Raw genomic sequence first — 230,686 nt, forward strand, 5'->3', positions numbered from 1 at the left:
GGTCTTGTAGCTGCGCTTGGTAACTTAACTGATATTGAAAAGTTAGGTCATGCTATTTCGGGTGCGTTTATTGCAACGATTTTTGGTATTTTTTCCGGTTATGTATTATGGCATCCATTTGCAAATAAGTTAAAGCAAAAATCTTCAGCTGAAATTGAGAAAAAACGTTTAATCATTGATTGTTTATTAATGTTACAAGAAGGTACATATCCGTTTATTATGAAGAACCGTATTTTAGGTGCACTTTCTGCAACCGAGCGTAAAAAGCTAGAAAAAGGAGCAGAAAAAAATGCGGAGTAAGAAAAATAGAAGAGGTAAAAAGAAAAAACATGATGAGCATATCGATGAAACATGGTTAATTCCATATTCTGATATGTTAACGTTGTTATTTGCATTGTTTATCGTTTTATTCGCAATGAGTAGTATAGATGCTGCGAAGTTTAAACAGATGGCAGTTGCTTTTCGAAGTGAATTAGCTGGGGGAACAGGCAACAAAGAATTTTTAAGTGATCAAAAGCCAAATGATGAAAAAGAATTATCAGCAAGTAGCCTTGAGGCAGAACAAGCAAAAAAACAAGAAGAAGCTAGAGCTAAAGAAAAAAAAGAGATGGATGAATTGAAAGCATTACAAAAAAAGATTGATCAATATATTAATGAAAAACAATTATCCTCTTCTTTTCAAACTAAATTAACTGAAAAGGGATTAATGGTGACAATATTAGAAAATATACTGTTTGATTCGGGGAAAGCAGATGTGAAATTAGAATCTTTAGGGATTGCAAAAGAGATGTCTAGCTTACTTGTTTCAGCGTCACCTCGTGAAATTACAGTATCGGGTCATACGGATAATGTCCCTATTGCCAATGCGCAGTTTGCGTCGAATTGGGAATTAAGTACGCAGCGGGCAGTTAATTTTATGCAAGTATTACTGCAAAATAAAGAATTACAACCAGAAAAATTTAGTGCGATTGGATACGGAGAATACCGTTCAATTGCTCCAAACGATACGCAAGAAGGAAAGGCAAAGAATAGACGTGTGGAAGTATTTATCTTGCCTTTAACAGAGAAAGTAAAATAAAAGAGGATGGCATTCGCCATCCTCTTTTATTTTACATCAAATGATTTTAAGTTGTCGCGACGGATTTTATCTTTTTCTGCATCTGATTTTTTGAAATCATAATCATATAAAGCGCCTTCCCAATCACCATACATTGGATTCGGGAAAATAATGAATTTCTCACCAAATTGTGCTTTTGAATCTTCTACTGTTTGGTTACGATCTTTTACAGATTTTCCATCAAAACCTGTGAAATCAGACAAGTTATCACCGAAGAATAAGACAATATCATGGGTTTGAGAAACGAGTTCACGGCGTTTTTCTTTCCCTTTTTCTTTCGGATCTTGTAGTAATATATGTTCTTTCGTTGCTTGAGGAGCACCTACACGCTCAAGATTTTTAATTGTTGCATCTAGTTGATTCGTTTTACGATTTGAGACGTAGTAAATATCTACACCTTTAGACTCTGTATATTTTAAGAAATCAATTGCGCCTGGAAGGGCTTCAGCCTCAGCTTTGTTAATCCAATCATCCCATTTGTAAGGATAGCCTTTGCCTGTTTTTACGCTCATTGCTTGATGAGGACTGTTATCTAAAACAGTTTCGTCTAAATCAAGCACGATAGCAGGTTTTTTCTCTGTCCCTTTTGCAAGAATTGCATCAAGCTTTAATTGACCAATGTTGTACCCTTGGTAGTAAAGTGCTTTCGTTTCACCGGCTGTTTGATACCATAAATCAGCCATTAATTGTTGTTCTGTTAATTTTACTTTCTCTTCTTTCGCCACTGTTTTCTCTGGTGTTCCTGAACATGCTACAAGTGATGTAGATAGAACCGCTACAGATAATAAAGTGGTAATGCCCCTCTTCATCTTCATATGTATCCTCCTTGATGTTAGAAAATCATTTTATATTATATATTAAAATATAATATTTTTATATGAACATTTGCATATTGTCTTTTATATATATAGTAGTATGTCCTATATTAGAAAGATGAGCAAAATAATAATAGTTGTTTTGACAAGTTTTATTGTCGTAATGACAATTATAATTGACAAAAAGAACTTTGTTATTTACAATTTTAACTAAATAGAACAAATGATGGATTCATGATGATGTTTACATATAGGAGGATGAAGCGTGGTGCTATATTTTGTCTTGAATAAACATAGTCTTTGAAAGAGAGTACGAATGATACTAAAGGGGAGGCTTTATACTTGAGTTTACAAATTCAAAACTTAACGAAACAATTTGGGGAATCAAAAGCAGTTAACGGTTTGCAAATTTCGTTACCAAAAGGTGAAGTACTAGGGTTACTTGGACGAAATGGTGCAGGGAAAACAACAACAATCAAAATGCTTCTCGGATTATTAACGCCTAATGAAGGTTCGATTACATGGGATGGAAAAGCATTTGGAAATAGTGGTGTAACAATTGGATATTTACCAGAAGAAAGAGGTTTATATACAAAAAGTAGAGTAATAGATCAGCTGCGATATTTTGGTAGATTAGAAGGAATGTCGAAGAAAGAAGTGGATCACGCTATTGATCACTGGTTAGAGCGTTTAGCGATACCAGAATATAAATTTAAAACGGCTGGAGAGCTTTCAAAAGGGAATCAGCAAAAAATCCAATTAATTGCTGCTCTTCTTCATAATCCTGAACTTCTCATTTTAGATGAACCATTTAGTGGACTGGATCCAGTTAATGCTGGAATGTTAGCTAGCATTATTGAAGAACAAGTACAGAGCGGAAAGACGATTATTTTATCTAGTCATCGTATGGAACAAGTAGAGGCTTTTTGCCAACATGTATGTATTTTGAAAAAAGGCGAAGCAGTCGTAAAAGGCCAGTTAAGTGATATTAAAAAAGAGTACGGTTTCCGTAATTTAACGATTGAAGATACAGAAGAGAATGCGAAGGGATTAGAAGCTATTCATGTATCCTATGAAAAACAACAAGGTCTTCTTTATGTGCAAGTACAAGATGATGCAGAAGCTCTAAAGATTTTACAACAGTTGCAAGAACAAGGTGTTACCTTACGACAATTTAAAATGTTAGAGCCGACGTTAAACGAAATCTTTGTAGAGAGGGCGAAATAACGATGCGTAAATTTTCTCACGTATTTTCATTTTATTTCAGGGAAGCGTTTTTATCTAAAAAATCATTAATCATGAGCGCGATTTTATTTTTAATTGTTTTTGGGATTTTTGCGTTCAATCATTTTACTTCAAGTAATGATAAAAATAAGGATAAAGATAAAATTGCAGTTGTGACAGAGAGTTCTACATATAAAATACAAAAAGAAGAGTTAACTAAGTTATTACCATCAGCTAAATTAACAATTGGTTCAAAAGAAGATTTCAATAAACTGCATAAACAAGTAGAAGAAGGCGAGTTAGACGGTTTGTTTCGTGTAACTGAAAAGAATGGAGTTCCAGAAGTCACGTATATGTTTAATGGGTTCGCTAGTGAAACAAATTCTACAATTATAGCTAGTTATTTAAAGGGAAAATATATGGCGGTAACAGTTGCTAAACATAATGTTTCATCAGAAATTGCACAACAATTGCAAACCGAAATTTCTGTGAAACAAGAAGCAATAAAAGATCGTTCTGCCTCTGCCGGAATTGCATATTTCTTCATATTCGCTTTATATATGTTTATTGTTGCGTTCGGAAGCACAATTGCGATGAATATTGCTTCTGAAAAAGCTTCTCGCGTTATGGAAGTTATGATTCCGAAAGTAAAACCTCTTACGATGATGTATGCAAAAATTTTAGCGGTTGTTTCAACAGCGTTATTACAACTTGTCATATTGGCATGTGGTTATTTAGTTCCTTATTTACTAGGGTGGGTAGATTTAGAAAATGGTTCATTATTTGGCGTAATTGATGTTACAAAGTTAGATGCAAAAATAATCGGTATGTTCCTAATTTATTTTGTTACAGGATATTTCCTGTATGCGATGATGTATGCAGCTGCTGGTGCGGTTGTTTCTAAGACGGAGGATTTGCAAGGTGTAATGCTACCGATTTCAATTTTAATAATTGCAGCATTCTTTATAAGTCTTAAATCGTTAGGTGACCCAAATAGTACTATCGTTGTTATAAGCTCTTATGTTCCGTTCTTTACCCCGATGGTTACATTCTCACGCTTTGTAGCTGGTGAAACTGGTATGTTAGAAATTATGATAACATTGGCGGGGCTTTTAGCGACAATCGGTATTTTAAGTGCTGTTACAAGTCGCATTTACGTAAATGGCGTAATGAATTACTCAGATAAAGTGAAATTTAAAGATTTAGCGAAATTTATAAAGCGTCAATAATGAGAGAAAAGCGTGATTTCTTATTGAAATCATGCTTTTTCTTTATGTATAAATTAAAAATAGTATATAATGATAAGAGTCGTCTTTTAATAGAATGAATAAAAAGGAGGGTGTGCAGATGGGGATTAGTAGTCGTTTTACAGTAGGTGTTCATATGCTGACATTACTTGCGATAGATCGAAACTCTCGCTGTACCTCTGAATGGATTGCCGGTAGTGTGAATACAAATCCAGTTGTGATTCGTCGCATTACAGGAATGTTGAAGAGAGCAGGACTTGTTGATGTACAAGCTGGTAAAGGTGGTACGACACTTGCTCGAGATTTAGAAGAAATTACATTACTTGATGTATATAAAGCAGTGGAAGTTGTAGAAGAAGGACAGCTATTTTCCTTCCATGAAAATCCCAACATTGAATGTCCAGTAGGAGCTAATATTCAATCGGTATTAGAAATTATTTTAATGCAAGCGCAAGAAGCGATGGAAAACGTACTTGCAAATGTAACGGTAGATCAATTAGTTACAAATTTAAAGTCTAAAATGAAAGAATAAAAAAAGCGAGCTTCCTCATAATGAGGGCTCGCCTTTTTTTATTCAGAAATATTGAAAATTCTATTTTTCAGTATTTAAAATGAATTTACCTACGATAGCTGCGAAGATACCACCAAGAATTGGTGCTACGATGAATACCCATAGTTGAGAAAGTGCTTCTCCACCAACAAATAAAGCTGGTGCGATACTACGAGCTGGGTTAACAGATGTTCCAGTTAACGGAATTCCTAATAAGTGAATTAAAACTAATGTGAAACCAATTACTAGTCCAGCTAAAGAAGAACTTCCTTTTTTACCTGTTACAGCAACGATAACTAAAATAAATACGAAAGTTAAAATGAACTCAACTAAAAATGCTCCAGATAAACCAAGAGTTCCGAAACCATTTTGTCCTAAATTATCTAAAGGTGTTTTAGCAGATTTTAAAATTGTTACTAACGTTGCAGTTCCTAATAAACCACCTAAAATTTGAGCTAATACATAATAACAAAGTTCCATAGCGTTCATTCGTTTGTTGATGAACATAGCTACTGATACTGCTGGGTTAATGTGACATCCAGAAATTGTTCCGATGCTATATGCCATAGCTACAATAGATAGACCGAAAGCCATAGCGATTCCTAATGTTCCAATTCCTTCAATTCCGCCGCCAGTGACAGCTACTCCAGTTCCGAATAATACAAGTACAAATGTACCAATAAATTCAGCGATTGCTTTTTTTAACATAATTTACCTCCTATTAATGCGCATGAAACGTATTATAACATAAGTTTTAGTATAAGCAGCCAATGAAATACTATTCTGATAAGGCGAAATAGGGGGACAATAAAAAAGAGTATGGTTCATCTCTATAGAACCATACCCTTTTTTTATGCCGATTTTTTCTGTTTAACGACTGGAACAGAACGGTTTAAAATACTATTTGCAACCATTCCTAACATGATAATAATCATTCCGATGAGAGAAAGTCCTCCAGGGAGTGAACCATTTAAGAAAATGATTTCTCCAAGTACGGTAAAGACCATCGTTCCAGCTTGTGTTGCTTCAACAGCTCCAAGTAGAGCGAGGTTATCTTTTGCTAAGTCAGTAGCAAAGAAAAATGTCATCGTCGCAATAACGCCGGAACATAATGCTAACAAAAATCCTTGAAGTATTTGGTTGGATGTTGGAATGCCAGTAGTAGAAAATCCGTATATACCAAGCAAGATTGTTATAGGAAGACTTCCAATTGCCATTCCTAATACACGTTGGAACGTATCAAGGCGTCCACCAACAAGCTCCATCATTTTTCGGTTACCGAACGGATATAAGAAAGCGGCTAATACGACAGGTAAAAAACCTGAAATGAACTGAGTCATTGTAATATGGCCTGCGGCAGTTGCTTGCATACAAATTACACCAAGTAAAATAAATAATGCAACATATAAGCTACGAAGTGGAATTTTTCCACGTACAAGTTTCGTACCTGATTTTGTTTCTATTTTCACGAAAAATAGTGGTGATAGTAGTAAACCAGCTAAAATCGTAACTTGCCAAGTTCCAGCAACGAGCCAAGCTGGAGAAAAGACAGCTGCGAAACTTAATAAAGAATAAAAACCAATACCGGCAACAGAACCCCATCCGATCCATGCCAATGGATGTTTTTTTAAATCTTCCCATAATCCCCTAAAGTTTTTGCGAAATAAAACGATAAGGAATAAAATAGGAAGAGCAAATAAAAAACGGAAGGAAGCTGTCCAAGCCCAGCTCGTTCCAGATACATTCATCGCTCTATTAATAATAAAGGTTGCAGAAAAAAAGGCCGATGATAAAAGACCTAATAAAATTGCGCGCATGAAGTATAACACTCCTTTCGAAAATAAATAATTATGTATAGTATGATATACTTTTAATTATTAAAAGTAAACTATTTTATACTTTAAGGTGGTTTTATATATGAAAGAAAATGAAGATATGCAAACGAAAGAAGTCATTCAACAAGTTGGACAGTTATTGAGACAAATTCGAAATGAACAGAAATTAAGTCTAGAAGAATTAGCTCATAAAACAGGAGTTAGTAAATTAACATTAGGAAAGATCGAAAGAGGGGAAACAAATCCGACACTAGCTGTCATTTGGAAAATAACGAAAGGGTTATCAATTCCTTTATCCAGATTAATGGTTGTTGGAGAACCTGTAGCTGTTGCGCGCTGTGGAGAAGGATTTGCAGTAGATGAAGGACAAGCGTGGCATTTAGAAACGATGTTCCGTTATACGAAAGAAACAGGGATGGAAATGCACCGCGCTTGTTTACGATCAAATAGTATATATGAGCCAGAAGCTCATCATGAAGGTGCGATTGAGCTTGTAACGGTAATGAAAGGGAAAGTGTCTATTCAAGTGGAGAATGATGTATACGAATTAAATGAGTTTGATTCCATTCAATTTGAAGCGAATAAGAAGCATATTTATAAAAATGAAGAAGAAGAAGTAGCGGTATTACATTTAACGATGAAATATTCTTCATGAAAAAATCACCTATAGGATTCTATAGGTGATTTCTCTTCTTAAGTATGTGAAATAATGCCGTTAGTACGAACGTGGCATAAGTAATAAACAAATGAAATAAACTAAAAATCCTGTCCCAAAACATAAAACAGCAATAACCCAAATGATACGAATAAGAGTAGAGCTAATATCAAAATATTCTCCTAAACCACCACATATACCAAATAGCATTTTATCAGTTTCGGATTTACATAACTTTTTTGACATATTCCAATCAACTCCTTTTTATATCAAACTGCATACTTTTATTCTATATGGAAATTTATGAGAAGACTATGGGGTTGTATTACATTTTTTTGTGAGAAGTGATCGTATTAATTGTCTTAATTTTCAGTGGATATTAAACTTGTAGTTATGAGGTGATTTTTAATAAAGGGTGGGGAAATAGAGATGACAGTATATTGGTTGACTAACGTAATGCTTGAATCAGGATATACATATGAAGAAGAGAGAATTTCACAAACAGAAACAGAATTATGCAGTTTACTTATTGAAGATGGTCGAATTAAAAAAATTATAAAAGGGATTGTTCAAGAGGAAGATATAGTAACTTTTGATGCTAAGAACTTATTAATGTTGCCAGCTTTCAAAGAGATGCACATTCACATTGATAAAACATATTATAGTGGCCCATGGAAAGCTTGTATGCCAGCAGAAAGTATTTTTACACGTTTTAATGAAGAAGAAAAAATTTTACCAAAGCAATTAGCGACTGCCCAAAATAGAGCGGAAAATATGCTAGAGTTACTACTGCAAAATGGTGCAACGAATATTAGAACGCATTGTAATGTCGATCCGATTATTGGGCTTGGTAATCTGGAGGCGACGTTAGCGGCATTAGAAACATATAAAAATCGAGTGTCTAGTAGAATTGTTGCGTTTCCGCAACATGGATTATTGCGCAGTGATTCTGTGCAACTCGTGAAAGATGCGATGCGTATGGGTGCTCATCTAGTCGGAGGAGTAGATCCAGCTACAGTAGATAATGACATTGAAAAGTCATTACATACAATTATGGATATCGCAGTAGAATTTAATGCGGATGTTGATATTCATTTGCACGATGCGAATAATCTTGGAACGTTTACGATGAAGAGATTGGCAAGTTTAACAGAAGAAGCAGGATGGCAAGGCCGTGTAACGATTAGTCATGCACTTGGACTTGGTGGTGTTACTGATAAAGAGGCTGAAGAAGTGGCAGAAAGACTCGCAAATGTAAATATTGATATTACTTCAACAGTGCCAATTGGTAAACAAGTAATCCCAATTCCGTTATTAGATAAAAAAGGTGTTAAGGTTGCATTAGGCAATGATAGCATTACAGATCATTGGTCACCGTTTGGAACAGGTGATATGCTTCAAAAGGCGAATCGATTAGCAGAGCGTTTTGGGTGGAGTGACGAAAGGTCTTTAGGAAAAGCACTCCGCTTTATTACAGGAGGAAAAGAAACGTTAAATAATGAAGGGAAGCGAGTATGGCCGAATGTAGGGGATGAAGCGAGCTTTGTTTTGACGAATGCGACATGCGCTGCTGAAGCAGTAGCGCGTCAAACAGAAAAACGTTTAGTCGTGTATAAAGGAAATATTGTTGTTGGAAGTTTAAATGAGGTGGAATTAAATAATCTTGTGTAGAAGAATCGTTTAAATATTTTGAGGAGGGTTCTAATGGTGAGTATAGAACTCTTCTTTTTTATTCTTACAATATATTTTTATAGGAAAGCTAGAAGGGATGAAAAAATTGGACAATCAACATAACCAAAATCATATTATGGGAACTTTGCAATGGTTTATATTTTTATTAGCAAATTCAATCGCACTACCAATTGTCGTTGGCGGATTATTTCATCTTACGACGGAAGAAATATTTTATTTAATGCAGCGTACGTTTTTTGTAGTTGGTATATCTTCTTTTTTACAAGGGTGGCTTGGGCATAGACTGCCAATTGCGGATGGGCCGGCTGGATCTTGGGTTGGTGTATTTACCGTACTTGCTTATGCAACGGCCGGACAGGATCAATTACATAGTACACTGCAAATTTTAGAATTAGGAATGATAATCTCCGGTGTTATTTTAATAGGATTAGGAGTAACTGGTTTTATAGGACGTATTTTATTTTTATTTACGCCGCTTGTGACAGGGACGTTTTTACTTTTATTATGTTTACAATTAAGTGGTGTATTTTTAAAAGGAATGTTAGGAATTACAGCTACTATTTCTCAAATCGACGGATTTACAGCAATGATCGCGTTTAGTATATTTCTGTTCGTTATTATACTATCTAATTTTGGAAAAGGCTTTGTCAAAAGTTATGCAGTTTTAATAGGATTAATTAGTGGGTGGATTATTTTTCTCATTGCAGGAAAAGTGACAATCCCATCTCAAGTAACTCATTTTGTGCAACTTCCACATATATTTGCTTGGGGACTTCCAAAATGGAATACTGGTATGGCTGTATCCAGTTTCGTTATGGTATGTATTTTAGTTTCGAATACGGTGGCAGCTATTATAGCAATTAATCAAGCAACTATTCATAAAGCGATTATTGAACAAAAACAGTTGAAAGATGGAACATGGGTTGGGGGGATTTCACATCTCATCTCTTCTGTATTTTCAACTGTAGGTGTCGTTCCGTTACCAGCAACGGCAGGATTTATACGTTTAACAAAACAAAAGTATATACGATCGTTCTTAATGGCATGTGCGTTACTAGTCATAATGTCTCTTTTTCCAAGTATTATTCGTTACTTAGCATCTTTACCATCAGCTGTTGCATCGGCTGTTTTAATGGCTTCGTTCGTACCGTTAATTGGAATTGGATTTAATAATATAAAACAAGTGCCGATGAGTGAAAGGAATGTAACGATCTTAGGCGTTGCAGTATTATTTGGCAGCGGCGTAATGTTTTTACCGTCTGGAGCACTCCAATCCTTGCCGTCTATTATGCAATATATATTCGGTAATGGTTTATTTGTAGGTACGGTTGTAAGTATATTGCTAGAACAAATATGGCGCGTTGGAAAGTAAGTGGATAAAAAGAGTGTACGCACTGTATAAAAGTCTAAAATAACATAGGAAATAAAGCCCATTTTTATTCACCACCTGCACATTTCGTTCATACAATATCTTGACTAAATAAACACCCAACTTACACATACACAGCTCTGGCTTAAGCAAGGAGGGTTATACCAGTTGAAGGAAAAAGCGTATCAATCTAAACCTTTACTCACAAAGAGAGAGAGAGAAGTATTTGAATTGCTGGTTCAAGATAAAACAACGAAGGAAATTGCAGGTGAACTTTTTATAAGTGAAAAGACAGTTCGCAACCATATCTCAAACGCAATGCAAAAGCTAGGGGTTAAAGGACGTTCACAAGCAGTTGTGGAGCTTCTTCGTATGGGAGAGCTCGAATTATAAGAAAGCAGCCGACTTTTATATAAAAGTCGGCTATTTTTTGTTTGCTTCACTTGCTATATGAATGATAAGAACACTCCATACATAAATAGGTAATAAGGAGGGGATATGTTGAAAAGGATACTGTTAGTTTCAACAAGTGCTCATGATATGAATGGACACCCGACTGGTTTGTGGCTGGAAGAGCTCGCAGCTCCTTATCATGTATTTAAAAAGGCTAAGTTTGATGTTGATATTGTGTCAATAAAAGGTGGGAGAGTACCTATAGATAGAGTGTCTATTCCGAATGGTATACCTCGCGAATTCAAGCATGTAGCTTCTTTATTGCAAAATACGAGGCCGATTTCAAATGTTCATTTTTCGGATTATGATGCGGTTTTATTTTGTGGTGGGCACGGGGCGATTGTAGATTTTCCAGGTAATCCATATGTAGCAAATTTGATTGAGAATATGTATAACAATAACCGGATTGTAGCGGCTGTTTGTCACGGAGTAAGCTCTTTAGTCGGTGTGAAAAATAAGGATGGCTCGTTTTTTGTTGCGGGTAAGCGTATAACAGGTTATACAAACGATGAAGAAAGAGCTGTACATTTAGAAAAGCGCGTTCCGTTTTTGTTAGAAAGTAAGTTGAAAGAAGAAGGAGCTTTGTTTTATGTAGCCCCCAATTTTACGCCGCATGTAGTAGTAGATGGTCATTTAATTACAGGACAAAATCCACAGTCTAGCGTGGAAATAGGTAAGGCTATAAAAAGGGCTGTAAATAAATTATCGTCATTTTAATTTCTGCTCATTTCTTCTTATTAATGGGAATGTCTTCTTTTCAAAAAAAGATGGAGCAATGAATATGCACTTTATATAGAAGAAACCGACTTTCTTATAGAAGGTCGGTTATTTTTCTATCTTGCAAATTACGAAAAAAAGGAGCAAAATAAAAAAGGTCCTAGTCTATACATGGGCAAATGAAAATTTTCATACAGAAGCATTTGAAGTGAGCGAACTTAAAGTGTGTAAAATATAATGATAAACATAAAAGATGATGAATGAGAAAACGGGTGATGAAGTTGAATAGAGCAATCGGTGTTATCGATTCAGGAGTTGGCGGTTTAACAGTAGCGAAGGAATTAATTCGTCAATTGCCGAAAGAGCGTATCATATATTTAGGAGATACAGCACGTTGTCCTTATGGTCCACGTTCTCGAGAAGAAGTACGTCAATTTACGTGGGAAATGACGGAGCATTTACTAGATTTAAATATTAAAATGTTAGTTATTGCGTGTAATACAGCAACTGCAGTTGTATTAGAAGAGATGCAAAAACAATTACCAATTCCAGTAGTAGGAGTTATTCACCCAGGATCACGTACAGCTTTAAAAGTGACAAACACGTATCACGTTGGGATTATTGGAACGATTGGAACGGTGAAAAGTGGTGCATACGAAGAGGCGTTAAAGTCTATTAATAACCGTGTTATGGTAGAAAGTTTAGCTTGTCCACCTTTCGTTGAACTTGTAGAGAGTGGGAATTTCGAAAGTGAAATGGCGTATGAAGTTGTAAGAGAAACGCTGCAACCACTGAAAAGTACCGATATTGATACACTTATATTAGGTTGTACACATTATCCGATTTTAGGACCTGTTATTAAAAAAGTAATGGGAGATAAAGTGCAACTAATTAGTTCTGGTGATGAAACAGCACGTGAAGTAAGTACAATCTTATATCATAGTAAAATGTTGAATGAAGGAGAAGAACAAAGCGATCATCTCTTCTTAACAACAGGAAAAATAGGCTTGTTTAAAGAAATTGCATCAAAATGGTTTGGTCAACCGATTGAAAATGTGAAGCATATTCATTTAGAAAAAGAATAATAGTAGAATTTATATAAGTGAGCTCCTGAGAAATCAGGAGCTTTTGTTTTATCTTGCTATTTGCTGGGTAGTAAGACCCCTGCTGATTAAAGTTTCAATTTATAAGAGGCACAGCTTGTTCTAAAACGTGAAACAGCTCGTATACATAATAGTACAAACTTAGATTTTAGGGGGGAATGGCATGCCTAAATCCACTTTTAAATGGGTTGTTGGTGCTACTGTGAGCGCTGTTTTACTAACAGGGTGTGGCTTTATAAATCAAGAGAAAGCAACTGAACAAATTGATCCGCCAAAACAAGTTACGTATACAGAGGGTGGGAAGAAAGAAGTAGCTAAAAAAGATAAGCAAGGGCAAATGGTAAATAGAGAACTATACCTTGTTGATAAAAATGGTTATGTTGTACCACAAACGTTAGCTATACCTACTCCGAAAGCAAATGAGACTGTGAAGCAAACGTTAGAATACCTTGTGAAAGATGGACCGGTAACGAATTTATTACCAAATGGGTTTCGTGCAGTCATTCCGGCGAATACAACGATGACCTTAGATTTGAAAAAGGACGGAACGGCAGTTATTGATTTCTCTAAAGAAATGAAAAACTATGCGAAAGAAGAAGAGCGTCAAATCGTTGAATCTATAGCTTGGACGTTGACGCAATTTACAGAGATAAAACAAGTGCAGTTCCAAATAAATGGTGAGAAATTGGCAAAGATGCCGGTTGGTGGTACACCGCTTGGTGAAGGAGTGAGCCGTGCAAATGGTATTAACTTCGATGATGAACAAGTAGCAGATGTAACAAATACAAAACCAGTCACACTGTATTTTATGGCGCAAAATAATAATAAACAGCAATACTACGTACCAGTCACACGCCGCGTTGCGGAAGGTAAAGAAAATGACTATGCAGCAATTATAGATGAGCTTGTAAAAGGTCCGATCCATCAATCGCTCCTGAATGATTTTAATCCAGGAGTTAAACTTATTACGAATCCGAAATTACAAGATGGAAATCTTACATTAAACTTTAACGAAAATATATTTATAAACCCAGATAAAAATATGGTTTCAAATTACGTATTGAAGTCGTTAGTTTTATCTTTAACTGAAAAGAAAGGCGTGAAAAGCGTTTCTATTGAAGTAAATGGTAAAGCAAATCTTATAGATGAAAAGGGCGGAAAGTTAATAAAACCGGTAGATCGTCCAGAAAACGTGAATACAGGTAGTTTTTAATCGCCAATAATTTGATATACTTAAGTAAGAAAGGGGAATTGCTTTTTGAGTTCCCCTTCTTTTATTGTATACATATCATACATTTAAATTTGGCTATACTAACAAGTAGTTATGAGGAGGTTATTTTTATGCGAGTAGATGGTAGAGAGAAAACAGAATTACGCCATATACATATTCATACGAATTATTTAAAACATCCAGAAGGATCAGTATTAATTGAGGTTGGGGATACAAAGGTAATTTGCTCAGCGACAATTGAAGAGCGTGTCCCGCCGTTTATGCGTGGAGAAGGAAAGGGCTGGGTAACAGCTGAATATGCGATGATTCCACGTGCGACAGAACAACGTACAATTAGGGAGTCAAGTAAAGGGAAAGTAACAGGACGTACAATGGAAATCCAGCGTTTAATTGGACGAGCATTACGTGCGGTAGTTGACTTAGAAGCACTTGGTGAGAGAACGGTTTGGATTGATTGTGATGTTATTCAAGCGGATGGTGGAACGAGAACTGCTTCTATTACAGGTGCATATGTAGCAATGGTATTAGCGTTTGAGAAGTTATTACAAGCAGAAAAAGTATCTAAAATTCCAGTGAAAGATTATTTAGCAGCAACGTCGGTAGGGATTGTTGAAGAACAAGGTGTTGTTTTAGATTTAAACTACGTAGAAGATTCTAAAGCAGATGTTGATATGAACGTAATTATGACTGGAAAAGGGCAGTTTGTTGAAGTGCAAGGAACTGGAGAAGAAGCGACGTTTAGCAGAGCACAGTTAAATGAATTACTTGATGCTGCGGAACAAGGCATTTTCCAACTGATTGACATGCAAAAAGAAGCTTTAGGCGACATCGTATCTCATATAGAGTAGAGGTGGAAAGTATGAAACAAGTTGTTGTAGCGACAAAAAATATGGGGAAAGTACGTGAATTTGCTGAGTTATTTGAGCGATTTGATTTAGAAGTAAAATCATTACACGATTTTCCTCATATTGAAGAAGTCGAAGAAACTGGTGAAACATTTGAGGAAAATGCGATTTTAAAAGCGGATAGTCTGAGCAAACAGTTGAATGCAATTGTAATCGCAGATGATTCAGGTCTTATTGTAGATGCTTTAAATGGAAAGCCAGGCGTGTATTCAGCTCGTTTTGCTGGAGAGCCGAAAGATGATCAAGCGAATATTGATAAAGTGTTACAAGAATTAAATGAAATACCGTTTGATAAGCGTAAAGCTCGCTTCTACTGTGCATTAGCAGTAGCTTTCCCTGAAGGTGATAAAAAGCCTGTTATTGTAAACGGGACGTGTGAAGGATATATTTTAGAACAGCGCCGCGGAGAAAACGGCTTTGGATATGATCCGATTTTTTATGTGGAAGAATATAAAAAAGCGATGGCGGAACTAAGCTCAGATGAGAAAAATGCCATTAGCCACCGCGGACGTGCTCTTCGTAAATTAGAAGAAAAAATCCCGGAATGGTTTTTAGGAGAATAAGGGAGAGAGATTGATGAAAGCTTTAATCGTAAGCGATAGTCATAGCTCTGTGAAGGAATTACAGCAGTTAAAAGAGAAATATGAAGGGAAAGTAGATATCATGATTCATTGCGGTGATTCGGAGCTAACGCCTGCTCATGAAGAGTTGCAAGGTTTCCATGTTGTAAAAGGGAATTGTGATTATGCTAACTTTCAAGACGAAATCGTAACTGATGTAGATGGCATTCGTTTCTTAGTTGTGCACGGACATCGTCATAACGTGAAAATGACATTGCAAACATTAGCGTACCATGCAGAAGAGGTAGGGGCGCAAGTTGCGTGCTTCGGACACTCTCACGTATTAGGTGCAGAATTAATCAACGGCGTTTTATTTATTAACCCAGGCAGTGTTTTATTACCACGTCAGCGTGTAGAAAAGACATTTGCTTTATTAAAAATGGATGAAAATCAAATGGAAGTTCGTTTTGAAACGTTAGACGGACAGCTAGTTGAACAAGCAGTTTTTAAAAGAGGATAAGAAAAATTATCCTCTTTTAAAAAAGGTGTTGACTTTATGTATGGTTATACATATAATAAATATTGTCGATAGGGCAACGGCGCTAACGAAGAAAAATAAAATAACATATGCGGGTGTAGTTTAGTGGTAAAACAAGAGCCTTCCAAGCTCTGGTCGAGAGTTCGATTCTCTTCACCCGCTCCATGTCCCAGTAGCTCAGCCGGATAGAGCATACGCCTTCTAAGCGTACGGTCGGGAGTTCGAATCTCTCCTGGGACGCTAAAAAAACCTTGTTATCTTTTGATAACAAGGTTTTTTGTTTGTCTACAAATTGATGTATGTGCAAGAGGTTAAAAAATATTATAACGGGATATATGATAATGAGTATATGCAACAGATTAAAGTGCATTAAAAAGAGCGCTTAAAAAAGCTCTTTGCTAGTCAGTTATATTATTTGTTTGTTCAGGCTCATCAAATGGTTTATGCACGTATTGAAAACCATATCCAGCTTCAACGAGAACCTCATCAACCTTTTCTAAAAATTCTTTGCCCCATTCAGTAAAAAGATATTTCCCCAATATCTTAATAACAAAACGATACCCTTTTACTTCAGGATACCTTTCGTAAACCTCGTCACTTTCTATAAAGCCCAAATACAAATTGATTTTTTCTTGCAGTAATTCAATATGTTTTTCCTCATCAGACCAGTCTAATTCATCAGCGATGACTAAATAGGCTATTTTTTCTTCTTTATTGTAGCCCATAAAATCAACTTTTTCTAATTCGTATAAAGACATAAGTACACCTCTTATCTATTGTTTTCTTCTAATTTCAACTTTAGTTGGAGGTATTTCCGTATCACCTACAAAAGGTGGTTTCCCTTTGCCTACAACTGTTGCGCCCTATTCCTCTTATTTAATTTAAAGAATCAATAGGTTTATGGTGGAACTCAAATCCATATCCAGATTCTCCTAACTGTTCACTTACAATATTATAAAACTTTTTACCGCTCTAGTACGATTGAGCAACCGTTATCGAAACTTATTCCTGTTAGTGTGTTACAATTAATAGAAGCGGAAAACGAGAATCTCCAATTGACTGGACCTGTGATTGGTTAGATGGTTTAAGAAGGTCGTATAAAAAAGGGAGATGGCGCAAAGATGGCGAGATCAAATGAGAATGATTTAACGGAGAAATTGGCAGAAGGTCACCGGAAATATGGTGATGGCAATTTTACAGTACAGAACATCGGTGATGAAACTAACCCGAATTGGACTGTCGTAAAAAATGTGAGGAAAGGATCGGCAGGCATTCGCGAAGGAGAAGATATATTAAGACTGCGATCAAAATATATAAAGTAGTAAGGAAATGGGCGGAGCGGGAGTTCGAATCTCTCCTGGGACGCTAAGAAAACCTTGTTATCTTCTGATAACAAGGTTTTTTGTTTGTTTTAAATTAGTTGTTAATAAACTTGTCAAAGACAAAACCATAATCTTTCACATTATATTGTTTCTTCGTATCAACAAGCCAGTTAAAGGCGATCTCGTTCATCTCTTTAAATTGCTCTGCTAAGTTTACTTGTGCGTTTGAAATACGGCTGAAAGCATTAGATGCCATATCTAAACTTTTGTGTGCATATTGTAATGTAATATCGTTGTCGTATGAAATTTCTTCGATTTTAAGTAAAGCCTTATATAAATCTTTTAATTCTTCAATATGTTTTTTATGAACATCAATTGAGTAATGCTCATCGCCCATTTGAAACTTAATTTCTACATCTAAATCAATCGTTCCGGCAGTTTCAAGTGCTACGTTTTTAATTTGATATTTGCTATAACTAAAGCGGCGTAGTGTACGTTTTTTACTTGTCGCACTTGTACCATCTAGATGGAGTAATCCTTTGTTTGTGAAGCAATATTCATCTGATTTCGATTTAATTAGAAAGTAAATTTTCTCTCCATCTTCATGCATTACGTAATCATCAGCATCGACTTTATCGTAATCTTTCGGTGTAATGACAGAACCTACATCGCTTAATCCTAAAACATCGGCAGCTACTTTTTTGAACATATATAATCCCCCTTGCAAAAAAATTCTTAATTGCACAAAAATATATTAACATGATTTTAACAAAGGGTGTTCTTTTAATGAGAAAATATTGGGAGGTAAGTTAAGAAAAGGAACGAATATTATTATAAAATATGTAAAAAGGTGCTGAGAAGAAGTGTACCATCATACAAAAACAAAAGGAGATTTAGCTGTTTTAAAGGCACAAGTTGATTTGTATGAAAAAGGATACATGATTTTAATGCCACAAACAGAGCATTCGCCGTTTGATCTTGTAGTGTATAAAGACGGGAGATTTAAAAGGGTACAAGTGAAATATAGAGAATTGAATGCAAGAGGGATACTAGAAGTTAGATTCCGATCTAGTTATTCTACGACAAGCGGAGTCACTACAAAAGAAGTGAATAAAGAAGAGATAGATGTGTATTGTGTATACTGTCCTCAAACAGATTTTTGTTATTATTTCAATCCAAAAATTTTTAGTAAATCTATTAGTTTAAGAGTGGATTCTCCGAAAAATAACAAAGAGAAAAAGTTAATTTTGCAAGTGATTATAAATAAATTCCGTGAAAGCACCTCAAGCGATATGAGGTGTTTTTCAATCTCTTTTTGAAATCTTACAATTCTGTAAGGTAACTGTAAGGTAGTTCGATGGTAAGAAATTGCTAATCTTTTATAATGAAGATAACAACGATAAAACGAGGAGGCAGAAATGATGAAAGGATTAGTTGTAACGGGCTTGACGGTTGCTTTTGGATTTGTAGCGTATGAGAAATTAACGTATGTAGTTGATGTTGTGAAACATTTGATTGCTTAGAGAAAACAGCCATGAGAGGGAAAGGGAATGAGTGAATGAATGGAATGGTTATTTGGAATTATAGGTACTTGTAGTGTAGTGTTATTGTTCTTTGTCCCAAGTGGTATACTTAGTTCGACAACAAGTTTGTTCTTCTTAAGTTTGTTTGCTTGTACGATGCTTATTATTATGTTTTTAATGAAGCGAAGTAAACCAATCTTCTATTTTAGCATGATTGTTATGGCAATTATTGTTCTCCAAATTATTACCCTTGTAATATACCCCACAATTATAAAAGCTTTCCATTAATGATGAATCCTCTGCGTTTGTTGCTGGGGATTTTTACTTGTACAATTTTAATTTTTAGTAGAGATTTATTTGTATTGGAATGTAAAAATTAAATATTTTCATATTTCAAACAAATAGTTTTGGGATGTTGTGTTCTCATTACGCATTTGATATATTTACTTTGAACATAATTAAAATCAAGAAAAAGAGGCGGACGTATGGATAAAAAAGAAAATACGGTCGTATTGTTTCCGCAGCTATCAGAGCGCTATATTGATGAAGGTTTTTTAGCGCTGAAAGAGCGGAAGTTCGAAGATGCATTGCGTTGCTTTGAAATATTACGTCAGTATAATGCGGAAACGGAACAAACGGAATTAGCTTCAGTTATTTGTTTACTCGAATTAAAACGTATGGAAGAAGCGAAAGACAAATGTGAACAGTTGCTTAAAACAGGAGTTGTCTTATTTGGTGATATTCTTGAAACGTACGTGACTATTTTAGTTCAAACAAATGATTATGAAGGTGTTATTGAAACTGTTGAAAAGGTTTTACAAACGAAAGATATAATGCCTGATCAAAAGGAAAAATTAGCGCAGCTTGCTTTATTTGCAGAAGGTATGCTAAATGAGGGAGACGCATCGCTAGTGGATTCAAATTTTGAGTTGGATGAGTTTACTAATGAAATTTTTGGAGAAAACTTTGGACAGAAGCTAAGAGCGATTCAGCGACTTTCGTTAAAAGACTTAGATCTTGCATTACCTGTTTTAAAGAAATTTTTAATAGACGAAGAGCAACACCCCTATTTGAAAACTTCTATTTTGTATAAAATGATAGAAAGTCAGGTAGAAGAGGAAATAGAGGTAGAAAAGTTTGGGAATACGATTAAGGTAATTCCAGCATTTACAGGTCATAATGAGGAGCAATCCAATAACATTATACATAAATTATCAAGTCGATTAGAGCAAAATTATCCCGATATATTTGAAGCGATGGTTACATATTGGAAAGAATTGCAAATTAGCATTTTCCCATTCGCTCTATTAATGGATAAAGAAGAGATTTGGTCAGCTGTTTTAGAGAGAATTGGAAGAAAGCGTTTCGGATTGGCTATTGATGAAGAAGAGCTTATGGCAGCATACAATATCGAATTGGAAGAGTTTCATATTGCCTATCAATGGTTATTACGTGTTGAAAGAGAAGGATATTTGCCCGTATAATTATGAAAAAGAATCGTTCAGTTCTTGAAACGAGCATATTCTATGTTATAATATAAGGGTTGCAAAAGGCAGAAAACTGCCTGTTTGTAAGAGAAGAGAAGTGTAATTCTCTTACTTAATATGTTTCATATTATTCTCGAACAAAATATACCGTAGTTGTCTTCTGGGCAATTAGTAGATTGGAACATTATATCTGAAAGCTTTTGCTAGAGGATTATTTGTGTATTTGTTATTTCAAAAAAGAGATAATGAAGATCTTAATCTATAGAGGTATGTGCATACATTATTATAGTTGGAGGGAAAGAATAAATGTCTACAAAATGGGAAAAATTAGAAGGTAACGTTGGCGTTTTAACAATCGAAGTTGATGCTAAAGAAGTAAACAACTCTATCGACGCTGCGTTCAAAAAAGTAGTAAAAACAATTAACGTACCAGGTTTCCGTAAAGGAAAAATGCCTCGTCCATTATTCGAACAACGCTTTGGTATTGAATCTTTATACCAAGATGCTTTAGATATCATTTTACCAAAAGCATACGGTGAAGCGATTGAAGAAGCTGGTATCTTCCCAGTTGATCATCCTGAAATCGACATCGAGAAGTTCGAAAAAAATGCTAACCTTATCTTCACTGCAAAAGTTACAGTGAAACCTGAAGTTAAATTAGGTGAGTACAAAGGTTTAGCAGTAGAAAAAGTTGAAACAACTGTAACTGATGAAGATGTAGAGAACGAATTAAAATCTTTACAAGAGCGTCAAGCTGAACTAGTTGTTAAAGAAGAAGGAACTGTTGAAAACGGTGATACAGCTGTAATCGACTTCGAAGGTTTCGTTGATGGCGAAGCATTTGAAGGCGGAAAAGGCGAAAACTACTCTCTAGCAATCGGTTCTGGTACATTCATCCCAGGTTTCGAAGAGCAAGTAATCGGTCTTAAATCTGGTGAGTCTAAAGACGTTGAAGTATCATTCCCAGAAGAGTACCATGCTGCTGAATTAGCTGGCAAACCAGCAACATTCAAAGTAACAATTCATGAAATCAAAACAAAAGAACTTCCTGAGTTAAACGACGAGTTCGCTAAAGAAGCAGACGAAGCGGTTGCAACTCTTGATGAATTAAAAGCAAAACTTCGCACAAACTTAGAAGAAGGCAAAAAGCACGAAGCTGAGCACAAAGTACGTGACGAAGTAGTAGAATTAGCTGCTGCTAACGCTGAAATCGAAATTCCAGAAGCTATGATCAACACTGAGTTAGATCGTATGGTTCGTGAATTCGAGCAACGTTTAAGCCAACAAGGTATGAACCTTGAGCTTTACTACCAATTCACAGGTACTGACGCTGACAAATTAAAAGAGCAAATGAAAGAAGATGCACAAAAACGTGTAAGAATCAATCTTGTTCTTGAAGCTATCATTGAAGCTGAAAACATCGAAGTTACTGAAGAAGAAGTAACTGCAGAAGTTGAAAAAATGGCTGAAATGTACGGTATGCCAGTAGACGCTATCAAGCAAGCTCTTGGAAGCGTAGACGCTTTAGCTGAAGATCTTAAAGTGCGTAAAGCTGTAGACTTCTTAGTAGAAAACGCTGCATAATAAAATAACAAGGCACGATTAAAATCGTGCCTTGTTTTATAAATATAGAAATATATTTATAAAACTTTTCGATGGAGAAGGAAAAGTTCCTTTACAAGTCGAATATACATATTTCAAAAGTTTTAAAAATTTTTTATTTGTACATAACTAGTCATATTATTTGTATTTCTCGCCACGTAGTGACATAATATGTATTTACATACGATACATTTATCGTGTACATACGAAGGCAAGAGGTTAGCACTTTGTAAGGGGTGTGAAAATATGTTTAAATTTAATGATGAAAAAGGGCAATTAAAATGTTCTTTCTGTGGTAAAACACAAACGCAAGTTCGAAAGTTAGTGGCAGGTCCAGGTGTTTACATTTGTGACGAGTGTATCGAACTTTGTACTGAAATTGTACAAGAGGAGCTTGCGAAGGACGAAGAAGTAGAATTCAAAGATGTACCGAAACCGGTAGAAATTCGTGAAATCTTAGATGAGTATGTCATCGGGCAAGATAGCGCGAAAAAAGCACTAGCGGTAGCGGTATATAACCATTACAAACGCATTAATTCTAACAGCAAAATTGATGATGTAGAATTAGCGAAGAGTAATATCGCACTTATCGGGCCAACAGGTAGTGGTAAAACATTACTTGCACAAACGTTAGCGCGTATTCTAAATGTTCCATTTGCAATCGCGGACGCAACATCTTTAACAGAAGCTGGATATGTTGGTGAAGATGTAGAAAATATCTTACTAAAATTAATTCAAGCAGCTGATTATGATGTAGAGAAAGCGGAAAAAGGAATCATTTATATTGATGAGATTGATAAAGTGGCACGTAAGTCCGAAAATCCATCAATTACACGTGATGTATCTGGTGAAGGTGTGCAACAGGCACTTCTGAAAATTTTAGAAGGTACTGTAGCAAGCGTTCCACCTCAAGGTGGTCGTAAGCATCCGCACCAAGAGTTTATTCAAATTGATACAACGAACATCTTATTCATTTGTGGTGGAGCGTTTGATGGCATTGAGCCGATTATTAAACGTCGCCTTGGTGAAAAAGTAATTGGATTTGGTTCTGAGAAGAAAAATGCTGATGTAAATGAGAAGCATGTTTTATCTCACGTATTACCAGAGGATCTTTTAAGATTTGGTTTAATTCCAGAGTTTATCGGTCGTCTTCCAGTTATTGCGAACCTAGAGCCACTTGATGAAGATGCTCTTGTTGATATTTTAACGAAACCGAAAAATGCACTTGTTAAGCAATTCCAAAAACTATTGGAGCTTGACGATGTTGAGTTAGAGTTTGAAGAAGGTGCACTAATCGAAATTGCGAAAAAAGCAATTGAACGTAAAACGGGTGCTCGTGGACTTCGTTCTATTATTGAAGGCTTAATGCTTGATGTAATGTTCGAACTTCCATCTCGTAAAGATATCGAGAAGTGTATTCTTACAAAAGAAACAGTAGCTGATAATGAGCCGCCAAAATTGGTGTTACAAGACGGTACTGTACTTGATACAAAAACATCTGCATAATGCGAATGCGAAAGGGAAACAGCAATTTTTATAATTGCTGTTTTTCTTTATGTTTAGCTACGTTCCTCCGCGGAAATACTAAGAGATAAAATATTGCGGGAGGAAATAAATAATGAGCTGGACAAATATATTTTTAGTTGTTCAACTTGTTTTTGGTGTAATTGTCGGATTGTATTTCTGGCATTTACTTCGAAATCAACGAACACAAAAAGTTTCAATTGATCGAGAATCGAAAAAAGAATTAGAACAACTTCGTAAAATGCGTGAGATTTCTTTAACAGAGCCGCTAGCAGAAAAGGTGCGTCCTACAACCTTTTTAGATATTGTAGGGCAAGAGGACGGGATTAAGTCGTTAAAAGCGGCTCTTTGTGGTCCGAATCCGCAACATGTAATCATATATGGCCCACCAGGTGTTGGGAAAACAGCGGCAGCACGTCTTGTATTAGAAGAAGCGAAACGAAATCCTAAATCTCCATTTCGTACGAATGCAACATTTATTGAACTTGATGCGACAACAGCTCGGTTTGATGAACGTGGTATCGCAGACCCTTTAATTGGTTCGGTGCATGATCCGATTTATCAAGGTGCTGGGGCGATGGGGCAAGCAGGTATTCCGCAACCGAAAAAAGGTGCTGTAACAGATGCACATGGTGGTATTTTGTTTATTGATGAGATTGGCGAGCTCCATCCGATTCAAATGAACAAAATGTTAAAGGTGTTAGAAGATCGAAAAGTATTTTTAGAAAGTGCGTACTATAGTGAAGAAAATACAATGATCCCAACATATATACATGATATTTTCCAAAAAGGCTTACCGGCAGATTTTCGCTTAGTTGGAGCAACGACACGTTCGCCAGAGGAAATTCCTCCTGCTATTCGGTCACGTTGCTTAGAAGTATTTTTCCGTGAATTAGATACGGAAGAAATTCAAAAAGTAGCGAAAAATGCCGCGGAAAAAGTGGAAATGCAAATAGGTGAAAATGGTATTGAAATGATTGGGATGTATGCAAGGAATGGACGAGAAGCGATTAATCTCGTGCAAATCTCTGCGGGTATGGCGATAAATGAAGAACGTTCTTTCATTAAGGATGAAGATATAGAGTGGGTTGTTCACTCAAGTCAGCTTACACCGAAATATGAAAAGCGCATTTATCCGATTCCAAGGATTGGTCTTGTAAATGGTCTTGCTGTATACGGACCAAATACAGGTGCGTTATTAGAAATTGAAGTAACAGCAATTCCGGCGAAAGATAAAGGATCGGTAAATGTTACCGGAATTGTGGAAGAAGAAAGTATTGGTAGTCAAACGAAATCTATTCGTCGTAAAAGTATGGCGAAAGGCTCTGTTGATAATGTATTAACAGTACTTCGTTCTTTAGATGTGTTGCCAGAAGGATATGATATACATATTAATTTTCCAGGTGGTATCCCAATTGATGGACCTTCTGCGGGAATCGCTATGGCAACAGGTGTATATTCTGCGGTGCACCGCACGTATGTAAATAATGAAGTAGCGATGACAGGGGAAATAAGTATACACGGAGAAGTAAAACCTATTGGTGGCGTGTACGCAAAAATAAAAGCTGCGAAAAAAGCGGGAGCTAAGAAAGTCATTATTCCTGCTGAAAATATGCAACCATTTTTGTATACGATCAAGGGAATTGAAATTATTCCTGTTCGTAAGTTAAAAGAAGTATTTGAGTTAACGTTTATGCAAGAAAATATGCATAGAGAGCTAGATGTACATACTCACGTAGACGAAACAGATGCACAATCTATGTAAAAATAAACAATAATAAAATTTGCCAGACTTCGTTTAAGTTTGTATGCTTAATCGGAGTCTTTTTCTTTTCGTGAGGTAGAAAAACAAGCTATTTACAATTGCGCGGAATCTCAGCAATTGCATCTAGGTGTATTGTAATATAAAATAGTTGAACAGGAGTTTAATTTATTATGGAGGTGCTATGTCTAGTATGAATACGAACGAAAGAATCGTGCCCCTCCTACCATTAAGAGGCGTTCTCGTATATCCAACGATGGTTTTGCATCTTGATGTAGGACGTGATAAATCGATACAAGCACTAGAGCAGGCGGCAATGGATGAAAATATCATCTTTTTAGCAATGCAAAAAGAAATGAATATCGATGATCCGAAAGAAGATGACATATATAGTGTAGGTACAGTGGCGAAAGTGAAGCAAATGTTAAAATTGCCGAACGGTACGCTTCGTGTCCTTGTGGAAGGTTTACATAGAGCAGAAGTAATAGAGTTTATCGAAGAAGAAAATGTAGTACAAGTGTCTATTAAAACGGTAACTGAAGAAGTAGAAGATGATTTAGAAGAGAAAGCTTTTATGCGTACGTTACTGGAGTATTTCGAACAATATATTAAAGTTTCGAAAAAAGTTTCAAATGAAACTTTTGCAACGGTAGCTGATGTGGAAGAACCAGGGAGATTAGCTGATTTAATTGCTTCTCACTTGCCGATTAAAACGAAGCAGAAACAAGAGATTTTAGAGATTGTATCTGTAAAAGAACGATTACAAACACTTATTTCAATTATTCAAGATGAACAAGAGTTACTTAGTCTAGAAAAGAAAATTGGGCAAAAAGTGAAACGTTCCATGGAGCGCACGCAAAAAGAATATTTCTTACGTGAGCAAATGAAGGCGATTCAAACTGAACTTGGCGACAAAGAAGGCAAGGGCGGAGAAGTAGAAGAACTTCGTGAGAAAATTGAACAGTCAGGAATGCCGGAAGAAACAATGAAGGCTGCCCTGAAAGAATTAGATCGTTATGAAAAGTTACCAGCAAGTTCTGCGGAGAGTGGTGTTATTCGCAATTATATTGATTGGTTATTAGCGCTTCCGTGGACAGAGGCAACAGAAGATATAATTGACCTTGCTCATTCGGAAGAGATTTTAAATAACGATCATTACGGTCTTGAAAAAGTGAAAGAGCGTGTACTTGAATATTTAGCTGTACAGAAGTTAACGAATTCATTAAAAGGACCTATCCTTTGTTTAGTAGGCCCTCCTGGGGTCGGCAAAACTTCGTTAGCGCGTTCAATTGCAACATCATTGAATCGTAACTTCGTCCGTGTATCTCTTGGTGGTGTGCGTGATGAATCTGAAATTCGTGGTCACCGTCGTACATATGTTGGAGCAATGCCAGGACGCATTATTCAAGGTATGAAAAAGGCGAAAACAGTTAATCCAGTCTTCTTATTAGATGAGATTGATAAAATGTCTAACGATTTTCGTGGAGATCCATCAGCGGCATTACTTGAAGTATTAGATCCAGAACAAAACCATAACTTCAGTGATCATTACATTGAAGAACCATATGATCTATCAAAAGTTATGTTTGTAGCAACTGCTAATACACTTTCAAGTATTCCAGGTCCATTACTTGACCGTATGGAAATCATTTCGATTGCTGGCTATACAGAACTTGAAAAAGTACACATTGCTCGTGAGCATTTGTTGCCGAAACAATTAAAAGAACATGGCTTACGAAAAGGTAATTTACAAGTGCGTGATGAAGCGCTGCTTGAGATTATTCGTTATTATACACGTGAGGCTGGTGTTCGTACGCTAGAGCGCCAAATTGCAAAAGTTTGCCGTAAAGTAGCGAAGATTATCGTTACAGCAGAACGTAAACGTATCGTTGTGACAGAGAAAAAGATTGTTGATTTACTTGGTAAACACATATTCCGTTATGGGCAAGCTGAAAAAACAGACCAAGTTGGTATGGCAACAGGTCTAGCTTACACAGCAGCAGGCGGCGATACACTTGCCATTGAAGTTTCTGTAGCGCCAGGAAAAGGGAAACTAATTTTAACAGGGAAACTTGGGGATGTTATGAAAGAATCAGCACAAGCTGCGTTTAGTTATATACGTTCTCGTGCAGAAGAGCTTCAAATCGATCCGAATTTCCATGAGAAAAATGATATTCATATTCACGTTCCAGAAGGAGCAGTTCCAAAAGACGGACCGTCAGCAGGTATTACGATGGCAACGGCACTTATTTCTGCGCTAACAGGTATTCCTGTAAGTAAAGAAGTGGGTATGACAGGTGAAATTACACTTCGTGGTCGTGTATTACCAATTGGTGGTTTAAAAGAAAAAACATTAAGTGCTCACCGCGCAGGCTTAACAAAAATTATTTTGCCAGCAGAAAACGAGAAAGATTTAGATGATATTCCAGAGAGCGTAAAAGAAAACCTTACGTTTGTGCTTGCATCTCATTTAGATGAAGTATTGGAGCACGCATTAGTAGGAGTGAAACAATGAAAGTAACAAAAGCAGATATTGTAATTAGTGCTGTTAAACCAGAACAATATCCAGACAGTGATTTACCAGAAATTGCATTAGCAGGTCGTTCAAATGTGGGGAAGTCTTCCTTTATAAATAAAATTTTAAATCGTAAAAAGTTAGTGCGTATTTCTTCTAAACCAGGAAAAACGCAAACGCTGAACTTTTTCTTAATCAATGAGATGATGCACTTTGTTGACGTTCCAGGTTATGGATATGCGAAAGTATCTAAATCCGAGCGCGCTGCATGGGGGAAAATGATTGAAACGTACTTTACAACGCGTGAGCAATTAGACGCAGCTGTATTAGTAGTTGATTTACGTCACCAACCAACAAGTGATGACGTGATGATGTATGATTTCTTAAAGCATTATGAAATCCCAACAATTATTATTGCGACGAAAGCCGATAAAATTCCAAAAGGGAAATGGCAAAAGCATTTAAAAGTTGTAAAAGAAACGCTTGCTGTTGAAATTGGCGATGAAATTGTTCTATTCTCTTCTGAAACAGGACTTGGAAAAGAAGAAGCGTGGAAAGCAATTCATAAATTTACAAAAACAAAAAACGCGTGACGAATGTCGCGCGTTTTTGTTTTGCTAAATTTTTTAGCGTACGTTTAATGTAACTTCAATATTTCCTCGTGTTGCTTTCGAGTAAGGACATACACCGTGAGCCGCTTCTACAAGTTCTTGTGCTTCGTTATGTGAAACGCCAGCCACATGTACATCAAGTACAGCAGATAGGCCGAAACCACCATCTGTATCTTTTCCGATAGAAACGTGAGCAGTTACTTCTGTACTTTCTACTTTCACACGTTTTGTACGAATGACAAGTTGTAATGCACTATCGAAACAAGCTGCATAACCAGCTGCAAATAGTTGTTCTGGATTTGTTGCTTCTCCGCCTGCACCACCTAGTGCTTTCGGCATTTTTACATCAAGATTTAATATGCCATCATCTGAAACTACTTTCCCATTTCTTCCACCTGTTGCTGTTACTGAAGCAGTATATAATTTATCCATATTTATTCCCCTTTTCCATCATTAATTGTTTTCATTGTGTCAATTAGTTTATTTAGCTGAATTAATAAAGAGCGATATTCTTGCTCTGTAATTCCTAAGTTTGTAGCCATCGTTGTCGGTAATGAACAAGCCTTTTCCTTTAAATCTTTGCCTTGTTCTGTTAATTCAATACAAACTTTTCGCTCGTCTTCTTTGGAACGAACACGTTTTACAAGTTTTAATGATTCCATGCGTTTTAACATAGGTGTTAACGTACCAGAATCTAAAAATAGACGTTCTCCAATTTCTTTTACTGTTAGTCCATCTTGCTCCCATAGTACGAGTAAAGTAATGTACTGGGGATACGTAATACCAATTTCTTCTAAATAAGGTCGATAAAAACGAGTAACCTCTCTAGAGCAGGCGTAAATAGAAAAACAAAGTTGGTTATCTAGATGCAAAGAGTCCTCTGTCATAAATAACTCCCTTCTAATTAAGTTGTGCACAATTTAATTTCGTAAAACCAATATAACGAAAAAGAAATACAATGTCAAATACATTGTATTGAGAAAGTCTTTGTTGCATTTTGGAACAATCATACATATTTTCCTTCATGATGAAAGAAGATAGGGAAGATGATGTTATAATTTATATGGAATAGTTTCCATCACTTGATTATGAGGGCTTTTTTTGGTAACGTACAAATAGAGTTATTAATTTATAATCATTATAAAGTAGAAGTTTTTTTTATTAGTGTTACTGAATCTCCTTTATTACATACGGAGAATAATTAAAAAATAATCAGTTGTTCACACGATTGTCAGATTCATAAGAGGAAAGTTGTATTATGATAGTAGATAAAGTGATAAAACGGGTGAAGGGGGACATGCTGCGTGCATATTCTTGTTGTTAGTGTAAATTATCGAACAGCCCCTGTAGAATTTCGTGAGAAACTCACATTTCAGGCAGCAGAACTAGAGCGAGCGATGACTACATTACAAAATCAAAAGAGCGTGTTAGAGAATGTCATTGTATCAACTTGTAATCGCACTGAGATTTATGCTGTTGTCGATCAATTACACACGGGACGGTATTATATTAAGAAGTTTTTAGCTGATTGGTTTCAGCTTGAAATAGAAGAAGTCGCGCCATATTTAACTATTTTTGAACAAGATGGTGCAATAGATCATTTATTCCGCGTAACGTGCGGTTTAGATTCTATGGTAGTCGGAGAAACGCAGATTTTAGGTCAAATAAAAGATAGCTTTTTAGAAGCGCAACAAGTTAAAGCAACAGGCACAATTTTTAATGAATTGTTTAAGCAAGTCATTACATTAGCAAAACGTGCCCACTCAGAAACAACAATCGGGGAAAGTGCGATGTCTGTTAGTTATGCTGCTGTTGAGCTTGGAAAGAAAATATTTGGCGAGTTAACAGATTGTCATGTGCTTATTCTTGGTGCTGGTAAAATGGGCGAACTTGCACTGCAAAACTTATATGGAAGTGGTGCTCGTAAAGTAACAGTTATGAATAGGACGCTTTCGAAAGCAGAAGTAATGGCTGAGAAATATATGGGACATGCAAAATCGTTAAGCGAATTACAATGTGCATTATTAGAAGCAGATATTTTAATTAGTTCAACTGGTGCATCTGAGTATGTCATTACGAAAGAGATGATGACAAAGGTGGAGAAAATGCGCTGTGGTCGCCCTTTGTTTATGGTTGACATTGCAGTGCCACGTGATATTGATCCAGCGATTGATGAGCTAGAAGGTTCTTTCTTGTATGATATTGATGATTTACAAGGAGTAGTGGAGGCAAACCGTGCTGAGCGTTTGAAAGAAGCAGAGAAAATTCAATTTATGATTGAAGAGGAAATTGTTCTATTTAAAACGTGGTTAAGTACACTTGGTGTTGTTCCATTAATATCAGCTCTTCGTGATAAGGCACTTGCAATCCAAAGTGAAACGATGGTAAGCCTAGAGCGAAAAATACCAAACCTTAGTGATCGCGAGAAAAAAGTTATTAGTAAGCATACGAAAAGTATTATTAATCAATTATTAAAAGACCCAATTTTAGTAGCGAAAGAAATAGCTGCTGAAGAGGGAGCGAGCGAAAAATTAGCGTTATTTGCGAAGATTTTCGATTTAGAAACGGAAGACGTAGAGAATTGTGCGGAAGAAGTAGAACATAAAAAAGTGTGGACACCATCCGTTCCATCTTTATAATTTGGAAGGATGATCGGATGAGTTTTTTAAATAACAGTATTATTTATCATATTGCAATTATTTTATATGCTTGTAGCATTAGTTTATATTTTATAGATTATTTCCAAAGTAACCGAAAGGCGAACCGATTTGCTTTTTGGTTACTTTCGATTGTATGGGTCCTGCAGTCTATTTTTATGTTACTTAGGGCTACAGATTCAGAAACGAATCCTATTTTAACTTTATTATCAGGGATATATTTTTATGTTTGGTTATTGATTACGATGTCGTTAGTCATTAATCGATTTATGAGAATTGACTTTTTAGTCTTTTTTACAAATGTTGTTGCATTTGGCGTAAGCGCTTTTTCTATTTTTACACCGCTCGGAAAGATGTCGCCAGTACTTGCGGAACAATTAGTTTCAGAACTTGTATATGTGCATGTCGGTATGGCAATTATTTCTTACGCAACGTTTACTGTATCGTTCATTTTTTCTATTATGTACTTATTACAATATCGCCTATTAAAAAAGAAAAAATGGAATGCGAGATTAAGAAGATTAGGGAATTTACCGAAGCTAGAATCTATGTCTTACGGATTAAATTTATTTTCTGTTCCATTTTTCTTACTAGCAATTTTATTGGGTTGTATATGGGGATATACAAAATTGGACAATTTCCATTGGTATGATACGAAAGTAATCGGATCTTTTGTCGTTCTATTTGTGTATTGCACAGGTTTATATTTACGAGCGGCAGATGTGTTGCAAGGTAAGAAAATTGTACAGTGGAATATCGGATCGTTTCTCGTAATGCTAGTAAACATTTTTCTATTAAGCAGTTTATCCAATTTCCACTTTTGGTATTTATAATGAGGAGAGAGAATTATGCGCAAAATTATTGTAGGATCACGAAAGAGTAAACTAGCATTAACGCAAACAAACTGGTTTATTGATCAGTTAAAAGCCCTAGGTCTACCATATGAATTTGAAGTGAAAGAAATTGTCACAAAAGGTGATGTTATTTTAGATGTTACTCTTTCAAAAGTAGGCGGCAAAGGCTTGTTTGTAAAAGAGATTGAACACGCGCTACTTACGAAAGAAATCGATATGGCTGTACATAGTATGAAAGATATGCCAGCCGTACTTCCAGAAGGTTTAATGATTGGCTGTACACCAAAGCGTGTTGACCCTCGTGATGCTTTTATCTCAAAAAATGGAGCATCGTTTAAAGAGTTAGCGGAAGGTGCTATTTTAGGTACGAGTAGTTTAAGACGTAGTGCACAGCTACTCGCTGCGAGACCAGATTTACAAGTGAAGTGGATTCGCGGGAATATCGATACACGTTTACGTAAATTAAAAGAAGAAGATTACGATGCGATTATTTTAGCGACAGCTGGATTACAAAGAATGGGCTGGGATGATGAAGTTATTACAGAACATTTAGATGAAACGTTATGTGTACCTGCTGTAGGACAAGGTGCATTAGCGATTGAGTGTCGTGAGGATGATAAGGATTTATTGCAGTTGTTAGCGCATATTAATGATGCGATAACAGAAAGAACAGTGGCGGCGGAGCGAGTATTTCTTCATAAACTTGAAGGTGGATGCCAAGTTCCAATCGCTGGATATGCAACCCTTACAGAAAACGATGCAATCGAATTAACAGCTCTTGTCGGCTCTATGGATGGCTCTGTTTTATTAAAAGAGACAGTAGTGGGTACTGATCCTGAGGAAGTAGGATTAGAGGCCGCGGACCGTTTAATTAAGCAAGGCGCCAAAGAACTCATTCTTGCTGCAAATAAGGAGCAACAATAAATATGAACGTTCTCGCTGGAAAAACGGTATTGATTACACGTGCCCAGCATCAAGCGAAACAAATGAGTGTAGCAGTGAAAGAAAAGAGCGGAATTCCATTGGAAATTCCGCTTTTGCGTATGGAAGGTATGTCTCATAGGCAAATTCAACATATTGAAGAGCAGCTACATTCATACGACTGGGTTATTTTTACGAGCAGAAATGGTGTAGCTTTTTTTCTAGATAGTTTAAAAAAGAAACTACCACTAACCATTAAAATCGCTGCGGTAGGTGTGAAAACAAAATTAGAGTTAGAAAAAAGGGGCTATCAAGTTCATTTTGTTCCGACTTCATTTGTTGCAGAAGCATTTGCAGAAGAGTTTCTAAAAGAATTAAGTGGAAATGAACGTATTTTATTTCCGAAAGGGAATTTAGCAAGAGAGGTAATTCCGGTTGCACTTCGGGAAATTGGTGTTTCTCTAGATGAGCTAACCGTATACGGTACGAAAGTGAATATAGAAAAAAAGCAAGAGCTTATAGCGGCATTGAAGTTAGGGAAAGTAGACATTATTACATTTACGAGCCCTTCAACTGTTACTAGTTTTGTTCGTTTACTTGAGGGTACAAACTGGAGAGAATGGACAAAAAAATGTACAATTGCTTGTATAGGACCTATTACGGAAAAAGAGGCAAGTCTTTATTTTCCGTCTGTTATTGTGCCGAAAGAGTACACTGTAGAAGCATTACTACAATATGTTTGTGAATCTATAAAATGAAAGAATGGGGATAGAAATCTATGAACTCTTTACAATTTAATCGTCATCGTCGTTTAAGACAAAGCGGGGGCATGCGTGCGCTTGTGCGTGAAACGTTTTTACATACGGAAGATTTTATTTACCCTATTTTTGTATTAGAAGGTGAAAATGTTCGTAATGAAGTTCCTTCTATGCCAGGCGTATATCAAATGTCTTTAGATTTATTGCAAGCTGAAATGCAAGAAGTTGTTGATTTAGGTATTCGTTCTGTTATTGTATTTGGTTTACCTGCTGAAAAGGATGAAGTTGGATCATCAGCATATTGTGATCATGGAATTGTACAACGTGCTATTCAGCAAATTAAAGGTGATTTCCCTGAGCTAGTAGTAGTTGCAGACACATGTTTATGTCAATTTACAAGCCATGGTCATTGCGGTGTAATTGAAGATGGTATTATTTTAAATGACGAGTCTCTTGCAGTTCTTGCGAAAACAGCTGTAAGTCAAGCGAAAGCAGGAGCGGACATTATTGCGCCATCAAACATGATGGACGGCTTTGTAACAGCAATTCGCCATGCATTAGACGAAAATGGTTTTGGACACGTGCCAGTTATGTCGTACGCTGTGAAATATTCATCAGCATTTTATGGACCATTCCGTGATGCTGCGCACGGTGCACCGCAATTTGGTGACCGTAAAACATATCAAATGGATCCGGCAAACCGTATGGAAGCATTCCGTGAAGCAGAATCAGATGTAATGGAAGGTGCAGATTTCTTAATCGTAAAACCAGCTCTTTCTTACTTAGATATCGTTCGTGATGTGAAAAACAACTTTAATTTACCAGTTGTCGCTTATAATGTAAGTGGTGAATATTCGATGATTAAAGCGGCAGCGCAAAATGGTTGGATTAATGAAAAAGAAGTTGTTCTTGAAAAATTAATTAGTATGAAACGTGCAGGAGCAGATTTAATTATTACGTATCATGCAAAAGATGCAGCAAGATGGTTACAAGAAGGAGGCGCTAAATAATGAAAAAGTTTGATAAGTCAATTGCAGCGTTTGAAGAGGCGCAAGACTTAATGCCTGGTGGCGTAAATAGCCCGGTTCGTGCCTTTAAGTCTGTTGGGATGAATCCGTTGTTTATGGAGCGTGGAAAAGGCTCTAAAGTATATGATATCGATGGGAATGAATACATCGACTACGTATTATCATGGGGTCCTTTAATTCATGGTCATGCAAATGATCGTGTTGTAGAAGCGTTAAAATCTGTTGCTGAAAGAGGTACAAGCTTCGGTGCACCAACAGAAATTGAAAATAAATTAGCAAAACTTGTTATTGAGCGCGTGCCATCAATTGAGATTGTGCGTATGGTTAACTCTGGAACGGAAGCAACAATGAGTGCACTACGTTTAGCTCGTGGTTATACAGGTCGTAATAAAATCTTGAAATTTATCGGTTGTTACCACGGTCATGGTGATTCGTTATTAATTAAAGCTGGTTCTGGTGTGGCGACTTTAGGTTTACCAGATAGTCCTGGTGTACCAGAAGGTGTAGCGAAAAATACGATTACAGTAGCTTATAACGATTTAGAAAGCGTAAAATACGCGTTTGAACAATTCGGTGATGATATTGCTTGTGTAATTGTAGAACCAGTAGCAGGAAATATGGGGGTTGTTCCTCCGCAGCCTGGATTTTTAGAAGGTCTTCGTGAAGTAACAGAACAAAACGGTGCATTGCTTATTTTTGATGAAGTAATGACAGGGTTCCGAGTAGCTTATAATTGTGGCCAAGGTTATTATGGCGTAACGCCTGATTTAACATGCTTAGGTAAAGTAATCGGTGGTGGTTTACCAGTAGGAGCATACGGTGGTAAAGCGGAAATTATGCGCCAAGTTGCGCCAAGCGGACCAATTTACCAAGCTGGTACTTTATCAGGTAACCCACTTGCAATGGCGGCAGGTTATGAAACGTTAGTACAGTTAACGCCAGAATCATATGTAGAATTTGAGCGTAAAGCTGAAATGTTAGAAGCTGGATTACGTAAAGCAGCTGAAAAACATGGCATTCCGCACCATATTAACCGTGCAGGCTCTATGATTGGTATTTTCTTTACAGATGAACCCGTTATTAATTACGATGCAGCAAAATCTTCAAACTTAGAATTCTTTGCGGCTTACTATCGTGAAATGGTAGAACAAGGTGTATTCTTACCACCATCTCAATTCGAAGGTTTATTCTTATCGACAGCACATAGTGATGCAGATATTGAAGCGACGATTGCAGCAGCTGAAATTGCAATGTCAAAATTAAAAGCGTAATGTATTAGAGAAAATCGCTCTCCATAAGGGGAGCGATTTTTTTTATTCATAAAGTAAGCTTTCCGCACATAAATCTGTAATGACATATAGTTTGGGAGGGGGAAAAGAAGTGGCTGCAGATCATTCATTACGATTTTCATTAAAAGAATCTGTGTGGTTCCAAAAAGGACAGGAAGTCGAAGAACTTTTGTCAATTTCGTTAGATCCAGACGTTGAGATAGAAGAGCTTGATCATGAAGTAATCGTGAGAGGACAATTAGATTTAACGGGAGAGTATGTTGCACGAAAAGATGATTCGGCGTATTCATTAAGAGAACTATCGCCAGCAAAGTCAATTGATTATGTAGAAACAAGAGAAGATGGGGTTAATGAACTTGTTCATTCCTTTCCACTTGAAATATCAATTCCGAGAAATCGAGTGAAAGTAATTGAAGAGCTATATGTATCAATCGAGGAATTTGATTATGAATTAAAGGAAAATGGTTGCTTACAATTATTAGCGGATATATCTATTACCGGTTTGTGTGATGAAGAGAGAGGCGAGGATGAAGTTGAAGAGGAAGAAACGGTGTATGCTGAGTTAGAAGAAGATTCAGCGCAAGAGGATGAAAATAGACCGGCGCCGCATGTAGAAGAACCGGCATATAAGGAATCAGATGAGTGGGAAGATTACGCATTTGAACCGTTCCAATTAGAGGAAAGAAAAGAGCAGGAATTAGAAGAAGAGAAAATAGAAGAACATGAATTTGTGGAACGTGAAGAGGAGCAAGAAACAACGCCGCAATTTGAACTGTTCGGACGAAAAGATTTCAAGAAAGAAAAAGCGAAAAAGCAGGAAGAACAAGAAGAAGAGTACTCACAGCGAGATGAAAATGCGCTTTATTTAACAAAACTATTTACGAAAGAACCGGAAGAAGAATTTACAAAGTTAAGAATGTATTTCGTGCAAGAAGGAGATACAATTGAATCTATTGCAGACCGTTATGAAACGTCTGTACAAAATTTATACCGTGTTAATCAAACAGAAGATATATTTTTAAATACGGGGCAAATTATTTATATTCCCGTTTCAAGGGTAAAGACGAAATAAGGAAGTGAGTGTTTTCACTCACTTCCTTTCTTAGAGGCTATGTTTTGAATAGAAAGGGTTATTCGTATGGATATTGAGTTGCGAAATCACTATGAACCTATCGTGAGGCAATATAGATTGGATACGCAGCATATGGAAGAGCACGGAAATGTAATGAAAATTTATACGAATCAAGGTCCATATGCACTCAAGAAAATAGAAGGCAGAAAGTTAGAGCGGAATAACTTTCTGCATCATATTCAATATTTGAAGGAGAAAGGTTTTTCAAATTATGTACCTATATATCATGCGACGGATGGAAGTTATATTTTAAGTGACGGGACGTATAATTATTATTTAATGCCTTGGTTAGAACGTGCAGAAGGAAACGGTGAGGACAATGATCAATACCATAAAATGTTTCAGACACTTGGAACGTTGCATCAAAAAACTGTGAAGGAAGAAACGTATACGGAAGAAGATTTAGAAAAACATTATACAAGTATATCCGATCGTTGGGAAAATGATGGTGAGATGTTAGAAGAGTTTCTCGTAGAATCTGAATCAAAATGGTATATGTCCCCGTTTGAATTGCAATATTGTACGTACTATCATCATGTAATGAGAGCGCGTGAATTTGCAACGAAGCAATTAAATGAGTGGAACGATGCGATGAAAGAAAAAGAGAAAACGCGTATTACTTTTGTGCATGGTAATGTGTCACTTAATCATTTTTTATTTGACTATGAGCGGAATGGCTATTTTATTAGTTTAGAAAAATCGAAGTTTGCAACGCCTGTGCAAGATATAGTAGGTTTTTATTCACGGTCTTTAAACACATATCCAATCGCAAGAAGTGATCGGTTTGAATGGTTTCAAATGTATCAAAAAAATTTCCCTTTTACGAAAGAAGAGCAACTACTTATGTTTGCGTATATGACGTATCCATCGCAATTTATTCGGCAAATCCAGTCCTATAAGAAAAGAAGAGATAATCGCAACGAGGAAAATGAACTGCGCGGAGTAAAGAGTTTGCAACAATCGCATTGGCTCGTTAGCAATATAGAATATTTCCTGTCACAATTACAAGCTGCCCAGCAAGGGAACGGATAAAGTAAAGGCATTCCCCGCTGATGATTAGCCTTCACCAATTGGGCGTTTACGGGCACCAGGGCTCCCATCTAACTTCTTTGCTTCAGCTGAGTTTTAAGGTGGAGGTCTTACTGCCCGCAAATAGCGGGGGAAAGAAGATAAGTAGAGGATTCTACTTATCTTCTTTTTTTGGCACGAAAAGCTGTAGTTTTAAATTTGTCTTGACGAATAAGGTTTCGTTTTTTACACTATTGTATATAATAATTAACAATCATATAAATGCCTTGAAGGGGAAGAGTATAACATGAAACGTCTTCAGAGAGGAGAATCATTAGCTGGGAGATTCTCTAGATAGTTATGTTAGAAGGTAGCCCTGGAGCATCTTTTCTGAACGGAATAGTTCTTATTAGGAAAAGACGGATTTGTCCGTTATCAAATTAAGAGTATAAGCAAATTATGAATTTGTTTGTAAATAAAGGTGGTACCGCGATGTCCCTCGTCCTTTTTGGATGAGGGACATTTTTTATTTTAAGGAGGGAAAATAATGTCAAACACGGAAAAGAATTTACCAACTAAATATGATCATATGTCCGTTGAAGAAGGCCTTTATCAATGGTGGCTTGAAGGCAAATATTTTGAAGCAACAGGAGACGAGAAGAAACAACCATATACAATTGTAATTCCACCTCCGAACGTAACTGGTAAGTTACACTTAGGTCATGCTTGGGATACAACTCTTCAAGATATTTTAACTCGTACGAAGCGTATGCAAGGATACGATGTGCTATGGCTTCCAGGAATGGACCATGCTGGTATTGCAACACAAGCAAAAGTAGAAGGAAAACTTCGTGAAGAAGGTATTTCACGTTACGATCTTGGCCGTGAAAAATTCCTTGAAAAAGCTTGGGAGTGGAAAGAAGAATACGCTTCTCACATTCGTCAACAATGGGGAAAAGTTGGTTTAGGACTAGACTATTCTCGTGAACGCTTCACATTAGACAAAGGTTTATCAGATGCGGTTAATAAAGTATTCGTTCAATTATACGAAAAAGGCTTAATTTACCGTGGTGAATATATCATCAACTGGGATCCAGCAACACGCACAGCTCTTTCTGATATTGAAGTAATTCATAAAGAAGTTCAAGGTGCATTCTACCATATGAACTATCCGTTAACAGATGGTTCTGGTCACATTCGTCTTGCGACAACTCGTCCAGAAACGATGCTGGGTGATACAGCAGTAGCAGTTCATCCCGAAGACGATCGTTACAAACATTTAATCGGAAAAACAGTTACACTTCCAATCGTAGGCCGTGAGATTCCGATTATTGCTGATGAGTACGTAGAAAAAGATTTCGGAACGGGCGTTGTAAAAATTACACCAGCTCATGACCCGAATGACTTTGAAGTAGGTAACCGTCATGACTTACCACGCATTTTAGTAATGAACGAAGATGGAACAATGAACGAAAAAGCTGGTAAGTATAACGGTATGGATCGTTTCGAATGCCGTAAAGAATTAGTGAAAGACTTACAAGAAGCTGGCGTATTAGTAGAAATCGAGCCACATATGCATTCAGTAGGTCATAGTGAGCGTAGCGGTGCAGTTGTTGAGCCTTATTTATCAACACAATGGTTCGTAAAAATGGCTCCACTTGCTGAAAAAGCAGTAGCGCTTCAACAAAAAGAAGAAGAAAAAGTAACGTTCGTACCAGAGCGTTTTGAAAACACATATTTACGCTGGATGGAAAATATTCATGACTGGTGTATTTCTCGTCAATTATGGTGGGGACACCGTATTCCAGCTTGGTACCATAAAGAAACTGGTGAAGTATACGTAGGTACAGAAGCACCAGCAGATATTGAAAACTGGAATCAAGATAATGACGTACTTGATACATGGTTCAGTTCAGCGTTATGGCCATTTTCAACACTTGGTTGGCCAAATGAAGATTCAGCAGACTTCAAACGTTACTATTCAACAGATGCACTAGTAACGGGTTATGATATCATCTTCTTCTGGGTATCTCGTATGATTTTCCAAGGTTTAGAGTTTACAGGAGAGCGTCCATTTAAAGATGTATTAATTCACGGTTTAGTTCGTGATGAGCAAGGTCGTAAAATGAGTAAATCTCTTGGTAACGGTATTGATCCAATGGATGTTATCGAGAAGTACGGTGCAGATGCAATGCGTTTCTTCTTATCAACAGGAAGTGCACCAGGTCAAGATTTACGTTTCAGCATGGAAAAAGTAGAATCTACTTGGAACTTCATTAATAAAATTTGGAACGCATCACGTTTCGTATTAATGAACATGGATGATATGAAGTATGAAGAAATCGATTTAACTGGTGAAAAATCAGTAGCAGATAAGTGGATCTTAACTCGCTTAAACGAAACAATCGAAAGCGTAACACGTAACATGGATAAATATGAGTTCGGTGAAGCTGGTCGTTCATTATACAACTTCATTTGGGACGATTTCTGTGATTGGTATATTGAAATGGCGAAACTTCCACTATACGGTGAAGATGAAGCAGCTAAGAAAACAACTCGTTCTATTTTAGCTTACGTATTAGATCAAACAATGCGTCTATTACACCCATTCATGCCATTCGTAACAGAGAAAATTTGGCAACATTTACCGCATGAAGGCGAGTCTATTACAGTAGCTGCGTGGCCAACAGTTCGCGAAGATTTACAAGATACGGAAGCTGCGGCAGAAATGCACCTTCTAGTTGATATCATTCGCTCTGTTCGTAACATCCGTGCAGAAGTAAATACGCCAATGAGCAAAAAAGTTCAAATGCAAATTAAAGCAAAAGATGAGGCTGTACTTGCTCAACTTACGAAAAACAGCTCTTACATTGAGCGTTTCTGTAACCCAAGCGAATTAACAATTCAAACGGACTTACAAGCGCCAGAAAAAGCAATGACTGCAATCGTATCAGGTGCAGAGTTATTCTTACCGTTAGCTGATCTTATCAATCTTGATGAAGAGAGAGCTCGTCTTGAGAAAGAACTTGAGAAGTTCGATAAAGAAGTAGAACGTGTACAGAAGAAACTTTCTAACCAAGGTTTCGTAGCGAAAGCTCCTGCAGCGGTTATTGAAGGAGAGCGTGCGAAAGAGCAAGATTACCTAGAAAAACGCGAAGCAGTTCGTCAACGTCTAGCAGATCTTGAAAAGTAAAAATGTTTTTAGAGACTCACTATATTGGTGAGTCTCTTTTCTTTGCGTATAATAGAACTATGAAAGTTGTCTTTTGAAAGGGGAAAAACATACGTGATACATACATACGAAGAAGCGATAGGGTGGATCCATAGCCGATTGAAATTTGGAATTAAGCCAGGATTAGAAAGAATGAGATGGATGTTAGAAGAACTTGGAAATCCAGAGCGTCATATAAAATGTGTTCATCTTGCTGGTACAAATGGAAAAGGTTCAACGTTAACATATATGCGTTACATGTTAGAAGGCGCGAAATATAAGGTAGGAACGTTTACCTCTCCTTACATCGAATCATTTAATGAACGCATTAGTGTGAATGGAACACCAATTGCAGACGAAGAGATTACTGAACTTGTAAAGATGGTAAAACCAGTCGTGGAAAAACTAGATGAAACGGATTTAGGGGAAGCGACAGAGTTTGAAATTATTACTGTTATGGCGATTTGCTATTTCGGAAAATTCAATTTCTGTGATGTTGTTTTATTTGAAACAGGGCTTGGTGGACGTTTTGATTCTACCAATGTTATACACCCTGTTCTCACGATTATTACAAATATAGGTCACGATCATATGCATATTTTAGGAAATACACTAGGGGAAATTGCATATGAAAAGGCGGGGATTATTAAGTCTGGCGTGCCCGTAATTACTGGTGTACAAGATGAAGAAGCTTTGCAAGTCATTCAAAATGTTGCAAAGGAAAACCATGCAAACTTATACGAACTTGGCAAGCATTTTACAGCGTTACATAAACAGTCTAACGAAGATGGGGAACAGTTTGATTTTACTTGTCCTTTTTCCGCATTTGAAGATTTGCAAATCTCAATGAAAGGCATTCATCAAGTAGGAAATGCAGCGCTAGCACTTATGGCAGTAATGTATGTGAAAACATATTTATCATTTTTAATTGAGGAAGATGAGATAAGAACGGGATTACGGGAAGCATATTGGATTGGGCGCTTTGAAAAGCTGCAAAGTAACCCGGATATTATTATAGATGGTGCTCATAATCCAGAAGGTATCGAAAGCCTTGTGAAAACAGTAGAAGCACATTACAAAGATAAAAATGTAATAGTGTTATTTACTGCCCTTGGTGATAAACAATTACATAACATGGTAGGCCAATTAGAAACCATTGCAGATGAAATTATTTTTACAACATTCGCCTTTGATCGTGCTATTTCTGCTGACAAGCTTGCATCATATTCACAGAAAGAATCAAAATTAGTTTTTGAAAATTGGAAAGAGGCAATTGATACAAAAGTTGAAAGGATAGCAGAAAATGATGTTTTTATCATAACAGGTTCTCTTTATTTCATTTCTGAAGTACGAAAATATATTCGTGAGAAAAACTAGATAGTCTTTGCTATCTAGTTTTTTTGTTCTACAAATGAAGTCAAATGCATACATATAAGATAAATATATAGGGTTATTTGGCGAATTCCTCTGACAAATATCTCGTTTTTTTATGAAATGAATATGATATGATGCGGACAACGATAAGAGGTGAGGTGTGAGTGTATGGACAAGCAATCACGAACGATCTCAGTGAAAGTGAATGGAACAGAAGCGAAGTATGAGGAAAAAAAGAAAGATGAATTTGAATGGATGGTAGTAGAAAGTGAACGACCGAAAAATGTTGTTCCGTTTCAAAAAGCGAAATCAATGTCTGTGGAAAAATACCGAAAGAAGTGGAGTAATACATTAATTGTAATCGTTGCAACTGCAATCATTATCGGTACGGCGTTTGGAATGGGGATGCTTCATTTACTTACTGGACAAGGAACGACAGGAGGAAGTGAAGTGACAGCTTCAAGGCCGACTGGAAATGGAGAATCAAAGGTGGGTGGAACGGCAGAACAAACACTAGCACCGAAAGAAGAAAAACAAAAAGCACAGGCAGGAACGTCATTGGATCCGATGAAATTATTTTTTGTTCAAGGGGGGCTTTATTCTTCTGAAGAAAAGGGACAGGCAGCTCTTGAAGAATGGAAAGGCAATGGGGGCATTGGTGCTTTGAGACCGAGCGGTGATAAGTATGCAATAGTTGTTGGTATTGCTAGCGATGAACAGTCTATAAATCAATTAATGACTAAGTATAAAAATGATGGTGTCTCCGTTTTAAAAAAGAACTGGGATATAACAGATAAAGCATTGCTGAAAGATGATAAAGAAGTAGGAACATTTTTAACAAAAGTGCAGCCATTATACACTCATTTAGCAAAATATGCTTCTAGCGTACAAGTTGGTGGAAAAAGCAGCCCAAAAGATATAGAAGCAATTGAAAAAGAATGGAAAAAGGTTGAAAAAGAAGGGGAAAGTATGAAACGAGAAGAAGCAAAGAAACTGTATATGTATACGTCGGTAGCTGTACAAACAGTAAAAGATGGGAAGGTGGATAAGGAATCTTTGGCGAAATTAAATCAAGTTATTATTGATGGTTTACTCTCGTATGAAAAAATTGTTTCGTAGAAAGTGAAATGATAGGATAATAAAATGAGTAAGAAAGAAGTACATGTACTTCTTTCTTTTCTTTTGAATTTAGAGCAAAGTGCTTTCTCTATGACGGGAATATAATCGTATGCAATAAAGAAGTTTTATTTTAGTTAGAGAAATTAATATTTCTTTCATTTGTGGGCAAACTATTCCTTTGATACGATTAATATAAATTGTTCTGCTTCATGTGAGAAAGGAAGGAGAAAATATGAGAAAAATAATTTTAGCTTCAGGATCACCTCGGAGGAAGGAATTACTTGAGTTAGCTAGTGTGCCATTTGAAATCGTTGTAAGTGAAGTAGAGGAAACAATTGGTGCATATTCATCGCCTTCTGATATTGTAATGTCGCTTGCCTTGCAAAAAGCATCAGCGGTGGCAGAAAATAATAGTGATTACATTGTGTTAGGTGCAGATACAATTGTTACATATGAGTCGCGTATTCTTGGTAAGCCTTCTAATGAGGATGAGGCGAAAGAGATGTTACAATTACTATCAGGGAAAACACATGAAGTGTATACAGGTGTTGCGATTATAGCAAAAGAAAAAACGGTTACTTTTTATGAGCGTACAGAAGTTACATTTTGGGAGTTAACAGAAGAGGAAATTGATACATACGTCGCGTCGAAAGAACCTCTTGATAAAGCCGGTAGTTATGGGATTCAAGGTAAAGGATCTATTTTCGTTCAAAATATTCAAGGGGACTACTATAGTGTAGTTGGCTTACCAATTGCACGTCTCGTTCGGGAATTAAAACAATTTGATATTGATGTAACCCATGCGTAAAATTGCATGGGGTTTTCTTTGAGAGAACAAATAAAGGGGTGGAGAGATGAACGGTATTCGTGATGTTGTAAGAGAAGAACAGCCACGGGAGCGTTTATTGTTAGAAGGTGCTGGAAGTTTATCAAATCGAGAGCTTCTCGCAGTGTTACTCAGAACAGGTTCTAAAGAAGAAACAGTTTTAAAGTTGTCAGATAAAATTTTACACCAATTTGATGGCTTACGTATGTTGAAAGATGCAACATTAGAAGAGCTAATTAGTATACATGGTATTGGGATTTCAAAGGCATCGCAACTTATGGCAGCCTTTGAACTAGGCAGAAGAATGGTACGTTTAGAATATCAAAATAGATATAGTATTCGAAGTCCAGAAGATTGTGCGAAATACATGATGGAAGAAATGCGTTTTTTACAACAAGAGCATTTTGTTTGTTTATATTTAAATACAAAAAATCAAGTTATACATAGGCAAACGATCTTTATTGGAAGTTTAAACACGTCAATTGTACACCCGAGGGAAGTTTTTAAAGAAGCCTTCCGTCGTGCAGCAGCCTCTATCATATGTCTTCATAACCATCCCTCAGGAGATCCCACGCCGAGCCGTGAAGATATTGAAGTAACCAAACGCTTAGTAGAATGCGGCCAGATTATCGGAATTGAAGTGCTTGATCATATTATAATAGGTGACCATAAATTCGTGAGTTTAAAGGAAAAAGGTCATATTTAAGACTATGCTTTTTACTTATTTTGTTTTATAATGTGATTTATGAGTTTTTTGTAGAAATTTATCTACAAAAAGGATAAAGATATAAAAAACGTACTGTTTTTATAATATAAATTAAGAAAAAATGAGTCCGTGAAAACAAGAAAGGAAGATAAATAATATGTTTGGATTTGGTGGATTTACTCGCGATCTTGGAATAGACTTAGGAACTGCGAACACGCTTGTATATGTAAAAGGAAAAGGTGTAGTTTTACGTGAACCTTCAGTAGTGGCGTTACAAACTGATACGAAACAAATCGTTGCTGTAGGTAGCGACGCAAAACAAATGATTGGTCGTACACCAGGGAACGTTGTGGCACTTCGCCCGATGAAAGACGGTGTAATTGCTGATTACGAAACAACTGCAACAATGATGAAATATTACATTCAACAAGCTCAAAAATCAAACGGTTTCTTCTCACGTAAGCCGTATGTAATGGTATGTGTACCATCTGGTATTACAGCTGTAGAAAGACGTGCAGTAATCGATGCGACTCGTCAAGCGGGTGCTCGTGATGCTTATCCTATCGAAGAGCCATTTGCAGCAGCAATTGGTGCAAACTTACCTGTTTGGGAACCAACTGGTAGTATGGTTGTTGATATCGGTGGTGGTACAACAGAAGTTGCAATTATTTCTCTAGGTGGTATTGTAACAAGCCAGTCAGTCCGTGTTGCTGGTGATGATATGGACGATTCAATCATTCAGTACATTAAGAAAAGCTATAACTTAATGATCGGTGAAAGAACAGCTGAAGCATTAAAATTAGAAATTGGTTCTGCAGGCGAGCCAGAAGGTATCGAGCCTATGGAAATTCGCGGTCGTGATTTAGTAAGTGGTTTACCAAAAACAGTACTAATTCAGCCAGAAGAAATTGCAGATGCATTAAAAGATACAGTAGATGCGATTGTAGAATCAGTTAAAAATACGTTAGAAAAAACTCCACCTGAATTAGCGGCTGATATTATGGACCGCGGTATCGTATTAACAGGTGGCGGGGCATTACTACGTAATTTAGATAAAGTAATTAGTGAAGAAACGAAAATGCCAGTTCTTGTTGCAGAAGATCCATTAGATTGCGTAGCAATTGGAACAGGTAAAGCATTAGACAATATCGATCTTTTCAAAACTGCTGCTCGATAATATTGCAAAATAAAAATCAGTGAAATTAAGAGGGTGTGAACGTGCCACAGTTTTTCTTAAACAAAAGATTAATTGTTTTGTTGGTTAGTATTATTCTTCTCGTGGCATTGATTGGAATCTCATTGAAAGAACGGAACAGTTTAACATGGCCAGAGCAGTTTGTTAAAGATACTGTCGGTGTTGTAGAACGTGTATTCCAAAAGCCAGCGAAATACGTAGCTGGATTCTTCGAAAATGTAGAGGATGTAAAGCGCACGTATGAAGAGAATAAAGAATTAAAAGCAAAATTAGATAATTATGCAGGTCTATCAGGGAAAGTAAAACAATTAGAAGATGATAACAAGAAGCTACAAGAGCTAACGGGTAAAAAAGAGTTAAATAGCGGGTATACTGAAATTCCAGCTACTGTTGTTTCTCGTAATCCAGATAAATGGTACGATTTAATTGGAATTGATAAAGGGGCACAGCAAGGAATTAAAAAAGATATGGCTGTAGTAACTTCACAAGGGTTAGTTGGAAGAGTGAAAAGTGTATCTCAGTTTACATCATCAGTAGAATTACTAAGTTCTATGAGCCGAACAAATCGCGTTTCTGCTATTGTACAAGGGCAAGAGAAAATCTTTGGATTGATTGAAGGTTATGACAAAGAAAAGCAATTACTTCTTTTCACAAAGATTGGCTCTGATGCACCGGTAGATAAAGATCAACTAGTTGTAACATCTGGACTGGGTGATATTTTCCCGAAAGGTCTTGTAATTGGAAAAATCGTTGAAGTTCAGCCGGATGCATATGGCTTAACAAAAACAGCTTATGTAAAACCTGCCGCTGATTTAAATGACGTAGAGCATATTACGGTTGCTAAACGTGCAACACCTTCAGCGCCATTAGAATAGGAGGAGAAGAAGAGATGATGAAGATATTAAAAAGAGCAGCTCTTCCTCTTTTGCTCCTTTTTGTGTTTCTATTTGAAAATATGTTTGCTACTGTTGTTCCAACGGATGTGTTTTGGAAAGACAGCATAGCAGCACCGCATTTCTTTATAATCGTCTTATGTTTTATTACAGTGTATTATAGTCCGGTCCAAGGGATTTATTACGGACTATTATTTGGCTTCTTATTTGATACCGTATACACAGAACTTGTCGGGATATATATTTTTGCTTATCCGATTTTAGCTTATTTAGTATATAGTGTGATGAAAGTACTACAATTGAATTTATTTATTGTTGTTTCTATCATATTAGCTAGTGTTGTAGCACTAGAGTATTATGTGTATGGATTCTTAACTTTATTAGGACGTACTCATATGCCAGCGTATGTCTTTTTCACAGATCGTCTCCTTTCTACTTTATTGTTAAATGCTATTTTCTTATTGATAGTTTGTTTCCCACTGAGACGATATATAGTGCGTCTTTCAAAAGCGATGGAAGAAAAAGAAAAAAGGATTTTCTAATTTTATGTCGAATTGAATCGGTGGGGTGAACTTTAGTGGAAGAAAAAAAGCAACAAAATGTAACGATAAAAGGGACAAAAGATGGGATAACGCTTCATTTAGATGATTGTTGTTCATTCTCAGAATTATTGGTGGAATTAGACGAAAAACTTTCTACACATTACTACGATGGTGATGGACGCTCTTTAATTGAAGTGCATGTGAAAGTAGGAAATCGTTATTTAACAGAAGTCCAACAAGAAGAGATTCGTACGTTAATTCGTAATAAAAAGAATCTTGTTGTGGATTCAATTGAAAGTGATGTTATCACTAAAGCAGAAGCAATAGCTTGGAAAGAAGAAACAGAAATTGTCCCTATTTCCAAAATTGTTCGCTCTGGACAAGTTTTACATGTAAAAGGAAATTTGTTGTTAATTGGAGATGTTAATCCAGGCGGAACGGTTATCGCTGGGGGGAATATTTTTGTCGTAGGATCATTAAGAGGAATTGCACATGCTGGGTATTATGGGGATTCGGATGCTGTAATCGCTGCATCTGTTATGAACCCGATGCAACTTCGAATTAGTGATGTGGCAATGCGGGCTCCGGAAGAGAAAGAAGACGGAGCGGAGGCGGCAGAATGTGCGTATATTAATGAGAACAATCACATTGTTGTCGATCGCCTGCAACTTCTCACTCATCTTAGACCTAATTTAACAAAGTTAGAAAGGGGAATTGTATAGCTGTGGGAGAGGCAATAGTAATTACATCTGGAAAAGGCGGAGTAGGTAAAACTACTACATCTGCGAACATTGGTACGGCCCTAGCGTTATCTGGAAAGAAAGTGTGCTTAATTGACACAGATATCGGTCTTCGAAATTTAGACGTAGTAATGGGGCTGGAAAATCGTATTGTATTTGATCTTGTTGATGTCGTTGAAGGGCGTTGCCGTTTACCTCAGGCTCTTATTAAAGACAAACGTTTTGATGATCTTTATTTATTACCTGCAGCACAAACGAGTGATAAATCAGCGGTAACACCTGAACAAATGGATGAATTAATACAAGTATTACGTCAAGACTATGATTACATATTAATCGATTGTCCTGCGGGGATTGAGCAGGGATTTAAAAATGCGGTAGCTGGTGCGGATAAAGCAATCGTTGTTACGACTCCAGAAGTATCCTCAATGCGCGATGCGGATCGTATTATTGGGCTTTTAGAAAAAGAGGATATTGAACCACCGAAACTTGTTATTAACCGTGTGCGTAGTCATATGCTTCATGAACAGGATATGTTAGATGTTGATGAAATTGTACGTACATTGTCAATCGAGCTTCTTGGTGTTGTCGAGGATGACGATGAAGTTATTCGAGCTACAAATACAGGTGAACCTGTGGCGTTGCAACCAAGCGGAAAAGCAGCGTTGGCTTATCGTAATATTGCAAGACGCTTGTTAGGTGAGAATGTACCATTACAAGCATTTGAACAAGAAAAGGTATCGGTATTTGCAAAGGTGAAAAACTTCTTTGGAATCCGTTAAGAGCACTTCGCACATATGCGAAGTGCTTTCTTTTTTCTTCACACGAATATCTTTCTTTCTTAGCTCATACATATGTACAAACTGTATACAACTGTTTCTAATGAAATTAGCTTAACGAAAGAAAGGAGACAGTATGAAGAATAGACGCGTAGAAGAAATTAAAAAGCGGATTGCAAAAAGGAAGGCCGAGCAAGAAAGGATGGAGGAAGAGCAGTATTTTAACGGAGGGAATTTTGATAGTGAAGCGGTATTTATTGAAGATGGAGAAAAGGAAATGCATCCTTTATTTCGAAAGGAAGTCTTTTTCTTCAAAGTTTTATTATCAGCAATATTAGTTCTTTCGGTTGCTATTTTATATAAGAATGCTCCTTCTTCATTCAATGGAGCTAAAGCTGTTACAGAAAAAGTGATGAAAGAGGAATTTCAGTTTGCTACTGTAGCGAAATGGTACGAAAAGCAATTTGGAAAACCGCTCGTATTCTATTCGCCGAACGAGAAAAAAGAAGGAAGTATTCAGCAAAAAGATTATGCAATTCCTGCTTCTGGAAAGGTAATGCAAGGGTTTCAAAAAAATGGCCAAGGTGTATTTGTCCAAACAGCTACAAATGCAAAAGTGGAGTCAGTAAATGAAGGGTTAGTTGTTTTTGCAGGCAAGAAAGAGGAACTTGGAAATACAGTCCAAATTCAACATGCAGATGGTACGGAGTCATGGTATGCAAACTTAAACGATATGTCAGTGAAATTATATGATTACGTTTCAAAGAAACAAAAAATTGGAACGGTGAGTAATGATACAAATGATAAAAATGGAAAGTTTTATTTCGCGATAAAAAAGAATGAAAAATTTATTGATCCGATCCAGGTGATATCATTTGATTAAATATAGGGACGTTTTAACGAAAATTTCCGTGCATCCATTATTTTGGGTTATTATTGTCATTGGTATTTTTACTGCGCGTTTTAAAGAGTTACTACTGTTATTTTGTATTGTTCTTATTCATGAACTTGGGCATGCTTTTGCAGCAGCACACTATAATTGGCGTATAAAAAGAATTCAGCTTTTGCCGTTTGGTGGCGTTGCCGAGCTTGAGGAACATGGTAATAAGTCATTGAAAGAGGAACTTGTTGTCGTAATTGCAGGACCGATTCAACATGTTTGGATGATGCTGGTAGGTTACATGTTGTTCGAAGCCGGTTGGCTGAATACAGATTTATATTATTTCTTTATGTGGAATAATATAATTATTTTAGCATTTAATTTACTCCCTATTTGGCCGTTAGATGGCGGGAAAGTATTGTTTAATGTATTATCATATCGTTTCCCTTATTTACAAGCACATGAAAAGATGATGCAATTGTCATGTGTTTTTTTTGGTGTAATATTAGGATGGCAGTTACTCTGGAATAGTAACAATATTATGATGTGGGTACTACTCATATTTTTAGCAGTGTCATTATATCAAGAGTGGAAACAAAGACGGTATGCATTTATGCGTTTTTTATTAGAACGTTATTATGGAAACAAAAGAGGAATCGAAAAGATTGCACCTATTGAAGTGCAAACGGAAGATCGTTTATATACGATCTTCACAAAATTTCGTAGAGGATATAAGCATTCTATTATCGTCCGTGGAAAATATAAAGAGCATTACACATTGGATGAAAATGAATTGCTCTATGCATATTTTACTGAAAAACGAACAACTTCATCAGTTGAAGAATTAATCGGTTAGTGTTGACGATAGCACTAACCTTTTATTATTGTAAAAGCAAAGAAGATTATAAAGTGAGGAAATAATTTTGAAAACGTTATATGTGAATTACGCTGGTTCGGAAAAGCGCGTTGCAATTGAAGAGAAGAAAAAAATTGTTGAGTTTTTATGGAAACGTAATGAAGAGCAAGAGATTGTTGGGCATATTTATGTTGGACGTGTCGTAAGAACAATTGCTGGAATGAATGCAGCTTTTGTAAACATCGGTTTAGAAAAACATGCTTACCTTTCATACGATGATGTACCATCTTCTTATCGTATACATGAAGGGCAAGCGATACTCGTACAAGTTGCGAAAGAGGCAATTGATACGAAAGGGCCTAAATTGACAGCGAATATAGAATTTACCGGGAAATATGTCGTTTATATGCCGTTTGGTGAGATGCGCGCTGTTTCTCGAAAAATAAAAAATAATAAAAGAAGACAACAATTACTCCAAATTGAAATAGAGGGAACGGGGGGATACATTTTCCGTTCTGCTTCTGAAAAAGGAGCAATTGAAGAAATACAAGCTGAAATGCAAGAGTTACAACAGTTGTATGAAGAGTTAAAAAGAAAAGAGGGCCAAGGAAAGGCGCCGTTATTACTTCATCGACCGGCGACCTTTTTAGATCGTGTATTTCAAGAGAACCCAATTGAAACCATTGAAAAAGTAGTTGTAGATACAAGAAGTATAGTAAAAGAATTAGAAGACAAAATTGGAAAAGAAAAAGTATCTTTTTATAATGAAAAGTCTTCGATGTTTAACCATTTTGGAATAGAGCGTGAAATTGAGAAAGCACTTCAAAAAATTGTTTGGCTTTCAAATGGTGCTTATTTAATTGTAGAACAAATGGAGACGATGACTGTAATTGATGTGAATACGGGCAAGTTTACGGGAAAACAAAATTTACAAGATACAGTACTTCGCACAAATGAGATGGCAGCTGAAGAAATTGCACGCCAATTAAGACTTCGTGATATTGGTGGTATGATATTAATTGATTTTATTAATATGAAAAAAAGAGAAGATAAAGAAAAGGTAAGAGAATGTCTCATAGCTGCTATGCAAGATGACCGCACATATACAAGGGTGCTCGGCTTTACGGAGCTAGGGATTTTGGAAATGACACGTAAACGTAAAAAGCATTCTTTACGAGACGTATTATTAAAAGAGTGTGTACCTTGCAAAGCGACGGGTTATGTGATGTCGCATGAAACAATTGCGTATGAGTTAGAGAGAGAACTAATCACATATGGCAATATAGAAGATGAAGCGGTATTAATCGCTGCGCCTAAAGAACTGCAAAAACAGTTTTTGCAAAAAGAATTACAAAAAAATATTCCATTTGAAATTTATTTCAAAGATGATAATATCGAAAAGTATGCTATCGTTCGTTTTGGAAGTAAAAAAGAAATTGTAGAGCGGAAAAAATAGTTAGCAGAACATTTATTGACAACCGTCTATGATTCATGATAACATCTTTATGTTATAGTTTATAGCACCTAAACGGCTATATGCTACAACCGCACAAGACAGGTTCCCTAAAGGCATTTATGTCTACCTCGTTTTTGGCGAGTCTTAGTAATTAAGAGGAGGTGCAAGTATGTACGCAATTATCGAAACAGGTGGAAAACAAATTAAAGTTGAAGCTGGTCAAGCAATCTACATTGAAAAATTAGATGTTGAAGCTGGTGAAACTGTTACTTTTGACAAAGTTCTTTTCGTTGGTGGCGAAAACGTTAAAGTTGGTAGCCCAGTTGTAGAAGGTGCAACAGTTACTGCGAAAGTTGAAAAACAAGGTCGCGCTAAGAAAATTATCGTTTTCAAATACAAAGCGAAAAAGAACAATCGTAAGAAACAAGGTCATCGTCAACCTTACACTAAGCTAGTTGTTGAAGCTATCAACGCTTAATTCTGGTTAACATGATTAAAATTACGATAAGTCGCACGAAATTAGGAAGTATCCAATCATTTAAAATGACTGGACATGCCGATTATGCGCCACATGGACAAGACCTTGTCTGTGCTGGAACTACAGCGGTTGTGTTTGGTTCTATAAATGCAGTGGAAGAACTTTGTAATGTGCAAGCAACTATTGAACTCGGAAGTGATGGCGGATTCTTAACGTATGAATTGCCTAATGATTTAGACGTTCATACAGCAGAAAAAGCACAAACACTTTTAGAAGGATTAGTTGTTTCGCTTAAGACGATCGAACTTGATTACGGAAAGTATATCCGTTTAATAGAAAAAGTGCAGGAGGTGTAACGTATGTTAAGATTAGATCTTCAGTTTTTCGCATCTAAGAAAGGTGTAGGTAGTACAAAGAACGGTCGTGACTCTCAGTCAAAACGTCTTGGTGCTAAACGCGCAGATGGTCAAACGGTTACAGGTGGTTCAATTCTTTACCGTCAACGCGGTACAAAAATTTATCCAGGTGTTAACGTTGGTCGTGGTGGCGATGACACTTTATACGCGAAAGTTGACGGCGTAGTACGCTTTGAGCGTCTTGGTCGTGACCGCAAACAAGTGAGCGTATATCCTGTTGCTCAAGAAGCATAAGAACTCACGGAAAACTCTAACCTGAGTGCAGGTTAGAGTTTTTCTATATTAAGGGGTATCTAAATGAATGAAAAATGGACAATTATAGATGCATTGCGCCATTCAAGACATGATTGGCTCAATCGTATGCAGATGGTGAAAGGAAACCTTTCCCTTGGAAAAGTGGAAGAAATTCATAGTCTCATCGATCGTTTTGTCCAAGAAGCGAGACAAGAATCCAATCTGATGGGGCTATCAATGCCTTTATTTTCAGAGTGGATTTTAACATATAATTGGAAACAGCAGCCGTGCTTATTGGAGTACGAAGTATTAGGGAAATTACATAACTTATCTCACTTAGATGAGACTGTATGTACATGGACGAATCAATTTTTCTCGATGCTTCAGCATAGTTTAGACGTATATGTTGAAAATTATGTTTGTATCACAATTGAATGTGACGCGGATAATGCTCGTTTCTTTTTTGATTTTCGTGGTAAGCTAACGAGTGTAGAAGAACTACAGAATTGGCTTGCGACCCAAAACAATAAATGGTATTCCATTTCTTATACAGTGCGAGACGAAGAAGTCTCAGTTATATTACAACCAATTGAAAAAAGTGTGGTGAAATAATGTTTGTAGATCAGGTCAAGATATATGTAAAAGGCGGCGACGGTGGTAATGGTATGGTTGCGTATCGTCGTGAGAAGTATGTACCAAAAGGTGGCCCAGCAGGTGGCGACGGTGGTAAAGGTGCAGATGTTGTTTTCGTAGTTGAGGAAGGCTTACGTACATTAATGGACTTCCGCTACCAACGTCATTTCAAAGCTGATCGCGGTCAGCACGGAATGAGTAAAGGTCAGCACGGACGTAAGTCTGAAGATTTACTTGTAAAGGTTCCACCAGGAACAGTAGTAAAAGATGAAAAAACTGGTCAAATTCTTGCCGATTTAGTAACGCATGGACAAACTGCTGTAATTGCAAAAGGTGGCCGCGGTGGCCGTGGTAACTCACGTTTCGCAACAGCTACGAACCCAGCGCCAGAAATCGCTGAGAACGGGGAACCAGGTCAAGAGCGTGATGTTATTCTAGAACTTAAAGTACTAGCAGACGTTGGACTTGTTGGATTCCCAAGTGTAGGTAAATCTACATTATTATCTGTTGTATCATCAGCGCGTCCGAAAATTGCAGAGTATCATTTCACAACAATCGTTCCAAATCTTGGTGTTGTTGAAACGGGTGATAACCGCAGCTTCGTTATGGCTGACCTTCCAGGACTAATTGAAGGCGCACATGCTGGCGTCGGACTTGGACACCAATTCTTACGTCATATTGAGCGTACACGTGTAATCGTGCATGTTATTGATATGTCTGGTTTAGAAGGCCGTGATCCATATGAAGATTACGTAACGATTAATAATGAATTAAAAGAATACAATCTTCGCTTAACTGAGCGTCCACAAGTTGTTGTTGCAAACAAAATGGATATGCCAGATGCAGAAGAAAACTTACAAGCATTTAAAGAGAAAGTGGGAGACGAAGTAAAAATCTTCCCAATCTCAGCTGTAACAAGACAAGGTGTTCGTGACTTACTGTTTGAAGTAGCGAACTTAATAGAAACAACACCAGAATTCCCAATACATGAAGTTGCGGATGAGTCTGATACAAGTGTAATGTACAAATTTGATACTGAAGGTGTTAAATTTGAAATTACACGTGAAAGTGATGGCACGTTTGTTATCTCTGGTTACGATATCGAGAAAACATTCAAGATGACAGACTTCTCACGTGATGAATCTATACGTCGTTTCGCTCGTCAAATGCGCGGAATGGGTATTGATGAAGCGCTTCGTGCACGTGGTGCGAAAGACGGAGATATTGTAAAAATTCTTGAATATGAATTTGAATTTATCGATTAAGACTGCCGAAATACGGCAGTCTTTTTTTTATATCGTAAAAATCGGATTTATATAGGAAAAAATCCCCACTAATTAAATTTTCAATTTATAATAAAAAGGGAGTGGTTTTAGAAGAATTTTTTATGGGGAGAAAACGAGCATGTATAAAATATTAATTGTAGAAGATGATGAGAAAATCGCGGGAATATTGGAAGAGCATTTAGAAAGGTATGGCTATCAATCATTTAGAGCAAGTGATTTACGTCAAATAAAAGATGAGTTTGTAAAAGTGAATCCTCATCTCGTGTTACTTGATATTAATTTACCGTACTTTGACGGTTTTTATTGGTGTCGTCAAATTCGTACTGTATCGAATGCGCCAATTATTTTTGTTTCTGCAAGAACAGGAGAAATGGATCAAGTAATGGCGATTGAAAATGGCGGTGATGATTATATTACGAAGCCATTCCATTTAGATGTCGTAATGGCAAAGGTGAAGAGTGCACTTCGCCGTGGTTACGGAGAGTATGCTTCTGCTGCTGAGAGTGATTGTTTAGGTGTAAATGGACTGTTGTTATTCCCGTCTCAGCATATTGTTGAGTGGCAAGGACAACAAACTGAACTGACAAAAAATGAATTTTACTTATTAGAGTGTTTAATGAAACAGGTGAATCAATATGTATCGCGCGAAGAACTGTTAGAAGCTCTATGGGATGAAGTAGCATTTGTGGATGATAATACATTAACCGTAAATGTAAAACGTGTAAGGAAGAAACTAGAGGAGTTAGGCATTAAAAATGCAATTGTAACGAAACGTGGATATGGTTATGCGCTTCTTACGGAGTGGGGCGAAGGGCATGAAGGTTAAAAATTACCTTATGGACCGCTTTTCTTTAATTCTTTCTTATATTGTTAGCCTTTGTTTATTTGGGCTCGTTTTACAGTTGCAAAGTCTTTTGGAAAAGAAATCCATTGATTGGAGTACGTGGTTATATGGACTTTTATTAGGAACAGTTGTGTTTACTGTATACCTCATTTACGATTACCGAAAACGGAGTGTGTTTTTAAAGAGGATCGAAAAGTATGTTACTGGTGGAAATACATTACATGACTCTTTACTTATTGATGAATCTTATACATCAGAGCAAGAAATGGTCGTTGAATCTTTTACGTTATTAAGACAGCAATATATGAATGAAGTTCATAAACAGCATACGAAAGAGCAACAACAAATGATATTTATGAACCAATGGATTCACCAAATGAAAACACCAGTATCTGTTATTGAATTATTGTTGCAGAAGTTTGGCAAAGAGCATCGTGAGGCAAGAGCAACAGTTGAAAGTATTCGTGAAGAAAATAACCGTATACTAAATGGTTTAGATTTAGCGTTACATATGGCAAGACTAGAGCAGTTTGCGAAAGATTATAAGGTAGAAGTAGTAAATGTTATAGATGTCGTGCGAGGTATTATTAATGAAAATCGAAAATCCTTCATTCAATCGTCTGTATTTCCGAAAGTGATGTTTGAAGAAGATACTTGTATGGTTGCATCTGATAGAAAATGGCTGAGTATTGCTATAGGTCAAATTGTTGTAAACGCAATCAAGTATACAAAAATTTCAGCGGCAGAGAAAAAAGAAATTCAATTTCAAATTGAAGAGAAAAATCAAAAGGTGTTATTACATATTAAGGACAATGGAATTGGTATTCCAGAGCAAGACGTAAAGCGCATATTTGATCCATTTTTTACGGGAATAAATGGACGTAAAACGAGAGAAGCGACTGGGATGGGCTTATATATTACGAAGGAAATTTGTGATAATTTACATCATGGAATGTATGTCCAATCGGCTGAAGGAGAAGGGACAACATTCACGTTCCAATTTGCAAAAGATGAAGAATATCATACATTGATGAGAAAAATGACAAAACTGTAAGATAACAAAACGTTTTGTAAGGGAAATCACTCGTTTCTTTTTCTTATTTTTCTTATAGTAAATGTAAGAAGAAAACACATAGGGGGATTAGAAATGAGTGTTCTTGAAGTAAAAGGCTTAACGAAGGTGTACCAATCAAAAGGTTCAGTAGCGACGACTGCTTTAAACGATATAAATTTTAAAATAGAAGAAGGCGAATTTGTAGGGATTATGGGCCCTTCAGGAAGCGGAAAAACGACGCTTTTAAATTTATTAGCAACAATTGATAAGCAAACTTCAGGTCATGTGCTTGTAAATGGTGAAGAAATTAATCAAATGCGTGCTGCAAAATTAGCGGAGTTTCGCCGTACACATTTAGGATTCATCTTCCAAGATTTTAACTTACTTGATACGTTATCCATTAAAGAAAACATTATTTTACCACTTGTAATGGCGAAGAAATCTGTAAATGAAATCGATGCGAAAGTACTGGAAATTGCAAAGTTTTTAAACATCGAAGAAATTTTAAATAAAAAAGTATACGAAGTATCTGGGGGACAACAACAACGTGCAGCAGCAGCGAGAGCAATCATTCATGAACCGACGTTAATTTTAGCAGATGAGCCAACTGGAAACTTAGACTCAAAGTCAGCGAAATCGCTAATGGGAGCCCTGCAAGATTTACACGAGCAAAAGAAAGTAACGATTGCAATGGTTACGCACGATCCAGTAGCGGCTAGTTATTGTGAACGTATCCTTTTCATACGCGATGGAGAAATTTTCTCGGAAATACATAAAGGAAGAACGAAACAAGCCTTTTTCCAAGAAATTCTGGACGTACTTGCGATGCTAGGAGGAGACTATCATGAACTTTCGCCAGCTCGCGCTTAATAACGTAAAAGGAAATTGGCGTAACTATAAAGCGTTTCTTATAAGTAGTTGTTTATCGATTGTCGTATTTTTTATGTATGCTTCTTTTATTTATCATCCAGATGTCGTAAGCGGTAATATTAGTATGAGAAAGATGATCACAAAAGGATTAGAATCGATGAATTATATTGTGGTCATCTTCTCGGCACTCTTTATTTTATATGCAAATTCAACGTTTTTACGAGCAAGAAAAAAAGAGTTTGGTCTACTAACATTAATAGGCGGAACGAAATCGCAGCTCGGCCGAATGATTATATTAGAGCAACTGATGTTAGGTAGTATTGCAATTGTAGTTGGTATTGGGGTTGGAATGCTTTGTTCAAAATTATTTTTCCAAGCGTTAAGCGTATTATTAAAAATAGATAAGACACTTCCACTTGTTTGGAATAGTAAAGCAGTTCTTATTACAGCTGGTGTATACTTTATTCTATTTTTAATCCTATCATTGTTTAGTGTTTGGACAGTAGGACGCTTGCAAATTATTGATTTATTAAGAGAGGCAAGAAAGCAAAAAGTAGAGCCATTTGCATTTACATGGTTATGTGTAGTTGGTATAGGATGTATTATTGTTGCATATGTACTTAGCTTCCAAGTAACGTTTCTGAATTTCCTCATCCTCTTTTTACCGGTGGTAGGACTGACAATTGGCGGAACGTATTTACTATTTACACAAGGTAGTACAGTTGTATTAAAAGCATTACAAAAAAGAAAGCAATCTTTCTATACGTATCCAAATATGTTTGTTCTTAGCAACCTTATTTATAAAATGAAAGATAATGCTCGTTTTCTATTTGTAATTTCTATTATTACGGCGATTGTATCCTCGGCAGTTGGCACGCTTTACGTATATTTTGAAAATTTGAGTGCGAAAACGGTAGAACTTACACCACATGCTATTTCATATGAGGAAAAGGGGTTAAATACATATAGCCTTATTAATGAAGAAAAGGTACAGGAGCTTGTGAAGAGACACGGGTTTGAAGATGCACGAAAAGTAACATACGTTAAACTACCAGCAACACAGAAAATAACGTTGTTTAATAGTGAACATGAAGTACCGATGACGATTATTTCAGAAAAAGAATATAATGCGGAAGTGCGTAAACAAAAGAGAGAGCAACCTTCAGAAATTCATAATGCAATGGGTAGTGCAACGATGGTTATGGTTGATATGTCAAATGAACTGATGAAGATAGACCGTACGAAACCGTATGAATTTACAATTAACGGACAAAAGCAGTCTGTTCAATTAAATGCCCCAACGCAGTATTCTGTTTTTAATGATAGTGAATATCTCGTTGTAAATGAACAAGATTTTGAGAAATATGCAAAACTCGTACCAGATGAAGAAAAGACGAAATATTATGGTTATTATATTGAGGATTGGAAAAGTACAGAAGATCTTGTATTAGATTTGAAAAATGAAATTGCACCAGAAAAGCAAGGAGAATTGAGAAATTCAGTGTTTGCGTATAAGGATATAAGAGAAGGTGGAGCAATTACAATGTTCATCGGTTTCTTCGTAGCGGTACTGTTCTTCTTCTTCGCTTGTAGTATGACATACTTTAAATGGTTTAACGATAAAGAACAAGATCGTATTCAATTTAAATCGTTAAAGAGAATCGGTATGACAGATAAAGAAATTCGCAAAATTGCGATTCGACAAATGGGAGTTATCTTCTTTATCCCAATTTTAATCGGTTCCATTCATAGTGGAGTTGCTCTTCATACGTTAGGAAAAATGCTTTATATTGATTTGTGGAAATCAGGCGCGCTTGTAATTGGAGCATACATTTTAGCTTCTGCCATTTACTTTATGATCGCACAAAGAGGATATTTAAAACACGTAAAAAGCTAGGGGAACCTCTAGCTTTTTGCCTATGTAGTAAGTTACAGGAGGACGATAGATGAAAATTCGGCAACTAGCGCTGCAAAATATAAAAGGAAATTGGCGTAATTATAAAGTGTTTTTCTTAAGTAGTTGTTTTGCAATATTTGCTTCTTACGCATATATGTCTGTCATTGTGCATCCATATATGCAAGAGACGATGTGGTATCAAAACGTACGCTGGGGACTTATCATATGTAATGTTATAATCATTTCTTTTTTCGTCATATTTATTTTGTACTCTACTTCTATTTTCATAGAAGCACGTAAGAAAGAATTAGGGTTATATATGTTAATGGGAGCAACGAAGTCTAACGTAATAGGAGTGATTATGACCGAGCAAATTTTAATCGGGGTCTTCGCGAATATTTTCGGTATTGGGCTTGGTATGATATTTTTAAAACTCTTTTTTATGGTATTTAGTATGTTACTGGGGCTTCCGAAAGAACTCCCTGTCATATTTGACGTAAGGGCGATTGGTGTAACATTTATTACATATATGGTCGTTTTTATTTTGTTATCTTTTATAAGTGCTTTACGTATATGGAATATAAAAATCATTCGGTTGTTGAAAGAATTTCGAACAGATAAAAAAGAGAAGAAAACATCAAAGTGGCTCTGTTTATTCGGCTTTGCTTGTTTAGTGGGCGGATATGCGTTGGCGCTACAAGTGACGATGGCTACGATAGTGATATACTTTTTCCCTGTGTCTATACTTGTCTTTTTTGGAACGTACTTTTCTTTTACACATGGAGCTACCCAAGTGTTAGAAATGATAAAGCGAAATAAAAAGATTATGTATACATATCCGTATTTATTTATAGTGAATCAATTGTCACATCGAATGAAGGAAAATGGTCGCTTTTTCTTTCTGATGTCTATGGCAACGACGTTTGTAGTTACAGCAACAGGTACGGTGTTCTTATATTTTTCTAGCATGCAAGATATGTGGCGAACTGGAGGGGTACACTCGTTTTCGTACATAGAAAAAGGTATTTCTACTCATGAAGTCTTTGAGGAAGGTGCGGTTGAAAAATTACTGCATCAATATGAGTATGACGATTTTCAATATATGAGTTTTGTTGGAGTGTATGCATCCTTTCAGTCTAGTAAAGGAGAAACAACAATAGTACCGCTTATAAAAGAAAGTGAATATAACCAAGAAGCAAGGAAACAAAAACAGAAAACGTATCGTCCTAAAAAAGGTACAGTGACACTCGTTTATTATAATAAATACAATAATTCGAATGTATATAATCAAAAAGAGATTCAATTGCAAGTAATGAATCAACCATATCAATTCGTATTTAACGGTCAGAAAGAAGGGTTTCAATTTAACCATCATCCTTCGTACATTAATGGTCTGTTCTTCGTTATGAATGATGAAGATTTTGATAGTATAGCAAATCAGGTTCCTGATTCTGAAAAAATGATATATAGAGGCTACACATTACCAAATATCGAAAAGACGAAGAAATTAAATGAAGATTTACGGAAACATATGAAACAAGATAATAATGCATTTCGAAGCAATATGGAGTTGTATGTAAATATGAAAGAAGGCGGCGATATTACTCTATTTGTAGGCTCATTTATTAGTATATTATTCTTTCTTACTTCATGTAGTATCGTTTATTTTAAATGGTTCCATAATATTGCATCGGACCGAAAGCAGTATGGTGTACTCTCTAAACTTGGAATGACGAAGGATGAAGTATGGAAAATTTCTCGTTGGCAATTATGTATGCTATTTTTTGCGCCAATTATAGTAGGGAGTATGCACAGTGCAGTTGCGTTATATACGTTTCATAATACGCTTTTTATGGATGGATCATTAAGAAAAGTAGGTTTGTTCATTCTGTTTTATATCGCAGCATGTATCATTTATTTCTTCTTCGCTCAAAGAGAATATAAGAAACATTTAGACTAGCGAATGCTAGTCTTTTTTAAATATTCGAAATTTACATAGAAGAATATAAAAAAGTATGGTATAACAGTAAGAAAACGAAAAAGAGGGGAAAAAACGATGATTCGAGTAGGATATTTAGGACCAGAAGCAACATTTACAAATATGGCGGTGAGTCGTTTTTTTCCGGAAGCAGAGCATGTGCCGTATCGAACGATTCCAGATTGTATAGATGCAGCTGCAAATGAAAATGTAGACTTCGCAGTTGTACCGTTAGAAAATGCAATAGAAGGTTCAGTGAATATAACGGTTGATTACCTTGTACATGAGCAGCCGCTTTCCATTGTAGGAGAAATTACAGTACCAATTCAGCAGCATTTACTTGTACATCCGCAGTATGCAGAAGTGTGGGGTGAAGTATATGCAGTGCATTCTCATCCGCATGCCATTGCACAGTGCCATAAATTTTTAAATGAAGAATTAAAAGGAGTAACTGTTCGAGATATGACATCCACAAGTGCTGCTGCGCAATATGTGAAAGAACATCCTGAAGAGAAAGTTGCTGCTATTGCAAATGAAGCAGCTGCAGAAAAATACGGATTAACAATTGTGAGGCGTAGTATTCATACGCATAAAAATAATCACACACGTTTCCTAGTACTCCATAAGAAAAAGAAAGCAGTACTCCCGAATGACGGAGAGAATCGCGGAGAGAAAACGACGCTTATGATAACGTTACCTGCAGATTATGCAGGTGCCCTATATCAAGTGTTATCAGCTTTCGCATGGAGAAAATTAAACTTATCAAAAATCGAATCGCGTCCGATGAAAACAGGTCTTGGAAATTACTTTTTCTTAATCGATGTCGATAAAGGATATGATGACGTATTATTGCCAGGCGTAACGATGGAACTTGAAGCACTCGGTTTTTCTGTTACTGTGTTGGGAAGTTATTCTTCTTATTGGTTGTAGAGGGGAGCTGTTGTTAAACTTGATTGAAATGAAAAGCTGTTTTTCGGTTTGAGGCAGAGTAAGCTATCGATTCTATTGAAGTAAGTGATTAATTAAGCTAGCAAAATAAAGAAGCCGTCCTAAAAGATATTTAGGACGGCTTTCTGTTAGGAATAGGTAACTCTTTTGTCGTGTTTTTAGTACGCATCATTACAACTATTATAATAGTAGGATTCATCATTGTTCGAATTACTGCAGCAAATACAATTCGTTTGTTGTATTAATAGATTGAGTGTAGATGGAGCTACAGTATCTGAGAAAGTAATACTCTCAACATCTTCTACTAAAAATGTTTTAATATCTCCTGGTGTTAAGGTAAATGTAAGTGGAGAGCGATGGTTTAATCTTGCAATTGTTAATCTAATCGTTGTTGCAAATGCAGGACTGAAACTAAATTTAATAAGTGTCTTATTATGATTTTTAGTGAAGTTTTCAAATACAGTTCGAGGAATTCCAGTTGTTATATCAAGATCTTGAGGGGTATTTCCCGTGCCGAAAATAGTATAGTTCTGTATAAAACAGTTATTTGAATCTGAATTTGAAGAATTACATGGACGATCATTTTTCTTATAATATTTTTTTCCATTTTTTAAGAAGTAATCCGCCATAATTAATCACTCCCTTCACATATAAGAATTAAAGGTTGTCCATATATAATATGAAATATATTTTTATATGTTTGGACGTGAAGGAAGAGAAAATAAAAAGAGTCCATCTGGTATGATGGACTCAATACTGTTTTACCTGGTGTGATTCTTTATTTTAACTTCGCAAGACGATCTTCTAACTGACCACGCCAAATATCAGCTAGTTCTGGAACGGCAAGAATTTTTTCAATGCCATCTTTATCTTTTCTATTATGAAAATAAATTTCGTTAGAGAACAAAACAGAAACATTGCTCGGTTGACGTTCTAGTAATGTAATTTTAGAATCTTTACGTACAGTACCTTCTTGAAGAACGCGGCATAGGTAGCCTGTAAATCCAGTTGCTACAATGCGTGGCAGTATGCCAGGGATGCCAAGACGTTTTGAAATTGTGCTACAAGGTACTCTTGATTGTGTCACTTGAATGATTGTTTCACCTAGTTGATATGTATCTCCGATGCAAACATCACGCTCTAACATATTTGTTACGGTAATGTTTTCGCCAAATGTGGAAGCTGGAAGCGTAGTTTGAAATTCCTCTTCCCATAGTGCGTAATGCTCGTGTGGGTACACACAAACAGCACGATCAGGACCGCCGTGATGTTTTAAATCCGCTACATCATCACCACGAAATCCGTCTTTTGAGAGAAAGGCCTCTTCTGTAGGGTCTTTACATATACCTGTTATCATTTCTTTATCTTCGCCATATTTCATTTGTTTCGGTTTGCCAATGCTAAAGTGAACGAGTTCAATTCCCATATTTGATCTCCTTTACGATTGATTACAATATTATAGCATTAAAAAAGCACAGAGAATGATAAAAACTCTGTGCCTTACATTAATAAACCAGAAATCCTGCTTTATCTAACGCCTCACAAGCAGCATCTAACTTTTCTTTAGAATCTGCTTCAATTGTATGTAAGTGAATACCATCTGTTAGTTGTGAAAGATAGGAAGCATTTGTGTTTTCGATTTTTTGTAAATATTGCTCTACATCAAAGCGATTGCTTACCATGATGGATGCTGTTAAGTCACCGTATACAGGATGCTCAACTTTTACATCTTTAATCGTAACGCCGTGGTCAACAAGCATTGTAAGTTCTTGACGTACTTCTGCTGGTTTGTGCTGGCATACGATTACGCGTTCGAAAGCTTGTTGTTTCTCTTGTGGTTTTAAATATAAATAGCCTTGGGCAGTCGCAATAATTGGTTCGTTTCGTGCTTTAAGCAAGGAAATATCTTGCACGATAACTTGCCTACTTACGTTTGTCTTCTTCGATAGTTCATTCCCAGATAACGGCTCATTTGCAGCGAGAAGCCACTGAAGGATAAGCTGTCGTCTTTCTTCACCTAAAATCTTTTTTTGGTCATTTTGTTTCATTATGATTTAACACCTCTATAAAATTGATTTCCAATTGTGTGTAGTGCATGAATAGTAGTATCAATTTGATCTTTCGTTGTTTGTTGTCCGAAAGAGAAGCGGACATATTGTTTGGCCTCTTCATACGTTTTTCCAATTGCAAGCATAGTTTTCGAAGGTTCTTGTTTACCGACTTGGCAAGCACTTCCGGTGGAAATGGCGATACCATGGCGATTACATTCTAGCATAGTATATTGACCTTCTATTCCTTTTATTGTAACCCCAACAATATGTGGTAAACAAGAAGTAGAATGACCTTCTACTTCAATTTCTAGCGGAAGTGTTTGTATTTGCCCTAAAAAGTAGGAGCGTAACTCTTTAAAACGTAAACTTTCTTCCCATTGAGTTTTTAATATATTTTCAGCAGCTGTTAAAAAAGATGCGATGCCGGGAACGTTCACTGTACCTGGACGAAATCCTTTTTCGTGAGAAGTTCCCGGAAATACTTGCTCCCAGCGAGATTGCGGATTTATGTAGCAAGCGCCGACACCTTTTGGTCCGTATATTTTATGTGCTGAAACAGAAAGACTATCAATGCCCATCTCAAAAACATGGATAGGCAGTTTACCAAACGTTTGCACACAATCTGTATGAAATAAAACATTATATTTTTTTAAAAGTGCCCCGATTTCTGTAATGTTTTGAACGGTTCCGATTTCAGAGTTTCCATGCTGTATACTTGCTAGCGCAGTATCTTCTGTAATAGCTGCCTCTAAATCTACTAAACAAAGGAGTCCGCTTTTATCAACAGGAATTTCAGTGATCGTATAGCCTTTTGATTTTAGAGATTGAAAATAACTTCGAATGGATGCATGTTCCATAGGTGTCGTAATAATATGCTTCTTAGTTCGGGCATTTAGAAGTGATTGAATCGCAAGATAGTTTGATTCCGATCCGCCACTTGTGAAAAATACTCCTTGTTCTTTTCCTCCAATCATTTCCGCAAATGTTTTTCGGCAAACTTGTAATAAAGAAGCAGCTGTTCCTCCAATATCATGTAAACTTTGTTCATTTCCGAAGTATTGCGACGCTGCTTTCATATATGTTTGTAACGCTTCCTCGCTCATAGGTGTAGTAGCTGCATAGTCAAGATATATCATCATGTAAGTTCCTCTCTCTAGTAAGAGTTACAGTTCTTTTACTTTTTAAATGGTAGTGAAAATAAGAATTATAAAAAAACTCTTGTCATTATTTTAAAACTATGTAAATATAGGTGTCAAGACAGTTGAAAAGTGTAAAGTAGGAGGCAACAATTATGCCAAGTGCAGATGTCTTAATTATTGGAAGTGGTGTTGCGGCACTTCGTGTTGCAAAAGAGATTTGTCACGAAAAGAATGTGATTATTATCACAAAGGAGACGAAACGTAATAATAATACACATTTAGCTCAAGGTGGAATTGCCGCAGCGGTAGCTACATATGACAATCCTAATGATCATTTTGAAGATACATTAGTAGCAGGGTGTCATTATAACAATGAAGAAGTGGTCCGTTATTTAGTCGAGGAGGGACCGAAAGAAATTAATAACCTTATTGAAAGAGGAATGAAATTTGATGGAGATGAAACAGGTCCTCATCTTGGAAAAGAAGGAGCGCATCGAAAACGTCGTATTTTACATGCAGGTGGCGATGCAACAGGAAAGAATTTATTAGAGCATCTTATTCAAGAAGTAGCTCCATACGTTACGGTAGTGGAACAGGAAATGGTGCTCGATTTTATTATAGAAAAAGATAAATGTGTTGGGGCTTTAACTCGCAACAATAAAGGAGAATTGAAACGTTACAATGCAGATTGTACGGTGTTAGCTTCAGGCGGTATTGGCGGTTTATACGCCTTTACTTCTAATGATGAGACGATTACAGGCGACGGACTTGCAATGGTGTACCGTGCAGGCGGAGAGCTTGTAGATTTAGAGTTTATACAATTTCATCCGACGATGTTATACGCGGGTGGGCGTTGTTCCGGCCTCGTGTCCGAAGCTGTTCGCGGAGAAGGAGCTGTCCTTATAAATGGAAAAGGGCAGCGTTTTATGATGGATATACATTCCGAACAGGATCTAGCACCTCGTGATGTAGTCGCACGGGCTATTCATGAACAGCTACTTGCGGGTGAAAAAGTGTACTTAAACATCGAAATGATTCAAAACTTTGAACAACGCTTTCCGACCGTGTCATCGATATGTAAAACAAATGGAGTCGATATAAATAAAAAACTTATTCCAGTCGTGCCTGGTACTCATTTTCACATGGGCGGCGTGAAAACGAACTGTGATGGAGAGACGTCTATTCCGAACTTATACGCAGTCGGTGAAGTAGCTTGTAACGGAGTTCATGGTGCAAATAGATTAGCGAGTAATTCATTATTAGAAGGTCTTGTGTTTGGAAAAAGAATCGGACGACACATTTTATCTAGAGAGACAAAAGAAAAGGTGAACATGCTAGCTGAAAAGGAAGAAAAGTTTATCGTTCTGAATCATTTACCGACGAAAGAAGAAATACAAAAATACATGATGAAATATGTTGGGATTGTGCGAACAGAGCAAAGTTTATCTTATGCGAAGAGATGGTTTAGTAAGTATGGTGTTCGAAATATGATATTACAACATGATGTTCTTACGAATGAAGAGATAACGCTTATTAATATGTTAACGGTTTGTGAGCTTATAGTTGTGTCAGCCTTGCAAAGAGAAGAAAGTATTGGCGGGCATTACCGGAGTGATTATCCAGATAGAAATATAGGAAAGAAAGAGATTGTTCGAGTAAAGAGAAAACTACAACTTGTGTGATGAGGGGAAGAGGGGCTTTATGAACACGATAAAAGTTAAAGAAGCATTAAACCGATTTTTTTTAGAAGATATAGGAGAAAGAGATGTAACATCTCAGCTTATTTTTCCAGATAACTTGCTTTCGAAAGGAACGTTTCTTGCGAAGGATACAGGGGTCTTTGCAGGATGTTTAGTAATTGAATCAGGATTTAAATTAATTGATGAGAGAATTGAAATAGAGCTTCATAAAAAAGATGGGGATCTTGTAGAAAAAGGAGAAATTATTGCAACAGTGCAAGGTCCAATCGCATCGTTATTAACAGCAGAGCGCGTTATATTAAACGTTATTCAGCGTATGAGTGGAATAGCGACGATGACGCGTAAAGCGGTTCTTGCTTTAGATAGTAGTCATACTCGCATTTGTGATACGCGAAAAACGATGCCAGGACTACGTATGTTTGATAAGTATGCAGTCGTGTGCGGCGGTGGATTTAATCATCGCTTCGGTTTATATGATGGTGTCATGATTAAAGACAATCATATTGCTTTTGCTGGTTCTATTACAAAAGCTGTTACATCAGTAAAAGAAAAGTTAGGACATATGGTGAAGGTAGAAGTGGAAACAGAAACTGAGGAACAGGTGAGAGAGGCTGTCGCTGCTGGTGCGGATATTATTATGTTCGATAATCGTACGCCAGATGAAATCCGGGAGTTTTCAAAGATTGTACCAAGTGCCATCGTTACGGAAGCTTCAGGGGGCATCACAATTGAAGATTTATCGAAATACGGAAAAACAGGGGTAGATTATATTTCACTTGGAGCGTTAACACATTCAGTGAAAGCACTTGATATTAGTTTCAATATTGAAGAGTAAGGAAAGTGGCTTAGAGGGGGAGAAACGTATATGAGTATTTTAGAAAAAGTACAGCCGATTGAAACGATGTTACCAGAGCGTTATTACACAATGTCAACGGAAGATATGGAAAAGCGTGTTCGTGAAATTAAAGAGAAAATGGGGAAAATGTTATTCATTCCAGGGCATCATTATCAAAAAGATGAAGTGGTACAATTTTCAGATGCAGCAGGGGATTCACTTCAACTTGCGCAAGTTGCAGCGAGCAATAAAGACGCAAAATACATTGTGTTTTGCGGGGTACACTTTATGGCGGAAACAGCAGATATGTTGACGACAGATGATCAAGTTGTCATCTTACCAGATATGCGTGCAGGTTGTTCGATGGCGGATATGGCAGATATTGAACAAACAGAAAGAGCATGGACAGAGCTCACTAAATTATTTGGAGATACGATGATTCCGTTAACATATGTGAACTCTACAGCTGCAATTAAAGCGTTTTGTGGTCGTAACGGAGGAGCAACAGTAACTTCTTCTAATGCAAAGCAAATGGTATCTTGGGCGTTTACTCAAAAAGAACGTCTCGTCTTTTTACCAGACCAACATTTAGGGAGAAATACAGCGTACGATCTAGGTATCCCGTTAGATAAAATGGCAGTATGGGACCCGCACACAGATTCATTAGAGTACGATGGGGATATAGAAGAAATTCAAGTGATTTTATGGAAAGGACATTGTTCTGTTCATCAAAATTTTACAGTGAAGAATATTGAGAGTGTACGAAAAAATCATTCTAATATGAATATTATTGTACATCCAGAATGTTGCTATGAAGTTGTAGCTGCTTCAGATTATGCAGGCTCAACGAAATATATTATTGATATGATTGAATCAGCGCCATCTGGTAGCAAATGGGCGATTGGTACAGAAATGAATTTAGTGAATCGAATTATTCAGCAACATCCAGATAAAGAAATTGTTTCGCTTAATCCATTTATGTGTCCGTGCTTAACGATGAATCGAATAGATCTGCCTCACTTATTATGGACACTTGAAACGATAGAAAGAGGAGAAGAAATTAACGTTATTAGCGTAGACAAACAAGTAACGGCAGAAGCAGTTCTTGCATTAAATCGTATGTTAGAGCGTGTGTAAAGCAACGGTATTCCCGTTGCTTTTTTTCATACATATAATCATAACGAGAACGAAATGGGCATACATTGTTTTGAAGAAATCATTGTGGTTCTTTATGCTTATTCCACTTCGAATGATATTGAAAATCGAAGAAGTGATAAAAGTAAAAAGAAGTTAATGTTATTTAGAAAGAGTTACTTCATGAGATTTGTTACTTATAGATAAGTTATACAGGAGGGGGAAAATTTGAAAATTCATATCGTGCAAAAAGGGGATACCCTTTGGAAAATTGCGAAAAAGTACGGAGTGGATTTTGACACGTTGAAAAAAACAAATACACAACTTAGTAATCCAGATTTAATCATGCCAGGTATGAAAATTAAAGTGCCATCAAAGAGTGTTCACATGAAACAACAGGCTGGAGCAGGTTCAGCGCCTCCAAAGCAATACGTAAAAGAAGTGCAGCAAAAAGAATTTGCAGCAACACCAACTCCGCTTGGAATAGAAGATGAGGAAGAAGTTACGTATCAATCAGCACCAATTACACAGCAGCCAGCTATGCAACAAACACAAAAAGAAGTGCAAATAAAACCGCAGAAAGAGATGCAAGTAAAGCCACAAAAAGAAGTACAGGTGAAACCACAGAAGGAGATGCAGGTAAAGCCGCAAAAAGAGGTGCAAAAAGAACAGCCAATTCAAAAAGAAAAACCAGTTGAAAAACCGTCTGTTATTCAAAAACCACCTGTGATAGAAAAACAAAAACCGGCGGAAAAAGAAAACACGAAGTTTTCGGTAAATGTATTACCGCAGCCGCCACAACCACCAATAAAACCGAAAAAAGAATATAAAATTTCAGATGTAATAAAAAAAGGAAGCGAGTTAATTGCTCCTCAAATTAGTAAAATGAAACCTAACAATATCATTTCTCCGCAAACGAAAAAAAATAATATAATATCGCCGCAAGTGAAGAAAGAGAATGTAGGGAATATAGTGTCACCACAAGTGAAAAAAGAGAATGTAGGGAATATAGTGTCACCACAAGTGAAAAAAGAAAATGTAGGAAATATAGTGTCGCCGCAAGTGAAAAAAGAAAATGTAGGAAATATAGTGTCGCCGCAAGTGAAGAAAGAGAATGTAGGGAATATAGTGTCACCACAAGTGAAAAAAGAAAATGTAGGAAATATAGTGTCACCACAAGTGAAGAAAGAAAACGTAGGGAATATAGTATCGCCAAATGTATCGAAAGAAAATGTAGTTATTCCACAAGTCATACCGCCAAATATTCAAATGCCGAATATAATGCCAATTATGGATAACAATCAACCACCGAATATAATGCCAATTATGGATAACAATCAACCACCGAATATAATGCCAATTATGGATAACAATCAACCACCGAATATAATGCCAATTATGGATAACAATCAAATGCCGAATATGATGCCAATTATGGATAACAATCAAATGCCGAATATGATGCCAATTATGGATAACAATCAAATGCCGAATATGATGCCAATTATGGATAACAATCAAATGCCGAATATAATGCCGATTATGGATAATAACCAAATGCCGAATATGATGCCAATCATGGATAACAATCAAATGCCGAATATAATGCCAATTATGGATAACAATCAAATGCCGAATATGATGCCGATTATGGATAACAATCAACCACCAAATATGATGCCCTATCAAATGCCGTATCAACAGCCCATGATGCCGCCGAATCCGTATTATCAACAACCAAATCCATATCAAATGCCATATCAGCAAGGAGCGCCGTTTGGACCGCAACATACGTCTATGCCAAACCAGAATATGATGCCAATGGATAATAACATGCCGCCGCTTGTGCAGGGTGAGGAAGATTGTGGATGCGGAGGAGAAAGTAGACTATATAGTCCACAACCAGGCGGTCCGCAATATGCGAATCCTTTATATTATCAACCAACTCAGTCTGCATATGCACCACAGCCAGGAACGATGTATTATCAACCAGATCCACCAAATGTATTTGGAGAGCCCGTTTCAGAAGAAGAGGACGAAGAAGAAGTTTAAAAAGGCGGGAGTATTCCCGCCTTTTTTGCATTCTTGTTGATTAAGAAAATGCAGTTTTTTTATGAAGTGCTAGAAAATTCCCAGTGAAATATTAACAGTGTAAAAACCTTCTCTGTTACTCATCATAAGAGGGAGCTTTTCAGTAGAGAAGCTCATTCTAACAGAGGGGGTTTTTGTATTGAATACGAAAGTAAAAGTGATTGCTGCTTCTTTGTTAGTTACTAGTGCATTAGCTGCATGTGGTACACCAAAAAACAATGCAATGGATGGACGTAACTACAATTACGAGCGTACATCTTATAATGATACACACCAGTATCGTGATAATGTGACGCGTAATGATCGTTATACAGATTATGTAACATATAGAAATGGTCGTAACGATACAGGATACAATTATTACCGTGATGTAAATTACAATGGACAAATTGCTAATCCGCATCCAACTCGTAATATTACAATGAACAATTCATACATTAACAATGATGGTAAAACAGCTGAAAGAATAACAAATCGTGTGAAACGTATGAATAACGTAGACCGTGTGTCTACAGTTGTATATGGAAACGATGTAGCGATTGCGGTAAAACCACGTAACACAGTGACAAATGAAACGGCGATGGCGAACGAAATTCGTCAAGCTGTTGCAAATGAAGTTGGAAACAGAAACGTATATGTTTCTGTAAGAAATGATATGTTTACTCGTGTCGATGCAATGAGTACGCGTCTACGTAACGGTACAGTTACAAACGATTTTAATCGTGATATAGGAAATATGTTCAGAGACATTCGTTACGGTTTAACTGGTACAGTGCGATAGCAAAACAAAAGAGGAAGGGGGAGCCCTTCCTCTTTATTCATCTTCGTCTTGTAAACGACGTTTTTTAATGAAATAACTAACGGAATAAGAACCTAAAAAGCATATGAAGAGAATACCACCTGTTAAAATAGCTTCAAATAGGGGGCTTTCTGGACTGAAAATGATATAAATAATAGCCATAACGATTCCTACAATAAGAGAGCGTAAAACAATTTTGTAATAAGGAGTTAATTTTATCTCCTTTTCACTTTCTTCTACATCAATTGAAACACTTAACTGTAAATAACTAAGGATCATACTCGTAAGAATAAATACTAGCCATAATGGAGATTTCGTAATTTGATCTATTCCTTCAGTGAATCCGATATAGCCTAAAATACCGATTATACCAAGTGATTGAAAAAGAAAAGCAATACGTACGTTTTTTTACGTTTGCAGAATGAGACGTTCATCCTTTATTTTTTTCACACTACCCATCTCCTGTTTATTATAATTTCGCTGTTACATTAATTGTAACATATATATTACATTTATCAATTTATAATTTACATATAATTTGTTTAGATGAAAGAGGAAATAAAATATTTTTATAAACATGTTGCACTTATACTTTATTAATGTTATATTAGCAAAGCGATGAGCTAATTTACGTAAGACGAGAGATATGCTTAAGTGCTAAACACGCGAATGTGGTCGCCTGGTCTCTCGCCGTAAACGCATCAAGACGCCTGCTTTGCAGGCGTCTTTCATTTTATATAAAAGTAAATGATACATGCAGATGAGGTGAATCCTTATCTGCATTTTTTATATTTTCGAAAGAAATGTAATATGGATAAAACCCCCATTTCCGGAAAAACTACTAATGAAAGTATGATCTTGCCTAAAAGAGGTGAACGGAAATGAAATGGATACTGATTGCGATGCAAGCTTTCGTTATGATGTTTTGTTTCGTTTATGAAACGAATGTGAAGGCGGAAGGGCCAGTACCAAAAGTAACGAAAAAAGAACCTGAGGTTACAATTTTATTAGAGCGTATGTATGTTGATGGCGAAGTAAGCGAAGAAATACTTACAGAAAAAGTGACGGATTTAGAAAAGTTTTTACAGCAGTATAAAGAATGGCAGCTCGTTGATCGTGATGATGTACAAATTGTATTGCAAAAGAAAGTTGATGATATTTCTCCGTTATTGAAAACGAGCGGGTATTTTGGTGTTTCAGAGGAAGGGATATTACAAATTTTCAAAGGTGTGCCAAAAAATGATAATGCGATCCATTCTTTCTTTCAAATTGATATGAAAAAGCTTGAGAGCTATGAACGTGCGAAATTGAAACGTGGCATTCGTATTAAATCAAAAGAAGGTTTTGTGAAGACGATTGAAAAAATGAAGCAATACGCAGTTCAAAGTAAGAAAAAAAGCAGCTCATGGTGAGCTGCTTTTTTTCTTATTTATTTTTAGCTAAAATTTCTTTTGCGATTTCATCAATTAGCATATCTTTTCCGATTGGATTGAATGCTTTCGTATTGAAGACTTCATTCGATACTTCATATACGTGATTATTTTTAACTGCTTTATTGTCTTTCCAAACGGCACTGTTTTTGTAGTCTTCGTAAACTTTATCAGCTTCGCCGCCGAAGTTTACAATAAACATTTGGTCAGGCTGGAATGCAACTAGACCTTCTAGTGATACTTGCGCCATCGTTTGTTTTAAATCCGTACCTTTTGTTGCTGGAAGTTTTAAGTCATTAAAGATGATGTCACCGTATCCGAAGCTACCGTATACACGGAAGTTTTGTGGTGTAACTGCAACGAACATAAAGTTCTCATCTTTTGTTTTCTCTTTAATTTTTTTAGATAAAGAGTCTGCTTTCTTATCGTAGTCTGCAATCCATTTGTCTGCTTTCTTCTCTTCGTCAAATAGCTTACCTACTTCTTTAAACTTACCACGCCAGTCTTCTAAGTTTGTTTCTAGAACAACTGTAGGTGCAACCTTTTCTAGTTGATCATAAATTTTTAATTGACGGTTGTTTAAAATAATTAAGTCTGGTTTTAAAGCAGTAACAGCTTCTAAATCAACTTTAGGTGCCCAGTACCAACCTACTGCTTTTACTCCATCTAACTTGTCTGTTAAGTGATTTTGGATTTTATCTTTATATGTATTTGCTGTACCAACAGGTTTATGTCCAAGAAGTAATAGTTCTTCTGTTGATCCAGATAAGTCAACAATTCTCTTTGGATTTACTGGAATTGTAGCTTCACCTTTAGCATGTTTTACAACTTTTGTTTTCGGTTGTTCTTTTGCTTTCGATTCTTCTTTTTGAGAAGAACAGCCAACGATAGAAAGAACAACAAGCATAATAGTAAATAAAATAAATAGCTTACGTTTCATCCTGATGTAACCCCTTTAATTAGTATTGATAATCATTATCGACTTCTGTATATTAAGGTGCTTTAACCTTTCTGTCAATGGAAAATAACAGAAGTTTCAAGTGGAGAACATTTGTTGGGGCAGTCTCGCTTTTCTATCATTAAATATGTTAAAATGGAATACATGATTTAAGAGGGAGAGATCGTATTTTGTTTGAATATGTTACAGGTTACGTGGAGTATGTAGGGCCGGAATATGTCGTAATTGATCATAATGGAATTGGTTATCAAATTTTCACACCAAATCCGTATGTATTTCAAAGAAGTAAGCAAGAAATCCGTGTCTATACATATCATTATGTGAGAGAAGATATTATGGCACTTTACGGTTTTAAAACACGTGAAGAGCGTTTATTATTTACAAAGTTGTTAGGCGTGTCTGGCATTGGGCCAAAAGGCGCTCTTGCAATTTTAGCTTCTGGTCAAACAGGACAGGTCGTTCAAGCGATTGAGCATGAAGATGAGAAGTTTTTAGTGAAATTCCCAGGCGTCGGAAAGAAAACAGCACGCCAAATGATTTTAGATTTAAAAGGAAAACTAGCAGATGTCGTACCAGATGCATTTGTTGATTTATTCTCAGACACAGAACGTTTTGATGAGAATAAAGGTTCATCAGCTGAGCTTGATGAGGCACTGGAAGCTCTGCGCGCACTTGGATACGCAGAACGCGAAGTTTCTCGTGTTGTACCAGAGTTATTAAAAGAAGCATTAACGACGGATCAGTATATTAAAAAGGCACTTAGTCTTTTACTAAATGGTAAGAGGTGAGTATAATGGACGAACGTCTCCTTTCAGGGGAATCTGCATATGAAGATGCGGATTTAGAATATTCATTACGGCCACAGACGCTCCGTCAGTATATTGGCCAAGATAAAGCGAAACATAATTTAGAAGTATTTATTGAAGCGGCGAAAATGCGTGAAGAAACGTTAGATCACGTGCTTTTATATGGACCACCAGGTCTTGGTAAAACGACGCTTGCGAATATTATTGCCAATGAGATGGGCGTTAATGTTAGAACAACTTCAGGTCCCGCAATTGAAAGACCAGGAGATTTAGCTGCTGTATTAACAGCGCTTCAGCCAGGTGATGTATTATTTATTGATGAAATTCATCGTTTGCATAGATCAATTGAAGAAGTATTGTATCCTGCGATGGAAGACTTTTGCCTTGATATTGTAATTGGAAAAGGGCCCTCAGCACGTTCTGTACGCCTAGATTTACCGCCATTTACATTAGTTGGAGCAACAACACGTGCTGGAGCATTATCGGCACCGCTTCGTGACCGCTTTGGTGTACTTTCAAGGTTAGAGTACTACACAGTAGATCAGCTTTCTGCGATTGTTGAACGTACAGCAGAAGTATTTGAAGTTGAAATCGATTCGTTAGCTGCATTAGAAATTGCAAGACGTGCTCGTGGTACACCTCGTATTGCGAATCGTCTTTTAAGACGTGTACGTGATTTCGCACAAGTTCGTGGTAATGGAACGGTTACGATGGAAATTACACAAATGGCATTAGAGCTACTGCAAGTAGATAAATTAGGTCTAGATCATATTGATCATAAATTACTGCTTGGTATTATTGAGAAATTCCGTGGCGGTCCAGTTGGATTAGAAACGGTTTCAGCAACAATTGGAGAAGAATCTCATACGATTGAAGATGTGTATGAGCCGTATTTATTACAAATTGGCTTTTTACAACGAACGCCGAGGGGCCGAATTGTAACGCCGCTTGCGTATGAACATTTCGGAATGGAGATACCAAAAGTATGACGGAGATGCCAAAGCTGCTTATTACAGCCGGGATCTTACTCATCGTTGTTGGATTAGCTTGGAAGTTCATTGGAAGGCTTCCAGGCGATATTTTTGTAAAAAAAGGAAACGTTACCTTTTATTTTCCTATCATTACATGTATTGTGTTAAGTATTGTATTATCTTTTATTATGTATATAATAAATCGATTTAAATAAGAAATAGGTGGATATAGCTATGGATATAAATCTGTTTGATTTTCATTTACCAGAAGAACTTATTGCACAAGTCCCGTTAGAAGAGCGTGAAACATCAAGATTAATGGTGTTAGACCGTGAAACAGGTGATATTGAGCATAAGCATTTTACGGATATTCTTTCTTACTTACATGAGGGGGATTGCTTAGTTTTAAATGAAACGAAAGTTATGCCTGCTCGTTTGCACGGTGTGAAAGAAGATACAGGCGCGCACATTGAAGTACTTCTTTTAAAACAAGAAGAAGGTGATAAGTGGGAAACGCTTGTAAAGCCAGCGAAACGTGTAAAAGAAGGAACTGTTATCTCTTTTGGCGAAGGGAAATTAAAAGCAACTTGCACAGGAACTGCAGATCAAGGTGGACGTCAGCTTGAATTTTCATATGACGGCATCTTCTATGAAATTTTAGATGAACTTGGGGAAATGCCACTTCCTCCATATATTAAAGAGACGCTAGAAGATCGCGATCGCTATCAAACAGTATATGCGAAAGAAATCGGTTCAGCAGCAGCGCCGACTGCGGGACTTCACTTTACAGAAGAGTTACTTGAGAAGTTAAAGCTAAAAGGCGTTCAGTTAGCATTCATTACACTTCACGTAGGACTTGGAACATTTAGACCAGTTTCTGCAGACACGATTGAAGAACACCATATGCACGCAGAATATTATCATATGTCTGAAGAGACAGCGGCATTATTAAATCGTGTGAAAGAGAATGGTGGACGTATTATTACTGTAGGTACGACATCAACTCGTACGTTAGAAACAATTGCAACAGATCATGAAGGTAAGCTTTGCGCCGCTTCTGGATGGACAGATATTTTCATGTATCCGGGATATGAATTTAAAGCAATTGATGGTTTAATTACAAACTTCCATTTACCGAAATCAACATTAATTATGCTTGTAAGTGCATTTGCAAATAGAGATAATGTACTTCATGCTTATAATGAAGCAGTAAAAGAAAAATATCGTTTCTTTAGCTTCGGTGATGCAATGTTCGTTGCATCTCACGCTAAAATGAGAAACAAATAAAAGGAGTAAGTTATGACAGCAATTCGTTATGAATTTATTAAGACATGTAAACAAACGGGTGCCCGTTTAGGTCGTGTGCATACGCCGCACGGTTCATTTGATACACCAACATTTATGCCAGTTGGTACACTTGCAACAGTTAAGACAATGTCACCAGAAGAATTAAAAGCAATGGATTCTGGCATTATTTTAAGTAATACGTATCATTTATGGCTACGTCCAGGTCATGAAATTATTCGTGAAGCAGGCGGTTTGCATAAATTTATGAACTGGGATCGTGCAATCTTAACAGATTCTGGTGGTTTCCAAGTATTCAGTTTAAGTGACTTCCGTCGTATTGAAGAGGAAGGCGTTCATTTCCGTAATCACTTAAATGGAGATAAATTATTCTTATCACCAGAAAAAGCGATGGAAATCCAAAATGCATTAGGTTCAGATATTATGATGGCATTTGATGAGTGTCCACCATTCCCAGCTACTTTTGAATATATGAAGAAATCTGTAGAGCGTACGAGCCGCTGGGCAGAACGTTGCTTAAAAGCGCATGAACGTCCGCAAGATCAAGGCTTATTCGGTATTGTACAGGGGGGAGAGTACGAAGAGCTTCGTCGTCAAAGTGCGAAAGATCTTGTTTCAATGGACTTCCCTGGTTACGCTGTAGGTGGTTTATCTGTAGGTGAACCGAAAGATATTATGAACCGTGTACTTGAGTTTACAACACCACTTCTTCCAGATAATAAGCCTCGTTACTTAATGGGGGTAGGTTCTCCTGACTCGTTAATCGATGGCGCAATTCGTGGTATTGATATGTTTGACTGCGTACTTCCAACTCGTATCGCTCGAAATGGTACATGTATGACAAGTGAAGGTCGCCTCGTTGTAAAAAATGCGAAATTCGCAAGAGACTTCGGTCCGCTTGATCCAAACTGTGATTGCTACACATGTAAAAACTACTCTCGTGCGTACATTCGTCACTTAATGAAATGTGATGAAACGTTCGGAATTCGTTTAACGTCTTATCACAACCTTCATTTTCTGTTAAACTTAATGGAGCAGGTGAGACAAGCTATTCGTGAAGACCGTCTTGGCGATTTCCGCGAAGAGTTCTTTGAACAGTATGGCTTTAATAAACCGAATGCTAAAAACTTCTAATACATAATTTAAAAGGAGGAACAAAAGATGAATGCAGGTATGATGAATATCGTTATGATCGTTGCGATGTTTGCGATTTTCTATTTCTTATTAATTCGCCCGCAACAAAAACGTCAAAAAGCAGTTGCTCAAATGCAAAGTGAGTTAGCAAAAGGTGATGCTATCGTAACAATCGGTGGTTTACACGGTACAATCGAATCAGTAGATGAGACGAAAATTGTTATTAAATCTGGTGGTTCACACTTAACTTTCGATCGCAATGCGATTCGTGAAGTTGTGAAAAACTAATTTGGAAGGCCCTGCATAAAATATGCAGGGCCTTTTTTAGTTACTTTGCTTTGACATATTTACACCGAAAATACCACCGAGTGTACTCGCCCCCATTAATGCTAATTGATAAAGTAATTGTGAGTTCGATAAAGTTTGAGAAAAGCCTAAATAGTTAACTAGAAAAACGAGTATAGTGAACGTGAGACCTGTTGTGAGACCTACTAGCCATCCTTTCCCTTGAGCTTTTTTACCAGCAATAAAACCAGACATAAGCATAGATAAAAGAGCGAGTATAAAAATAGTAACGGCTAATGTCCCTTCGTTTATATTCGTAAACTTTAATAAAAGAGCCATAATCATGCTAGTAAGAGATGCGAGAATTAATAGTGTAATAATACCGAAGCCGATTGCAGTGGATAATTTTTTCGTTCCATCCATTTATACATTCCCCCTTTTTAATACAAGCATATTTTTCTTTTGTCTAAGTTAGACTAGTTTCTTTTTTATAGGGGAGTCTATACGTAAAAAAGGAGATGTAGAAATGGAATGGATATCAATAATTGGACGGACAATGCTTTTATATATCATCATCTTAATTATTTTTCGTCTTATGGGTAAACGTGAGATAGGAGAACTAAGTGTATTAGATTTAGTCGTATTTATTATGCTTGGAGAAATGGCCGTAGTGGCAATTGAAAATACCGATAAATCACTTTGGCATCAATTAGTTCCGATGACTTTTCTTATGTGCATCCAAATTATTTTGTCAGTCATTTCCCTAAAGTATCAACGCTTTCGGCATTTAATAGAAGGTGAGCCGGCTATTCTTGTAAACGCGGGAAAGATTGATGAAAAGAAGATGAGAAAGCAACGTTATAATATAGATGATTTAATGATGCAATTAAGGGAACAAGGAGTTGGAGATATTCGGGATGTAGAATATGCTATTTTGGAACCGTCTGGGAAGTTATCTGTCTTTCAAAAACAAAAAAATAAACAAGATACATTGCAGTTTACGCTTCCTCTTATTATTGATGGAGAAATTCAATCTAGTCATTTACAAATGATTGAACATACAGATGAATGGCTTATTGAGAAATTAAAAAACTTAGGTTATAACGATGTAACACAAATTTTATACTGTAGTTTTCAAAACGGAAAATTTTTTGTTGATGTAAAAGAAAATTAGAGATTTATCCTTTGAAAGAGTAAGAATGATTAGTTTAACTAATAATCAGTGGAGATTACCCCACTGATTAAAGTTTCAACTTATTTCAAAAATGAAAGTTTACGAATGATAGGGAGACGACTTAACTCTTCTTTTCGAATGAGTTTGAAAGTGAAGAGAAGTACGATATAAACAATTGTTGTTAAAGTGATTTCCCATAATGTTTGTATGCCAAGGGCATGAGAGAAAATAATATATTTATGAAGATAAAAACCGAAGGCGCCCGCGATACCGATGGCAAGTCCGCCGAAAATATAGTCTTTTGCGTAAATGGTAAATGTAATCTTTTTTAAAACAGTAGCGTAGTGAAGAAATGTTACTGTTACAATATTTGCAGCAATAGCGAGAGCAACCCCCATCATTTGAAATTCTGGCCTTGATGCTAGTACAAAAATAACGATTAATTTCACGATGGCACCAATAAATGTATTCATCATTGCAGCTCTTGCTAAGTTTAAAGCTTGCAAAACAGAGGTAAGTGGACTTTGGAAATAATGAAATAAAAAGCAAGGCGCAAGAAGTTGAATGAATGCTGTTGCGCTGTCTGATCCATACATAAGAGTTAAAACAGGAGAAGCGAATACGTATAATATAACGACAGACCATCCGCCGGTAATTAATGAAATTCGAAGTGCTTGTTGTAAACGGTGCTCTACTAATTTATGTTGTCTTTTTGCCATTGCTTCACTAATAGAAGGAACGAGCGCTGTAGAGAGAGCGTATGTAATAAAGGCGGGTAGTGATAGGAGCGGGAATGCATAACCGTTTAATATACCGTATTGCTGGGTTGCAATAGAAGCAGCGACACCAGCGATTGCTAAGCTTTGCATAACGACAATAGGTTCAAAAAAATAGGAAACGGAGCCGATTAAACGACTTCCTGTAGTTGGAAGGGCAATATCCATCAGAGAATAAAATGTTCCTTTGCTTTCCTTTACAGTAGTGAAAAATCCAGAGCGTATTGATAAATGTTTTTCTCGCTGAAATAACGTGAGTAAAAATAATAAGGATGCAACTTCACCGAGAACAGCTGATAACATAGCGCCGGCTGCAGCGTATTCTATGCCGTAAGGTAAAAATAATTGAATGCATATAGCGATAATGGTAATGCGGACGACTTGTTCTAGAACTTGCGCATAAGCGCTAGGTTTCATGTTTTGTTTCCCTTGAAAGTAACCACGCAAAACAGAAGAAACAGCAATAACAGGAACAACGGGCAAAATGGCCATTAATGGATAGTACGTTCTTTCGTCGGTTAATAATGTTTTTGCTAAAATAGGTGTGAGGAACATAATTCCGATTGTTAAAATGATACTAATAACGGATGTAACAGCTAGTGATACGGTTAATATTTTTTTAACTCTTTGTTTATCGTTCACAGCTTCCGCTTCTGCTACAAATTTTGCGATTGCAACAGGAAGACCAATTTGTGTCAATGTAATTGCTAAAATGAATGTAGGAACGGCCATCATATAAAGACCAACGCCTTCTTCTCCCAAAATACGTGCCATTACTATGCGGTTGATAAAGCCGAGTATTTTTGTAATAAAGCCGGCTATCATTAAAATAAATGCGCCTTTTAAAAAGCTTTGTCTCGTCATGTTCTTCTCCTACCTTCTCAAAATCAATGGAATGATTTACAATAATTTATATGCACGTACGAGACAAGAATGACAAGCATTTAAGAGAGTGAAGTATGATAGTGCTCTTGAAAGTAGTTATTGCTGTCCATTAGAGCGGGAATAAAAGCGACTTTTCGTGCGAAATAAGAAGGAGATGTTATAGATGTTAGATAGAGAGGCTTTGGTAGAATCATACCGCGGACAGTTACAAGTCGTTTTAGAAAGTAAAGTAGAAGAGTTTCAAATGTTCGGCTACGACAGAGTGACAGATGATGACATTTGGAAGTTTCTTAAAGTGAAAAAGTGGAAGAAGATAGACAGCGATGTTAGATTGTATGAATTAGTTAATGACGTATTAACAGTAAGTGCTAATGAATATATGACATATTTAACTGTTGAAGCATATCAAGCGCCACTTTGGTCATTTGATGAATATGAAAATAAATAACCGACTGCAATTGGTTTGTTCTTCCTTTTGCAGTATAATGATAGGTATTGATAATCAGGAAATAATTATGTCTAAGATCATATATAAAGGAGGTAGTGAAGAGAGAAAACAAATAATGAAAGTGCAGGTATCGTGAAAACGTACCGGCACAGCTAGTGATGAGCTAGCAAAATTATAGAAAGGAAGTCTACTAACTAGACGTATGCACACGTGTAAAAGTGAATCGTAAGAGATTTATTTAAAGTGTTAGTAGCGGAAAGAGGGTACATATGGCAAAGCGTGGTACGAGAATTGCCGCCTTTTTCCTCATCGTTTTATTAATCGGTGGAGTAATTGGTGCGGCAGGAAAAGACATAGCAAAAGGAATTAGTCTAGGACTAGACCTTCGCGGTGGTTTTGAAATTCTGTATGAAGTAAAACCAGCCAAAAAAGGTGACAAAATCGATCGAGACGTACTTGTAAGTACAGTAGGTGCTCTTGAGAATCGTGTCAATGTTCTCGGTGTAAGTGAGCCGAACATTCAAATCGAAGGGCAAGATCGAATTCGTGTACAGCTTGCTGGTGTACAAGATCAGCAAAAAGCACGTGAAATGTTATCAACACAAGCGAAATTAACATTCCGTGATGTAGATGATAATCTTCTTATGGACGGAACGGATTTAAAAGGCGGCGGAGCGAAGCAAACATTTGATGAGCAAGGCCGTGCGAGCGTAGGTCTTACACTAAAGAGCGCTGAAAAATTCCGTGAAGTAACTGAAAAAATTTCAAAAATGCCACCACCAACGAATTTAATGGTAATTTGGCTTGATTTTGAAGAAGGAAAAGATTCGTACAAAGCAGAATCTGCAAAACCGAATCCGAAGTTCTTATCAGCAGCAACAGTAAACCAAGTATTTAACCAAGCTGAAGTATCTATCGTAGGTGGAAACTTCACAGTTGAAAGTGCGAAACAACTTTCATCTTTATTAAATGCAGGTGCACTTCCTGTTGATTTAAAAGAAATGTATTCAACATCTGTTGGAGCGAAGTTTGGTCAACAAGCGTTAGAGCAAACGATTTTCGCTAGTGCGATTGGTATCGCTCTTATTTTCTTATTTATGCTTGTATTCTACCGTTTACCAGGACTTGTAGCGGTTATTATGTTAGGTTTATACATTTTCGTTACGTTACTTGTCTTTAACTGGATGCATGCAGTTCTTACGCTGCCGGGTATTGCGGCGTTAGTGCTCGGGGTAGGTATCGCTGTTGATGCGAATATTATTACGTACGAGAGACTGAAAGAAGAGCTGAAAATTGGTAAGTCAATGATGTCAGCATTCCGTGCTGGTAACCATCGTTCATTAGCAACGATTTTAGATGCGAACATTACAACACTTGCAGCAGCTGGTGTGTTATTCGTTTACGGTAATAGTTCCGTAAAAGGGTTCGCAACAAGTTTAATCGTAAGTATTTTAGTCGGTTTCATTACGAACGTATTCGGTACTCGTTTCTTACTAAGTTTACTAGTAAAGAGCCGTTACTTCGATAAAAAACCAGGATACTTTGGTGTGAAGCAAAAGGATATTATTCCATTAACAAAAGGTGTAGTACATCCACCAACGAAATTTGATCGTATTAATTTCGTAAATGTCGGTCATAAATTCCTTATCTTCTCGATTGTAGTTGTAATTGCAGGTGCAATTATCTTGCCAATTTTCAAATTGAATCTTGGTATTGACTTTGCGAGTGGTACACGTATCGACTTGCAATCAAAACAAGCAGTTACTGTGTCTGATGTTCATAAAGATTTTAAAGAGTTGAACATTGATGTGAAGGAAGAAAATATTGTACCGACTGGAGATGACAATAAAGGATTCGCAGTTCGTACATTAGGTGTTCTATCAAAAGATGAAATTGCAAAAACAAAAACATTCTTCCACGATAAATATGGTACAGATCCAAACGTAAGTACAGTTTCACCAACAATCGGGAAAGAAATTGCACGAAATGCATTTATCGCAGTATTAATCGCTTCTGCGGTTATCATTTTATACGTAAGTATTCGATTCCGATTTACGTACGCATTATCTGCAGTACTTGCATTATTACATGATGCGTTCGTTATGATTGTTATATTTAGTATTTTCCAATTAGAGGTAGACTTAACGTTTATCGCTGCAGTGTTAACAATCATCGGTTATTCTATTAATGATTCAATCGTTACATTTGATAGAAACCGTGAATTATACAAACAGAAAAAACGAGTTCGCGATATAAAAGACTTAGAAGAAATCGTAAATGCAAGTATTCGCCAAACGCTTGGTCGTTCGATTAACACCGTATTAACAGTGTTATTCCCAGTAATTGCACTGCTTATCTTCGGTAGTGAGTCACTACGTAACTTCTCGTTTGCGTTACTAGTTGGATTAGTTGTAGGTACGTATTCTTCTGTTTTCGTTGCTTCTCAAATTTGGTTAATGCTTGAAAACCGTCGTTTGAAAAAGGGCAAAAACAAGAAAAAGGTTGAGAAAGTAGAATCTGAACCGCAAGTATAGAAAAGATGATGTCTCTTTATGAGGCATCTCTTTTTTCGTTTGTGGATACAATAAGATAGCAACTTTTTAACAGAAAGAAGATGGAAGAAAGTGGTGGTATTATCGCTGTTTTTGTTAAAATAAAAAGATAGGTTAAGAAAAGAAGGGATTTTAATGATGGAAAAAGATGAACGTTTTAAACAGGCTGAGTTTGGTGCTATTGTCGGGATCGTTGGTAATATTATATTAGCGATTGTAAAGGCGGTAATTGGTTATATTGGGAACAGTAAAGCACTGTTAGCGGATGCGGTGCATTCTGCATCAGATGTAATTGGTTCGCTAGCTGTACTTTTTGGATTGCGAGCGGCAAAGCAGCCACCTGATGAGGATCATCCATATGGTCATGGTAAAGCGGAATCGATTTCGGCGATTATTGTTGCGGTATTATTATTTATTGTGGGACTTGAAATCGCGATTTCGTCTATAAAAGCTTTTTCGCAAGAACTAGAACCACCGAAAGGAATTACGATATTTGCTGTTGTTCTTTCAATCGTCGTGAAAGAAGGAATGTTTCAATATAAATTCCGATTAGGGAAAAGAGTAAACAGTGATGCAATTATTGCAAATGCATATGAGCACCGTTCGGATGTATTTTCTTCAATTGCAGCTTTAATCGGTATTTGTGCAGCTATAATTGGTGGTAAGCTTGGTATAGACTGGCTCGTATATGCTGATCCGATTGCGGGATTAGTTGTTTCACTTCTTGTTGTAAAAATGGCATGGAGCATTGGAGCGGAAGCAATTCATGCAACGCTTGACCATGTTCTTCATGAGGAGGATGTTATTCCGCTTAGAGAAGCAGTTCTTCAAGTAGATGGTGTGAAAAAAATTGGTTCTTTATATGCACGGGAGCATGGTCATTATGTTATTGTCGATATTAAAGTGTCTGTAGATCCATACATTACCGTAGAAGAAGGACACCGTATTGGAAAACATGTGAAAGAAATACTTATGAAACAAGATAATGTACAAAATGTATTCGTACATATAAATCCGTATTCTCCAAATTAAACATCATTAACATTTTAGTATATAGATATTGCATCGTAGTTTGCATTATATTGTCACCCCTTAATCTGTCTTGTATAATGAACAGGTTAAGGGGTGATTTCGTGTTACAACCGAAGACGCGTTGGAAAGAAAAAGAATATAATGACGAGCGAGTGAGTGAATTAGCAAGTAAATTACAGTTATCGCCACTTGTCGTTTCATTATTCCTCGGTAGAGGACTAGATACAGAAGATAAGATTTTAGATTTTTTAAATACAGAAAATCAAGAATTTCATGATCCATTTTTATTAGAAGGAATGGATAGAACGGTAGAACGTGTAAATAAGGCCATTCAAAATGGAGAGCAAATATTAATATTTGGTGATTACGATGCGGACGGAGTAAGTAGTACGACGGTTTTATATCTTGCTCTTCAAGAATTAGGTGCAGAAGTAGAATTTTACATTCCAAATCGTTTTACAGAAGGGTATGGACCGAACGAAGAAGCGTTTCGTTGGGCGCATAGCGCAGGGTTCTCACTGATTATTACTGTCGACACTGGCATCGCAGCAGTACATGAAGCAAATGTAGCGAAAGAGCTTGGAATAGATCTAATTATTACAGATCACCATGAGCCACCGCCAGAATTGCCAGAAGCACTTGCGATTATACATCCGAAATTAGAAGGTGGCGTATATCCGTTTCACTATTTAGCTGGTGTAGGTGTTGCGTTTAAAGTTGCGCATGCACTATTAGGCCGTGTACCAGAACATTTATTAGAGATTGCAGTAATTGGTACAGTAGCCGATTTAGTATCACTTCATGGTGAAAATAGGTTGCTAGTGAAACGCGGTTTAAAACATATGCGTATGACGAGAAATATTGGTTTGAAGGCATTGTTTAAAGTTGCTAACGTTTCGCAAAGTGAAATTACCGAAGAGAGTATTGGTTTCTCAATTGCACCTCGTATTAATGCGGTCGGGCGTTTAGAAGATGCAGCGCCGGCTGTACACCTTTTATTATCAGATGATCCAGAGGAAGCGAAAGAGCTAGCTGAAGAAATTGATGAGCTGAACAAACTGCGAAAAGATATTGTAAAGCAAATTACAGAAGAGGCTATCGCTGAAGTGGAAAATAACTTCCCACCAGAAGAAAATAAAGTATTAGTACTTGCAAAAGAAGGCTGGAACCCAGGGGTAATTGGAATTGTTGCTTCTAAATTAGTTGAACGTTTTTATCGTCCGACGATTGTATTAAGCATTGATCCTATAAAAGAAACAGCAAAAGGCTCAGCACGTAGTATTGCAGGATTTGATTTGTTTGCAAATTTATCAGATTGTAGAGAGTTATTACCACACTTCGGAGGGCATCCGATGGCAGCGGGAATGACGCTACATATGAATGATGTAGATGAATTACGTCGCCGCTTAAATGAACAAGCAGATGCAATTTTAACAGACGAAGATTTTATTCCAATTACAGCAGTTGATGTTTTTTGCAAAGTAGAGGATGTAACGTTAGCGGCAATTGAAGATATGCAAAAACTAGCCCCGTTTGGTATTGGAAATCCGAAACCACGTATTGCAGTAAAAGATGCAGAGTTAGAAAGCATTCGCGCAATCGGATCAGATGGCTCTCATTTAAAAATGGCTCTTCGTGATGGACAAGCAACACTGGATACAATTGGATTTGGTTTTGGTGCATATGCGAAAGAAATCTCTCCAGTTGCAAAAGTATCTGTAATAGGAGAAGCGTCTATTAATGAATGGAATAACTTTAAGAAGCCACAACTAATGGTACAAGATATTGCTGTAGAGGCGTGGCAATTATTTGATTGGCGTAGTATGCGTAATGCAGAAGCAAATTTAGCAGAACTTCCGAAAGAAAAAATAACAATGGTGTATTTTTCTGAAGAGGTATTGAATAAATTTTCTTTAGAGAGCTATAAAGAAAAGCTCATGCATGCTTCAGAAGTAACGCATTTAGATGATCAATATATCGTGTTACTTGATTTACCAAAAGGAACAGATGAATTACGTGAGCTATTTAAGGTAGGATTCCCAGCGCGAATTTATACGCTATTTTATCAAGAGAATAACCACTTATTTAGTACAGTTCCGACGAGAGAACACTTTAAATGGTACTATTCTTTCTTAAGCCAAAAAACACCATTTTCTTTAAGACAATATGGAGAACAACTATGTCGTCATAAAGGTTGGTCAAAAGATACAGTAAATTTCATGACACAGGTGTTTTTTGAGTTAGAATTTGTTACAATAAAAGATGGCGTCATTTTTATGGCAGACAAAAAACAAAAGCGTGATTTAATTGAATCGAACACATATCGTGAGAAAATGAACCACTTACAATTAGAAAAAGAATTGGTTTATAGCACATATCAGCAACTATATACATGGTTTGAAACGATTCGTAATCATAAAGAAGTAGAACAGTTAGGGTAAAGGATTTGTATTTACAAACCTTTTAGATCTGAGGAGGATTCAGAAATATGGATTTCAAGCAACATATCGCAATTGTACCGGATTATCCGAAAGAAGGTATTGTGTTTAAAGACATTACACCTTTAATGAATGACGGTAAAGCATACAAAGCAGCAACAGATGCAATCGTTGAATACGCAAAAGAAAGAGATATCGATGTTGTAGTAGGACCAGAAGCTCGTGGTTTCATTATCGGTTGCCCAGTTTCTTATGCGTTAGAAGTAGGATTTGCGCCAGTTCGTAAATTAGGAAAATTACCACGTGAAGTAATTACAGTTGACTACGGTAAAGAATATGGTAAAGATGTTTTAACAATCCATAAAGATGCAATTAAGCCAGGTCAACGCGTATTAATTACAGATGACCTATTAGCTACAGGTGGAACTATCGAAGCGACAATTAAGCTAGTTGAAGAACTTGGCGGAGTTGTAGCAGGGATTGCATTCTTAGTAGAGCTTACTTACTTAGATGGTCGTAAAATGTTAGATGGTTACGATGTATTAGTATTAGAAAAATACTAATCACTATATAGGTAAAACTACGGTGATAAAAAGTACCCGTGAATCTCTTGGAGAGGAGCGGGTACTTTTGTATAATTGAACAAAAAATCATGGTGAAATGTCAGTAAAATCTTTTCCTTTTCACAATTCACAATCATTGGGTTATAATGATAGAATATAATTTATTCTATTAAATAAAGATAAAGTCAATTTTCAATAAAAGGTGATTCGATGGCAAATGAGCAGGTACTAACAGCTGAACAGGTACTCGAGAAAGCAAGTCAATATTTAGTGGATGAAGATATTGAGCTAGTAGCACGTGCCTATGAATATGCACGCGATGCGCATAGCGAACAATACAGAAAATCGGGTGAACCGTATATTATTCATCCAATTCAAGTTGCAGGTATTTTAGTTGATTTACACATGGATCCAGCTACGGTATCAGCAGGTTTCTTACATGATGTAGTGGAAGATACAGAGATTACGTTAGAAGATATTGAACGGGAATTTAACAAAGAAATTGCTATGCTTGTTGATGGTGTTACGAAGCTTGGGAAGATCAAATATAAATCTCACGAACAACAACAAGCAGAAAACCATCGCAAAATGTTTATTGCAATGGCTCAAGATATTCGAGTTATTTTAATTAAACTAGCTGATCGTCTTCATAACATGCGTACATTGAAACATTTGCCTCAAGAGAAGCAGCGTCGCATAGCGAATGAAACGCTAGAAATCTTTGCACCTTTAGCACATAGACTCGGAATTAGTACTATTAAATGGGAGCTAGAGGATACGTCACTTCGCTATTTAAATCCACAACAATATTATCGTATTGTAAATTTAATGAAGCGTAAACGTGCAGAACGTGAAGAATATTTAGACGAAGTAATGACTGGTATTCGTGAGAAATTAAAAGAAGTTGCAATTCAACCTGAGATCTCTGGAAGACCGAAACATATTTACAGTATTTATCGTAAAATGGCACTGCAAAATAAACAGTTCAATGAAATTTATGATTTATTAGCTGTACGTGTCGTTGTAAATAGTATTAAAGATTGTTATGCAGTGCTTGGAATTATTCATACGTGCTGGAAGCCGATGCCAGGTCGTTTTAAAGATTATATTGCAATGCCAAAAGCAAATCTATATCAATCTCTTCATACGACTGTAATTGGACCGAAAGGTGATCCGCTTGAAGTGCAAATTCGTACGAAAGAAATGCACGAAATTGCAGAATTCGGGATCGCGGCACACTGGGCATACAAAGAAGGAAAAACAGCAGAAACAACAGGTACATTAGAGAAGAAACTCACGTGGTTCCGTCAAATATTAGAATGGCAAAATGAAACTTCTAATGCAGAAGAATTTATGGAGTCATTAAAAATTGATTTATTCTCTGACATGGTATTCGTCTTTACACCGAAAGGCGATGTAATGGAATTACCACTTGGATCGGTTCCAATTGATTTCGCGTATCGTGTCCATTCGGAAATTGGGAATAAAACAATTGGTGCAAAAGTAAACGGGAAAATGGTGACGCTGGATTATAAATTAAAAACAGGCGATATCATTGAAATTTTAACGTCGAAACATTCATATGGCCCAAGTCAAGATTGGGTAAAACTTGCTCAAACATCTCATGCGAAAAATAAAATTCGTCAATTCTTTAAGAAACAACGTAGAGACGAAAATATTGAAAAAGGCCGTGAACTTGTTGAAAAGGAAGTACGTGGTCTAGAGTATGAGATGAAAGAAGTATTAGCGCCTGATAACTTAAAACGCGTCGCTGAGAAATTTAACTTTGCAAATGAAGAAGATATGTTTGCAGCAGTTGGATATAGCGGAATTACAGCTTCGCAAATTGTTACGCGACTAACGGACAAGTTCCGCAAGCAACGCGAAGAAGAAGAAATTGTTGAAGTTAAAGAAGTTCGTAAACCGATGAAAATTCGAAAATGGGATTCTGGTGTAAAGGTAAGCGGTGCTGATAATTTATTAATCCGTTTATCGAAATGCTGTAACCCAGTTCCGGGTGATGATATCGTTGGGTATATTACCAAAGGCCGAGGTGTATCGATTCACCGCCGTGATTGTGTAAATGTTCATACAGAAGAAGCGATAGAACGTTTATTAGAAGTTGAGTGGGAAGGTAGCCCTGAAAAAGAAATAGAGTATAACGTTGATATTGAAATTTCAGGTTACGATCGCCGCGGTTTATTAAATGAAGTACTGCAAGCTGTTACAGAGACGAAAACATACATTTCAGCTGTTTCTGGTAGAAGTGACCGTAATAAGATGGCAACAATTAATATGTCAATCTCGATTCGTAACTTACAACACTTGAAAAAAGTAGTAGAACGCATTAAACGCGTTCCAGAAATTTATGCAGTACGACGCATGATGCATTAATAGGGAGTGTAGAAAGATGAGAGTTGTTTTACAACGATCAAAGAAAGCGTCTGTCACAGTAGACGGTGAGATCGTAGGACAAATTCCGTTCGGTTTAACATTACTAGTTGGCATTACGCACGAAGATACAGAAAAAGATGCAACTTACATTGCGGAAAAAATTGCAAACTTACGTATTTTTGAAGATGAGAGTGGAAAGATGAATCATTCTGTACTTGATGTAGAAGGACAAGTTCTATCTATTTCGCAATTCACATTATACGGAGATTGCCGCAAGGGAAGACGTCCAAACTTTATGGATGCTGCGAAACCTGATTATGCAGAGCGTTTATACGATTTCTTTAATGAAGAAGTTCGTAAACAAGGATTACATGTGGAAACAGGGAAGTTCGGAGCAATGATGGATGTTTCTTTAATCAATGATGGTCCGGTGACCTTAATTGTAGAAAGTAAATAGTGTTGATAAAAAAGAGAGGGTTATATAATCCTCTCTTTTTTATACATTGTTGTATGTTTTGTTCATTTATTTGGAATCAATAGCAGTTTCGGTTATGTATAACTCTCCCATCAATATGGAACAATAAAAAGTAAAACATCCATATTGAATGTGAGGGATATACGTATGCGTATGAATGAAAAAGGGCATTCTGTTACAAATGGTGCAAATCAACTATTTAACGTGAATTTTCATGATTTTATTTCAAAAGAGCAAAACAATACTTCAATGGAGCTTGCTTCCGAGTTTGGGATTTCTCTTCAAGATGTAAAGCGTTTAAAGAAGCAGATTGAACGTTCTTAGAGCACTTGACAATCCTACTTAACAAACGTATAGTAATTTTATATTTACATATGAATATAACCGTTGATAGAGAAGAGTAAATGAGACACACATGGAAAGAGAAGGAATGTCTTAGGCTGAAAACATTTCTGCATGATGACTGATTGAATGACACTCTAGAGGTTTCAACTTGAACGGCATATACGCTTAGTAGGGATGAACGCACATTTAAGCGTTATTAAAAAAGTGGAAGCATACGTGCTTCAATTAGGGTGGCACCACGGGTATAATACTCTCGTCCCTACTGTTTAAACAGTAGAGGCGGGAGTTTTTTTATTTTTATTAAGATTAAAACAATTTGAGGAGGAACTGAATATGTCTATTCAAATCCCACGCGGAACGCAAGATATTCTTCCAGGCACTGTTGAGTTATGGCAGTATATCGAAGGGCAAGCACGCGAAATTTGCCGTCGTTACAATTATAAAGAAATTCGTACACCAATTTTTGAGCACACTGAGCTATTTTTACGCGGTGTTGGTGATACGACAGATATCGTACAAAAAGAAATGTACTCATTCCAAGATCGTGGAGAGCGCAGCTTAACATTACGTCCAGAAGGTACTGCACCTGTTGTACGTTCTTACGTTGAAAATAAAATGTTTGGTGATGCAACACAACCAACGAAATTATACTATATCGGTCAAATGTTCCGTTATGAAAGACCACAAGCAGGTCGCTATCGTCAATTCGTACAATTCGGTATCGAAGCAATCGGCAGTAATGACCCTGCAATTGATGCAGAAGTAATTGCACTTGCTGTTGAATTTTACCGCGGCATGGGCTTAAAAAATATTAAAGTTGTATTAAACAGTTTAGGTGACGCAGCGAGCCGTCAAGCGCACCGTGATGCATTAATCGCACACTTTGAGCCACGTATCGGCGAATTCTGTTCTGACTGTCAATCTCGCTTAGAAAAGAACCCACTTCGAATTTTAGACTGTAAGAAGGACCGTAACCATGAATTAATGGGAACAGCACCATCTATTACAGAATACTTAAACGAAGATTCAGCAATATACTACGACAAAGTTCAAGAACTATTAACGATGATGGATGTTCCGTTTGAAAAAGATCCGAACTTAGTGCGTGGTTTAGACTACTACCAACACACTGTTTTTGAAATTATGAGTGAGGCAGAAGGTTTCGGTGCGATCACTACATTAAGCGGTGGTGGCCGTTATAACGGACTTGTACAAGAAATCGGTGGACCAGAAATGCCAGGTATCGGTTTTGCAATGAGTATTGAACGTTTAATTATGGCGCTAAAAGCTGAAAACATCGAATTACCACTTGAACATAGTATTGATTGTTACGTTGTGGCGCTTGGCGAAAAAGCGAAAGACCATGCTGCAAAAGTTGCGTTCGATCTTCGTAAAGCTGGATTGTCAGTTGAAAAAGATTATTTAGATCGTAAAATGAAAGCACAATTTAAATCAGCAGATCGTCTAAAGGCGAAATTTGTAGCTGTATTAGGAGAAGATGAGCTAGATAAAGGCATCATTAACTTAAAAGATATGGCAACAGGTGAACAAGAAGAAGTAGCGTTAGATGTATTTGCTTCATACGTAGCAGAGAAATTAATATAGGGGGAACTTACAGTGGCTGAAAGAACACATGCATGTGGAAAAGTAACAGTAGAAGCTGTTGGACAAACAGTTCAATTAAAAGGTTGGGTACAAAAACGCCGTGACTTAGGTGGATTAATCTTTATCGACTTACGTGACCGTACAGGTATCGTGCAAGTTGTATTTAACCCAGAAACATCAAAAGAAGCGTTAGAAGTAGCAGAAACAATTCGTAGCGAATACGTATTACACGTAGAAGGTACAGTTGTTGAACGTGGTGAAGGCGCAATTAATGACAATATGGCAACTGGTCGTATTGAAGTACAAGCAACAAAAGTAAATGTACTAAATGCAGCGAAAACAACGCCAATCATCATTGCTGATGATACAGATGCATCAGAAGATGTGCGTTTAAAATATCGTTATTTAGACTTACGTCGCCCAGTAATGTTTAACACATTCAAAATGCGTCATGACGTAACGAAAACAATTCGTAACTTCTTAGACACAGAAGAGTTCTTAGAAGTAGAAACACCAATTTTAACGAAAAGCACGCCAGAAGGAGCTCGTGACTATTTAGTACCAAGTCGTGTGCATGATGGTGAATTCTATGCACTACCACAGTCACCACAGTTATTTAAACAGCTTCTTATGGTCGGCGGATTTGAGCGTTACTATCAAGTAGCACGTTGTTTCCGTGATGAAGATTTACGTGCGGATCGTCAACCGGAATTCACGCAAATTGATATCGAAGCTTCATTCTTAACACAAGATGAAATTTTAGATATGATGGAGCGTATGATGACGAAAGTTATGAAGGATGCAAAAGGTGTAGAAGTTAGTGCACCATTCCCTCGTATGAAATATGCTGATGCAATGGCTCGCTACGGTTCTGATAAGCCAGATACACGCTTTGAAATGGAACTAACAGACTTATCTGAGTTTGCAGCAGGTTGTGGCTTTAAAGTGTTTACAAGTGCTGTAGAAAGCGGCGGACAAGTAAAAGCAATCAATGCAAAAGGTGCTGCAAGTAAATATTCTCGTAAAGACATCGATGCATTAACTGAATTCGTGAAAGTATACGGTGCAAAAGGTCTAGCTTGGCTTAAAGTTGAAGAAGACGGTTTAAAAGGACCGATTGCAAAATTCTTCGGTGAAGAAGATGCAAATGTGTTAATGAGCACATTAGAAGCTACTGCTGGCGACTTATTACTATTCGTAGCAGATAAGAAGAGCGTTGTTGCAGATAGCTTAGGCGCACTTCGTTTACGTCTAGGTAAAGAGCTTGAGTTAATTGATGAAAGTAAATTTAATTTCCTATGGGTAACGGATTGGCCACTTCTTGAGTACGATGAAGATGCAGATCGTTACTTCGCAGCTCACCACCCATTCACAATGCCATTCCTTGAAGACGTTGAGTTACTAGAAACAGCACCAGAAAAAGCACGTGCACAAGCATATGACCTTGTATTAAACGGTTATGAGCTTGGTGGTGGATCACTTCGTATTTACGAGCGTGACGTACAAGAAAAAATGTTCAAAGCACTTGGATTCTCACAAGAAGAAGCGCAAGAGCAATTCGGATTCTTATTAGAAGCATTCGAATACGGTACACCACCACACGGCGGTATTGCATTAGGTTTAGATCGTCTTGTTATGCTGCTTGCAGGCCGTACGAACCTTCGTGATACAATTGCATTCCCGAAAACAGCAAGCGCAAGCTGCTTATTAACAGAAGCTCCAAGCCCAGTTGCAGAAGCACAGCTTGAAGAGTTAAACTTAAAATTAAGCTTAAAAGAAGAGAAGTAAGAATAGGGTCTAGATGGTTATACTAATACCATCTAGACTTTTTTTGAGAGGTTGTTTAAAAAGTCCGGTTTAGATAACTGTCGCATCTCATCGTTGCTTCGCCAGTTCGGTGCTCGAGTAGTATTTCTACACTGCGCTCCTCCTGGCTTCAGCGCCTCGATCTGCTCGGTTCTCTAAATCCTCCTTTTTAAACGTGTATTGAAAGGAAGTAAAAAAAGACCGGTTTACACTATGTTTTCATTATCGAAATATGTATTTTTAGGAATTCTATAACTTTTTCTATACAAATAGTCGGAAAAACGCTAGAATACATGGTAGACCATTTTTGTAATAGGAGTGTAGAGCTGAATGTTACATCAATTTTCACGTAATGAATTAGCCTTCGGTAAAGAAGGACTTGAAATATTAAAAAATAGTACAGTCGGTATTTTAGGAATTGGCGGCGTAGGCTCTTTTGCAGCTGAAGCGTTAGCACGTTCTGGCGTTGGACGTCTTGTATTAGTTGATAAAGACGTTGTAGATATTACAAACGTAAACCGTCAAATTCACGCTTTAGTATCTACTGTAGGACGTTCAAAAGTAGAATTAATGAAAGAGCGTATCGCAGACATTAACCCAGAGTGTGAAGTAATTGGACTTGAAATGTTTTATACAGATGAAACATATGAAGAGTTCTTTAAGCACGGTTTAGATTTCGTAGTGGATGCATCTGATACGATTACGTTCAAAATCCATTTAATTAAACAATGTTTACGTCGTAAAATTAAAATTATCTCATGTATGGGTGCAGCAAATAAAATGGATCCAACTCGTTTCCGTATTGCGGACATTTCTAAAACACATACAGATCCAATTGCGAAAGTCATTCGTACGAAGCTTCGTAAAGAGGGTATTAAAAAAGGTGTAAAAGTTGTCTTCTCTGACGAAAACCCAATCGTAATTCGTGAAGAGGTACGTAAAGAAATCGTACCAGACGAAAATGCAAAAATTCGTAAAGCGAAATTACCGCCTTCATCAAATGCATTCGTACCATCTGTGGCAGGCTTAATCATGGCAAGTCACGTTGTACGTGAACGTATTAAAAACGTTGAAGTGAAGCGTGTAGGGCAAGAATAAAAAGAAAGCATATATCCGTCAAGGGTATATGCTTTTTCTATTATGTTTTAAAGAATTGCAGATATTTGCAATACTAATAATTCGAATGTAAGTAATCCTAATAAAGAATAATCGTATTTATCCGACTTATAGGCGGAAATCTTTTTTAAACTCTTAATGGTAAAAAGACCTAATATTAGAACGAGAATACCGAGTGTTATTTTGAAGACTATTAATGAAATAGCAACCATCGCCCTTAAAATGTATATGTTTATAATAACATTTTAGTAAAAAATATCTAATCTATACCGAGAGTTTTCTTGTGTGATAGGGAGGGATATTCCTTGTCGAATCATCGATATATTAAAAAAATCGTTGATATATTTTGAGTTACGATAGATATATTTGAAAAATCGTCGGTGTAATTTCATTTACCGACACATACATATATACTCTCCACCAAAGAAACAAACAGGGATGTCACTTAGTCAAAAAAGTGACATCCCTGTTTTTAATTCTCTGCAGAATAAATAATATCTAAATTTCCATTTTGATCTGTTTTGAAAATCGGGGCAATTTGCTCTTCTTGCTCTTCGACTGAAACAAGTTTTCGAGCACGATCCATAATTCGAACAAGCATCGCGTAATCTTCTTCGATTGCTTGTTGTTTTTTTGTGAGTACCGCTAATTTCGTTTCAAGTTCATGATTCGTTTTTTGCAGAGAAGTGAGCTGAGCTTGTAATACATCATTTTCAGTTTGCAACTTTGCGAGTGAAGGGTTATTATGCTCCAAGTTTTGCAAAAATGAGATGACATTTTGCATCGTAAGTTCTTGTTTACTTGGCGTAATATCTTCAGAAAACTCAGCATCGATTACGAGTTGTTTCGTTTTCGTGAACTGATTTTTTTCTATTTTAGCTTCAGAGCGCTTTAATTCTTTACGTTGTTTCTTCGCAAGCTGCACAGCATCTTCGTAATTCGGCCTTACTTCAGCATTCCATCTAAAGCCGCAAGCTGCTGAAGTCCGGTTCAACGTATCGCCGACTTCATCAAATGCTTTTATTTGTGTACTTCCGCTGCGAATATGTCGTAAAACAGTTTCTGCTAAAAGGAGATCATCTTCTTTTGTCCATGCATCTTGACGTGTTTTCATAAGCGAAGCCTCCATAATGGTGACGTTTTCGTTTATGTTACCCTTTATTTTTCGTTTTATTCGAAGTTTGTAATCTTTCATAAACAGTAGAAAGGGCTTGCTCAAATTTCCCTGTCGTTTTCGGTTTATAATATTGCTTGTTTTTTATTTTATCAGGTAAGTATTGTTGCCTTACCCAGCCATTTGGATGGTCGTGTGGATATAAATATCCAATGCCTCTTCCAAGTGATTCTGCGCCTTTGTAATGACTATCTTTTAAATGGCTTGGAATGTCACCTGTTTGACCGTTGCGTAAATCGTGTAATGCAGCATCAAGTGCTTTATAAGCTGAATTTGATTTTGGTGATAAGCATAGCTCGATAACGGCATTTGCAAGTGGGATGCGTGCTTCTGGGAATCCAACTCGTTCAGCTGATTCAATTGCAGCTAGTGTACGTGGTCCAGCTTGTGGGCTAGCAAGTCCAATATCTTCATAAGCCATAATAAGAAGGCGTCTGCCAATACTTTGTAAATCACCTGCTTCAATAAGGCGTGCTAAATAATGGAGCGCTGCATTTACATCACTTCCGCGCACTGATTTTTGAAATGCTGATAATACGTCATAATGAGCATCGCCGCCTTTGTCGTGAACGAAGCTCTTCTTTTGTAAGCATTCTTCCGCAATCTCGAGTGTGATTTCAGCCGCTTGATCGTCTGTAGTAAAGCTAGATAATACAGCAAGCTCAAGTGCGTTATAAGCGGAACGCATATCACCACCAGAGGCATTTGCAAAGTGATGTAGTGCTTCATCTGTTACCGTTACAGCATATTCTCCAAGGCCTTTTTCTTTATCTTCTAAAGCTCTTTTTAACCCAATTAAAATATCATCTTCTGTTAGTGCGTGTAATTCGAAAATTTGACACCTGCTTCGAATAGCGGAGTTTATTGCATGGAATGGATTACTTGTCGTTGCACCAATTAAAGTAAGAAGTCCGCTTTCTAAGTGAGGTAATAGAAAGTCTTGCTTTGCTTTATCTAGACGGTGAACTTCATCTAAAATTAAAACGAGGTGTCGATGCATCTTCGCTTCTTGCACGACAACTTCCATATCTTTTTTATTGTGAGTAACAGCGTTCAATAGACGAAACGGGGTACCGGTACTTCCAGCAATTGCACTGGCAATGGATGTTTTTCCTGTACCTGGAGGACCGTATAAAATCATAGATTGAAAATGATTGGCTTGGACCATTCGCCATAAAATCTTTCCTTCACCAACTAAATGTTGTTGCCCAATAATTTCTTGAATATTTGTAGGGCGCATTCGATGTGCGAGTGGTTGTTTCATTTGGACCGTCTCCCTTAATATATAATCTCGTTCTATCGTATCATTTTTTTCTACGAAATTTGAAATAGGATGCTGTTTTATGGGAAAAATGAAGGATAATATTTTCATTTTTCTTTCAATTGTAATAATTTCCGAGTTTTTCAATGTGATTTTATGTTATCATTTTGATACACAAGTTGAAATTTCTTATAATACTATATTATGCTATAATTTCATAGGATTTTAAATTGTGTTCTTTTTATAAATAAGATATAACCAATAGAAGTGAAAATTTGAAAAGAGGTGCAAAATAGATGAAAATTTCAACGAAAGGCCGCTATGGCTTAACAATTATGATTGATCTTGCAAAAAAGTTTGGTGAAGGTCCGATTTCATTAAAATCAATTGCGCAGGCGCATGACTTATCTGAGCATTACTTAGAGCAATTAATTTCACCACTTCGTAACGCTCGTCTTGTAAAGAGTACGCGCGGGGCATATGGCGGATATGTATTATCTGATCAACCGGCTAACATTACAGCTGGGGATGTAATCCGTGTATTAGAGGGACCGATTAGTGTTGTAGAAATGATAGAAGAAGAAGAGCCAGCGCAGCGCCAGTTATGGATGCGTGTTCGTGATGCGGTGCAAGAAGTGTTAGATAGTACAACGTTAGAAGATTTAGTACGTTATGAGGAAGAAAATCACGGGGGCTATATGTTTTACATTTAATTCCTTGTGAAACGATTTGGAAAGAAGGAGATTTAATGGAACGCATTTACTTAGATCATGCTGCGACATCTCCGACTCACCCAGAAGTGGTCGAAAAGATGATTCCATATATGACAGAAATATTCGGGAACCCGTCTAGTATTCACTTTTATGGACGTCAAACTCGTCACACAGTAGATGAGGCGAGAAGAGTGTGTGCACGCAGCATTCATGCGAATCCGAATGAAATTATATTTACGAGCGGTGGTACAGAAGCTGATAATTTAGCGCTTATCGGTGTAGCACGTGCGAACCGTCATAAAGGTAACCACATTATAACGACGCAAATTGAACATCATGCGATTTTGCATACGTGCGAATTGTTAGAGCGTGAAGGGTTTGAAGTGACATATTTACCTGTCGATGAAACCGGGCGCATTCAAGTTTCTGACATACAAAAGGCATTAACAGAAGAGACGATTCTTGTATCTGTTATGTTTGGGAATAATGAAGTAGGGACGATGCAACCGATTGTGGAAATAGGAAAGCTGTTAAAAGAGCATCAAGCGTATTTCCATACAGATGCGGTACAAGCTTACGGTTTAGTAGAAATTAATGTGAAAGAGTTTGGTATTGATTTATTATCAATTTCAGCTCATAAAATTAACGGGCCAAAAGGTGTAGGTTTCTTATACGCTGGTGCAAATGTGAAATTTGAACCGTTATTAATAGGCGGAGAGCAAGAAAGAAAACGCCGTGCTGGTACGGAAAATGTGCCTAGTATTGCTGGGCTTCAGTATGCAATTCTTATAGCTGAAAAAACTCGTGAGCAAAAAAATGTCCAATATGAAGAGTTTAAAGATATAATGGTATCTGTCTTCAAAAATGAAGGCATTACTTTCGAGGTAAACGGAAACTTAGAACATCGCTTACCGCATGTACTTAATGTAAGTTTTACAGGAATGAACATTGAACCTTTCCTTGTGAACTTAGACTTAGCTGGCATTGCAGTATCAAGTGGTTCTGCTTGTACAGCTGGTTCGATTGATCCATCACATGTATTAGTAGCGATGTTTGGAAAAGACTCCGATCAAATACGTTCATCCGTACGCTTTAGTTTTGGACTTGGAAATACGAAAGAGCAAATTGAAAAAGCGGCGTACGAAACAGTGAAAATCGTGAAGCGATTAACACAAAATTAGCATGGGAGGTGACATGATGAACAAACTACCTCACGAAACACGCGTTGTCATCGGAATGTCCGGTGGCGTCGATTCATCTGTAGCAGCACTTTTATTAAAAGAGCAAGGTTATGATGTAATCGGAATTTTTATGAAAAACTGGGATGATACAGATGAGAATGGTGTCTGCACAGCAACAGAAGATTACAATGATGTAATTGAAGTGTGTAACCAAATTGGTATTCCGTATTATGCAGTAAACTTTGAAAAACAATACTGGGATAAAGTATTTACGTACTTCTTAGATGAGTACCGAGCTGGTCGTACACCAAACCCAGATGTAATGTGTAATAAAGAAATTAAATTTAAAGCATTTTTAGAGCATGCAATTGCGCTTGGTGCGGATTATGTGGCAACAGGCCATTATGCACGCGTTGCTTATATGGACGGCGAATATAAAATGCTTCGCGGTGTTGATGACAATAAAGATCAAACATATTTCTTAAATCAATTAAGCCAAGAGCAATTATCAAAAACAATGTTCCCGTTAGGTGAATTAAAGAAACCGCAAATTCGTGAAATGGCGAAAGAAGCTGGCTTAGCGACAGCGGCGAAAAAAGATAGTACAGGTATTTGCTTCATTGGTGAGCGTAACTTTAAAGATTTCTTAAGTAACTACTTACCGGCACAACCAGGTGTAATGCAAACATTATCTGGTGAAGTGAAAGGGAAGCATGACGGTTTAATGTATTATACAATTGGACAACGTCATGGCCTTGGAATTGGTGGTAATGGTGATCCATGGTTTGCTGTTGGGAAAAATCTAAAAGAAAACATTTTATATGTTGATCAAGGATTCCATAACGAACTTCTATATGGTGATGAAGTTATTGCTACGAATGTAGGATGGGTAAGTAACAAAGAAAAAGAAACAGAATTTAAGTGCACGGCGAAATTCCGTTATCGTCAAGAAGACAATAAAGTAACGGTTCAAATCGTTGATGAAAATACAGTTCGTATTCTTTGTGATGAGCCAATTCGTGCAATTACACCAGGACAAGCAGTCGTTTTCTATGATGGAGATGAGTGCTTAGGCGGTGCTACAATTGATGAAGTGTACCGTAGTGGTAAGAAATTGGATTATTTAGGATAAATGAGAAGCCTCTGCCGATTAGCGGTTAGAGGTTTCTTTTACATAAAGCGAATTTTCGTTCGCTTGGAAAATACATTCTTTGTTATAATTTGTTGTAGAGGTGAAGGACATGTCAAACAAACTTGAAACAGGTATTCAATATATGCAAGAAGGAAACTGGGAAGAAGCAGCTAAAAATTTTACAGAAGCAATCGAAGAAAATCCGAAAGATGCGCTTGGGTACATTAATTTTGCAAATTTATTAGACGTATTAGGTGATAGCGAGCGAGCGATTTTATTTTATAAACGTGCACTAGAGTTAGATGATAAATCTGCAGCAGCCTATTATGGTTTAGGAAATGTATATTATGGCCAAGAGCAATTTACTGAAGCGAAAGCTGTATTTGAACAAGCAATGCAAGCTGGATTACAATCAGCTGATGTAACATTTATGTTAGGTATCACACATGTACAGCTTGGAAATGATCGTCTTGCACTACCATTCTTACAAAGAGCAACAGAATTAGATGAAAACGATGTAGAAGCTGTATTCCAGTGCGGACTTTGCTTCGCGCGACTAGAACACGTTCAAGAGGCGAAACCTTATTTTGAAAAGGTATTAGAAATGGATGAGGAGCATGCAGATGCGTATTACAATTTAGGTGTTGCGTACGTATTTGAGGAAAATAATGAGAAGGCTCTCGCTTTATTTAAGAAAGCAACTGAAATTCAGCCAGATCACTTTTTAGCGGGTAATGGCGTTCGTTTATTAGAGCAAGAAGCTGAATAAGATAAAAATATAGTTTAATGGGTAGTTATCCCTCATCTAAAAAGGTGGGGGATGTACTGCTCATTAAAGTGAAAATACCGGAAAGGAGAGGAAAAATGGGAAATCAACATGCAATGGATTTGTTTGAGGAAGAGAAAAAGTTTATAAAAGCGCAAGTTCTTCATACCATTTTCCACAACGAAGAAAACCTCTATTCCGTTGTCAGTATGAAAGTCATTGAAACGAATGAAACGTATGACGAAAAGAAAGTAATGATAAACGGTCATTTTCCCCGCATGCATGAAGATGAAGTGTTTACATTGACAGGTCATTTTAAGGACCATCCAAAGTATGGAAAACAATATATGGTTGAAACATTTAAAAAAGAATTGCCGCAAACAAAAGCAGGTATGGTGCAATATTTAGCGAGTGATTTATTTAAAGGGATAGGAAAGCGTACAGCTGAAAAAATTGTGGACCATCTCGGAGAACATGCTATTTCTAAAATTATGGATGACCCTGAGGCATTAAATGGTGTTGTTAATAAACAAAAGGCTCAGGAAATATATGAGACAATTGTTGAACATCAAGGGCTAGAGAAAGTAATGAGCTTTTTAAATGGCTACGGTTTTGGAACGAAACTTTCTATTAAGATTTACCAGCAATATAAAGAGATGACATTAGAAGTGATTCGTAATAATCCGTATCAACTTATCGAAGAAGTGGACGGGATTGGTTTTGGAAGAGCGGATGATATAGGGCGTGCGTTAGGGATATCGGGTAATCATGACGACCGTGTACGCGCAGGATGTTTTTACACATTAGAGAATGTCTCATTACAACTTGGTCACGTTTATATGAGGAAAGATCAACTTGTAAGAGAAACGATGTCACTTTTAAACAATCAAGAAGGAAGAGTGACTGAGGAAGATATTATAGGTTGTATTGAAACGATGCAAAGTGAAGGGAAAGTCATCATAGAAGAAGAACGAGTGTATTTAGCAACGTTATTCTACTCTGAGAAAGGTGTTGTAAAGTCTATTCGCAGGCTTATGAATCAAGAAGAAACACCTTCATTTCCAGAAGCAGAAGTGTTAAAAACGTTAGGTGAAATTGAAGAACAACTGAACGTACAATATGCACCGTTTCAGCAAGAAGCAATTCAAACGGCACTTCATAAACCGATGATGTTATTGACAGGTGGACCAGGAACAGGGAAAACAACAGTTATTAAAGGGATTGTTGAAATGTATGCATCACTACACGGGTTATCGTTAAATCCGAATGAATACAGTGATGATAATCCATTTCCAATACTATTAACAGCTCCAACAGGAAGAGCAGCGAAGCGAATGAGTGAATCGACAGGACTTCCAGCTTGCACAATTCACCGTTTACTTGGTTGGACGCCAGAAGGATCTTTCCAGCGTAATGAAACGGATCCTGTCCAAGGTAAGCTCCTTATTATCGATGAATTTTCAATGGTTGATATTTGGCTTGCAAATCAGCTATTTAAGTCGTTGCCGACGAACATTCAAGTTATCGTTGTAGGTGATGAAGATCAGTTGCCATCTGTAGGACCTGGACAAGTATTAAAAGATTTATTAAATGCAGGCGCAGTTCCGACAGTGAAGCTTACTGAAATTTATCGTCAAGCGGAAGGCTCATCAGTGATTCAACTTGCCCATGCGATAAAAAATGGAACTCTACCACCAGATTTAGCACAAAATCAAAAAGATCGTTCATTTATCGGCTGTACAGGATCTCAAATTGTTGAGGTTGTGAAAAAAGTTTGTGAAAATGCTAAAACAAAAGGCTTTAGCGCAAGAGATGTACAAGTATTAGCACCGATGTACCGCGGGCCTGCTGGTATTAATGTATTAAACGAAGCGCTGCAACAAGTATTTAATCCGAAGAGGGAAAAGAGTAAAGAAATTGCTTACGGTGATGTTGTGTACCGAAGAGGCGATAAAGTACTGCAACTCGTGAATCAGCCGGAGAGCCAAGTGTTTAATGGTGATATTGGGGAAATTGTTTCGGTGTTTTATGCGAAAGAAAACGTTGAGCAACAAGATATGATTATCGTTTCATTTGACGGAATTGAGGTAACGTATACGAAGCCCGATTTAAATCAAATTACGCATGCATATTGTTGTTCCATTCATAAATCACAAGGTAGTGAATTTCCGATTGTTATTATGCCAATCGTGAAAAGTTACAACCGTATGTTACGTCGTAATTTAATTTACACGGGCATTACAAGAAGTAAGAAGTTCCTTATTATTTGCGGAGAGGAAGCAGCTTTCCAATCTGGTGTAAATCGCCTTGATGATGCAATGCGTCAAACAACCTTAGCTAGTCGCTTGCAAGAATCACAAGGAGAAGTACAGATGGTCACAGTTAATGGCGAGGAAATGGACGTGGAAAACATTTCACCGTATGATTTCATGTAACAAGGTGAAATTATATAGTGAAACTTTCAAACGCATAGCGTTGAAAGGCTCCAGTAAAATGTATAAATGAATGCAGTTTGGACATAATGGCGAATAGAATCTGGGAGACTGTAAGGAGATGAAAGCCATATGTTTATTTGTCCAAATTGCAAAGGGAAAGACATTGGAAAAATAGGTGTCAACCAATTTTATTGCTGGAATTGTTATATCGAATTATCGGTTTCAAAGGGGAAAATCCATACGCATCAAGTTGAGGAAGATGGTTCACTAAGCTCTCTTGATGATTTATTTGATGAGAATGAAAGAACGATCGGATAACGAAAAGGGGGATTTACTTTGAATCTACGCAATTCATTAATCGCATTAGGTGTTGGAGCTGCAGCATATCAATATGCTCGTAAGCAAGATGTATTTTCAAAACGCAATATGAAAAAAGCACGTAAGATGATTAAGTCTTACTTATAATCATTTCGATAAAGTGAAAAACTCCCTTGTAGACAAGGGAGTTTTTTTATGCACCCATATGCAAATAAAAAAGTCCGATCTCTGAGAAAAGATAAGATAGACCGTAGCAGCCAACGCCAAGTATTCCATACTGCCATAATTGCTTCGCTTTTTCTTTACGTGAGGAATGAATAAAGAACCCCTTCCAAATACCGAACCCGATACAAATCCATTCAAGAATCATAAAAAGTGCTGATAATCCAAGCATAAACAAAACCATAATTAGCCCTCCTGATTATATTAATTCATGCTGTATTCTCAGGGGTGGTTGTCCTTGTTATGTTATTTATATGTACGTCTTTAAAAAACAGTATGGTCCGTATGAAAAGATTTTAAAAGTTTCGCACATAACCTACCCCATTTATTTTCAAAATAAAGGTGGAGGAGGTTTTTCATGTGAAGAATCTTAAAATCATTTGGATATATCGTTTAGGATTATTGTTACTTGTTTTTCTTTGTCTGCTCGTCTTTTTAAAAATTAAGCCGCTATGGGCACCGATTATTTTTGTATTTAAAGTAGCGATTACGCCGTTTCTTATCGCGTGTTTTATTGCGTATTTATTGCACCCTTTAATTGAAAAAATTCATAAGGAAGGGATGCCCCGTACACTTGCCATTTTGCTCATTTATATCCTTTTCTTTGGCGGAATTGGTTATGGGATTTATAAAGGAACACCAGTCGTTATTAAGCAGTTACAAGAGATTAATGAACAATTTCCGCAGTTTACAAAAATGTACGATTCGTGGATGGATGGCGTTACAGAACAAACGGCGAATTTCCCTTCGTTCATTCATGAAAAGGTGAAACAACTTTTTGTGGGTGTGGAAACGAAGATTCAAGCGCTTTTAAATAAAGTGATGAGTACAGCTCGTGGTGTACTCGATTCATTGCTCATTATTTTCTTAATACCGTTCATTGTATTTTACATATTAAAAGATTATGGTGAGTTTTATCATATCTTTTGGAAACTAGTCCCAAGTAAATGGCGAGGTACGGGGCAAATGCTTGCGAAAGAAATTGATAAATCACTTGGAAGTTATATTCGAGGACAGTTATTTGTTTGTTTAGTATTAGGGGGAGTATCAGCTCTTTCTTTTTGGTTTATCGGTATGAAATATCCATTATTGCTTGGCATTATTATTGGGGTAACGGATATAATCCCGTACTTCGGTCCTATTTTAGGAGCAATCCCGACGTTAATGATTGCAGCAACAGTATCAACGAGTTTACTTATTAAGGCGGGGATCACAATTGCGATTTTGCAATTTGTGGAGAGTAACATTTTATCGCCTTACATCGTTGGTAAGTCACTTCGTATGCATCCCGTTATTATTATGCTTGCCTTACTAGTTGGGGGAGAGGTAGCTGGGATTGTAGGATTGCTAATATCGGTTCCGATTTTAGCAGTTATTCGCACTGTCATTGTTCATGTGAGACCTCTCTTGAAAAAAGAAGATGTGTAAGTATAGAAGCCCTCTATGTAAGAAATAGAGGGCTAATCATATATTTATTTAGAAAGCTGCTCGTGTATCTTTTGAACGAGGGAGCTCACATCATTTGTTTGAATATGTTTTATTTTTTTCCATTCGTTATCATACATAAATACAATTTGATTGTTGAAAAGACGCTTTTGTTCTTTTAGATTAGAAATTTTTGCGAAAGAGTACTCTTCAAATATTGGATTCTTACTTATATCTGGCCCATAAAAGAATAGCCTTTTGTTCGTTAAAATTAGCAATCCTGGCCTTGCGACGGAACGATAAATAAATATGTCTAATGAACATGCTGCGTAAAATAATATCGTTTCGTCAGTCGCTAATATGTTTTTAGCTTTGCTAAGTAAGGTTGTCATTGTGATCGCTCCTTTATTTTATTAACAATAATTTAATTATAACAAAAAAAGTAATATTTAGAAATTTTTATAAATTATTCTTATAAGGAGATTCCGATTTATTAATAAATGCATACTATATGAAAAGGCTGTTAAGAATGAATAGTAGAATACTTATGATTAATAAGTAATTAATCCAATATAAATGATTATCTACATTGACAAACTTAAGAGAATTCTATTATATTTAGTCATATAATACATTAAATCAATGACGGAACAAGTACGTTACAGTCCATTTATAGAGAGAAGCTTCCATATGGCTGAAAGAAGCTTTAAATGAAGGGTAACAGAAAGCTAATCCTGAGAGCAGCTAATCACTGCCGTCTTGCCACGTTACGGCACCATGAGGTGATGAATTGATTGTTATTGTAATCAATTCATAATTAGGGTGGTATCGCGAGTTAACTCTCGTCCCTTTTATAGGGACGGGAGTTTTTTATATTTAAGGAGGAAAATACAATGAAACAACTAACAGGCGCACAAATTCGTCAAATGTTTTTAGACTTTTTCCAAGAAAAAGGACATGCAGTAGAACCTAGTGCATCACTAGTTCCGCATGAAGATCCATCTCTGTTATGGATTAACAGTGGTGTAGCGACATTAAAAAAATATTTTGATGGACGTGTAATCCCGCAAAATCCACGTATTACAAATGCCCAAAAATCAATTCGTACAAACGATATTGAAAACGTAGGGAAAACAGCTCGCCACCATACATTCTTTGAAATGTTAGGAAACTTCTCAATCGGTGATTACTTTAAAGAAGAAGCAATTACTTGGGCTTGGGAATTCTTAACGAGCGACAAATGGATCGGATTCGATAAAGAATTACTATCAGTTACAATCCATCCAGAAGATGAAGAAGCATTCACAATTTGGAATGAGAAAATGGGCGTTCCCAAAGAGCGTATTATCCGCTTAGAAGAAAACTTCTGGGATATCGGTGAAGGCCCAAGTGGACCGAATACAGAGATTTTCTATGACCGCGGAGAAGCTTACGGTAATGACTTTAGTGACCCAGAATTATATCCAGGCGGAGAAAACGAACGTTACTTAGAAGTATGGAACCTTGTATTCTCTCAATTTAACCATAATCCAGACGGTTCATATACACCACTTCCTAAGAAAAACATTGATACAGGGATGGGTCTAGAGCGTATGACATCTATCGTTCAAGATGTGCCTACAAACTTTGATACAGACCTATTCATGCCGATGATTGGTGCAACAGAAACAATTTCTGGTGAAAAATATCGTAATGGCGATTTAGAAAAAGATATGGCATTCAAAGTAATTGCTGACCATATCCGTACAGTAACATTCGCTGTTGGTGACGGTGCTCTTCCATCTAACGAAGGCCGTGGTTATGTATTACGTCGTTTATTACGCCGCGCTGTTCGTTATTCGAAGAAATTAAACATCAACCGTCCATTTATGTTTGAATTAGTACCGGTTGTTGGAGAAGTAATGAAAGACTTCTATCCAGAAGTACTTGAAAAGAAAGATTTCATTGCGAAAGTTGTGAAGAACGAAGAAGAGCGTTTCCATGAAACACTTCATGATGGTGAAGCGATTTTAGCTGAAGTAATTGCAAAAGCAAAAGAAGAAAAAACAACTGTTATTTCTGGAGTAGATGCGTTCCGTCTATATGACACATACGGTTTCCCAATTGAATTAACAGAAGAATATGCAGAAGAAGCTGGCATGACAGTTGATCATGAAGGTTTTGAAAATGAAATGGAAAAACAACGTGAGCGTGCACGTGCTGCTCGTCAAGACGTTGATTCTATGCAAGTTCAAGGTGGTGTCCTTGGAGAAATTAAAGTAGCGAGCGAATTCGTTGGTTACGGTACAGTTGCAACAGAAAGTAACGTTGTTGCACTTGTGAAAAACGGCGAATACACAGACAGCTTACAAGCTGGTGAAGAAGGACAGTTAATTCTTGATGTAACACCATTCTATGCTGAGAGCGGTGGACAAATTGCAGACCGTGGTTACCTTCTTGCAGATGGTGTGAAAGTTCTTGTAAAAGACGTACAAAAAGCACCAAACGGCCAAAACTTGCATAAAGTTGTTGTTGAAGAAGGAACATTAACGAAAGATGCGGCTGTAAAAGCTATTATCGATACGAAAAATCGTAGTAGCGTTGTAAAAAATCATACAGCAACTCATTTACTACACCAAGCATTAAAAGACGTACTTGGAACACACGTTAACCAAGCAGGTTCTCTTGTAACTTCTGAACGTCTACGCTTTGACTTCTCTCACTTCGGTCAAGTACAAGCTGACGAATTAGAAAAAATTGAGCGTATGGTAAACGAGAAAATTTGGGAAAGTATTGATGTTGAGATTTCTCAAAAAGCAATTGAAGAAGCGAAAGAAATGGGCGCAATGGCATTATTCGGTGAAAAATACGGAGATGTTGTACGCGTTGTACAAGTTGGCGATTACAGCTTAGAGCTTTGTGGTGGTTGTCACGTTGATAATACAGCTTCTATCGGTATTTTCAAAATCGTTGCTGAATCTGGTATCGGTGCAGGAACTCGTCGTATTGAAGCAGTAACTGGTAAGTCTGCATACGAATTAATGAACGATCAAGTAGGTTTATTAAAAGAAGCAGCAGGAAAAATGAAAACAAATCCGAAAGATATTTTAACAAGAGTTGATGGTCTATTTGCTGAAGTGAAACAACTGCAAAAAGAAAATGAATCTCTTGCTGCGAAATTAAGCAATATCGAAGCTGGAAACTTAACTGATTCTGTAATGACAGTTGATGGGGTGAATGTATTAGCAGCGAAAGTAAATGTTGCAGATATGAACAACTTACGTACGATGATGGATGACTTGAAAAATAAATTAGAGTCAGCAGTTGTTGTATTAGCGTCTGTTAATGACGATAAAGTAAACATCCTAGCAGGTGTAACGAAAGACTTAATTAGCCAAGGTTACCATGCTGGTAAACTTGTGAAAGAAGTAGCTTCTCGTTGCGGCGGTGGCGGTGGCGGCCGTCCTGATATGGCACAAGCAGGGGGTAAAAACCCAGCTCAAGTCGAAGAAGCTTTAGCATTTGTACAAGAGTACGTTAAATCTGTTTCAAAATAAAGAGATAGTAGTGTACAATGGTAGGGAGAGGAGAAGTTCTTCTCCCTATACTTACTATATAAGTGAGGTGCTTGAAATGGACGGTTTTGATAAAACAATGAAGTTTAGCATTCAAGATGAAAAACAGAGTGTCCATGTAAATGATGTACTTTTAACTGTGTATGATGCACTTCAAGAAAAAGGCTATAATCCGATTAACCAAATCGTCGGTTATTTATTAAGTGGAGACCCAGCATACATACCTCGCCATAAAGATGCACGTAGCATCATTCGCAAGCTTGAACGTGATGAGTTAATTGAAGAGCTTGTGAAGTCTTACTTGAAACATCATCGTGAGGAGTAGTTTATGCGGATATTAGGTTTAGATGTAGGTACAAAAACAGTCGGAGTTGCAATTAGCGACGAAATGGGCTGGACAGCACAAGGATTAGAAACAATTAAGATTAACGAAGAACGAGGTCACTTTGGTTTTGATCGTATTTCTGAGTTAGTAAAGCAGTACAATGTGGACAAGATAGTAGTAGGTTTACCTAAAAATATGAATGGTACAATTGGCCCGCGTGGTGAAGCGTGCCAACAATTTGCAGAAAACCTACGAGAGCTGTTACAATTAGACGTTGTAATGTGGGACGAGCGTTTGTCAACAATGGCAGCGGAACGTCTGCTCATTTCAGCCGATGTAAGCCGTAAGAAGCGAAAGCAAGTAATTGATAAGATGGCTGCAGTCGTAATCTTACAAGGATTTTTAGATAGTAAATAAGAGGTGACCAAAATGGAAGAAAATCAAATTACAATTGTAGACGAAAAAGGTAACGAACATTTATGTGAAATTATTTTCACTTTTGACGCTGAAAAATTTGGAAAAAAATCATACGTAGTCTTCTCTCCAATCGGTGAAGTAGACGAAGATGGAGACCAAATTTATGATGCAATGGCTTATGAGCAAAATGAAGAAGAGGGCGGAACTTTACTTCCAATCGAATCTGAAGAAGAGTGGGAAATGGTACAAGAAATGTTCAACACTCTAGCTGATGAGCAAGAAGCTGAATAATAAGTACTGAAAAGATGGACGACATACAGTCCATCTTTTTTTTGTATTTATATGTAAAATGAAAGATTTTTTGTCGAAACTGTGTAAGTCTTTGTAGTATAATGAGACGGATTGTAGAAAAATAAAGTGTCAATTAAAAAAGATAAGTGAATTTTTTGCGTTTTTACATCGTGCTGTATAGAAAGGTGTACATACGGTCTACAATTAAGTAAGGAGGAAATGTTTTGATAGAGAATCAAGTGAAAAAGAAGCGTAGACGTATCTTTTTATTTTCGATTATTGCACTGCTTTTAGTTTGTGGTTCAGTCTATGCGTATATTTCATCCGCATTAGGACCAGTTGATAGCGGGAATAAAAAAGAGATTGAAGTAGAAATTCCGAAAGGATCATCTACAAGTAAAATTGGAGAAATTTTAGAAGAAAAAGGTGCTGTGAAAAACGGTACAGTTTTTAGTTTTTATACAAAGGCTAAATCGAAAAGTTTACAAGCAGGTACATATTTATTAAACCCTTCAATGAGTGCTGAAGATGTGATCGAACAAATGTCATCTGGCAATGTGCATCGTCCAGCTCTTTATAAAGTGACGATTAAAGAAGGGGCGCAAGTAACTGAAATTGCAGAAACGATTGCGACAGAACTAAAGTGGAATAAAGATGATGTTACGCGTCAATTAAACGATAAAGCATTTATTCAAAAAATGCAGCAAAAGTATCCGAAGTTATTAACGGATAAAATCTTTGATAGCAATATTAAATACCCATTAGAAGGTTATTTATATCCTGCAACGTATTCGTTTTATAAGAAAGATACGACGTTAGAAGAAATTGTAATTCCAATGCTTGAGAAAACAAATGCAATCATTGTTCAAAATGAGGCGACAATGAAAGCGAAGAATTGGGATGTTCATCAACTTTTAACATTATCTTCACTTATTGAAGAAGAGGCAACTGGTTTTACAGATCGTCAAAAGATCTCTAGTGTCTTTTATAATCGTTTAGCAAAAGGTATGCCGCTTCAAACGGATCCAACGGTATTATATGCACTTGGAAAGCATAAACAACGTGTATTATACGAAGATTTAAAGGTCAACTCACCGTACAATACGTATGTTGTAAAAGGATTGCCGGTAGGGCCAATCGCAAACTCTGGTAAACATTCAGTAGAAGCTGCGTTAGAACCTGCGCAAACAGATTATTATTATTTCTTAGCTGCACCAAGTGGTGAAGTGTACTATGCGAAAACATTAGAAGAGCATAATGCATTAAAGCAAAAATACATTACGAAAAAACAGTGAAATGGGGAGGGATAGCGAAAAAAGTCGCACATCCCTCTTTTTTGTGGTAAAATATATCGGGTTAAAAACTGGCAGAAGAATCGTTTTTAATATCAAAACGGGACGTACAAGCTAAGGGTAAAGCTGGCTTGTATTTTTATTGCATTCTATGTGTGAAAAGACGTCATAGAGGCACTTCTCCATGTAAATAAGGAGGACCATTTATGGAGGATGCAGTTAACGAGTACCTATTATCATTTATTGATCCGAAAGATAAATTAATTCTTGAAATGGAAGAATATGCAACAGAAAATCATGTGCCGATTATGGATCGACTTGGAATGGAATTTATGCTGCAATTTTTACGTTTAATTGGACCGAAAAGCATTTTAGAACTTGGAACAGCAATCGGTTATTCTAGTATTCGTATGATGCAAGCTATTCCAAATTCACGTATTGTGACAGTTGAGCGCAATCGTGAGCGATATGAAAAAGCACTTGAATATATAGAACGTTCCCCAGTAACAGATCGTATTTCAGTTATTTACGGTGATGCGTTAGAGACAGGTGAACAAGTAAAAGAACACGGGACATTTGACGTTATTTTTATTGATGCAGCAAAAGGACAGTATCGTCGCTTTTTTGACTTATATGAACCGTTATTAAATCCTGGTGGCGTAATTATTTCAGATAATGTTATGTACCACGGTCTTGTAACGACAAAAGAGAAAATTGAAAACAGACGTACACGTGGTTTAATCCGTCGTATTAAGACGTACAATGAGTGGCTTATGAACCATGAAGGATATGATACAACGATTTTCCCAATTGGTGATGGAGTAGCTGTTAGTAAAAAGAGAGGGTGACCAAGGTATGAAGAAACCTGAATTGTTAGTAACGCCAAGAGCGGTGGCGGATATCGAACAACTTGCGAAAGCAGGAGCAGATGCGGTAATGATCGGTGAGCAAAAGTTTGGTTTACGTTTAGCAGGGGAGTTTTCACGTGAAGATGTAAAACAAGCTGTGAAGATTGCACATGAAAATGGTGTGAAAGTATACGTAGCCATGAACGCTATGTTCCACAACGATAAAGTAGAAGAATTAACAGATTACGTTTCATTTTTAAACGAAGTAAATGTAGATGCAATTGTTTTCGGAGATCCAGCGGTATTAATGGCTGTTCGTGAAGTAGCACCAAATATGCAGTTGCACTGGAATACAGAAACGACAGCAACAAACTGGTTCACTTGTAATTACTGGGGACAAAGAGGATCAAAGCGTGCTGTATTAGCTCGTGAGCTTAGCTTAGATGAAATTGTTGATTTAAAAGAAAATGCTGAAGTGGAACTGGAAGTACAAATTCACGGTATGACTTGTATGTTCCAATCGAAGCGTTCATTAGTAGGAAACTACTTTGAGTATCAAGGACGTAATCTTGACATTGAAAAGAAAAAATATGAAGAGAATATGTTCTTATATGACCCAGAGCGTAACAATAAATATCCAATTTATGAAGATGAAAATGGTACTCACATTATGAGTCCGAACGACATTTGTTTCATCGATGAATTAGAGGAACTAATCGATGCTGAAGTTGATAGCTTAAAAATCGACGGTGTACTAAAAAGCTCTGAATATATTATTGAAGTAACGAAGAAATATCGTCAAGCGATTGATTTATGCGTAGAAGATCGTGATGCATATTATGACGTGAAAGATGGTCTATATAAAGAAATAGAAGAAATGCAACCAGTAAATCGTCCGTTAGATACAGGATTCTTCTTTAAAGAAACGGTTTACTAAACGAGGAGGGTGTAGGAAATGACTGTACAAGAAATTTCACGAGTGATCGATGGCAAACGTGTTATTGTGAAGAAACCTGAACTGTTAATCCCTGCGGGTAACTTAGAAAAATTAAAAGTAGCTATCCATTACGGGGCAGATGCTGTATATTTAGGTGGACAAGAATTTGGTCTTCGTTCGAATGCAGGTAACTTTACGCTAGAAGAAATGGCAGAAGGCGTTGAGTTTGCAAAGAAGTATGGAGCAAAAATATACGTAACAACAAATATCTTTGCACATAATGAAAATATGGACGGGCTAGAGGAATATTTAAAAGGGATTGAAAAAGCTGGCGTAACGGGAATTATCGTTGCTGATCCACTTATCATTGAGACTTGTAAACGCGTAGCGCCTTCTGTTGAGGTGCATTTAAGCACACAGCAATCACTATCCAACTGGAAAGCAGCACAGTATTGGAAAGAAGAAGGTTTACATCGCCTTGTATTAGCTCGTGAAGCAAGCTATGAAGAAATGAAAGAAATTAAAGAAAAAGTGGATATTGAAATTGAAGCATTCGTCCATGGTGCAATGTGTATCGCATATTCAGGAAGATGTACATTAAGTAACCATATGACAGCGCGTGATTCTAATCGTGGTGGTTGTTGCCAATCTTGCCGCTGGGATTATGATTTAGTTCAAACAGTATCACAACATAAAGATGCAAAAGAGCTTCCTCTATTCCAAGAAGGAGATGCTCACTTTGCGATGAGTCCAAAAGATTTAAATTTAATTTTATCAATTCCAAAAATGATTGAAATCGGAATCGATAGCTTAAAGGTAGAAGGACGTATGAAATCAATCCATTACGTAGCGACTGTAGCAACTGTATATCGTAAAGTAATTGATGCGTATTGTGCGGATCCAGATAACTTTGAGTTTAAACAAGAATGGTTAGATGAGCTTGATAAATGTGCAAATCGTGATACAGCTCCTGCATTCTTTGAAGGGGTTCCAGGACATCAAGAGCAAATGTTTGGAAATCATAGTAAGAAAACAACGTATGATTTTGCTGGTTTAGTGTTAGATTATAATGAAGAAACGGGCATCGTAACGATTGAGCAACGTAATCATTTCAAACCAGGACATGAAGTGGAGTTCTTTGGACCAGAAATAGAAAACTTTACGCAAACGGTGGAGAAAATTTGGGATGAGGATGGAAACGAATTAGATGCAGCGAGACATCCGTTGCAAATCGTGAAATTCAAAGTGGATCAACGAGTGTATGTGAATAATATGATGCGCAAAAGCATACTTCAATAAGAAAGAGTGATAGTCGAATGGGGACGAATAAGCCTGTTGTAATTGGAATTGCTGGTGGTTCGGGATCAGGTAAAACGAGTGTAACGAAAGCGATTTTTGACCATTTTAAAGGTCATTCTATTTTAATCTTAGAGCAAGATTATTATTACAAAGATCAAAGCCATTTACCAATGGAAGAGCGTTTAAAAACAAATTATGATCATCCGCTTGCGTTTGATAATGATCTGTTAATTGAACATTTGCAGCAGTTGCTTGCATATGAGCAAATTGATAAGCCTGTATATGACTATACATTGCATACGCGTTCAGAAGAAATTATTCCGGTTGAGCCGAAAGATGTAATTATTTTAGAAGGAATTCTTATTTTAGAAGACCCACGTCTTTGCGAGTTAATGGACATTAAATTATTCGTTGATACGGATGCTGACCTTCGTATTCTGCGCCGCATGCAACGTGATATTAAAGAGCGCGGTCGTACGATGGATTCAGTTATTGATCAGTACGTAAATGTTGTACGTCCAATGCACAATCAATTTATTGAGCCTTCTAAGAAATTTGCGGATATTATTATCCCTGAAGGTGGACAAAACCACGTTGCAATTGATATTATGGTGACAAAAATTGCAACAATTCTTGAACAAAAAGTAAATTTGTAATAGCATAGTAAAAGATATACGGTAGGAAGGGATTTTTTCCCTTCCTATCGAATACAATGAAACATGCAACCTCATCTATATATAGGTGAGGGCATATTTATATCAACTTTCCATACATATCTTCTTTATATAAAGAAGAATTGGAAATACGGGGTTGTATGTGACAACTCCGCTAGTGCAAGGGTACTAGAAACCTCCGCTAACAATGGAAGCGGAGGAGTTTTCATATGGAACTCCTCTTTTTTTCGGGGGATTGGTATATAAAAGGAGTGGAAAATATGTCAACAGAAAAAACATACCCTATGACGCAAGAGGGTAAGCAAAAACTAGAGAACGAACTTGAGCAATTAAAAACAGTAAGACGTAAAGAAGTAGTAGAACGTATTAAAATCGCACGTAGCTTCGGGGATCTTTCTGAGAACTCTGAGTACGATGCAGCGAAAGATGAGCAAGCGTTCGTAGAAGGACGTATTACACAATTAGAAAATATGATTCGTAACGCAGTTATCATTAAAGATACTGGCGAAGTATCTACTGTTGTTACATTAGGTAAAACAGTAACATTTAAAGAATTACCAAACGGAGATGAAGAAGCGTATACAATCGTAGGTAGCGCGGAAGCTGATCCATTCGAAGGAAGAATTTCTAACGATTCTCCAATCGCAAAAAGCTTATTAGGTAAGCAAATTGGTGAGAAAGTAACAATCCAAACACCAGGCGGAGAAATGCAAGTAGAGATTGTCTCTGTAAAATAAAAAAAAGATTCTCCTATCGGGAGAATCTTTTTTTTATCCCGCTATTTGCCAGACAGTAAGACCACCATCTCAAAATTCAGCGGAAGCAAAGAAGTTAGGTGGGCATCGGACTGCTCGTAAACGCCCGCTTGGTGAGGGCTAATTAAAGTTTCTTTTTATCTGTAGAATAGAAAAATTTGTGTAAACCTTAGAGTGATTCGACAAAAAATGTCAAAAAAACATTTTAAGCTTTGATATCATAATTAGAGACCATAGTTTTTAAAAGGGAAAAGGGGCTAATTATGAAACATAAAATCTTTACAGGATTGGTTTGTAGTATCTCTATATTAGGACTTGCTGCATGCGGAACGAATGAAGAAACTACATCATCAAAGGGAGAAAAAGTAAAGCAAGAAGAAAAAAAGGATATTAAAGCAACTGAGAGTTCAAAAGCCTTAGAAAATCCACAAGATAAAAAGGAATTTAATGATTTTGATGTAGCGTATCAATTAGCAATTGTCATGAAAATATTTCAAGATGTAACGATTAAGTATGATTACGCAATTGGGAATCCAGATTATTTATTGCGAGATTCGATGGATCAAAAAACAATAGATGATATGAAGAATATGTTACAAGAACAGGCGAAGAATAATGATAAAATTTTAAAAGATGAAGTGAATCAAGCATATACATATTTAAAACAATCGAAAGTAAGTAATAAAGATGATATTCAAAAAATAATAGATGCACAAAATAATTATTTACATATTGTAGATAAGATGATTACTTGTATTGATTCTGTAACAGTTGAGAATGCAAAAGAAAAAAGAAATGAAATGGATAATCTTAGTAAGGATTATTTAAAAATAGCGGCTAATGTAACAACCACTGTAATTGAAGTTGCTAAAAACACTGGAGTGAATGAAACTGAATTTAGATCGCTTCTTATGAAATTTTTAGAGAAGCCAAAGAAACAATAATAGCCTTATATAATATCTGTTTTTGTTTTGGAGATTGTATAAATAAAATAGTACCTCGTCTAAACTACAATAGACGAGGTGTTTTTTATGAAAATAAAACGGAGAATTACAATTGTTTTAATTTGTTTTATGTGCGTTATGTTTGTATTGCTTTGTCGTTTAATCCAAATTCAAATTATAGATACAGAATCATTTACTGATCGCAAAATAAATTTAATTGAAAAAAGTGTTACGCAACGCACACAATCCATTACAGTAGACGATGGACGTGGGCAGTTTATAGATCGTAATGGTAAAAAAATAGGTGAGGAAAAATATCCTGTTTTAATTATTTTTCCATTTTTACAAATAAAAAATGACATGTTAGAGAAAATCGCGCATATCATTGGTGTGTCGAGACAAGAGATTAGAAGACAAATGAAAAATAATAAAAATGCATTTACACTACAAGGAGAAACTGCTCCATTTCGAGTGACACGAGAGCAGATGGAGAAGGTAAATGAATTACATGTATTAGGTATTGTAGCAGCTGAAGTGCGATTAAAACAAACTGGAGAGATAAATCATTTAATTGGTGATGTAGGGGAGAACGAAAGGGAGTTTCAAAAGCGATATGGAGAATTGAAAAGAATCTCAAAACAAACGCCGATAGGTATTTCAGGATTACAGCAATCATTTGATGAATTTCTATTGACTGATGGAGAGGCAAAAGTATTATATCAAGTAGATCGGCAAGGAGAACCAATTTTCGGAAAGCAAGCGAAATACACTTCACCAGGAAATCCATTTTATCCAGTTAGGATTCAAACTACTTTACATAAAGAGTTGCAGCAAAAAGCAGAAGAAGTGATTGAAGCGAACGAAATAAAGAAGGGGGGACTAGTATTACTAGATGTAAAGACAAATGAAATATTAGCGATGGCTAGTAAGCCGTCTTTACAAGTAAGGGATGAGAATTTATATAAAACTACACTTGAAAATCAAATGTTAACGCCACATTTTCCAGGCTCTGTTTTTAAAACAGTAGTTGCAGCTGCAGTCATTGATCAAAAAGTAAATTTGTTTAATCGGACATTTAACTGTAATAAAGATTTATATGGTGAAAACGACCCGCAAGTTAGGATGGGTACACTTAACTTTAAAGAGAGCTTTGCTAGGAGTTGTAACAGGACATTTTCCGAGTTAGGTAACGAGCTATTACAAAAGGATAAGACGGTACTAGAAACATACGTAGCAGCTTTAGGAGCAAATGAAAAGGTTGGATGGAAAGGTTCTGTATTTCATACACCTCATTTTGAGCAAATGCCAGAAGAAAAGGGTACTACTATTTGGGGGAATGAAGAAAATAAAAATAGTAAAAAAGCGGTAGAACAAACAGCAATTGGACAGAAAGATGTACGTATATCACCTCTAGCAATTGCAAATATGATGGCGACGATTGCGAGGAATGGAGAAAAGATGGAAGTGAAAGCAGTTGAAAAAATAGTATATAAAAATGGAGCGGATTTTTTTACATTTGAGAGCCATACGTTAAATGGAAAACAGCTTTCGTATGAAACAGTGAAAACATTACAAGAGTTATTAAGAGGCGTTGTAACAAGGGAGAAAGGAACAGGAACGGCATTCCGTTCGTTGCCACTAAGTGTCGCTGGAAAATCCGGGACAGCGCAAACAGGGAAAGGGACGAGGGTGAATCGCTGGTTTGCAGGTTATTTTCCGTATGAGAATCCAAGATATGCTTTAGTTGTTGTTGATCTAGAGACTGATAGCAAAGTGAATAAAGTTACACCTATTTTTAAAGATATGGTAGGAGCAATCTATCAATTGGAGAATGAAAAGTAATCTTGCAATTTATAGTGAAATGTCTTCATTTCATGAAAATATCATTGTAAATGTTCAACCTTTCTAGATTTAATGTTACAATAGCAATTAGGAAAAACTGCATGGAGGTTTGGAGAATGGCAGGAGGATCAAGATTCCAACAGAAACAACAAAAACGTCGTCAAAACGGTGTTTTAAATATTGCAATCGCTATTGTATTACTATTAGTAGCTATTGTAGCATATCAATTGTTCGTTCCTAGTACGAAAGAGCAAGCATCTTCTACTGATAAGAAAGTCTCTCAACAAACAACAAAGAATGAGAAAGCTGGAAAATCAGAAGATAAAGAATCTGCTAAGAAAAAAGAAAAAGAACAAGAGCAAGCAGAAGCCAAGAAAAAAGCTGAAGAAGAGAAGCTAAAGGCTGAAGAAGAACAGAAAAAAGCTGAAGAAGAAGCGAAAGCTAACGAGAAAGTATCAGCTGAGAAAACTGTATCTAAGGCAAAAGAGGCGTATACAAAACCTTCTTGGAAAGCTGTAGGAACAGAACAAGGTTCATCACCAGCGATGACGTTTAAACAGGGTTCATCAGATTGGAATGAGATGCAAAGTGCAATTGCTGCAGGTGTTGAAGTACCGAAAGAGCAATTAGTATTCCATTTTGTTGGAAGAGACAAAACTGGAAAGAGTAAAGCTTATGGTGATGTTCAAGATAAGCAAAGTGGGAAAAGATATTATGTAAATATTGATTGGGTAGACAATGAGGGCTGGAAACCAGTACTTGTTCAAACTCTAAACTAAAAAAGAGAGGCTCCTTAGGAGCTTCTCTTTTTTGTTAACGCAATTTCTTTAATTTAAAATGAACAACCGCGCTATAATACGGTCTTTTGCTTTCAGGATCCATAACCATCTGATGTGAGATGTGATGAACTTCAAGCATAAGTGCTTTATTATTATCAATTTGTTCACTAATTTTTCGTTCTAAAGAAGCTAAGTCTCCCGCTTCAAAAAACTCTACTTTATCTTCTAACATTTCAAAGGTAAATGACATGAAGACGGCCCCTCTCCTATGTAATCAACTATAGTGTAACAAAGAAAAGAAGGAAATACCATGTACATTTCAATTGACATTTTTAGAAAGAGGGAATATCATACTGATAAAACCGATAAGAAAAAGGGGAATTTTTATGGGTACAGAATTTAATGGTTTATTTGATGAGTGGGCTCATACGTACGACTCATTTGTACAAGGCGAAGATATACAATATAAAGAAGTTTTCGCCCATTATGAGGACATTCTAGAGGATGTAGTTAACAAGTCATTTGGTAATGTATTAGAATTTGGTGTCGGTACAGGTAATTTAACAGATAAATTATTACTTGCTGGCCGCACAGTTTACGGTATAGAACCGTCGCGTGAAATGCGCATGATTGCAAAAGAGAAATTGCCAAAAGAATTTTCAATTACAGACGGTGATTTTCTTTCGTTTGAAGTTCCAAATTCAATTGATACCATTGTAAGCACCTATGCATTTCATCATTTAACAGATGATGAAAAAAATGTAGCGATTGCGAAGTATAGTCAATTGCTAAACAAAGGTGGTAAAATAGTGTTTGCTGATACGATATTTGCAGATCAAGATGCATATGATAAAACTGTTGAAACAGCAAAACAAAGAGGTTTCCACCAGTTAGCAAACGATTTGCAAACGGAATACTATACACGTATTCCAGTTATGCAGACTATTTTTGAAAACAATGGCTTCCATGTAACGTTCACGAGATTAAATCATTTCGTTTGGGTAATGGAGGCAACTAAGCAATAGAAAGAGGGATTAGATTGAGAATTGCTGTAATTGGAGCAATGGAAGAAGAAGTACGTATTTTACGTGACAAATTAGAACAAGCAGAGACAGAAACAGTTGCAGGTTGTGAATTTACGAAAGGGCTATTAGCAGGGCATGAAGTAATCTTGTTAAAGTCTGGTATTGGTAAAGTAAACGCAGCGATGTCAACGACAATTTTATTAGAAAAATATAAGCCTGAAAAAGTAATTAATACTGGTTCAGCTGGTGGATTCCATCATTCTCTAAACGTAGGTGATGTAGTTATTTCCACTGAAGTTCGTCACCATGACGTAGATGTAACAGCATTTAACTATGAATATGGTCAAGTACCAGGAATGCCGCCTGGATTTAAAGCTGATGAGGCGTTAGTTGCATTAGCTGAGAAATGTATGCAGGCTGAAGAAAATATTCAAGTTGTAAAAGGTATGATTGCAACAGGTGATTCATTTATGAGTGATCCGAACCGCGTTGCAGCCATCCGTGATAAATTTGAAAATCTTTATGCGGTAGAAATGGAAGCAGCAGCAGTTGCACAAGTATGCCACCAATATGAAATTCCGTTTGTTATCATTCGCGCACTTTCTGATATTGCTGGTAAAGAATCAAATGTTTCATTTGATCAGTTTTTAGATCAAGCAGCTCTTCACTCTACAAACTTTATTGTAAAAGTGTTAGAAGAGTTAAAGTAATGTAACAAAAAGGCAACTGTCTCATATAAAGAAAATACATACAGTTGCCTTTTCTTTATTGGCAAACAAGGGGGAGAACACGATGAATGTATATCGTGGAGTTCATGAGTTAATTGGTCATACACCAATTGTAGAAATTACTCGTTTTTCACTTCCGAAAGGGGTCCGTTTATTTGCAAAGCTTGAATTTTATAACCCAGGCGGAAGCGTTAAGGATCGTTTAGGAAGAGAATTAATCGAAGATGCGCTAGAAAAAGGGCTTGTTACCCAGGGTGGAACAATTATTGAACCGACTGCTGGGAATACTGGTATTGGACTGGCACTTGCAGCATTAGAACATGATTTACGTGTTATCGTTTGTGTACCAGAGAAATTTAGTATTGAAAAACAAGAATTAATGAAAGCACTAGGTGCAACGGTCGTGCATACACCGACTGAGGAAGGAATGACCGGTGCAATTGCTAAAGCAAAAGAGTTAGTAAATGAACTACCGAATTCATATTCTCCAAGTCAGTTCGCAAATGAGGCAAATCCTCGTGCATATTTTAAAACATTAGGACCTGAACTGTGGGACGCATTGAATGGAGAGATTAACATATTTGTTGCTGGAGCAGGAACTGGCGGTACGTTTATGGGGACTGCATCTTATTTGAAAGAAAAAAATATAGATATTAAAACAGTGATTGTAGAGCCAGAAGGATCTATTTTAAATGGTGGTAAGGCTGGTTCACATGAGACCGAAGGAATTGGACTGGAATTTATCCCGCCATTTTTGAAGACATCTTATTTTGATGAAATTCATACGATTTCTGATCGAGATGCATTTTTACGAGTGAAAGAATTAGCCCAAAAAGAAGGACTTCTCGTTGGGAGCTCTTCAGGAGCAGCATTTCATGCGAGCTTACTGGAGGCAGAGAAGGCAGCACCAGGTACAAATATTGTAACCATTTTTCCTGATAGCAGTGAGCGCTATTTAAGTAAAGACATATACAAAGGATGGGAATAAAAAATGAGAGCAAAGACAAAGTTAATTCATGGTATTCGCATAGGAGAACCTTCAACTGGATCTGTAAACGTACCGATTTATCAAACAAGTACGTACAAACAAGAAGCAGTTGGTAAGCATCAAGGATATGAATATTCACGTACAGGTAACCCAACACGTGCAGCTTTAGAAGAAATGATTGCTGTATTAGAAAATGGGCATGCTGGATTTGCATTTGGTTCAGGAATGGCTGCTATTACAGCGACAATTATGTTGTTCTCAAAAGGTGACCACGTAATTTTAACAGATGATGTTTATGGCGGAACATACCGCGTTATTACGAAAGTATTAAACCGTTTCGGTATTGAGCATACATTTGTAGATACAACAAACTTAGAGGAAGTTGAAGAAGCGATTCGTCCAAATACGAAAGCAATTTATGTGGAAACACCAACGAATCCACTACTAAAAATTACTGATATTAAGAAAATATCTACTCTTGCTAAAGAGAAAGACTTATTAACAATTATTGATAACACATTCATGACGCCATATTGGCAGTCGCCGATTTCTTTAGGAGCAGATATTGTTCTTCATAGTGCAACGAAATATTTAGGAGGTCATAGTGACGTAGTTGCAGGTTTAGTAGTTGTAAATAGTCCACAACTAGCAGAAGATCTTCACTTTGTACAAAACTCAACAGGAGGTATTCTTGGGCCACAAGATAGCTTCTTACTACTTCGCGGTTTAAAAACATTAGGAATTCGTATGGAAGAACATGAAACGAATTCACGCGCTATTGCTGAGTTCTTAAATAATCATCCAAAAGTAAATAAAGTATATTACCCAGGTCTTGAATCACATCAAAACCACGAATTAGCAACAGAACAAGCAAACGGATTTGGTGCTATTATCTCATTTGATGTAGATAGTGAAGAGACATTAAATAAAGTACTTGAGAAACTACAATACTTTACACTTGCTGAAAGCTTAGGAGCGGTAGAAAGTTTAATTTCTATTCCATCTCAAATGACACATGCATCAATCCCAGCCGATCGCCGCAAAGGATTAGGAATTACAGATACATTAATTCGTATTTCTGTCGGTATTGAAGATGGTGAAGATTTAATTGAAGATTTAGCACAAGCGCTAGCATAATAAAAAATGCACTGCTCTATATTAGCGGTGCATTTTTTTATTACATTATTTGTGAAACATTTCACAAAATAGACATACACAAACGAAATGATTTCATGTATATTGAATTCAGGAAATGTTACTCACGAACAAACTTGTGAAACTTTTCACAAACAATGAAATTCATGTAGGAAAGCATCTCTATTTTTTTGTGTTAATTGGGACTTATTTTGACCTATAGGGACATATAAGGACCGCGATAGTAGAATAGGAGGAAATTCACATGGTAGTCAAAGAGAAAGTTGTAAATGAAATGCAGGAAGTAAAAAAGATGATTGATACGCTAGTAAATAATGGTCAACAAGCTTTACAAGCATTAGAAAGTTTTACACAAGAGGAAATTGACAACATTGTTCATGAAATGGCATTAGCAGGTGTTGATCAACATATGCCGCTAGCAAAATTGGCAGTTGAAGAAACTGGCCGTGGTGTATATGAAGACAAATGCATTAAAAATATTTTTGCCACTGAATATATTTGGCATAGTATAAAGCAAGATAAAACGGTAGGGATTATTCACGAAGATCCTCATGAAGAAATAATAGAAATCGCGGAACCTGTCGGTGTAGTAGCTGGGGTAACGCCAGTAACGAATCCAACGTCGACAACAATGTTTAAAGCGTTAATTGCGATAAAAACAAGAAATCCAATTATTTTCGCATTTCATCCTTCCGCACAAAAATGTTCTGTGGCAGCAGCGAAAACCGTATATGATGCAGCGATGAAAGCTGGTGCACCAAAACACTGTATTCAATGGATTGAAAGACCGTCTGTTGAAGCGACGAAACAATTGATGAACCATGATGGTGTAGCACTCGTTCTAGCAACTGGAGGCGCTGGTATGGTGAAATCAGCTTACTCTACTGGAAAACCAGCGTTAGGCGTTGGTCCTGGTAATGTACCGTGTTATATAGAAAAATCAGCACATGTAAAACGAGCTGTTAATGATTTAATTTTATCGAAAACATTTGATAACGGTATGATTTGTGCATCGGAACAAGCAATCATTGTCGATAAAGAAATTTATGATGATGTTAAAACAGAAATGATTGAAAACAATTGTTACTTTGTAACAGAAGAAGAAAGAAAAAAATTAGAAAAGCTCGTTATAAATGAAAATACATGTGCAGTAAATAGTGATATTGTAGGGAAATCAGCACAGTATATTGCCGATTTAGTTGGGATCACTGTTCCTGAACATACAAAAATGCTTGTAGCTGAAATTCAAGGTATCGGAGCAGCATATCCGTTATCTCGTGAGAAACTGAGTCCAGTATTAGCTTGTGTGAAGGCGAATTCATTAGAAGAAGGATTTACATATTGCAAAGAAATGTTGAACCTCGGTGGTTTAGGACATTCAGCAGTTATCCATTCTACAAATAAAGATGTGCAAAAGCAATTTGGGTTACGTATGAAAGCTTGCCGTCTCATTGTAAATGCACCTTCATCACAAGGTGGAATAGGGGATATATATAATGGATTTATTCCATCACTTACACTTGGTTGTGGTTCATACGGAAAGAATTCAGTTTCCCAAAATGTAACAGCGACTCATTTATTAAATATAAAAAGGCTGGCAAATAGAAAAAAGAATATGCAGTGGTTCAAACTGCCACCAAAAATTTATTTTGAAAAACATGCTACAGCTTATTTAGCAAATATGCCTAACATTTCACGTGCATTTATTGTAACGGACCCCGGAATGGTTGAACATGGCTATGTCGATACAGTCGCGCACTATTTAAACAAGAATGCAAATGATGTGAAAGTTGAAGTTTTCTTTGAGGTCGAACCAGATCCATCAGATGAAACTGTTTTCAAAGGTGCGGAAATGATGAAAAGCTTTAAGCCAGATGTAATTATCGCACTTGGTGGTGGTTCAGCTATGGATGCAGCAAAAGGAATGTGGTTATTCTATGAGCATCCAGAAACGACATTCTATGGTATTAAACAGAAATTTTTAGATATAAGAAAACGTACATGTAAATATCCGGAATTAGGAAATAAGGCGCAGTTTGTTGCGATTCCAACGACATCAGGAACGGGATCAGAAGTGACACCATTTGCGGTTATTACAGATAAGAAAAATAATATAAAGTATCCGCTCGCAGATTATGAATTAACACCAGATGTAGCAATTGTTGATCCACAATTTGTAATGACAGTACCACCACATGTAACAGCAGATACTGGTATGGATGTTTTAACACATGCAATTGAGGCGTATGTGTCTGTTATGGCAAATGACTATACAGATGGATTAGCATTAAAAGCCATTGATCTCGTATTCAAATATTTACCGAGAGCATATAAAGATGGAAATGATGAAGAAGCAAGAGAAAAAATGCATAACGCTTCTGCAATTGCAGGGATGGCATTCGCAAACGCTTTCCTCGGTATTAATCACAGCTTAGCACATAAGATTGGACCAGAATTCCATATTCCGCACGGACGCGCAAATGCCATTCTAATGCCGCACGTAGTCCGCTATAATGCTATTAAGCCAAGAAAACACGCATTGTTCCCAAAATATGAGCACTTTGTGGCAGATGAAAGATATGCACATATAGCGAGAATGCTCGGTCTTCCAGCAAGTTCGGCAGCAGAAGGGGTGGAATCACTCGTCCAAGCAATTATTGAGCTTGGAAAAAGCTTAAATATTAATATGAGTATTGCGGGACAAGGAGTCGATAAAGAGCAATTTGAAGAGGTTGTTGGAGTATTAGCAGAAAGAGCTTTTGAAGATCAATGTACAACTGCTAATCCAAAGTTACCGCTTATTTCAGAGCTGAAAGAAATTTATATGGAAGCATATAAAGGTGAATAATGATAAAAAAAGAGCCGCAGTAAAAGCGGCTCTTTTTTTTATTGGAAAATATCTCCCAGAATGGCTGTATTTACTGGTCTTTCAGTTTCATAGAATATGATACAGTGAAATGGAGGAGTGAGAATATAATGAAAGAATTAAAAGGAAAAATAGAAGATTATACTCGGTTTGGACAAATGCTTCTCGCTGTAAGTACATTGTTAATGGTTGGCTTATTGATTCCGAGTGGAGCAAAAGAGACAATCCAATTTTTTGTTATGATGGGGAGCATCGTTATATTTTTAAGCTTATCGTTCTTTTTCTTTCAGCGTGTGAAAGTGATGCGTGACCAGCTAGAGGAAAATGAATGTGAATAATATTGTTAACTAGAGCGCAGCGAAAAGAAAAAATCTTTTTGTCGCGCTTTTTGTTTTTTGTAGGAAAATATATGCGTTTCGTATTGACAATGATAATCCTTATCAATTAAAGTAGAATAGTAGTTAATGATTATCATTATCAATTAGAGGTGAAGAAATGAAAAAATCTATTACGCTATTTACAGCGATTTTATCTATTTTTTTCTTGTTAATAGGTTGCAGTGCCAAAGGGGACGAAAAAGCGTCTGCAACCAAAACAGAAAAAGGAAAAGAGAAAATCGAAATTACCGACCTATCAGGAAGAAAGGTAACATTCGATAAAGTGCCAGAAAGTTTTGCAACATTAAGTATGGGGGACATGGATATTATTCATGCTTTAGGTGGAAAAATAGTAGGTCGCCCGGATACGAAATTAACTCTTCCGGATGAGCTAAAGAAAGCACAAGTAATTGGGAATGCACATCAACCGAATTTTGAGCAAATTGTTAGTTTAAAGCCCGATGTACTTGTTGCTAACAATGGATTCCAAAAGAATGTGCCAACGGTTGAAGGACAAGGAACGCAAGTTATCATTTCTTCTGCGAATTCTGTACAAGATATTCAAAAGAATATTGAATTATATGGAACGGTAATGAAGAAAGAAGATAAAGCAAAAGAAATTATTCAAAAAATGAATGATCAAATGAAGAAATATGAGAAAAAGAGCGATGTGAAAGCATTGCTAGTGTATGGCGCACCAGGAACTTATTTAGCGGCATTACCAACATCTTTATCAGGTGATATTTTAGAAAAAACAGGCGGAAAAAATATTGCTTCTGATTTTCCAGAAACGAAAGAATATCCGCAATATGCACAGCTAAGTGTAGAACGTATTATTGAGGCGAATCCAGATGTGATTTATTTAATTACACACGGAGATCCAAAAAGTGTGAAAAAAGCATTCGAAGGCGAAATGATGAAAAATGAAGCGTGGAAAAATTTAGAGGCAGTAAAACAAAACCGCGTAGTTATTTTGCCACCTGATTTATTTGGATCTAATCCTGGTACAAAAGTTACAGAAGCAATGGACTTTATGTATAAAAGTATACAAGATGTAAGGAAATGATACGTATGGAAAGTAGTGAAGTAGTAAGAGAAAAGGAACATCCTTTTGCGAAAAAAAGATGGATAATAGCAGTTACTTTAGTTGTATTAACAATCCTAGGTCTCTTTTACGGTCTTTTCGCAGGAAGTTTATCCTTTTCTGTACGAGATATTCTAACGGGTATACAAGATGAAGGTTCGACAGTTCATCGAATTGTATGGGATCTTCGCATACCGAGAGTGCTCATTGGGTTTATAGTAGGAACATGTTTAGCTGCATCTGGTACACTGCTACAAGGAGTTATGAGAAACCCTCTTGCAGATCCTGGTATTATCGGAGTTTCATCTGGGGCAGGCCTTGTAGCAATTGTCATCATGATTTTATTCCCACAGCATCTAGCTTTTTTACCACTAGGGGCGTTTTTAGGAGCTTTCATAACAGCGATGGTTATTTATGCTTTATCATGGCAAAAAGGGGCACCACCTTCAAGAATCGTCTTAGTAGGGGTGTCGATCAATGCATTAATTGGTGCAGCAACGTCAGCATTAATGTTATTACATAGTGACAAAGTACAATCGGTGTTACCGTGGCTAGCGGGTGGTATTGGTGGTGTAAGTTGGGCACATTTAAATATGATTATTTATTATGCAATATTCGCCATTATATTAGCTTTCTTTGGTATTAAGCATATTCGAGTGTTAATGCTTGGAGATGAAATGGCAAAGTTATTAGGACATAACGTGGAAAAAAGTCGGTTTTATTTAATCGTAGTAAGTACATTATTAGCTGGAATTGCAGTAAGTGTGTCTGGTCTGATTGGATTTGTCGGTCTTGTCGTACCACATATGCTACGTTTATTAGTTGGAAATGATTATAGATATTTGCTACCTTTATCATGCCTTGGCGGCGGGGTATTACTTGTTTTTGCGGATGCAATAGCTCGAAGTTGGTTTGACCCAATCGAATTGCCTGTTGGTATTTTACTGTCCTTCTTAGGTGGTCCGTTCTTCTTATATTTAATTCATAGAGGAGGAAAACAAAGTGATTTCCGTTAACAAAGTGTTTTACGCACACTCTGAAAGATTTCAAATGCAAAATATGAATGTACATATTAAGGCTGGAGAAATCGTTAGTTTAATTGGTCCGAATGGATCGGGAAAATCTACTTTGCTTCGTTTAATAGCAAGGCTACTGAAACAAAGCGAAGGGGACATCATTTTAGATGGGAAAAATATTCATATGATGAAGAGTGCTGATGTAGCGAAGCAATTAGCAATGTTACCACAAATGCATGATCATCAATTAGATTTAACAGTGAAAGAACTAATTGAGTTCGGAAGAGGTCCACATAAATCATGGAGTAGCCACTTAAATAAAGAAGATGAAGAAATTGTTGATTGGGCATTGTCTGTTACAAATCTTGAAGGGTGTGAATATCGTCTTTTACATTCTTTATCAGGAGGAGAACGGCAACGTGCTTGGATTGCGATGACGCTAGCGCAACGTACAAATGTCTTATTATTGGATGAACCAACAACCTTTTTAGATATCGTTCACCAGTTGGAAGTAATGGAACTTGTGAAACGATTAAATGAGGAGTTTGGAATGACAATTATAATGGTTTTACATGACATTAACCAAGCTGCTCAATATAGCGATCGTTTACTTGTATTAAAGCGAGGGAAAATTCAGTATGATGGTATACCAGAAGAAGTACTATGCCATGAAATGTTTCAACATATATTTGGCATAGATGTAGATATTTTTCAGGGAAGTGACAAGCCTTTTTTTACACCGAAACGAATTTCTAAAAGGGGAGAAGAGCGATGCAAACAGAAGAGCGTATTACCATTGAATTAGTAAGAAAATTTGTTATGGCAGCTCACGGGGATTTAGAGAAAGTACAAGAGCTATTGGTTGAATCACCAAGCTTACTTCACGCCTCTTATAATTGGGGTGGATCAGATTGGGAAAGTGCGTTAGGCGCATCGGCACATGTAGGTCGTAAAGATATTGCTCTTTATTTACTAGAAAAGGGTGCTCGGATGGATATTTTTGCAGCAGCTATGCTTGGTGAATTAGAAGTTGTACAAGCTATTTTAGTAGCTCAACCAGAAGCATTGCGCGCATCTGGTCCTCATGGTATTTCTCTTCTTCAACATGCACGAATGGGTGGAGAGAAATCTAAGCGTGTATATGATTATTTAGCAATACTATCTTAATGAACGAAGGAAGTTCTTATGTGCGGTAAACTTTTCACTTGAAACAATTGGAAAGTTTACCGCCCGTTAGAACGGGATAAGTATCTAGTATATTTGAAAATCCTACACCCCCCTCAATTGTAGTTTTCTTTATGCTAGTTATGATATGGATGCAGTGGACAATATTTGTCTACTGCTTTTTTTGTTTCTATAAGATTGAATATTCTGTGTTATGTAGTTGATTCATTTATAATAAATGGTAACATTTATTGTGCATACAAAATATGATTGTGAAATTAAGAAGAAATTAGTAGAAAGGAGTGAAGGAATGTTTCATACAGACCGTTTACAAATTCGTAAATATACAATGGATGATTTACAGTTCTACGCTTCACTATGGGGAAACGAAAAAGTAATGCGCTATATTGGAAATGGGAATTTAAAAACATATATGCAATGTAAAAAAAGTTTGGAAGAGTGGGTAATTCCTAGCTATAAAAACGGCCTCGGTTTATTTGTATTAATTGAAAAGGAAACGGGGATACGGATTGGTCATGCAGGATTAGTAAAGCAGCAGATAGATGGAAAAGAGGAAATTGAAATTGGTTATTGGTTATTACCTCAGTATTGGGGAAAAGGCTATGCGAAAGAAGCAGCGGCAGCATTTCGAGACTATGGCTTCCAAGCGTTACGAATGAATAAATTGATTTCTCTTATTAATCCGGACCACCCCGCCTCAATCTTTGTCGCTAGAAAAACGGGGCTTAGTTATGAGAAAACAACTTCATTTCATGGGATGGATGTTCTCGTTTATTCCATTAGGCGCGTTGGATGAAAAAAGGTTAATTGCATTTTTTGAAGAATGGTATATAAAAATAAAGGGGGGATTACATGTACATTTATCATAATGGACTTATTATTCGTGAGGGAACGAATGGTGTACCTGCATATGCAATTAAGACTTTATTTGAAGATGCCGGTTGGAGCAATGATAATATCCCTTCTTGGCAAATTGAAAAATTCACGATAGCATTTGAAAATTCAACATGGGCATTCACAATCTGGGATGAAGAAGAGATGATTGCCATGGTTAGAGTCATTTCTGATGGAATCATGGTCGCGAACATAGTAAATTTAGTTGTGAAATGTGAATATAGAGGGAAGGGATTAGGTAAGAAACTTGTCGCTCTTTGTTTGCAAAAGCTACCACATGGTGACTGGTTTGCACATACTTCTGCGAACAATTTTGATTTTTATAGAAGCTGTGGATTTGAAGTTAGAGAGCTATCGAGAAATGGAACATGTGCGTATTATGGATATCAAGTCGCCAAAAGAGATGGTCACCGATAAATGAATGGCAAGTAAAAAAGTATAGCGAGGTAATTTTGAGACTTTTGATAATAGAGAATGGATTGAGGCTCGTTTTATGATAAAATAAAAGAAAATTCTGTTTATTTCTAGGGGGATAAAAATGAGTATAAAAGTTGGGGATGTATTTAAATATGAAAGAAGATTTACTGAGGAAGAGGTTTTTGAATTTGCAAATATTACCGGTGATAAAGGTAGACACCATGTGGAATACGATGAAGATGGAAGATTAATGGTTCATGGTTTATTGACTGCTAGCATTGGGACGAAAGTGGGAGAAGAGTTACATTACATAGCAAGAGAATTAGTAAGTGAGTTTATTAGACCAGTGTTCACAGGAGATACGATCACTTGTGAACTAACTTTAACAAATGTTGAGCAAATGGAAGGCTATAAAAAAGTTTCAATCGAGTCAGTTTATCGCAATCAGCATGAAAAGACTGTACTAGTTGGGACAAGTTATGGAATTATAAGGGGATAAAAAAGAAGCCTGTTTAACAGGCTTCTTTTTTATTATTTAGTAAACACGTTTTCGATTTTCTGCATAACTAGAGATGAGTAATAATGCAGTTTCTTCTCCTATATTACGAACAATATGAGGAACACATGCATTCCATGAGAAAGAATCACCTTCTTCTACAATTGCAATATCTTCACCGTGCTGAACTTCTAGTTTTCCGCGTAATACAAGGTGACATTCTTCCCCTTCATGGGCATTTGGTGAGTTTTCTTTCGGGAATCCAGTAGGGATTTCTACTAAAGATAGGCGAAGGCCCCCTTGCTCCGCAACATGTTCAATTCTTTGCTCATCTTTGCCGTATACACTGTATTTCCGTTCTTCTTTTTTGACAATTTTTAATCGATCTTTTTGCTCTAACAATAAATAGGGAAGGGGAACGTTTAAAAAATTGGAGATCGTTTCTAAAGTTGAGATAGATGGTGATGTTTTATTATTTTCAACCTGACTCATAAATCCTTTAGAAAGACCTGTTCCCTCACAAATTTGTGCGATTGTTATGCCCCTACGTTGACGAATTTCACGTATTGCAGAACCAATATTCATAAAATCAAGCTCCTTTTTGTAAACAACTATTTGTATCATAGCAAAAAAAATATATTTTTTCCCAGTGAAAATGAATTGACGAATAAAAAAAATTAGTGTATGTTTTGTAATGTGAATAAAAGTTTTATATAATAAAACTATAAAGGAGAGAAAGAAATGAATCAACATATTGGTAACTTAATTATTCGTATCGTGTTAGGGGTAACATTCTTCATGCACGGTTTAACAAAATTCCAATCAGGAATTGACAATATTGCAGGGTGGTTTACAAGCATTGGTTTACCAGGAGGACTTGCATACGGTGTAGCAACATTTGAATTAGTTGGAGGCCTATTATTAATTCTAGGTTTAGGTGTAAGATATATTGGATTATTATTTGCACTTGTTATGGTTGGAGCAATCGTAAAAGTGAAATGGTCAGCTGGTTTATTGGGAGATGGAAAAAATCCTGGTTTCGAATTAGAACTTGCATTATTAGCAATGGGTGCATACTTATTTGTTGCAAAAGCTGATGGTTTTGTAGATAATTTCTTAAAAGAAAAAATGTCAAAGAAGAAATAATTTAAATGGGGGAGGCTAACAAGATGAGTTTTCAACTTCATCCCAATACAACACTTGATGTTGTTCATTTATACGTATCTAATGTAAAGAAATCACTAGAGTTTTATACGGAAGTACTAAGTATGAAGGTGCTAAAAGAAGAAAAAGCAGTCGTTACATTTGGGAATGAAAATGATGAACCACTTCTTATCATTGAAGAAAAGAAAGAAGCTTTTCCGAAGCAAAGAGGAAGAACAGGGTTATATCATTACGCAATTTTATTACCAAGTAGGCAGGATTTAGCGAATGTTCTTCGTCATCTTGTAGAAATGGTATATCCACTACATGGCGGGGCCGATCATTACTTTAGTGAAGCTCTTTATTTAGCTGATCCAGATGGAAACGGGATTGAAATTTATCATGATCGACAAAAAGAAGTTTGGCGTGATGAGAATGGAGAGCTCCCATTTGTTAGTAACCCGTTAGCTGGTGAAGAATTATTGCAGCAAGGAAGTACATGGAGTGGATTTCCAGCTGGTACTGTGATGGGGCATATTCATTTCCATGTAGCTGATTTAGAGGAAGCGAAACGTTTCTATGTTGATGGTCTTGGTTTTGAAGTAACGATCCCAGCTCGTAATGGAGCGTTGTTCGTATCAGCAGGTGGCTATCATCACCATATCGGTTTAAATACATGGCAAGGTGAAGGGGTACCACCGCAAATGCCAGGTTCTGTTGGTTTGAAATATTTCACAATTGTACTAGCGGATGAAAAACAAAAAGAACAAGTATGTGAAAGCTTAAAAAATATTGGCAAGATTGCTACGTACAAAGATGGAATATTACAAGTCGAGGATCCATTTGGACATTGTATCCATTTCAAAATAAAAGGAGAAGCCTAAAAAGGCTTCTCTTTTTTATTTTCTTATAATTGCATTTTCGTTTTGTAAAAATAGTTCATCAAATTGTTTTGCAAGCTCAAAATCTAGTTTCGTTAAACCTTTTGCATTCCAAGATGACAAAGTAATAATAACTGCTTTATACTGGATAAGGATAAATGGATGGTGATTATGTTCTTCTGATAGTTTGGCGGCTTCAGAGACAAATTCGACTCCTTTTAAGTAGTCGGAAAACATATATTTTCGTTCAATCCATTTCTCATCTTTTACCATCCATTTATCTACCTTCAATAATTCCTCGTGAACTTCTTCTTCAGTTAATCTTAGCATCATTTTTCACATCCTTTATTGGAAGTAACGCAAGACCATTGTTAATAAGGCGTGTTACAGCTTCGTCAGTTGTGAAAGTAGAAAGTTGATGTAGTAATGCTGCAGATGTTTCATGCCCTTTGTTATGCTCTAAAAGTAACTCTAATACTTCAAGGCGCAGCAACCATTCTTTCGCATAAAATTTATTTAATACTTCTTGAATTGCTACTAATTGATCGATATGCGCGTCGTGTAAAATCCCCTTACTTCGAATATCTCGAACTGTTTGATACATACGCTCGAGTTCATTCAGTACAAGCGGAGCAGGAATTTCTTGAACTTCTTCATCCATTGGGAAAAATGCTGCTGCATCTGCGGCACCTGGGAATACTGAAGTGATTTGTGAGCCAACAGCCATATCAAATGCGCCCCATGAAGCATCAAATAAAACGCGGGCGTTATAAGTAACTGTGCAATCGATAAAGGAAATAAGAGCAATTTTCTTATCGTTTTTCACAATATCTGTTACTGTTCCTTTTACATGAATACCACTTGCAAAAGTAAACTCAGCGATAGTTCCAATTGTAATTCCTAATGATTGTAGTTGTTCGTCTGTACAATTTTCTAATGCAATATTTTCAGTAAGTAATCCAATCGGTGTTCCAAATCCGTCACTGTGTACAGAAGTAGAATGATTCGCTAACTGTTTATTATGAAGCGCTAATGCCGTTGGCGAATTTGTTCGCATGTAAATTAATTCACCTGCATCGTTTTCAATTGTCTCGCTAAATGTACCTGTGATTTGTAATCCGCTATTTAGCTCAGCTGTTGCATAGTTCTCAGAGCGAATTGCTTTTTCTAAACCTTCTTTTCCACCTGTTTTAAAGGCCATTGTTTTAGAAAATGTTTCAAGCGCATCTGTTAATTCTTCAAAGGACTTGCAAACGAATAGTTGTGGTTGCATTTTTGTTACGTCATAAGTTGTCCCTGTACATGCTTCGATAGAAAATGGAACTTTTTCTACAGCGTCTGTTAAGCAATGTTTGCTTTCGCCAACAGAAGAAAGGAGACCAGCACCATATATTTTTGGATCATCTATATTTCCAATCAATCCATATTCTACTGTCCACCAGAAAAGACGTGAAATTTGTTCAGCTTCTGATAAACCAGAAACTAAGTTTTGTTTTTCGATTACAGCATTTTCAGCAGCCTTAACTTCATCAGGAGTAGAAGTAGGACTTTCTTTTACTATCGTTAATGTACGAACAGCTTCAAATGCATCATGTTCTTCTTTTGTAGAGAAAGCTTTTGCACCAATTTGCCCAAAACGTTTCACATATTTTGCATATGTAGGATCAAGTAAAATCGGTGCGTGTCCTGCGGCTTCGTGTACGATATCTGGAGCTGGTGTGTACTCGATATTTTCTACTTTCCGAATATCTGTTGCGATTGGTAGTAATCCGTGTCCTTGGAAATCGAAGAATGCTACACCGGGAATAAGTCCGTCAATCGTTACAGCGCCCCAGCCACTTGGTGCCAAACACTCATTCATTTCTTCTACTTTTGGAATTGAATCTATATTAATACCAGATGATTGTAGTCCGTTCACATAGGCTGGATGAGCAACGTCTTTTAAGAAACTATGATTTTGTCTCATAATATAACGCCACACAGCGTGATTCACCGGTGTGTATTGATCATAATGTTGTGTGGATACGAATGGTTTTAAATGCGATGGGATTTCTGTTTTCTTTGTCATTTAGACATCCTCCTTTTTTTTCAATAAAATTGAATATCGATTTCGTATAGCTTGTATCACCTCCTTTCATTTTTGTAAGCGCTTATAAAATTTTATCATAAGATTCGGAATTATTTAACATATGTTTCTGTGAGAAATAGAAAAAGCCCCTATCGGAAAATCCGATAGGGGCGAAAGAATCGCGGTACCACCCTATTTGTAAGAGAAAATATACTTACATCTCAATTAATGATAACGGAAAAATTCCGTCTTTTCCTTCATGCATAAAAGCACTACGAAAAAGAAGCTCCAGAATTGTAATTCATACTTATATATGTGCTAATTTCCACCGACCATTAGCTCTCTGTAACAGGGATATAAGATACTACTGCGATTCTTTCAACGCGTATATATGAAATTGTGTAAGAGGATGGATGCAAAAAAGTCCCTATCGGAAAATCCGATAGGGACGATAAAAATCGCGGTACCACCCTATTTGTAAACAACTAATTGTTTACCACTCACTTTACGATAACGGAAAGATCCGTCTTTCTCTTCATGCCATAAAAAGCATTACGGGAAAGAAGCTCCAGAATTGTAATTCACGCTTGTATATGTACTGATTCGCACCAACCATCAGTTCTCTGAGACAGTGATATAAGTCGCTACTAGCATTCCTTCAAAGCCGATATATAATTCGTTCAACTAAACTATGTTTTGTATTATAAAACTATATTAAAAAAATTGTCAACAAAAATTTTTTATCCCGTGTTAATGAGCAGTAAAATTCCTACCTCAAAATTCAGTGGAAGTAAAGAAGTAAAGAAGTAAGATGGGAGCCTAACTGCTCGTGAACCCCCGATTGGTGAAGGCTAATAATCAGTGGGGATGAACGAAATCTCCACTGATTAAAATTTCACTTTATTTCACTTCTAAATTAACAGTTAAATTAGAGGTATTGCCAGCTGCATCAGTTGCTACAATGTGAATAGTATTTTTTCCTTCGTGTAATTGAGTGCGATCGAAATAAATGTCATAGCTTTTCTCCCAAGGGTTCAGGAATGCCTGTTCCCATACACCATTTCCGTTAATTTCATATTGCATTCTCACTGGAATACCAGGTGCTATCCAACCAGATTCTGACATCCAATCTAGTAGAATATCATCAACTTTTCCTCTAATTACAAGATTTTCTTGGTCAACCTCGTGTGTTAACTTAGGTGCAGTTCGATCAAGAAATACAGCAGCTGTTTGCTTTGTTTCTCCGCCAGAATTAGAAGCAACTGCTTCAATTTGATATAGCCCGTCAGTTAAAGGAGTGCCATCTGCTTTTGTACCATTCCATTTGAAAGGTTTATACCCAGGAGTTGCATTTTTAGCTTGATGGATAATCCCTTGATACGTTACATGTTCTTTCGTAACTAAATTTGCATGCAATGTGATATCATCCACAGGCGCAACTAAATAGTAGTTGATGAGATTATCATCTAGTACGTGGTCGCCATTTGGGCTAAAAGTAGAATTAATAATTTCAAGTCCATCGATACGTTTATAATCTTTAGGATCGATACTAAATGTGAATGGAATTCGAATTTCTTCTTTTGCCCCTTGTTCTTTTACATATACATTTCCAGTATATACACCTTGTTGTAGTGAGTTATCTACAGTGATAGTAAATGGTTTTTCGGTACTACTATTCGGTTGTATGCTAATCGATGAAGGGACAGAAGCTTTTACTTTTGTTTTTGTGTTTGCATCTAGTAATTCCACACGAGTTGAAAAACTTTTCTTTTTACTAGAAAGGTTTTGTAATGTAACATTTTGCGTCAGTTTTACTTTTCCGCTATTGGGCTTAATAAGACCGAAGCTGACATTGTTAGGTTTTACTAATATATTTGTTTGAGCTGCTTTCGGAATGTTAATTAAACCAGATCCTTGTGCCATAACAGGGTATGTATTTTCATTGACATCATGTAATGTTTTGGCATTGTTGGCAAGAGCCGCTTTCAATTGTTCTGTCGTCCAATCAGGATGCATTTGACGCAAGAGGGCAACCGCTCCAGCTACTTGCGGAGCAGCCATACTTGTTCCGTTATGCGATTCATAGCCGCCTCGCGGTACTGTACTAGTAATTTGTACTCCAGGTGCAACAACATCAGGCTTTATTAGCCAACTTCCTTGTGATGGTCCTCTTGAACTAAAGTTACCGATAAGTTCTGTTTGCTTTGGTTGTCCAATTTTTATGTTTTTCTTTCGTTTTGTAATTAAAGTTTTTAATTCTTCCCCATTTGTATTTGATAATTGCGTTACTGGGACAGCTAGATGTTCACGTGAAAAATATTCCGGCATCATATTAATTTCTTTTTCGCTAGAGATTAATAACACACCAAGTGCACCAGCTTGCTTCGCTTGTTCTGCTTTTACTAATGTACTAGAAGTACCTTGTAAAATAAGTGCGAATTTCCCTTTTACATCTTGTTTTGCATAATCACTTGGATTGCCATAACCAACATATACAAGAGGGGAATCATTTCCTATTGGAAAATCGGATTTTGATAACGGTAACCCTTGATATGTTTTGCTGGAACCAGCTACTTGGAATGTTGGAAACGGGATAGAAACCGTAGATGCTCCAACAGAAATGACACTACTTGCGTTACCGGGAGCATCAACAGACCAAGGTTTTGGTCCGTCATTTCCATTTGAAACGACAGCAGTAACACCAAGTTTCGCTGCTCGTTCTAACGTTAATGTTACAGGCTGATCAGGTACATTTAAATCCTGCCCAAGGGAGAGGTTTAACACATCCGCACCATCTTGAATCGCTCGCTCAATCCCTTGGATAATATAATATCATCTGTTGTACCAGTTCCACCGTCATTCATTACACGATAGGCTAGAATAGAAGCGTTTGGAGCAACGCCTTTAATTTTTCCGTTACCTGCAATAATTCCAGCTACATGAGTACCATGTACGTTACCATCCATTGGATCGTTATCTTCATCAACCGTGTCATATCCACCGATATAATTTGCCTTTAAGTCAGGGTGTGTATAGTCTACGCCAGAGTCGATAATGGCTACTTTCATGCCTTTTCCATCAAGCGGTTTGCCAGATGGATCTTTTAAATTCCACGCTTCAGGTGCACCAATTGTCGGTCCACCGATATTTGGTGCTTCTTCGTTAGTAGCACTTTTTGATGTTTCATGCAATTTATATGTTAAGTTCGGATAGACTGCTTTTACTTCAGGTAAAGAGGCAAGAGAGGTAATTTGATCTCCAGGAACTGAAATAGAGAATCCGGAAAATAACGTATTATACACTTCTTTAATTTTTGCACCAGGTGCTTTTTCTTTTATTTTCTTAGTCGTATCTTCTTGTGCTTTTTTTAGCTCAGCATGATAAGACTGCGCATTACTATTTTGGAAATCTGGAGCATGCTGAATATTACTTTGAGCAGCGAGAGGTGCGTGTTGCAATTCTACAATTACTGATATTTCTTTTGTTGTTTTCGTTTCAACATTTTGAGCAATTTTATGTTCTCCCCACTGTTCAATCGTTGTTTTTAATTGTGGACTAAATTGCTTTTCCTTTTGTAGTGATTCAGCATGAGCGCTTAAAGCTCCAAAACTAGAAAAGACAAGCGCCATGCTTAATAGTGTAGATGTAGTTTTTTTCATTGATACTCCCCCTAATAAAAGTGCTAATATTCAGAAATAAAATCTTGCATTTTAGTTAAAAATTATAAATATAAATGTTGGATAAACTATACTTTCGACATAATTCATACCAATCCTCTATGAATTGAAAATTTCTTGGGAAATTTTTTCTGATTATGTCGAATCGATATTTTTCACATATTGTAGGGAGAAAGTGAGGAATGCTATGAGGGAAATGGAGTGATGGTATGAAAAGGCTAATAGTAAGTGGTAGTGTAGTGTTGTTTATGTTTTTATTTTCTATCACTATTACTAGTGCAGAAAATAATAGTGTGAAAGTTGCTTTTATTCGTCATCATAACCTTTGGATTAAAGTTGATGGGAAAGAAATACAGATTACAAAAGGAGAGTACATAACAGGGCCGAAGTGGTCATATGATGGGGAGTGGCTAGCATATGTAAAAGGGAAGAAACAAAGTATTCTTGAGTTATATCGGATGAAAGATGGAAAGAAAGTTACGCCGTTTCACTCAGAAGCATCAAATTATCAATGGTCACCAACAGAAAATATAATTGCATTTATATTTACAGGTACATTAAATACATTTGATGTAGAAAAAAAGAATGCAGATTTTGAAAATGTATCGGCTGGTGTAGGGGATTATGCATGGTACCCCGATGGAAAGAACTTTCTTGTATCCTCTGAAGCGCACTTACTTCCAACAGGATGGACAGGTGCTCAGCTATATGAAGTGCAAAAAGATGCACATATGAATCCTCACAAAATGAAGCATTTGTATGCATTGCCAAATGAACATGATGATTTCCTAGCGCTAGTAGCAAGTGGCTTTAAGTGGTCACCAGACCAAAAGTGGATTTCATTTTTAGCAGTACCGACAGCTTCATGGTCAGCTGATAGTAATACGCTTTGCTTAGTTCGTGCAGATGGCAGTCGGTTTGAAAAAGTAGATCAAATGTTATTAAACGCACAATGGTTTCAATGGGCACCATCAAAAAATATATTAGCTTATATTGAAGGGAGCGGAAGAGTTGCATTAGAAAATAAGCATTTAAAAGTAAAGGAATTGCCAGCACTTCAGCAGAACATATTTACGCCGAAAGGATATGTTGATTGGGATTTTGTATGGAAGAACGATAGAGTAATTATCGTTTCACGAGCAAAAGAGGCAGGGATAGAAACTCCACCAGAAAAAAGGCCACTACCATCTTTGTATGAGGTCGATAGTACAAGTAATGCACAGCATCAAATCACAAAGAAAACGAACAAGCAAGGGGATTACCACCCGATCTTCATGAAGAAGAGTAATCAATTAATTTGGATACGTTCAGACCGTAAGAAAGCGGATGTATGGCTTGTTCATAAAGATGGGAAACAGGAAAAGAAGTGGATTGAAAATATAGATGTACCAGCGTGGTATTATGAGAAATGGAATTGGGAAAATGTCATCTCGGTGAAATAACAATAAAAAACTGCCTAAAAGATCATTTTAGGCAGTTTTTTATTGTTATTTATGCGTTTTATTTGGCTTTTTTTTCGCTGGGTTTCCGTTCCCTTGGCGCTTTCTATTTTGTTCATCTTTTGCTTGTTTTTCATGCAGTGTATCTAAAAAGTCATTCGAGTTACTCATTTTTCTATCGCTCCTTTCATTTCGTCCTAATTACTATAACCATTTAGGAGGATAATCATGAGTTAGAAGTTAGGCACTTAATTTTCTTCGATAATGTAAGTAAAATATTCCATACATAACAAATAGCATGAGTAAAACTTGTAACTCTACATTTTCCTTTAAAATAGCTGCGATAGGGTCTGGTAAGTACGGTGATTTATCGTTTGTGCTTAAACCTAACCATTTATTTAAGAGGCTAATGGTACAAAACATAAAAACACCGGACCAGCTTGCCGCAATTGCTTTTTGTTTAATTTTTGTTTCACGTTCATCATCTGTAATCCAAGGATTAGCAGTTTTATCACTACTAAAGAAGCCGTTTATATATCCCCATACAATCATTCCAATAAAGACAATTATCCATTTCATATATGTAATTCTCCTTTCGGTGTAAAAAGTATTTTACATGTGATATTGTAATATTTTACAAAGATTAGTGTCAAACCTTTTTTACATATCGTTTTTTATACAGCAGGAATAAAGAATGCAATAGGGAAGAAATATGTGTGAGGATTTTATAGTAAGAGGAGGCTGAATATGAAAATCGTTTTTGTTCGGCATGGTGAAGGTGAACATACAACGGATTTACCAGAAAGTTTACAAGTGTTTGACCCACCATTGACGAGAGTAGGAAAGGCTCAAGCTAAATTACTTCAACTTGATGTACCATTGCAAGAAACGGATATATTAATTGTTAGCCCTACACTTAGAACTTTGCAAACGGCGACAATATGGAGTGCGAAAGTTGCTTGTCAAAAAATCGTCCATCCATATGTATCCCCGCGTATTTTTCCTTATCGAGAAGGAGCGAAAACATTACCGTGCGATTATATAGTAGATCAGGGAATGATAACAAAGTTATTTCCGCATTTTTCGATAGAGAAAAGCTCAAATAATCAGTTATGGAAGGAAGGTATAAACACTATTTCAGAGAATAGTTTTCAGCAAATAGTAAATGAATTTCTTCTTTGGTGTTATGAACTGGGTGCTGAAAGAATTTGCATTGTATCTCACGATGGAACAATTACAGCATATAGGCAATATTTACAGAAAGTCGTTTTAACTAGATCAGATTTTTTGAAAGAAACGGGCATATATGAAATGGATTTATCCCATAAAATTCTGATTGATAAGGGCTGATTATAGGATGGGGGTTGTATGTTGAATATTGCATTAGTAGTTGGTTTTAATTCGGATTTAGAGGCGCAATCAATCCGAGCATCTCTTGAATATTTTGGTGCAAGGGTTGTGACATATTGGATTGGTAGACCGAAAGATTTTGTGGAAGTTCTTTCTGGAAAGAACTTATTTAACGATATTAATTATATTATTTTTTGCTTTCATGGTGAAGAAGGGAAGTTTGTCATGGAAGAGTTAGGCGAAGAAGTATATGAACAAGATGAACCGAGAGGGTATTTTGGTACAGAAGAAATTTATAAATATGCAAAATTGCATAATACACATATTGTAAATAGCGGGTGCACGTTAGGGGAGAAAAATCTAGCAAAATCTTTTTTACATAGTGGGGCGAAATCATATATTGGATCGATTGATTATGTAGATGGAAATGCAGCACTTATGTTTACTATACGCTTATTTTATGGGGTTATTAACCATGGGAAAACGTTAGAAGAAGCGTTTCAAGAAGCGAGTTTAATTGATGAGGAGACACATACATTTCGATTCTATAATTAGTGTGAAACACGTTTATTCTATATTCGAATAAACGTGTTTCACATTTAACTCACATTTTTTTTACATTTTTTTCAATGAAAATGATTATCACTTGTGGTATGATATGTTCAAGTTTTTACAGGTAATAAAAGTTACTATATAAACATTAGTTTTTAATGTTTCATACGCATGTCACAGATTATTCATAATTAACATTTGAAAAATAAGTAACTAATGTTATTATATTATCTGTAACTAACTTAATTACAACTTTAGGAGGAAGATATGGTTATTCAATTTTTAAGAGAAAACAAAGCAGTTTCTTTTGTATTAGCAGTAATTCGAGTATATCTTGGTTACACATGGTTAATGGCAGGAATCGGTAAACTACAAGGAAAAGGATTCGATGCAACAGGTTATTTGCAAGGGGCAATTGAAAAATCTAAAGGTGCACAACCGGCTGTTCAATCTTGGTGGGCATCATTCTTACAAGAATTTGCAATTCCAAATGTAGATTTGTTTAATACACTTGTAACATGGGGAGAAATTTTAGTCGGAATTGGTTTAATTGTAGGCTGTTTAACAAAAACAGCGGTCTTTTTTGGCCTTGTAATGAACTTTTCCTATATGTTTAGTGGGTCAATTGGTGTGAACCCTGAGATGGTTATCTTATCTATGTTTGTTCTTGTTTCCGGTATGAACGCTGGGAAATTTGGAATGGATGGCTTCGTTATCCCGAAAGTATTAGGATCAAAAACTCAAAAACGCCAAAAGCAAGCTGCTTAATATATGAAAACGGGTATCTCAAAATGAGATACCCGTTTATGTTATTTTTCAACTTTGATCGGATTGTTCTTAAAGAAATCTTTTACATACCCGACAAATTCTTGTGGTTCTTGGCGAAATGGTGCATGATAACCTTTTTCAATAATATGTAAAGTGCTATTTTTTAAGAATTGATGATACGTTTCTCCTTCTTTCCAGGATACGCTACTATCATTTCTGCCCCATATAATTAAAGTTGGCTGTTTTATTTCATTTGCATTAATTTTAAGACGTCTAGGCCATAATTTCATTTTATTATAATGCTCTTCATCATTACGTTTGAATTTCACTTTGCTTTCATCATAATCTGTAATAGAAGAAACGGCATTTAAATCAGTCGACAATTGTGGTTTTGGTGAGCCTTGTTTATTAACGAATGTATGAGGGCCACCTGTAGCATCAGTTAAAATAAGGTGAGTAACTGCTTCAGGATATAAATATGTTAAATTTAGAGAAATTTCTCCCCCCATGGAATGCCCCAGTATTGCGAATGAATCATACCCAAGTTTTTTCATTAATTTATAATACAAATTTGCATGAGTTGGAAAAGAATAATAAAAATCCATTGGCTTAGATGAGCGCCCGAATCCTAAAGCATCTACAGAAATAATTGTATGATCTTTTGCTAAATCGGAATAAATCTTTTGAAAACCATCTGATGACCCTCCAAAGCCATGAATCATAAGTAAAGGTGGTTTTTCATTACCAATCTTTTTAAAGTAAATGGTTTGACCATCTATTTCTACCATTTTTTCCTCGGTAGCTAGTTTCGCTGTAATTGTATTTTTAACTTGTTTTACTTGTTCTACTGGCTTTTCTGCTGCACTACATCCTACTAATAGTGTAAGAGTAAGACAACCTACCATAAAATAGCTAAATCGCTTCAATTAGGTGTCTCCTTTCTAACATAACGCTGTATCTATCATAGCAAATAGCATATTACGATTTCCAGGAAGTTGGCTACCATTTTTTATCATAAGAGGTGAAAGGAGCGTTTCTTGGAAATTTTCTGTTTGAAGAAATTTACGGAATGTAAATTGTGAGTGTGGGACATCAATTCGTACTATACCATTCCAACATTCACATATCTTTTTTAATAATTGAATAGCATCTTCTTCTTGCTTGGCGATAAGTGGATTGATACATAATATATTGCCCTTTTGTATGCATAATGAAAAAGCTTCTATACAGTTATTTCTTTCAATTTTAAAAGAGTGTACGGCCCTTGGTAATAGCAAAGAGTAAAGTAGAGAACGATTCATACCAGTTGCAATTTGATCCAGAGAAGTAAGAGATATAAGGTCTTCTTCTTGTACTTGTTGTAAGTGAGAAGGGTACGTCTTAATAGTTTGCTTTTCAAAACGATGAATCGTTGTTGCTGTTTGAAATCCGCATGATGTGTATAGAGGTTCGCCAGCTTTTGTCGCAATAAGTGCAGTGGGTTGTTTTGGATGAATTTGTTCCAAGCAATGATTTAGCAACATGCGCCCTATTCCGCGTCCTTGAAAATTAGGGTGAACGATTAACATACCAATGGAAGCGAAGTTACTTGTAAAGGGAAATACTCCTCCAGTCGCAATGAGTTTGTTTTCATGAATGTAACCTACAAGTGTGCCGATAGAAAGATACATTTCGAATTGTTTTTCCATAAAAATTTCATCGTGTAACCATCCAACAGATTTGCAAAGATTAAGTAATTCAAAAATAAAAGACTCATTTAGCTTTACTATTTTCATAAAGGCTCACCGCATTTCTATTTATTTTCATAAACATAGAGTCAAAATGTAAAAAAAGAGATTTACGTTAAATGAAATCCAACTTGTTTATATTTAAATTGTAAAGGGCGGAATGATTGATACAAAAAGACAAACTTATACAAATTATAACTGATATTTACATAAGTTAACAAAAAATTTACATACAGCTAATTTTCTCTTAATAGTCTTCCATTAAATTTGATAGTGGGAAATGAATAACCTAATTAGGGGGACAAGACAGTGAAAAAGTTTGTGAAAAAAGCATGGCCATTTGCAGTTGTGGCATCATTAGCAGTTACTTCGGTAGCAACATGGAATTTTACTCGTTCTAGTGAGGTTAATGCAGATGAGAACGGAAGCAATGCAAAGATTAAAAATGTTATCGTATTAATTGGGGATGGTATGGGCCCTTCATATATGACGGCTCACCGTTATATGAAAGATAATCCAAAAACCTTTGAAATGGAATCTACAGAATTTGATAAGCATCTTGTAGGAACACAAAAAACATACCCAGAAGATGAACATGAAAATATTACAGACTCTGCATCGGCAGCAACAGCTATGTCAGCAGGAATTAAAACATATAATGCTGCAATTGCAGTTGATAATGATAAAGCGGAAGTGAAAACAGTTCTTGAGCAAGCGAAAGAAAAAGGGAAATCAACGGGACTCGTTGCAACTTCTGAAATTACACATGCAACACCAGCTGCTTTCGGTGCGCATGACATTAGCCGTAAAAATATGGACGCAATTGCAAATGATTATTTTGATGAGAAAATTAAAGGGAAGCATAAGGTAGATGTTATGCTTGGAGGCGGCGTAAAGAACTTTGTTAGAAAAGATCGTAATCTTACAGAAGAGTTTAAGAAATCTGGTTATAGCTATGTAACGGATCGAGATCAATTGTTAAATGATAAAAATGATCAAATTCTTGGTTTATTTGCACCAGGTGGATTAGATAAAACGATTGACCGCAATGAGAAAACACCTTCATTAGAAGAAATGACTAATGCAGCAATTGAGCGTTTGAACAAAAATAAAAATGGTTTCTTCTTAATGGTGGAAGGAAGTCAAATCGACTGGGCTGGACATGATAATGATATTGTTGGTGCAATGAGTGAAATGGAAGACTTCGAAAAAGCTTTCAAAGCAGCGATTGAGTTTGCAAAAAAAGATAAAAATACGTTAGTTGTTGCAACGGCAGATCACGCTACTGGTGGCTTATCTTTAGGTGCCAATGGCGAGTATAACTTTAAAGTAGATCCAATTAAAGCTGCAAAACGCACACCAGACTTTATGGCAAATGAGATTGCAAAAGGTGCAAATGTAGAAGAAACATTGAAAAAGTATATTGATTTACAATTAACTCCAGAAGAAATTCAAGCTGTAAATGATATAGCTCCGTCAAAAGATGTAACAAAGATTGATAATGCAATTGAAGATATTTTCAATAAGCGCTCGGTTACAGGCTGGACAACAGGTGGACATACAGGGGAAGATGTGAACGTGTATGCATTTGGTCCAGGTAAATACTTGTTCTCTGGCGTTCAAGAGAATACAAATATAGCGAAACGTGTCTTTGATATTGTTGGCGGTGGCGATCCGAATAAAGGAAGACGCTAATTAAGAGCGAAAGTGAGGCGGAATGCCTCACTTTTCTTTTTAGGAGTTGGGAATATGGGAAAAATATTTAGAAAATTAAGGTTACTTTTAGTGTTTGTAGTACTACTAGTTGGATGTCAACAAGAAGAGAATAATGTAGCACAAAAATCTACTACTAAAAAAACTGAGGAAAAGGTACAAATAACAAAAGAAGAAGAGAGATCTATTCAAGATGTTATTCATACATTTGTGCGAACGACGAATGAAAAAAATCTTGCAGAACATATGGAGTTATTTTCAAAGAAGATGCCTAGTGCTGAAGACTTAAAAACACAAAAAGAAGCCGCATTTCAAAAGGGAAATAAGAAAATTGAATTGGAACATATAGATATGAAAGTTAGTAAAGTAGGGTATGTTATTGTTGAAACGAAAGAAAAGGAAGTAGACGACAGTATTACTCTTCAAAAGAAAGTACAGTATGCTCTTGGAAAAGAAGAGGAGAAATGGAAGATTGAAGAGGTTCGAACGATAGAGAAAAAATAATGTGAAACTTTAATAAGTGTGGAGTCGTACTTCCCAAAAATGATAGAAAAAAGGTTCTCATTGGCGAGAACCTTTTTTATAGTGGTAGCATAATTTGATTTGAGCATGCCTCAATATCATCAATATCTTGACGAATAGTGGCCATTTTATTATCCAGATCTTCAGCTTTCATTGCTGCATCATGTAGTTCATCTTTTAAATACTCCGGTATTTTCCCTTCATATTTATAATAAAGTTTGTGTTCTAAACTTGCCCAAAAGTCCATTGCCAGTGTACGTAACTGAATTTCTGCAAATACATCTTTTGTACCAGAATTTAGTGATAAAGGGTATTTAATGATCATGTGTAAACTTTTATATCCGTTTCGTTTTGGGTTAGCGATATAATCTTTTACTTCTATGACTTCCATATCTTCGCGTTTTTGAATGACTTCTTTCAAATGATAGATATCTTCTACGAAGCAACATGTAATACGAATACCAATAATATCTTGTAAATGTGTTTGAGCATTTTCAACTGTTGGTAATAAGCTTTTGCGCTCTAGTTTTTTAATAATACTTTCAGGTTGTTTTAGTCTTGTTTTTATATGTTCAAACGGGTTGTAATCCTCTAGAAATTGAGCTTCCCGGTTCATAATTTCAAATTTAGTTTTTAACTCTTCTAAAGCAAATGTATATGGTAATACAAAAGCTTTCCAGTAGTTAACTGTTGATTGATTATATTCCATTTATATACACACCTTTTCCTATTTGCAAGTGAGGTCGTTATTATACTAAATACCAAATCATATAAGCGCAAGCAGCAAATGATGAGATCATAAAGCGATATTTAGTTTTCATACTTTCAACTCCTTTCGAGTAAGATTTTATATAAATAAACGTGATTGTTAATAAGTTCACTATGTACAGTTTCTATAGTAATAGATTCGTGTGAATTTCGTATGAACTAATTGTTTCAGCTTTTTGTCTTTTTTGCTGTTAATCATAATTATTATTCGATTTAAAGTATTTTTATTTGATTTATCTATTTGGATAAATTAATGTATATTTAAATTTACAGTTATCGAGGAGGATATATGGTGAACTTTAAAGAATTAGCAATTGCTAGACGTTCTGCAATGAAATTTATACAAGGTATAGAAATCTCTGATGAGGATTTTAAAAAAATATTTGAGTTAACTAAGCTTTCTCCATCTTGCTATAATTTGCAGCACACACATTATGTTGTAATTCGTGATCAAGAGCGAAAAGAAAGATTAAAAGAATTAGCTTTTGGTCAATATAAAGTATCGAGTGCATCAGCGGTAGTGCTCGTTTGTGGTGATAAAAAAGCATACCAAAATGTTGAAAATATTTACTTCGGTATGAAAGTTTTAAAAATGATTGATGAATGTGAATATGAAGATACAATTAGGCAAACGAAAGGTTTATATGAAGGAAAAGGAGAGCGTTTCATGGAGGATGAAGCGATTAGAAATGCTTCGTTAAGCGCGATGACTTTTATGTACGCAGCTAAATATTATGGCTATGATACATGTCCAATGATTGGTTTCGATGAAAAAGCAGTACAAAGTGAATTGAAGATGCCGGAGCATATAGTACCTGTTTTAATGATTACGATAGGAAAAAGTGATACGACTAAAACTCGTCCACGAGGATATCGAAAGCCGATTAGTGAGTTTGTTACATACGAATCGTTTTAATAAAGTGAAACTTTTAATCAGTGGGGGTCTTACTGCCCGTTAATACGGGAGAAAATTTATTTAACTATAAAAACAAGGGGATTCTAAATGGAATCTTCTTGTTTTTGCAATTGACAAATAGAATGAAGTTTTATAATATATAAATCGTAATCATTACGTTTTAGTTGCGATCTTTGAAAGAAAGGAGAAATAAATATGCGTGTAAATATTACATTAGCTTGTACGGAGTGCGGCGATCGTAATTACATTTCTAAAAAAAATAAACGAAACAATCCAGAACGCATCGAACTAAAAAAATATTGTCCACGGTTAAAGCGAGTAACGTTACATCGTGAAACGAAGTAGAAGACTAGAGATATCTCTAGTCTTTTTTGTTAATAAATTTTAGTTTTCTTTGTTATAATTACCTTAAATTGTAAGATTGAGGAGGAGAATAATGAATCAAAAAGATAAAGAGAGAAAAGAGCGAGTGGCTCATATTATTGATATTCCAGGTGATTATAGGCTTGTTGTAGATGATCAAGAAGGGGTTGATGACCCGTATCATTTATTGTGGTGGGCACATAAAGATGATGAGGAGAAACAGATACAAATTACATTAAATAGACATACTGGTAATTTAATTGAATTTAGGATAGATGATGAAAATTCTTTTTCAAGTGGCAAGGAAGCGATAGAGGAGAAGAAGGCAAGAGAGATTGCAAATGCGTTCTTGAAAAAATATACAAAAGAAGGATATGAATTCTATACATATGTAACGGTTAAGGACGACAGGCGCGGTTGGAAAGAAGTAAATTATATGCAAGAAGTGAATAGCTATCCATTGCCGAATACAGGGTGCGTTGTGCGAGTGCACCCTTCAGGTAATGTTGTGCATTTTCATTACAATGGACAAAAAGCTATAGAGAAAAAACCGTTATGGCCAAGTGAAATTGTTGAGGAGAATATCGTTTTAGAAAATTTGAAAGCTAGACAAGATATGAGACTTGTATTTGTAGATTTAACATACTCTTCATGTGAGTATGAAAGCGGGGAAGAAGTAAAAGGGTACCATCTTGTATATGAACCAGAGCCTAGTCATGCGTTTATTGATGCAAGTACAGGTAAAGATTTATTTGGACCAGATCATTATAAATTACCTTCGGCTGTAGCTGTTGAAAAATCGAAAAAAGGTAACGAACGAGGTGACGTATTCGAATTATTTGACTGGAATAAAGAAGGTTTTACAAAAGTAGATGAGACAGAAAATGATGATGAAATAAGGATGAAATTTGTTCCGAAAGAGGAATTACAAAAACAGAAAGAAGAAAAGGATCCATATTTAATGAATGAATTCTTTAAAAAGCATTTACCGATGTTGAAATATAATAATTTAGTTAGCGTTAAAATTGATAAATTAACCAATGAATTAACTGGTTTTATAAAACTGACAGATGATAAAGAAGTAAAGCAAATACTGTCTAGAGAGGAATGTTTACAAAAAGCACTTCAATTTTTAGAACGAGTTATTCCAGATATCACACAATATCTGCGTCTTTGGGAGGAACGTGAAGAAGCAGAAGATGGGATTGAAAGATTTATCTTTTCTGTATATATAAATGATATTCCGGCAGAGTATAACCAATTTATGATTAACATCAATGCAGAAAATGGTGCTGTTATGCACTACTCGGGGGAGTCTAGCAACTTTATTAAAGAATTGCTCACATATGAAATAACACCAAAAGTAACTAAAGAAAAAGCGTTAGAAATATACAGAGAGGCTATCCGAGTTAAATTAGAATGGTTTTTAGATCATGATGCAGAGGAAACGAAATACAAACTACTTTACAAACAAACGACAGATGAAAAACATAAAGAACCTTTTAATTGTAGGCGGGAAATTCGTTATATTGATGCCCAAGCGGGGAGAAAGATTTGGAGTAAGTAAAATAAAAAGAGTTATTTTTCAAAGAAAATAACTCTTTTTATTTTTATACTTTGCCTGTTCGTTTTTCAAAAGTAAATGTGATAGGAAGATTGGAATGAGAACTATCACTTTTAAATATTACTTTCCATTCTTTAGTATGGGCTTTAATTTCAAAATTAAGAAGATTCATCGCTCTACGTTTATCTATTTCTAAAAACATATTATGAATCTCTGGTTCTTGCTGTAAATTAAGAGCCTTTAGTGTGACTGTAAATGTGAAAAAATTCTGCCCTTCATATACTACTTTTGATATTTTTGTTTTTTGTTTATTTAACAGCACATAAAAACGGTCTGATGGAGTTAATTGTACAGAGTCATCAGTAATTTCATTCTCGCTATTATGAAGTTCAACTAAGTAAGATGTACTATGGGAAGAATCTTTTTTGCTTGTAATCTGTAATTCAGTAGGAATCATCGGTATTTCATAAAAATCATTCCTTATTATGTTGTTGTAATCCTCTGAAAATTTACGAACTTCTTTTGGAAAAGAGTCTTCTTGTGTACTTAAAAAAGTTTTGTTTTGCTTTGGAATTTTTTTACTAAAATTTAATGTTTCTTTAAAGTAATAATTGGATCCAGTTAAAAATAAACAACTACAGATTAATAAAAAAATTCGATACGGATTTTGAAAGTGAAAGAATAATAGTATACATGTAATAATTCCAATTACATAGAAAATAAAGATAAGTAGTTCTAGTTTTGAGTGAAAGGAGAAACCATAGTTATGAAAAAATTTTATTCCAGTTATAATTTGAGCTCCAAAAAATAAAGAAATTCCAAATTGAAAAAATAATAAATCAGGCCCTCTTTTAATAACAAAAGTAATGAACGAAATGAAAAGTAAAAACACCCCTAAATAAATTGTTACATTTAATAATCGTTCTAATGTAATCATGAATAGTGTCCCCTTTAATAGCATATTCATATATAAATAACAATTTTATTTAATTATAATATAACGATAAAATATTTTAAATGTTAGAAGTGTTGAGTTTTATAAATAAACTGTACAGACACAAACAACCTCACGCCCACATACACATAATAAAGACCACTATTTTGGCGGAGGTGAAAGGTTTGAGTCTATTCGCCGCAATTGGATATATGGTTCGAGAAGTGTTTGTCTTTGTTTCTTATGTGAAGAACAATGCGTTCCCGCAGCCGTTATCATCAGATGATGAGAGAAAGTACTTAGAGTTAATGGAGCAAGGTGATGCTCAAGCGAGAAATCTTTTAATTGAACATAATTTACGGCTTGTAGCTCATATCGTTAAAAAATTTGAGAACACAGGAGAAGATGCAGAAGATTTAATTTCAATTGGTACGATCGGGCTCATTAAAGCGATCGAGAGCTATTCTGCAGGAAAGGGAACGAAGCTTGCGACGTATGCAGCACGCTGTATTGAAAATGAAATTTTGATGCATTTACGTGTACTAAAGAAAACGAAAAAAGATGTTTCACTTCATGATCCGATCGGGCAAGATAAAGAGGGCAATGAAATATCGCTTATTGATATATTAAAATCAGAGTCTGAAGATGTAATTGATATGATTCAGCTTAGTATGGAGTTAGAAAAAATTAAAGAGTATATCGATATTTTAGACGAAAGAGAAAAAGAAGTGATTGTGAAACGTTTTGGACTTGGGCTAGATAAGGAGAAAACACAGCGGGAAATCGCTAAGGCGCTTGGTATTTCTAGAAGCTACGTATCACGGATTGAAAAGCGTGCTTTAATGAAAATGTTCCACGAGTTTGTAAGGGCAGAGAAAGAGAAAAAAGCGAAAGAGTAAAGTGTATTAGAAGCAGCCATATTTAAAATGGGCTGCTTTTCTTATTGTAAATAAGAAAAGAAAACGCGTTATGCTAAGAAGAAATACATGTTCACTGTTGAAAATGACGGATTCTATCTGTAATATTAGAAGGTGCTAAATAATTTAAGAATAATACCATACTTAGTTTTCTGTATATATAATAAGGCTGCTTTATATGATATGTGGGAATAAGAACCAATTTTACATATGATATAGAAAGAAAAGAAGGGAAAACTAAAGTTATAGACTGATTAGGGGGTTTCGCAATTTGCGACGTACATTATATCGACTTATGATAGAACTTACAAATGGTCGCTTTACTTCTTATATATTACGTAAATTTGCACAATCTCGTTTGAGCTCTATCATTATTCCATCGTACGCGAAAGTTTTTCAAATTAATCAAGATGAGATGGAAAAGGGTTTGAAGGAATATAGAACATTGCATGAATTATTTACGCGTAAGCTAAAAGAAGGAAAGCGTAGTATTGATACAGATGCATCGAGTATCGTTAGTCCTGTTGATGGTGTTTTTGCAGATCATGGTCCTATTGAGGATGCAAAAACATTTGATATTAAAGGAAAGCGCTATTCAATTGTGGATATGCTAGGTAATGAAGAACGTGCAACGCGATATGCAGGCGGTACATATATGGTAATTTATTTGAGTCCAAGTCATTATCATCGCATTCATAGTCCGCTTTCTGGTTCTGTGACTGAAAGATTTGTACTCGGTAGAAAATCATATCCGGTAAATGCAGCTGGTATGGAATACGGGAAAGAACCACTGTCAAAAAATTATCGTTCTGTTACAGAAGTAAGCAGTGATGGCGAGCATATGGCTCTTGTAAAAGTAGGTGCTATGTTTGTTAATAGTATCGAGCTTTTGCATGAGAGAGACACTGTTCAAAAAGGTGAAGAAATGGCATACTTTACATTTGGTTCAACAGTTGTGTTATTGTTTGAAAAAGATATGATAGAAGTAGTGCAGGAATTAAAGAGTGGACAAGAGCTTCGTCTTGGTGAAAAAATAGCTACTCGCTTAGCTCATAAATAAAGAAAAGCTTTTATAACCGTAAGTAAGAGTTATGGGCAAAGATACTTAATGATGAAATCCCCTAGATGGGAGTACTTGTTTATTCGAGAGCCATCGTAGATGGCTCTTTTTACAAGGCATCTAATAATTTATCCTGTAACTGTTTGATTGGTAAGGGCTGATTAAACTTTCACTTTATATGTAATCAAGATGATTTGACAAGCTTGTCCTCTAATGAGCGTCTAATGATTTCTTGTTTTATAAGTAAAATGAAGTCGGGATTTAATTTTAGTTCTTTTGCTTTATAATAAGACTCAGTGAGTAACTCAGTGGATAACTGTTCCATATGTTTTGTTTTCAAGGTGAGTCACCTCCTAATAATATAAGGATTGATTCGTTGATGCATTTAATGTACCAAAAAAATATGACAGTCACAAACGAGTGGTTATCCACATAACTAGGTGGATAAAGTGTGTATAGTTTGTTAGTAAATTCCAAATTAACTGAAAAATTAATGTGGAAAATGTGTACAATTTTATCCACAGGTTATATATCGAAAAATGTTGTCGAAAAATTTTATGAAAAATCCTCAAAGAGGTGAAAGAAATTGAAACTATTTTTACCAAATGAATATGTGAAAAATGTATATCATGTTCAACCAGAAGATTTAAAAAAACGTGGGATTAAAGGCGTTATTACTGACTTAGATAACACTTTAATTGAATGGGATCGTCCCAATGCAACGCCACAACTTGAAAAATGGTTCTTGGAAATGAAAGAGCAAGGCATTCAAGTAACGGTCGTTTCAAATAATAATGAGCAACGTGTGAAAGATTTTGCTGATCCATTAGGTATTCCATTTATTCATAGTGCACGTAAACCATTTGTTCGCGCATTTAAGCGTGCGATACAAGAGATGCGTTTGCAGCCAGATGAAGTTGTAGTAATTGGAGACCAGTTACTGACTGACGTGCTTGGTGGAAACCGAGTAGGCCTTCATACAATTTTAGTTGTACCGGTAGCACAAACGGACGGATTAGTAACGCGCTTTAATCGAAAAATTGAACGAAGAATTATGAAAAATATGAAGAAAAAAGGTTTAATTAACTGGGAGGAATAAAGTTTGACTGAAACAATTAAATGTATTGGTTGCGGTGTAGAAATTCAAACAGAAAATAAAAACGAAGTGGGGTATGCTCCTGCCTCATCTTTAGAGAAAGAACAAGTCATTTGTCAACGTTGTTTTCGCCTGAAGCATTACAATGAAATTCAAGATGTATCGTTAACAGATGATGACTTCCTACGCATTTTAAATGGAATTGGAAAATCAGATGCATTAGTAGTCAAAATTGTAGATATTTTTGATTTTAATGGTAGCTGGTTACCTGGCTTACATCGTTTCGTAGGGAATAATAAAGTATTACTTGTTGGAAATAAAGCTGATTTAATTCCAAAGTCAGTAAAACATGATAAAGTAAAACATTGGATGCGCTATAGTGCAAAGCAGCTAGGATTAAAACCAGAAGATGTCTTTTTAATTAGTGCAGCGAAGGGACAAGGAATTGCTGAACTAGCAGATGCTATTGAGTATTATCGCGGCGGCAAAGATGTTTATGTTGTTGGATGTACGAATGTAGGGAAATCGACATTTATTAATCGTATGATTAAAGAATTTAGTGATGAGACTGAAAATGTAATTACAACATCTCATTTCCCAGGAACAACACTGGATTTAATTGATATTCCATTGGACGAAGAGTCTTCTTTATATGATACGCCAGGTATTATTAACCACCACCAAATGGCTCATTATGTTGGAAAGCAAAGCTTAAAGCTTATTACACCAACAAAAGAAATTAAGCCGATGGTATTCCAATTAAATGAAGAACAAACGTTATTCTTTAGTGGATTGGCACGTTTTGATTATGTAAGTGGTGGTCGTCGTGCATTTACTTGTCACTTCTCGAATCGCTTAACAATCCATCGTACAAAGCTTGAGAAAGCAGATGAATTATATAAAAATCATGCCGGGGATTTACTAAGCCCACCAACGCCAGAAGAATTAGCAAATATGCCTGAGCTAGTGAAATACGAATTTAATATTCGTGAACCTAAAACGGATGTTGTATTCTCTGGATTAGGATGGGTTACTGTGAACGAACCAGGAGCAAAAATTGTTGCACACGTACCAAAAGGAGTAAGTGTTTCACTACGTAAATCTTTAATTTAATATGGAGAGGGATTTATGAAACAATTATATGGTGTAATCGGAAATCCAATTGGACATTCATTATCACCCGTTATGCATAAAGATGCATTTGAACACTTGAATATGGATGCCCATTATCATGCGTTCCTTGTTGAAGAGGAATTGCTAGGGGAAGCAGTAAGAGGTTTAAAAGCATTAGGTATTTCAGGATTTAATGTAACAACTCCGCACAAGGTTGCTATTATGGAGTATTTGGATGAGATTGACCCATTGGCAAGGAAAATCGGTGCAGTAAATACAGTGGTTCATAAGGATGGAAGATTAATTGGCTATAACACAGACGGGATTGGTTTTGTTCGAGCGCTGCAGTCAATTAGTAATGAACCACTTCAAGGGAAACGTATTTTGTTACTTGGTTCAGGTGGTGCTAGCCGAGCTATTTATTTTTCTCTTGCTGATGTAGGTGTAAAAGAGATTGATGTAGCCAATCGTACAGTAGATAAGGCGAAGGAACTTATTGCTGCACGTACGGCCGATGTTAATTCTGTTGCTTTGTCGTTAGAAAAAGCGACAGAAGAACAAGGAAATTATGATATTATCATTCAGACGACAACGATAGGTATGCATCCGCACGTAGAATATACGCCATTACAAATTTGTTCGTTAAAAAAAGGAACGATTGTATCAGATATAATTTATAATCCATTTGAAACGAAAATTTTATATGAGGCAAAAGAGCAAGGTGCAATCATTCAAAATGGTATTGATATGTTTGTTTATCAAGGAGCACTTGCATTTGAAATGTGGACAGGACGCACGCCAAATATCGAGAGAATGAAACAATTAGTTATAGAAAAGCTTGGAGGCTAACATATATGTTAACAGGAAAACAAAAAAGATTTTTACGTGCACAAGCACATCATTTAACACCAATTTTTCAAGTAGGAAAAGGCGGAGTAAATGAAAATATGATTAAACAAATTGCAGATACTTTAGAAGCTCGTGAGTTATTTAAAGTAAGTGTATTACAAAACTGTGAATTTGATCGCCGTGAGGTTGCGGAAGAACTTGCAAAAGGTGCACGTGCTGAAATCGTTCAAGTAATTGGAAGCACAATCGTTTTATACAAAGAATCAAGAGAAAATAAACAAATTAAGCTTCCTCGATAAAAAGATTAGCATGCGCTATTTTTATCGCTGATGCGTAATGATGTAGAGAGCGAAACCAATTGAACTTTTATTAATAGCAACTCTCTTCATTCCTAACCGAGGAGAGTTGCTGTATATAAAAGGAAGGGGCGTTTCTTTTGAGGAAAATTGGCATCATTGGCGGTACATTTGATCCGCCTCACTATGGACATTTGCTAATTGCAAATGAAGTATATCACGCTTTGAACTTGGAAGAAGTATGGTTCTTGCCAAACCAGATTCCGCCACATAAACAAGGGCGGAATATTACAAGTGTAGAAAGTCGTTTACATATGTTGGAGCTCGCGACTGAGGCAGAAGAACACTTTTCTATTTGTTTAGAAGAGCTAAGTAGGAAGGGCCCATCTTATACGTATGACACTATGTTACAATTGACGAAGAAGTATCCGGATGTGCAGTTTCACTTTATTATTGGTGGGGATATGGTTGAATATTTACCGAAGTGGTATAACATTGAAGCTTTACTTAATCTTGTAACGTTTGTTGGAGTTGCAAGACCTGGGTATACATTGCATACACCATATAAGATTACTACAGTGGAAATTCCGGAATTTGCAGTTTCTTCATCCTTATTACGTGAGAGATATAAAGAGAAGAAAACGTGTAAATATTTACTTCCTGAAAAAGTACAGGTATATATCGAGAGGAATGGGTTGTATGAATCGTGAGAATGCACTGCATATTGTCAAACAACAAATGCATGAAAAACGTTATATACACACGATTGGTGTAATGGAGACAGCGATTGAGCTTGCTAAGTTATACGGTGTGGACGAGAAAAAAGCAGAGATGGCAGCTATATTCCATGATTATGCGAAATGTAGAGCAATTTCAGAAATGGAAGAGATTATTAAACGTGAAGATTTGCCGAAAGATTTACTTTGCTATAACAAAGAGTTATGGCATGCACCTGTTGGGGCATACTTAGTAGAAAAAGAAGTAGGCATTACGGATTCTGAAATTTTGCAAGCTATTACATATCATACAAGTGGTCATGAGAATATGACGATGTTAGATAAAGTGATTTATGTAGCTGATTACATTGAACCTGGGCGAAAGTTTCCAGGAGTGGAAGAGGCTCGTAAACTCGCATATACGGATATAAATCAAGCTTTATTATTTGCGTTAAAGAGAACAATTCAATTTTTAATGGAAAAAGATCAGACGATTTATCCATTAACATTCCAAACATACAATGCAGTTATCAAGGAGGAAATGAGTAAATGAACGATAAAGATTTATTAGTATTAGCGGCAAAGGCAGCTGATGATAAGAGAGCAGAAGATATGGTTGTCCTAAATATGCAAGGTATTTCACCAATTGCAGATTATTTCATTATTTGTCACGGTAATTCAGATAAACAAGTACAAGCAATTGCACGTGAAATTAAATCAAAAGCACATGAGTTCCAAATCGACGTACAACGTATGGAAGGGTTTGACGAAGCACGTTGGGTATTAGTTGATCTTGGAGATGTAGTTGCTCATGTATTCCATAAAGATGAGCGTAATCACTATAATTTAGAGCGTCTATGGGGCGATGTGCCACGTGAAGATATTACAGAAGAGTTAGGCCAATGAAATACGAACAATTTGCATTGTTGTACGACGAACTAATGAATGATGTCCCTTATGATAAATGGGTGGAATTTACAGAGGGAAGTTTACAGCAGGCAGGTATGAAAGAGGCAAAAATTCTTGATGTAGCATGCGGTACAGGTAATGTAACCCTGCCGCTTGTGCAAAAGGGTTACGATTTAATAGGTGTCGATCTTTCAGAAGAAATGTTAACAGTCGCTCAGCAAAAACTAGGCGGAGAAGGGCATTTTATTCCTTTTTACCAACAAGATATGCGCGAGCTTGATGTTCCGGGTGAGTTTGACTGTGTAACGATTTTTTGTGATTCATTAAATTATGTATTGCAAGAAGATGGAGTACAAGAAACATTTAGAAGAGTATTTCACCATTTACGTCAAGATGGTTTGTTTTTATTTGATGTACACTCTTTATATAAAATACATCATGTATTTCAAAATGAAACGTATACAGTGAATGGAGAAGAAATATCTCTTATTTGGAATTGCTTCCCTGGTGAAGAATCAAATAGTGTAGAGCATGATTTAACATTCTTTGTTCAAGATCCAGAAGAAGATGTGTACCATCGGTTTGACGAATGTCACGTGCAACGTGCATATCAAGTGGAAGAGTTAACGAAATGGCTTGAAGAAGCAGGCTTTACAGTGCTTCGTGTAACAGGTGATTTTGAGCGACTTGAAGTTACAGAACAAACAGAGCGTATTTTCTTCATGGCGAAGAAAAACGGATAAAAACAAAAGCAACCGAGAAGGTTGCTTTTGTTTTATAAAGAAGATGTATTTTTAGTTCTAGCATAATCTAAAGATCGTATGCGTAAAGTGTGGGAATAGTAGTTGAAGTGAAAATGTATTGTAAAAAAGTAAGTATTTATAAAAAGGATTTGGAATGAAAATGACGTATTTATTATGTGTGTTTATTGAATTGCTGATTAACGCATTCTAAATCTTCGTCAAATTTTTCATGTGTTCGCTCGATTAACTTATGGAACATATCTCCAACGTGTTCTTCTAAAACCCGAATGCCTTCCCCAGTAACGCCGCCTTTCACGCAAACCTTTTCTTGTAAGGTAGGTAATGTGAAGATTTCTTTTTCAAGTAATTTCCCCATCCCCACGACCATTTCACTTACTAAAGTAGTAGCCTCTTCGTGTGTAATATTTGTTTTATCTACAGCAGCGTTAATGAAGCATTGTAGTAAATAACTAAAGAAAGCAGGACCGCAACTTGCTATATCAGATGAAACGCGCGTTATATCTTCTTTTATTACAAGAGGTGTAGAAATGTTTTTAAATAGACGAAGTAGTTTTTGTTGCCATTCTTCAGAGCAATTATCTCCAAATGTAAATAGTGAGGCGCCAGAGAGCGCGCGATTTGTGATACTTGGAATGATACGCGCGACGTGGCAAGGTACGAGAGTCTCTAATTGTGATGGAGATATTGGACTTGTAATAGAAACTAAGCACGTTTCATCAGAAAAATGTTCAGCGTATTTTTTTAGGATAGGGTATATATCTATCGGCTTAACACAAATAAAAATAAGTTGTGATTGTTCGATTACTTCCGGGATTGTTTTTGCTATCTGAACAGAAGGGTATTTTTCTTTTATATGATATGCTTTTGCAGGCGTCCGATTAATGATTGTAAGGTAAGAAGGTTTGACAGCACGGGTTTCTAAAAATGCATCGATTAGTATATTTCCCATGTTTCCTGTCCCTATAATTCCTATGTTCAAAGTTTCATCCCTCCTTCGTAACAGCTTTCTCCTAAACAATATGAATGATGTTATAAATTTATGATTAGAGGTGTAAAATGATGTGGGATTTTCCGAAAAAGTGGTTAGGTTTAGTAGCTATTATTGGAACTTTACTTTTTCTTGTTTTTTGGAAAACGAATCAGAGTGTAGAACGAACGCCTATTACAATGAATGTACAAGAGAAGGAGATAGAAAAAAAGGGTAAACCGAAAATATCGGATACAAAGGAACAGAAAAGAACAATTATAATTGATGTGAAAGGAGCGGTTAGTAAAGAAGGGGTATATGAAATGAAGGAAGGAGATCGCGTAAAGGATGCGGTTCAAAAGGCTGGTGGTTTTTTATCAGAAGTAGATATGAAAAAAGTAAATTTAGCACAAATTGTACAAGATCAAATGCTTCTTTATATACCGAGTAAAAATGAGTCAGAACAAGGGGTGCTTACTTCTTCTAAGGAAGATGGCAAGATTCGAATAAATACAGCGGCGAAAGAACAACTAGAAAAAATTACAGGGATTGGCTCTCGAAAGGCAGAAAGTATTTTGAAATATCGAGAAGAACATGGTCCGTTTCAGAAAATAGAAGATTTATTAGAGATTGATGGGATTGGTGCGAAGTCTCTTGAAAAGATAAAAGATCAAATTATTATTCCGTAAAAGATTGACGAAGTTTTTCTTCTTTCGCTACACTACAAGTAGACAAAAAAGTAGGTGAAAAATATGGAACGAATTTCATGGGATCAATATTTTATGACGCAAAGCCATCTACTATCTTTGCGTAGTACATGTACAAGGCTTGCGGTAGGAGCGACAATCGTTCGCGATAAACGAATTATTGCTGGTGGGTATAATGGTTCAATTAAAGGTGGCGTACATTGTATAGATGATGGTTGTTACGTAATCGATAATCATTGTGTTCGGACAATTCATGCCGAAATGAATGCTTTATTACAATGTGCCAAGTTTGGTGCGAAAACAGAGGAAGCAGAAATTTACGTTACGCATTTCCCTTGTTTACAATGTTGTAAGGCGATTATTCAAAGTGGTATTACAGCGGTTTATTATGCACAGGATTATAAAAATCATCCATACGCCATAGAGTTATTTGAACAAGCGAACGTAACAGTGAAGCACGTTCCGCTAGAATATGATATTGCTGCATTAGAGGAGCAAAAACGTTATACAGAGTTGAAAGAATTATTTGCGTCTTTAGAAAAAGATAATTTATCAATGGAAGAATTACAGCATGTATTCACGAAAGCAAAAATGATGCTATAAGGAGTGAGTATAAGTTGCAGGAACAATGGGGGTATGTTGCAATCTCGTTTATAATAGGGGTTGCAATTGCTTTTTCCTCGTCACTTTTATTGATAGTTTTTTGCCTCTTTTTAAATGTTTTCTTCTGTTTATATCGCACTTCGCGTAAAACCTTCATTTTTTGTATTGTAGCGTGCTTTAGTAGCGCTATATACACTTCCTATGTTCAAACGTGGAATAAGCCTCTAGGGGAGTCCTATGGAGTTACAAGAGGGGTTATACAAAATACACCGCTTGTTAATGGGGATCGCCTATCTTTTCAATTTGAAGATCAGAATAAAAATATAGTGCAGTTAAGTTATAGAATCAAATCAGTCTTGGAAAAGAAAAAAATGCAACAATTATACGCAGGGATATCATGTGTATTCGAGGGTGAGAGGAAAGAACCGGAAACAGCTCGGAATTTTCATGGTTTTAATTACCGTGATTATTTATACAAACAACATATTCATTTCACATTTGAGGCTACATATATTTCTGAATGCTATAAAACATCACTGTCGCTCACGCAATGGATTCTTCTTTTGAGGCAACAAGCAATCTCGAAAGTTACAGAAATGTTTCCAGAGCAATCAGGTGCTTTTATGAATGCATTACTATTTGGTGATAGACAACAAATGACGTTTGAAGTGGAAGAGCAATATCAACAATTTGGTCTTGTACATTTGTTAGCAATTTCAGGTTCGCACATTGCATTGTTAATGGTGATAGTATATTTTATTTTGCTAAGAAGCGGTGTGACAAGGGAGGTAGCAACAATTTGCCTTATCGTTTGTATTCCTTTGTATATGGTTTTAGCAGGGGCGTCACCCTCTGTTATAAGAGCTTCTATAACAGGAGTTTTGATGTTGATTGCTTTTATGTGCTCGATTCGTTTATCTAGTTTAGATGCTTTAAGTGTAACAGCTATATGCATGCTTATATATGACCCTTATCTTGTTTTTAATATTGGATTTCAGTTTTCTTTTGTAGGTAGCTTCGCTTTACTTTTGTCTGCTCCGTTATTGTTAGGGAGTAGCAACGGAGTAATCCGAAATTCTATTTATATTTCTATCATTTCACAGCTCGTTAGTACTCCGATTTTGTTATATCACTTTGGTTATTTTTCTCCATACAGCATTCTCCTCAATCTCTTATACGTTCCGTTTTTATCTATCATTGTATTACCATGTAGCATTATTATTTTACTGTGTATGCCAATTGTCCCGTTTCTCGCAAAAGGATTTGCCGATGTATTATCAATAGGCTTGAGTATGTCTAATGATTTTCTAAGTTATTGTGAAAGTTTACCATTTACCCAGCTTATCTTCGGGGAAACGCCCTTCAATCTTGTAGCTGTATATTGCGCGAGTATTGTCAGTATATTGATGGTTTGGGAACGGAGAGCGCCGAAAAAAATAGTTTGTATAGTTGCGAGTGTATTTCTTTTTATTAGCACATGTCATTATATATATCCATATTTTAGAGGAAGCGGAAGTGTAACATTTATTGATGTTGGACAAGGTGATGCAATATTAATTCGCCTTCCGTATGATAAAGGGATTTATCTTATTGATACAGGTGGAACGCTTCGTGTAAATAAGGAAGAATGGCAACAAAAAAAGCATGAATTTTCTGTTGGAAATGATGTTTTAATCCCCTTTTTACAAAAAGAAGGTATTAAAACAATTGATAAATTAATCGTAACGCATGGAGATGCAGATCATATAGGTGCTGCGCAAGAATTATTATCATATATACCTGTAAAAGAAGTGGTATTTGGCCGAAAGGGAAAAGATGCAGTATTAGAAAAAGTAGTAAAGAAACGGGCATTAGAAAAGGAAATGAAAATAACTGAAGTGGGGGAAGGGGAGAGTTGGAGTGTAAATGAAGCGGAATTTTTCGTTTTAGCTCCAAAAGGAAAAGAAAAAAGCGAAAATAACGCTTCAATTGTAATATGGGCAAAATTTGGAGGGTTGAAGTGGCTATTTACAGGCGATTTGGAAGAAGAAGGGGAAAAGATTTTAGTAGAGGCATATCCAGATTTACAAGTGGATGTTTTAAAAGTTGCTCATCATGGGAGTAATACGTCATCTATAGAGCCTTTTTTGAACGTCATACAGCCTCGTGTAGCGATTATATCTGTTGGTAAGCAGAATAGGTATGGACACCCGCATAAAGAAGTGATAGAGCGTTTTGAGAAGATGGGGAGTGCGATATGGCGCACGGACAAGCAAGGTGCTATTTCCTATGTTTTTAAAGGGGAAAATGGAACCTTTAAAAGTAAAATCACATATGATAAAACACATAATAGATGAAAAAGAGAAGACTGCCATGAAGTGGCAGTCTTTAAGAACCGATAAATTTAATAACAGTTGCAATGATGAAAAGTGTTGCGAAAAAACCAAATGAGACGATAAATCCTACCCCTGAATCAATAGCGTCATTGCGTTTACTTTGAACGTTTTGTTCAAAATCATTCATTTAGAATCCCTCCCCAACATTCCACTTTAGTATAAAATATTGTCAGAAAAAAATCTACAATTTCCATATGAAGAGAAAACGAGCTTTTTTGTTACTTGTAAATCATGAAGTAATGTGAGTTTTTCGTTTCCAAGCATGTTAACAGTTGGCACTTATACTCAAATTTTTATTGCGAATAATAAAGGGAAGGTGATTACCGCACACCAATAAGAAACCCGGGGCTTATTGCGTGGCGTTTAATATAAATAAAGGGACGGGTTATAAAGCCTGTTCCTTTGTACTTGTAAAACAACAGCTAGGGCATTAGTATAAATATATATTGCCAAGTTAGGGAGTAGGAAAAAGTATGAGTGATATACATAAAAAAATTAAAAAGAAACAGTTTGCTCCGTTATATTTAATATATGGAACGGAAGCTTTTTTTATAAATGAAACGATAAAGCTTATTACGACAGAAGCACTTGAAGAAGAAGATCGAGAGTTTAATGTTGTGACATACGATTTAGAAGAAGCGTATTTAGAAGATGTGGTTGAGGATGCGCGTACGCTTCCTTTCTTCGGAGAACGGAAAGTACTGTTAATAAAATCACCGCTATTTTTGACTTCGCAAAAAGAAAAGTTAGAGCAAAATATAAAAATTTTAGAAGAATACATTGGTGAACCTTCTCCATTTTCTATTCTTGTTTTTGTTGCGCCTTACGAAAAACTTGATGAGCGAAAAAAAATTACAAAACTATTAAAGAAAACAGCAGATGTAGTAGAAGCGAATGCGATGCAAGTACAGGATGTTCAGAAGTGGATTGTTGCTCGTGCAGATGAAGTGCATGTGCATATTGATAACGCGGCTGTTAGTTTGTTGCTAGAGCTTGTGGGAAGTAATGTAACGATGTTGGCGAAGGAAATGGACAAGTTAACGTTATACGTTGGTATGGGCGGAGAGATTACGACGAAACTTGTTGCAGAGCTTGTGCCAAAATCAGTTGAGCAAAATGTATTTGCTTTGACAGAAAAAGTGGTGAAAAAAGATATTGCAGGTGCAATGCAAATTTTGGATGGATTATTTACGCAGCAGGAAGAGCCGATTAAATTGCTTGCGTTATTAGTGAGTCAATTCCGCTTGTTGTATCAAGTGAAAGAGCTACAGCAACGTGGTTATGGACAAAATCAAATTGCGTCTCATATTGGTGTACATCCGTATCGTGTAAAGTTAGCAATGAATCAAACGAAGTTTTTCTCTTTTGAAGAATTAAAAAAAGTGATTATAGAATTAGCGGAAGCTGATTATAGTATGAAGACGGGAAAGATGGATAAGAAGCTTGTGCTCGAATTTTTCTTAATGCGATTAAATCATATGTGATGACACAAAAAAGTTCATGTATTTAGTGCATGAACTTTTTTGTATATAAAAAAACGATCCAAATGGATCGTTTTTTAAACGCCTTACGCGTTTACTTGTTTCGCTAAGCGAGATTTTTGACGAGCTGCAGCGTTTTGGTGGATAAGACCTTTACGAGCTGCTTTGTCAAGTTTTTTAGAAGCAGTTTTGAAAGCTTCTTTAGCATTTTCAAGATCGTTATTAGTAACTAAAGCTTCTACAGTTTTAACAGCAGAACGCATGTCAGACTTGATAGAAGCGTTATGTGCACGACGCTCTTCGCTAAGTTTAGCGCGTTTGATAGCAGATTTGATGTTTGCCATACTTTTCACCTCCCTGGTGCAATCGAATGACTCGATTCTTACATAGAACAAGTGATATTCTATCAAACGGTGAAGAGAATTGCAATAGTATATCCATGAAATTTCACGTAAAGGAAAGAATGACCTTATATAACTTTGGGAAATCTAACGATATTTACTATGAATTACGGAGGAGATACGATGAAAGAACCATTAGATTTAAGTAAATATAGCATTAGAACTGACCTTGCTGTAGAAGCTCATCAAATGTTGCAAGAAAGCCAAGAAGAACAAAAAGGGATACAGGGAGTTATTGTAAAAGAGAGAGAAGAAGAAGGTACTATAATTACAAAAGTAACGATTGATGAAGCTGCCTCTGAAGCGATGGGGAAAAAACCTGGAAATTATTTAACACTTGAAGTACAAGGGATACGTCAGCAAGATACAGAACTTCAACAAAAAGTGGAGCGTATTTTTGCAAAAGAATTTTCTTGTTTCTTAGAAGAGGTTGGAGTTACAAAAGAAGCAAGCTGTTTAATTGTAGGTCTTGGGAATTGGAATGTAACACCAGATGCTCTTGGACCGATAGTTGTAGAAAATGTATTAGTAACGAGACATTTGTTTCAATTGCAGCCTGAAAGTGTAGAAGAAGGATTTAGGCCTGTTAGTGCAATTCGGCCGGGGGTAATGGGGATTACAGGAATCGAAACGAGCGATGTTATTTATGGAATTATTGAGAAGACGAACCCGGACTTTGTAATTGCAATTGATGCATTAGCTGCCCGTTCTATTGAACGAGTAAATAGCACGATACAAATTTCTGATACTGGAATCCATCCTGGATCAGGGGTTGGGAATAAACGTAAAGAACTAAGTAAAGACACATTAGGTATCCCTGTTATCGCAATTGGTGTTCCGACTGTGGTCGATGCTGTTTCGATTACAAGTGATACGATTGATTTTATTTTGAAACATTTTGGTCGAGAGATGAAAGAAGGAAATAAACCTTCACGATCTTTGTTACCAGCGGGATTTTCATTTGGAGAAAAGAAAAAATTAACAGAAGAAGATATGCCGGATGAAAAGAGCAGAAATATGTTTTTAGGTGCTGTTGGTACGTTGGAAGAAGAAGAAAAAAGAAGGCTGATTTATGAAGTGCTATCTCCTCTTGGTCATAATTTAATGGTAACCCCAAAAGAAGTAGATACTTTTATTGAGGATATGGCGAATGTAATAGCGAGTGGTTTAAATGCAGCGCTACATCATCAAATTGATCAAGATAATACGGGAGCATATACACATTGAGGGGAACGGATGATTATGGTTTGAGTCGCTTTGCGCTTTTGTGTATATGTAGTGTAGCTTTATGTTTACTTATGATGATAGCAGGAGTGGCACTTGCTAATCATGGTTTGAAAAGTATGAAAGGCTATCAGCAATTGTCATATGAACAAATAGCTCATATGACAGGGACAGAAAGTACAGGTGCTGAATCAGAAATTTTGGGTAGCTCGTTTTCGGCCTCAGAAAAACAACAGCAATTAGAACGTTTAAGAAGTTTTAATGTTGTAGAAGGAATTGGGATGGCGGTAGCAAGTGTAGCTTATGAAATGACGAAGTTCGGGACGGATATAGTTGTTGGGAAAATAAAAGAAATTTTTAGCTAAGAGTAACATGGGAGGCGGTTGTTTTACTGATTTGTAGGACAGCCGTTTTAAAATTTGAAAAGGGTTTGTCTCTTATGGTTTATTCGCATAAGATATAGATAGAATGATTTGTATCGTAAGCAGCACGAGTTTTCATTGAATCTTTGTTGCTCTATTGATATAATCAGTGCTAGTGTATATTGGCGAGACTATTAGGAGTTGAGAACATAGATGAATAAAGAAGAAAGAGCAAAAAGACAGTCCAAAATTCGTAATTTCTCTATTATTGCTCATATTGACCACGGAAAATCAACGTTAGCAGACCGTATTTTAGAGAAAACAAACGCGTTAACACAACGCGAAATGAAAGCTCAGTTGCTTGACTCTATGGATTTAGAGCGTGAGCGTGGTATTACAATCAAATTAAACGCAGTACAATTAAACTATAAAGCAAAAGATGGTGAAGAGTATATTCTTCATTTAATTGATACACCAGGACATGTCGACTTTACGTACGAAGTATCTCGTAGTTTAGCGGCTTGTGAAGGCGCGATTCTTGTAGTAGATGCAGCGCAAGGTATTGAAGCGCAAACGTTAGCAAACGTATACTTAGCGCTTGATAACAATTTGGAAATTTTACCAGTTATTAATAAAATCGACTTACCAAGTGCGGATCCAGAACGTGTACGTCAAGAGGTAGAAGATGTAATTGGTTTAGATGCATCAGAAGCGGTACTTGCTTCTGCGAAAGCTGGAATTGGTATTGAAGAAATTTTAGAACAAATTGTTGAAAAAGTACCAGCTCCGTCGGGTGATTCAGAAGAGCCATTACAATGTATGATTTTCGACTCTTTATATGATCCGTACCGCGGTGTAATTGCTTATATCCGTGTTGTAAATGGAACAGTAAAAGTTGGCGATAAAGTACGTATGATGGCAACGGGTAAAGAATTTGAAGTAACAGAAGTAGGTGTATTTACACCGAAAACTACGCAACGTGACGAGTTAACAGTAGGTGATGTAGGTTTCTTAGCAGCATCGATTAAAAATGTTGGTGACACACGTGTTGGTGATACGATTACACATGCGAAACGTCCAGCTGCAGAACCGTTAGCAGGTTACCGTAAGTTAAACCCGATGGTATTCTGTGGTCTGTATCCAATTGACTCTGCTCGTTATAACGATTTACGTGATGCATTAGAAAAATTAGAGTTAAACGATTCTGCTCTTGAGTTTGAACCAGAAACATCTCAAGCGCTAGGATTTGGTTTCCGTTGTGGTTTCTTAGGGCTTCTTCACATGGAAATCATTCAAGAACGTATTGAACGTGAATTTAAGATTGACTTAATTACAACAGCGCCAAGCGTTATTTATAAAGTTTATTTAACTAACGGTGAAGATGTTATTGTTGATAACCCATCTAATATGCCAGATCCACAGTCTATTGATCGTGTAGAAGAGCCGTTTGTGAAGGCTTCAATTATGGTTCCGAATGACTATGTTGGAGCTGTAATGGAGATTTGCCAAGGTAAACGTGGAACGTTTATTGATATGCAATATTTAGATGAAACGCGTGTTACATTAACATATGAAATCCCGTTATCAGAAATCGTATATGACTTCTTCGATCAATTGAAATCAAATACGAAAGGGTATGCATCATTTGACTACGAGTTAATTGGCTATAAACCATCTAAACTTGTGAAAATGGATATTCTTTTAAATAATGAACAAGTGGATGCTTTATCATTTATCGTACACCGTGATTCAGCGTATGACCGTGGTAAAGTAATTGTAGAGAAATTAAAAGAATTAATTCCGAGACAACAGTTTGAAGTGCCAATTCAGGCGACTATCGGAAATAAAGTTGTAGCACGTTCTACAATTAAAGCGATGCGTAAAAACGTACTTGCAAAATGTTACGGCGGTGACATTTCTCGTAAGCGTAAACTTCTTGATAAGCAAAAAGAAGGTAAAAAACGTATGAAGTCTGTTGGTTCTGTAGAAGTACCGCAAGAGGCATTTATGGCTGTACTGAAAATGGATGACAACTAATATTTGAAATAAAAAAGAAGTCGTTTGTGCGGCTTCTTTTTTCTGTATAATTACTTTTTAGACATCTGAGCAGCTCTCATTTACAATAATGAGAGAGCTTTTTAGTTCATATAGAGTTAGGAGATTGTTAATGTCCGAAAATATTCGAAAAGATATTCAAGATAAAATACAAAATGGTAATTTTAATTGTGAAAAGGAATTGACGCTTTCTATTATTAGTGGAAAGTGGAAAGTTGTGATACTGTGGCATCTTGGTGTGGAAGGGCCACATCGTTTCAGTGAATTACAACGGTTATTCCCAAGCATTTCTCATAAAGTTTTGTCGAACCAATTAAAAGAGTTAATGGAAGATGGAATTGTTGATCGGACAGTATATCCCGAAATTCCTCCTCGCGTTGAGTATTATATGACGGAACTAGGCGTGTCACTTTTACCGATCGTTGAAATGATGTATGATTGGGGAAAAATGCGAATGGAACAAATTCGTAATACGTTAGAGAAGTAGAGAACCCTCCGGAGTGCGGAGGTTTTCTTTTTAGAAAGGTAGGAGTTATATTTGGTACAAGCTGCATATATTCATATTCCGTTTTGTCAGCACATTTGTCACTATTGTGATTTTAATAAAGTGTTTATTGAACGCCAACCGGTTGATCAATATTTAGATTATTTAGAGAAGGAAATAATAAATACGGTTCAAAAAGTTCCGTTTGATAGTATAAAAACGATTTTTGTGGGCGGGGGAACTCCGACAGCGTTAAATATGGAACAGACAAAAAAATTACTCGAGATTATTAATCGTCATTTGCGTCCGTTCGCCCCAAATTGTGAATTAACATTTGAAGCGAATCCAGGAGATCTGCCGAAAGAGAAGTTGAATGTACTGCTAGAAGGTGGAGTGAATCGAATTAGTTTTGGTGTGCAAACGTTCCGTGATGAACTGCTTGAGAAAATCGGGCGCAAGCATACGAGGGAAGATGCATTCCTCGCGATTCGAGAAGCACAGGAAGTAGGATTTAAAAATATTAATGTAGATATTATTTATGCTTTGCCAGGACAGACGATAGAAGATGTAAAAGAAACATTAGATATTGCTTTTACGCTTGATGTACAACATTTCTCTGCATATTCATTAATTGTGGAACCTAAAACAGTGTTTTATAACTTAATGAACAAAGGGAAATTGCGTCTTCCGGGTGAAGACCATGAAGCGAAAATGTATGAAATAGTAATGGATGAAATGGAGAAACACGGTTATAACCAGTATGAAATTAGTAATTTCTCAAAAGGTGACAATAAAAGTAGACATAATCTCACATACTGGAATAATGAAGAGTATTATGGATTTGGAGCTGGAGCTCATAGTTATGTGAACGGGGAACGTATTCAAAATGTAGGTCCGCTGAAGCAATATTTTAATAAAATTGATGAAACAGGATTTCCGTATTTAGATGTTCACAAAGTGACGGAGAAAGAAAGAATGGAAGAAGAGCTGTTCTTAGGGCTTCGAAAAACAAAAGGTGTTTCTAAAACGGCGTTCCGCAATAAATTTAATGTAGAGATGGATCAAGTTTTCGCGAAGCAGTTACAAAGCAACCAAGAGCAGGGATTGCTTGAAGAGGAAGATGGGCATGTGCGTTTAACGCGAAAAGGAAAATTATTAGGGAATGAAGTATTCCAATCATTTTTGATTGACTAATTAAATGTTCCATAGGCGTGAAAAAGTTTCATTATTTCGTGACGTTTCCGTTGACAATTGAATGTCAATTTTGGTAAGTTATTAATAGATTTAGCACTCAAAGACAAAGAGTGCTAACAGAGGTGATGATGAGATGCTTACGGAACGTCAGCTCTTAATTTTACAAACAATTATTGATGACTTTATTGGATCAGCGCAGCCCGTTGGGTCTAGAACGTTGGCTAAAAAAGATGAAATTACATTTAGTTCAGCTACTATTCGAAATGAAATGGCGGACTTAGAAGAATTAGGTTTTATTGAAAAAACGCACAGTTCTTCTGGACGTGTTCCTTCTGAGAAAGGCTACCGATTTTATGTAGACCATCTTTTAGCACCGCAAAACTTACCGAACGCTGAAATTGTACAAATTAAAGATTTATTTGCTGAAAGAATTTTTGAAGCGGAAAAAATTGCACAACAATCTGCTCAAATTTTATCAGAACTTACGAATTATACGGCCATTGTTCTTGGACCGAAGTTAAGTACAAATAAACTTAAAAATGTACAAATTGTGCCGCTTGATCGTCAAACTGCTGTCGCTATTATTGTAACCGATACAGGGCATGTACAAAGTAAAACGATTACCGTTCCGGAATCTGTTGATTTATCAGATTTAGAAAAAATGGTTAATATTTTAAATGAAAAGCTATCTGGCGTACCGATGGAAGAACTTCATAATAAGATCTTTAAGGAGATTGTTACAGTTTTACGTGGGTATGTTCATAATTACGATAGTGCAATAAAAATGTTGGATGGTACATTTCAAGTTCCGTTATCGGAAAAGATATACTTTGGAGGAAAAGCAAATATGCTTTCGCAGCCAGAGTTCCATGACATTCAAAAGGTTAGATCTTTACTTACCATGATTGATAATGAAGCCGAATTTTATGACATTTTGCGTCATAAACAAGTCGGGATTCAAGTGAAAATTGGTAGGGAAAACTCTTCGACGGCTATGGAGGATTGTAGTTTAATTTCTGCAACATATTCGATCGGCGAAGAGCAACTTGGAACAATTGCTATTTTAGGTCCTACGAGAATGCAATATTCTCGTGTAATTAGTTTGTTACAGTTATTTACGAGACAATTTACTGATGGACTTAAAAAGTAAATGAGAGTAATACATTCGCTCAAGTGATGAAATTTTCATTGCTGTGTGTAATATATAATGCTTAGGTAATCATGCTATGCATGATACCTAATACCTTTTAAGGAGGTGAATATTGTGGAAGAGCGTAACGAACAAGTGGTAGAAGAAGTAAAAGAAGCGCAAGTTGAAGAAGCTGTCACGCCAGAAAACAGTGAAGAAACTGTAGAAGAAAAAAGTGAGGCTGCTCTTTTACAAGAAAAAGTAGATGAGCTACAAGCGAAACTAACGGAAACGGAAGGTCGCACATTACGTCTACAAGCTGATTTTGAAAATTATAAGCGCCGTGTCCAAATGGATAAACAGGCTGCTGAAAAATATAGAGCACAAAGTCTAGTTTCAGACATCTTGCCAGCTCTTGATAATTTTGAAAGAGCAATGCAAGTGGAAGCGACTGATGAGCAAACGAAATCCTTGTTACAAGGTATGGAAATGGTGCATCGTCAATTGTTAGAAGCGCTGACTAAAGAAGGTGTGGAAGTGATTGAAGCTGTTGGTAAACAGTTTGATCCTAATGAACACCAAGCTATTATGCAAGTGGAAGATAGTGAATTTGAATCAAACGCGGTTGTGGAAGAATTCCAAAAAGGTTATAAACTAAAAGACCGTGTGATTCGCCCATCAATGGTAAAAGTAAATCAATAATTTACATAAAACTAGGAGGATTCGCCATGAGTAAAATTATCGGTATTGACTTAGGTACAACAAACTCTTGTGTAGCTGTTATGGAAGGTGGAGAACCAAAGGTTATCCCAAATCCAGAAGGAAACCGTACAACACCTTCTGTTGTAGCTTTCAAAAATGAAGAACGTCAAGTTGGGGAAGTTGCAAAGCGCCAAGCAATTACAAACCCAAATACAATCATGTCTGTTAAACGTCATATGGGTACAGACTACAAAGTAGAAGTTGAAGGTAAAGAGTATACACCTCAAGAAATTTCTGCAATCATTTTACAAAACTTAAAAGCTTCTGCTGAAGCATACTTAGGTGAAACAGTAACGAAAGCTGTTATTACAGTACCTGCATACTTCAACGATGCAGAGCGTCAAGCAACGAAAGATGCTGGTCGTATCGCTGGTTTAGAAGTTGAGCGTATCATTAACGAGCCAACAGCAGCAGCACTTGCTTACGGTTTAGAAAAACAAGACGAAGAACAAAAAATCTTAGTATATGACTTAGGTGGCGGTACATTTGACGTATCTATCCTTGAGTTAGCAGACGGTACATTCGAAGTTATTTCAACTGCTGGTGACAACCGTCTTGGTGGCGATGACTTTGACCAAGTTATCATCGATCACTTAGTAGCTGAGTTCAAAAAAGAAAATAACATTGATTTAAGCCAAGATAAAATGGCGCTTCAACGCTTGAAAGATGCAGCTGAAAAAGCGAAAAAAGATCTTTCTGGTGTAACACAAACTCAAATTTCATTACCATTCATTAGTGCTGGAGCTGCTGGTCCATTACACTTAGAATTAACGTTAACAAGAGCGAAATTCGAAGAGCTTTCAGCAGGTCTTGTTGAAAGAACATTAGAGCCAACTCGTCGTGCATTAAAAGACGCTGGTTTTGCTCCAAGCGAATTAGATAAAGTTATTCTTGTTGGTGGATCTACTCGTATCCCAGCTGTACAAGAAGCTATTAAACGTGAAACTGGTAAAGAGCCATATAAAGGTGTAAACCCTGATGAAGTTGTAGCATTAGGTGCTGCAGTTCAAGGTGGCGTACTTACTGGTGATGTAGAAGGCGTTCTATTATTAGACGTAACTCCACTTTCTTTAGGTATTGAAACTATGGGTGGCGTGTTCACGAAATTAATCGAGCGTAACACTACAATTCCAACAAGTAAGTCACAAGTATTCTCGACAGCTGCTGATAATCAACCAGCAGTAGACATTCACGTATTACAAGGTGAGCGTCCAATGTCGGCTGACAACAAAACGTTAGGTCGTTTCCAATTAACTGACCTTCCACCAGCACCACGTGGTATTCCACAAATCGAAGTAACATTCGATATTGATGCGAACGGTATCGTTAACGTACGTGCGAAAGACTTAGGAACAAGCAAAGAGCAAGCTATTACAATCCAATCTTCTTCAGGTCTTTCTGATGAAGAAGTAGAACGTATGGTACAAGAAGCGGAAGCAAATGCTGACGCTGACCAAAAACGTAAGGAAGAAGTTGAACTTCGTAACGAAGCTGACCAACTTGTATTCCAAACAGACAAAGTTGTAAAAGATTTAGAAGGTAAAGTAGATGCAGCTGAAGTTGCAAAAGCAACAGAAGCGAAAGAAGCATTACAAGCTGCAATTGAGAAAAACGAGCTTGAAGAAATTCGTGCGAAAAAAGATGCTTTACAAGAAATCGTACAACAATTAACTGTTAAATTATACGAGCAAGCTCAAGCAGCTGCTGGTCAAGCAGAAGGTGCGCAAGGTGCACAAGACGCTGGCGCAAAGAAAGACAATGTAGTTGACGCTGAGTTTGAAGAAGTAAAAGAAGACAAGTAATTCAACTGTAAACATAATAAGTAAGATGACAAAAAGTCAAAGTCAAGCGTGCCTTGACTTTGGCTTTTTTCACGAATGAGAAGCGATGTGTGAGGATCTTAAGTTTTTCGCTTTGCATACTGTAAGTGAGGAAACTTTGTTGCAAAGCACTTTCTTTCGGTGTTAAAATTACGTTTATGTGAAAGATTCGGGGGTTGTAAATTTATGAGTAAACGAGACTATTATGAGGTCCTTGGACTTAGCAAGGGCGCTTCAACAGATGAAATTAAAAAAGCGTATCGTCGTTTGGCTAAAAAATACCATCCAGACGTAAGCAAAGAAGAAAATGCAATTGAAAAGTTTAAAGAAGTACAAGAAGCATACGAAGTGTTAAGTGATGATCAAAAGCGTGCACAGTACGATCAATTTGGTCATGCTGGTGCAAATCAAGGATTCGGTGGATTTGGCGGCGGAGGAGACTTCGGCGGTGGCTTCGGTTTTGAAGATATATTTAGTTCTTTCTTCGGCGGTGGCGGTGGCAGACGTCGTGATCCAAATGCTCCGCGCCAAGGTGCTGACTTACAATATCAAGTCACTTTAGATTTTGAAGAAGCTATTTTTGGTAAGGAATTAAATGTGGAAATTCCAGTAGAAGATCCATGTGATACTTGTAAAGGTAGTGGAGCAAAACCAGGAACTTCAAAAGAAACATGTAAACATTGTTCAGGCTCTGGTCAAGTGAGTGTAGAACAAAACACGCCGTTTGGTCGTATCGTAAACCGTCAAGCTTGTGGTCATTGTTCAGGAACTGGACAAATTATTAAAGAAAAATGTACGACATGTCACGGTTCAGGTAAAGTTCGTAAACGTAAAAAAATCAATGTTAAAATTCCAGCGGGTATCGATAATGGTCAACAAATTCGTGTGTCTGGAAAAGGTGAAGCCGGCGTAAATGGCGGACCAGCAGGAGACTTATATGTTGTCGTTCATGTAAGAAATCATGAATTCTTCGAGCGTGAAGGAGATCACATTATTTGCGAAATGCCATTAACATTTGCGCAAATGGCGCTTGGTGATGAAGTGGAAGTTCCTACTGTTCATGGTAAAGTGAAGCTGAAAATTCCAGCAGGAACACAAACTGGAACAGAATTCCGCTTAAAAGGAAAAGGTGCTCCGAACGTACGTGGATACGGCCAAGGAGATCAATATGTAGTCGTTCGTGTTGTTGTACCGACGAAATTGACTTCGCAGCAAAAAGATTTATTACGTGAATTTGCAGGACAAGAAGAGCAGGATGATAGTTTATTCGGAAAGCTTAAACGTGCTTTCAAAGGGGAATAATGGAAATAAAAAATGGAGTTGGTAAATTGTGAAATGGTCAGAAATTAGTATTCATACAACAGAAGAAGCAGTAGAAGCTGTCTCTCATATTTTACATGAAGCTGGTGCTAGCGGAGTTGCGATTGAGGATCCAGCGGAGTTAACGAAAGAGCGCGAGCAACAATATGGTGAAATTTATGCATTGAACCCAGATGAATATCCGGCGGAAGGTGTATTAATAAAAGCGTATTTCCCGCAAACGGATTCTTTACATGAAACGATTGCAGGTGTAAAATCATCTATTGATGTGCTTCCATCTTACGACATCGAAATTGGTACTGGAAATATTACCGTTAACGAAGTCAATGAAGAAGATTGGGCTACTGCTTGGAAAAAATATTACCATCCAGTACAAATTTCTGATACATTCACAATCGTACCGACTTGGGAAGAATATACACCATCTTCTCCTGATGAAAAAATCATTGAATTAGATCCGGGTATGGCGTTTGGTACAGGAACTCATCCAACAACAACGATGTGTATCCGTGCTTTAGAAAAAACAGTACAGCCAGGTGACACTATTATTGATGTAGGAACAGGTTCTGGTGTACTTAGTATTGCGGCTGCAAAATTAGGTGCGTCTTCTGTTCAAGCATATGATTTAGATCCGGTTGCGGTTGAAAGTGCAGAAATGAATGTACGTTTAAATAAAACAGATGATATCGTGTCTGTTGGACAAAATAGTCTTTTAGAAGGTATTGAAGGTCCTGTTGATTTAATCGTAGCTAACTTATTAGCAGAGATTATTCTATTATTCCCTGAAGATGCAGCAAGAGTTGTGAAGTCAGGTGGATTATTTATTACATCGGGCATTATTGCTGCGAAGGAAAAAGTAATTTCTGAGGCGTTAGAACAAGCTGGATTTACAATTGAAGAAGTGTTACGAATGGAAGATTGGGTAGCAATTATTGCACGAAATGCGTAATATAGATTTTAGTCTATAATGAAAAGGGGAGTCTCTCACTATAAGGTGAGAGACTTGCCGTTTGTTATATGAAAAATGATAACGTTTCGTTCTTTTCGTAAGTGTTGACTTACGAAAGGAACGAAACTCTACTAAGGTGATTATATGCAACGTTATTTTGTAGAAGAGAAATATGTAAATGAGACAAGTATTCGGATTGTAGGTGATGACGTACATCATATCGCAAGAGTGATGCGTATGTCAGCTGGTGATCATATTTATTGCTGTGTAAACGGAAAAACAGCAGTATGTTCAATTGATGAAATTACCAGTGAATTTATTAATACGGCTATTGTAGAATGGGTAGAGGCGTCAAGTGAACTTCCTGTTTTCGTGACGATTGCAAGTGGACTGCCAAAAGGAGACAAGCTAGAGTTAATTTTTCAAAAAGGAACTGAGCTTGGGGCAGCTGCATTCTTACCATTTCAAGCATCTCGCTCTATCGTAAAATGGGATGCGAAAAAAGCTGATAAAAAAGTTGAGCGTTTAAGAAAAATTGTGAAAGAAGCTGCGGAACAATCACATAGAAGTGAAATTCCAGAAGTACATGCTCCGGCATCATTTAAGCAATTGCTTTCAATGAGTGGTGAGTATGATGTTTGTCTTGTTGCTTACGAAGAGGAAGCAAAACAAGGTGAGAAATCTAATTTTGCGAAAGCTTTAACGACAATGAAACCAGGTCAAAAGCTATTGATTGTATTTGGCCCAGAAGGCGGTTTAGCTGAGGAAGAGATTACAGCGCTTCGTGAACATAAATTTGTACCATGTAGTTTAGGACCAAGAATTTTAAGAACAGAAACGGCGCCGTTATACGCGTTAAGTGCTGCTTCGTATCATTTTGAATTGATGGGGTGATGATCAATGTCAACTGTTGCGTTCCATACGTTAGGTTGTAAAGTAAACCACTATGAAACAGAAGCCATTTGGCAATTGTTTAAACAAGGTGGTTATGAAAGAACAGAATATGAAAAGAAAGCTGATGTATATGTTATTAACACATGTACAGTAACGAATACTGGGGACAAAAAAAGCCGTCAAGTAATCAGACGTGCTGTGCGTCAAAATCCAGATGCAGTTATTTGCGTAACGGGATGTTATGCACAAACATCTCCAGCTGAAATTATGGCGATTCCGGGTGTAGATATTGTAGTTGGTACACAGGATCGTGAAAAGATGTTAGGTTACATCGAAGAATTCCGTAAAGAGCGTCAACCAATTAATGCTGTCCGTAATATTATGAAAACACGTGTGTACGAAGAACTTGATGTACCTTATTTCACGGATCGTACACGTGCGTCTTTAAAAATACAAGAGGGTTGCAATAACTTCTGTACATTCTGTATCATTCCTTGGGCGCGTGGTTTAATGCGTTCTCGTGATGGAAAAGAAGTTATTAAACAAGCACAACAATTAGTGGATGCAGGCTATAAAGAAATCGTATTAACGGGTATTCATACAGGTGGATACGGCGAAGACATAAAAGATTATAACTTAGCTGGATTACTTCGTGATATGGAAGCGGAAGTAGACGGATTAAAACGTCTTCGTATTTCTTCTATTGAAGCGAGTCAAATTTCAGATGAAGTAATTGAAGTGTTAGATAAATCTGAAGTAGTTGTACGCCACTTGCATATTCCGTTGCAATCTGGTTCTAATACTGTATTAAAACGTATGCGTCGTAAATATACGATGGAGTTCTTCCAAGAGCGTTTAAATCGTTTGAAAGAAGCGTTACCAGGCCTTGCGATTACATCTGACGTAATCGTTGGTTTCCCAGGTGAAACAGAAGAAGAATTCATGGAAACATACAATTTCATTAAAGAGAACCGCTTCTCTGAGTTACATGTGTTCCCTTACTCAAAACGTACAGGAACACCTGCAGCACGCATGGAAGATCAAGTTCCTGAAGATGTGAAGAACGATCGTGTTCATCGTTTAATTGAGCTATCTAATCAATTAGCGAAAGAGTACGCATCAGCGTTTGAAGGTGAAGTGCTTGAAATCATTCCGGAAGAGCAATTTAAAGAGGGCGACCGTGAAGGGTTATATGTAGGGTATACAGATAACTACTTAAAAATTGTATTTGAAGGATCAGAAGAATTAATTGGTAAGCTAGTGAAAGTGAAAATTACGAAAGCTGGTTATCCATATAACGAAGCGCAATTTGTTCGTGTTCTTGAAGATGATGTAAAAAAAGAATCAGCTAGCGCATAAAAAGAGCGTGCAACCGGAAACGGTTTGCATGCTTTCTTTATTTGAAGCGGTTAAGTACTATAAGGTGGGGAGGCGTTTCATGCATCCCTGTATGAAAAAAGATGAAATGATAAAAATATAGTTGTCTTCATCAGTAAAGGATACTAGCTATTTGCATAACTTTTGAAAAGGAATTGCTTCTATTCTTCTTTTATTCTGCCAAATAGTTGACCTGAAGTGATAAAATGTATTATAATCGTAAAAGACATGCTGAAGAAGTGTTTCTTTTTGCATGCTGAAGTTAGTATGTAAGTGTGATGTTTCGGAGGGAGGGAAAGAGAATGTCAAAAACAGTCGTTCGTAAAAACGAGTCTTTGGAGGATGCACTTCGCCGTTTTAAAAGATCGGTTTCTAAAACTGGTACACTTGCTGAAGCAAGAAAGCGCGAGTTTTATGAAAAACCAAGTGTAAAACGTAAGAAGAAATCTGAAGCGGCAAGAAAGCGTAAATTCTAAGAGAGGGTGTAAGTTATGAGTCTTCTCGGTCGTTTAAACGATGATATGAAACAAGCGATGAAGAATAAACAAAAAGAAAAATTAACCGTTATTCGTATGGTTAAGGCTGCTTTACAAAATGAAGGTATTAAACTGCAACATACTCTTACTGAAGAAGAGGAAATAACAGTTTTAGCTCGTGAAGTAAAACAGTATAAGGACTCCCTCCTTGAATTTAAAAAAGCTGGTCGTGAAGACCTTGTTAATAAACTGCAAAGTGAAATTCAGATTTTAAGCGCATATTTGCCAGAGCAATTAACTGAAGAAGAACTAGTTGATGTAATCAAGCAAGTTATTTCTGAAGTTGGTGCGACTTCTAAAGCAGATATGGGTAAGGTGATGACTGCTGTTATGCCGAAAGTAAAAGGTAAAACAGACGGATCACTTGTGAATAAGCTGGTTATCCAGCTATTAGCGTAAAAAAACGTCTCATTTCGTATGAGACGTTTTTTTATTGTTCTTATTAAGGAGAAACGCTATATTGCTTAAAAAGGGTTTCTGTAAGTGATAGAACCCCCTCTAGTTAAAGTTTCAATTTATTATTTCCTTGTATAATTCCGATTCTACACCTGTTCTTACTTCCTTGACTAAAACTTCTTTCGTAAATAAAAGCTAAGTACTGAACCTTCTGAAACTCAGATTGAAGTTTTATAGCTTGCTCTTCAGCATAATCCTCAAAGGTAATGAAAGAGATTCTAACTATTTTAGATTTTGCATCAGTTGCATAAAATGGCCGGATATTACTGTCGGTAACTTGTTTTATAACATTCAAAATTTCTTGACCAAAGCCAATTTCCTTTCGTATTTCCTCATTTATTAATTCATTTTTTAATGAACCCTAATATTTTTTGAAATTCATATAACAACCATCTATAAAATATTCTTACTTAAAACGTAACATTCAGAGTGGAGAAATTTTCTTTTTTTGATTTTATCCCTCATTAACGGGCAGCCCGATTGGTGAGGGTTGATTAAAGTTTCACTTTATCTCATGTGTCCAATAAATGACAACTACTTATTCTATGGTCAGTATGTCACGTCCAGAACGAATTGTAACAGTTTTTTTCAAGTTTCCAACTTCTCGCTAGGCTTAATTTCTTAATGTAACTTGTACTGATATCCTGTAGGGGCGCATATTCTTGTATTAATACTTCTATTATTAAAGGTAACATCCTCTAATCCATCATTGTCCTGACAAATATGATTTCATATAGCGACTGTTTTAATTAACATGATATGAACTCTTACAGAATATAGTTATGTTAGTGAAGTCGTTATAACACGATAGGCGCTTGTGAAGAAATACATATATATGGGATGAGAGGGGGTCTTTCGAGATGAAGAAATTAGAACAAATGAAAAATTGGTTGACAAAACAAGTAGACCTACCAGTGGATGTATTAATGGATCTACCTCGGATTACTCTTGTTGGGCAAATACATATTTATATAGAAAATCATCGGGGGTTATTAGTGTTTTCAGATAAAGAAGTGCGATTGCTTTTAAAACACGGTCAATTATTAATTAAAGGACAATCCTTTGTTATTAAAACGATTCTTCCAGAAGAGCTTTTACTCGAAGGGATAATTGAGCAAGTAACATTTTTAGAAAATGAAAAAAAAGGTGATTGAAGTGAAACTTCCATTTGTGAAGTTTTTCTTCTTTATCCTGTAAAAGTTCCGTTGATAGAGACGGATTACAGTTTTACTCGGTTTCATTTTAGTACGAGCTATTTTAATGCTTCAAATAAAAAGTAGTATATCTACTTTTAGAAAGGTAGTGAAGGTGGTAAATGAAAAATAAATGGTTTATAAAGTGGCTTGGATATGTAAAAGTGCGAATTGAAGGTAGAGGAGCGGAACGGTTTGTTAATGAATGTGTACGGAGGAATTTATTAGTTTGGGATGTTAAAAAGATAGCTGATGAAACGTTAGTTTTTTGTATATTGTTACGCGATGTGAAAAAAATAAAACCAATTTATAGAAAAAATGAATGTAAATTATATTTTATTGGACGTTATGGTTTTCCTTTTTGGAATAAGCGTTTAATTAAAAATAGTGGATTTTTAATTGGTTTTTTAATTTTCTTTTTTGGTGTGATTGCAATGTCAAATATGGTTTGGAAAATTGAAATTACAGGAGCAAAACCTGAAACAGAATATATATTGATGAAAGAATTGGATAAAATGGGTATTAAAAAAGGGAAACTACAATTTCAAATGCCGAATGTAGAAGATGTACAACGCCATTTGACAGATAATATTAATGCCATTACTTGGGCGGGACTAGAAGTAAGAGGAACGACGTATCATTTTAAAATTGTTGAAAAAAACGAACCGAAGAAAGAAAAGGAACAAAGGCCGCAAAATTTAGTAGCAAAAAAAGAAGCGATTATTACAAAGACGTTCGTAGAAGTTGGAAAGCCGGTTGTACTGAAAAATGATCATGTAGAAAAAGGGCAGATTCTCGTATCAGGAATATATGGTAATGAGGAAAGTCCGACGATTGTTTCAGCGAAAGGTATTGTGTATGGAGAAACGTGGTATACATCTAAGGTGGATGTCCCGTTAAAGACGCAATTCCAAGTGTATACTGGTAATGTATACAATGAACATTTTCTTAAATTTGGGGATACGAAAATAAAAATATGGGGATTTCAGCATGATAAGTATAAACGCTCTCGTACTGAAAGTGTAAAGCATGATGTGAAATTATTTGGTTTTACACTGCCGATTGCATATGAAAAAGATGTTGTGAGAGAAGAGGAAGAAGCGAATCGAGAATATACAGAAAAGCAAGCGCTGAAAGTAGCGAAAGAGATGGCCGAAAAAGAACTAAAGAAAAAATTGGATGAACATGCTATGATTGTAAGTGATAAGATTTTGAGTAAAGAGGTTGAGGCGGGTCAACTAAAGGTCACATTGCATTATACTGTGGTTGAAAATATTGCAGAGCCACAACCAATATCCGAATCCGATATTCAAGGAGACTGAGTAATGGCAGAACAATTAGTAGAAATGAACCAACAATTGGAAAATACTAACGAAGCAATCGCTCTTTTTGGAGTCAATGATGCACATTTAAAAGTAATTGAACGAGAACTGAATGTATCGATCGTAACTAGAGGAGAAACTGTTCATGTATCTGGGGCAGTTGAAACGGTGACACTCGTAGAAAAAATCTTACAGCAATTACTTGTTGTAATTCGTAAAAGTATATCAATTTCAGAGAGAGATGTTGCGTATGCAATTCAGCTTGCACAACAAGGGAAAATTGCTCAATTTGAAGAGTTATATGAAGAAGAAATTTTCAAGACTGCAAAAGGTAAATCCATTCGTGTAAAAACAATGGGGCAAAGACGATATATTCATGCGATGAAGAAGAATGATATTGTCTTTGGGATAGGGCCTGCAGGAACTGGAAAAACATACTTAGCTGTAGTAATGGCTGTGAGGGCTTTAAAACAAGGGTATGTAAAGAAAATTATTTTAACAAGACCTGCTGTAGAAGCTGGAGAAAATTTAGGTTTTTTACCAGGGGATTTGAAAGAGAAGGTAGATCCATACTTACGCCCATTATATGATGCCTTACATGATATTCTTGGACAAGAATATACGCAGCGTATGATGGAGCGAGGAGTAATTGAAATCGCGCCGCTTGCTTATATGAGGGGGCGTACGCTTGATGATTCATTTGTTATTTTAGATGAGGCTCAAAATACAACGGGTGCTCAAATAAAAATGTTTTTAACAAGATTAGGTTTTAGTTCTAAAATGGTTATTACAGGGGACCCTTCACAAGTAGACTTGCCAAAAGGGGTAAAATCAGGGCTATCTATAGCTGCTAATATTTTATCTGGTGTATCAGGTCTGTCATTTATTACATTAGAACAAACGGACGTTGTGAGACATCCATTGGTGCAACGTATTATTGAGGCATATGATAAAATGGAATGATCCTATTTGTCAGGATCATTTCTTTTTGTATGATAAGGTTGGCGAACGTCATATTTTTTACTATCATGAAAGATAAGGAAAATAAACTATAGGTACTAGTGTATAAAATGTTGCCTCAAAGTATCGTTTGGTAGAAGAAATGAAAGCTATAAATAGTTTCACTTTATTTCTGGAGAGGAGAAGGTATTGAAATCATGTCAAGATCTCAAGAAATTTCTAAGTGGTTTCGTAATTTACAACATTCGAAAAAACTAAGTTGGATTTCTTACGTTGTATTAGGAGCGGTGCTGTTTTTTGCGCTTATGAATAATGTAAAACCAGAGCAATTAGATGTTAATATGTATTCTATTGCGAAAAAGACAATCCATTCTCCTATAAAAATTGAAGATAAAGTTACAACGGATAAAAAGAAAAAAGAAGCCGCTACAAAAGTTGAAGATCAATATACATATAAAAGTGAGTATAAACAAAACAAAGTTGATATTGTGAATGACGTCTTTGCTAAAGTGGATGAAGTGGTGCAAGAGATTAAAGCTGTTGGACCGGATGATCAAAAAAAGATGACTGATGCTGAGAAAGTGGAGAAGTTAAAAAAGAAACTACCCGCTGACTTAACGAAAGAATTATCTGATTCAAACTTACTAAGTTTGATTAATGCAGATTCGAGCCAATTAGTATTAGCGAAAGATGCTGCGGTCACAGCAATTAATAGTATCATGACTGAGCATATTAAAATGGACGAATTGAAAGATGCGAAAGAACGATATGTAAGTGAGATGAATAGTGTTAATGTTGATAATGGTTTAAAAGAGTCGATTAAGGCGCTAGGAAGATATGCAATTTCAGCGAACTATTTTTATGACCCGATCTTAACGAAAGAGAAGAGAAAAGCAGAGGAAGATTTAGTTCCACCTGTTTATATTCTTCAAGGACAAGTTCTTGTTAGAGAAGGTGAAACAATTTCAAGTGATGTGTATAATCAGTTGAAATTAGTTGGTTTGTTAGAAAAAGGGAACGGCTTTCAACCTTATGTTGGATTAGCGGTACTCATTGGTGTGTTACTATACTTTATGCATAAACAATTTGAATTATTTTTAAAGAGAAAAAGAGAAGATAGACCGTATGTTTTAGCGTATATTACAATTTTGTCTATCACAATTGTCTTAATGAAAATCATTAGTTTGTTTCAAAAACTTGAATACGCGGGGATTGCATATGTTGTCCCAGTTGCGATGGGAACAATACTTGTAAAACTAATGATTGGTGATCGATTTGTCTTTTTAACGAGTATGATTTTTTCTGTATGCGGAAGTATTATGTTTAATGAAGGAGTAACGAGTACATTAAATTATAGTGTAGGGATTTACGTATTGTTAAGTTCATTATCGGTTAGTATTTTCTTGCGAGAAAAAAATCGTCGTACAATGATTTTACAAGCTGGTATACTCGTTTCTGTATTAAATGTAGTCGTATTGGCGGCGCTCTTATTATTACGTAATGGGAATTTTTCGCCTCTTGAAATTGGTACGCAATTATTAATGGCTTCGCTTTCAGGGATTATATCATCCGTTTTGGCTATGGGGATTTTACCATATTTAGAAAGTGGACTTGGAATCGTATCAAGTATGAAGCTTATGGAACTATCAAGCCCAAATCATCCGCTTTTACGCAGAATTTTATTAGAAGCGCCAGGGACATATCATCATAGTGTAATGGTAGCGAATCTTTCTGAGGCTGCTTGTGAAGCAGTCGGGGCAAATGGTGTATTAGCGCGTGTAGGGGCATATTATCATGATGTAGGAAAAACAGTACAACCGCAATTTTTTATTGAAAACCAAATGGGAATTGAAAATCCGCATGATAAATTAGATCCTGTAACGAGTAAAGATATTATAATTGCTCACGTAACGGATGGAGTAAGAATGCTCGAAGAATATCATATTCCACAAGAAATTATTGATATCGCTGGGCAACATCACGGTACAACGTTACTGAAATATTTTTATTATAAAGCTATTAAAGAAGATAAAGAAAAATATACAGAAGAGATGTTCCGTTATCCAGGTTCAAAAGCAACTTCGAAAGAATCGGCAATTGTTGGTATTGCTGATAGTGTAGAAGCTGCGGTACGTTCTATGAATCACCCAACGCCAGAACAAATTAATAATTTGGTGCAAAGTATTATTAAAGATCGACTACAAGACGGTCAATTTAGTGAATGTGATTTGACGTTTAAGGAACTACAAATCGTTGGAAAAACGTTGTGTGAAACGTTAAATGGTATTTTCCATTCGCGTATTACATATCCGGAACTTTCGGAAGAAAAGGAGAAAGAATGAGTTTGTTAATTGATTTTATTGATGAAACAGAAGAAGTAAAAGAAGCGTATATGAGTTTAATTCGTGAAGTGTTAGAAAAAGCAGCTCAAATGGAAAATATTGAGGATGGTGCGGAGGTATCGGTGACATTTGTAGATAATGAGCGCATTAGAGAAATTAATCGTGATTACCGAGATAAAGATCAACCTACAGATGTAATATCCTTTGCCATGGAAGAAATGGGAGAAGGAGAAATGGAGATTGTTGGTGCAGAGATGCCGCGCATGTTAGGTGATCTTATTATCTCTATTCCAAGGGCGAAAGAGCAAGCTGAAGAGTACGGACATTCTTTCGATCGTGAACTTGGATTTTTGGCGTTACATGGCTTTTTACATTTACTTGGTTATGATCACATGACAGAAGAAGATGAAAAAGAAATGTTCGGAAGACAAAAAGAAATTTTAGAAGCTTTTGGATTAGGACGATGAAAAAAGGAAAACTTATAGATAGTTTTGGATATGCTATAGCTGGTATATTCTTTTGTTTTCGTCATGAACGAAATATGAAAATCCATTATTTAGCCGCAGTCATTGTTATATGCTGCGGCTTTTATTTCCATATTACGAGAACAGAGTGGATGATATTACTTATTGTAATAGGTAGTGTAATGAGTTTAGAAATGGTAAATACGGCTGTGGAAAAAACAGTAGATTTAGCGACTGCCGATATTCATCCATTTGCAAAAATTGCAAAGGATGTTGCGGCAGGAGCGGTTTTATTGTTTGCAATTATAGCTGTTATAATTGGTGCTATTATCTTTTTACCGTATATGGTATAGTTGCATTCCGAAGCTTTTATTAAGCTTTGGAAGTGCCGTAAGGGCCTTTAATGAGAGAGTGTACCTCTTCATAGCTGTGAACAGGAAGGATGCGGGAATATGAATAGTAAACAATTAATTCTAGAAGCAATCGAAGCGCGTAAACAAGCGTACGTACCATATTCTAAATTTCAAGTAGGTGCAGCACTATTAACGCGCGATGGAAAAGTATATCGTGGATGTAATGTTGAGAATGCATCATATGGCTTATGTAATTGTGCTGAAAGAACAGCTTTATTTAAGGCGGTTTCTGAAGGAGATAAAGAATTTGTAGCCATTGCGGTTGTAGCAGATACAAAGCGCCCAGTACCTCCTTGTGGAGCATGTCGACAAGTTATGGTAGAATTATGTAAACAGGATACGAAAGTATACTTATCAAATTTACATGGTGACGTTCAGGAGACGACAGTCGGAGAATTGTTACCAGGAGCATTTTTAGCGGAGGATTTACATGAATAGAAAAGGTTATAAATCAGGTTTTGTCTCTATTATTGGCAGACCGAATGTTGGGAAATCTACATTTTTAAATCGTATTATCGGCCAGAAAATTGCTATTATGAGTGATAAGCCACAAACGACTCGTAATAAAATTCAAGGTGTATATACAGAAAATGATGCACAAGTTATTTTCATTGATACACCAGGAATACATAAACCTAAACATAAACTAGGCGACTTCATGGTGAAGATGGCGCAAACGACATTAAAAGAAGTTGATATCGTTCTGTTTATGGTTAATGCTGTCGAAGGCTTTGGTCGTGGTGAAGAATTCATCATCGAGAAGTTAAAAGAAACGAAACAACCAGTATTTTTAGTTATTAATAAAATTGACCAACTTCATCCAGAGCAATTACTAGAGTTAATTGATCAATATCGTAAACTACATGAGTTTGCAGAAATTGTACCAATTTCTGCGTTAGACGGTAATAATGTGGACGCTTTAATTGGAACAATTAAAAAGTATTTACCAGAAGGACCACAATACTATCCAGATAATCAAGTAACGGATCATCCGGAGAGATTTATTATTGCAGAGCTTATTCGTGAGAAAGTACTACATTTAACACGTGAAGAAGTGCCGCATTCTGTGGCTGTTGTTATCGATGCGATTCAAAAGCGTGAGGGCGGGGCAGTTTATATAAATGCAACGATTGTTGTTGAACGTGCATCACAAAAAGGAATCATCATCGGAAAACAAGGGAAAATGTTAAAAGAAGTTGGTAAGCGAGCTCGTTTTGATATTGAAGCGCTACTTGGTTCTAAAGTATTTTTAGAAGTATGGGTAAAAGTGCAAAAAGATTGGCGTAATAAAATGTCTCAGCTTCGTGACCTAGGTTTCCGCGAGGATGAGTACTAAAATAGAGTCAAGCTGTAATCAGTGGATGGTTGGTTCATCCACTGATTATTGGTTTTTATGAACTTTGATAAATTAGGAAAAATTTTTCTCACATGAAAATGGACAAAATGGGTCAATTTAATAACAACAAAGGAAATTGGTTTATAGGCTACGCTTATTGAGAAAGGTGGATTCTTATGCTAGATTTTACCTGGAAGTTTTTCTCCAAAACAGGAAGCATTGAAACGTACTTGCTTTTGAAAGAAATGGAAAAAGACGTAAACGATGAGATGGATCAACATGAAGAGGAGCTAGCGCATCTAGACTCTCCAATTTCTTGACCCGTTTTGTTCAAACCTTGGATGGTGACGAACATGTTTCAAAAAGTTGAGGGCATCGTTATCCGTACGACAGATTACGGAGAAACGAACAAGATTGTTACAATATTCTCAAGAGAACTTGGTAAGGTAAGTGCAATGGCAAGAGGGGCAAAAAAACCGAAAAGCCGATTAGCATCTGTGTCGCAATTAATGACACATGGCCAGTTTCTTATTCAAATGGGATCTGGGCTTGGAACATTGCAACAAGGCGAGATTATTTCAACTATGAAAGAAATTCGCGAGGATATATTTTTAACTGCTTATGCATCATTTATTGTTGAATTAACTGATAAAGCAACAGAAGATAAAAAACATAATCCGTATTTATTTGAAATGTTATATCAAACGTTGCATTATATGTGTGAGGGTGTTGATCCAGAAGTATTATCATTAATTTATCAAACGAAAATGCTTCCGGTATTAGGGATGCGCCCGTACTTTGATACATGTGCGATTTGTCATCAAGAAACAGACTTTGTCGCCTTCTCCGTTAGGGAAGGCGGTTTTCTGTGCTCACGTCATGCGGAGCAAGACCCATATCGTATACCGGTAGGAGAAGCTGTTCATAAATTATTACGTCTTTTCTTCCATTTCGATTTACATAGGCTCGGAAATGTATCGGTAAAGGATAGCACAAAAAAACAAATGCGTTTAGTATTGAATACATATTATGATGAATATTGCGGAATTTATTTGAAATCAAGACGTTTTTTAGAACAACTTGATAAGTTTCAAATATAATTTTGGGCCGTATACGGTCCTTTTTACATACTTTCTTTTTCGAATAGCATATTTAGTATATAATATTTAAGAGATAGTATAACTTTTTTCGTTGTGCATTAAAGGTGGTGATTATCATAGAGCTGAATAAACGGCAAGAACATATAATTCAGATTGTAAAAGATCACGGTCCTATTACAGGGGAATCAATTGCAGCGCAATTGGGTCTAACACGTGCGACGCTAAGACCAGACTTAGCAATTTTAACGATGGCTGGTTATTTAGAAGCACGTCCACGCGTAGGTTATTTTTATACGGGTAAAACTGGGGGGCAGTTATTATCTGAAGCTGTTAAGAAAATTAAAGTACAAGATTATCAATCTAGACCGGTTGTAATTGATAAAAATGTTTCCGTATACGATGCAATTTGTACGATGTTTTTAGAGGACGTTGGTACATTGTTCGTTGTAGATCAGATGACTCTATTAGTTGGTGTTGTGTCTCGTAAAGATTTATTAAGAGCGAGCTTAGGAAAGCAGGATTTAACCTCTCTTCCGGTTAATATTATCATGACAAGGATGCCAAACATTGCGATGTGTCGTAGAGAGGATTCTTTATATGATATTGCGATGGAATTAATAGAAAGACAGATTGATGCAATGCCAGTTGTAAAAGATACGAAACAAGGTTTAGAAGTGATTGGGCGAATTACAAAAACAAATATTACACGTGCGTTTGTAAATTTAGTAAATAACGAATAAGTGTAATTTGTTTAAAGTGAGGTAATGTAATGGATAATAAAATCGTATATGTCGTATCTGACTCTGTAGGGGAAACGGCTGATTTGGTTGTTCGAGCAGCAATGGGGCAATTCCCGTTTGCTCCTGATATTAGACGTGTACCGTATGTAGAAGATACAGGGACATTAAAAGAAGTGATTTCGATTGCTAAGAGTAATCAAGCACTTATATGTTTTACGTTAGTTAAGCCTGATATGCGCAAATATTTAGTAACAGAGGCTGCAAAAGAAGGGGTAGAGGCATACGATATTATCGGCCCTCTTATTGATCAAATTGAAGAAATTACGGGGCAAGTGCCGAGATGTGAGCCAGGCGTTGTCCGTAGGTTAGATGAAGAATACTTTAAAAAGATTGAAGCGATTGAGTTTGCTGTGAAGTATGATGACGGCAGAGATGCACGAGGTATTTTAAAAGCGGATATCGTGTTGATTGGTGTTTCGCGTACATCAAAAACACCACTTTCCCAATATTTAGCTCATAACAAACGCTTGAAAGTTGCGAATGTACCACTCGTGCCAGAAGTTGACCCACCTGAAGAACTATATCAAGTGGCAAAAGAAAAATGTTTCGGTTTGAAAATTACGCCAGATAAGTTAAATCATATTCGAAAAGAACGATTAAAATCACTTGGATTAAGTGATGGAGCAACATATGCAAATATTAATCGTATTCAAGAAGAAATTGATCACTTTGAGGAAGTAATTAGTAAAATAAATTGTCAAGTAATCGATGTATCGAATAAAGCAATTGAAGAAACAGCAAATATTATTGTGAATGCAGTGCAAAACCAAAAAATGTTTTAGCACATTTACCAAAGGTGAATGTGCTTTTTTCGCTCGTGTGAAATATGATACCTATGGATTTTGTAATAGATTGTAGTGTAATGGTTATACTTATACTCCTTTGTCTTTTAGTATATTCAAGGTGTGAGTTTGTCATCCTGAAATGTAAGATGAAAAAATAAAGGGATATGTAGCGTAGTTGAAGAAAATATATTATAATAAAAAATTGTGATAAAAACCTATATTTTACGTTTAGACTTTAATTTTTCAGAATAAACTAGGGATAGGATTTACGAAAAAGACATGTAATTACGTTAAATCGACAAAATCTATACAAGAAAACGCACATTATGGAAGGATTCACAGAAGGGATGTAGAATACAGAAATATGCAAAGCATCGACAACATATTAGTTGGTGTAGATGTATATCCCGTGAAGGCTGAAATTGTGCAAGTTGGAGCGGAATTTCATGTCGGAATTTTGTTTGTCGCATCATATGCTCATCCTTTAAGGAAATAGTAAGGCCATTGGATCTTTGTAGATACTGAACAAAATGGAGTTGATCGTTATATGGATCAACATGAAAAAGTTACAAATCTCAAGATCAAACAGTATATGTGGCTTGCTACTCTTCTTATAAAAAGGTGTATATGTATTGTTTCTAAGAGATACATTTGTAACAGATGAGCAAATGTATACAATTTTATATAGCAAGTATATGCGATTTATGCAGATAAAGGACCTATAGGAAAGGTTTAAAATCGTTTATACAATGTAATCGGCAACACTTTCTAACAAGTTTAGAAAAATATTGTCGAATTATAAAGGAATTTTTTAATTTATATCGAATACAAAATACGACACGGAGATGGAGTTATGGGGAACAGAATTCCCGAAGAAGTTGTTGAACAGATTCGGACATCATCCGATATTGTAGAAGTCATTGGTGAATACGTTCAACTTAGAAAACAGGGGCGTAACTATTTCGGCCTTTGTCCATTTCATGGTGAGAATTCTCCTTCATTCTCTGTTTCATCTGATAAGCAAATTTTTCATTGCTTCGGATGTGGAGAAGGTGGAAATGTATTTTCCTTTCTAATGAAAATGGAAGGACTGGCTTTTACCGAGGCTGTTCAAAAGCTAGGCGAAAGAAATGGAATTGCGGTTGCAGAGTATACATCAGGGCAAGGACAACAAGAAGACATATCTGATGACACTGTCATCATGCAACAAGCTCATGAATTATTGAAAAAGTATTATCATCATTTATTAGTAAATACGGAAGAGGGAAATGAAGCACTTTCATATTTATTAAACCGTGGTATTACGAAAGAGATGATTGAGAAGTTTGAAATTGGTTATGCATCACCTGCCTGGGATGCAGCGACGAAAATTTTACAAAAAAGAGGTTTATCGCTGTCTAGTATGGAACAAGCTGGCCTTCTAATAAGAAGTGAGAAGGATGGTAGTCATTATGATCGCTTCCGTGGAAGAGTTATGTTCCCGATTTATACGTTACAAGGTAAGGTGATAGCGTTTAGTGGAAGGGCGTTAGGAGATGACACTCCGAAATATTTAAATAGCCCTGAAACACCGATTTTTCACAAAAGTAAATTGTTGTATAACTTCCACCAAGCAAGACCGTTTATTAGAAAACGTGGGCAAGTGGTTCTTTTTGAAGGATATGCCGATGTACTAGCTGCGGTAAAAAGTGGTGTGGAAGAAGCTGTTGCGACAATGGGAACAGCTTTAACTGAAGAACAAGCAAAACTTCTGCGACGTAACGTTGAAACTGTTGTTCTTTGCTATGATGGTGATAAAGCAGGGCGAGAAGCGACGATGAAAGCAGGGCAATTATTGCTAAAAGTTGGTTGCCAAGTGAAAGTCACATCCTTGCCAGATAAGCTTGATCCTGATGAATATGTGCAACAATATGGGACTACTGCTTTTGAAAATCTTGTGAAATCAAGTGTGAGTTTTGTTGGTTTTAAAATAAATTATTTGCGTTTAGGGAAAAATTTGCAAGATGAGTCTGGCAAAGAAGAATATGTGAAAAGTGTTTTAAAAGAGTTATCGTTGTTACAAGATGCGATGCAGGCAGAGTCATATTTGAAGTCATTATCGCAAGAATTTTCGTATTCAATGGAAACACTTTTGAATCAATTGCACCAATATCGCAAAGAACAAAAGGTACAGCAAAAACAAATAAAGCAGGTTGCTAAACCGTCTCAAGTCGTTCAAACAAAACCGAAGTTAACAGGTTTTGAAAGAGCGGAAAGAGAAATTATTTACCATATGTTGCAAAGTGCAGAAGTAGCTGTTCGTATGGAATCCCATATAGAAGATTTTCATACAGAAGAACATAAAGGGATTTTATATGAACTATACGCATATTATGAAAAGGGAAATGAACCTTCAGTCGGAACATTTTTAAGTTGGCTCTCTGATGAAAAGTTGAAAAATATTATCACTGATATTTCGACGGATGAATTTATTAATCCAGAATACACAGAAGAAGTGTTGCAAGGCCATTTGGAGACGCTTAGACGGCATCAGGAAAAACTTGAAAAGATGGAAATTATCTTTAAAGTGAAACAAATGGAAAAAACAGATCCTGTAGAGGCTGCTAAATATTATGTAGCATATTTACAAAATCAAAAAGCGAGAAAATAGCTTTTTTGATAAAGTTTTAGTATAATGAATGTTTGTATCTCGCGTAAGGAGGGGAACAGATGGCTGACAAACCAGCTCGTTCTAAACAAATTGAAACTGAAATGACCCTTGAGCAAGTGAAAGAACAACTCACTGAGCTCGGAAAAAAACGTGGCGTTCTTACATATGAAGAGATTGCAGAACGCATGAATGGATTTGAAATTGAATCCGATCAAATGGATGAATACTATGAATATTTAGGTGAACAAGGCATTGATTTAGTTGGTGATAATGACAACGAAGAAGGCCCTAATAATCGCCAAATTACAAAAACAGAAGAAGAGTTTGACCTCAATGATTTAAGTGTACCACCTGGGGTTAAAATCAACGATCCTGTTCGTATGTATTTAAAAGAAATTGGTCGTGTAGACTTACTATCTGCAGAAGAAGAAATTCGACTTGCAACGCGTATTGAAGAAGGCGATGAAGAAGCGAAACGTCGTCTTGCAGAAGCAAACTTACGTCTTGTAGTAAGTATTGCAAAGCGCTATGTAGGCCGTGGCATGCTTTTCCTAGACTTAATTCAAGAAGGTAATATGGGTCTAATTAAAGCTGTTGAAAAGTTCGATTATCGTAAAGGTTTCAAATTTAGTACGTATGCAACTTGGTGGATTCGCCAAGCTATTACACGTGCCATTGCAGACCAAGCACGAACAATTCGTATTCCAGTTCATATGGTTGAAACGATTAATAAGTTAATTCGTGTACAACGTCAATTATTACAAGATTTAGGTCGTGAACCATCTCCTGAAGAGATTGGTGAAGAAATGGATCTTGCTCCAGAAAAAGTACGTGAAATCTTAAAAATTGCACAGGAGCCAGTTTCTCTTGAAACACCAATTGGTGAAGAAGATGACTCCCATTTAGGTGACTTTATTGAAGACCAAGAAGCAACATCGCCTGCGGACCATGCGGCCTATGAATTGCTAAAAGAACAATTAGAAGATGTGTTAGATACGCTAACAGATCGTGAAGAAAATGTTCTACGTCTTCGTTTCGGTTTAGATGATGGACGAACTCGTACGCTTGAAGAAGTTGGGAAAGTATTCGGCGTAACGAGAGAGCGTATTCGTCAAATTGAAGCAAAAGCACTTCGCAAATTAAGACATCCAAGCCGTAGTAAGCGTCTTAAGGATTTCTTAGAATAGGTTATTTTTTAAGTTTACTTCACCTTTGTGAAGTAAACTTTTTTATTTTGTTAATTTTTGTTAAAATTTAGCTATCGGCAACGATTACAATTTCTTGTAATTTATTTTACAGAATTGTCTTTTGATTTGCAAATGCTCATTTTTCGATTTTTCGATTAATTTTGTTTATTATATACAAAAATATATGTAGAAAAGCGAAAAATATGATGAGAAACGTTAATAATTATCGAAATAATAAGCGATATGACAATAAAAAACAATAAACTGAATTTATGGAATATTTTTAACAAGTGGTAGTTTACTCTTTTCTGATAGAGCGTTTTCAAGTACAATGGAAATGACTGAATCATCTAACTATTTAGGGGTATAGAGGGGGGAGAAGAGATATGAAACGTAATCCGCTGATTCCGTTCGCTCTTATTGCAGCATTGGGTATTATCGTTATGTTTGTATTTTCATTTCAGGGGCTAAATAAATCTAAAGAGTTAGCTGATGCAAAAAATGGCGGGAAGCCAGCACAAACAGCATCAAAGCCAGAGGATATTGTGAAGCAAAGCTGTACGAGCTGCCATGGTGATCAGTTACAAGGGGCAGTTGGACCTAACTTACAAAAAATTGGTGGGAAACTTTCAAAGGATGAAATTAAAGAAATTCTTTCGAAAGGAAAAGGCAATATGCCTGCCAATATAGTTCCAGCTGATCAAGCCGCTAAAGTAGCTGATTGGTTATCGAAGAAAAAATAAAGTTCCGTATGACAAGCCTTTTGCTTATGCAAAGGGCTTGTTTTTCTATATTTTCTAAAATACGATGAATGATAGAGCGGTGAATTGTTGTTATGGGCTTGCAACAACTACTATAAATTCATTATCATGGAGACAGACAGACAGACTGACAAGAGAAGGAGTAATGGAAATACATGAATGAAGTAAAGCTTTCAAAACGATTAGAAGAAGTTGTACGTGAAATACCAGTAGGATCTACAGTTGCTGATATTGGATCGGATCATGCGTATTTACCGTGTTATACAATTATAAATAATATTGCTACAAAAGCAGTTGCAGGAGAGGTTGTAGATGGACCATTTCGCTCTGCGCAAGCAACTGTAGCTGAAAGTGGTTTACAAGATAAAGTAGATGTGCGTAAAGGGAATGGATTAGCTGTTATCGCGCCAGGAGAAGTAGATGTAATTACGGTTGCCGGAATGGGCGGAGCGTTAATTCGTGACATTTTAGAAAGTGGTAAAGAGAAATTAGAAGGTGTAACACGTTTAATTTTACAGCCTAATATTGCAGCGCATCATATTCGTGAATGGTTTATTGAGAATGGTTGGGAGCTTATCCATGAAAAAATCGTAAAAGAAGATGGGAAAATTTACGAAATTTTAGTAGGGGAGCGCGGAAATGTTGTAGCGCCTTACTCTGAAAATAAACAAGCTGAATTGTTTATGGGACCATTTTTAATAACAGAAAAAAGTGAAGCCTTCGTTGAAAAATGGGAAGGAGAATTAAAAAACTTCCAAAATATTTTAAAACAGTTAGAACGTGCGGCTGATTCTGAAGAAACAAAAGCGAAGCGTGGGGAAGTAGAAGCGAAAATGAAAATGATAGGGGAGGTTTTATCATGAGTAAAATTCCAAACGGCCATGAAATTATTTCTTTATTTGAAAGTATGTATCCGAAGCATTTGGCAATGGAAGGAGATAAGATTGGTCTGCAGATTGGAGCGCTTAATAAACCCGTGCAGCACGTATTGATTGCGCTAGATGTAACGGAAGAAGTTGTGGATGAAGCAATTCAATTAGGGGCAAATGTCATTATTGCTCATCATCCTTTAATTTTTAACCCGTTAAAAGCGATTCATACAGATAAGGTGTATGGGAAAATTATTGAAAAGTGTATTAAAAATGATATTGCAATCTATGCAGCGCATACAAATGTGGATGTTGCTAAGGGCGGGGTAAATGATTTACTTGCTGAGGCGTTAGGATTGCAAAATACAGAAGTTCTAGCACCGACATATGCAGAAGAAATGAAAAAAGTTGTTGTGTTTGTGCCAGTCACTCATGCAGAAGAAGTAAGGAAAGCATTAGGAGACGCAGGTGCTGGTCATATCGGCAATTATAGCCACTGTACGTTTAGTAGCGAGGGTACAGGCACATTTGTACCTCAAGAGGGGACAAACCCTTATATCGGGGAAACTGGACAGTTAGAACGTGTAGAAGAAGTACGAATCGAAACGATTATTCCAGTTTCATTACAGCGGAAAGTGATTAAAGCAATGGTAACGGCACATCCATATGAAGAAGTAGCATACGATGTGTACCCGCTTGATAATAAAGGTGAAACGTTAGGCCTGGGAAAAATAGGATACTTACAAGAAGAAATGACGCTTGGTCAATTTGCAGAACATGTGAAACAATCATTAGACGTGAATGGGGCAAGAGTTGTCGGTAAGTTAGATGATAAAGTGCGTAAAGTAGCTGTACTTGGTGGAGATGGTAATAAATATATAAACCAAGCGAAATTTAAAGGAGCAGATGTATATGTAACTGGTGACATGTACTATCATGTTGCTCATGATGCGATGATGCTCGGTTTAAATATAGTTGACCCAGGACATAATGTTGAAAAAGTAATGAAACAAGGTGTACAAAAGCAACTGCAAGAAAAAGTGGATGCAAAGAAATTAAATGTTCAAATTCATGCTTCGCAGTTACATACAGATCCATTCACATTTGTATAAGAAAAATAAAAACCGTTGCTCCATTAGGGCAACGGTTTTTATTATTGTTCTTTCTTCACCTTTACGCGAGGTAATATCTTTTGAAGTGGTACTTTTCTAACTCTCTCCCACGTTGTTGGATTCATTGGGTCATATTGCTCTAAGAACGCGATAACTTCTTTTGTAATCGGCGTTGGAGTAGAAGCACCTGCTGTAACAGCTACGTTTTCTACACCTTGTAGCCACTCTAATTGAATTTCGCTTACATCAGCAACTCGATATGCTTTTGTACCCGCGATTTCTTGTGATACTTGTGCTAAGCGATTTGAATTGTTACTTTTCGGATCACCAACAACAATTGTTAAGTCTGCAACATCAGCTTGTTTAGCGACAGCTTCTTGGCGAACTTGAGTAGCTAAACAAATTTCTTTATGGAATTCTGCTGTTGGGAATTTTTTTTGAATGTCCTCCATTAAATGTTGAACATCCCATTGACTCATCGTTGTTTGATTCGTTACTAAAATTTTATCTGTTGGAATTTCTAATGTTTTTAAATCATCGGCTCTTTCGATAAGGTGAACGATGTCAGGTGCAATACCAACTGCACCTTCTGGCTCTGGATGATTTTTTTTACCGATATAAATGACATGATACCCTTCCGCTTTCTTAGCTTCGATAAGGTCATGCGTCTTGGTAACATCTGGGCAAGTGGCATCGATTGTTGTTAAACCTTTTTCTTTTGCGCGTTGTTTAACTTCTGGAGAAACACCGTGTGCTGTGAAAATAACAGTACCAGAATCAATTTTATCTAAAATTTCTAAGCGACTTGGACCGTCTAATGTGATGATTCCATCTTCTTCAAAAGCGTCTGTAACATGTTTATTGTGAACAATCATACCTAAAATATAAATGGGTCTCGGTAATGATTTATCTAATGCAGCGTTACGTGCAATTACCATTGCATCGACAACACCGTAGCAATAACCACGAGGGGAAATTTTAACAATTTTCATATGAGTAATCCTCTCCTTCTAAACAAGGGATACTTTTGTGCATAGTCTTTTACATTATAAAGGAGGAGTGGATAGAAAACAAAGGATTGTTACACATATAGTTTTGGTTTTGTTGCTGTTTGTTGAACTGGTTCTTTCGGTAACTCTTTTTCTATTACAGGTTCAATCACTATTTTCTTTCGTTTTCGTTTCTTTTTTTGAGGTGCAGGAGGCGGACTTTCTACCTCAACTGGCTCTGTTACATTTTCCGTTTGATTTTCTTCCGTACTTTTTCCAGAGGTGAGGATTTTAACAATGCTTGGTAGACTACGCATAATAGGACCATACTGTTCGACGACAGGACCTACAGATTGAACGACTTGGGATACTTTTTCGATGTTGTTTATCATATTAGTAGGATTCGAAATTAAGTTCGAAAAGAAACTGCCGATGCCACTGCTTGCTGTTGCGGCAGCTGTAGTTGCGCCGCCGCGCGTTTCATTTGATTCATACATTTGAGGCGGTATCATTTGCTCAGGATGTTGCTGCATGTATGGTTGATATTGTGGATGTTGCTGCTGATATTGTTGCTGGTATTGCTGCTGATATTGCTGTTGATATTGTGGCGGCGGTGGTGGTTGCTGATGCATCATCAGTTGCCCTTCCATTTGTCGGTAAGGTGGAACCATTTGCATAAAAGGCTCGGTTGGATCGTGTTTTTTAAAAAGCTTAGCAAGAAAACCTTTCTTTTTTTGTGCCATTGGTGGTAGTTGTGGAATTGGATATGGTGTATAAGGTTGCTGCCCTGGATTCGGATACATTTGCCTTGTAGGGGATTTCGGAAACATGTGAGAAATCCTCCTTTCTTCAGTTAGGTATATACACATACAATATGCAATAAAAGGGAAGAAGGTTAGTTTTTGAAGTGAAAACCTAAACTAAAGATGGATTTTACTTGTAGATTTCGATATAATGTAGACTTGGCTGATTTGTGCGCGCAGTAGAAATTTTAGAAAGAAGGTGTAACTTATGACACAACAAACTTTTACACAGTATGATTTTAAACCATTTTTAATAGATGCAGTTCGTGAACTACGCTTTACAGAGCCGACAGGAATTCAGCAGAAAATTTTCCCGGTCGTGAAAAAAGGTGTAAGTGTAATTGGACAATCCCAAACAGGTTCTGGGAAAACACATGCATACTTACTTCCTACATTAAACAGAATTAATGCAAGTCGTGAAGAAGTACAACTTGTTATTACAGCGCCTACTCGTGAGTTAGCACAACAAATTTACGAAGAAATCGTGAAATTAACAAAGTTTTGTGCGGAAGACCAAATGATTACAGCACGTTGTTTAATTGGTGGAACTGATAAACAACGCTCAATTGAAAAGTTGAAAAAACAACCTCATATCGTAGTTGGAACACCAGGACGTATTAAAGATTTAGTAGAAGAGCAAGCATTATTTGTTCATAAAGCAAATACGATTATTGTCGATGAAGCAGACTTAATGCTTGATATGGGATTCATTCATGATGTAGATAAAATTGCAGCACGCATGCCTAAAAACTTGCAAATGTTAGTTTTCTCTGCAACAATTCCTCAAAAACTAAAACCGTTTCTGAAGAAGTATATGGAGAATCCAGAGCATATTCATATCAATCCAAAACAAGTTGCAGCTGGAAACATTGAACACTATTTAGTGCCTTCTAAACATCGTAATAAAATTGATTTAGTGCATAAAATGCTACTTCAATTTAAACCGTATTTAGCAGTTGTTTTCACGAATACGAAAAAGATGGCAGACCAAGTTGCTGATGGATTAATGGAACGTGGCTTGAAAGTTGGACGAATTCACGGGGATTTATCACCACGTGATCGTAAAAAAATGATGAAACAAATTCGTGACCTTGAATTCCAATATATTGTTGCGACTGATTTAGCAGCACGTGGTATTGATATTGAAGGGATTAGCCATGTTATTAACTATGAGCTACCATCAGATTTAGATTTCTTCGTTCACCGCGTTGGAAGAACAGCACGTGCGGGGCATTCTGGTATTGCAGTGACGATATATGATCCAGCAAACGAAGAAGCGTTAGATAGTTTAGAAAAACAACGTCATATTGAGTTCAAGCATGTAGATTTACGCGGAGATGAGTGGGCCGATTTAGGTGAGCGTCGTCGTCGTAAGAGCCGTAAAAAACCAAATGACGAACTTGATGTTATGGCAACGAAAGTTATTAAAAAACCAAAAAAAGTAAAACCAAACTATAAACGTAAACTTGCAACAGAACGTGACAAAGTGAAGAAAAAATATGGCAATAAAAAAAGATAAGGGGTTTCCCTTATCTTTTTTTTATCCCGCTATTTGTGGGAGGTGTAATCAATATGGATAGAAAAGTATTGATTAAAGTTTCACTTAATCCAGCTAATTTAAATGAAAAGTATAGTCTGTATAAATAGTCATATAAATTTGTGTAGTGCATCTTTTGTGAACAAACAATTCACTACATATTTCTACAAATTATGCTATCATTATATCTATTGTATATTGAAGAGGTGATTGTATGTTAAAGATTGGATCTCATGTTTCCATGAGTGGTAAGAAAATGTTATTAGCAGCAAGTGAAGAGGCTGTTTCATACGGTGCAACAACGTTTATGATTTATACAGGTGCACCGCAAAATACACGAAGAAAACCAATTGAAGAATTGAACATAGAAGCAGGAAGAAAACATATGGAGCTGAACGGAATTGAGGAAATTATCGTCCATGCGCCGTATATTATTAATGTTGGGAATACGACGAAGCCAGAAACATTCCAATTAGGAGTAGACTTTCTTCGCATGGAAATTGAAAGAACATCGGCATTAGGTGTAGCGAAACAAATTGTTCTTCACCCAGGAGCGCACGTTGGTGCTGGAGCAGATGCTGGTATTCAACAAATTATTAAAGGGCTTAATGAAGTATTAACGCCAGAACAGACGGTTAACATTGCGTTAGAGACGATGGCAGGAAAAGGAACAGAATGCGGTCGTAGCTTTGAAGAAATTGCAAAAATTATTGATGGTGTAAAATATAATGAAAAGCTATCTGTATGCTTCGATACATGTCATACGCATGATGCAGGATATGATATTGTAAATGACTTTGACGGCGTATTAAACGAATTTGATAAGATCGTTGGTATAGATCGTTTACAAGTACTTCATATTAATGATAGTAAAAATGTACGCGGAGCAGGAAAAGACCGTCATGAAAACATTGGATTTGGTCACATTGGGTATAAAGCATTGCATCACATTGTACATCATCCACAGTTAATGCATGTACCAAAAATTCTTGAAACACCGTATGTAGGGGAAGATAAAAAAGATAAGAAGCCACCATACAAATTGGAAATTGAAATGCTGAAAAACGGCACTTTTGATGAAGGGCTTCTTGAAAAAATTAAAGCGCAATAAGGAGGGGGAAATCCCCTCCTTATTTTAGTAGTTGCTGAAATAATGTATTTACTTGTTGGGCAGTGGCAGGGGAAGTTACTTTTGCGATTTGTTTTAAGAGCTCTAGTCGCTCGTTGTTATCGTAAATATTAATATTTTTACCCTTCATAAGTAAAACGATTTGATCAGCTTGTGCGGCTGTAATGGGAACTTCATATTCTTTGCTATATTTTAATAACTCTTTTGTAGAAATATGATTTAATTTTTTATTAACAATTTGTTTAATGAGGTTCATCTTATTATCCTCCTTCACGCGTTCTTCTATCGAAATATATGAGCATATAGCTTGTACATATTCGTATGGAGTTTCTTTTTTCATGAGGAAAAGAAGCGTATGTTATAATATAAGGACAAAACTACAGAAAAAGAGTAAAGGGAGGACTTATGGAGCAAAAGCAACATCGAAAAGAAAGTGTTATTCATCTCATTTATCGTTTAGTTATGATTATTTTTGGAGCAGCATGCGCGGCGGTAGCAATTGAACTATTTTTAATGCCAAATAAAATTATTGATGGTGGAATTATTGGTATTTCTCTTATATTAGATTATCTTACTCCTAACATTTGGTGGTTAAGTTTTTCTACTTTAGTCGTTGTTCTCAATATCCCATTTATGTATTCCGGTTATAAGCAAATTGGAAAAACATTTATGTTATCTTCGACATTTGGTATTGTAGCGTTAGCTTTCATTGAGTCAACGTTACATGCGGTACCACCATTTACAACAGAACCTATTTTAGCGACAGTGTTTGGTGGTCTTATTTTAGGTCTTGGTGTAGGACTTGTAATTCGTCATGGTGGATCGCTAGATGGAACTGAAATTATGGGGATTTTATTAACGAAGAAATTACCGTTCTCTGTTGGTGAATTCGTAATGTTTGTGAACTTATTTATTTTTGCATGGGCAGCATTTGTGTTTGGTGTGGAACAAGCGATGTATTCTGTTATGACGTACTATATCGCATTTAAAACGATCGATACAGTAATTCAAGGGCTAGATGAAACGAAGGCGGTTTTAATTGTATCTGATCAATATGAGGAAGTATCAAACGCGATTTTGCATCGTCTTGGCCGTGGAACTACAAAGCTTGTAGCGAAAGGTGGTTACACGGATAAAGAAAAAGAAGTTATTTATGCAGTTGTAACGCGTCTAGAAGTGACGAAGTTAAAATCAATTGTGCATGAAATTGATGAAAATGCGTTTGTTACGATTATGAGCACGCAAGAGACAAATGGTGGTAAGTTTAAATCGGCTATTCACTAAAAAGTTTATAGGAATATTTTTCGAAAGCAGAGAATTTTTCTCTGCTTTTTGTTATAATAGTAAGGTTTCTTGAAAAAATAGATATATTTTAGGCAGATTGGTTTACAACTATAATAAGCTGTACTATAATTCAAATAGATATAAATCGGAATCATTCTGAATTAAAATAGGTGAGATGCTATGAATAATATATTAGAAATTGAAGGTTTAACATTCCGATACGAAGATCGGAATGTGTTAGAAAATATTAATTTGCAAGTTCCGAAGGGAGCTTTTTTAGGTTTAGTGGGACCGAATGGTTCAGGTAAATCAACTCTACTTAAGTGTTTATTAGGTGTTTTAAAGCCAAAAGAAGGAAGCATTCGCGTGTTTGGCGTTGATAGTAAGAAGTTTAAGGAATGGAACAAAGTTGGTTATGTATCCCAAAAGGCAAATAGTTTCAATTCTGGTTTTCCAGCAACTGTTTCTGAAGTTGTGTCAATGGGACTTGTTTCGAAAAAAGGGCTTTTTCGCTTTTTCACAAAAGAGGATAAGAAAAAGGTAGAAAAAGCAATTGCTGATGTAGGGATGAGTGAGTTTCAAGGTCGTAACATTGGAGAGCTTTCTGGTGGACAGCAACAGCGTGTATTTATTGCTCGTGCGCTCGTTAGTGATCCTGAATTGCTTATTTTGGACGAGCCTACTGTTGGAATCGATGTAAAAAATGTGGAAAGTTTTTACGAAATATTAGAGGATTTAAACAAAAGGCTCGGGATCACATTAATTCTTGTTACTCATGATATGGGAGCTGTTACTGAAAAAGTAACACATGTTGCATGCCTAAACCAACATCTACATTTCCATGGAAATGTAGAGAAGTTCCGAGAGTTAGAAGATGCAGAAATGTCCGTCTTATATGGACATCATGTTCATCGTTTAGAACACGAACATGAGCATCACGGGAGGATATAATGATACAAGATTTTTTACAATATGACTTTTTACGTAATTCTTTATACGCAGGTATTTTAATTGGACTTGTTGCACCGCTAATTGGTGTGTTTGTTGTTATTCGTCGTTTATCTCTTATTGCGGATGCATTAAGTCACGTGACGTTATCGGGTATTGCAGCAAGTTTATTACTTGAAAAAACCATTTTTACAGGTGGGTTTTTAAACCCCTTATATATGGGGATGATTTTCTCGATTGGTGGAGCGCTACTAATCGAAAAGTTACGAACTGTATATAAGCACTATCAAGAATTAGCAATTCCAATTATCCTTTCGGCAGGGATGGGGGTTGGAGTTATTTTCATTTCACTTGCAAATGGATTTAACACAGACTTATTTAGTTATTTATTTGGTAGTGTCAGTGCTGTAACAAGTACAGATTTAATTATTATTGGGATTGTAGCAATTGTTGTTGTTGCGACAATTATTTTATTATATAAAGAGCTGTTTCTATTATCATTCGATGAGGAATACGCAGTATCAACTGGTTTAAGAGCGAAATGGATTCACTTTATTTTCATTATATTAGTTGCTCTTGTCATTGCAGTATCAATGCGTGTAGTGGGGGTTCTTCTTGTATCATCATTAATGACGTTACCAGTTGCAGCAAGTATTCGTATTGCTAAAGGATTTAAACAAACAATTTTCTTTTCCATTTTATTCGGTGAAATTGCAGTAATTGGTGGAATGTTTGCTTCGTATCAACTTGATCTAGCGCCAGGTGGTACAATTGTTATGATAGCAGTTCTTATTTTAATCGGTGCGATTTTATGGAAGAAGAAAAAAACTGCATAAAGTAGGGATAGGTATGAATCTAACAGAAGCTTTACGCCTAATGAAAGAAAAAGGATACAAACATACTGGAAAAAGAGAAGAGATGCTCAGATTATTTGCAGCACATAATCGTTATTTAACTGCGAAAGACGTTTTAGAGCATATGAAGGACGATTATCCAGGACTTAGTTTTGATACGATTTATCGTAACTTAACAGTTTTTGCTGAGATTGGTGTTTTAGAACAAACGGAATTAAATGGTGAAAAACATTTTCGTTTTACTTGTTCTATTATGGAACATCATCATCATTTTATTTGTTTGGATTGTGGGGGAACGAAAGAGATTACTTCCTGCCCAATGGATTTTATGAATAAAGATTTTACCGGTTATGAAGTAACGGGTCATAAGTTTGAAATATATGGTCGTTGTCCAAAATGTGCAAAGTAAAAGCTCGTCGGTTAAACTGACGAGCTTTTTTACGTAGAAAAGAAGGTTGCTCACAAATATTGTGGCAACCTTCTTTTTATTGTTCTTGTGTCTCTTTTTCTTTTTCTCGCTCAGCAGCCATTTCAGCAGCAATTACGTCGATCTCTTTTTTCAGTTCTTCTACCATTGTTTCTTCTGGTACTTTACGAACGACTTGCCCTTTACGGAATAATAATCCCTCTCCACGTGCACCGGCAATACCGATATCAGCTTCACGAGCTTCACCAGGGCCATTTACAGCGCAACCAAGTACTGCAACTTTAATTGGTACTTGAAGTGTAGAGATGTATTCTTCCACTTCGTTAGCGATGCTAATTAAATCGATTTCAATACGACCACAAGTTGGACAAGAGATAAGTGTTGCTGCGTTAGACGCAAGACCGAATGATTTTAATAGTTCACGAGCAACTTTTACTTCTTCAACTGGATCAGCACTTAATGAAATACGTAGTGTATTTCCGATACCTTTATTTAAGATTGCTCCAAGACCAGCAGCACTTTTTACAGTTCCGGCAAACAATGTTCCGGACTCTGTAATACCTAAATGTAATGGATAATCAAAAGCACGAGCAGCTTTCTCGTATGCTTCAATTGCTAAGTTAACATCAGAGGCTTTCATAGATACGATAATATCGTGGAAATCTAAGTCCTCTAAAATTTTAATATGATGTAGCGCACTCTCAACCATACCATCTGCAGTTGGGTACCCGTACTTTTCTAAAATGTGACGCTCTAATGAACCAGCGTTTACACCAATACGGATTGGAATACCGCGCTCTTTTGCTGCATTTACAACAGCTTCTACTTTATGGCGACGACCAATGTTACCTGGATTGATACGTACTTTATCGATGCCACCTTCAATTGCTTTTAAAGCAAGGCGATAATCAAAATGAATATCAGCAACAAGTGGAATGTTGATTTGTTTTTTTATATCAGCAATAGCATCTGCTGCGCGTTCATCTGGAACGGCAACGCGGACGACTTGACAGCCGGCTTCTTCTAAACGCTTAATTTCAGCAACTGTTGCTTCAACATCATGTGTTTTTGTTGTTGTCATACTTTGTATAATTAATTCATTATTACCGCCGATTGTTAAATTACCGACTTTAACTGGACGTGTTTTTGTACGATGAGTCATTTCATTCACGAATAGATCGCTCTCCTTATAAAAGAAGTTTCTTATTTAGTCCCTCATATCAATGATAGTATACGTGATATAGGGCTATAGAAACCGAAGTACTCGGTTTCACTTTTACTATTGTATCAGCGCCTTTATGTAATTGACAAGGATTAAGTGATAGCTTATTGATATAAGGGGAATTTATAAGACTTTCCAATTTGTATTTTTGTAGCAGATGTACTTTTGTTTAATTGTTTAAAGTCGTCAATGACTTTTTCTATGGAAGGAATTTTTTTCTTGTTAATTTGTTCTGTAATAGAAAGAACTGTCTCACCAGTTTTTACTTCAATTGTTTTATAAGATACATCCGTTTCTTTTTCTGTTTTGTTCTCTTTATTTTGTTGACTGTCTGTGTTTTCTTTTTTAATCGTTTGAGCAGCAGTTGTTTTTTTATATGAACTTAACATCGGTAAAGTACCGATTTTTATATCGTAATAAAATATATAACCGAGAACAAGCACGAATAGGAATATACCTAATCTCTTCATATTCTTCACTCCTTTGCTAGGAATATATGCTTGTCCAAAAAAAAAATGCCTATTTAGGCATTTTTTTCGTTCTTATTTTTCTTTTGGTTTTGGAACTTCTTTAATCGTTAAGTACAGAACAATTAAAACAACTGCGATATAGATGAATGTTGATCCAGGTACGACAATCTTACATGCATCCATAATCATAAAGAAGATTGTTGGGATTGTGTAGCTGTATGCAGTTAGTGTCCAAACTTGTTTATAGGATAGTTTACGTTGACCGCTCATAGCAGAACCGATGAACGCAAGTAAAGTCACGCCTACAAAAGTGATGAATAATTGGAATAGGTACACTAAGAATCCAATAACAAATAATAAAATCGGATAAATATTATCGAATAAAGAAATAAATTCTTGTAGATCTTTTTTCTCAAGAGATGCACCTAACAAATCGTTATAAGAATACGTTTGTGTTTGACCATTTCCCATAGAGACTACTTTATCTTTTAAAACAAATAAACCTGTTTTATTTTGATATTTTTCTAGGTCTGTTGAATTTGGATCAAATACGAAAAGTGCATTTCCTTCTTCTTTTTCAATAGGTTGATCAATATCGGCTTTTAGTTCGCCATTTTCAATTTTAAAATCAGGTAAATCTTTATCGATGACTTGATTTACCATGCTTACACCATCTTGGATAAAACTACCGTACAAAAAAGTTCTTGGAATAGTAGTAATTAAGCAAAGTAGCATAATATACAAAATGGTTTTACCGATTTTTTGAAAACGGAATAGCGCCATATCTTTAGGCGAGTATATGCTTTTTACGAATTGGGTAAATATGGACATAGATTCACTTCCTTTATGTATGTATAAAATCATTGTAACGTAGTAATCTAGAGAATCTCAAGATATATTATATTTACATATAGTGGAGATAACTAAATTTCTTTTTATTAACTTTCTTCTTTTAAATAAGAAAAATACAATTGACACTTTTCTTTTCTATATGGTAAATTTATCTTACCTTTCTTAAAGGGCATATCCGATAGGAATTCCTTTATTTGATATGTTGTTACATACATAATTGTGGACCCTTAGCTCAGCTGGTTAGAGCAGACGGCTCATAACCGTCCGGTCGTAGGTTCGAGTCCTACAGGGTCCATATCCATTTCGCATGTTTATTATGTTAGCAGGAAGCTTCCTTGTAGAAGGAAGCTTTTTTTACGGAATATATGAGCATTTTAATTGAAAAGAAGTGGGAATTTTGCTACTTTAATGATAGCAAGACAATGTGATTTATTTGTTTGCACCCTATGGCAATTAGGGTAGAATGAAGTTGTATGTCACTTAAGTGGCAATACATAAACTGGGAGGAATATAACAATGGCAAAACACGAATTACCAAATTTACCTTATGCGTATGATGCTTTAGAGCCTCACTTTGACAAAGAAACAATGAACATCCATCATACAAAACATCACAACACGTACATTACAAACTTAAACGCTGCTTTAGAAGGTCATGCAGAATTAGCTGACAAAAGCGTAGAAGAATTAGTTGCAAACTTAAACGAAGTACCAGAAGCAATCCGTACAGCAGTACGTAACAATGGTGGCGGACATGCTAACCATACATTCTTCTGGACAATCCTATCTCCAAACGGCGGAGGACAACCTGTAGGTGAACTTGCAACTGCAATTGAAGCAAAATTCGGTAGCTTCGATGCATTCAAAGAAGAATTCGCAAAAGCTGGCGCAACTCGCTTCGGTTCTGGTTGGGCTTGGTTAGTAGTAAACAATGGTGAGTTAGAAGTAACAAGCACTCCAAACCAAGATTCTCCTTTAACTGAAGGTAAAACGCCAGTTATCGGTTTAGATGTTTGGGAGCATGCTTACTACTTAAACTACCAAAACCGTCGTCCAGACTACATCGGTGCATTCTGGAACGTTGTAGATTGGAACGCTGCTGAAAAACGTTACCAAGAAGCAAAATAATCGTAATAAATATAGAAAAAGCTAGGGGAGAGCCCCTAGCTTTTTTCTATGCTTTCCTTTTACATAATTGGGCTTGTCTTTGGAAGACTAGAACATGAAGTAAAGGAGAGTTGTGTATGAAATGGAAACATATAATTGGTGACGTTGAAGTGAATCGGGATTTAGTGTTATTGCTCCTTATAGGAGGTTTATACACGCTCGCAATTTCTTTATCGAATACGTTTGTAAATATTTATTTATGGAAACAAACACAAAATTATGTGAATCTTGGCTTGTATAATTTAGCCAGCGTGGTATTACAGCCTCTCACATTTCTTGTAGGGGGGAAATTAGCGAAACGTATCGATCGCTCGATTTTATTACGAATAGGGGTAGGAACGCTCGCAATTTTTTTTATCGTTGTCTTAGTAGCAGGAAAAAGTGCTTCTCAGTATATTTTATTAATGGGGGCTCTTTTAGGAGTAGGATACGGTTTTTACTGGTTGGCTTTTAACTTATTGACATTTGAAATTACGGAACCAGAAACAAGAGATTTCTTTAATGGGTTTCTTGGACTTCTTACATCCTTCTCTGGAATGATCGGACCAATAGCAGCAGGATACACAATTTCACGTATGGAGAAATGGAGTGGTTATACTGTTATATTCTTTCTTTCATTAGTTCTATTTGCAATTGCTGTCGTCTTAAGCTTCTTTTTATCTAAAAGAGAATGTGAAGGGCGTTATGAAATCGTGCAAGTATTGAAAGAACGACGGATTGATAAAAATTGGGGAAAGATTACACGAGCTCATTTTTTCCAAGGATTGAGAGAAGGAACGTTTATTTTTGTCATTTCAGTATATGTTTATTTAGCAACTAATAGTGAGTTCGCATTAGGGAAATACAGTTTAGTGAACTCTGCTGTATCCTTTGTATGTTATTACTTAGTTGCTCGTATGTTAAAGAAGGAGTGGCGAAAAAAAGCAATTTTACTTGGAGGCATTATTTTATATGCTGTCGTCTTTTTAGTTATTTTCAATGTTACATACACGAAATTACTTATTTATGCGGCATGTATTGCAATTGCATATCCTATTTTACTTGTTCCGTACGGATCAATGACATATGACGTAATTGGTAGAGCAAAAAATGCGAGAGAATGGCGTGTGGAATATGTCGTTGTTCGGGAGCTGTGGTTAAACGCCGGAAGAATCTGTTCCATTTTAAGTTTTTTATGTGCTGTACTATTCTTTCCACCTGAAAAAAGTTTACCTTACTTATTATGTATTTTAGGTGCTGGACATTTTCTTATTTATTTTGCAGTTAAAAATGTCAAATATGATGAGGGAAATGCGAGTAAAACAAGTGTTGTAACGCAAGGGAACGCGCAAAACCAAACTGAACCAGAAGGTTAACTTCTCGTTTGTTTTATGCTAGAATAGAAAAAGATGTAAGACAGCAGTGAGGACACCTGTATGAAGGTGTCCCTTTCACATTACATAGCTGTTGGTAGAGGGGGTTTGTATGAGCAAGAAGCAGAAGCAAAATAAGAAAAAGACCCACGTTCCTTTTCGATTAAACGTGTTGTTTTTCTGCGTGTTTTTAATGTTCTCCGCGGTTATTGTAAGGCTCGGATATGTACAAATTGTTCGCGGTGAAGAATATAAGAATGAAGTGGAGAAGAAAGAAAACTCAACGATAAGTAATCCTGTACCGCGTGGGAAAATATTTGACCGTTATGGGCGACCTGTAGTAGATAATGCAGCCGTTCGTACTATTACATTTACAAAAATGAAAGGATCAACTGCAGAAGATCGCTTAGAAACAGCGAAAAAGCTAGCAGATTTGATTGAAGTACCGACAGATAAATTAACAGATCGTGATAAAAAAGATTATTGGCTTGCTATGCATAAAGAGGAAGCTAAAGAAAAAGTTACGAATAAAGATCGTCAAGAGTTTAAAGATAAAAAAATTGATGATAAAGAATTAGACGAGCGTCAGCGAAGTCGTGTAACAGAAGAAGAGATTAATCAATTATCCGCAAAAGATCTAGAAATACTCGCGATTAAGAGTAAGATGGACGGCGGATATGCAATGACACCTCAAGTTATTAAAAAGGATGCTACAGAAAAGGAATATTCGATTATTAGTGAAAACCTAGCAGCATTACCAGGTGTAGATACGAATGTTGATTGGGAGCGAAAATATACGTACGATGATTTATTCCGAAGTGTACTTGGTGGGGTGTCGACATCTGATGAAGGCTTACCGAGAGAAAGACTAGATTACTATCTTGTTCGTGATTATAATCGAAATGACCGAGTAGGAAAAAGTTATCTTGAACAACAGTATGAAGATAGCCTGCACGGTACGAAAGCAGAAGTTAGAAATGTTACAGATAAAAACGGTAATATTTTAGAAACGATTAATGTATCAAAAGGACAAAGTGGTAATGACCTGAACTTAACAATTGATATGGAATTACAAAAGCGCGTGGAAGATATTCTTGCGAAGAATTTAATGAGGTTTAAAGGAAGCGAACCTCTTTTAGATCGCGCATTTGTTGTAATGATGAACCCAAAAAATGGTGAAGTTTTATCTATGGCGGGGAAACAATTAGTTAACGAAGATGGCCAAACGAAAGTAAATGACTTTGCATTAGGTACCATGACAAGTTCTTATCCGATGGGATCAACTGTAAAAGGTGCAACAGTACTTACTGGATATCAAACTGGTGCGATTCAACCAGGGGCAGTACAATTGGATGAACCAATTAAATTAAAAGGTACACCTACGAAGTCGTCTTGGAAAACGATGGGATACATTAATGACCTTACAGCTTTAAAAATGTCTTCTAACGTTTATATGTTTAAAACAGCGATGAATATCGCCGGTGTTCCATATGTGAGAGGTGGTACGTTAGATATACCTCAAAAAGCATTTGATACGATGCGTTATTATTTCGGACAGTTTGGACTTGGTGTAAAAACAGGAATTGATTTACCGAATGAATCTGCTGGTCAGATGGGTAAGAGTAGTCAACCAGGTTTCTTACTAGATTTATCAATTGGACAGTATGATACGTATACACCGCTTCAATTAGCGCAATATATTTCGACGATTGCCAATGGTGGATATCGTATGCAACCACAAGTTGTAAAAGAAATTCGTCAACCGGCAGTGAAACCAGATGAAGTTGGGAAAGTTGTTCAATCTATGGAACCGAAAGTATTAAATCGTATTGATATGCCGGAATCGCAAATTAAACGTGTTCAAGAAGGATTTAGACAAGTGTATAATGATTCAGGTGGTACAGCTACAAAGTACTTTACAGGTGCAAAATATAAAGCTGCTGGGAAAACTGGTACAGCTCAAACTGTGTATGGTGGAGATAAAGAGATTGGTAGAAATGCAAAAGGTGAACGTGTGGAAACATATAACTTAACATTAGTAGGTTATGCGCCACTTGAAGATCCAGAAGTAGCATTCTCTGTTGTCGTTCCATGGGTACATGATGATAAGACTGGTATTAATGGATATATTGGTCGTGAAATTATGGACGCTTACTTTGATTTGAAAAACAAAGAAGTAAATGGTGAAGCTCCAAAAGATGATAAAGACAATAAAAATAAAGAGCAAGATGATGAATAAAAAAGTTGTAAAAAAGCACACTATCTGAAAAGATAGTGTGCTTTTTTTTATGGTTTATGCATATCGTGTAATAAATGTGGACAAGTATACAACATTGAAAAAACGCGGCCGTATAAATGATACTTGTATATGATGGGATAGGAGATAACTGTTTTATAGGGAAATCATCAGAGGAAATGAATAGCTACTACTGAATTAAAATTGTATCGTATGTTGATTTTTGTGGAACTTTACAAAACTTTTACAAACAATTAAAACCGAATTAATAGTTTAGCAGTATTCTTATATCTGTAATCCTGTTATTTCCGGTTACTTCTAGGAGGAAGAACACGTGAAATGGATGCGTACACCGATTAAGATTTTCGTATTATCAATATGGTTCCTCTGTTTTGAAATGTCTACTGCATTTGCTTTAAATGATACGGGAGAAGTGAGAGTTGATGGATCCTCAACGGTTTTTCCTATTATAGAAGCAGTAGCGGAGGAATATACAAAGGTGCATCCAGACGTGAAAATTTCCATCAGTATTTCTGGAACTGGGGGAGGATTTAATCGTTTCAGTAAAGGAGAAGTAGATATAAATAATGCTTCGAGAGTAATGAAACAAGTCGAGAAAAATGAAATGAAGAAAAACTCTATTCAGTTCACACCTTTTGAGGTTGCTAACGACGGTCTTACGATTGTTGTGAATCGCCATAATACATGGATAGACGATATGTCAGTAGACGAGTTACGACTACTTTGGAGTGAAGATGGAAGAGAGAAGCGATGGTCACAAATTCATTCAACATGGCCACGTGAACAAGTGAAGTTTTATGCACCAGGCGTAGACTCTGGTACGTATGATTATTTTCAAAATGTCATCTTACAAAATCATCGCATTGTAAAAAAAGTCTCTTTGTCTGAAGATGATCAAGTTATTATGCAAGGGGTAATGAATGATAAACATGCCATTGCTTTTGTAGGATATGCTTATTATATGGCTAATCGAGATAAGGTGAAAGCAATAAAAGTAAATGGTGTATTTCCGACGAAAGAGACCATTCAATCAGGTAAGTATAAGCCGTTATCTAGGCCGCTACTTGCTTATGTGAATAATGCATCTATCCGAAATAAAATGAATGTAGCAAACTATGTTGAGTTTATGATTCAGCATGTCGGTAACCTCGCTGAAGAGGTCGGGTATGTAAAATTACGAAAAGAAAAATACAATGAACAGCTGCGTATGTTAACAGAAATAAAAAGGTAATGTCGGGGTGGAAAGGGGTTTTCATCTTTGGCTCATAATGACAAAAGTCAAATTACATTTTCTGTACAACATTTGATTGAAAGAAATATAAAGCAAAGAAAAAAAACGCAGCGAATCAATCGAATAGTGCCTTTATTACTAAAAATAATTGCTAGCGTTTCTATTGTGACGACACTTGGAATTGTTTTTACGCTCTCTAATGAAACAATCATGTTTTTTCAAAAAATATCATTATACTCCTTTTTGACGGAGAAAGAATGGTTACCATTTTTTGAAGATCCTAAATTCGGTATATTACCACTTATATGTGGAACGTTCCTTGTAACAGCAATTGCTATGTTTGTAGCAATTCCTATCGGTTTAGCGTGTGCCGTATTTTTAAGCGAATATGCTTCAAATGGTGCACGGAAAATATTAAAGCCGATGTTAGAGCTATTAGCAGGTATCCCGACAATTGTATATGGTTTTTTTGCATTAACAATTGTTACGCCGCTTTTACAAAGGTTTATACCAGATTTACAGTTTTTTAATGCGATTAGTCCAGGAATCGTTATCGGATTTATGATGATGCCTACAGTTGCATCTCTATCTGAAGACGCGATGAGAGCTGTGGCGAAAGGGACGAAAGAAGCTTCATTAGCACTCGGAGCGACGCGGTTTGAAATGGTAAAACAAGTGGTGTTTCCGTCCGCTTTTACAGGGATTATGGCAGCGATTATATTAGCGGCTTCTCGTGCAATTGGTGAAACGATGATTGTTGTAATTGCAGCAGGATCCACACCGAATGTATCGCTTGATCCAACACATTCTATTCAAACGTTAACAGCCTATATTGTGCAAGTAAGTTTAGGTGATGCTCCGCATGGAACGATTACGTATTACAGCATGTATGCTGTAGGTGCAACGTTATTTTTGTTTACTTTTATTATGAACATCATTTCGCAGTCTATTATGCGCCGTTTTAGGAGGATGACATAATATGCGAATGTTGAATCATAAAAAAATACAAAAAAACATGGCATCACGCTTTTTAAAAGATCGAATTTACAAATTGTTATTTTATATAGCAATTTTATTTTCAATGGTAATTTTGTTTTTGTTACTTTTTCAAATTGTTGAAAAAGGTATAAGTTATCTTTCAATAAATTTCTTTACAAATTTCGCTTCACGTAATCCGAAAGAAGCTGGTATTGCTGCAGCTTTGTCAGGGACAATATTATTTATGAGTATTGTTATACCTGTTTCTTTTATATTTGGAGTTGGAACAGCGCTTTATTTAGAGCAATATGCGAAGGAATCTCTATTTAAAAAAATAATAGAGATTAATAATCAAACGTTAGCAGGAGTACCATCCGTTGTATTTGGATTGCTTGGTTTAACTATTTTTGTATATGCTCTTCATTTAGGAGAGAGTATAGTTGCAGCAGCACTGACGATGAGTTTACTCGTTTTACCAACAGTTGTTGTGGCGAGTCAAGAAGCAATTCGATCAGTACCAAGTGTATTATTAGAGGGTTCTTACGGATTAGGTGCTACGAAGTGGCAAACGATGTATCAAATTGTATTGCCATATGCTTTCCCAGGGATTATAACGGGCTGTACGTTAGCGATATCAAGAGCAATTGGAGAAGCTGCACCACTATTAGTTATTGGGGCACTTGCGTTTGCAAATTATGTTCCATTTAGTATGTTTGATAGATTTACAGTTCTACCAATTCAAATTTTTAATTGGATGAGTAGGCCGCAAGAAGAATTTCAGTATGTAGCAGCAGCTGGGATGATTGTTTTGTTAGGTTTGTTGCTATTTATTAATATATTTGTTTTATGGTTACGAAATCGAAAATAAGTTGGAAGTGGATGAAAGGGGAATTCAAATGGTAGCAACAGTAGTAAATGTACAGGTGAAAAACGAAGAGAAAATCGAGACTGCGCCAAAGAAGGTAGTATTTGATACGAAAAACTTAAATTTATGGTATGGGGAAGACCATGCTTTAAAAGATATTAATTTAAGTATTCATGAGAATGAAGTTACAGCCATTATCGGTCCAAGTGGCTGTGGTAAATCAACTTATTTAAAAACATTAAATCGCATGGTAGAGTTAGTACCGATCGTTCGAACTACAGGTGTAATTGAGTATAGAGAACGCAATATATTTGATAAATCATATCCAGTTGAAGAATTAAGAACACATGTAGGAATGGTGTTCCAAAAGCCAAATCCATTTCCAAAATCTATTTATGAAAATGTAGCATACGGTCCAAAAATCCATGGTATTCGTGACAAAAAGACATTAGATGAAATTGTTGAAAAAAGTTTACGTGGAGCAGCGATTTGGGATGAGTTAAAAGATCGTTTGCACGATAATGCATACGGTTTATCTGGTGGACAGCAACAGCGTCTATGCATCGCGCGCTGCTTAGCTATTGAGCCAGACGTTATTTTAATGGATGAGCCAACATCGGCATTAGATCCAATTTCAACATTAAAAGTAGAAGAATTAATTCAAGAGCTAAAGAAAGATTTTAGTATTGTTATCGTAACGCATAATATGCAACAAGCAGCGCGTATTTCAGACAAAACAGCTTTCTTCTTAAGCGGGGAAGTTGTGGAGTATACAGATACAAACAAATTATTTACGACTCCTTCAGATAAGCGTACAGAAGATTATATTACAGGTCGATTTGGTTGATATCGTTTCAAAGCTAAGAGCAAATGCCCTCTTAACAGAGGGCATTTCTTATTTTATCTTACTGTTAATAGAGAAGTAATACTTCTCCTTATCTTAAGGTTTATTACAAGCATAAAAGCCCGATTGATGAGGGTTGATTAAAGTTTCACTTTTATATAATGGCACATAATATTGAGGGGGAAGAAAAATGGTAAGAGAACAGTTTCAAGGTGATTTAAAAGCGTTACAGCAAAAGGTGATCGAGCTTGGAGAATTAGCAAATGCGGCTTTATTGATTGCTATGGAAGGTCTGCATACAAGGGATGTAGAGAAAGCGTTAGAGGTCATTGATGGTGATTACCGCATGGATAATTTAGAAGAGGAAATAAACGATCTTGCGCTTATGCTCATTACGAAGCAGCAACCTGTAGCAAGTGACTTAAGAAGGATTTTTATTTCAATTAAAACAGCGACAGATTTAGAGCGTATTGCAGATCATGCTGTTAATATTGCAAAGGCTACAATTCGTCTTGGGGAAAAAGAAGTGGCTGTTAGTTTGCACAACCTGGATGAAATGTTTGCGGTTGCAAATGAGATGTTGCATTTAGCGTTAGAAGCATATGAACAAGAAAATTTAACTTTTGCGAAACAAATTGCTGAAATGGATGATTCCGTTGATGAAATATATGGAAAAGCAATTCGTGAGTTTATATCTTCGGTTCCGGAACAACCAGAAGCAATTACGCAAATTACACAATTATCATTTGTCGCGAGATATATTGAGCGTGTAGCAGATCATATTACAAATATTGCTGAAAATGTCTTTTATTTAGTAAAAGGAAAGCATTATTTATTGAATGAGTAGGAATTAAAGTAGGTGATGGGAAATCACCTGCTTTTTTTAGTCAAAACATGACAAAAAAAGCTCGTTGTTTCCTTTAGTTTATGATGATAAGATGTATCATAATGTAATGGAAAAATTAGTATATATGTTGGTCGTTAATAAGTATTATTTAACAATTAATAGTAAGCGCTTTCCTGTTGTTTGAAATGTACGTTTTTATAGGTGAGAAATTTAATTATATGGTCTTCTAAATGAGGATTTGTTTAACTAATCAAGTTTATGCTGCTAGTTCATGTGGGATAGGGAATATACATATGGTATATGGAGTTACTGAACATTATATAAGTGGAGGCTGAAGTATATGAAGGGGGTTATTTTAGCTGGAGGAAAAGGAAGACGCCTTAGACCATTAACATGTAATACTCCAAAGCCGATGTTACCATTATTAGAAAAACCAGTTTTAGAATATAATATTGAGTTATTACGTCAGCATGGTATTCGTGAAATTGCAATTACTGTTCAATATATGAGTACGACCATTAAGCAATATTTTGGTGACGGTAGTAAATGGGGAGTTAACTTGTATTATTTTGAAGACTCTCCTCCGCTTGGCACAGCAGGGAGTATTAAACAAGCAGAACAATTTTTAGATGAAACATTTGTTGTGATAAGCGGGGATGCATTAACTGACTTTCAATTATCAGAAGGAATTAGGTTTCATGAACAAAAGAAAAGAATGGTAACAATGTTTGTGAAAGAAGTAGAAAATCCACTCTCATTTGGTTTGGTTGTAATGAATAAAGACCAGGAGGTTACACGATATATAGAAAAGCCGGGCTGGAATGAGGTAGTATCTAATGTTGTGAATACAGGCATATATATTATGGAGCCAGAAATCTTTTCTTACATACCGCCTAGACAATTTTTTGATTTCAGTCATGATGTGTTTCCGTTATTGGCAAACAAAAATGTATTATTCGCATATTTGTCAGAAGGTTATTGGTTAGATATCGGCACATTTAATCAATATCGACAAGCACAATTTGATTTGTTAACGAAAAAGTTACAAGTACCTATTCCTTATACGGAAGTATTACCGATGGTATGGATGGGAGAAGGGGTGACGATTGGTAAAGGGACGAAAATTCATGGCCCCTCTTTTATTGGAGAAGGAGTAAAGATTGGTACAGGAGCTGTAATTGAGCCATATTCTATTATTGGGAAAAATAGTATCGTTTCAAGTTATTCTCATCTTCAAAAAAGTATTGTTTTTGCGAATGCCCACATTGGGAAGTATTGTGAACTATTAGAAACGACAATAGGAGAGCGTACAATAGTTGAAGATGATGTTACACTGTTTCAAAAAAGCGTTGTAGCGGATCACTGTCATATCGGGAGAAGTACGGTAATTAAGCAAAAAGGAAAAGTATGGCCTTATAAGGCGATTGATAGTCATTCGATAGTAGGAGCGGCTGGTATTCAAGAGAGTGAAATGAGTGCAGGGTGGTTACAAAAAAGCCGCATTGTAGGAAGAGGGAATGTTGAAATTACTCCTCAGTTTATCGTAAAGATTGCGATGGCGTATGGTTCTCTTTTTACAAAAGGAGAAAGTATATTAATTGGAAGTCAAGAAAATATAGAAACAACCTCTTATAAAAATTTATTTTTACATGCTATTCATGGTATAGGGATTCATACGATGGAATGTAAAGAAATGAACGAGTCACTTTTTCAATATAGTGTTCATCATTTGCAATGTGCAGGTGGTGTTTTCATTCAAGTGGAGAATGAGAATGAGATTGTTATAAAGTTATACGGTCAAGCTGGCATGCCGTTAACGTATAAGCAGCAAAAAGAGATAGAACAAGTATATATGTCCGAATTGTTTTATTACGTGCATGAGAAAGAAATGGGGCGTAATAAGCTCGCTCATGTTTCTATGAATGAGTATATAGAAGTTATATTGGAGCATATTGATATCGAGAAAATACAGATGCAGAAGTTTCATCTTCTTATTAATAAGAGAAATGATACGTTGCAACATTTACTCATGCTCTTTCTGCAAAGACTTGGTTGTACAGTTACATGGATTTATGCAAGCGAACAAAAAGATCATGTGAAAGCTTTGATGAAATCAAGTAAAGCGAATATGGCTCTTATGTTTTCTGAGCAAGGAAATCATTTCGAGTTATACGATAATCATAGTAATATTTACCAGGGGACAGATTTGGAAGAGGTAGATATTCCAGATTTCTTACTCGAATCGACAGGAAATATTTACCCAATGTCTTTGAAGTTAGGAGAATGTTATCTTCTATTTTATACGCAGGATGAAAGAAAGTCGTTTCAAGTAAGGTGGAAGCGAGATATTTTATATCGGATTGGAAAATTATTTGAGCTAATAGCATTGCAAGGAAAAACGTTCCTCAGCATAGTAGAGCAATCACCTCCGCTCTATTTACTTTATGATGAAGTGGTATGTTCATGGAATGAAAAAGGGGAAATTATGAGGAAATTATTGGATGATATAGAAAGGAAGGGAGAAGGTATATTTGAAGGAGTACAGTTCAAATATACTGAAAAAGAGTGGTCTTATATCGTTTCTGACACAAAACAACCAAAATTTTTGGTGTATTCACATGCTAGAAACCCAGTAATAGCAAGGGAAAACATGAAAAATCTTATAGAAAAAATTAGACAATATCAAAAGGTGTAGAATTTTTATTTTAAAAGTGGTATTATAGTATAGTCTGATTTAAGTTATTAGTACTGGAGGGAAATAAGAATGCGTGTGAATATTACTCTAGCATGTACAGAATGCGGAGATCGTAACTATATCTCAAAGAAAAATAAACGTAACAACGCTGAGCGTATCGAGCTTAAAAAGTATTGCAAGCGTGACAAGAAGTCTACGTTACACCGTGAAACAAAGTAAGCAGTAGGAATATTTTCCTACTGTTTCTTTTTTTATTCGATTCTTATGTTAAAAGTGATACACTATCAGCATAGAGTAAAGTGTCACTGTAAGGGGGAGAATGTGTGAAAGCAGAGAAAGTGCGTTTACGTAAACAAATAATAGAACACATGAATTCTTTATCAGAAGAACAGTATACAACTTTATCAGAACAGATTGCATTTTCGTTGTATGCGCAAAAAGAGTGGGTTGAAGCTAAAACAATTGGAATTACTCTTTCAATGGAAAATGAAGTGAATACATATCCTATTATTGAAAAAGCTTGGGAAGAAGGAAAGAAAGTTGTAGTTCCTAAGTGTAATAAAGGAACAAGAACGATGTCCTTCCGGCAAATTAATAATTTTGATCAATTAGAAACGGTGTATATGAATTTACGTGAACCGATTCCCGGGCTTACGGAAGAAGTGAATATGGATGAAATTGATCTTCAAATTGTCCCAGGCGTAGCTTATACAGAACGAGGAGAGCGAATTGGGTACGGCGGTGGCTATTATGATCGTTATCTCGTGTATTATAAAGGGAAAACGCTATCATTAGCGTATGATTTTCAAATGGTAAAACACATTCCGGTAGAACCATTTGATAAAAACATAGAAAAAATTATTACAGAAAAAGGAACAATGCTTACAAATAAGCTTGTATAGACAAATAAAAATTGACGAGACTTTTTCTTCTTGATTATAATAAAATATGTGAACGTTTTCTTATTATAATTTTTTATAGTAAGTGAGCATAGAGGGTGATGAAATGGTATCCATTTATGATATTCAGCAATTGCTAAAGAAATTTGGTACGATTATTTATACGGGAGATCGAATTGCAGATTTACAATTAATGCAAGATGAATTGCGTGAATTAAATCAATCACAGCTAATCGATCCACAAGACTATCAAACAGCTTTATTTTTATTGAAGCAAGAAATTCAAAAAGAGCTAAATAAGAATTAGATAAAGGTAGGTAAGCAACATGGAAGAGAAATGGTTAGTTGGTGTTGACCTTGGTGGTACAACGATTAAATTAGCATTTATTAATGTATACGGTGAAATTTTACATAAGTGGGAAATCCCTACGAATACAGGTGAGCAAGGAAAACATATTACACTTGATGTTGCGAAAGCAATTGATAAAAAGCTAGAAGAATTAGGCGAATTGAAGAGCAAGTTAATTGGTATTGGTATGGGAGCTCCTGGTCCTGTACATGTGGCGTCTGGAATGATTTATGAAGCGGTTAATTTAGGGTGGAAAAACTATCCGCTAAAAGATTTATTAGAAGTAGAAACAGGATTACCTGTTGTTATTGATAATGATGCAAACTTAGCAGCGCTTGGTGAAATGTGGAAAGGTGCTGGTGAAGGTGCAAAAGATTTAATCTGTATGACACTTGGTACGGGCGTTGGTGGTGGTGTAATCGCCAATGGTGAGATTGTACACGGCGTGAGTGGTGCTGCTGGTGAGATTGGACATATTACAGTCGTTACAGAAAATGCTTTCCCATGTAATTGCGGAAAGTCTGGTTGCTTAGAAACAGTAGCATCTGCGACAGGTATTGTACGTGTTGCTATGCAAAAAATACAAGAGACTAATAAAGAGAGCATGTTGCGTTCTATGTTAGCTGAAGAAGGACGTATTACATCAAAAGATGTCTTTGAAGCACTTGGACAAGGTGATGAATTAGCAGGTGAAGTAGTAGAAAAAGTAGCTTCTTATTTAGGATTAGCTGTAGCGAACCTTTCTAGTACATTGAACCCAGAGAAAATTGTTATTGGTGGAGGCGTGTCTAAAGCTGGAGATGCGCTATTAGAACCAATTCAACGCTATTTCGAGCAATATGCTTTCTCACGTGCTGTAAAGAGCACGAAGTTAGCTATTGCAACACTTGGTAATGATGCAGGTGTTATCGGAGGAGCTTGGCTTGTAAAAAAGCACAAATACGAAGCGAAGATGATATAAGCTGTGAAATATGAAAAGAGGAAGGGGGGAACCCTTCCTCTTTTTTGTGTGAAATCTCGATGAAGAATAAAGTGTAAACGAATTAAGCTGCTGGTGGATACCCGTTATATAGAACAGTCATGATCGTAAACCATCCGAAAACGAGTACAGTTGCAATTGCAAAGCCGCTCGCGAAAAAGTTTTTTTCACGAAGTGTTCTAAGCGTAGCAAATACAGCTAACAGAGTGACAAGTGTAAAAATAATAACAAGGCCCATACAATATCCTCCTCTGTCTACCCATTTCTTATTATGAGTTTTTGGAATATTTACTCTTTTATATTGTACATGTTTTAAAAATGATTGTCGAGATAGCATCCTTTCTTTTCCTCAGAGAAAGAAATGTTGTATCATTAAAAGTAAGTTTAATAACTGGAGGAGATTTTCATATGAAATGGATACAAATGCCGTTAGGCCCATTACAAACAAATGCTTATATTTTAATGAACGATCAAAAAGAGTGCATTATCTTTGACCCTGGTCATGAAGGTGAAAAGCTCGTTACATATGTACAAGAAGAACAATTAAAACCATTAGCTGTTTTATTAACACATGCTCACTTTGATCATATCGGTGCTGTTGATGCGGTAAGAGACACTTTTCATATTCCTGTGTACGTACATAAAGAAGAAGCAGATTGGTTAGGAGATGCAACTGTAAACGGCTCTCAAATTTTTATGATGAACCGCAGTATTACAGCAAAACCAGCGGATCATATTATTGATGCAGAAGGTACATTAACAATTGGATCATTTAATTTTGAAATTTTTGAGACACCAGGACATTCTCCAGGAAGTATTTCTTATTATAGTAAAGAGGCGAATGCTGTATTCTCAGGAGATGTATTGTTCCAAATGAGCATTGGAAGAACAGATTTACCTGGTGGAAGTTTCGCTGAATTAATTGGAAGTATTGAAGAGAAATTATTTGTATTACCAGATGAAACAGCGGTTTTATGTGGACATGGTCCAGAAACAAGCATTGGCTTTGAAAAAGAAAATAATCCGTTTTTACAATAAGGAGTCATTATGGGAATGGAGCTCATTTTAAGAGAATGGATGGGGAAAGAAAAGGATTATTCAATTTCATATAGTACGTATATGAACCTTGTATTGTATACAGAAGGTCATGGATATTATATGAAAGAACGTGAAAAGATTGGAAGACAAGGGGATTTTTTTACAAGTAGCAACGTATCCTCTGTGTTTGCAAAAACTTTTGCTAAACTTTTTATTCGTCTTGTTGAAAATGGTGAAGTTGCTCCGAATATTTGTGAAATTGGCGGAGGAACAGGGAAGTTTGCCTATGATGTTTTACAAGAATGGAAGCAATTATCTCCAAAAACCTTTATTGATTTAAACTATTCAATGATTGAAGTGAGCCCCTTTCATAGAAAATTACAGCAGGAGCACCTTGGCTCATTTTCTAATGTATCGTACTATACCTCCTATAGTGAAATGGGAGATTCTTTCGAGGGAATTCTTTTTTCGAATGAGTTGTTTGATGCATTTCCTGTTGAAATAATTGAGAAAAGAAATGGTATGTTGTATGAAGTACGTATTACATATACAGAGGAAGGAAGCCTTTCAGAAGTATGTAGGCCGTTAGATAAAAGAATTGGTCGCTATTTATTGAAATATAATATTCATATTGCTGAAGGGCAACGTTTTGAAGTACCAATTGTGATGGAGGAGTATATAAAAGAAATTGCGAAATGGTTTCAAAAAGGTATATGTATTACAGTTGATTACGGATACACAAAAGAAGAATGGATGCATCCAGCACACCGTGAAGGAAGTTTGCGAGGGTATTATCAGCATAAGCTAATACGTAACCCACTAGCGCATCCAGGTGAAATGGATCTTACTACTCATATTCATTGGGACGAGCTAAAGGAGATGTTTAGTATGCAAGGAATGAATGCAGTATGGCATAAGAAACAATCTGAGTTCTTGTTAGCTGCAGGGATATTAGAACAGCTTACGAGCCATCAAGATACGAATCCTTTTTCTGAAACGCAAAAACAAAATCGAGCAGTTCGTTCTATGATTTTGAATGGAGGAGTAGGGAGTGCATTTGATGTTGTTATACATACAAAAGATATGCAACATTTACATTTGGATCGGTATGTAACAATATAAAAAACAAGACACAGTATATACTGTGTCTTGTTTTTTAATACGACTTATGTAGTATTATATATTTCCTCTCATGATATATATTTATATTAAAGATATGAGATGAAAAATATAGAATACGTTCTTTTTCTTCGATTATTAGTCCCTAACCTAATAATACGCGAACGAGTTGAATGATTGTTTCATTCTCTACTTTGTAATAAATTTCTAATCCTTTTCTTTCACTAGAAACGATTTTAGCGCTTTTTAATTTTGCTAAATGCTGTGAAATTGTAGATTGTGGCATGTTTAAGCCAGTATACATTGTAGAAACGTTGCTTGGACCGCGCTCGATTAATCCTTTTACGATACATAAACGAACAGGATGAGCTAGCACTTTTAATAATTCTGCATTACTTTCATATAGTTCTAATTCTTTTTGAAAGGTTTCTAACATGTTCTTTTCCACCTCCGTGTGAGCTATTATACCATACTATACATACCAAAAATTTAAAGAAAAGAAAATAGTTGTTGCAGAAAAAAAGTCCTAAAGTAAAGAAATTGTAAGAAAAGAGACCCTGATGTAAATAAAATAGGTAAATTAGCATGTTTTTGTAAAATGACATTTTTGGGTGAAAATTTCGATGCGTTTTAAAAATTGAAAGATATAGATATATTTGTAACACAATTTTATCATGATTTTCTTATTCTTTCAAATGAATATACGAAATTTTTAAAATAATATGACAAAGGAATTATAATGATATATATAGAATATAAAACAGGTTAAAAGAAAAGAAGCTGAATGTAATTCGCTTCTTTATGGTGATAATGAAATATTTGATTACGGCTGATAAATCTTAGGATGATCAATTCATTAGTCATTTATTCTAAAATTCATCTTTTAGCAACGTTAAAAATCTGTGATTCCATATGTTCTCATAAAAATCAATTGTCTCTTTTGCGGACATAAAAGGATTATTCAACGTAGAGGTTGTTTTCTGTACCATAAAGTTTTCGTATCCTAGTCCGTGGGCAAACTTAATCGTAGCATCCATACAGTACTCTGTTTGGGCGCCACAAAATTCAATGCAATTTACAGATAATCGATCTAAAATTTCTTTTAAGTTTGTTTTATAAAATGAATTTGCATGTGTTTTTCTTACAAAAAAATCTTGTTCTTGAACATCTAGATCGGTATGAATAGCCCAAAGTTCTTTCTCGGGTACTAAATCATCATCACAATGTTGAACAAAAAGGATTGGTTTATTTAATTTTCTGTATGAATAAATTCTTTTATTTACTTTTGTTAGTAAGTTCTGTAAATCAAATAAATGCTCCTCGCTATAACATACGCCATTTTGTAAATCGATAACGATTAAAATATCTGAACAAGTATCCATTATTTTCACCCCTTTTTATTTCTTAATATATCAATTAATCCATTATTTAGAAATAGATGATATACTTTTATTTTTTTATGGACTATAAGAAAAGAAGAAATTCAAATGAATATAACTAAAACGCAGAAAAAGAAGATATGAAAACCTAATCTCATATCTTCTTTTTCTCTATGCATTTACAGGTTCTTCTACATAAGAAAGGGCATTTTCAAAATCGGATATTAAATCGTTAACATTTTCAAGACCGACTGATAACCGAAGTAATGAATTAGAGATTCCTCTTTCATCACGAGCTTCTTGCGACAGTGCTGCATGTGACATTTTTGCTGGATAAGAAAGAATTGACTCTACAGCTCCTAAACTAACTGCAAAAACAGGTAATCTTACTTTTGATAAAAATTGGCGGAGTGCATCTTCTGACTGCAAAGTAAACGATAAGACCGCTCCAGCTGATGTTGCTTGAGATTGTTGAATATCAAATCCGAGATGTGTTTGTAATCCCGGATAATAGACATTTTGTACTTTAGCATGCTCTTGTAAATAATGTGCAATTTTATTCGCATTTTTAGCTGAATGCTCGAGGCGTACATGCAATGTTTTTAGACCGCGAAGTACGAGAGAACAATCTTGAGGTCCTAAAATAGCACCGAATGCATTTTGTAAAAATCCAAGCTTTTGAGCGAGTTCTGCATCCTTTACTACTGCTAATCCGGCAGTAACATCACTATGACCAGCAATAAATTTTGTAGCACTATGAAGAACGACATCAGCTCCAAGTTCAAGTGGTTTTTGGAATAGTGGTGTCAAAAATGTATTATCAACAAAAGTAAGAGCGCCAATAGATTTTGCGAGTTTAGAAACCTCGCGAATATCTGTCACTTTTAAAAGTGGATTAGAAGGTGTTTCTACATAAAAGAGCTTTGTATTTGGTTTCATGTTTTGTTTTATTTCTTCTAAATTGGTCATATCAACAAATGTATGTGAAACACCGTAACGGGAGAGTACCTCAGTTATCACTCGGTAAGTGCCTCCGTACACATCTTCTGAAATGAGTACGTGATCACCTTGTGAAAGAAGGAGGAATGCAGTGGAAATCGCTGCAATGCCTGATGCAAAGGCGAATCCTTTTGTTCCGCCTTCTAATAAAGCAATGATATCTTCAAGAGCTTCACGAGTTGGATTTCCTGACCTGCTATAGTCATATTTTCCGAACGTATCTACATCAAACTGGTGAAAAGTTGATGTGTTATAAATAGGAACGTTCACAGCGCCTGTTTGCGAGTCATGTTTATATTGGTTGTGTAGTAAGAGTGTATCTATAGAATAGCTCATATTCTTACACCTTCTTTTACGAGTTTAATGGCTTGCTTTAAGTCTTGAATTAAATCGTTAC

The 230,686-nt window shown here is 36.3% G+C and carries 235 protein-coding genes, 3 tRNA genes, 4 pseudogenes and 6 other annotated features (2 of these 248 running past the window's edge); of the genes and pseudogenes, 195 read left to right on the plus strand and 47 right to left on the minus strand.

All coding sequences use genetic code 11. The features are described 5' to 3' along the window. Positions 1–300 carry the 3' end of a flagellar motor stator protein MotA gene (gene motA / locus ACTFRY_RS01900; RefSeq protein ID WP_000344853.1) on the plus strand. The gene continues 495 nt to the left of window position 1, outside the view, so the window shows 300 of its 795 coding nt (coding positions 496–795); its start codon lies beyond the left edge, outside the window; the stop codon is at positions 298–300. After that, positions 290–1,078, plus strand: a complete 789-nt coding sequence (motB, locus tag ACTFRY_RS01905) for a flagellar motor protein MotB (RefSeq protein WP_001256734.1) — start codon at positions 290–292, stop codon at positions 1,076–1,078. Before motA ends, motB begins: the two co-directional genes overlap by 11 nt. A gap of 26 nt (positions 1,079–1,104) precedes the next feature. On the opposite strand, the gene ACTFRY_RS01910 is transcribed toward motB, so the two are convergent. Next, a complete protein-coding gene (locus ACTFRY_RS01910; RefSeq protein ID WP_044796505.1) occupies positions 1,105–1,932 on the minus strand; it encodes a 5'-nucleotidase, lipoprotein e(P4) family in 828 nt (275 codons plus the stop codon). 342 nt (positions 1,933–2,274) lie between these two features. On the opposite strand from ACTFRY_RS01910, the gene ACTFRY_RS01915 reads away from it, so the two are divergent. From ACTFRY_RS01915 to ACTFRY_RS01925, 3 genes are all read left to right on the plus strand, one after another. Further along, on the plus strand, positions 2,275–3,159 hold the full coding sequence (locus ACTFRY_RS01915; protein WP_044796506.1) for an ABC transporter ATP-binding protein: 885 nt from the start codon (positions 2,275–2,277) through the stop codon (positions 3,157–3,159). 2 nt (positions 3,160–3,161) lie between these two features. After that, entirely contained in the window at positions 3,162–4,385 is a 1,224-nt protein-coding gene (locus ACTFRY_RS01920) for an ABC transporter permease (protein ID WP_098601435.1), read from the plus strand. 118 nt (positions 4,386–4,503) lie between these two features. Beyond that, positions 4,504–4,935 carry an Rrf2 family transcriptional regulator gene (locus tag ACTFRY_RS01925; RefSeq protein WP_000512998.1) on the plus strand — a complete coding sequence of 144 codons (432 nt, stop codon included), beginning with the start codon at positions 4,504–4,506 and terminating at the stop codon, positions 4,933–4,935. 60 nt (positions 4,936–4,995) lie between these two features. On the opposite strand, the gene ACTFRY_RS01930 is transcribed toward ACTFRY_RS01925, so the two are convergent. After that, a complete protein-coding gene (locus ACTFRY_RS01930) occupies positions 4,996–5,661 on the minus strand; it encodes an aquaporin (RefSeq protein ID WP_000913213.1) in 666 nt (221 codons plus the stop codon). Between the two features lie 143 nt (positions 5,662–5,804). Beyond that, complete coding sequence (locus ACTFRY_RS01935) at positions 5,805–6,770, minus strand: DMT family transporter (protein WP_001201625.1); 966 nt, start codon at positions 6,768–6,770, stop codon at positions 5,805–5,807. Between the two features lie 100 nt (positions 6,771–6,870). Between ACTFRY_RS01935 and ACTFRY_RS01940 the strand changes: the two genes are divergently transcribed. Then, a complete protein-coding gene (locus tag ACTFRY_RS01940; RefSeq protein WP_000661924.1) occupies positions 6,871–7,443 on the plus strand; it encodes a helix-turn-helix domain-containing protein in 573 nt (190 codons plus the stop codon). Positions 7,444–7,503: 60 nt separating this feature from the next. On the opposite strand, the gene ACTFRY_RS01945 is transcribed toward ACTFRY_RS01940, so the two are convergent. Then, positions 7,504–7,689: a PspC domain-containing protein gene (locus ACTFRY_RS01945; RefSeq protein ID WP_000038411.1), complete on the minus strand. Its 186-nt coding sequence runs from the start codon at positions 7,687–7,689 to the stop codon at positions 7,504–7,506. 183 nt (positions 7,690–7,872) lie between these two features. On the opposite strand from ACTFRY_RS01945, the gene ACTFRY_RS01950 reads away from it, so the two are divergent. The 11 genes from ACTFRY_RS01950 (at position 7,873) to ACTFRY_RS02000 (ending at position 16,251) form a co-directional block, all read left to right on the plus strand. After that, entirely contained in the window at positions 7,873–9,114 is a 1,242-nt protein-coding gene (locus ACTFRY_RS01950; protein ID WP_000219559.1) for an amidohydrolase family protein, read from the plus strand. A 97-nt stretch (positions 9,115–9,211) separates the two neighbouring features. Beyond that, entirely contained in the window at positions 9,212–10,507 is a 1,296-nt protein-coding gene (locus ACTFRY_RS01955; protein WP_098617007.1) for a purine/pyrimidine permease, read from the plus strand. Between the two features lie 165 nt (positions 10,508–10,672). After that, a complete protein-coding gene (gene gerE / locus ACTFRY_RS01960; protein ID WP_000659484.1) occupies positions 10,673–10,897 on the plus strand; it encodes a spore germination transcription factor GerE in 225 nt (74 codons plus the stop codon). A 105-nt stretch (positions 10,898–11,002) separates the two neighbouring features. After that, entirely contained in the window at positions 11,003–11,674 is a 672-nt protein-coding gene (locus ACTFRY_RS01965; RefSeq protein ID WP_016118682.1) for a type 1 glutamine amidotransferase domain-containing protein, read from the plus strand. Between the two features lie 275 nt (positions 11,675–11,949). After that, on the plus strand, positions 11,950–12,759 hold the full coding sequence (racE, locus tag ACTFRY_RS01970) for a glutamate racemase (RefSeq protein WP_000774005.1): 810 nt from the start codon (positions 11,950–11,952) through the stop codon (positions 12,757–12,759). A gap of 181 nt (positions 12,760–12,940) precedes the next feature. After that, complete coding sequence (gene gerM / locus ACTFRY_RS01975) at positions 12,941–13,990, plus strand: spore germination protein GerM (RefSeq protein ID WP_001126745.1); 1,050 nt, start codon at positions 12,941–12,943, stop codon at positions 13,988–13,990. A 128-nt stretch (positions 13,991–14,118) separates the two neighbouring features. Beyond that, a complete protein-coding gene (rph, locus tag ACTFRY_RS01980; RefSeq protein ID WP_016118680.1) occupies positions 14,119–14,856 on the plus strand; it encodes a ribonuclease PH in 738 nt (245 codons plus the stop codon). 11 nt (positions 14,857–14,867) lie between these two features. Next, positions 14,868–15,476, plus strand: a complete 609-nt coding sequence (locus ACTFRY_RS01985; protein WP_000815929.1) for an XTP/dITP diphosphatase — start codon at positions 14,868–14,870, stop codon at positions 15,474–15,476. A gap of 13 nt (positions 15,477–15,489) precedes the next feature. Continuing rightward, positions 15,490–15,993, plus strand: a complete 504-nt coding sequence (locus ACTFRY_RS01990) for a metallophosphoesterase (protein WP_000645489.1) — start codon at positions 15,490–15,492, stop codon at positions 15,991–15,993. A 109-nt stretch (positions 15,994–16,102) separates the two neighbouring features. After that, positions 16,103–16,176 (plus strand) — tRNA-Gly (locus tag ACTFRY_RS01995). Between the two features lies 1 nt (position 16,177). Beyond that, a tRNA-Arg gene (locus ACTFRY_RS02000) sits at positions 16,178–16,251 on the plus strand. 158 nt (positions 16,252–16,409) lie between these two features. Here the strand turns inward: ACTFRY_RS02000 and ACTFRY_RS02005 are convergent. Both ACTFRY_RS02005 and ACTFRY_RS02010 read right to left on the minus strand, forming a co-directional pair. Next, positions 16,410–16,769, minus strand: coding sequence for a DUF6572 domain-containing protein (locus tag ACTFRY_RS02005; RefSeq protein ID WP_000061064.1), 360 nt, complete (start codon positions 16,767–16,769; stop codon positions 16,410–16,412). 118 nt (positions 16,770–16,887) lie between these two features. Then, a pseudogene (locus ACTFRY_RS02010) lies at positions 16,888–16,980 on the minus strand (DUF6572 domain-containing protein); the annotation flags it as partial. A 152-nt stretch (positions 16,981–17,132) separates the two neighbouring features. Between ACTFRY_RS02010 and ACTFRY_RS02015 the strand changes: the two are divergent. Beyond that, on the plus strand, positions 17,133–17,333 hold the full coding sequence (locus ACTFRY_RS02015; RefSeq protein WP_000124460.1) for a hypothetical protein: 201 nt from the start codon (positions 17,133–17,135) through the stop codon (positions 17,331–17,333). A gap of 94 nt (positions 17,334–17,427) precedes the next feature. Here the strand turns inward: ACTFRY_RS02015 and ACTFRY_RS02020 are convergent, their stop codons facing one another. Beyond that, positions 17,428–18,042: a PH domain-containing protein gene (locus ACTFRY_RS02020; protein ID WP_000475205.1), complete on the minus strand. Its 615-nt coding sequence runs from the start codon at positions 18,040–18,042 to the stop codon at positions 17,428–17,430. 154 nt (positions 18,043–18,196) lie between these two features. Between ACTFRY_RS02020 and ACTFRY_RS02025 the strand changes: the two are divergent. The 8 genes and pseudogenes from ACTFRY_RS02025 (at position 18,197) to ysxC (ending at position 28,339) form a co-directional block, all read left to right on the plus strand. Continuing rightward, positions 18,197–18,600, plus strand: a pseudogene (locus tag ACTFRY_RS02025) (group I intron-associated PD-(D/E)XK endonuclease). Between the two features lie 295 nt (positions 18,601–18,895). Beyond that, a complete protein-coding gene (locus ACTFRY_RS02030; protein WP_001983650.1) occupies positions 18,896–19,144 on the plus strand; it encodes a hypothetical protein in 249 nt (82 codons plus the stop codon). Between the two features lie 197 nt (positions 19,145–19,341). Further along, on the plus strand, positions 19,342–20,340 hold the full coding sequence (locus tag ACTFRY_RS02035) for a hypothetical protein (protein WP_000358274.1): 999 nt from the start codon (positions 19,342–19,344) through the stop codon (positions 20,338–20,340). A gap of 309 nt (positions 20,341–20,649) precedes the next feature. Further along, positions 20,650–21,927, plus strand: coding sequence for a trigger factor (gene tig, locus ACTFRY_RS02040; protein ID WP_000105215.1), 1,278 nt, complete (start codon positions 20,650–20,652; stop codon positions 21,925–21,927). A gap of 264 nt (positions 21,928–22,191) precedes the next feature. Further along, entirely contained in the window at positions 22,192–23,451 is a 1,260-nt protein-coding gene (clpX, locus tag ACTFRY_RS02045) for an ATP-dependent protease ATP-binding subunit ClpX (protein ID WP_000472289.1), read from the plus strand. Between the two features lie 112 nt (positions 23,452–23,563). Further along, positions 23,564–25,234 (plus strand): ATP-dependent protease LonB, encoded by a 1,671-nt coding sequence (lonB, locus tag ACTFRY_RS02050; RefSeq protein WP_000119179.1) that lies wholly within the window; start codon positions 23,564–23,566, stop codon positions 25,232–25,234. Between the two features lie 181 nt (positions 25,235–25,415). Beyond that, entirely contained in the window at positions 25,416–27,746 is a 2,331-nt protein-coding gene (gene lon / locus ACTFRY_RS02055) for an endopeptidase La (RefSeq protein ID WP_044796517.1), read from the plus strand. Continuing rightward, positions 27,743–28,339 carry a ribosome biogenesis GTP-binding protein YsxC gene (ysxC, locus tag ACTFRY_RS02060; RefSeq protein WP_000869116.1) on the plus strand — a complete coding sequence of 199 codons (597 nt, stop codon included), beginning with the start codon at positions 27,743–27,745 and terminating at the stop codon, positions 28,337–28,339. The genes lon and ysxC overlap by 4 nt, the downstream gene beginning before the upstream one ends. A 33-nt stretch (positions 28,340–28,372) precedes the next feature. On the opposite strand, the gene ACTFRY_RS02065 is transcribed toward ysxC, so the two are convergent. Continuing rightward, a complete protein-coding gene (locus ACTFRY_RS02065) occupies positions 28,373–28,789 on the minus strand; it encodes an organic hydroperoxide resistance protein (protein ID WP_000359779.1) in 417 nt (138 codons plus the stop codon). Positions 28,790–28,791: 2 nt separating this feature from the next. After that, positions 28,792–29,244 (minus strand): MarR family winged helix-turn-helix transcriptional regulator, encoded by a 453-nt coding sequence (locus ACTFRY_RS02070; protein WP_098617008.1) that lies wholly within the window; start codon positions 29,242–29,244, stop codon positions 28,792–28,794. Positions 29,245–29,661: 417 nt separating this feature from the next. Here ACTFRY_RS02070 and hemA point away from each other — a divergent pair, with 417 nt between their 5' ends. The 32 genes from hemA (at position 29,662) to pheA (ending at position 63,201) form a co-directional block, all read left to right on the plus strand. Further along, a complete protein-coding gene (gene hemA, locus ACTFRY_RS02075) occupies positions 29,662–30,996 on the plus strand; it encodes a glutamyl-tRNA reductase (protein WP_000547864.1) in 1,335 nt (444 codons plus the stop codon). A gap of 17 nt (positions 30,997–31,013) precedes the next feature. Continuing rightward, a complete protein-coding gene (locus ACTFRY_RS02080) occupies positions 31,014–31,847 on the plus strand; it encodes a cytochrome c biogenesis protein (RefSeq protein ID WP_000008999.1) in 834 nt (277 codons plus the stop codon). 15 nt (positions 31,848–31,862) lie between these two features. Then, positions 31,863–32,792 (plus strand): hydroxymethylbilane synthase, encoded by a 930-nt coding sequence (hemC, locus tag ACTFRY_RS02085; protein WP_001226399.1) that lies wholly within the window; start codon positions 31,863–31,865, stop codon positions 32,790–32,792. A 2-nt stretch (positions 32,793–32,794) separates the two neighbouring features. Continuing rightward, a complete protein-coding gene (gene hemD / locus ACTFRY_RS02090; protein WP_044796518.1) occupies positions 32,795–33,547 on the plus strand; it encodes a uroporphyrinogen-III synthase in 753 nt (250 codons plus the stop codon). 20 nt (positions 33,548–33,567) lie between these two features. Next, the gene (gene hemB / locus ACTFRY_RS02095; protein WP_001087065.1) at positions 33,568–34,557 is read left to right on the plus strand and encodes a porphobilinogen synthase; all 990 of its coding nucleotides are present in this window, start codon (positions 33,568–33,570) and stop codon (positions 34,555–34,557) included. Next, a complete protein-coding gene (gene hemL / locus ACTFRY_RS02100; protein ID WP_000712943.1) occupies positions 34,557–35,846 on the plus strand; it encodes a glutamate-1-semialdehyde 2,1-aminomutase in 1,290 nt (429 codons plus the stop codon). The genes hemB and hemL overlap by 1 nt, the downstream gene beginning before the upstream one ends. Positions 35,847–35,925: 79 nt before the next feature. After that, positions 35,926–36,936 (plus strand): stage VI sporulation protein D, encoded by a 1,011-nt coding sequence (gene spoVID, locus ACTFRY_RS02105; RefSeq protein ID WP_128267123.1) that lies wholly within the window; start codon positions 35,926–35,928, stop codon positions 36,934–36,936. A gap of 66 nt (positions 36,937–37,002) precedes the next feature. Beyond that, a complete protein-coding gene (gene ysxE, locus ACTFRY_RS02110) occupies positions 37,003–38,028 on the plus strand; it encodes a spore coat protein YsxE (RefSeq protein WP_000350658.1) in 1,026 nt (341 codons plus the stop codon). 254 nt (positions 38,029–38,282) lie between these two features. After that, positions 38,283–38,514: a binding site (T-box leader), on the plus strand. 37 nt (positions 38,515–38,551) lie between these two features. Then, a complete protein-coding gene (locus ACTFRY_RS02115; protein ID WP_000072250.1) occupies positions 38,552–41,197 on the plus strand; it encodes a valine--tRNA ligase in 2,646 nt (881 codons plus the stop codon). A gap of 93 nt (positions 41,198–41,290) precedes the next feature. After that, positions 41,291–42,592, plus strand: a complete 1,302-nt coding sequence (locus ACTFRY_RS02120) for a bifunctional folylpolyglutamate synthase/dihydrofolate synthase (protein ID WP_000582066.1) — start codon at positions 41,291–41,293, stop codon at positions 42,590–42,592. A gap of 165 nt (positions 42,593–42,757) precedes the next feature. Then, positions 42,758–43,708 (plus strand): hypothetical protein, encoded by a 951-nt coding sequence (locus tag ACTFRY_RS02125; RefSeq protein WP_016118672.1) that lies wholly within the window; start codon positions 42,758–42,760, stop codon positions 43,706–43,708. A 232-nt stretch (positions 43,709–43,940) separates the two neighbouring features. Continuing rightward, a complete protein-coding gene (locus tag ACTFRY_RS02130) occupies positions 43,941–44,516 on the plus strand; it encodes a Maf family protein (RefSeq protein WP_001226294.1) in 576 nt (191 codons plus the stop codon). Between the two features lie 46 nt (positions 44,517–44,562). Continuing rightward, positions 44,563–45,240: a DNA repair protein RadC gene (gene radC / locus ACTFRY_RS02135; RefSeq protein ID WP_001013391.1), complete on the plus strand. Its 678-nt coding sequence runs from the start codon at positions 44,563–44,565 to the stop codon at positions 45,238–45,240. Positions 45,241–45,397: 157 nt separating this feature from the next. Continuing rightward, a complete protein-coding gene (mreB, locus tag ACTFRY_RS02140; RefSeq protein ID WP_000466736.1) occupies positions 45,398–46,417 on the plus strand; it encodes a cell shape-determining protein MreB in 1,020 nt (339 codons plus the stop codon). A 41-nt stretch (positions 46,418–46,458) separates the two neighbouring features. Then, positions 46,459–47,310: a rod shape-determining protein MreC gene (gene mreC / locus ACTFRY_RS02145; RefSeq protein WP_001135486.1), complete on the plus strand. Its 852-nt coding sequence runs from the start codon at positions 46,459–46,461 to the stop codon at positions 47,308–47,310. Positions 47,311–47,324: 14 nt separating this feature from the next. After that, a complete protein-coding gene (gene mreD, locus ACTFRY_RS02150) occupies positions 47,325–47,870 on the plus strand; it encodes a rod shape-determining protein MreD (RefSeq protein ID WP_000975766.1) in 546 nt (181 codons plus the stop codon). 35 nt (positions 47,871–47,905) lie between these two features. Further along, positions 47,906–48,592 (plus strand): septum site-determining protein MinC, encoded by a 687-nt coding sequence (gene minC, locus ACTFRY_RS02155; protein WP_000391525.1) that lies wholly within the window; start codon positions 47,906–47,908, stop codon positions 48,590–48,592. A gap of 2 nt (positions 48,593–48,594) precedes the next feature. After that, complete coding sequence (gene minD / locus ACTFRY_RS02160; RefSeq protein WP_000503309.1) at positions 48,595–49,392, plus strand: septum site-determining protein MinD; 798 nt, start codon at positions 48,595–48,597, stop codon at positions 49,390–49,392. A gap of 133 nt (positions 49,393–49,525) precedes the next feature. Next, a complete protein-coding gene (spoIVFA, locus tag ACTFRY_RS02165) occupies positions 49,526–50,272 on the plus strand; it encodes a stage IV sporulation protein SpoIVFA (protein WP_000797471.1) in 747 nt (248 codons plus the stop codon). Further along, positions 50,265–51,125 (plus strand): stage IV sporulation intramembrane metalloprotease SpoIVFB, encoded by an 861-nt coding sequence (gene spoIVFB, locus ACTFRY_RS02170; RefSeq protein ID WP_000599054.1) that lies wholly within the window; start codon positions 50,265–50,267, stop codon positions 51,123–51,125. The genes spoIVFA and spoIVFB overlap by 8 nt, the downstream gene beginning before the upstream one ends. A gap of 67 nt (positions 51,126–51,192) precedes the next feature. Beyond that, positions 51,193–52,581 carry an Rne/Rng family ribonuclease gene (locus ACTFRY_RS02175; protein ID WP_000855482.1) on the plus strand — a complete coding sequence of 463 codons (1,389 nt, stop codon included), beginning with the start codon at positions 51,193–51,195 and terminating at the stop codon, positions 52,579–52,581. A 77-nt stretch (positions 52,582–52,658) separates the two neighbouring features. Continuing rightward, positions 52,659–52,736, plus strand: a sequence feature (ribosomal protein L21 leader region). 14 nt (positions 52,737–52,750) lie between these two features. After that, on the plus strand, positions 52,751–53,059 hold the full coding sequence (gene rplU, locus ACTFRY_RS02180) for a 50S ribosomal protein L21 (RefSeq protein ID WP_000270907.1): 309 nt from the start codon (positions 52,751–52,753) through the stop codon (positions 53,057–53,059). 11 nt (positions 53,060–53,070) lie between these two features. Beyond that, positions 53,071–53,415: a ribosomal-processing cysteine protease Prp gene (locus tag ACTFRY_RS02185; RefSeq protein ID WP_002001054.1), complete on the plus strand. Its 345-nt coding sequence runs from the start codon at positions 53,071–53,073 to the stop codon at positions 53,413–53,415. A gap of 3 nt (positions 53,416–53,418) precedes the next feature. Next, the gene (gene rpmA / locus ACTFRY_RS02190; protein ID WP_000944958.1) at positions 53,419–53,709 is read left to right on the plus strand and encodes a 50S ribosomal protein L27; all 291 of its coding nucleotides are present in this window, start codon (positions 53,419–53,421) and stop codon (positions 53,707–53,709) included. Positions 53,710–53,772: 63 nt separating this feature from the next. Further along, positions 53,773–54,321, plus strand: a complete 549-nt coding sequence (locus ACTFRY_RS02195; RefSeq protein WP_001003584.1) for a sporulation initiation phosphotransferase B — start codon at positions 53,773–53,775, stop codon at positions 54,319–54,321. Then, entirely contained in the window at positions 54,321–55,607 is a 1,287-nt protein-coding gene (obgE, locus tag ACTFRY_RS02200; protein ID WP_000497127.1) for a GTPase ObgE, read from the plus strand. The genes ACTFRY_RS02195 and obgE overlap by 1 nt, the downstream gene beginning before the upstream one ends. A gap of 139 nt (positions 55,608–55,746) precedes the next feature. Then, the gene (locus ACTFRY_RS02205) at positions 55,747–56,454 is read left to right on the plus strand and encodes a response regulator transcription factor (RefSeq protein WP_000276725.1); all 708 of its coding nucleotides are present in this window, start codon (positions 55,747–55,749) and stop codon (positions 56,452–56,454) included. Next, positions 56,444–57,526, plus strand: a complete 1,083-nt coding sequence (locus ACTFRY_RS02210; protein ID WP_000865402.1) for a HAMP domain-containing histidine kinase — start codon at positions 56,444–56,446, stop codon at positions 57,524–57,526. Before ACTFRY_RS02205 ends, ACTFRY_RS02210 begins: the two co-directional genes overlap by 11 nt. A 93-nt stretch (positions 57,527–57,619) precedes the next feature. Next, a complete protein-coding gene (locus ACTFRY_RS02215; RefSeq protein WP_098616168.1) occupies positions 57,620–58,396 on the plus strand; it encodes an ABC transporter ATP-binding protein in 777 nt (258 codons plus the stop codon). After that, the gene (locus tag ACTFRY_RS02220) at positions 58,371–60,293 is read left to right on the plus strand and encodes an ABC transporter permease (RefSeq protein ID WP_001011420.1); all 1,923 of its coding nucleotides are present in this window, start codon (positions 58,371–58,373) and stop codon (positions 60,291–60,293) included. Before ACTFRY_RS02215 ends, ACTFRY_RS02220 begins: the two co-directional genes overlap by 26 nt. A gap of 49 nt (positions 60,294–60,342) precedes the next feature. Next, positions 60,343–62,253 carry an ABC transporter permease gene (locus ACTFRY_RS02225; RefSeq protein ID WP_098616169.1) on the plus strand — a complete coding sequence of 637 codons (1,911 nt, stop codon included), beginning with the start codon at positions 60,343–60,345 and terminating at the stop codon, positions 62,251–62,253. A 96-nt stretch (positions 62,254–62,349) separates the two neighbouring features. Further along, positions 62,350–63,201 carry a prephenate dehydratase gene (pheA, locus tag ACTFRY_RS02230; RefSeq protein WP_098616170.1) on the plus strand — a complete coding sequence of 284 codons (852 nt, stop codon included), beginning with the start codon at positions 62,350–62,352 and terminating at the stop codon, positions 63,199–63,201. Between the two features lie 176 nt (positions 63,202–63,377). Here the strand turns inward: pheA and ACTFRY_RS02235 are convergent, their stop codons facing one another. The 4 genes from ACTFRY_RS02235 to ACTFRY_RS02250 form a co-directional block, all read right to left on the minus strand. After that, positions 63,378–63,848, minus strand: coding sequence for a hypothetical protein (locus ACTFRY_RS02235; RefSeq protein WP_000796370.1), 471 nt, complete (start codon positions 63,846–63,848; stop codon positions 63,378–63,380). 149 nt (positions 63,849–63,997) lie between these two features. After that, positions 63,998–64,645, minus strand: coding sequence for an MOSC domain-containing protein (locus ACTFRY_RS02240; RefSeq protein WP_000510669.1), 648 nt, complete (start codon positions 64,643–64,645; stop codon positions 63,998–64,000). Positions 64,646–64,724: 79 nt separating this feature from the next. Continuing rightward, entirely contained in the window at positions 64,725–65,267 is a 543-nt protein-coding gene (locus ACTFRY_RS02245; RefSeq protein WP_000812240.1) for a transcription repressor NadR, read from the minus strand. Continuing rightward, positions 65,267–66,409 (minus strand): IscS subfamily cysteine desulfurase, encoded by a 1,143-nt coding sequence (locus tag ACTFRY_RS02250; protein WP_000973758.1) that lies wholly within the window; start codon positions 66,407–66,409, stop codon positions 65,267–65,269. Before ACTFRY_RS02250 ends, ACTFRY_RS02245 begins: the two co-directional genes overlap by 1 nt. A gap of 152 nt (positions 66,410–66,561) precedes the next feature. Between ACTFRY_RS02250 and nadB the strand changes: the two genes are divergently transcribed. The 5 genes and pseudogenes from nadB (at position 66,562) to ACTFRY_RS02275 (ending at position 72,950) form a co-directional block, all read left to right on the plus strand. Then, positions 66,562–68,091, plus strand: a complete 1,530-nt coding sequence (gene nadB, locus ACTFRY_RS02255) for an L-aspartate oxidase (protein WP_098616171.1) — start codon at positions 66,562–66,564, stop codon at positions 68,089–68,091. A 19-nt stretch (positions 68,092–68,110) separates the two neighbouring features. After that, complete coding sequence (nadC, locus tag ACTFRY_RS02260) at positions 68,111–68,944, plus strand: carboxylating nicotinate-nucleotide diphosphorylase (RefSeq protein ID WP_001092207.1); 834 nt, start codon at positions 68,111–68,113, stop codon at positions 68,942–68,944. A gap of 30 nt (positions 68,945–68,974) precedes the next feature. Then, on the plus strand, positions 68,975–70,081 hold the full coding sequence (gene nadA / locus ACTFRY_RS02265; RefSeq protein WP_000025306.1) for a quinolinate synthase NadA: 1,107 nt from the start codon (positions 68,975–68,977) through the stop codon (positions 70,079–70,081). Positions 70,082–70,306: 225 nt separating this feature from the next. Further along, a pseudogene (safA, locus tag ACTFRY_RS02270) lies at positions 70,307–70,463 on the plus strand (SafA/ExsA family spore coat assembly protein); the annotation flags it as partial. Positions 70,464–72,308: 1,845 nt separating this feature from the next. Beyond that, positions 72,309–72,950: a YhcN/YlaJ family sporulation lipoprotein gene (locus ACTFRY_RS02275; RefSeq protein WP_001093541.1), complete on the plus strand. Its 642-nt coding sequence runs from the start codon at positions 72,309–72,311 to the stop codon at positions 72,948–72,950. Positions 72,951–72,983: 33 nt separating this feature from the next. On the opposite strand, the gene ACTFRY_RS02280 is transcribed toward ACTFRY_RS02275, so the two are convergent. Further along, positions 72,984–73,364, minus strand: a complete 381-nt coding sequence (locus ACTFRY_RS02280) for a branched-chain amino acid ABC transporter substrate-binding protein (protein ID WP_229172736.1) — start codon at positions 73,362–73,364, stop codon at positions 72,984–72,986. A gap of 485 nt (positions 73,365–73,849) precedes the next feature. Between ACTFRY_RS02280 and ACTFRY_RS02285 the strand changes: the two genes are divergently transcribed. Next, complete coding sequence (locus ACTFRY_RS02285) at positions 73,850–74,380, plus strand: BofC C-terminal domain-containing protein (protein WP_000871178.1); 531 nt, start codon at positions 73,850–73,852, stop codon at positions 74,378–74,380. 13 nt (positions 74,381–74,393) lie between these two features. Here the strand turns inward: ACTFRY_RS02285 and ACTFRY_RS02290 are convergent, their stop codons facing one another. Further along, positions 74,394–75,338: an iron-hydroxamate ABC transporter substrate-binding protein gene (locus ACTFRY_RS02290; RefSeq protein WP_000823606.1), complete on the minus strand. Its 945-nt coding sequence runs from the start codon at positions 75,336–75,338 to the stop codon at positions 74,394–74,396. Between the two features lie 188 nt (positions 75,339–75,526). Here ACTFRY_RS02290 and ruvA point away from each other — a divergent pair, with 188 nt between their 5' ends. Genes ruvA through yajC form a run of 6 tightly spaced genes read left to right on the plus strand, consistent with a single transcriptional unit; the run spans position 75,527 to position 79,860 of the window. Beyond that, positions 75,527–76,144, plus strand: a complete 618-nt coding sequence (gene ruvA, locus ACTFRY_RS02295; protein WP_000464513.1) for a Holliday junction DNA helicase RuvA — start codon at positions 75,527–75,529, stop codon at positions 76,142–76,144. A gap of 5 nt (positions 76,145–76,149) precedes the next feature. After that, complete coding sequence (gene ruvB / locus ACTFRY_RS02300; protein WP_000344449.1) at positions 76,150–77,151, plus strand: Holliday junction branch migration DNA helicase RuvB; 1,002 nt, start codon at positions 76,150–76,152, stop codon at positions 77,149–77,151. Next, positions 77,148–77,348, plus strand: coding sequence for a DUF2905 domain-containing protein (locus tag ACTFRY_RS02305; protein WP_000138162.1), 201 nt, complete (start codon positions 77,148–77,150; stop codon positions 77,346–77,348). Before ruvB ends, ACTFRY_RS02305 begins: the two co-directional genes overlap by 4 nt. 19 nt (positions 77,349–77,367) lie before the next feature. Continuing rightward, on the plus strand, positions 77,368–78,420 hold the full coding sequence (queA, locus tag ACTFRY_RS02310) for a tRNA preQ1(34) S-adenosylmethionine ribosyltransferase-isomerase QueA (RefSeq protein ID WP_000354027.1): 1,053 nt from the start codon (positions 77,368–77,370) through the stop codon (positions 78,418–78,420). A gap of 12 nt (positions 78,421–78,432) precedes the next feature. After that, complete coding sequence (tgt, locus tag ACTFRY_RS02315) at positions 78,433–79,572, plus strand: tRNA guanosine(34) transglycosylase Tgt (protein ID WP_000125365.1); 1,140 nt, start codon at positions 78,433–78,435, stop codon at positions 79,570–79,572. Between the two features lie 27 nt (positions 79,573–79,599). Next, on the plus strand, positions 79,600–79,860 hold the full coding sequence (gene yajC, locus ACTFRY_RS02320) for a preprotein translocase subunit YajC (protein WP_000991115.1): 261 nt from the start codon (positions 79,600–79,602) through the stop codon (positions 79,858–79,860). Positions 79,861–79,896: 36 nt separating this feature from the next. Here the strand turns inward: yajC and ACTFRY_RS02325 are convergent, their stop codons facing one another. After that, positions 79,897–80,280 (minus strand): TIGR04086 family membrane protein, encoded by a 384-nt coding sequence (locus ACTFRY_RS02325; RefSeq protein ID WP_000349141.1) that lies wholly within the window; start codon positions 80,278–80,280, stop codon positions 79,897–79,899. A 103-nt stretch (positions 80,281–80,383) separates the two neighbouring features. Here ACTFRY_RS02325 and ACTFRY_RS02330 point away from each other — a divergent pair, with 103 nt between their 5' ends. Then, positions 80,384–81,031, plus strand: coding sequence for a DUF421 domain-containing protein (locus tag ACTFRY_RS02330; protein ID WP_000454820.1), 648 nt, complete (start codon positions 80,384–80,386; stop codon positions 81,029–81,031). An 80-nt stretch (positions 81,032–81,111) separates the two neighbouring features. Here the strand turns inward: ACTFRY_RS02330 and spoVB are convergent, their stop codons facing one another. Next, positions 81,112–82,671 carry a stage V sporulation protein B gene (gene spoVB, locus ACTFRY_RS02335; protein ID WP_016118661.1) on the minus strand — a complete coding sequence of 520 codons (1,560 nt, stop codon included), beginning with the start codon at positions 82,669–82,671 and terminating at the stop codon, positions 81,112–81,114. 184 nt (positions 82,672–82,855) lie between these two features. Here spoVB and ACTFRY_RS02340 point away from each other — a divergent pair, with 184 nt between their 5' ends. The 11 genes from ACTFRY_RS02340 to ACTFRY_RS02390 all read left to right on the plus strand — a co-directional run bounded on the left by ACTFRY_RS02340 (position 82,856) and on the right by ACTFRY_RS02390 (position 97,448). Further along, positions 82,856–83,140, plus strand: coding sequence for a post-transcriptional regulator (locus ACTFRY_RS02340; RefSeq protein ID WP_000886978.1), 285 nt, complete (start codon positions 82,856–82,858; stop codon positions 83,138–83,140). A gap of 269 nt (positions 83,141–83,409) precedes the next feature. Next, the gene (gene secDF, locus ACTFRY_RS02345) at positions 83,410–85,674 is read left to right on the plus strand and encodes a protein translocase subunit SecDF (RefSeq protein ID WP_001119060.1); all 2,265 of its coding nucleotides are present in this window, start codon (positions 83,410–83,412) and stop codon (positions 85,672–85,674) included. Positions 85,675–85,830: 156 nt separating this feature from the next. Beyond that, positions 85,831–86,724, plus strand: a complete 894-nt coding sequence (locus ACTFRY_RS02350; protein ID WP_000409743.1) for a cation diffusion facilitator family transporter — start codon at positions 85,831–85,833, stop codon at positions 86,722–86,724. Positions 86,725–86,825: 101 nt separating this feature from the next. Beyond that, entirely contained in the window at positions 86,826–89,165 is a 2,340-nt protein-coding gene (gene recJ, locus ACTFRY_RS02355) for a single-stranded-DNA-specific exonuclease RecJ (protein WP_061664892.1), read from the plus strand. A 47-nt stretch (positions 89,166–89,212) separates the two neighbouring features. Further along, on the plus strand, positions 89,213–89,725 hold the full coding sequence (locus ACTFRY_RS02360) for an adenine phosphoribosyltransferase (RefSeq protein WP_000346215.1): 513 nt from the start codon (positions 89,213–89,215) through the stop codon (positions 89,723–89,725). 210 nt (positions 89,726–89,935) lie between these two features. Then, positions 89,936–92,119, plus strand: a complete 2,184-nt coding sequence (gene relA / locus ACTFRY_RS02365; RefSeq protein ID WP_001262813.1) for a GTP diphosphokinase — start codon at positions 89,936–89,938, stop codon at positions 92,117–92,119. 16 nt (positions 92,120–92,135) lie between these two features. Further along, positions 92,136–92,576 (plus strand): D-tyrosyl-tRNA(Tyr) deacylase, encoded by a 441-nt coding sequence (locus tag ACTFRY_RS02370; protein ID WP_001266965.1) that lies wholly within the window; start codon positions 92,136–92,138, stop codon positions 92,574–92,576. Between the two features lie 165 nt (positions 92,577–92,741). After that, a complete protein-coding gene (locus ACTFRY_RS02375; protein WP_001242605.1) occupies positions 92,742–92,918 on the plus strand; it encodes a hypothetical protein in 177 nt (58 codons plus the stop codon). 54 nt (positions 92,919–92,972) lie between these two features. After that, positions 92,973–93,203 (plus strand) — a binding site (T-box leader). 69 nt (positions 93,204–93,272) lie between these two features. Further along, the gene (gene hisS / locus ACTFRY_RS02380; protein ID WP_000027081.1) at positions 93,273–94,544 is read left to right on the plus strand and encodes a histidine--tRNA ligase; all 1,272 of its coding nucleotides are present in this window, start codon (positions 93,273–93,275) and stop codon (positions 94,542–94,544) included. A gap of 12 nt (positions 94,545–94,556) precedes the next feature. Further along, positions 94,557–96,332, plus strand: coding sequence for an aspartate--tRNA ligase (gene aspS, locus ACTFRY_RS02385; RefSeq protein WP_098616173.1), 1,776 nt, complete (start codon positions 94,557–94,559; stop codon positions 96,330–96,332). Between the two features lie 348 nt (positions 96,333–96,680). Further along, a complete protein-coding gene (locus ACTFRY_RS02390) occupies positions 96,681–97,448 on the plus strand; it encodes a tRNA threonylcarbamoyladenosine dehydratase (RefSeq protein WP_000903176.1) in 768 nt (255 codons plus the stop codon). A 490-nt stretch (positions 97,449–97,938) separates the two neighbouring features. On the opposite strand, the gene ACTFRY_RS02395 is transcribed toward ACTFRY_RS02390, so the two are convergent. Next, the gene (locus ACTFRY_RS02395) at positions 97,939–98,580 is read right to left on the minus strand and encodes an RsfA family transcriptional regulator (protein WP_000857722.1); all 642 of its coding nucleotides are present in this window, start codon (positions 98,578–98,580) and stop codon (positions 97,939–97,941) included. Positions 98,581–98,617: 37 nt separating this feature from the next. Further along, complete coding sequence (locus tag ACTFRY_RS02400) at positions 98,618–99,904, minus strand: replication-associated recombination protein A (protein ID WP_000812919.1); 1,287 nt, start codon at positions 99,902–99,904, stop codon at positions 98,618–98,620. Positions 99,905–100,197: 293 nt separating this feature from the next. On the opposite strand from ACTFRY_RS02400, the gene cymR reads away from it, so the two are divergent. The 7 genes from cymR to ACTFRY_RS02435 all read left to right on the plus strand — a co-directional run bounded on the left by cymR (position 100,198) and on the right by ACTFRY_RS02435 (position 106,593). Beyond that, positions 100,198–100,614: a cysteine metabolism transcriptional regulator CymR gene (gene cymR / locus ACTFRY_RS02405; protein WP_000704116.1), complete on the plus strand. Its 417-nt coding sequence runs from the start codon at positions 100,198–100,200 to the stop codon at positions 100,612–100,614. Between the two features lie 35 nt (positions 100,615–100,649). Next, the gene (locus ACTFRY_RS02410; RefSeq protein WP_098616174.1) at positions 100,650–101,795 is read left to right on the plus strand and encodes a cysteine desulfurase family protein; all 1,146 of its coding nucleotides are present in this window, start codon (positions 100,650–100,652) and stop codon (positions 101,793–101,795) included. Positions 101,796–101,811: 16 nt separating this feature from the next. After that, positions 101,812–102,927, plus strand: a complete 1,116-nt coding sequence (gene mnmA / locus ACTFRY_RS02415) for a tRNA 2-thiouridine(34) synthase MnmA (RefSeq protein ID WP_001038010.1) — start codon at positions 101,812–101,814, stop codon at positions 102,925–102,927. Between the two features lie 109 nt (positions 102,928–103,036). Then, positions 103,037–103,696 (plus strand): tetratricopeptide repeat protein, encoded by a 660-nt coding sequence (locus ACTFRY_RS02420; RefSeq protein WP_000066409.1) that lies wholly within the window; start codon positions 103,037–103,039, stop codon positions 103,694–103,696. Between the two features lie 95 nt (positions 103,697–103,791). Continuing rightward, on the plus strand, positions 103,792–106,128 hold the full coding sequence (gene recD2, locus ACTFRY_RS02425; RefSeq protein WP_098616175.1) for an SF1B family DNA helicase RecD2: 2,337 nt from the start codon (positions 103,792–103,794) through the stop codon (positions 106,126–106,128). Between the two features lie 129 nt (positions 106,129–106,257). After that, a complete protein-coding gene (locus tag ACTFRY_RS02430) occupies positions 106,258–106,446 on the plus strand; it encodes a hypothetical protein (protein ID WP_000469281.1) in 189 nt (62 codons plus the stop codon). Positions 106,447–106,464: 18 nt separating this feature from the next. Continuing rightward, positions 106,465–106,593 carry a YrzQ family protein gene (locus ACTFRY_RS02435; protein ID WP_001053553.1) on the plus strand — a complete coding sequence of 43 codons (129 nt, stop codon included), beginning with the start codon at positions 106,465–106,467 and terminating at the stop codon, positions 106,591–106,593. A gap of 46 nt (positions 106,594–106,639) precedes the next feature. Here ACTFRY_RS02435 and ACTFRY_RS02440 read toward each other — a convergent pair whose 3' ends face one another. Next, positions 106,640–106,852 (minus strand): hypothetical protein, encoded by a 213-nt coding sequence (locus tag ACTFRY_RS02440; RefSeq protein WP_000242535.1) that lies wholly within the window; start codon positions 106,850–106,852, stop codon positions 106,640–106,642. Positions 106,853–107,028: 176 nt separating this feature from the next. Here ACTFRY_RS02440 and ACTFRY_RS02445 point away from each other — a divergent pair, with 176 nt between their 5' ends. Continuing rightward, on the plus strand, positions 107,029–108,096 hold the full coding sequence (locus ACTFRY_RS02445; RefSeq protein WP_000793128.1) for an AI-2E family transporter: 1,068 nt from the start codon (positions 107,029–107,031) through the stop codon (positions 108,094–108,096). A 44-nt stretch (positions 108,097–108,140) separates the two neighbouring features. Here the strand turns inward: ACTFRY_RS02445 and ACTFRY_RS02450 are convergent, their stop codons facing one another. Further along, a complete protein-coding gene (locus ACTFRY_RS02450; protein ID WP_061664889.1) occupies positions 108,141–108,485 on the minus strand; it encodes a PH domain-containing protein in 345 nt (114 codons plus the stop codon). Positions 108,486–108,726: 241 nt separating this feature from the next. Continuing rightward, positions 108,727–108,946 (plus strand) — a binding site (T-box leader). A 40-nt stretch (positions 108,947–108,986) separates the two neighbouring features. On the opposite strand from ACTFRY_RS02450, the gene alaS reads away from it, so the two are divergent. The 13 genes from alaS to ACTFRY_RS02515 all read left to right on the plus strand — a co-directional run bounded on the left by alaS (position 108,987) and on the right by ACTFRY_RS02515 (position 122,050). Next, positions 108,987–111,629 carry an alanine--tRNA ligase gene (alaS, locus tag ACTFRY_RS02455; protein ID WP_000811825.1) on the plus strand — a complete coding sequence of 881 codons (2,643 nt, stop codon included), beginning with the start codon at positions 108,987–108,989 and terminating at the stop codon, positions 111,627–111,629. A 76-nt stretch (positions 111,630–111,705) separates the two neighbouring features. Next, a complete protein-coding gene (locus tag ACTFRY_RS02460; RefSeq protein WP_000348590.1) occupies positions 111,706–111,972 on the plus strand; it encodes an IreB family regulatory phosphoprotein in 267 nt (88 codons plus the stop codon). 3 nt (positions 111,973–111,975) lie between these two features. Continuing rightward, entirely contained in the window at positions 111,976–112,389 is a 414-nt protein-coding gene (gene ruvX, locus ACTFRY_RS02465) for a Holliday junction resolvase RuvX (protein ID WP_001221193.1), read from the plus strand. A gap of 12 nt (positions 112,390–112,401) precedes the next feature. Next, on the plus strand, positions 112,402–112,680 hold the full coding sequence (locus tag ACTFRY_RS02470; RefSeq protein ID WP_000392247.1) for a DUF1292 domain-containing protein: 279 nt from the start codon (positions 112,402–112,404) through the stop codon (positions 112,678–112,680). 224 nt (positions 112,681–112,904) lie between these two features. Next, positions 112,905–113,975 carry an endolytic transglycosylase MltG gene (gene mltG, locus ACTFRY_RS02475; protein ID WP_016118655.1) on the plus strand — a complete coding sequence of 357 codons (1,071 nt, stop codon included), beginning with the start codon at positions 112,905–112,907 and terminating at the stop codon, positions 113,973–113,975. Positions 113,976–114,178: 203 nt separating this feature from the next. Beyond that, positions 114,179–114,820 carry an O-methyltransferase gene (locus ACTFRY_RS02480; RefSeq protein ID WP_000389102.1) on the plus strand — a complete coding sequence of 214 codons (642 nt, stop codon included), beginning with the start codon at positions 114,179–114,181 and terminating at the stop codon, positions 114,818–114,820. A gap of 7 nt (positions 114,821–114,827) precedes the next feature. Further along, positions 114,828–115,757: a peptidase U32 family protein gene (locus ACTFRY_RS02485; protein ID WP_086424095.1), complete on the plus strand. Its 930-nt coding sequence runs from the start codon at positions 114,828–114,830 to the stop codon at positions 115,755–115,757. Positions 115,758–115,775: 18 nt separating this feature from the next. Then, complete coding sequence (locus ACTFRY_RS02490; protein ID WP_000217974.1) at positions 115,776–117,056, plus strand: peptidase U32 family protein; 1,281 nt, start codon at positions 115,776–115,778, stop codon at positions 117,054–117,056. A gap of 17 nt (positions 117,057–117,073) precedes the next feature. Next, complete coding sequence (gene udk, locus ACTFRY_RS02495) at positions 117,074–117,712, plus strand: uridine kinase (protein WP_000537078.1); 639 nt, start codon at positions 117,074–117,076, stop codon at positions 117,710–117,712. A gap of 278 nt (positions 117,713–117,990) precedes the next feature. After that, positions 117,991–118,467, plus strand: a complete 477-nt coding sequence (gene greA, locus ACTFRY_RS02500; RefSeq protein WP_000102591.1) for a transcription elongation factor GreA — start codon at positions 117,991–117,993, stop codon at positions 118,465–118,467. A gap of 281 nt (positions 118,468–118,748) precedes the next feature. Beyond that, positions 118,749–119,429 (plus strand): hypothetical protein, encoded by a 681-nt coding sequence (locus ACTFRY_RS02505; protein WP_000680878.1) that lies wholly within the window; start codon positions 118,749–118,751, stop codon positions 119,427–119,429. Positions 119,430–119,516: 87 nt separating this feature from the next. Beyond that, positions 119,517–121,271, plus strand: a complete 1,755-nt coding sequence (locus ACTFRY_RS02510; RefSeq protein ID WP_000695140.1) for a peptidoglycan D,D-transpeptidase FtsI family protein — start codon at positions 119,517–119,519, stop codon at positions 121,269–121,271. A 116-nt stretch (positions 121,272–121,387) separates the two neighbouring features. Beyond that, entirely contained in the window at positions 121,388–122,050 is a 663-nt protein-coding gene (locus tag ACTFRY_RS02515; RefSeq protein ID WP_000897099.1) for a YrrS family protein, read from the plus strand. Positions 122,051–122,084: 34 nt separating this feature from the next. On the opposite strand, the gene ACTFRY_RS02520 is transcribed toward ACTFRY_RS02515, so the two are convergent. Beyond that, positions 122,085–122,300 (minus strand): YrzA family protein, encoded by a 216-nt coding sequence (locus ACTFRY_RS02520; protein WP_000010984.1) that lies wholly within the window; start codon positions 122,298–122,300, stop codon positions 122,085–122,087. A gap of 136 nt (positions 122,301–122,436) precedes the next feature. On the opposite strand from ACTFRY_RS02520, the gene ACTFRY_RS02525 reads away from it, so the two are divergent. The 13 genes from ACTFRY_RS02525 (at position 122,437) to ACTFRY_RS02585 (ending at position 134,284) form a co-directional block, all read left to right on the plus strand. Continuing rightward, the gene (locus ACTFRY_RS02525; RefSeq protein WP_000536313.1) at positions 122,437–123,075 is read left to right on the plus strand and encodes a class I SAM-dependent methyltransferase; all 639 of its coding nucleotides are present in this window, start codon (positions 122,437–122,439) and stop codon (positions 123,073–123,075) included. Between the two features lie 14 nt (positions 123,076–123,089). Beyond that, entirely contained in the window at positions 123,090–123,785 is a 696-nt protein-coding gene (mtnN, locus tag ACTFRY_RS02530; protein WP_001217024.1) for a 5'-methylthioadenosine/S-adenosylhomocysteine nucleosidase, read from the plus strand. A gap of 82 nt (positions 123,786–123,867) precedes the next feature. After that, positions 123,868–124,791, plus strand: a complete 924-nt coding sequence (locus tag ACTFRY_RS02535; RefSeq protein WP_016118652.1) for an O-acetylserine dependent cystathionine beta-synthase — start codon at positions 123,868–123,870, stop codon at positions 124,789–124,791. A 3-nt stretch (positions 124,792–124,794) separates the two neighbouring features. Then, positions 124,795–125,928 (plus strand): bifunctional cystathionine gamma-lyase/homocysteine desulfhydrase, encoded by a 1,134-nt coding sequence (locus ACTFRY_RS02540; RefSeq protein ID WP_098616176.1) that lies wholly within the window; start codon positions 124,795–124,797, stop codon positions 125,926–125,928. 262 nt (positions 125,929–126,190) lie between these two features. Then, positions 126,191–128,794 carry a bifunctional acetaldehyde-CoA/alcohol dehydrogenase gene (adhE, locus tag ACTFRY_RS02545; protein ID WP_016118651.1) on the plus strand — a complete coding sequence of 868 codons (2,604 nt, stop codon included), beginning with the start codon at positions 126,191–126,193 and terminating at the stop codon, positions 128,792–128,794. A gap of 128 nt (positions 128,795–128,922) precedes the next feature. After that, complete coding sequence (locus ACTFRY_RS02550) at positions 128,923–129,150, plus strand: YrhC family protein (RefSeq protein ID WP_000661265.1); 228 nt, start codon at positions 128,923–128,925, stop codon at positions 129,148–129,150. A 157-nt stretch (positions 129,151–129,307) separates the two neighbouring features. After that, a complete protein-coding gene (locus ACTFRY_RS02555) occupies positions 129,308–130,255 on the plus strand; it encodes an ABC transporter substrate-binding protein (protein ID WP_000748455.1) in 948 nt (315 codons plus the stop codon). Positions 130,256–130,260: 5 nt separating this feature from the next. Further along, positions 130,261–131,289, plus strand: a complete 1,029-nt coding sequence (locus ACTFRY_RS02560) for a FecCD family ABC transporter permease (protein WP_002000971.1) — start codon at positions 130,261–130,263, stop codon at positions 131,287–131,289. Then, positions 131,276–132,094 carry an ABC transporter ATP-binding protein gene (locus ACTFRY_RS02565; protein ID WP_098616178.1) on the plus strand — a complete coding sequence of 273 codons (819 nt, stop codon included), beginning with the start codon at positions 131,276–131,278 and terminating at the stop codon, positions 132,092–132,094. Before ACTFRY_RS02560 ends, ACTFRY_RS02565 begins: the two co-directional genes overlap by 14 nt. After that, entirely contained in the window at positions 132,061–132,456 is a 396-nt protein-coding gene (locus ACTFRY_RS02570; protein WP_016118650.1) for an ankyrin repeat domain-containing protein, read from the plus strand. Before ACTFRY_RS02565 ends, ACTFRY_RS02570 begins: the two co-directional genes overlap by 34 nt. A gap of 235 nt (positions 132,457–132,691) precedes the next feature. Continuing rightward, entirely contained in the window at positions 132,692–133,270 is a 579-nt protein-coding gene (locus ACTFRY_RS02575; protein ID WP_136986246.1) for a GNAT family N-acetyltransferase, read from the plus strand. A 56-nt stretch (positions 133,271–133,326) separates the two neighbouring features. Further along, positions 133,327–133,785, plus strand: coding sequence for a GNAT family N-acetyltransferase (locus tag ACTFRY_RS02580; RefSeq protein WP_000276114.1), 459 nt, complete (start codon positions 133,327–133,329; stop codon positions 133,783–133,785). A 121-nt stretch (positions 133,786–133,906) separates the two neighbouring features. Next, on the plus strand, positions 133,907–134,284 hold the full coding sequence (locus ACTFRY_RS02585) for a MaoC/PaaZ C-terminal domain-containing protein (protein WP_000025014.1): 378 nt from the start codon (positions 133,907–133,909) through the stop codon (positions 134,282–134,284). Between the two features lie 36 nt (positions 134,285–134,320). On the opposite strand, the gene ACTFRY_RS02590 is transcribed toward ACTFRY_RS02585, so the two are convergent. Continuing rightward, positions 134,321–134,866: a helix-turn-helix domain-containing protein gene (locus ACTFRY_RS02590; RefSeq protein WP_001020693.1), complete on the minus strand. Its 546-nt coding sequence runs from the start codon at positions 134,864–134,866 to the stop codon at positions 134,321–134,323. A 156-nt stretch (positions 134,867–135,022) separates the two neighbouring features. Between ACTFRY_RS02590 and ACTFRY_RS02595 the strand changes: the two genes are divergently transcribed. Further along, complete coding sequence (locus tag ACTFRY_RS02595; RefSeq protein ID WP_001071552.1) at positions 135,023–135,427, plus strand: DoxX family protein; 405 nt, start codon at positions 135,023–135,025, stop codon at positions 135,425–135,427. Between the two features lie 23 nt (positions 135,428–135,450). Then, on the plus strand, positions 135,451–136,308 hold the full coding sequence (locus ACTFRY_RS02600; RefSeq protein ID WP_000009857.1) for a VOC family protein: 858 nt from the start codon (positions 135,451–135,453) through the stop codon (positions 136,306–136,308). A 15-nt stretch (positions 136,309–136,323) separates the two neighbouring features. Here ACTFRY_RS02600 and ACTFRY_RS02605 read toward each other — a convergent pair whose 3' ends face one another. The 3 genes and pseudogenes from ACTFRY_RS02605 to ACTFRY_RS02615 all read right to left on the minus strand — a co-directional run bounded on the left by ACTFRY_RS02605 (position 136,324) and on the right by ACTFRY_RS02615 (position 142,032). Next, positions 136,324–136,638: a 4a-hydroxytetrahydrobiopterin dehydratase gene (locus ACTFRY_RS02605; RefSeq protein ID WP_000979538.1), complete on the minus strand. Its 315-nt coding sequence runs from the start codon at positions 136,636–136,638 to the stop codon at positions 136,324–136,326. Further along, positions 136,619–138,373 carry an aromatic amino acid hydroxylase gene (locus tag ACTFRY_RS02610; RefSeq protein WP_098616179.1) on the minus strand — a complete coding sequence of 585 codons (1,755 nt, stop codon included), beginning with the start codon at positions 138,371–138,373 and terminating at the stop codon, positions 136,619–136,621. Before ACTFRY_RS02610 ends, ACTFRY_RS02605 begins: the two co-directional genes overlap by 20 nt. Before the next feature lie 163 nt (positions 138,374–138,536). Continuing rightward, positions 138,537–138,764: a binding site (T-box leader), on the minus strand. A 50-nt stretch (positions 138,765–138,814) separates the two neighbouring features. After that, positions 138,815–139,044: a binding site (T-box leader), on the minus strand. Between the two features lie 229 nt (positions 139,045–139,273). Continuing rightward, positions 139,274–142,032 (minus strand): annotated as a pseudogene (locus ACTFRY_RS02615) (S8 family peptidase). 227 nt (positions 142,033–142,259) lie between these two features. On the opposite strand from ACTFRY_RS02615, the gene ACTFRY_RS02620 reads away from it, so the two are divergent. Beyond that, positions 142,260–143,492 carry a TolB family protein gene (locus ACTFRY_RS02620; RefSeq protein ID WP_016118647.1) on the plus strand — a complete coding sequence of 411 codons (1,233 nt, stop codon included), beginning with the start codon at positions 142,260–142,262 and terminating at the stop codon, positions 143,490–143,492. 45 nt (positions 143,493–143,537) lie between these two features. Here ACTFRY_RS02620 and ACTFRY_RS02625 read toward each other — a convergent pair whose 3' ends face one another. Next, entirely contained in the window at positions 143,538–143,660 is a 123-nt protein-coding gene (locus ACTFRY_RS02625; protein WP_000071861.1) for a DUF4023 domain-containing protein, read from the minus strand. Between the two features lie 69 nt (positions 143,661–143,729). Continuing rightward, positions 143,730–144,068: a hypothetical protein gene (locus tag ACTFRY_RS02630; protein WP_000871145.1), complete on the minus strand. Its 339-nt coding sequence runs from the start codon at positions 144,066–144,068 to the stop codon at positions 143,730–143,732. Positions 144,069–144,236: 168 nt separating this feature from the next. Between ACTFRY_RS02630 and ACTFRY_RS02635 the strand changes: the two genes are divergently transcribed. The 3 genes from ACTFRY_RS02635 to ACTFRY_RS02645 all read left to right on the plus strand — a co-directional run bounded on the left by ACTFRY_RS02635 (position 144,237) and on the right by ACTFRY_RS02645 (position 146,159). After that, the gene (locus ACTFRY_RS02635) at positions 144,237–144,839 is read left to right on the plus strand and encodes a histidine phosphatase family protein (protein ID WP_098616180.1); all 603 of its coding nucleotides are present in this window, start codon (positions 144,237–144,239) and stop codon (positions 144,837–144,839) included. 18 nt (positions 144,840–144,857) lie between these two features. Beyond that, positions 144,858–145,394, plus strand: coding sequence for a hypothetical protein (locus ACTFRY_RS02640; protein ID WP_000931924.1), 537 nt, complete (start codon positions 144,858–144,860; stop codon positions 145,392–145,394). 264 nt (positions 145,395–145,658) lie between these two features. After that, a complete protein-coding gene (locus tag ACTFRY_RS02645) occupies positions 145,659–146,159 on the plus strand; it encodes a DoxX family protein (protein ID WP_000236612.1) in 501 nt (166 codons plus the stop codon). A gap of 41 nt (positions 146,160–146,200) precedes the next feature. On the opposite strand, the gene ACTFRY_RS02650 is transcribed toward ACTFRY_RS02645, so the two are convergent. Both ACTFRY_RS02650 and ACTFRY_RS02655 read right to left on the minus strand, forming a co-directional pair. After that, a complete protein-coding gene (locus ACTFRY_RS02650; RefSeq protein ID WP_000819810.1) occupies positions 146,201–147,085 on the minus strand; it encodes an alpha/beta fold hydrolase in 885 nt (294 codons plus the stop codon). A gap of 15 nt (positions 147,086–147,100) precedes the next feature. Then, complete coding sequence (locus tag ACTFRY_RS02655; protein WP_098616181.1) at positions 147,101–147,934, minus strand: GNAT family N-acetyltransferase; 834 nt, start codon at positions 147,932–147,934, stop codon at positions 147,101–147,103. Between the two features lie 261 nt (positions 147,935–148,195). Here ACTFRY_RS02655 and ACTFRY_RS02660 point away from each other — a divergent pair, with 261 nt between their 5' ends. Then, positions 148,196–149,581, plus strand: coding sequence for an alkaline phosphatase (locus ACTFRY_RS02660; RefSeq protein WP_098616182.1), 1,386 nt, complete (start codon positions 148,196–148,198; stop codon positions 149,579–149,581). 54 nt (positions 149,582–149,635) lie between these two features. Then, entirely contained in the window at positions 149,636–150,103 is a 468-nt protein-coding gene (locus tag ACTFRY_RS02665; protein ID WP_016118645.1) for a hypothetical protein, read from the plus strand. Between the two features lie 76 nt (positions 150,104–150,179). On the opposite strand, the gene ACTFRY_RS02670 is transcribed toward ACTFRY_RS02665, so the two are convergent. Beyond that, entirely contained in the window at positions 150,180–150,830 is a 651-nt protein-coding gene (locus tag ACTFRY_RS02670) for a GTP pyrophosphokinase (protein WP_000456230.1), read from the minus strand. Positions 150,831–151,178: 348 nt separating this feature from the next. Between ACTFRY_RS02670 and ACTFRY_RS02675 the strand changes: the two genes are divergently transcribed. The 3 genes from ACTFRY_RS02675 to ACTFRY_RS02685 all read left to right on the plus strand — a co-directional run bounded on the left by ACTFRY_RS02675 (position 151,179) and on the right by ACTFRY_RS02685 (position 153,735). Further along, positions 151,179–151,805, plus strand: a complete 627-nt coding sequence (locus ACTFRY_RS02675; RefSeq protein WP_061663047.1) for a nitroreductase family protein — start codon at positions 151,179–151,181, stop codon at positions 151,803–151,805. 195 nt (positions 151,806–152,000) lie between these two features. After that, positions 152,001–152,150 (plus strand): 50S ribosomal protein L33, encoded by a 150-nt coding sequence (gene rpmG, locus ACTFRY_RS02680; protein ID WP_001265617.1) that lies wholly within the window; start codon positions 152,001–152,003, stop codon positions 152,148–152,150. A gap of 91 nt (positions 152,151–152,241) precedes the next feature. Further along, positions 152,242–153,735 carry a YcdB/YcdC domain-containing protein gene (locus ACTFRY_RS02685; protein WP_016118643.1) on the plus strand — a complete coding sequence of 498 codons (1,494 nt, stop codon included), beginning with the start codon at positions 152,242–152,244 and terminating at the stop codon, positions 153,733–153,735. Positions 153,736–153,778: 43 nt separating this feature from the next. Here ACTFRY_RS02685 and ACTFRY_RS02690 read toward each other — a convergent pair whose 3' ends face one another. Further along, positions 153,779–154,699 carry a hypothetical protein gene (locus ACTFRY_RS02690; RefSeq protein ID WP_098616183.1) on the minus strand — a complete coding sequence of 307 codons (921 nt, stop codon included), beginning with the start codon at positions 154,697–154,699 and terminating at the stop codon, positions 153,779–153,781. Between the two features lie 152 nt (positions 154,700–154,851). On the opposite strand from ACTFRY_RS02690, the gene sigK reads away from it, so the two are divergent. Together sigK and ACTFRY_RS02700 are read left to right on the plus strand one after the other, a co-directional pair. Continuing rightward, positions 154,852–155,565, plus strand: coding sequence for an RNA polymerase sporulation sigma factor SigK (gene sigK / locus ACTFRY_RS02695; protein WP_000051382.1), 714 nt, complete (start codon positions 154,852–154,854; stop codon positions 155,563–155,565). Positions 155,566–155,854: 289 nt separating this feature from the next. Beyond that, positions 155,855–156,643 (plus strand): phosphatidylserine decarboxylase, encoded by a 789-nt coding sequence (locus ACTFRY_RS02700; RefSeq protein ID WP_001254992.1) that lies wholly within the window; start codon positions 155,855–155,857, stop codon positions 156,641–156,643. 184 nt (positions 156,644–156,827) lie between these two features. Here ACTFRY_RS02700 and ACTFRY_RS02705 read toward each other — a convergent pair whose 3' ends face one another. Next, on the minus strand, positions 156,828–156,983 hold the full coding sequence (locus ACTFRY_RS02705; RefSeq protein ID WP_000850094.1) for a sporulation histidine kinase inhibitor Sda: 156 nt from the start codon (positions 156,981–156,983) through the stop codon (positions 156,828–156,830). Between the two features lie 246 nt (positions 156,984–157,229). Between ACTFRY_RS02705 and ACTFRY_RS02710 the strand changes: the two genes are divergently transcribed. The 8 genes from ACTFRY_RS02710 (at position 157,230) to ACTFRY_RS02745 (ending at position 162,365) form a co-directional block, all read left to right on the plus strand. Next, complete coding sequence (locus tag ACTFRY_RS02710) at positions 157,230–157,742, plus strand: YqeG family HAD IIIA-type phosphatase (RefSeq protein WP_000765314.1); 513 nt, start codon at positions 157,230–157,232, stop codon at positions 157,740–157,742. A 3-nt stretch (positions 157,743–157,745) separates the two neighbouring features. Then, the gene (gene yqeH, locus ACTFRY_RS02715) at positions 157,746–158,852 is read left to right on the plus strand and encodes a ribosome biogenesis GTPase YqeH (protein WP_000140799.1); all 1,107 of its coding nucleotides are present in this window, start codon (positions 157,746–157,748) and stop codon (positions 158,850–158,852) included. Positions 158,853–158,867: 15 nt separating this feature from the next. After that, on the plus strand, positions 158,868–159,701 hold the full coding sequence (aroE, locus tag ACTFRY_RS02720; RefSeq protein ID WP_098616184.1) for a shikimate dehydrogenase: 834 nt from the start codon (positions 158,868–158,870) through the stop codon (positions 159,699–159,701). Between the two features lie 5 nt (positions 159,702–159,706). Continuing rightward, positions 159,707–160,000: a ribosome assembly RNA-binding protein YhbY gene (gene yhbY, locus ACTFRY_RS02725; protein ID WP_000955224.1), complete on the plus strand. Its 294-nt coding sequence runs from the start codon at positions 159,707–159,709 to the stop codon at positions 159,998–160,000. Positions 160,001–160,137: 137 nt separating this feature from the next. Then, a complete protein-coding gene (gene nadD / locus ACTFRY_RS02730; protein ID WP_001226048.1) occupies positions 160,138–160,707 on the plus strand; it encodes a nicotinate-nucleotide adenylyltransferase in 570 nt (189 codons plus the stop codon). Further along, positions 160,697–161,266 carry a bis(5'-nucleosyl)-tetraphosphatase (symmetrical) YqeK gene (yqeK, locus tag ACTFRY_RS02735; RefSeq protein ID WP_001078477.1) on the plus strand — a complete coding sequence of 190 codons (570 nt, stop codon included), beginning with the start codon at positions 160,697–160,699 and terminating at the stop codon, positions 161,264–161,266. Before nadD ends, yqeK begins: the two co-directional genes overlap by 11 nt. Further along, positions 161,263–161,619 carry a ribosome silencing factor gene (gene rsfS, locus ACTFRY_RS02740; protein ID WP_000998173.1) on the plus strand — a complete coding sequence of 119 codons (357 nt, stop codon included), beginning with the start codon at positions 161,263–161,265 and terminating at the stop codon, positions 161,617–161,619. The genes yqeK and rsfS overlap by 4 nt, the downstream gene beginning before the upstream one ends. After that, entirely contained in the window at positions 161,616–162,365 is a 750-nt protein-coding gene (locus tag ACTFRY_RS02745; RefSeq protein WP_000873080.1) for a class I SAM-dependent methyltransferase, read from the plus strand. Before rsfS ends, ACTFRY_RS02745 begins: the two co-directional genes overlap by 4 nt. A gap of 172 nt (positions 162,366–162,537) precedes the next feature. Here the strand turns inward: ACTFRY_RS02745 and comER are convergent, their stop codons facing one another. Further along, positions 162,538–163,365: a late competence protein ComER gene (gene comER / locus ACTFRY_RS02750; protein ID WP_098616185.1), complete on the minus strand. Its 828-nt coding sequence runs from the start codon at positions 163,363–163,365 to the stop codon at positions 162,538–162,540. 77 nt (positions 163,366–163,442) lie between these two features. On the opposite strand from comER, the gene ACTFRY_RS02755 reads away from it, so the two are divergent. The 3 genes from ACTFRY_RS02755 to ACTFRY_RS02765 all read left to right on the plus strand — a co-directional run bounded on the left by ACTFRY_RS02755 (position 163,443) and on the right by ACTFRY_RS02765 (position 166,999). After that, the gene (locus tag ACTFRY_RS02755) at positions 163,443–164,042 is read left to right on the plus strand and encodes a helix-hairpin-helix domain-containing protein (protein WP_000989937.1); all 600 of its coding nucleotides are present in this window, start codon (positions 163,443–163,445) and stop codon (positions 164,040–164,042) included. A gap of 63 nt (positions 164,043–164,105) precedes the next feature. After that, positions 164,106–164,663, plus strand: coding sequence for a ComE operon protein 2 (locus ACTFRY_RS02760; RefSeq protein ID WP_000439773.1), 558 nt, complete (start codon positions 164,106–164,108; stop codon positions 164,661–164,663). A 14-nt stretch (positions 164,664–164,677) separates the two neighbouring features. After that, positions 164,678–166,999, plus strand: a complete 2,322-nt coding sequence (locus ACTFRY_RS02765; RefSeq protein ID WP_098616186.1) for a DNA internalization-related competence protein ComEC/Rec2 — start codon at positions 164,678–164,680, stop codon at positions 166,997–166,999. A 31-nt stretch (positions 167,000–167,030) separates the two neighbouring features. Here ACTFRY_RS02765 and ACTFRY_RS02770 read toward each other — a convergent pair whose 3' ends face one another. Further along, a complete protein-coding gene (locus ACTFRY_RS02770; protein WP_000997609.1) occupies positions 167,031–167,165 on the minus strand; it encodes a YqzM family protein in 135 nt (44 codons plus the stop codon). Between the two features lie 346 nt (positions 167,166–167,511). On the opposite strand from ACTFRY_RS02770, the gene holA reads away from it, so the two are divergent. Beyond that, a complete protein-coding gene (gene holA, locus ACTFRY_RS02775; RefSeq protein WP_001279908.1) occupies positions 167,512–168,522 on the plus strand; it encodes a DNA polymerase III subunit delta in 1,011 nt (336 codons plus the stop codon). An 83-nt stretch (positions 168,523–168,605) separates the two neighbouring features. Here holA and rpsT read toward each other — a convergent pair whose 3' ends face one another. Beyond that, positions 168,606–168,863: a 30S ribosomal protein S20 gene (gene rpsT, locus ACTFRY_RS02780; RefSeq protein ID WP_001274011.1), complete on the minus strand. Its 258-nt coding sequence runs from the start codon at positions 168,861–168,863 to the stop codon at positions 168,606–168,608. A 180-nt stretch (positions 168,864–169,043) separates the two neighbouring features. Between rpsT and gpr the strand changes: the two genes are divergently transcribed. The 32 genes from gpr to ACTFRY_RS02940 all read left to right on the plus strand — a co-directional run bounded on the left by gpr (position 169,044) and on the right by ACTFRY_RS02940 (position 200,776). Then, the gene (gene gpr / locus ACTFRY_RS02785; RefSeq protein ID WP_000662616.1) at positions 169,044–170,147 is read left to right on the plus strand and encodes a GPR endopeptidase; all 1,104 of its coding nucleotides are present in this window, start codon (positions 169,044–169,046) and stop codon (positions 170,145–170,147) included. Continuing rightward, entirely contained in the window at positions 170,144–170,509 is a 366-nt protein-coding gene (locus tag ACTFRY_RS02790) for a YqxA family protein (RefSeq protein WP_086424087.1), read from the plus strand. The genes gpr and ACTFRY_RS02790 overlap by 4 nt, the downstream gene beginning before the upstream one ends. A gap of 210 nt (positions 170,510–170,719) precedes the next feature. Continuing rightward, positions 170,720–172,543: an elongation factor 4 gene (gene lepA, locus ACTFRY_RS02795; RefSeq protein ID WP_001030951.1), complete on the plus strand. Its 1,824-nt coding sequence runs from the start codon at positions 170,720–170,722 to the stop codon at positions 172,541–172,543. A gap of 130 nt (positions 172,544–172,673) precedes the next feature. After that, entirely contained in the window at positions 172,674–173,048 is a 375-nt protein-coding gene (locus ACTFRY_RS02800; RefSeq protein ID WP_098616187.1) for a winged helix-turn-helix transcriptional regulator, read from the plus strand. Positions 173,049–173,099: 51 nt separating this feature from the next. Next, positions 173,100–174,239: a radical SAM family heme chaperone HemW gene (gene hemW, locus ACTFRY_RS02805; RefSeq protein WP_044795883.1), complete on the plus strand. Its 1,140-nt coding sequence runs from the start codon at positions 173,100–173,102 to the stop codon at positions 174,237–174,239. A 133-nt stretch (positions 174,240–174,372) separates the two neighbouring features. After that, positions 174,373–175,389, plus strand: coding sequence for a heat-inducible transcriptional repressor HrcA (gene hrcA, locus ACTFRY_RS02810; RefSeq protein WP_000954941.1), 1,017 nt, complete (start codon positions 174,373–174,375; stop codon positions 175,387–175,389). 114 nt (positions 175,390–175,503) lie between these two features. Next, on the plus strand, positions 175,504–176,070 hold the full coding sequence (grpE, locus tag ACTFRY_RS02815) for a nucleotide exchange factor GrpE (RefSeq protein ID WP_000392711.1): 567 nt from the start codon (positions 175,504–175,506) through the stop codon (positions 176,068–176,070). A gap of 26 nt (positions 176,071–176,096) precedes the next feature. Beyond that, complete coding sequence (dnaK, locus tag ACTFRY_RS02820; protein WP_000034706.1) at positions 176,097–177,932, plus strand: chaperone protein DnaK; 1,836 nt, start codon at positions 176,097–176,099, stop codon at positions 177,930–177,932. A 204-nt stretch (positions 177,933–178,136) separates the two neighbouring features. Beyond that, positions 178,137–179,252 carry a chaperone protein DnaJ gene (gene dnaJ, locus ACTFRY_RS02825; RefSeq protein WP_000043947.1) on the plus strand — a complete coding sequence of 372 codons (1,116 nt, stop codon included), beginning with the start codon at positions 178,137–178,139 and terminating at the stop codon, positions 179,250–179,252. A gap of 28 nt (positions 179,253–179,280) precedes the next feature. After that, positions 179,281–180,219, plus strand: coding sequence for a 50S ribosomal protein L11 methyltransferase (prmA, locus tag ACTFRY_RS02830; RefSeq protein ID WP_000872103.1), 939 nt, complete (start codon positions 179,281–179,283; stop codon positions 180,217–180,219). Positions 180,220–180,363: 144 nt separating this feature from the next. Then, positions 180,364–181,113 carry a 16S rRNA (uracil(1498)-N(3))-methyltransferase gene (locus ACTFRY_RS02835; protein WP_001190159.1) on the plus strand — a complete coding sequence of 250 codons (750 nt, stop codon included), beginning with the start codon at positions 180,364–180,366 and terminating at the stop codon, positions 181,111–181,113. 6 nt (positions 181,114–181,119) lie between these two features. Further along, a complete protein-coding gene (gene mtaB / locus ACTFRY_RS02840; protein WP_086424085.1) occupies positions 181,120–182,472 on the plus strand; it encodes a tRNA (N(6)-L-threonylcarbamoyladenosine(37)-C(2))-methylthiotransferase MtaB in 1,353 nt (450 codons plus the stop codon). A 320-nt stretch (positions 182,473–182,792) separates the two neighbouring features. Continuing rightward, a complete protein-coding gene (gene rpsU / locus ACTFRY_RS02845) occupies positions 182,793–182,966 on the plus strand; it encodes a 30S ribosomal protein S21 (RefSeq protein ID WP_000048061.1) in 174 nt (57 codons plus the stop codon). Positions 182,967–182,981: 15 nt separating this feature from the next. Then, positions 182,982–183,425, plus strand: a complete 444-nt coding sequence (locus tag ACTFRY_RS02850) for a GatB/YqeY domain-containing protein (RefSeq protein ID WP_000054562.1) — start codon at positions 182,982–182,984, stop codon at positions 183,423–183,425. Positions 183,426–184,342: 917 nt separating this feature from the next. Then, positions 184,343–184,636 (plus strand): sporulation protein YqfC, encoded by a 294-nt coding sequence (gene yqfC, locus ACTFRY_RS02855; RefSeq protein WP_000732269.1) that lies wholly within the window; start codon positions 184,343–184,345, stop codon positions 184,634–184,636. Positions 184,637–184,797: 161 nt separating this feature from the next. Continuing rightward, entirely contained in the window at positions 184,798–185,997 is a 1,200-nt protein-coding gene (yqfD, locus tag ACTFRY_RS02860; RefSeq protein ID WP_000792493.1) for a sporulation protein YqfD, read from the plus strand. Between the two features lie 3 nt (positions 185,998–186,000). Next, on the plus strand, positions 186,001–186,960 hold the full coding sequence (locus ACTFRY_RS02865; protein WP_000840520.1) for a PhoH family protein: 960 nt from the start codon (positions 186,001–186,003) through the stop codon (positions 186,958–186,960). Between the two features lie 194 nt (positions 186,961–187,154). Continuing rightward, entirely contained in the window at positions 187,155–189,299 is a 2,145-nt protein-coding gene (locus ACTFRY_RS02870) for an HD family phosphohydrolase (protein WP_098616189.1), read from the plus strand. Further along, positions 189,296–189,766 (plus strand): rRNA maturation RNase YbeY, encoded by a 471-nt coding sequence (ybeY, locus tag ACTFRY_RS02875; RefSeq protein WP_000054679.1) that lies wholly within the window; start codon positions 189,296–189,298, stop codon positions 189,764–189,766. Before ACTFRY_RS02870 ends, ybeY begins: the two co-directional genes overlap by 4 nt. Continuing rightward, the gene (locus ACTFRY_RS02880) at positions 189,763–190,116 is read left to right on the plus strand and encodes a diacylglycerol kinase family protein (RefSeq protein WP_000715469.1); all 354 of its coding nucleotides are present in this window, start codon (positions 189,763–189,765) and stop codon (positions 190,114–190,116) included. Before ybeY ends, ACTFRY_RS02880 begins: the two co-directional genes overlap by 4 nt. 99 nt (positions 190,117–190,215) lie before the next feature. Then, a complete protein-coding gene (locus tag ACTFRY_RS02885) occupies positions 190,216–190,614 on the plus strand; it encodes a cytidine deaminase (RefSeq protein WP_001086281.1) in 399 nt (132 codons plus the stop codon). Continuing rightward, the gene (gene era / locus ACTFRY_RS02890) at positions 190,607–191,512 is read left to right on the plus strand and encodes a GTPase Era (protein WP_001080229.1); all 906 of its coding nucleotides are present in this window, start codon (positions 190,607–190,609) and stop codon (positions 191,510–191,512) included. Before ACTFRY_RS02885 ends, era begins: the two co-directional genes overlap by 8 nt. 176 nt (positions 191,513–191,688) lie before the next feature. Then, complete coding sequence (locus ACTFRY_RS02895; protein WP_000883924.1) at positions 191,689–191,832, plus strand: YqzL family protein; 144 nt, start codon at positions 191,689–191,691, stop codon at positions 191,830–191,832. A gap of 33 nt (positions 191,833–191,865) precedes the next feature. Continuing rightward, the gene (gene recO / locus ACTFRY_RS02900) at positions 191,866–192,612 is read left to right on the plus strand and encodes a DNA repair protein RecO (protein ID WP_000487013.1); all 747 of its coding nucleotides are present in this window, start codon (positions 191,866–191,868) and stop codon (positions 192,610–192,612) included. Between the two features lie 107 nt (positions 192,613–192,719). Next, positions 192,720–193,352, plus strand: coding sequence for a helix-turn-helix transcriptional regulator (locus ACTFRY_RS02905; RefSeq protein WP_000583756.1), 633 nt, complete (start codon positions 192,720–192,722; stop codon positions 193,350–193,352). Positions 193,353–193,381: 29 nt separating this feature from the next. Next, complete coding sequence (locus ACTFRY_RS02910) at positions 193,382–194,194, plus strand: pyruvate, water dikinase regulatory protein (RefSeq protein ID WP_000368935.1); 813 nt, start codon at positions 193,382–193,384, stop codon at positions 194,192–194,194. Positions 194,195–194,561: 367 nt separating this feature from the next. Next, entirely contained in the window at positions 194,562–194,693 is a 132-nt protein-coding gene (locus tag ACTFRY_RS02915) for a hypothetical protein (protein WP_002000855.1), read from the plus strand. 357 nt (positions 194,694–195,050) lie between these two features. Beyond that, the gene (gene dnaG / locus ACTFRY_RS02920) at positions 195,051–196,847 is read left to right on the plus strand and encodes a DNA primase (RefSeq protein ID WP_000528221.1); all 1,797 of its coding nucleotides are present in this window, start codon (positions 195,051–195,053) and stop codon (positions 196,845–196,847) included. Positions 196,848–196,906: 59 nt separating this feature from the next. Then, entirely contained in the window at positions 196,907–198,034 is a 1,128-nt protein-coding gene (gene rpoD / locus ACTFRY_RS02925; protein ID WP_000764066.1) for an RNA polymerase sigma factor RpoD, read from the plus strand. Positions 198,035–198,420: 386 nt separating this feature from the next. Then, the gene (gene cccA, locus ACTFRY_RS02930; RefSeq protein WP_000828141.1) at positions 198,421–198,777 is read left to right on the plus strand and encodes a cytochrome c550; all 357 of its coding nucleotides are present in this window, start codon (positions 198,421–198,423) and stop codon (positions 198,775–198,777) included. 173 nt (positions 198,778–198,950) lie between these two features. Then, entirely contained in the window at positions 198,951–199,658 is a 708-nt protein-coding gene (locus ACTFRY_RS02935) for a tRNA (adenine(22)-N(1))-methyltransferase (RefSeq protein ID WP_001006545.1), read from the plus strand. After that, positions 199,655–200,776: a Nif3-like dinuclear metal center hexameric protein gene (locus ACTFRY_RS02940; protein ID WP_000036234.1), complete on the plus strand. Its 1,122-nt coding sequence runs from the start codon at positions 199,655–199,657 to the stop codon at positions 200,774–200,776. The genes ACTFRY_RS02935 and ACTFRY_RS02940 overlap by 4 nt, the downstream gene beginning before the upstream one ends. A 41-nt stretch (positions 200,777–200,817) precedes the next feature. Here the strand turns inward: ACTFRY_RS02940 and ACTFRY_RS02945 are convergent, their stop codons facing one another. Together ACTFRY_RS02945 and ACTFRY_RS02950 are read right to left on the minus strand one after the other, a co-directional pair. After that, positions 200,818–201,768, minus strand: a complete 951-nt coding sequence (locus ACTFRY_RS02945; protein ID WP_000706660.1) for a 4-hydroxy-3-methylbut-2-enyl diphosphate reductase — start codon at positions 201,766–201,768, stop codon at positions 200,818–200,820. A gap of 89 nt (positions 201,769–201,857) precedes the next feature. Next, positions 201,858–202,595: a YqfQ family protein gene (locus ACTFRY_RS02950; protein WP_000484162.1), complete on the minus strand. Its 738-nt coding sequence runs from the start codon at positions 202,593–202,595 to the stop codon at positions 201,858–201,860. A gap of 181 nt (positions 202,596–202,776) precedes the next feature. Between ACTFRY_RS02950 and ACTFRY_RS02955 the strand changes: the two genes are divergently transcribed. Then, on the plus strand, positions 202,777–204,087 hold the full coding sequence (locus ACTFRY_RS02955; RefSeq protein ID WP_000194015.1) for a DEAD/DEAH box helicase: 1,311 nt from the start codon (positions 202,777–202,779) through the stop codon (positions 204,085–204,087). Between the two features lie 232 nt (positions 204,088–204,319). Then, positions 204,320–205,216 carry a deoxyribonuclease IV gene (locus tag ACTFRY_RS02960; RefSeq protein ID WP_000912460.1) on the plus strand — a complete coding sequence of 299 codons (897 nt, stop codon included), beginning with the start codon at positions 204,320–204,322 and terminating at the stop codon, positions 205,214–205,216. A gap of 19 nt (positions 205,217–205,235) precedes the next feature. Here ACTFRY_RS02960 and ACTFRY_RS02965 read toward each other — a convergent pair whose 3' ends face one another. Then, positions 205,236–205,490: a DUF2624 domain-containing protein gene (locus ACTFRY_RS02965; RefSeq protein ID WP_001048954.1), complete on the minus strand. Its 255-nt coding sequence runs from the start codon at positions 205,488–205,490 to the stop codon at positions 205,236–205,238. 149 nt (positions 205,491–205,639) lie between these two features. Here ACTFRY_RS02965 and ACTFRY_RS02970 point away from each other — a divergent pair, with 149 nt between their 5' ends. The 4 genes from ACTFRY_RS02970 to ACTFRY_RS02985 all read left to right on the plus strand — a co-directional run bounded on the left by ACTFRY_RS02970 (position 205,640) and on the right by ACTFRY_RS02985 (position 208,729). Continuing rightward, positions 205,640–206,518, plus strand: a complete 879-nt coding sequence (locus tag ACTFRY_RS02970; RefSeq protein ID WP_000435963.1) for a YitT family protein — start codon at positions 205,640–205,642, stop codon at positions 206,516–206,518. A 180-nt stretch (positions 206,519–206,698) separates the two neighbouring features. Beyond that, on the plus strand, positions 206,699–207,469 hold the full coding sequence (locus ACTFRY_RS02975; protein ID WP_001059662.1) for a metal ABC transporter ATP-binding protein: 771 nt from the start codon (positions 206,699–206,701) through the stop codon (positions 207,467–207,469). Beyond that, positions 207,469–208,302: a metal ABC transporter permease gene (locus tag ACTFRY_RS02980; RefSeq protein ID WP_000613815.1), complete on the plus strand. Its 834-nt coding sequence runs from the start codon at positions 207,469–207,471 to the stop codon at positions 208,300–208,302. The genes ACTFRY_RS02975 and ACTFRY_RS02980 overlap by 1 nt, the downstream gene beginning before the upstream one ends. A gap of 13 nt (positions 208,303–208,315) precedes the next feature. Beyond that, positions 208,316–208,729, plus strand: coding sequence for a Fur family transcriptional regulator (locus ACTFRY_RS02985; RefSeq protein ID WP_001054516.1), 414 nt, complete (start codon positions 208,316–208,318; stop codon positions 208,727–208,729). Between the two features lie 76 nt (positions 208,730–208,805). Here ACTFRY_RS02985 and ispG read toward each other — a convergent pair whose 3' ends face one another. From ispG to yqgB, 3 genes are all read right to left on the minus strand, one after another. Continuing rightward, positions 208,806–209,909, minus strand: a complete 1,104-nt coding sequence (gene ispG, locus ACTFRY_RS02990) for a flavodoxin-dependent (E)-4-hydroxy-3-methylbut-2-enyl-diphosphate synthase (protein WP_153577907.1) — start codon at positions 209,907–209,909, stop codon at positions 208,806–208,808. A gap of 164 nt (positions 209,910–210,073) precedes the next feature. Beyond that, positions 210,074–210,439, minus strand: a complete 366-nt coding sequence (gene yqfZ / locus ACTFRY_RS02995; RefSeq protein ID WP_000825416.1) for a protein YqfZ — start codon at positions 210,437–210,439, stop codon at positions 210,074–210,076. 72 nt (positions 210,440–210,511) lie between these two features. After that, positions 210,512–211,270, minus strand: coding sequence for a protein YqgB (gene yqgB / locus ACTFRY_RS03000; RefSeq protein ID WP_000021900.1), 759 nt, complete (start codon positions 211,268–211,270; stop codon positions 210,512–210,514). A 242-nt stretch (positions 211,271–211,512) separates the two neighbouring features. Here yqgB and ACTFRY_RS03005 point away from each other — a divergent pair. The 14 genes from ACTFRY_RS03005 to glcK all read left to right on the plus strand — a co-directional run bounded on the left by ACTFRY_RS03005 (position 211,513) and on the right by glcK (position 225,736). Next, a tRNA-Ile gene (locus ACTFRY_RS03005) sits at positions 211,513–211,586 on the plus strand. Between the two features lie 221 nt (positions 211,587–211,807). Beyond that, positions 211,808–212,419, plus strand: coding sequence for a superoxide dismutase [Mn] (sodA, locus tag ACTFRY_RS03010; protein ID WP_001052031.1), 612 nt, complete (start codon positions 211,808–211,810; stop codon positions 212,417–212,419). Positions 212,420–212,535: 116 nt separating this feature from the next. Continuing rightward, on the plus strand, positions 212,536–213,813 hold the full coding sequence (locus ACTFRY_RS03015) for an MFS transporter (protein ID WP_000871386.1): 1,278 nt from the start codon (positions 212,536–212,538) through the stop codon (positions 213,811–213,813). A 109-nt stretch (positions 213,814–213,922) separates the two neighbouring features. Continuing rightward, on the plus strand, positions 213,923–216,049 hold the full coding sequence (locus ACTFRY_RS03020; RefSeq protein WP_044795893.1) for a peptidoglycan D,D-transpeptidase FtsI family protein: 2,127 nt from the start codon (positions 213,923–213,925) through the stop codon (positions 216,047–216,049). Between the two features lie 331 nt (positions 216,050–216,380). Further along, complete coding sequence (locus tag ACTFRY_RS03025) at positions 216,381–217,298, plus strand: PstS family phosphate ABC transporter substrate-binding protein (protein ID WP_000871821.1); 918 nt, start codon at positions 216,381–216,383, stop codon at positions 217,296–217,298. A 27-nt stretch (positions 217,299–217,325) separates the two neighbouring features. After that, positions 217,326–218,276: a phosphate ABC transporter permease subunit PstC gene (gene pstC, locus ACTFRY_RS03030; protein WP_098616191.1), complete on the plus strand. Its 951-nt coding sequence runs from the start codon at positions 217,326–217,328 to the stop codon at positions 218,274–218,276. A gap of 1 nt (position 218,277) precedes the next feature. Further along, positions 218,278–219,144 (plus strand): phosphate ABC transporter permease PstA, encoded by an 867-nt coding sequence (pstA, locus tag ACTFRY_RS03035; protein WP_001242564.1) that lies wholly within the window; start codon positions 218,278–218,280, stop codon positions 219,142–219,144. 28 nt (positions 219,145–219,172) lie between these two features. Then, positions 219,173–219,988 (plus strand): phosphate ABC transporter ATP-binding protein, encoded by an 816-nt coding sequence (gene pstB, locus ACTFRY_RS03040; RefSeq protein WP_000226681.1) that lies wholly within the window; start codon positions 219,173–219,175, stop codon positions 219,986–219,988. Positions 219,989–220,175: 187 nt separating this feature from the next. After that, complete coding sequence (gene phoU / locus ACTFRY_RS03045) at positions 220,176–220,832, plus strand: phosphate signaling complex protein PhoU (protein ID WP_000251240.1); 657 nt, start codon at positions 220,176–220,178, stop codon at positions 220,830–220,832. Between the two features lie 340 nt (positions 220,833–221,172). Further along, the gene (locus ACTFRY_RS03050; protein ID WP_098616192.1) at positions 221,173–223,527 is read left to right on the plus strand and encodes a sugar phosphate nucleotidyltransferase; all 2,355 of its coding nucleotides are present in this window, start codon (positions 221,173–221,175) and stop codon (positions 223,525–223,527) included. Between the two features lie 69 nt (positions 223,528–223,596). Then, positions 223,597–223,746 carry a 50S ribosomal protein L33 gene (gene rpmG, locus ACTFRY_RS03055; RefSeq protein WP_001265616.1) on the plus strand — a complete coding sequence of 50 codons (150 nt, stop codon included), beginning with the start codon at positions 223,597–223,599 and terminating at the stop codon, positions 223,744–223,746. 104 nt (positions 223,747–223,850) lie between these two features. Then, positions 223,851–224,429, plus strand: coding sequence for a 5-formyltetrahydrofolate cyclo-ligase (locus ACTFRY_RS03060; RefSeq protein WP_044795894.1), 579 nt, complete (start codon positions 223,851–223,853; stop codon positions 224,427–224,429). 103 nt (positions 224,430–224,532) lie between these two features. Continuing rightward, positions 224,533–224,733: a YqgQ family protein gene (locus ACTFRY_RS03065; RefSeq protein ID WP_000253699.1), complete on the plus strand. Its 201-nt coding sequence runs from the start codon at positions 224,533–224,535 to the stop codon at positions 224,731–224,733. 19 nt (positions 224,734–224,752) lie between these two features. Then, on the plus strand, positions 224,753–225,736 hold the full coding sequence (gene glcK, locus ACTFRY_RS03070) for a glucokinase (protein ID WP_000391701.1): 984 nt from the start codon (positions 224,753–224,755) through the stop codon (positions 225,734–225,736). Positions 225,737–225,818: 82 nt separating this feature from the next. Here the strand turns inward: glcK and ACTFRY_RS03075 are convergent, their stop codons facing one another. Then, positions 225,819–225,992 (minus strand): DUF2759 domain-containing protein, encoded by a 174-nt coding sequence (locus ACTFRY_RS03075; RefSeq protein WP_000524852.1) that lies wholly within the window; start codon positions 225,990–225,992, stop codon positions 225,819–225,821. A gap of 170 nt (positions 225,993–226,162) precedes the next feature. Between ACTFRY_RS03075 and ACTFRY_RS03080 the strand changes: the two genes are divergently transcribed. Both ACTFRY_RS03080 and ACTFRY_RS03085 read left to right on the plus strand, forming a co-directional pair. After that, positions 226,163–226,792 carry an MBL fold metallo-hydrolase gene (locus ACTFRY_RS03080; protein WP_000871238.1) on the plus strand — a complete coding sequence of 210 codons (630 nt, stop codon included), beginning with the start codon at positions 226,163–226,165 and terminating at the stop codon, positions 226,790–226,792. A gap of 9 nt (positions 226,793–226,801) precedes the next feature. Beyond that, entirely contained in the window at positions 226,802–227,914 is a 1,113-nt protein-coding gene (locus tag ACTFRY_RS03085; RefSeq protein ID WP_000525141.1) for a class I SAM-dependent methyltransferase, read from the plus strand. A gap of 142 nt (positions 227,915–228,056) precedes the next feature. Here ACTFRY_RS03085 and ACTFRY_RS03090 read toward each other — a convergent pair whose 3' ends face one another. The 4 genes from ACTFRY_RS03090 to metI form a co-directional block, all read right to left on the minus strand. Further along, positions 228,057–228,347, minus strand: a complete 291-nt coding sequence (locus ACTFRY_RS03090; protein WP_000894377.1) for an ArsR/SmtB family transcription factor — start codon at positions 228,345–228,347, stop codon at positions 228,057–228,059. A gap of 433 nt (positions 228,348–228,780) precedes the next feature. After that, positions 228,781–229,293, minus strand: coding sequence for a cysteine hydrolase family protein (locus tag ACTFRY_RS03095; RefSeq protein ID WP_000379179.1), 513 nt, complete (start codon positions 229,291–229,293; stop codon positions 228,781–228,783). 168 nt (positions 229,294–229,461) lie between these two features. Then, positions 229,462–230,625 (minus strand): cystathionine beta-lyase, encoded by a 1,164-nt coding sequence (gene metC / locus ACTFRY_RS03100; protein ID WP_044795895.1) that lies wholly within the window; start codon positions 230,623–230,625, stop codon positions 229,462–229,464. Continuing rightward, positions 230,622–230,686, minus strand: partial view of a cystathionine gamma-synthase/O-acetylhomoserine thiolyase gene (gene metI, locus ACTFRY_RS03105; protein WP_000103892.1) — the 3' end only. 1,048 nt of this gene lie beyond the right edge of the window; the window shows 65 of its 1,113 coding nt (coding positions 1,049–1,113); its start codon lies off the right edge, out of view; the stop codon is at positions 230,622–230,624. The genes metC and metI overlap by 4 nt, the downstream gene beginning before the upstream one ends.

The sequence above is a fragment of the Bacillus cereus group sp. MYBK195-1 genome, assembly GCF_051916605.1.
Lineage (GTDB): Bacteria > Bacillota > Bacilli > Bacillales > Bacillaceae_G > Bacillus_A > Bacillus_A cereus.

Bases quoted from the DNA above. Each gene is read 5' to 3' on its own strand.
- ACTFRY_RS02560 (WP_002000971.1), top strand. From the start codon at position 130,261: ATGGAAAGTAGTGAAGTAGTAAGAGAAAAGGAACATCCTTTTGCGAAA.
- ACTFRY_RS02655 (WP_098616181.1), bottom strand. From the start codon at position 147,934: ATGAAAATAGTAAAGCTAAATGAGTCTTTTATTTTTGAATTACTTAAT.
- ACTFRY_RS02610 (WP_098616179.1), bottom strand. From the start codon at position 138,373: ATGACAAAGAAAACAGAAATCCCATCGCATTTAAAACCATTCGTATCC.
- ACTFRY_RS02340 (WP_000886978.1), top strand. From the start codon at position 82,856: ATGTTAGATAGAGAGGCTTTGGTAGAATCATACCGCGGACAGTTACAA.
- nadA (WP_000025306.1), top strand. From the start codon at position 68,975: ATGAGTATTTTAGAAAAAGTACAGCCGATTGAAACGATGTTACCAGAG.
- ACTFRY_RS02520 (WP_000010984.1), bottom strand. From the start codon at position 122,300: ATGTCATTTACCTTTGAAATGTTAGAAGATAAAGTAGAGTTTTTTGAA.
- ACTFRY_RS02555 (WP_000748455.1), top strand. From the start codon at position 129,308: ATGAAAAAATCTATTACGCTATTTACAGCGATTTTATCTATTTTTTTC.
- pstB (WP_000226681.1), top strand. From the start codon at position 219,173: ATGGTAGCAACAGTAGTAAATGTACAGGTGAAAAACGAAGAGAAAATC.
- obgE (WP_000497127.1), top strand. From the start codon at position 54,321: ATGTTTGTAGATCAGGTCAAGATATATGTAAAAGGCGGCGACGGTGGT.
- ACTFRY_RS02125 (WP_016118672.1), top strand. From the start codon at position 42,758: ATGGACAAGCAATCACGAACGATCTCAGTGAAAGTGAATGGAACAGAA.
- ACTFRY_RS02430 (WP_000469281.1), top strand. From the start codon at position 106,258: ATGTTTATTTGTCCAAATTGCAAAGGGAAAGACATTGGAAAAATAGGT.
- ACTFRY_RS02130 (WP_001226294.1), top strand. From the start codon at position 43,941: ATGAGAAAAATAATTTTAGCTTCAGGATCACCTCGGAGGAAGGAATTA.
- ACTFRY_RS02915 (WP_002000855.1), top strand. From the start codon at position 194,562: ATGCAAAGCATCGACAACATATTAGTTGGTGTAGATGTATATCCCGTG.
- udk (WP_000537078.1), top strand. From the start codon at position 117,074: ATGGGGACGAATAAGCCTGTTGTAATTGGAATTGCTGGTGGTTCGGGA.
- ACTFRY_RS02970 (WP_000435963.1), top strand. From the start codon at position 205,640: ATGGAGCAAAAGCAACATCGAAAAGAAAGTGTTATTCATCTCATTTAT.
- ACTFRY_RS02440 (WP_000242535.1), bottom strand. From the start codon at position 106,852: ATGGTTTTGTTTATGCTTGGATTATCAGCACTTTTTATGATTCTTGAA.
- ACTFRY_RS02590 (WP_001020693.1), bottom strand. From the start codon at position 134,866: ATGAATATTGGTTCTGCAATACGTGAAATTCGTCAACGTAGGGGCATA.
- mreD (WP_000975766.1), top strand. From the start codon at position 47,325: ATGATGAAGATATTAAAAAGAGCAGCTCTTCCTCTTTTGCTCCTTTTT.
- ACTFRY_RS02240 (WP_000510669.1), bottom strand. From the start codon at position 64,645: ATGGGAATTGAACTCGTTCACTTTAGCATTGGCAAACCGAAACAAATG.
- ACTFRY_RS02285 (WP_000871178.1), top strand. From the start codon at position 73,850: ATGAAATGGATACTGATTGCGATGCAAGCTTTCGTTATGATGTTTTGT.
- ACTFRY_RS02185 (WP_002001054.1), top strand. From the start codon at position 53,071: ATGATTAAAATTACGATAAGTCGCACGAAATTAGGAAGTATCCAATCA.
- ACTFRY_RS03095 (WP_000379179.1), bottom strand. From the start codon at position 229,293: ATGGATACTTGTTCAGATATTTTAATCGTTATCGATTTACAAAATGGC.
- ACTFRY_RS02290 (WP_000823606.1), bottom strand. From the start codon at position 75,338: ATGAAACGTAAGCTATTTATTTTATTTACTATTATGCTTGTTGTTCTT.
- ACTFRY_RS02235 (WP_000796370.1), bottom strand. From the start codon at position 63,848: ATGGCGGATTACTTCTTAAAAAATGGAAAAAAATATTATAAGAAAAAT.
- ACTFRY_RS02600 (WP_000009857.1), top strand. From the start codon at position 135,451: ATGAGTTTTCAACTTCATCCCAATACAACACTTGATGTTGTTCATTTA.
- ACTFRY_RS01945 (WP_000038411.1), bottom strand. From the start codon at position 7,689: ATGTCAAAAAAGTTATGTAAATCCGAAACTGATAAAATGCTATTTGGT.
- yqfZ (WP_000825416.1), bottom strand. From the start codon at position 210,439: ATGAAGAGATTAGGTATATTCCTATTCGTGCTTGTTCTCGGTTATATA.
- ACTFRY_RS02080 (WP_000008999.1), top strand. From the start codon at position 31,014: ATGAGTTTTTTAAATAACAGTATTATTTATCATATTGCAATTATTTTA.
- ACTFRY_RS02035 (WP_000358274.1), top strand. From the start codon at position 19,342: ATGGATAAAAAAGAAAATACGGTCGTATTGTTTCCGCAGCTATCAGAG.
- ACTFRY_RS02625 (WP_000071861.1), bottom strand. From the start codon at position 143,660: ATGAGTAACTCGAATGACTTTTTAGATACACTGCATGAAAAACAAGCA.
- ACTFRY_RS03090 (WP_000894377.1), bottom strand. From the start codon at position 228,347: ATGTTAGAAACCTTTCAAAAAGAATTAGAACTATATGAAAGTAATGCA.
- ispG (WP_153577907.1), bottom strand. From the start codon at position 209,909: ATGACTCATCGTACAAAAACACGTCCAGTTAAAGTCGGTAATTTAACA.
- pstA (WP_001242564.1), top strand. From the start codon at position 218,278: ATGCGAATGTTGAATCATAAAAAAATACAAAAAAACATGGCATCACGC.
- ACTFRY_RS01955 (WP_098617007.1), top strand. From the start codon at position 9,212: ATGAAAAAATTGGACAATCAACATAACCAAAATCATATTATGGGAACT.
- tig (WP_000105215.1), top strand. From the start codon at position 20,650: ATGTCTACAAAATGGGAAAAATTAGAAGGTAACGTTGGCGTTTTAACA.
- dnaG (WP_000528221.1), top strand. From the start codon at position 195,051: ATGGGGAACAGAATTCCCGAAGAAGTTGTTGAACAGATTCGGACATCA.
- ACTFRY_RS02020 (WP_000475205.1), bottom strand. From the start codon at position 18,042: ATGTTCAAAAAAGTAGCTGCCGATGTTTTAGGATTAAGCGATGTAGGT.
- ACTFRY_RS02030 (WP_001983650.1), top strand. From the start codon at position 18,896: ATGGAATGGTTATTTGGAATTATAGGTACTTGTAGTGTAGTGTTATTG.
- metC (WP_044795895.1), bottom strand. From the start codon at position 230,625: ATGAGCTATTCTATAGATACACTCTTACTACACAACCAATATAAACAT.
- rpsU (WP_000048061.1), top strand. From the start codon at position 182,793: ATGTCAAAAACAGTCGTTCGTAAAAACGAGTCTTTGGAGGATGCACTT.
- ACTFRY_RS01940 (WP_000661924.1), top strand. From the start codon at position 6,871: ATGAAAGAAAATGAAGATATGCAAACGAAAGAAGTCATTCAACAAGTT.
- ACTFRY_RS02965 (WP_001048954.1), bottom strand. From the start codon at position 205,490: ATGAACCTCATTAAACAAATTGTTAATAAAAAATTAAATCATATTTCT.
- gerM (WP_001126745.1), top strand. From the start codon at position 12,941: ATGCCTAAATCCACTTTTAAATGGGTTGTTGGTGCTACTGTGAGCGCT.
- ACTFRY_RS02450 (WP_061664889.1), bottom strand. From the start codon at position 108,485: ATGACAACCTTACTTAGCAAAGCTAAAAACATATTAGCGACTGACGAA.
- ACTFRY_RS01910 (WP_044796505.1), bottom strand. From the start codon at position 1,932: ATGAAGATGAAGAGGGGCATTACCACTTTATTATCTGTAGCGGTTCTA.
- ACTFRY_RS02420 (WP_000066409.1), top strand. From the start codon at position 103,037: ATGTCAAACAAACTTGAAACAGGTATTCAATATATGCAAGAAGGAAAC.
- ACTFRY_RS02550 (WP_000661265.1), top strand. From the start codon at position 128,923: ATGAAAGAATTAAAAGGAAAAATAGAAGATTATACTCGGTTTGGACAA.
- ACTFRY_RS02210 (WP_000865402.1), top strand. From the start codon at position 56,444: ATGAAGGTTAAAAATTACCTTATGGACCGCTTTTCTTTAATTCTTTCT.
- alaS (WP_000811825.1), top strand. From the start codon at position 108,987: ATGAAACAACTAACAGGCGCACAAATTCGTCAAATGTTTTTAGACTTT.
- ACTFRY_RS02670 (WP_000456230.1), bottom strand. From the start codon at position 150,830: ATGGAATATAATCAATCAACAGTTAACTACTGGAAAGCTTTTGTATTA.
- dnaJ (WP_000043947.1), top strand. From the start codon at position 178,137: ATGAGTAAACGAGACTATTATGAGGTCCTTGGACTTAGCAAGGGCGCT.
- ACTFRY_RS02800 (WP_098616187.1), top strand. From the start codon at position 172,674: ATGTCCGAAAATATTCGAAAAGATATTCAAGATAAAATACAAAATGGT.
- ACTFRY_RS01990 (WP_000645489.1), top strand. From the start codon at position 15,490: ATGAAAGCTTTAATCGTAAGCGATAGTCATAGCTCTGTGAAGGAATTA.
- nadC (WP_001092207.1), top strand. From the start codon at position 68,111: ATGAACACGATAAAAGTTAAAGAAGCATTAAACCGATTTTTTTTAGAA.
- ACTFRY_RS02585 (WP_000025014.1), top strand. From the start codon at position 133,907: ATGAGTATAAAAGTTGGGGATGTATTTAAATATGAAAGAAGATTTACT.
- ACTFRY_RS02070 (WP_098617008.1), bottom strand. From the start codon at position 29,244: ATGACAGAGGACTCTTTGCATCTAGATAACCAACTTTGTTTTTCTATT.
- ACTFRY_RS03050 (WP_098616192.1), top strand. From the start codon at position 221,173: ATGAAGGGGGTTATTTTAGCTGGAGGAAAAGGAAGACGCCTTAGACCA.
- aroE (WP_098616184.1), top strand. From the start codon at position 158,868: ATGAAACAATTATATGGTGTAATCGGAAATCCAATTGGACATTCATTA.
- hemD (WP_044796518.1), top strand. From the start codon at position 32,795: ATGAACGTTCTCGCTGGAAAAACGGTATTGATTACACGTGCCCAGCAT.
- ACTFRY_RS02525 (WP_000536313.1), top strand. From the start codon at position 122,437: ATGGGTACAGAATTTAATGGTTTATTTGATGAGTGGGCTCATACGTAC.
- ACTFRY_RS02510 (WP_000695140.1), top strand. From the start codon at position 119,517: ATGAAAATAAAACGGAGAATTACAATTGTTTTAATTTGTTTTATGTGC.
- ACTFRY_RS03065 (WP_000253699.1), top strand. From the start codon at position 224,533: ATGGTATCCATTTATGATATTCAGCAATTGCTAAAGAAATTTGGTACG.
- nadB (WP_098616171.1), top strand. From the start codon at position 66,562: ATGCCAAGTGCAGATGTCTTAATTATTGGAAGTGGTGTTGCGGCACTT.
- ACTFRY_RS03075 (WP_000524852.1), bottom strand. From the start codon at position 225,992: ATGGGCCTTGTTATTATTTTTACACTTGTCACTCTGTTAGCTGTATTT.
- lonB (WP_000119179.1), top strand. From the start codon at position 23,564: ATGAGCTGGACAAATATATTTTTAGTTGTTCAACTTGTTTTTGGTGTA.
- ACTFRY_RS02685 (WP_016118643.1), top strand. From the start codon at position 152,242: ATGAATCAAAAAGATAAAGAGAGAAAAGAGCGAGTGGCTCATATTATT.
- ACTFRY_RS02935 (WP_001006545.1), top strand. From the start codon at position 198,951: ATGAATGAAGTAAAGCTTTCAAAACGATTAGAAGAAGTTGTACGTGAA.
- rph (WP_016118680.1), top strand. From the start codon at position 14,119: ATGCGAGTAGATGGTAGAGAGAAAACAGAATTACGCCATATACATATT.
- mtaB (WP_086424085.1), top strand. From the start codon at position 181,120: ATGTCAACTGTTGCGTTCCATACGTTAGGTTGTAAAGTAAACCACTAT.
- ACTFRY_RS02580 (WP_000276114.1), top strand. From the start codon at position 133,327: ATGTACATTTATCATAATGGACTTATTATTCGTGAGGGAACGAATGGT.
- ACTFRY_RS02225 (WP_098616169.1), top strand. From the start codon at position 60,343: ATGAAAATTCGGCAACTAGCGCTGCAAAATATAAAAGGAAATTGGCGT.
- yqgB (WP_000021900.1), bottom strand. From the start codon at position 211,270: ATGTCCATATTTACCCAATTCGTAAAAAGCATATACTCGCCTAAAGAT.
- mnmA (WP_001038010.1), top strand. From the start codon at position 101,812: ATGAACAAACTACCTCACGAAACACGCGTTGTCATCGGAATGTCCGGT.
- ACTFRY_RS02515 (WP_000897099.1), top strand. From the start codon at position 121,388: ATGGCAGGAGGATCAAGATTCCAACAGAAACAACAAAAACGTCGTCAA.
- mreB (WP_000466736.1), top strand. From the start codon at position 45,398: ATGTTTGGATTTGGTGGATTTACTCGCGATCTTGGAATAGACTTAGGA.
- lon (WP_044796517.1), top strand. From the start codon at position 25,416: ATGTCTAGTATGAATACGAACGAAAGAATCGTGCCCCTCCTACCATTA.
- radC (WP_001013391.1), top strand. From the start codon at position 44,563: ATGAACGGTATTCGTGATGTTGTAAGAGAAGAACAGCCACGGGAGCGT.
- hrcA (WP_000954941.1), top strand. From the start codon at position 174,373: ATGCTTACGGAACGTCAGCTCTTAATTTTACAAACAATTATTGATGAC.
- ACTFRY_RS02620 (WP_016118647.1), top strand. From the start codon at position 142,260: ATGAAAAGGCTAATAGTAAGTGGTAGTGTAGTGTTGTTTATGTTTTTA.
- yqeK (WP_001078477.1), top strand. From the start codon at position 160,697: ATGAATCGTGAGAATGCACTGCATATTGTCAAACAACAAATGCATGAA.
- ACTFRY_RS02885 (WP_001086281.1), top strand. From the start codon at position 190,216: ATGAATAGTAAACAATTAATTCTAGAAGCAATCGAAGCGCGTAAACAA.
- ACTFRY_RS02835 (WP_001190159.1), top strand. From the start codon at position 180,364: ATGCAACGTTATTTTGTAGAAGAGAAATATGTAAATGAGACAAGTATT.
- queA (WP_000354027.1), top strand. From the start codon at position 77,368: ATGGATATAAATCTGTTTGATTTTCATTTACCAGAAGAACTTATTGCA.
- yhbY (WP_000955224.1), top strand. From the start codon at position 159,707: ATGTTAACAGGAAAACAAAAAAGATTTTTACGTGCACAAGCACATCAT.
- ACTFRY_RS02870 (WP_098616189.1), top strand. From the start codon at position 187,155: ATGTCAAGATCTCAAGAAATTTCTAAGTGGTTTCGTAATTTACAACAT.
- pheA (WP_098616170.1), top strand. From the start codon at position 62,350: ATGATTCGAGTAGGATATTTAGGACCAGAAGCAACATTTACAAATATG.
- racE (WP_000774005.1), top strand. From the start codon at position 11,950: ATGAAGTTGAATAGAGCAATCGGTGTTATCGATTCAGGAGTTGGCGGT.
- ACTFRY_RS02305 (WP_000138162.1), top strand. From the start codon at position 77,148: ATGACGGAGATGCCAAAGCTGCTTATTACAGCCGGGATCTTACTCATC.
- ACTFRY_RS03080 (WP_000871238.1), top strand. From the start codon at position 226,163: ATGAAATGGATACAAATGCCGTTAGGCCCATTACAAACAAATGCTTAT.
- recO (WP_000487013.1), top strand. From the start codon at position 191,866: ATGTTTCAAAAAGTTGAGGGCATCGTTATCCGTACGACAGATTACGGA.
- yqfD (WP_000792493.1), top strand. From the start codon at position 184,798: ATGAAAAATAAATGGTTTATAAAGTGGCTTGGATATGTAAAAGTGCGA.
- ACTFRY_RS02630 (WP_000871145.1), bottom strand. From the start codon at position 144,068: ATGAAATGGATAATTGTCTTTATTGGAATGATTGTATGGGGATATATA.
- ACTFRY_RS02980 (WP_000613815.1), top strand. From the start codon at position 207,469: ATGATACAAGATTTTTTACAATATGACTTTTTACGTAATTCTTTATAC.
- ACTFRY_RS02665 (WP_016118645.1), top strand. From the start codon at position 149,636: ATGGGAAAAATATTTAGAAAATTAAGGTTACTTTTAGTGTTTGTAGTA.
- ACTFRY_RS02115 (WP_000072250.1), top strand. From the start codon at position 38,552: ATGTCAAACACGGAAAAGAATTTACCAACTAAATATGATCATATGTCC.
- ACTFRY_RS02570 (WP_016118650.1), top strand. From the start codon at position 132,061: ATGCAAACAGAAGAGCGTATTACCATTGAATTAGTAAGAAAATTTGTT.
- ACTFRY_RS02675 (WP_061663047.1), top strand. From the start codon at position 151,179: ATGGTGAACTTTAAAGAATTAGCAATTGCTAGACGTTCTGCAATGAAA.
- ACTFRY_RS02480 (WP_000389102.1), top strand. From the start codon at position 114,179: ATGGAGGATGCAGTTAACGAGTACCTATTATCATTTATTGATCCGAAA.
- spoVID (WP_128267123.1), top strand. From the start codon at position 35,926: ATGACATATAGTTTGGGAGGGGGAAAAGAAGTGGCTGCAGATCATTCA.
- ACTFRY_RS02390 (WP_000903176.1), top strand. From the start codon at position 96,681: ATGTTACATCAATTTTCACGTAATGAATTAGCCTTCGGTAAAGAAGGA.
- cccA (WP_000828141.1), top strand. From the start codon at position 198,421: ATGAAACGTAATCCGCTGATTCCGTTCGCTCTTATTGCAGCATTGGGT.
- ACTFRY_RS01935 (WP_001201625.1), bottom strand. From the start codon at position 6,770: ATGCGCGCAATTTTATTAGGTCTTTTATCATCGGCCTTTTTTTCTGCA.
- greA (WP_000102591.1), top strand. From the start codon at position 117,991: ATGTCAACAGAAAAAACATACCCTATGACGCAAGAGGGTAAGCAAAAA.
- ACTFRY_RS02755 (WP_000989937.1), top strand. From the start codon at position 163,443: ATGATGTGGGATTTTCCGAAAAAGTGGTTAGGTTTAGTAGCTATTATT.
- rpoD (WP_000764066.1), top strand. From the start codon at position 196,907: ATGGCTGACAAACCAGCTCGTTCTAAACAAATTGAAACTGAAATGACC.
- clpX (WP_000472289.1), top strand. From the start codon at position 22,192: ATGTTTAAATTTAATGATGAAAAAGGGCAATTAAAATGTTCTTTCTGT.
- sodA (WP_001052031.1), top strand. From the start codon at position 211,808: ATGGCAAAACACGAATTACCAAATTTACCTTATGCGTATGATGCTTTA.
- yqfC (WP_000732269.1), top strand. From the start codon at position 184,343: ATGAAGAAATTAGAACAAATGAAAAATTGGTTGACAAAACAAGTAGAC.
- rpmG (WP_001265617.1), top strand. From the start codon at position 152,001: ATGCGTGTAAATATTACATTAGCTTGTACGGAGTGCGGCGATCGTAAT.
- yajC (WP_000991115.1), top strand. From the start codon at position 79,600: ATGAATGCAGGTATGATGAATATCGTTATGATCGTTGCGATGTTTGCG.
- ruvX (WP_001221193.1), top strand. From the start codon at position 111,976: ATGCGGATATTAGGTTTAGATGTAGGTACAAAAACAGTCGGAGTTGCA.
- ACTFRY_RS02410 (WP_098616174.1), top strand. From the start codon at position 100,650: ATGGAACGCATTTACTTAGATCATGCTGCGACATCTCCGACTCACCCA.
- ACTFRY_RS02975 (WP_001059662.1), top strand. From the start codon at position 206,699: ATGAATAATATATTAGAAATTGAAGGTTTAACATTCCGATACGAAGAT.
- ACTFRY_RS02770 (WP_000997609.1), bottom strand. From the start codon at position 167,165: ATGAATGATTTTGAACAAAACGTTCAAAGTAAACGCAATGACGCTATT.
- ysxC (WP_000869116.1), top strand. From the start codon at position 27,743: ATGAAAGTAACAAAAGCAGATATTGTAATTAGTGCTGTTAAACCAGAA.
- ACTFRY_RS02360 (WP_000346215.1), top strand. From the start codon at position 89,213: ATGGATTTCAAGCAACATATCGCAATTGTACCGGATTATCCGAAAGAA.
- phoU (WP_000251240.1), top strand. From the start codon at position 220,176: ATGGTAAGAGAACAGTTTCAAGGTGATTTAAAAGCGTTACAGCAAAAG.
- rpmG (WP_001265616.1), top strand. From the start codon at position 223,597: ATGCGTGTGAATATTACTCTAGCATGTACAGAATGCGGAGATCGTAAC.
- ACTFRY_RS02540 (WP_098616176.1), top strand. From the start codon at position 124,795: ATGAGAGCAAAGACAAAGTTAATTCATGGTATTCGCATAGGAGAACCT.
- motB (WP_001256734.1), top strand. From the start codon at position 290: ATGCGGAGTAAGAAAAATAGAAGAGGTAAAAAGAAAAAACATGATGAG.
- ACTFRY_RS02370 (WP_001266965.1), top strand. From the start codon at position 92,136: ATGAGAGTTGTTTTACAACGATCAAAGAAAGCGTCTGTCACAGTAGAC.
- ACTFRY_RS02250 (WP_000973758.1), bottom strand. From the start codon at position 66,409: ATGATGATATATCTTGACTATGCAGCTACTACACCTATGAGCGAGGAA.
- hisS (WP_000027081.1), top strand. From the start codon at position 93,273: ATGTCTATTCAAATCCCACGCGGAACGCAAGATATTCTTCCAGGCACT.
- ACTFRY_RS02960 (WP_000912460.1), top strand. From the start codon at position 204,320: ATGTTAAAGATTGGATCTCATGTTTCCATGAGTGGTAAGAAAATGTTA.
- ACTFRY_RS02895 (WP_000883924.1), top strand. From the start codon at position 191,689: ATGCTAGATTTTACCTGGAAGTTTTTCTCCAAAACAGGAAGCATTGAA.
- ACTFRY_RS02195 (WP_001003584.1), top strand. From the start codon at position 53,773: ATGAATGAAAAATGGACAATTATAGATGCATTGCGCCATTCAAGACAT.
- ACTFRY_RS02945 (WP_000706660.1), bottom strand. From the start codon at position 201,768: ATGAAAATTGTTAAAATTTCCCCTCGTGGTTATTGCTACGGTGTTGTC.
- ACTFRY_RS02880 (WP_000715469.1), top strand. From the start codon at position 189,763: ATGAAAAAAGGAAAACTTATAGATAGTTTTGGATATGCTATAGCTGGT.
- ACTFRY_RS02865 (WP_000840520.1), top strand. From the start codon at position 186,001: ATGGCAGAACAATTAGTAGAAATGAACCAACAATTGGAAAATACTAAC.
- glcK (WP_000391701.1), top strand. From the start codon at position 224,753: ATGGAAGAGAAATGGTTAGTTGGTGTTGACCTTGGTGGTACAACGATT.
- cymR (WP_000704116.1), top strand. From the start codon at position 100,198: ATGAAAATTTCAACGAAAGGCCGCTATGGCTTAACAATTATGATTGAT.
- ACTFRY_RS01920 (WP_098601435.1), top strand. From the start codon at position 3,162: ATGCGTAAATTTTCTCACGTATTTTCATTTTATTTCAGGGAAGCGTTT.
- ACTFRY_RS03085 (WP_000525141.1), top strand. From the start codon at position 226,802: ATGGGAATGGAGCTCATTTTAAGAGAATGGATGGGGAAAGAAAAGGAT.
- hemL (WP_000712943.1), top strand. From the start codon at position 34,557: ATGAAAAAGTTTGATAAGTCAATTGCAGCGTTTGAAGAGGCGCAAGAC.
- ACTFRY_RS02220 (WP_001011420.1), top strand. From the start codon at position 58,371: ATGAACTTTCGCCAGCTCGCGCTTAATAACGTAAAAGGAAATTGGCGT.
- ACTFRY_RS02635 (WP_098616180.1), top strand. From the start codon at position 144,237: ATGAAAATCGTTTTTGTTCGGCATGGTGAAGGTGAACATACAACGGAT.
- rpmA (WP_000944958.1), top strand. From the start codon at position 53,419: ATGTTAAGATTAGATCTTCAGTTTTTCGCATCTAAGAAAGGTGTAGGT.
- ACTFRY_RS02985 (WP_001054516.1), top strand. From the start codon at position 208,316: ATGAATCTAACAGAAGCTTTACGCCTAATGAAAGAAAAAGGATACAAA.
- rplU (WP_000270907.1), top strand. From the start codon at position 52,751: ATGTACGCAATTATCGAAACAGGTGGAAAACAAATTAAAGTTGAAGCT.
- dnaK (WP_000034706.1), top strand. From the start codon at position 176,097: ATGAGTAAAATTATCGGTATTGACTTAGGTACAACAAACTCTTGTGTA.
- spoVB (WP_016118661.1), bottom strand. From the start codon at position 82,671: ATGACGAGACAAAGCTTTTTAAAAGGCGCATTTATTTTAATGATAGCC.
- ACTFRY_RS02015 (WP_000124460.1), top strand. From the start codon at position 17,133: ATGGCGAGATCAAATGAGAATGATTTAACGGAGAAATTGGCAGAAGGT.
- ACTFRY_RS02205 (WP_000276725.1), top strand. From the start codon at position 55,747: ATGTATAAAATATTAATTGTAGAAGATGATGAGAAAATCGCGGGAATA.
- rsfS (WP_000998173.1), top strand. From the start codon at position 161,263: ATGAACGATAAAGATTTATTAGTATTAGCGGCAAAGGCAGCTGATGAT.
- hemC (WP_001226399.1), top strand. From the start codon at position 31,863: ATGCGCAAAATTATTGTAGGATCACGAAAGAGTAAACTAGCATTAACG.
- ACTFRY_RS02485 (WP_086424095.1), top strand. From the start codon at position 114,828: ATGAAGAAACCTGAATTGTTAGTAACGCCAAGAGCGGTGGCGGATATC.
- adhE (WP_016118651.1), top strand. From the start codon at position 126,191: ATGGTAGTCAAAGAGAAAGTTGTAAATGAAATGCAGGAAGTAAAAAAG.
- ACTFRY_RS02395 (WP_000857722.1), bottom strand. From the start codon at position 98,580: ATGAAAACACGTCAAGATGCATGGACAAAAGAAGATGATCTCCTTTTA.
- ACTFRY_RS02215 (WP_098616168.1), top strand. From the start codon at position 57,620: ATGAGTGTTCTTGAAGTAAAAGGCTTAACGAAGGTGTACCAATCAAAA.
- ACTFRY_RS02955 (WP_000194015.1), top strand. From the start codon at position 202,777: ATGACACAACAAACTTTTACACAGTATGATTTTAAACCATTTTTAATA.
- ybeY (WP_000054679.1), top strand. From the start codon at position 189,296: ATGAGTTTGTTAATTGATTTTATTGATGAAACAGAAGAAGTAAAAGAA.
- holA (WP_001279908.1), top strand. From the start codon at position 167,512: ATGAGTGATATACATAAAAAAATTAAAAAGAAACAGTTTGCTCCGTTA.
- ACTFRY_RS02595 (WP_001071552.1), top strand. From the start codon at position 135,023: ATGAATCAACATATTGGTAACTTAATTATTCGTATCGTGTTAGGGGTA.
- ACTFRY_RS02535 (WP_016118652.1), top strand. From the start codon at position 123,868: ATGAATGTATATCGTGGAGTTCATGAGTTAATTGGTCATACACCAATT.
- ACTFRY_RS02850 (WP_000054562.1), top strand. From the start codon at position 182,982: ATGAGTCTTCTCGGTCGTTTAAACGATGATATGAAACAAGCGATGAAG.
- ACTFRY_RS01985 (WP_000815929.1), top strand. From the start codon at position 14,868: ATGAAACAAGTTGTTGTAGCGACAAAAAATATGGGGAAAGTACGTGAA.
- ACTFRY_RS01950 (WP_000219559.1), top strand. From the start codon at position 7,873: ATGACAGTATATTGGTTGACTAACGTAATGCTTGAATCAGGATATACA.
- ysxE (WP_000350658.1), top strand. From the start codon at position 37,003: ATGGATATTGAGTTGCGAAATCACTATGAACCTATCGTGAGGCAATAT.
- rpsT (WP_001274011.1), bottom strand. From the start codon at position 168,863: ATGGCAAACATCAAATCTGCTATCAAACGCGCTAAACTTAGCGAAGAG.
- gpr (WP_000662616.1), top strand. From the start codon at position 169,044: ATGAAAGAACCATTAGATTTAAGTAAATATAGCATTAGAACTGACCTT.
- ACTFRY_RS02325 (WP_000349141.1), bottom strand. From the start codon at position 80,280: ATGGATGGAACGAAAAAATTATCCACTGCAATCGGCTTCGGTATTATT.
- ACTFRY_RS02400 (WP_000812919.1), bottom strand. From the start codon at position 99,904: ATGAAACAACCACTCGCACATCGAATGCGCCCTACAAATATTCAAGAA.
- ACTFRY_RS02605 (WP_000979538.1), bottom strand. From the start codon at position 136,638: ATGATGCTAAGATTAACTGAAGAAGAAGTTCACGAGGAATTATTGAAG.
- ACTFRY_RS02950 (WP_000484162.1), bottom strand. From the start codon at position 202,595: ATGTTTCCGAAATCCCCTACAAGGCAAATGTATCCGAATCCAGGGCAG.
- ACTFRY_RS01930 (WP_000913213.1), bottom strand. From the start codon at position 5,661: ATGTTAAAAAAAGCAATCGCTGAATTTATTGGTACATTTGTACTTGTA.
- ACTFRY_RS02375 (WP_001242605.1), top strand. From the start codon at position 92,742: ATGCGTATGAATGAAAAAGGGCATTCTGTTACAAATGGTGCAAATCAA.
- ACTFRY_RS02460 (WP_000348590.1), top strand. From the start codon at position 111,706: ATGGACGGTTTTGATAAAACAATGAAGTTTAGCATTCAAGATGAAAAA.
- ACTFRY_RS02910 (WP_000368935.1), top strand. From the start codon at position 193,382: ATGGATAATAAAATCGTATATGTCGTATCTGACTCTGTAGGGGAAACG.
- lepA (WP_001030951.1), top strand. From the start codon at position 170,720: ATGAATAAAGAAGAAAGAGCAAAAAGACAGTCCAAAATTCGTAATTTC.
- ACTFRY_RS01925 (WP_000512998.1), top strand. From the start codon at position 4,504: ATGGGGATTAGTAGTCGTTTTACAGTAGGTGTTCATATGCTGACATTA.
- ACTFRY_RS02065 (WP_000359779.1), bottom strand. From the start codon at position 28,789: ATGGATAAATTATATACTGCTTCAGTAACAGCAACAGGTGGAAGAAAT.
- ACTFRY_RS02940 (WP_000036234.1), top strand. From the start codon at position 199,655: ATGAGTAAAATTCCAAACGGCCATGAAATTATTTCTTTATTTGAAAGT.
- ACTFRY_RS02470 (WP_000392247.1), top strand. From the start codon at position 112,402: ATGGAAGAAAATCAAATTACAATTGTAGACGAAAAAGGTAACGAACAT.
- spoIVFA (WP_000797471.1), top strand. From the start codon at position 49,526: ATGAAGAATAGACGCGTAGAAGAAATTAAAAAGCGGATTGCAAAAAGG.
- relA (WP_001262813.1), top strand. From the start codon at position 89,936: ATGGCAAATGAGCAGGTACTAACAGCTGAACAGGTACTCGAGAAAGCA.
- ACTFRY_RS02505 (WP_000680878.1), top strand. From the start codon at position 118,749: ATGAAACATAAAATCTTTACAGGATTGGTTTGTAGTATCTCTATATTA.
- ACTFRY_RS02330 (WP_000454820.1), top strand. From the start codon at position 80,384: ATGGAATGGATATCAATAATTGGACGGACAATGCTTTTATATATCATC.
- era (WP_001080229.1), top strand. From the start codon at position 190,607: ATGAATAGAAAAGGTTATAAATCAGGTTTTGTCTCTATTATTGGCAGA.
- ACTFRY_RS02245 (WP_000812240.1), bottom strand. From the start codon at position 65,267: ATGAAACAAAATGACCAAAAAAAGATTTTAGGTGAAGAAAGACGACAG.
- ACTFRY_RS02745 (WP_000873080.1), top strand. From the start codon at position 161,616: ATGAAATACGAACAATTTGCATTGTTGTACGACGAACTAATGAATGAT.
- ACTFRY_RS02645 (WP_000236612.1), top strand. From the start codon at position 145,659: ATGGTTATTCAATTTTTAAGAGAAAACAAAGCAGTTTCTTTTGTATTA.
- ACTFRY_RS02490 (WP_000217974.1), top strand. From the start codon at position 115,776: ATGACTGTACAAGAAATTTCACGAGTGATCGATGGCAAACGTGTTATT.
- ruvB (WP_000344449.1), top strand. From the start codon at position 76,150: ATGGACGAACGTCTCCTTTCAGGGGAATCTGCATATGAAGATGCGGAT.
- ACTFRY_RS03020 (WP_044795893.1), top strand. From the start codon at position 213,923: ATGAGCAAGAAGCAGAAGCAAAATAAGAAAAAGACCCACGTTCCTTTT.
- ACTFRY_RS02005 (WP_000061064.1), bottom strand. From the start codon at position 16,769: ATGTCTTTATACGAATTAGAAAAAGTTGATTTTATGGGCTACAATAAA.
- hemB (WP_001087065.1), top strand. From the start codon at position 33,568: ATGAACTCTTTACAATTTAATCGTCATCGTCGTTTAAGACAAAGCGGG.
- ACTFRY_RS03015 (WP_000871386.1), top strand. From the start codon at position 212,536: ATGAAATGGAAACATATAATTGGTGACGTTGAAGTGAATCGGGATTTA.
- ACTFRY_RS02350 (WP_000409743.1), top strand. From the start codon at position 85,831: ATGGAAAAAGATGAACGTTTTAAACAGGCTGAGTTTGGTGCTATTGTC.
- tgt (WP_000125365.1), top strand. From the start codon at position 78,433: ATGACAGCAATTCGTTATGAATTTATTAAGACATGTAAACAAACGGGT.
- recD2 (WP_098616175.1), top strand. From the start codon at position 103,792: ATGGGAAATCAACATGCAATGGATTTGTTTGAGGAAGAGAAAAAGTTT.
- ACTFRY_RS01965 (WP_016118682.1), top strand. From the start codon at position 11,003: ATGTTGAAAAGGATACTGTTAGTTTCAACAAGTGCTCATGATATGAAT.
- secDF (WP_001119060.1), top strand. From the start codon at position 83,410: ATGGCAAAGCGTGGTACGAGAATTGCCGCCTTTTTCCTCATCGTTTTA.
- ACTFRY_RS02690 (WP_098616183.1), bottom strand. From the start codon at position 154,699: ATGAATATGCTATTAAAGGGGACACTATTCATGATTACATTAGAACGA.
- ACTFRY_RS02640 (WP_000931924.1), top strand. From the start codon at position 144,858: ATGTTGAATATTGCATTAGTAGTTGGTTTTAATTCGGATTTAGAGGCG.
- ACTFRY_RS02575 (WP_136986246.1), top strand. From the start codon at position 132,692: ATGGTAACATTTATTGTGCATACAAAATATGATTGTGAAATTAAGAAG.
- ACTFRY_RS02760 (WP_000439773.1), top strand. From the start codon at position 164,106: ATGGAACGAATTTCATGGGATCAATATTTTATGACGCAAAGCCATCTA.